Origin of the sequence: Arthrobacter echini, from assembly GCF_004803505.1 — a bacterium.
In the GTDB taxonomy this organism is placed as follows: Bacteria; Actinomycetota; Actinomycetes; order Actinomycetales; family Micrococcaceae; genus Arthrobacter_D; species Arthrobacter_D echini.
Map to the genome: position 1 here is coordinate 279841 of NZ_SSWH01000001.1, position 220816 is coordinate 500656.

Sequence of the window (220816 nt, forward strand, 5' to 3'; positions counted from 1 at the left end):
ATGCCGACGCCGGTGGCCTTCAACGCGTGGAGGCTCGAGGTCAGCGCGGGTCCGGCTCGCCGCTGACGCACGAGTTCGCTCACGAAGAGCCCGGCCGCGAAGCCGACGAACAGGCCCACCACGGGAATCACGAACAGGCCCACGATTCCCGCCAGGGCACCGATGGTCACCGATCTGCCCGGGATCTGCCGCTGTCTGAGCGTACGCCCCGTGAGGACGAGCCCTGCTGCGAGGCCACCGCCGGCAAGCACGGTGCCGATCGCGAAGACCACCCACCCTTCCGTGCTGGCCACGGTGAGTGCCCACACCAGGAGCGAGATGATGATCAGGATGCTGCCGGGCAGGACGGGGACGATCACGCCCGCGATTCCGACGGCGATCAGCGCCCCGCACACCACCGTCATGACCACCTGGAGATCCATGGCTCCAGTCTTGCACCCTGCTCCGCGGGGAGCGTGCGGCCAATCTGCAACGGCTGCGAGCTGAGGACGGCGCGGCAGAGCCTTCGGCTGTCCGGGATGGGGATGGAATACTGTGGGAAACCGAGCAACCTCAGTGAGCCTCAGGGCACCGAGATCAGGAGGACCAGTGAGTACACCAGGAACACGGAACCCGGACGACGACGGCCGGCAGCGGGCTGATACTCCACAGGACCCGACAGAAGCGATGGATCTCGGGCGCTCCAGTAGCGGGTCGAGTACCGTCGGCAGCGCGGGCAGCACTGCAGCGAACGACGACGACGGCGGCGACTACGTTCCGGGGATGTACTCGGACTCCTCGGCCGACACATCACCGACCCGTCAGACGCCCGCCCCGGTCTCCGCCTCGAAAGATACGGACTCTGCCTCGTCCCGCGGGCCCAGGACACAGGAGAACACCCGGGTGGTCCCGGTCACCGTGACCCGGACGTTCGGCGATCCGGGAACCAGAGGCACCGATGACTTCGCGAAGACGCGCACGGCCACTGTCATCGCGGGCGGCCCCAGCGCGGAGGACCGGAAGATCCTCCACCAGCGCGAGAAGGAGCACTTCAGCGGCATGAAGTTCGGCTCGGGGTTCTTCGGGTGGCTCACCGCCACCGGGATGTTCGTGCTGCTCACCGGGGTGATCGGCGCCATCGCGGCGCTCGTGGGTGCGGGCTCCGACCTCTCGACGACGGACATCACGAACGGCTCGGGCGAGGCCCAGACGGCGGGCATCGTCGCAGCCGTCATCTTCGGCGTCGCCCTGCTGATCTCGTACTTCGCGGGTGGTTATGTCGCCGGCCGGATGGCCCGTTTCAGCGGCGCCAAGCAGGGTGTGGCGGTGTGGCTCTGGGCGGTCATCGCGGCCGTGATCATCACCATCATCAGTCTCATCGTCGGGAACCAGACCAATGTCACCGCCGGATTCCGGAACCTGAACCTGCCGTCCATCGCCGATCTCACCGTTCCGGGTCTCATCACCCTGCTCGTCGTCGCGGCGATCGCTCTCCTCGGAGCAGTACTCGGTGGTCTTGCCGGCATGCGCTACCACCGCAGGGTCGACCGGACGGACTACGAGGCCATCGCCCAGCCAGAAACGCGGTGACCGCCAGGATACCCATCAGTGACAGGGGAGGGCCCCGACTCCACTGAGTCGGGGCCCTCCCCTGTCATCCGGGTGCTCAGGGCGTCGGCATTCCGCCGTTCACGTTCAGCGTCTCACCGATCACGTAGCTCGACTCCGGGGATGCCAGGAAGACGTAGGCCGGTGCCACTTCCGTCGGCTGGCCCGCGCGGCCCAGCGGAGTGGATTTGCCAAACTCCGGGAGAGCCTCCGTCGGCTGGCCGTCCGAGGGCTGCAGCGGAGTCCAGATGGGACCCGGCGCCACAGCGTTCACGCGGATGCCCTTGGGTGCGAGCTGCTGCGCGAGTCCCTTGGTGAAGGCGTTGATCGCGGCCTTCGTGCTCGCGTAGTCCACGAGGGTGGGCGAGGGCTCATAGGCCTGGATGGAAGTGGTGTTGATGATCGTGGACCCCGGCCCCAGGTGCTTGAGCGCCTCCTTGGTCACACGGAAGAACGAGTAGATATTGGTCTTGAACGTGTGGTCGAGCTGCTCGTCCGTGAGTTCCTCCAGCGACTCCACCGCCACCTGCTTGCCGGCATTGTTCACGAGGATGTCCAGCCCTCCGAGCCCCTCCGCGGCCTGCTGCACCAGGGAGACGCAGTACTCCGGGTCCTTGAGGTCGCCGGGAATGCAGATGGCCTTGCGCCCCTCCGCCTCGATGATCCCCTTGACGGTCTGCGCGTCCTCTTCCTCCTCGGGGAGGTAGGACAGGACGACGTCCGCGCCTTCTCGCGCGTAGGCGATGGCCACCGCAGAGCCGATACCGGAATCCGCGCCCGTGATGAGCGCCTTACGCCCGGTCAGGCGCCCCGTACCGCGGTAGGAGGTCTCCCCCCGGTCCGCCGTGGGTTCCAGCTCGGATTCAAGTCCCGGCTCGGACGTGCTCTTCGCCGGCGGTTCGATGCTCTCGAAGCGCGTCACGGGGTTCTGGAAGGTGTACTGATCGGTCGATCGTGCAGTGCTCTCGGTCGTCATGATTGTTCTCCCTGTGCAGAGTGCGTGCCCGCGCCTCGAAGGCTGCGGAAGGGTCAATGGCTGAGCTCTGAAAAACTAAGCCTGCTGATAATTTTAGGGGCGCGACCATGGGGGTACAAGTTCAGCGAGGAGCCGCCGGCCACCTTGCGTGGCGTACGGAGTGCAGGTACCGCAGGTCAGAAGAGGACGGTGAAGAAGCCGGCACCGATACCCAGGACCAGGGCGACGACGACGAGCCAGACGATCGGGGTGCTGAGCTTGCGCAGGTAGTTCATGGTGGCGCCAGTCTAGCCGCCACGCCTGCACCGACCCCCCCCCGGTCGCCCGGTCGCAGGACGGCTAGTCTTCACTCATGCGCAAAGACATCGCCCCGGATCCGGAGGCCGGCAGGACCTTCTACAAGTTCCTGACCTCCGTCATCGTCCCCCGCCCTATTGCCTGGGTCTCCTCGACGTCGGCGGACGGCGTGGACAATCTCGCCCCGCATTCCTTCTTCACCCTTGCCTCCGTGAATCCGCCGATCGTGCAGTTCACGTCCGTCGGCGTCAAGGATTCCCTGCGCAACATCCGGGCAACGGGCGAGTTCGTGGTCAGCCTCACTCCGGAGAAGCTGTTCGAGGCCGTCAATGCGACCGGCACCAACTTCCCGCCCCACGTCAGCGAGTTCGACGCCGCAGGCCTCACCCGCGAGCCGAGCACCACGGTCCGGCCACCCCGTGTGCTCGAGTCCCCCGTGGCGCTCGAATGCCGTCTGCACCACATCCTGGAGATGGGTGACTGCACCCTCGTGTTCGGCGAAGTACTTCATGCGGTGGTCTCCGAGGACGTGCTCGACGGCGAGCTGCCCGATATCACGGCGCTGAAGCCGCTGTCCCGCCTCGGGAAGAACCAGTGGGGAGCGCTGGGAGAGATCCTCGCAATCAACCGCATACCGGTCGAGGACTGGCCGGGCTCGTTCGAGGGCTCCGAGCAGGACCGCTGAGGCGGGCGCCTGCCGCGTCGGAACCAACTCGTGCAGGGTGGACACAGCATGTGCCCATATACTGGTGTCATCTGCGGGTTAGCACCCCACCCTTGGCTGGGAAGCCTTCCACCAGCCTCAGGGATTTCATGAGCATTGCCGCCACCCCCCGCACCGTTCGCATCTCGAAGCCGAACGACGTCGTCGCCTCCTACTCCGTCCTGCTGAAGCAGGTGCGCAAGGAGGGTCTGCTGAACCGCCGACGACGCTTCTACATCTCGGTGTTCGCCTGCCTGACCCTCGCCATGGGCGCGGCCTGGACCGGGTTCGCGCTGCTCGGGGACACCTGGTTCCAGCTCCTCATCGCCGCAGCCCTCGGCGTCGTCCTCACGCAGGTGGCCTTCCTGGCCCACGAGGCCTCGCACCGGCAGATCTTCAGGAGCCGCGGAGCCAACGACTGGTCGGGGCGCATCCTGGCCGCCGGCGTCGTGGGCATCAGCTACGCATGGTGGATGGACAAGCACACGCGTCACCACAACGATCCGAACACGAAAGGCAAGGACCCGGACATCGAGGTGGATACCATCTCGTTCCTGGAGGAGGACGCCGCGAAGGCCAAGGGCATCCAGGCGTGGATCACCCGCCGCCAGGGCTATCTGTTCTTCCCGCTGCTGACCATGGAGGGCATCAATCTCCACGCCCGCTCGATGGGAACCCTGTTCGCCCGCCGAGAGGTCAAGGGCCGCTGGGTGGAGCTCGCACTGCTCGGCGCCCGGTTCGGCGCCTACCTGGGCATTCTGTTCTGGTTCCTGCCCGTCGGCATGGCGTTCGCGTTCCTCGGTGTGCAGCTGGCCGTGTTCGGCGTCTACATGGGCGCCAGCTTCGCGCCGAACCACAAGGGCATGCCCGTGGTGCCTAAGGACAGCAAGCTGGACTTCTTCCAGAAGCAGGTCCTCACCTCACGCAACATCCGCGGCGGCTCGTTCGTGAACAACGCCTTCGGCGGACTCAACTTCCAGATCGAGCACCACCTCTTCCCCGACATGCCGCGCCCGCACCTGCGCCGCGCCGCTGTCATCGTGAAGGAGCACTGCGAGCGCCTGCGCGTGCCCTACACGGAGGTCGGCGTCGCCGCGTCCTACGGTGCCGTGGTGTCCTACCTGAACCGCGTGGGACTCGCGGCGCGCGATCCCTTCGACTGCCCCATGGTCAACCGCTACCGCCGTCCCTGAGAACCACCCTCGACGGCGTCCGTCCAGCCCGACGTCGGTCCTTCAGAACGTGGACGCACCGGAACGATCGGCGGCGATGGCGTTGTCCAGGCGGGACAGATACCTACGCGTTCCAGAGGCCGTACGAGTCCGCGAGGGATGAGATCTTCTGCGCGCGGGCCAGTCGCGGCAGGTACGACCCGTCACCCACCACGGCGCCGGCGGCGTGGTCGCGCAGGAGTTCGGCGGCCCAGGATATCTCGGAGTCGCTCGGCGAGAGTCCCTTGTTGATGGTGTCGGTGGCCTCGGTCAGCAGGCACAGCTTGCCGGTCATCCCCATCGACGCGGTCACCCTGCATGCCTCGAGCAGTTCGTCGCCCAGCGCGCCGACGGTCGGGCCGTCGATCGGACCGGGAAGCTGCCCTACACGGGAGGCGACCACGAGTTTGGACCGCGCGTAGGCCAGGGCCATCGGATCGTCCGAGGCCCCGGTGTCGCGGCGGAAGTCGCCCACGCCGAACGCGAGCCGGAAGGTACCCGGAGCGCTGGCGATCGCCGTCGCATTCTCGATCCCGACTGCGGACTCGATCAGCGCCAGGACCGGGGTCCCCGCCGTCAGCCGCATGGCCGTGTAGGTGACCTGCTCGGGTTTCTCCGTCTGCGCCAGCATGACCCCGCGTAGACCAGGAGCCTTGGACAGGGCAGCGAGGTCGTCGGCCCAGTACTCGGTCTCGATGGCGTTGACACGAACCCAGGCGGTCATGCCGGTGGACAGGGCCTCCACCACGCGCTCACGCGCTGCGGGCTTCTCCGGCCCGGGCACGGCGTCCTCCATGTCGAAGACCACCGAGTCCGCCTCGGAGGTCAGCGCCGGGATGAAATTGTCCTCGGAAGCAGCGGAGGCCAGCAGCCAGGATCGCGAGAGCTTGGCGGGGAGCGCTGCGGCGCGACTGTTCCTGAGGGAAGTTGGCATGATCAAACATTACTGATCCCGGCTGTGTGTTTTCCAGCGGAGCTCCTCGTCCGAGGCCGTCGCACGATGATCGGCCTTCCAAGGATCCCCCGGTGTCGTGGGCGTCCACTATAGTGACGACGTCGGGCGCTTGCGGGCGTCGTGCCTGAAAAAGAGGCAATAAGGGTGGATCAGCCCGAGTCATATACGTCAAGAAGCTCACCAATGCCTCGCCCGCGTGCGCCCTGCGACGCCGGCCCAGGGGCGTCCGTACCGAAAAGACTCCTGATGACCACTGTCTCCGCCCGGATCCTGTCCGCCCTGCAGCCCTATGTCACCGACGTCTTCGGCGTGATGGGCAACGGCAACGCCTACTTCCTCGACGCCGTGATGGCAGCGCGCGGATCGCTGCACTACACCGCCGTCCGGCACGAGGCCGGTGCGGTCGCCGCCGCCGATGCTTACTTCCGCGCCACCGGCCGCATCGCCGTCGCCACCACCACCTACGGCGCCGGCTTCACGAACGCACTGACACCGCTGGCCGAGGCGGTCCGGGCGCAGGTCCCGCTCGTGCTCGTGGTCGGGGATGCTCCCACCACCGGGCTCCGTCCCTGGGACGTGGACCAGACCATGGTGGCTGCGGGCCTCGGCGTCACCACCTTCACGGTCTCCGCCGCCGCGCCGCTCGAGATCACGACGGCGGCGATCGATCACGCGCTACGCCGGCGGGAGGCGGTGGTCCTGGCCATCCCCTACGATCTCGCCGGAGCAGAGGCCATGGATGAACCTGCGCCCGCACCCCTCGAGACCGTCACGGCGCCCGCGCCGTCGCCCGACGACGTCGGGCGCATCGCCGCGCTGCTCACCTCGGCCGAGCGTCCGCTCATCCTGGCAGGGCGGGGTGCCTGGCTCAGCGACGCGCGGGACGCCGCCGCCCGACTCGCGGAGACGCTCGGTGCGCTCCTGGCGACCTCCGGGCTCGGTGCCGGCCTCTTCGGTGACGATCCGGCCGCGCTGGGGATCGCCGGCGGGTGGGCGTCGGAGCGTACCGCGCATCTGGTGGAGCAGGCCGACGTCGTCCTCGTCCTGGGTGCCAGGCTGAACCAGTTCACCACCCGCTTCGGCGACGCCTTCGACAGCGCTGCGCACATCGTCCAGATCGACATCTCCGACGAGGCGACGTCCCCCCTCGTCACACAGTTCCTGCGCGCGGATGCACGCAGCGCAGCGGAGGCGCTCCTGACCGCAGTGCCGCGTCGGAACGAGAACCGCTGGCGGGACGCCGTGGATTCCCGGAATGCACACGACGCGAGGCCAGACGGCGATCGCGCCGCGCCCGACGGTCGCCTGGATCCCCGCAGCCTGTGCCGGAGGCTGGACACGCTGCTGAGCGCTGACCGCACAGTGGTGCAGGACGGCGGCCACTTCATCGGCTGGGCGCCGGGTTATCTTCGTGTGCCGTCCCCCAACCGCATGATCATGGTGGGTACGGCCCTCCAGAGCATCGGCCTCGGCTTCCCCAGCGCCGTGGGCGCCGCGCGCGCCCTGCCCGACTCCACGGTGGTGCTCTGCACGGGTGACGGCGGTGCGCTGATGGCTCTTGCGGATCTCGACTCGTTCATCCGCACGGCACGCCGCGCCGTGATCGTCGTGTTCAACGATGCCGCCTACGGGGCCGAGATCCACCAGTACGCCGTCCGGGGCATCGACGCCGGCCCCATGATGATCGACGAGGTGGACTTCGCAGCCCTGGCCACGGCGCTCGGTGCACGCGGCCGGACGATCAGCAGTTTCGGGGACCTCGACGACGTCGCCGCCTGGCTGGGCTCCGACGACGACGGCGTGCTCCTGCTGGACTGCAAGGTCTCGCAGCAGGTCGTGGCGCCGTACATGCAGGAGCTCGTGGCCGTCGCGACCGGCGCGCAGGAATAGCATCTGTGTCCGATAGTGTCCGTGTCCGATAGTGTCTGTCTCCGATGGAGCCGATGCGCACCATCGACCCTGCTGCACCGGCTCCGTAGGATGGGCCGATGAGCGATGTGAAGCAGGTCCAGGTGACCTTCGATTGTGCGGATCCGCGTGAGGTGGCGCAGTTCTGGAAGGGTGCGCTGGGTTATGTGGACCCGCCCGTTCCTGCGGGCTTCGATTCCTGGGACGCCTTCGACGCATCCCTGCCCGAGGAACACCGCGGCCGGGCCTGGGCGTGCCAGGATCCCGACGGCGTGGGTCCGCGCCTGTTCTTCCAGCGGGTGCCCGAGAGCAAATCGGTGAAGAACCGGCTGCATCTCGACGTGCGCGTAGGGGTCGGGCTGACCGGCGGCGAGCGCGTCACAGCGCTGGAAACCGAGGCGGACCGGCTGGTGTCCCTCGGCGCACGCCGCCTCCACCTGCTACCTGCCGACGGCGTGGATGAATCCTGCCTCGTCATGCAGGACGTCGAGGGAAACGAGTTCTGCCTGGACTAGACGCCCCTTCTGATGACGATAATCAGATGATTACGGCGTGACCGCCGGCTTCTTTGTTGCGCCGCCTCGATGCGCTCGGGACGTCACCTGGGTGCCCTGGCTCACCCGAGATCCGCAGAGCGAGTTATACCTATCCTCCAGCCAGCTCGGGTTGCGAGAGCCCATTTGAAAACAAGCTGCAACCGTCCTAAAGTTGAGTCATACCCACTCAAGTAAGGGACTGCACCGAGTGGGACACTTCAAGTTGAGGAGGAAACGATGGCAACCACTTTCGATCCATTCCGTGACCTGGACCGGCTCCTGAACGGAGCGATGCGAACCCCCGCATCAGCAGCGATGCCGATGGATCTGTACCGCAAGGGCGAGGAGTTCGTCGCCCATGTAGACCTCCCGGGAGTCAACCCCGGCTCCATCGACATCGACGTCGAGGACCGCACGCTGACCATTCGCGCGGAGCGCTCCCAGGATTCGAACGACCAGGTGCAGTGGCTGTCCCACGAGCGCCCGTCGGGTACTTTCGCCCGCCAGGTGACACTGGGGTACGGCGTGGCCCTGGACAAGATCTCCGCCGAATACCGCGACGGCGTCCTGACCCTGACGATCCCGGTGGCCGAAGAGGCGAAGCCGCGCAAGATCAGCGTCAGCCATGCGGGCAACGGTCAGGAGATCAAGGGCAGCACGGTCGACTCCGACGAGGACGACAACAGCTAGTAGCCGGACGTCGGCACGTAACTGATCTGGACGGCGGTGAGCGAGGGTACTCGCCCACCGCCGTCCGGCGTTCAACGGGCATCTGGCAGCCACCGGGTGGCGACAGCGCCCGTCGATGATGCCATATCCGATCGGACGTGGGAAGAGCCGGAAGGTCTGGAGGGCAGCGGCGCCCGCGGACTACCATGAGTCGAATCCGATGGATCCACCGCCGGAGCCGTTGACGGTGTGCAGGGTCTCCATCGGGCTTCGCAGGATGGGAGACGCAGAATGCCCGTGACGAGAAAACCTGCACTTCGATCACCACCGACGTGTGCGGCGGCATTCGTTGAAGCCTCCCTTGCGAGAAGGAAAGGACCACAAGATGCTGGATAGATCGAATGGCGCTGACGATACGTCGGCCGATCCGACCGACCCCCGATCCGACATCCCCTTCGGAATCCCGGCAGACGTTCTCGCCAAGGCATCGGGGGCGACGGAAGAAGTCGATCTGCAATTGGCGATCTACTCGGTCGTGGCGAAGGCCAAAGGCTCCTCGGCCGCGGAAGCCAGACGGATGCTCGAGGAGGAGATCGAACGGCGGCAGGTGATCCCGCCGACCGAGTCCTGGATGAACGCGGCCGTGGCATCGGCGGCCGTGGGAAAGCCCTACATCCTCAGCAACGAAGCTCGCTGGGGAGCGGAAGAAGCGCTGCGTGAGGTCTCCGGCTGATCGGTGCACAGAGCCGATCGCGTCGGTAGGAGTAGGTCGGTAGGAGTAGCCCACGCACGAGCCGAGAACGAGAACACCGTCCACTCGCTCAGCACCGCTGCGACGGAAAGGTCGAATCATGGTCAAGTCCGGAGTCCCTGACCAGGTGAGGCTGGCCAGTCGTGCATGGCGAGATGTGCGGACCGGCCGCTTCGAACGATCCCTGTCCGCGCTGACCGCGATCGGGGCCGCTACGGCCACTGTGGAGATTTACTTCGAGCACGATTCAGCCAGTTTCGGGAATCGAGTGATGTGGTTCCCGATCGTGCTCGGTCCCGTGGGCGTTGCGGCAGGCATTGCGGGCACCGTGAGCACGAGGATGGCGAAGACCACGCTGCCTCTGGTGTCGACGATCATCGTGGCGAACGGATTGCAGGGCACCTACCTGCACGCGCGCGGTATCGGCCAGAAGCCCGGCGGATGGAAGAACTTCAGGTACAACATGGAGATGGGGCCGCCGCTGATAGCTCCGCTCTTGGTCACCCTGGTCGGCGGTATGGGCCTGCTGGCCTCCGTTCTACGCCGGGAGAAGTGATGGTCTCCGACGGTCCGGCGCTGGCGGGCACGACACCGGGTGGGCAGCCGGTGCGGTTCCCTGGCTTCGATGTGTTGGCGCAGGTGGATCACTGGGATCCTGTCACCGCGGGTGTCGTGCTGGCGCGGCTCTCCTTACCCTCACCACTGCGCTTCTTCACCGTGGCCGAGGAAGGCATCGCCGGGGCGCTGCTGGACCATCTGCTGGACCAGTACGAAGACCCCCGGGTCCCGGTCCTGCAGATGATCGATGTCCGCCTCACCGAGAAACAGACCGACGGATGGCACTACGCCGATCTACCCGAGGACGGGCAGGCGTGGCGCGACTCATTGAGGGCGATCGACGACGACGCCCGGTCCCGGTTCGATGCCTCCTTCACCGAGTGCACCGGTGAGCAGCAGAAAACCCTGATCCAGGCCGTCCAGGACACCGAGGGGAAACCCTGGCACGGGATGCGGGCGGACCGGATCTGGTCGCTGTGGACCCGGTACGCCTGCACCGCGTTCTACGCCCATCCCTGGGCCTGGAACGAGATCGGGTTCTCCGGTCCGGCGTACCCCCGTGGGTACAAGAACCCCGGGATCGACGCCCGGGAGCCCTATGAGGTGCGCGACCACCTACCGATCGACCCGACCCGGGAGACCTCATGAACCCTGCGGAGACCGGTCCGGGTCCGCTCTCCCGGGTCACGGGCGGATTACGCTCGTTGTTCGATGCCCACGACGGCGCCGCCGACCGGGTGCGCGGGCGCAACGAGTCCGCCTGGCTGCTGCCGAACGGACAGGGGCGCACCAATCACCGGCTCCGCGAGGACATGCACAGGTACTCGCCCGACGACGTCGTCGACGCCGTGATCGTGGGCTGCGGCGCCGGCGGCGCCACCGCGGCTCAGCGACTGGCCAGGGCCGGCTGGAGCGTCGTGGCGATCGACGCCGGACCGTTCTGGGATCCCGACCAAGACTGGGTGTCGGACGAAGCCGGGTCCCATCACCTCTACTGGACCGAACCGCGCGTCATCGACGGCGAGAATCCCGTGCCCCTGGGATCCAACAACTCCGGGCGCGGCGTGGGCGGCTCCATGGTGCACTACGCCGGATACGCGCCCCGGTTCCACCCGAGCGACTTCCACACGCACAGCGTCGACGGGGTCGGTGCCGACTGGCCCATCGACTACGACGACCTGCGGCCCTTCTACGAGGCCATCGAGGGTGAGCTTCCCGTCGCCGGACAGGACTGGCCCTGGGGTGACCCGCACCGCTACCCGCACCGGGCCCACCCCGTCGGCGGCAACGGCGAGGTCTTCCAGCGCGGCGCCCTGGCGCAGGGCATCGACTTCAGGGTCGGTCCGGTGGCGATCACCAACGGCCGTTTCGGGAACCGTCCGCACTGCATCTACCGGGGTTTCTGCCTGCAGGGCTGCAAGGTCAATGCCAAGGCCTCCCCGCTGATCACGCACGTGCCCGACGCGCTCGCCCACGGCGCGGAGATCCGCGCCGACGCCATGGTGGTGGGCATCGACGTCGACGAGCGCACGGGGCGCGCGACCGGAGTCAGGTATCTGCGGGGCGGCCGGGAGTATCGTCAGCGGGCCGGGCACGTCCTCCTCGCGGGCTACTCGATCGAGACGCCGCGGCTGCTGCTGAACTCGGCGTCGAAGCGGTTTCCGGAGGGTCTGTGCAACGACTTCGACCTGGTGGGACGCTACCTGATGGTCCAGGGTGCCCCGCAGACCGCCGGCCGGTTCACCCAGGAGATCCGCATGTACAAGGCGCCCCCACCCGAGGTGTCCAGCGAGCAGTTCTACGAGACCGACCCGACCAAACCCTACAAGCGCGGCTTCTCCATCCAGACGGTCTCCCCCCTCCCGATCACCTGGGCCGAGCACGTCGCCGGCCAGGGCCACTGGGGTGAGGATCTCCGCCGGTACATGCGCGACTACGTGCACTGGTCCGTGCTCGGTGCACTTTGCGAGTTCCTCCCCCAGGCCCGGAACCGGGTCACGTTGGCCGAGGAGAAGGATCGCTACGGGCTGCCTGTCGCGCACTTCTCCTACAGCCAGTGCGAGAACGACAAGCACCTGCTGAAGGCGGCCCAACAGGTCATGGAAGGCATCCTCACGGCCGCCGGTGCCAGTGAGACGATCACGTTCACCCGCAACGCCCACCTGGTGGGTGGGGCACGCATGGCCACGGACGAGCACTCCGGCGTCGTCGGTGCGGACTGTCGCACCTTCGCGGTACCGAACCTGCTGATCGTGGACGGCAGTGTCCTGCCGACCCAGGGCTCGGCCAATCCTGCCCTGACCATCATGGCCAACTCCGCGCGGGCCGCCGAACGGCTGGTCCATACCGCTGCGTCCCGCTGACCGTCCGCGACCGGAGGAAGGACCGATCATGGCCACCACCGCCTTCGACCCTTCGGAGGGTCCCCTCCTTGATGCCCTCAAGTCCGGCTCGGCCTCGTCCGGCGGCGCGGTGATCGAGACGGTATCCGCGTCCGCCTATACGATCCCGACCGAACAGCACGAGGCCGACGGCACCGCCTCGTGGGACGCCACGACGATCGTGGTGGTCACCGTGACCGCCGGCGGCGCGACCGGCACCGGCTGGACGTATGGCGCCCCGGCGATCGTTCGCGTGGTCGACGACCTGTTGAGTCCCGTGGTCGTCGGCGCCGACGCCGTCGCCGTACCGGCCATCTGGGCGGCCATGGTGGCAGCAGTACGCAACAACACGAGGGCCGGGCTGTGCGGCTACGCCGTCTCGGCGCTCGACATCGCGCTGTGGGATCTGAAGGCACGGTTGCTCGGCTGCTCACTGTCCCAGCTGTGGGGGCCCGTCCGCCCGAGTGTGCCGATCTACGGCAGCGGCGGATTCACCAGCTTCGACGCCGACACGCTCGACGAGCAACTCAGGACCTGGGTGGACGAGCTGCATCTGCCCCGGGTGAAGATCAAGATCGGCGAGAGCTGGGGGCACCGGATCGACCGCGATGTCGCCCGCGTCCGGCAGACGCGGTCCCGGATCGGGCCCGACGTCGAGCTCTACGTGGACGCCAACGGCGCCTACACTCCGAAGCAGGCCGTCCGCCTGGTGACCGAAGCCGCCGACGCCGATGTCGTCTGGTTCGAGGAGCCCGTCAGTTCGGAAGACCTCGTCGGCCTCAGGCAGGTCCGCGATCGGGTCAGCGCCGATGTCGCCGCCGGCGAGTACGGCTACGACCTGACCTACTTCGCCACGATGTGCGCGGCCGGCGCCGTCGACTGTGTCCAGATCGACGCGACGCGCGCCGGCGGATACACCGAATGGCACCGGATAGCCGCCGTCGCCGCCGGTCACCAGTTGCAGGTCTCCGCGCACTGCGCACCCAATCTGCACGCGCATGTGGGAGCCACCACACCGAACCTGCGCCACCTGGAGTACTTCAGCGACCACGTGCGGATCGAACAGCTCGTCTTCGACAACGCCCTGACCCCCGAAGGAGGTGACCTCGTCCCGAGCCGCGACCTTCAGGGCCACGGCATGACACTGCGACAGGAACGCGCCGCACCGTACCGGGTCGCATGACCCACTCACCTCGAAACGACAGGAACGATTCTCATGAGCAACACAGTCAGCGACTTCGTCATCGACCGTCTGATCGAATGGGACCTCCACCACTTCTACGGCTATCCGGGAGACGGGATCGGCGGGTTCGACGGCGCACTCGACCGAGCGGAGCGCGCGAACAAGGACTTCCGGTACATCCGCCCCACCCATGAGGAGATCGCGGCGCTCATGGCCTGCGCTCACGCCAAGTTCACCGGTGATGTCGGGGTGTGCATCGCCACCTCCGGTCCGGGTGCGATCCACATGCTGAACGGTCTGTACGACGCGAAGATGGATCATCAACCCGTGGTAGCCATCGTGGGACAGCAGAGCAGGGACTCCCTGGGCAGCGATTTCCAGCAGCAGGTGAACCTGGAGCGGATCTATGAGGACGTCGCCGGGTACGTGGAGACCGTCACCACGCCCATGCAGGCACAACTGGTCGTGGATCGCGCCATCCGCATTGCTCGTGCACAGCGCTGCCCCACCGTGATCATCCTGCCCAACGACGTACAGACGCTGACCATGGAGACGCCGAAGAGGGAGCACTTCGTCTCCCGCACCGGCGTCGGGCACCCTTCCACCGAGCTCACCCCGCCGCAGGACGAGATCCTGCGTGCCGCCGCCGTCCTCAACGCCGGCTCGAAGGTGGCGATGCTGGTGGGCGAGGGTGCCTTCGGCGCCACCGACGAGGTCATCGCGGTGGCGGAGAAGCTCGGTGCCGGCATCGTCACCTCGTTGCTGGGCAAGGCTGTCGTGCCGGGCGACCTGCCATATCACACCCAGCAGGCCGGGCTCCTGGGATCACGACCGAGCTGGGACATGATGCAGGACTGCGACACCCTGCTCATGGTGGGCAGCAATTTCCCCTACGGTGAATTCCTGCCCAGAACCGGCCAGGCGCGTGGGGTACAGATCGATCTCTCCTCGGCCAACCTGAGCCTGCGCTACCCCATGGAGGTCGATCTGCTCGGGGACGCCAGAGCCACGCTCACCGAACTGGTGAAGCACCTGCAGTACCAGGAGGACCGCAGCTGGCAGGACGGCGTGATCAAGGGCATGAAGGCTTGGGAAGCAGTCACCGAGGCCCAGGCCAATGCCAAGGCCGATCCGATCAATCCGCGCTACGTCTTCTCCACGTTGAACAAGCGACTGCCGGAGAACAGCATCGTTACCGCCGACGCCGGCAGCACCGCGGACTGGTACGGCCAGCACATCAAACTCGGGCGCAACATGATGGGCAACCTCTCCGGCAGCCTCGCCACGATGCTCGCCTCCATGCCCTACGCCGTGGCAGCGAAGTTCGCGCACCCCGACCGACCGGTCATCTGCACCATCGGCGACGGCGCATTCCAGATGCTGGGCATGAACGAGATGCTCACCGTCAAACGGCACTGGAAGGAATGGGAGGACCCGCGCTTCATCGTGATGGTCCTGCACAACAACGATCTCACCCAGGTGTCCTGGGAGATGCGGGAGGCCGGCGATCCCCGCTACGACACCAGTCAGCTGCTCGAGGACATGAACTACGCCGACTACGCCCGGCTCCTGGGCTTCACGGGTATCCGGGTGGACCAGAAGGAGGACATGGAAGGCGCCTGGAATGCCGCCTTCGCCGCCAACGGCCCGGTCATCCTCGACGTGGTCACCGACCCGAACGTCCCGCCGCTGCCCCCGCACATCAGTTTCGAGGAAGCCAAGGGATTCCTCACCGCCCTGCTCAAGCGTGACCCGGCCGAAGCGTCGGTCATCGCCAACTCCGGCCGGCAGGTCGCTGCAGGCTTCTTCGCCGCCGCCAGACACGCCCTGACCGGCAACAGGTAGACAGACCCGCAGTACGACGCCGTCGCCGGCGTCGTACTGCGGGGTCCTTGGCGGGATCAGCGTGCATCGTCACTAGTCGTTGCGGCGATAGGCGGTGGTGAGGATGCGCTTCTCGATGGGCCCGCAGGCGGCTGCGGCTGCGACGGTCAGGAGGACTCCCGTGAGCAGGACCCCGCCCAGGAGGGCGATGTTCTGATAGCTGATGTCGGCGGCCTGGGTCAGGAACGGCAGTGCCAGGACCAGTCCGGCCGGGATGGAAACGGCCAGGGTGGTTGCCATCGGCACGAGGACCTGGCGGAGGCGGGCGCCGGCGAGAACGGCAGCCGGGGTTCCCAGACGATTCAGGGCGACGGTCTGCTGTGCGCGGTCGACCGTCGCTGATGCCTGGTTGATGAGCGTCGACGTTGCCGCCAGCACGAGCCCGATCGCCAGGGTGATCATGGCGCCGGTGCGGATGTCGGGCAGGAGGATCGCCGAGATGGGATCGGCGTCGGTCAGGTCCTTGGGCATGACGACGGTGAACGCGGCGATCAGCCCCAGCAGTGCCAGCCCCGACACGTTCCGCCATGCGGCTTTGGGTGCCGCTGCCAGTCGGCGCATCGCCAGCAGGGCGGCTGGATTCTTCGTGCGGGTGAGCGGTCGGGCCACGAGTTGGATCACCCACGGCCCCACGAGGTTCACGGCGAAGACGACGGCGGCAAGGAACCCGCCGATGATCAGGAATCCGCCCAGGTCGGAGTTCAGCACGTCGAAGGACCGGGACACGACGACGAAGGCGACGATCCCCAGAACCAGTGCGGCGACTCTCCAGGCTTTCAGGGCCGGCGGGGTCTCGCGGCGCGCCACTCCCAGCGGGGAGATCCTCACGCGCTGCAGACCCAGGAGCGTCGAGAGGGCTGCGAGCAGGAGGATCAGGGCGATCACGCCGGCGGCCACCCACCACGGCACCAGCATCTCGGCGGCGTGGAGGTTCTCGCCGAGAAAGGAGACCGCCGTCCAGCCCGGCAGGGATACCGCCCAGATCATGGTGCCGGCGATGATGCCCAACGCTGCCAGGACAAGGCTCTCGACGACGGACATGAGGACCACCTCGCTTCCCGTCATCCCGATCAGGCGCAGTGCCGACAAACGTCGGGACCGTCCGGAGGCCCCGAGGCGGGCAGCGGCTCCACCCAGGCCGAGGATCGGCACGACGAGGACGGCGCAGGCGATGGCCGCCAGGAAGACATAGCCGAGAGCTAGTTCGCCCGGCGCCCCGAAACCGAATCCGGTCACGGCATCGCGGAACACTGCAGGCGGATCATCCGCACGCTGCACGAACATCGTGGTACCGCCGGCCACGGTGAGCGCGAGCCAGGCGGTCACCGCGAAGGCCAGCACCGCCAGCACATCGAGCCCTGAACGATTCTCGCGCAGCCGGGAGAGGGCGAGGCGGGTGGAGAGCGCGATCATGAGGTGGCCTGCCGTAGGACCCGATCGTCATGGATGAGCGCGTCGCGAACCTCGACCAGGCGTTCGCACCAGCCGGCGACCTTCAGGTCGTGGGTCACCACCACCAGGGACGCCCCGGACATCGAGCAGACCGTGGTGAGGATCTGCATCACCTCGTGCCCGGTGGCCTGATCGAGGGAGCCGGTCGGTTCATCGGCGAAGACCACCGCGGGTTCATGGACCAGTGCCCGGGCAATAGCGACGCGCTGGGCCTGGCCGCCGGACATCTCCCCGGGCTTGCGGGCGCTCATCGGCCCTAGACCCAACCGCTCCAGCCATCCGGTGCCCGCTTTCAGGGCTTTGCTCCTGGACCAGCCTGCAAGCAAGAGCGGGAACGCAACGTTCTCGGCCGCGGTGAGTTCGTCGACGAGTTGTCCGTCCTGGAAGACGAACCCGAGCCTGTCCCGGCGCAGCCGGGAACGTGCCGCATCCGACAACGCCGTCACCTCGACCTCCCCGAGCCGCACCGTGCCCGAGTCCGGTTCGAGGATTCCGGACATGCAGTGCAGCAGCGTCGATTTTCCGGATCCCGAGGGGCCCATGATGGCAACCCGTTCACCCGGGCCGACTCCCACGTCCACGCCGGCCAGGGCATGAACGCTTCCGTAGGTCTTCACCAGGGCTGATGCGGTCAGTGTTTCTCTCATGCCTCCATCCCATCCCGGCCGGAGCCATGAGCACATCCAGCAGGCTCCCGTGCTCGGTGGAGCTGGCTCCACCCCTTCCGCATCAGGGCGCCGACCACGTGCATACACTACTGAGGTGACTGGCCCGAGCAACCCCCTCCTGGTCCTCGCGATCACTGTGAGCGTCCTGGCGGCGGTCGGTCTGCTGGTACTGGGCGACGTCGCAGGGCTCCTGTCCGTTGCCGTTGTGGGCCTCATCTGGTTCATCGTGCTGCGGGCGAGCTGGCGGAAACCACCTGCTCCGCTACCGGAGAAGTCCTACGCGGGCCTCCTCGCCGATCTCGCACGCTCGCGGCGGGAGATCGTGGGGGCGTTCGAGATCGAACGCCGACGCATCGAACGCGATCTGCACGACGGCGCCCAGCAGTACCTGGTCGCAGCGGCGATCAAGATCGGAGAGGCCGGTCTCGACGTCGACCCCGCCAGCGCATCAGGACGATTGCTCCTGGCAGCCCAGGACGACGCGGATCAGGCCTTGCGGGCACTGCGGAACACGGTGCACGGCATTCAACCGTCGGCTCTGCTGGACCTCGGCCTGGAATCGGCCGTCAGGGAGCTGGCCTCCCGCTTTCCCGGGGTGCAGGTGCGCTGCCCGCACCCGCTGCCACCCCTACCCCAGGGGGTGCTCTCGTCCGGATACTTCTTCGTCTCCGAAGCACTGACCAACACCGCCAAGCACGCCCCGGGTGCAGAGGTCGTCGTCCTGCTCACCACTGATGAGAACCTCCGGATCACTGTCACGGACACCGGCCCGGGAGGGGCCACCGTACGCAGTGGGCACGGACTCAGCGGAATGCGGGAAAGACTGGTCGCCTTCGGGGGCACCATGACCATCTCCAGTCCGCCCGGTGGACCGACACAGGTCCTGGCCACCATGCCGCTCCTGCTCGGACCAGGACAGTCCGGATACCTCGACCAGACCAGGGGAACCCCGCCGTGAGAATCGTGATCGCCGATGACTCCGCACTACTGCGCGAAGGCCTCGCCGGCCTGGTCCAGCGCCAGGGCCACGACGTCGTCGCCCTCGCAAGCGATGCGCCCGGTCTGGTTGACGAAGTGCAACGCCTCATGGAGGGAGGCCAGATGCCGGACGTCGTCATCACCGACGTCCGCATGCCGCCCGGGATGGCAACGGACGGGCTCGACGCCGCCGTCCGGCTGCGGGACCAGTACCCGCACCTGGCGATCATGATCCTGTCCCAGTACGTAGCCCCCGTCCATGCGGCACGCCTGCTCGCGCAACCGGGTGCAGGCTTCGGCTATCTGCTCAAGGACCGGGTCTCGCGGGTCGCGGACTTCCTGCGCTCCCTGACCGTCGTCGCCGCAGGCGGAGTGGTCATCGATCCCGAGATCGCCGCTCGGTTGGCCGCTACTCGCACCGGCCCGCTGAACGCCCTCACCGACCGGGAACGCGAAGTCCTCGCCCTCATGGCAGAAGGACTCTCCAACAGCCAGATCTCCGCGACGCTGTCCCTCTCGGCGGGAGCCGTCGCCAAGTACGTCGCCGCCGTGTTCCTGAAACTCGGCCTACCCGCCGGGGAGGACAACCGCCGCGTCCGCGCCGTCCTGACCTACCTCACCGACCAGGACACCATTTTCCCTGCCGGCACCTGAGGTCTCGTCGATCGTCCGGCGTTTCAGCAGGCTCAGAGCGTACCGGCGGCTTACAGTGAGTGATGCGTCTGACCCGGGACCGCCGTCGACCACCTGCACAGCAGTTCGCGTGGGTCGCCCTGTTCGCCGTCCTGTCCGCAGGACTGTGGTTCGGCTGGTTCGCGTGGGACACCGAGTACCAGTTCAACTCGGCCACCGCGGAGATGACCGGACCCTACGCCGTGTGGCAGGGCGTGGGTGCGTTCCTGTGCGGCATCGTGGTGGTCGGTTTCGCCTACCGGATCCTGTTCTTTCCCGTCGCGCTGCTGGTACTCCCGGCGTCCTTCACGATCGCGTGGTCCACCACTGCTGCGGCAGAGGATTACTCCGGATTATGGGTCATAGGTGCCATCCTCGTCGCCTTCGGCTCGACCGCCGGCATCGCTCTGCTGCTCGGTGTCGCTGCCCTGATCGAGAAAATTGTCACCCAGTACCGAACCTCTGCCACTCGTCGGAGATCGGGAGAGACCGCTGATTCCGCGCCTCGCGACCGATAGTCGATGACGGCGAGCGCTCCGGCGCGGTACCCGCCAGTTCAGGGCATCGGCTCCAGGAAAAGCGTGGTGCGTATCTCCTGCCCGATGGTGCGCAGGAGTTCCGCCGACAGCCGCGGATCCCGGGAGGAGTCCTGGTCCGTGTAGTCGGTCAGGGCGTAGACCGAGCGCACCGGCAGCTCGGACCACCTCTCCTTCGGCAGAAGCGACCGGCCGACGACGGCGAGAACGGGGGTCACGCCTGCCCTCCTTGCAACAGCTGCCGGGAGCTTCCCTGCCAGGGTCTGCTCGTCGATACTGCCTTCGCCTGTGATGATCACGTCACAGCCCTGACTGGCGTCGTCGAAGCCGAGAAGGTCGAGGAAGAACTCCGCCCCGGAAACCTGCCGGGCGCCGAGCAGCGCGCAGGCGAACCCGAGGCCGCCGGCGCTCCCCGAACCGGCCGCAGACGCCACCGCCCTCGCTGAAGCGCACCCTGCTGCTTCGACGACGTCGACCAGATGGGCCAACCCGGCTTCGAGGAAGCTCACCTCCTCGGGGCCGGCGCCCTTCTGCGGTCCGAAAACCCGAGCGGCGCCGTCGGGCCCGAGGAGCGGGTTGCGGACATCGGAGGCGAGGACCAGCTCGAGATTCGCGAGAGCCGATGGAGGTGGAGCCTCGACGGAGTCGATCTCATGCAACGCGCGGCCGTTGCCGTGGAGCGTTGTGCCATGCGCATCGTGAAAGGTGTACCCGAGGGCGGAGAGCATTCCCATTCCGCCATCCGTGCTGGCACTGCCTCCGAGCGCCAGGACGATGCGCCGGGGCCCTAGAGCAAGCGCATGCAGGATCACCTCCCCGAACCCTCTGCTCGAGGCATCCAGCGGAGCGAGTTCGTCGTGGGACAGGAGCGCCAGCCCGCAGGAGTTGGCCACCTCGACGACCGCCGTACTGCCGTCGAAAGCCACAGCCGCGACGACCGGCTGTCCGGTCGGCCCGGTCACGCTGATCTGCTGCCGTCCGAACCCTGCCGCGAGAGCAGCATCGACGCTGCCGTCGCCGCCGTCGGCCAGGGGAAGCAGTCGGCAGTCGACAGCCCCTTTGCCGGGGCCCTCCTGCAGGCCGGCGGCGAGCGCCAGGGAGACCTCGTGTGCGGTGAGGCTGCCCTTGAACGTGTCCGGAGCGATGAGTACGCGCGGTGTCCGTTTCACCCGTCGCCCCTCCGATCCAGGAGCGCGGTGACCCGCGGGCCGCCGGGCCCGCATGAGGCTGCTGACTCCGCCGGATCCGTGGATGTCAGGTCCGCGGCCGCAGATCGTAGATGCGGCGCAGCTTCCCGCTGGAACGTACGAGGGAGCCCTGCTCGACGATCCGCACCGCACACGTGGAGCCGATGTGCACCTTGATCAGCCGGCACAGCTCGGCCGCCGCAGCCGTGCCGTCGTCGGTACTGACGCCGTCGCGCAGCTCGATGTTGATGGCCAGCTGATCCATGCGCTGGCCCTCCGGCCGGCTCAGCTCGAGCTGGAAGTGCGGACTGAGCGCCGGGATGCCGAGCGCCAGCTCCTCCACCTGCGTGGGGAAGAGATTGACGCCCCGGATGATCACCATGTCGTCGCTGCGTCCCCGGATGCGCTCCATCCGGCGCATGCCGGGGCGCGCGGTACCCGGCAGCAGCCGTGTGAGATCGTGCGTCCGGTAGCGGATGATCGGCAGGGCCTCCTTGGTGAGCGAGGTGAACACCAGCTCGCCGGCGGCTTCGTCGCCGAGCACCTGCTCCGTGAACGGGTCGATGATCTCGGGACGGAAGTGGTCCTCCCACATGTGCGCGCCGTCCTTCGACTCGACGCACTCCCCCGCGACTCCCGGCCCCATGACCTCGGACAGCCCGTAGATGTCGCACGCATCGAAGCCCATCCGGCCCTCGAGCTCCTGCCGCATGCCCTCGGTCCACGGCTCTGCCCCGAGCACGGCGGTCTTGAGCGACGTGGACCGTGGATCGATGCCTGCCGCAGCCATCGCGTCGAGGATGGTCAGCAGATACGTCGGAGTGGCGAGGATCGCATCCGGCTCGAAGTCGCGGATCAGCTGCACCTGCCGCTCGGTCTGCCCGCCCGAGATGGGGATGACCGTGCAACCGAGATGCTCGGCACCCGCGTGGGCACCGAGCCCACCCGTGAAGAGCCCGTACCCGTAGGCGTTGTGGACCTTCCACCCCTTCTTCACTCCGGACGCTCTCAGCGACCGCGCCACGAGCGACGCCCAGCGGGCCAGGTCACCGGCCGTGTAACCGACCACCGTCGGTTGGCCCGTGGTGCCCGACGACGCATGGATCCGGGCAATCTGATCCTGCGGCACGGCGAACATGCCGAACGGATACGTGCTGCGCAGATCCTCCTTCGTGGTGAAGGGGAACTTCGCCAGGTCGCCGAGCTCGCGCAGATCCTCCGGGTGCACGCCGGCGTCGTCGAACTTGCGCCTGTAGAGCTGCACATTGGCGTAGGCGTGCTGCACGGTGGACCGGAGCCGCTCGAGCTGCACGGCCTCCAGGTGGTCCCGCGACCACGACTCCTCCGGATCGAGAGTGGCAGGATCGGCCGCGGAGGCTCGCAGGGTGGTTTCCACATGTGCTCCTTCGTGCAGCGCGGCGGCGTTCGTCGCGCGTCGATCGTACCTACGGGCGGTTCAGGGCCTTGTCGGCGGCCGGGGACTCATCCGCCTCCAGCGGCGCACCTCTGGTCTCCTTCACCATGCTCACTCCGATGAACGAGATGACGCACAGCGCCATGATGTAGAGGGCGATCGACCCGGACCAGCCGGTCCTGCCCAGCAGTGCCTGCGCGATGAGCGGGGCGAAGGCCCCGCCGAGGATGGCGCCCAGGGCATAGCCGATGCCGATGCCGGAGTAGCGCACTCTGGCCGGGAACATCTCCGCGTACAGCGCGGACATGGGGCCGTAGGAGAGACCGAGTCCGATGGTCAGCAGGAAGATGGCGATGCCGTAGAGCCATACGTTCCGGGTGTCGATGAGCAGGAACAACGGGATCATCCAGACGAAGATCAGCCCGTAACCAATCTGGAACGTGCGGACGCGCCCGATGCGGTCGGACAGCACACCGCCGACCAGGGTGAAGACGAGCCATCCGAAGGACGCCAGGAGCGTGGCCAGGAGGACCGGTGCCGCCGGCATGCCGAGGGTCCTCTGTGCGTAGGAGGACAGGAACGCGATCACAAGATAACCGGCGGCGTTGTTGCCGATGAAGATGACGGCGGCGAGCAGCACTTCGCGCTTGTTGGTCCTCATGAGATTGCGCAGCGGGGTGGCGGTATCGCGCTTGCGCTCGATCATGCGCTTGAAGACGGGGCTCTCGGCGACGGCCGAGCGGATGAAGTAGCCGATGACGATCAGGACCACGGAGAGCAGGAACGGGATGCGCCAGCCCCACTCGAGGAACGCCTCGGCGGACATGGAACTGCGTAGCACGAAGAGCACGAGGGTGGCGAGGATCATGCCCACGGGCACGCCGATCTGCGGATAGGCGCCCCAGAAACCGCGCTTGTTCACGGGAGCGTGCTCAACCGCCATCAGCGCAGCTCCGCCCCACTCGCCGCCGGCGGAGAACCCCTGGAGAATGCGCAGCAGCATCAGGAGGATGGGCGCCCAGACACCGATCTGCGCGTAGGTGGGCAGCAGCCCGATGAGTGCGGTGGCGGATCCCATCAGCACCAGGGTGAACACCAGCATGGCCTTGCGTCCGATGCGGTCGCCGAGCCTGCCGGCGATGATTGCTCCGAGTGGGCGGAAGAAGAAGCTGATGCCGATCGTGGCCCAGGAGACCAACTGGGCCAGACCCGCGCTCTCCGACTCGAGCGGTCCGAAGTAGAGCGCAGCGAACACGAGTCCTGCGGCCTGCGCGAAGATGAAGAAGTCGTACCACTCGATCGTGGTGCCGACCATCGTGCCCGCGAGGACCCGGCGATCCGCCGAACTCATGCGGGTGGGCTGCGGCTGCCCTGCTGCTACGGCCATGAAAAACTCCTGTGTTCTGCGGTCGGTGGGCCTGGGGTTCCTGCCTCTGCAGCAGCCGAATGCGGCCCGCCGCTGGTCGGTGGCCCAAACATTACCGAACGATCGTTCATTCGGTAATCATCTGATGAATTGTGTTCGGATTGTGACGTGCAGCACGAAACAGGTGCCGCACCAGCTACAGCAGTGCCTCGACAGCGCGAGCCGTCCGCGCCACCTGTTGCCCGAGATCGGCGACGTCATGATCGCTACTGACATAGACGACGGCGAGCGCGGCGGGCAGTTGTCCGGGCACCAGGATCGGCGCGGCGACCGAGCTGACGCCGGGAATGACCTCGTCGCAGCTCACCGCGTACCCTTTCGCTGCTGCCGCGTGCGACTCGTCGCGGAAGATCTCGTCCGGTGCGAGCTGTTCCCACCGTGCTTTCCCGAGTGCCGCCTGGATGGCGATGCCCGGGGCACCGGCGTCGAACCGGTGCCGGGAACCGGGCCGCTGGACGATCGTCCCCTCGCCGTGCGGTGGTTCGACGGCGACGAGCGTGACGCAGTGCCTGCGGTCCACGACGGCGATGAACGCCGTCATCTGCGCGCGCGCCGCCAGCGCCGTGAGCTCCGGCAGAGCGACCGACTGCAGGTCGCGGGCGACACCCCGCGCCAGGCTCGCCATGCCCGGACCGATCCGGAAACCGCCGTCCGGATCCTTCAGCACGAGGCCGTGGTCCTCGAGCGTGCGGATGATGCGGTAGGCGATGGAGCGATGCACCCCGAGCGCCGCGGCGATGTCGGCGATCGTCATGGCGCCGGTCGCCTCGGCCAGGATCTCGAGGACGCGGATGCCCCGCGAGAGGGTCTGGCTCGGCGGCGTGCCTGCCTGTGTCCGGGGCGCCGTGTCGGCAACACCCAGCGCGTTCATCGGGCCGCCGTTGCCCGGATCGGGGCGGGCGCGAGGATACCGGCGAAGAACTGCCCGAGCTCCGCCGTCGCGCGCAGCGGCAGGACCGCAGCCACGTACTGGTCGGGCCGCACGACGACGACGGCACCCGCGCGGTCGATCCCGCGCAGGTCGAAGATGTCGGACGCCGGATCCGCGGCGTAGACCAACTCGTAGTTCGTCAGGCCGAAGGGGCCGACGGCTGGTTTGAACTCACCCGGCACCCGGGCGATGTCCACCGCGGTGTGGTCCTGCTGGTAGATCACCTTCACGTCGAACCAGGCGTCGCGGTCGGCATTCTCCGGCGTCGTCGCCAGGGGTGAGTCGGCGGCGGAACCGATCCACTGTGCGAAGTCCGTCACCCCCGAGGCCGCTCCGGGCTCGGCCTCGTCGGCGAAGACGTAGATGCGCCATCGGCCGTCCGCGGTGGCGTGGTGCCCGAGGTGGAGGGGCACGCCGTCGCAGACGCGCACCACGGGCGCTGACTTGAAGCGCTTGCCGATCGGGAAGCCCTCCGCAAGGCCCTGGTGTGCATCATCGGCGACGAGCATGGACCGCTGGTACTGCGTCATGAAGCCTGCGGGGAACTCGGCCGTGCGGACGTAGAAGTCCTCCAGCTCCGTGGGGTCCTCGAACTCCTCCGGCCGTTTCGCCATGAGCGTGGACCACTGCTTGTCGAAGTCGATGAGATTCTTCGCCACGACCTGGCGTTCCTGGGAGTACGTCGCGAGCAGCGTCTCCGGGCTGCGGCCCTCGAGGACGTGGCCCAGCTTCCAGCCGATGTTGAAGCCGTCCTGCATCGACACGTTCATGCCCTGGCCCGCCTTGGCGCTGTGCGTGTGGCAGGCGTCGCCGGTGATGAAGACGCGCGGGGTGCGGGTGCCGGCGTCCTCCGGGCGGACGTCGTCGAACCTGTCGGTGAGCCGGTGTCCCACCTCGTAGACGCTGTGCCAGGCGACGTTGCGGACGTCGAGGGTGTAGGGGCTCAGGATCTCGTTGGCCTTGGCAATGATCTGATCGATGGTGGTGGACCTCACCGCTCCCCGGTCGTCGGGGGGCGTCTCGCCCAGATCCACGTACATGCGGAACAGGTGGCCGCCCTCCCGCGGGATCAGGAGGATGCTGCCGCCGCTGCCGGACTGGATGGCGCACTTGCGGCGGATGTCGGGGAAGTCGGTCACCGCGACCACGTCCATCACGCCCCAGGCATGATTGGCGTGGTCGCCCTTCATGGTGCAGCCGATGGCCTCGCGTACACCGCTCCGCGCACCGTCGGCACCCACGACGTACTTGGCGCGGACCACGCGCTGCTGTCCCTCATGCTCGCCGCCGGTCGCGGTGAGAGTGACGGCGACCGGGTACTCGGCGTCGTCGTCGACCCGCAGACCGGAGAACTCGAAGCCGTAGTCGGGCTCCATGCGCGTGGGGGAATTCTTCATGAACTCCGCGAAGTAGTCGAGCACGCGGGCCTGATTGACGATCAGGTGGGGGAACTCGCTGATGCCGGCGGGATCATCGACCGGGCGGGCCGTACGGATGATCCGCGAGGGATCGTCGGGATCCGGCTTCCAGAAGGCCATCTCGACGATGCGGTAGGCCTCGTCGATGATGCGCTGGGCGAAGCCGAAGGCCTGGAAGGTCTCCACGCTGCGCGCCTGGATGCCGTCGGCCTGGCCGATCGCGAGCCGTCCCGGCCTGCGCTCGACGATCCGGGTGGTGATGTCGGGGAACTGCGAGAGCTGGGCGGCGGCGATCATGCCGGCCGGGCCCGTCCCGATGATCAGGACGTCGACGACGTCGGGAAGCTCCCGCGGACGGTCGACGCCGACACCCGCTGCCGGCTGGATCCGGGGATCACCGGAAACGTATCCGTGGTGGTGGAATTGCACGGGCTGTCCTCACGTCGTCGTGGTCGTGCCGATATTGAGCTGCCGATGAGTTCGATAATCGAACGGAGCGTTCTACTATCGCTTCGCAATGCTATGTGATCGGGAACACGTCGGCAAGGGCGGGGTGAAGGCCCGTGCCATGGGGCGAGCGCACTGCACATCGTCAGCTCAGGGTCAGTAATCGCCACCGGCTCATCAGAAGGGAAGCGCCGGAAACCCTTGACGACCTGCAGAAATCTACCTAAAATTCGTATACGATTTTGTATTCGACGAGGAGTGCACGTGGAACAGCTCGACGACTCGATCCTGCAGGCGACCCGCAAGGTCATCGCCGTGCACATCAACTACCCGAGCCGGGCCGCCCAGCGCGGTCGCACTCCGGCCCAGCCCTCCTACTTCCTCAAACCCCCCTCTTCTCTCGCCCTCTCCGGAACGAGCGTCGAACGTCCCGCCGGATGCGAACTGCTCGGCTTCGAGGGCGAGATCGCTCTCGTGATCGGAACGCCCGGACGCCGGATCCAGCCCGCCGACGCCTGGCGGCACGTCGCCTGGGTCACGGCGAGCAACGATCTCGGCGTCTACGACCTCCGGTACGCCGACAAGGGCTCCAATCTGCGCTCCAAGGGCGGCGACGGCTTCACTCCGATAGGTCCCGGCCTCATCCCGGCGAGCGCCGTGGATCCAGCCGGGCTGCGCATCCGCACCTGGCTCAACGGAGAACTGGTCCAGGACGACACGACCGAGGATCTCCTCTTCCCCTTCTCCCGCCTCATCGCCGACCTGTCCCAGCTGCTGACGCTCGAGACCGGCGACATCATCCTCACCGGGACCCCGGCCGGCGCATCGGTCGCGCAGCCCGGCGACACGATCGAGATCGAGGTGACCGACACCGGCGGCATGGTATCGACCGGCCGCCTGTCCACCGCCGTGGTCGAGGGCCGGACTCCGCTCGCCGATTTCGGCGCGCGGCCGAAGGCCGACGACGCCCAGCGCGAGGAAGCCTACGGCTCGCGGGAAGCCGCCGGCCTGCCGGAAGCTCAGCCCGGTCTCAGCGCGGACCTGAAGGCGAAGCTGGAGCAGGTCGCCACCGCCACCCTCTCCTCCCAGCTGCGCAAGCGCGGGCTGAACAACGTCAGCATCGACGGGCTGCAGGCCACCCGGCCCGAGCGCCGCGTCGTCGGACTCGCCAGGACCCTCCGGTTCGTCCCCAACCGCGAGGATCTCTTCGAGACCCACGGTGGCGGCTTCAATGCGCAGAAGCGCGCCATCGACACCGTGGGCGAGGGCGAGATCCTCGTCATGGAGGCCCGCGGCGAGAAGGGTACCGGGACCATCGGGGACATCCTGGCCCTGCGCGCCCAGGTCCGCGGCGCTGCAGCGATCATCACCGACGGCGGAGTCAGGGACTACGCGGCGGTGTCGGCGATGGAGATCCCCACCTGGTTCGCGAACCCGCACCCGGCCGTCCTCGGCAGAAGGCACGTGCCCTGGGACACCGATGTCACCATCGCGTGCGGCGGGACCACCGTCCAGCCCGGGGACGTCATCGTGGCGGATTCCGACGGCATCCTCGTGATCCCGCCGGCACTGGCGCAGAGCGTGGCCGATGACGCGCTCGCCCAGGAACGTGAGGAGGAGTTCATCGCGCAGATGGTCTCCGAGGGCCACGGCGTGGACGGTCTCTACCCGATGAACGCGCAGTGGCGGGCCCGCTACGAGGAGCACCTGGCCCAAGACGACGCAGGGAGTGCCGATGGGTAGCACGATGACCGGAACCGGCAGCAAGTCCGAGCAGGCCTACGCCGCGGTCAAGGAGCGCATCCTCGACGGTTCCTACTCCCCTGGGTACCGCCTGGTCCTCGGGAAGATCGCCGAGGATCTCGGCGTGAGCGTGGTCCCCGTGCGCGAGGCCATCCGGCGCCTCGAGGCCGAGGGCCTGGTGAGTTTCGAGCGGAACGTCGGTGCGACGGTCGCAGGTATCGACCCCACCGAGTACCTCTACACGATGCAGACGCTCAGCATCCTCGAGGGGGCGGCGACGGCTCTCTCCTCACCCCTGATCGGCGCTGCGGACCTCGCCCGGGCCCGTGCCGTGAACGAGGAGATGCGTGCCTGCCTCGAGGACTTCGACCCGGTCCGGTTCACCCGGCTCAACCAGGACTTCCACGGCATCCTCTTCGAGAACTGCCCGAACCCGCACATCCTCGATCTCGTCCACCGCGGCTGGGACCGCCTCGCCTCCCTCCGCGCGTCGACCTTCCGCTTCGTCCCGCGCCGGGCACGCGAGTCGGTCCGGGAACACGACTCCCTGCTCCAGCTCATCGACTCGGGAGCCCCGGCCGACGACGTCGAACACGCCGCCCGCCTCCACCGCAGCACCACCCTCGACGCCTACCTCGCCCTCACAGGTACAGATCCCGGCGCCGACGACAGTAAGGAGACACCATGACCGCTTCACCCGACACCCGCACGCACTACGTCCCCGAGGACCTTCCCACGCACATCCAGCACTACATCGACGGCGAGTTCGTCGACTCGGTCGGTGGTGCCACGTTCGAGGTCCTCGACCCGGTGTCCAACACCACCTACGCCACCGCGGCAGCGGGCCAGCAGGAGGACATCGACGCCGCCGTGCGTGCAGCGCGCGAGGCGTTCACCAACGGACCCTGGCCACGCATGAAGCCGCGCGAGCGGGCGCGTGTGCTCAACCGGATCGCCGATGCCGTCGAGGCGCAGGAGTCCCGCCTCGCCGAACTCGAGACGTTCGACACCGGGCTGCCGATCACGCAGTCCCGCGGCCAGGCGCTCCGCGCGGCCGAGAACTTCCGCTTCTTCGCCGATCTCATCGTGGCCCAGTTCGACGACGCCATGAAGGTCCCCGGCGCCCAGATCAACTACGTGAACCGCAAGCCGATCGGCGTCGCCGGGCTCATCACCCCGTGGAACACGCCCTTCATGCTCGAATCCTGGAAGCTCGCACCCGCGCTCGCCACGGGCAACACCGTGGTCCTCAAGCCCGCCGAGTTCACCCCGCTCTCGGCGTCCCTGTGGGCGAAGATCTTCAGGGAGGCGGGACTGCCGGACGGCGTGTTCAACCTGGTCAACGGGCTCGGCGAGGACGCCGGGGACGCACTCGTGAAGCACCCCGATGTCCAGCTGATCTCCTTCACCGGTGAGACGACCACGGGCCAGACCATCTTCCGCAACGCCGCACAGAGCCTGAAGGGCCTGTCGATGGAGCTCGGTGGCAAGTCGCCCTGCGTGGTCTTCGCGGACGCGGACATCGACGCTGCGATCGACTCGGCGCTCTTCGGCGTCTTCTCCCTCAACGGCGAGCGCTGCACGGCAGGCTCCCGCATCCTCGTGGAACGTTCCGTCTACGCCGAATTCTGCGAGAAGTACGCGGCGCGGGCGAAGTCGATCGTGGTCGGGGATCCGCACGATCCGCGCACCGAGGTAGGCGCCCTGGTCCACCCCGAACACTTCGAGAAGGTGGCCTCCTACGTGGAGATCGGCAAGTCGGAGGGGACGCTGCTGGCCGGTGGCGGACGCCCCGAGCACCTCCCGCACGGCAACTACATCGCACCCACGGTCTTCGCCGACGTGGCGCCCGAGGCACGCATCTTCCAGGAGGAGATCTTCGGCCCCGTCGTCGCCCTCACCCCGTTCGACACAGACGCCGAAGCCCTGGAGCTGGCCAACAACACGAAGTACGGGCTCGCCGCCTACATCTGGACGAACGACCTGAGCCGCGCCCACACGTTCGCGCAGAACGTGGAGGCCGGAATGGTGTGGCTCAACAGCCACAACGTGCGCGATCTGCGCACCCCGTTCGGCGGGGTGAAGGCCTCGGGGCTCGGTCATGAGGGTGGCTACCGGTCCATCGACTTCTACACCGACCAGCAGGCCGTGCACATCACGCTCGGTACGGTCCACACGCCGAGGTTCGGTGCCACGGATCCTGCCGCCACCGACTGACCAACCCAAGCTCACCCCGTTCGCTCGACGAAGAGAGAATCCCGTGTCCCACAGCATCCCCACGCCCTCCGTCCCGGCACCGGATATCGTCCGCTGCGCCTACATGGAGATCGTGGTCACCGATCTGGCCCGCTCCCGCGCCTTCTACGTCGACGTGCTCGGTCTGCACGTGACCGAGGAGGACGACGAGGCGATCTACCTGCGCTCCCTCGAGGAGTTCATCCACCACAACCTGGTGCTGCGCAAGGGGCCGGTGGCCGCCGTCGCCGCGTTCGCCTACCGCGTGCGTTCCCCCGAGGAGGTCGACGCCGCGGAGGCGTACTACCGGGAGCTGGGCTGCAGGACCGAGCGACGCTCTACGGGCTTCACGAAGGGCATCGGCGATTCCGTCCGCGTGGAGGATCCGCTGGGCTTCCCGTACGAGTTCTTCTACGACGTGGAGCACGTGGAACGCCTCACCCAGCGCTACGATCTCTACTCCGCCGGTGAGCTGGTGCGCCTCGACCACTTCAACCAGGTCACCCCGGACGTGCCGAGGGGCCGGGCGTATCTGGAGGACCTGGGCTTCCGCGTCTCCGAGGACATCCAGGACTCCGACGGGGTCACGTACGCGGTCTGGATGCACCGCAAGCAGACCGTCCACGACACCGCCCTGACCGGCGGCGACGGACCGCGCATGCACCACGTCGCCTTCGCCACCCACGAGAAGCACAACATCATTCAGATCTGCGACAAGATGGGCGCCCTGCGGATCAGCGACCGCATCGAGCGCGGACCCGGACGCCACGGCGTGTCCAACGCGTTCTACCTGTACATCCTGGATCCGGACGACCACCGCATCGAGATCTACACCCAGGACTACTACACAGGCGACCCGGACAACCCCACCATCACCTGGGACGTGCACGACAACCAGCGCCGCGACTGGTGGGGCAACGCTGTCGTGCCGTCCTGGTACACCGAGGCCTCCCTCGTGCTCGATCTCGACGGCAACCCGCAAGCCGTCACCGAGCGTGACGAGCGCAGTGAAATGGCGGTCACCGTGGGCGCCGACGGCTTCTCCTACACCAGGAGCGACGACGACGGCTCGCCCGAGGGCTTCAAGCTCGGCTCCCAGCTCTGACACTCCCCGCCCCCGACCGGTCAAGGACACTCCCATGCTCGATCAGCACACCATCAGCCGGATCGCCGACGAACTGCTCGACGCCGCCCGCACGCACACCCAGGTCCCCCTGCTCACGGCGCGCTACCCGGACATGACCGTGGAGGACTCCTACGCCGTCCAGCGCCTCTGGCGCACGCGGAACGAGGAGGCGGGCCGAACGCTCGTGGGCCGGAAGATCGGCCTGACCTCGCGCGCCATGCAGGAGGCCACAGGCATCACCGAGCCCGACTACGGTGCCATCTTCGACGACATGGTCCTGGAGACCGGGGCCTCGGTGGGCTGGCACCGCTACACCCGTCCGCGCGTGGAGGTGGAGCTCGCGTTCGTGCTCGGCCGCGACCTAACCGGCCCGGGCTGCACGCTCGTGGACGTCCTCGACGCGACCGACTGGGTGCTGCCGGCGCTGGAGATCCTCGACTCGCGGATCGAGATGGAGGGCCGCACCATCGTGGACACCATCGCGGACAACGCCGCCATGGGGGCGATGGTGCTGGGCGGACGCCCGGTGCGCCCCGACGCCGTCGATCTGCGCTGGATCTCCGCGATCCTGTACAGGAACCAGACCGTGGAGGAGACCGGTGTCGCCGCCGGTGTCCTGGACCACCCGGCGGCCGGCGTGCACTGGCTCGCGAACAAGATCGCGGCACACGGGGACGGCCTGAAGGCGGGCGACACCATCCTCGCCGGATCCTTCACCCGGCCCCTGTGGATCGGTCAGGGTGACACCATCCACGCCGACTACGGACCCCTGGGAGCCGTGACATGCCACTTCCACTAGGAGAGACTTTCCGCGATGCGCTGGCCTCGGCGGAGCGGCCGCTCGCCGGTATGTGGGTCTGCTCCGGCAGCCCGCTCGTCGCCGAGATCTGTGCCGGGGCGGGTCTGGACTGGCTGCTCGTCGACGCCGAGCACAGCCCCAACGGCCTCGAATCGATCCTCGCCCAGCTCCAGGCCGTGCACGGCTACCCGGTGCAGGTCCTCGTGCGGCCACCGGTCAATGACGCGGTCCTCATCAAGCAGTACCTGGACCTCGGGGTGCAGAATCTGCTCGTGCCGATGGTCCACTCCGTGGCCGACGCCGAGGCCGCCGTCGCCGCGACCCGCTATCCGCCGGGCGGTGTCCGCGGGGTGGGCTCCGCACTGGCCCGTGCAGCCCGGTGGAACAGGGTGCCCGACTACCTCGCCACGGCGACCTCGACCATCAGCATCACGGTGCAGATCGAATCGACCGAGGCCGTCGAGGCCGTGGAGGACATCCTCGCGGTCGACGGCGTGGACGCGATCTTCGTGGGGCCCTCCGATCTCGCGGCATCCATGGGCGTGCTGGGTCAGCAGGAGCACACGCAAGTGCGGGCCGCCGTCGTGCACTGCCTGGCGGCCGCGAACCGTGCGGGGAAACCGGCGGGCGTCAATGCCTTCTCCCCTGCCACGGCGAACGGCTATCTCGACGCCGGTGCCCGCTTCATCCTCGTGGGCGCCGATGTCGCACTGCTTGCCCGCGGATCCGAGGCCCTGGCCGCCGCCTTCGTCCCTGCATCGAGTGGTGGCATACCGGGTAGCGGCACGTCAGGTGGCGAGCTCAGGCCGAGCTACTGACCGTCCGGGCATTGACGCGAAAACCCGCGCGTCAGCCGTTCGCGGCCCGCGGCGCTCCGATCCCCGGATCGATCTGCACGGGTCCGGCGGCGGAGGGGCGGATGTCGAAGTCGAACATCGCCGTCGGCAGGTACACGGTCGAGCAGGAGTTCGGGATGTCGACCACGCCCGAGAGCCTGCCCTCGATGGGCGCGGCACCCAGCAGCAGATAGGCCTGCTCCGGGGCGTAGCCGAACTTGGTGAGGTAGTCGATCGCGTGCAGGCAGGCCCGCTGGTAGGACAGGTGCGAGTCGAGATAGCGCTGCTCGCCCTCGAGCGTCACCGACGTCCCGGAGAACGCAAGCCACTCGCTGAACTGAGGTTCCACCCTGCCGGGCATGAAGATGGCGTTCTCGGTGACCCCGTAGGTCTCCATCCCGCCGGGAATCACGTCGATGGACAGATCGATGAATCCGCCCATCTCGATCCCGCCGCAGAAGGTGATCTCGCCGTCGCCCTGGGAGAAGTGCAGATCACCGACGGAGAAATTGGCTCCGTCCACATAGACCGGGTAGAAGATGCGGGTGCCCTTGGACAGGTTCTTGATGTCCTGGTTCCCGCCGTTCTCCCGTGGTGGGGCCGTGCGCCCGGCTTCCGAGCCCACACGCTCCCACTGATCCCGCGGAAGACCGCCGAGAATGGCGTGGTCCGCCTCGGGTGGCAGTGCCAGCGGCGGCACGCGCTGGGGATCCGTCGCGATGAGGTCTCCCTCGCGTTTGTTCCACTTCGCCAGGAGTTCCGCGGACGGGGCGGTGCCCATCAACCCGGGATGGATGATGCCCTCGAACGCCACACCGGGCACGTGCCGTGAGGTGGCGACCTGCCCCCTGAAGTCCCAGACGGCCTTGTACGCATCGGGGAACTGCTCGGTCAGGAAGCTTCCGCCGTTGTTCTTGGCGAAGATGCCGGTGTACCCCCAGCCCTGCCCGGCGAGCGGACCGGAATCCTCCTGCGGGATGGGCCCTACATCCAGGATGTCCACCACGAGGAGGTCGCCCGGCTTGGCGCCCTCCACGGCGAACGGCCCACTGAGGGTGTGCACGGTGAGGAGGGGCGCGTCCAGGATGTCCTGTGCGGAGTCGTCGTTGTGGATGGCGCCGTCGAACCACTCCCGGCAGTCCACGCGGAAGGAGTCGCCCCGTTTGACCGTCGCCACGGGAGGGATCTCAGGGTGCCAGCGGTTGTGGCCCAGTTTCTCCTGATCCTTGAAGGCCTTGCTGGAATCGAGTGAGAAGAGATGCTCCGGCATGATGTCTCCCTTGCTGTCGGCTGCGCGTATGGGTCTGTCCGCCCGGCCCTACGGACGGGGAAGTTTCCGGTGGAGGGGGTTCGACGTCGTCGGGGTAGGTGGGCGTACGCCGGGGTTCGACGACGAGATCACCTCGGGTTCATGGGCGCTGCGCTGGGTGGACTCGAGCAGGCCGAACGCTGCGCTGCCGGCGATGGACAGTCGCGGGGACGGCATCCGGCGTCGTGAGGTCTCCCCACACACCGCACACGCGATGTCGTCCGGTCGCTCGGCCATCGCGAAGGAGGCTTCGGTCCCATGGCCTGCGGGGCAGCGGAAGTCGTAGAGCGGCATCGGTCTTCCTCCGTCTCTCGGGAAACAGCTGCGGACACGTGTCCGGTGAGGAGCAATGTGCCTCAAACCTAGGGAGGCATTCCGGGAAGGTCAAGCATGCGAGGGAATCGTCATCCCCGGGAATCGTAGAGTGGGTTCGTGGAATCCAGCAGTCCTCCGGTGGGTCCGTCCGGGCAGAACGACGACGAGCCGCGCATAGCTCCGCTGGACAGCTTCGACGCCGTCAGGCATGCCCTGATCCACGACGAGGGCAACCGGCCGATGCGGGAGAAGGGCTGGGAGCCGCTGTATACGGCGTCCGCCGATGCACGCATCGCGGTGATCGGGCAGGCGCCCGGTAACAGGGCCCAGGCCAGCGGCATCCCGTGGGACGATGCCAGCGGCAGGAAGCTCATCGAGTGGCTCGGCGTGACGGAGGAGCAGTTCCGCTCTCCGGAGTTGTTCGCCTTCCTCGGCATGGACTTCTACTTCCCGGGGAGGGGTCGGAGCGGCGATCTTCCGCCCCGGAAGGGCTTCGCGGCGACGTGGCATCCGCCGCTGCTCGCACTGATGCCCCGGGTCGAGCTCGTCCTCCTGATCGGGCGATACGCGCAGCTCCACTACCTGCCGTCAGGGCGCCACGGAACGCTGACGGACAACGTGCGCGATCATCGCCGGTTCGGCCCGCTCTGGTTCCCGCTGGTCCACCCCTCGCCGCTGAACTTCCGGTGGCAGACGAGGAATCCGTGGTTCGTCACTGACGTCCTGCCCGAGCTGCAGGCGCGTGTCCGCACCGCCGTCGAGCACTCCGGAACTCTCCCGGACGAGTAGGCGTCGGTGCCGGCCGGAGCACGCGTCATCATCCCGGAAGTGCCCGAGCTGCACGCGTGCGTCCGCACGGCAGCGCAGTCCGCGGCCGCGGATGAGTTCGTGCGAGTGTCGGTTCCGCCCGGGACGATGCATAGGGTGGATCCGTGGCAGACACGGAGTACACCCTGATGACGGTGGGGCATGGCACCGCCTCGCAGGAGGCTTTCGCCGACCTGCTTCAGCAGGCCGGCGTCCGGGCGCTGGTCGATGTGCGTATCGGTCCCGGGAGCAGGAAGTTTCCCCACTTCGGCAAGGACTCCCTGGAACAGTGGCTGCCCGCAGTCGGGATCGCCTACCGCTGGGAGAAGGATCTCGGCGGGTTCCGGAAGCTGCTGCCCGACTCCCCTGACGTGGTGCTCCGCAACGAATCCTTCAGGGCGTATGCCGGGTACATGAGGTCCGATGAGTTCACGGCGGCGCTGACGGCACTCCTTGCTCAGGCCGCAGAGACGCCGACCGCGATCATGTGCAGTGAGACGGTCTGGTGGCGCTGCCATCGCCGGCTCATCGCCGACAACGCGGCGCTGCTAAGGGGTACCACTGTGCAGCACCTCATGCCGGGTGGGAAGCTCACCGTCCATCCGCCGACGCAGGGAGTACGTGTTGCGGGGGAAGAGCTCGTGTACGACGCGCAGCCCGAGCCGTCTACCGGATAACCATGGGTACGCCGCGCGGAACCTGCAGCCCCAGCACTCAGCGGGGTTGCCGCAGGGACACCGGGCCCTTCGCCGTCGACGGGTCCACGACGACGCCGCGCTGCACCATCTCCGCCAGTCCGCGGTTGACGAGTCGGCGTGCGGCACTGCGGGCCGACTCCCGCAGTGCCTCGGCTTCCATCCCGAGGGCCTGGGCTGCGTCGGTCGGATCCACCGTTCCACCCCGCGAAGTGTTCTTCAGCCGCGCGAGCAGCCATGCCTCCAGCTCGACGTCGACTGTTCGCACCTTCCGCGCGCGGCACGCGTCGCTGCAGTACACGACCGAATCCCAGTTCCGCTCCCACTTCCTCCGCCATTCGATGCGGCGTCCGCAGGAGCGGCAATCCTTCGGCTCGTGCACGGTGGACCCGGTGGCGCTCATCGACCGAGCATATCCACGGGGCATACCCACGGGAGTCCGGGAATCCGGGAAGCGACTCCGGCACACCACCGAGGTGCATGTCGATCAGCTGCCGGTTCGTGGGTCGCTGCCATGGGCATAGGAGAAGCGATGCGGCAAGGGAAGCGTTCATGGGCACCGTCAAATTCACCCAGCGGTGGCAACCGGTACCGTTCACGGCTCGCTGCCGTGACCGCTCGGACTGCCTTGGTCATCGTTCGGGCGGCGCCACCTAACTGTTCGCCGGCGCCGCCGGGCGCGGATCACCACCGTTACCGTGCGCCGGTCGCTACTTGACCGTTCTCGGAGTGCCTTCGTGTCTGTTCGCTACTGCCGTCAGGCACGGGATACCAGGGGCAGCTGTGGAACCGTTCCGGCTGGCACAATGAGCCTATGACGGCCAGGCCCCCACGCACCGCTGCAGCGCTGCCGCCCGAGCAGGCGAGGAAGCTGCACGGAGCACTCACGGAAAGCACCGACGTCACTGTCTTCGTGAACGGCACCGCGCACCGCCTGCCCGACGAGGCCCGGGACGCCGTCGTCGACCTGCTCGCACGCCTGTCCGACGGCGATACCGCCCAGGTATCGTCCGTCGCCGAATTGCTCACCACCTCCCAGGCCGCCGACCTAGCAGGCATCTCCAACAGTTACCTCCGGAAACTCACCGACGCGGGCACCCTTGCCGTGGAGTACCGCGGATCGCACCGGCGTATCCGGAGGGCCGACGTCGAGCAGTGGCTCGGCGCACAGACGAGCCGTCGGCAGCATTCCCCTGACGCCCCGGGCCGCTGAGTCCGGGGGCTGCCGCGATGCTCCTCCGACCAGGAACGACATCAGGCCTGCTCGCCACGCGCACCGAGCGGTGATCGCAGGGCTGCGGCCGGCGCAAGAAAGCTGAGCGTGCTGTGGACAAGTTTCTCTGCACTACTACTCCACACTGGCTGAATGCAATCGCCATTAGTACACGTATTCGATAAAATTCTCGTATGGTCGTCGAAATGCTCGAACCCCGCACCGAGGATGTCTTCCTCCGTGGAATGCACTCCGATCTGCTGGCTTTCGCGCAGCAGTTGGAGTCGAACTACCTCACTCTGAGCCACCAGGGAGCGGCAGCATGTCTTGCCATGATCGAGCGCATCTCGAAGGTGGTCGACCAGCTTCAGACGCTGGCTGCCCGTGCGGCCGAGGACCACCAGCTCGCGACAACCGATACCGAGGAGCCCTACAGGAGCACAGCAGAGTACCTACGGGCCAAAATCGGCATCAGTCGCTCGGAAGCGAACCGTCGACTGAGGCTGGGACAGGATGTCGTGCCCGACATGCCTGGTCCTGGAGCATCGGTGGAGCCCCGCATGGCTGCTCTTGCCGCAGCAACCAGTACCGGTGCCATCAGCAGTCGGGCGGCCACAGTGGTCCGGGATGCCGTGCACCGCATGTCCGCAGTCGCCACGCGCCACCAGGTGCAGGCCATGGAGGACCACCTGACCCGCCAGGCAGTCGAGTCCGACGAGGACGTCCTGCGGGTCCTTGCACGACGGTGGGAAGGCGTGATCGATCAGGACGGTCAGGAGCCGACCGAGAAGACACTACGAGCACGGCAGGGGGTCTTCCTCCGCGGCAGGCACCACGGGCTTCACCTCATGGAGATCGGCGCCACCGACGAACAGTTCGAGCACCTTGTCACCGTCATGAACACCGCGACCAATCCTCGATCCTCCCGAGGTGATGACGCCACTCCTAGTGAAGCGCGAACAGATGAGGCGGACAGATCAGGCGGACCTGTGGATCGAACCGCGCAGGAACCCACTGACGCCGGTCGACAGGCCGCTCCTGACCGCGCCACGCGTGCTCAGGAACTGCTCCACGGGCTGGTCTCCGCATGCCGGATCGCACTCGCCGGGGACGGCCTCCCGGCAACCGGAGGGCACAGGCCACAGGTGATGGTGACCATCAACTACCAGGACCTCATCGACGATCTGGGACATGACGGCCACTCCGTCTTCGCCCAGCAACTGAGCGCCCGAAGCATCCGTGAACTCGCGTGTGACGCCGACATCCTGCCGCTCGTCCTCGGCGGCTCGGGCCAGATTCTCGACATCGGGCGTGCCCAGCGTCTCTTCCCACCCCACCTGCGAAGGGCACTCGTCGCACGCGACAAAGGCTGCGCCTTTCCGGACTGCACGGTGCCCGCCACCTGGTGCGAGGCCCACCACATCGTTCCATGGGCAGCAGGCGGGACCACCAACATCCACGACGGCGTCCTGCTCTGCTCCTGGCACCATCACGTGCTCCATGAAGGACAGTGGTCGGTCGAGCCAGTCCATGGGATCCCGTGGTTCAAGCCGCCGAAGTACCTCGATCCCGACCGGGCACTCAGACGCAACCGCTACTGGCAGGTGGAAGAAGCAGTACATGACCAGCTTGCGCGCTCCTACATCGATCATGGTGTGCGCAGTGCCCGGGTCACGCCCTCTTCGTCCGAAGAGGCAGACGCCCGCCCCGCTCCCGAACAGGCTGGGGAACCTTACCGCACGCCCGTGGCACCGGACCTCGGAGGCTCTCCATGACCGATTCCGCAGCAATACCGGAGGCCGCCGACTCCGGCGGAAGTACCACAGGCTGACTGGTTCCCGCCGAAACACCACAGGCCGACCGACTCCGGCGGAAGTACCACAGGCTGACTGGTTCCCGCCGAAACACCGGAGGTAAGCCGGCTTCTTGGAAAGAAGCTGGGCCGCCGGTTCCTCTGACAACAGTAGGGACGACCGGGCTACCCTGGATGATCGAGGCGGGGTCTCGAGCGCCATCTCCTGGCCTTGAGCGCGAGATGCAGTTCCAGCCGGGCAGGTCCGACAAGCGGATCGACACCGATGATCGCTCGGATCCTCGCGAGCCGGTTGTACACGGTGCTGCGGTGCAGATGCAGCTGCTCAGCGATGTCCTGCACCGAACCGTTCTTGTCGTAGAGCAGCTCGAGGACCGGTACGAGCTCCTCGAGGCGATCGGCACGGCTCAACTCGGTAAAACGGACACTCGGGTGTGCCGGGATCGGGCCCGTCAGCGCACTGAGGAACTGGTAGATGCCGATTCCGGCATAGGAGACGACGTTGCCCAGACCCGGGTCGACCGCCGCAGCCCGGACGGCATGCACCGCCTGATCGAATGCCCCTGCCAGCTCGCGTGGATCGGTCACGGGTTCGCTCATTCCGAGGACCAGGCGCCCGGGCGGACGTCCCGCCCGCTTCGGGACTTCGGCCCGGTAACGATCCAGCACCTGCGGCAGCACTCCTCGAGCGATGTCGCGGACGCACAGCAGCACCGAGTGGGTCGAGGCGCCGGCACTGAACAGGACACTGGGCACACCGACGGTCGAGTGCAGTGCGAGCGTGCGTTGCAGCAGGATCGCCTCGTGCGCGTCTTCTGGCCCCGTCATCGTCGCTGCAGACAGTTCGTGGACCACCGCGATGCGTCTGGATGTGTCGCCGTCGAACTCGCGCCACCCTCGAAGCTCCTCCACTGCCGTGAGGACCCCATCGCACGCCCCGAGGAAGGCTTCTTCGCGTCGGGCTCTGCGTTCCGACGAAGCGGCATCCGTCTCGAGGAGGAGTTCGGCGAGGCGATCGGTCATCCTCCTGACCGTCGGCAGTGCCTCGAGAATTCCTGATGCGGGATCGTCGTCCGACTGCTGCTGTACCCACAGATAGCCGACCCGGAAACCCCGCACGAGCAGGGGCACGCAGACTCGCTCCCGCATCCCGAGTGCCTCGTTGGAGGGAACGACGACGGGCCGGACCGCTTCCGCGATTCCGTGGCGGAGCTGCCAGTCGGCGACATCCGCCGGGACTTTCTTGCTGAGCAGGAAATTGACCCGGACACGGTCGGCCGACGACTGGTGACTGCTGTAGGCGAGCAGTACCCCGTCGGGGTCCTCGAGAGACAGACCCCGCCCGAGTCGCTGCGCCAGGGACTCCACTAGGTCCTCGATCGCCTGGTTCTGCACGGTCCCAGCGTAGGCGGCCCGGACACTTCCAGCGACACTTGTCGCGACTGGCTTCGACATCTGTCGAGGTGGCCTCGAGATGATCGGACCGCCGATCCGAGGTAGCGGACAGCGAGAGCTTGCTGTGTCGCGGAAGTCCGCCATCTCATGCCCTGAGGTGTGCCCGAGGTGATACTGCGGTCGGCGCACGCCAGGAAGACCTGCGCTCCGGAAGGGTGCGCCCGATCCCTATTGTTGGGGTATCCCATCCGCCCGATCGAACCCGTGGAGAACCTCATGATCATCGGCGTCCCCAAAGAAGTGAAGAACAACGAGTTCCGCGTCGCCATCACCGCATCCGGCGTCCACGAGTTGCTGGCGCACGGCCACACTGTCCTGGTGGAGCGAGGTGCGGGCGTGGGCTCGACCATCGCCGACGACGAGTACGAGGCCGCAGGAGCGGAACTCGTCGGATCTGCTGAGGAGGTCTGGAAGCGGGCGGACATGGTCATGAAGGTCAAGGAGCCCGTAGCAGAGGAATACCATCTGTTCCGCAAGGACCTGATCCTGTTCACCTATCTCCACCTTGCGGCAGAGCCGGAGCTGACCCATGCACTGATCGATGCAGGTGTCACGGCGATCGCCTACGAGACCGTGCAGGACGGGCGCGCCCTACCGCTGCTCGCACCGATGTCGGAAGTTGCCGGCCGCCTGTCCGTGCAGGTCGGCGCGAACGTCATGACCGCCCCGGCCGGCGGCCCCGGCCTGCTGCTCGGGGGTGTTGCGGGCGTCCGTCCGGCGAAGGTGGTCGTCCTCGGAGCGGGCGTGGCTGGTACCAATGCAACGGCGATGGCCGTCGGCTCCGGCGCCGAGGTGACCGTCCTCGACATCAATGTGGATCGACTGCGCGAACTCGACGCCATCTACTCCGGCCGGGTGAAGACCGTGGTGTCGAACTTCCTCGAGGTCGAGAAGTCGGTCCTGGAGGCCGACCTCGTGATCGGCTCCGTCCTGATCCCTGGCGCTCGCGCACCCAAGCTCGTCACCAACGACATGGTGGCCCGCATGAAGCCCGGCAGCGTGCTGGTGGACATCGCGGTGGACCAGGGCGGCTGCTTCGAGGACTCCCACGTCACCACGCACGAGGACCCCACCTTCAAGGTGTATGAGTCCCTGTTCTACTGCGTGGGTAACATGCCGGGTGCTGTGCCCAACACCTCGACCTACGCCCTGACCAACGTCACCCTCCGCTACGCCGTCGCTCTCGCGGACAAGGGTGTGCGCGGTGCTTTCGAGGCCGACGCCGCACTGGCGCGCGGCCTGAACGTGGCAGCGGGCAGGGTGATGCACCACTCGGTCTCCTCCGCCCATGAGCTCGAGCTGTACGAGGACTGGGCGGCTCTCATGCAGTGAGCAGGTGCTCTGGCTGAGCGGTTCACTCGGCAGCGTCGGTGTCGTGGCGTGGTCGAAGGTAGAAGCAGTCGGGAAAGCGGGTTGCGGCAGCGTGCCAACCGCTCCTGCGCGAGGGCATCGGCAGGGGGGAGAGCACCGAGACCCGTGAGATGTCCCAGGCCCGGTCGTCACGCTCGAGGACATGCTCCCCGTGAGCGGAACGGATGAGCCGCCAGCCCTGTCGTCCTGCCTCGGCGAGATGATGCATCTCCTCTGCACGGGACACCGGGCCGAGCGTCCGGGTGATACCGGGAACATCGTCCCGGGGCAGGTAATGGGGATCGAAGCGCTGCTGGGCCGCCTGGCGGGAGGTACCCAGGACCGCGCCGATCCCCGTCCAGCTCACACCGGCCTCGTGTGCCGCCCGTACCGCCTGTCCCTGCAGCTCGGTCGCAAGACGCGCGAGATCCTGGAAGGCGGTGATGGAAGCCAGGAGTTGCTCGGCAGTGGGCGAGGTGACCTCGGCTGTGGATTGTGCCCCACGCTGTGCGGCCAGGCGGGACAGCTCGACCGACAGTTGCGCGTCGAGTTGCGCGCCCATCAGGCTGCATCCTCATCCCCGGGACGCCATGGTCCGGTCCGCCGCATCGTCGATCGCCGGGTCAGATACACGGCGAGCCAGATGACCCCGACGATGAGTGCGAGCCAGCCCATCACGCTGACGACGAGCCCCGAAATGGCGACGCCGATGAACAATCCGAAGACAGCCAGGCCCAGGCCTGCGAGGACGACGGCAAGCAGGATGGTGCGAGTGGTTCGTATTGTCGATGTCGGGTTCATTACGCAAGCTTGCCTTGCCTTTTGTGGCGCGTCCAGAGTTCGGCAGATGAAAGATGAACATCGAGCCACCACTAACCCTCGAGTGCATAGTCGTCGACGTCGTCGAGCGCCCGACGCTTTTCACTTGCAAAAGTTTCAACAATACGTGATGCTTTCCGGTATGGAAAACATCGAGGACGCTCTCCTGGCTGCGGATCGCGCGGCCGCTGCCCCATTCGTCCAGACTCCCCCCGCCCCTGCCTGGTACCCCCTTGCCATGGCGATCTACTTCACCGCCGTCGCCGGATCCTTCCCGCTCCTGCAAGATGACCACGTCCTCCTCGGTGCAGGTGTGCTCGTCGTGGCCATTTCGGGCCTACTGACCTTGACGCTGACCATCCGCGCACAACGGGGCACCTGGCCTCGTCTGGCGGAGGCCCCTCCCGAGATCAAACGAGTCGTCGCGGTTTTCGTGAGCCTCGCGGTCCTCGCGTTGCTGGTCTCGGCTGCCATCTGGTTCTGGGTCGGCGCCGCTGCTGGGCTGTCGACCGTCTTCATCGCATCACTTGCGGTGGTCTGGGCCTACGAGTTCCGGCTCTACCCCGCAGCCGCCCGGCAGGTTCGGCAGCGCCTGGTATGAGCTCACTTCTCGACGGACTCGAGCCGACATTGAACCAGCCAAAACGTCTGGCCGCGATAGCCATGATTGCTGCGAGCACGTCCTGCGACTTCACGTTCCTGCGCGACCAGCTGGAGCTCAACGACTCCGATCTGTCCAGACATATGAGCGCACTCAACAACGCCGGATTTGTCACCATCCGCAAGAACGGCGGTGGCCGCGGCAGTACGACGACCTACACGATCACCCCTACCGGCCGTGCGGCATATGCCCGGCACCGCGAGACACTAACTGCATTGCTCACCAGGCACCCGCTGACATAGCAACAGCCCTGCGGTCAGCCGCTGGTATGGGCGATCCGGTGTAGTTCGCCTCGGATGATCCTGATCGCCCAGTCGGCGTCCTCGGCGAGTGGCCTCATCAGTAGATGGAGTGCGACGCCGTCGATCAGGGCGTGCAGTCGCCTCGCTTCCTCCCGAACGTCCTGCTCGCCGAGCTTCTCGGCGAGTATCCCCACCAAGCGCACACACAGCTGACCGAGCTGCTGATAGGCGTCATCTCTGAGCTGCACCAGCTCAGGGAGCGCCGGACTCTCGGCGATCAGGGCGATGTTGATCTCCAGTTCGGCCCGACTGTCCGGGTGCAACGGCAGCAGGTTCTTCGCGATCTCGAGGGCGTACTGTTCGGGATCCTCCAGCGCTTCCGTGGAGAGGATCCGGTCCCGCGCCCTCTGCAGCATGAGTTCGGCGGAGAAGCGCAGAAGCTCCGCCCTGGTGGGGAAGACGTGACGCAGGGAGCCGACCGCCACTGACGCCTGCTCCGCGACCGTGCGAATGGAGACGGCACTGATTCCCCGATCGAGAATGATTCGCCAGACCGCTTCGGCGAACTGGGCCTTCCTCGCGTCGCGGTCGATTCTCTTCGGCACAGGAAACAAACTAGCACGAGTGTGTTAGCTTGTTCTTGGAAGCACACCCGTGCTACCAAGAGGAGACATCATGAACGTGATCCTTGTCGTCATCATCGCCTGCGAGATCGGTTTCTGGGTGCTGATCATTGCTGGGTTGATGGTCAGGTACCTGCTCGGCAAGCGGCGCGCCGGGCTTGTCCTCCTGGCGCTGACACCGCTGGTCGACCTGATCCTCTTGACCGCTACGGTCCTGGATCTCCGCGCTGGAGCCACTGCCACCTTCGTCCATGGTCTCGCCGCCGTGTACCTGGGTATCTCGATCGCCTACGGACACAGGATGATCGATTGGGCGGATGCGCGCTTCGCCCACCGATTCGGCGGGGGCCCGCGGCCCACTCGTCACTACGGCACCCGCTATGCCCAGGAGTGCTGGAAGGACGTGGTGCGCACGATCATCGCCGTACTGATCGCCGCAGGGTTCCTCCAGCTCCTCACCGTCCTGGTGGACGACGCCGCCAGGACGGAGGCTCTGACCGGCTTCTACCCGATTCTCGGCATCGTCTTCGTGGTCGATCTCCTCTGGGCGGTCAGCTACACCATCTGGCCCAGGAAGCAGCCCCTCACGGCCTGACCATGCCCCGTGGAGGGACCGGCAGACCCAGCGGTGAGCTCAGCGCCAGAGCTGGTCGGCCCAGGCGGCATCCCGAAGATCATCATGGGTGGCGCCGTGCCGACGAGGGTCACTGCGCGGCTCGAGCACGTCCTCGGTCTCCAGCAGGTCGGCGGTCTCGGACGAAACTCCAGAAGCCGCCGATGGTGCAATCCCGGCGCGAGCCGTGGCGGAATTCGCGTCATTCATGGTGCTGTCCTTTGTTCGGGAGCTCGATCAATCGGGGGTTCGGTCGACCTGCGTCGAGCCTGAGAGCCTGGAGGTCGGAAGATCCACAGCCCGATGACACGCCCGGTGCCGAGGTTCGGGCGTAGAGGCCGAGAGCGGCTTCCTCACCAGAGCCGAAACCGAGCCTGTTCAGCATCATGTGGGCCTGGCACATCGTCAGATGCATTGCGCTACGGCTGACAGACGCCCTCTCTGCCCTGTAGAGGTAGGTGTCGAGTGCCCTGTACCAACGACGTCGCCACCGCTGCACCGAGGATTCGGAAGACGTCGCGACCATGAGTGCATGGAAGCCCTGGGTCTTCGTGGCTACCCGAGCAGTCATCGCCTCACTGGCACGTGCAGCATGCTGCCCGGCGTCGGCAGTGCACCTGTGCAGGTGGCTGTCCCAGTACCGGCTCCAGGCGATCTGGCGTTCGGTCCATCTCCCTGAGTGGGCACCGGCCATCATGCTCTGTGCCGCGTCGAACAGCAGTACGGCCGCGAAGGCCGATCGACTCTGCTTCCGGGGAAATCTCCGGATGGCCCAGATGGCGAGTTCGGAGCCGAGCTCGAGAACCTCTTCGGCGAGGTGCAACCCCTCGACGCCGCCGTACCTGACCAGGTGCGCCTCCAGCCGGGGATCGGCCATCCGCTGACCACCGGCGTAGTACGTCTCACTCGCAGGCGTCGTGAGGTACTGGTGAGCGTGCACGGGCACTGTCCCGGACCGAGTGCTGAGCCGCGCTTCGTGAAAGCTGCGTAGCCGCTCGAGGACGCGGGGGTGGGCATGAATACTGAGTTCGACACCGCCCATGGAACACGCCCCTGCACTGGATCGGGTGAAGTACCAGCGCTTCGCACCGTACTTCTGTGCCCGCGCCACCAGCGGGGTAATCAGCTCTTCAATGATGCCGTCCACTGCATCGAAGCCACCCGTCGAGAGCGACACATGCCACCACTGAGTTGCGACGACCGTCCGAGAGGCGGTTCGGGCAGCGGTCACCTGACTCATGGCTGTGTCCTTCACGGGCTGTGATTACTCCCGCTGGGGCGGGCTGTGGGAGGGGCGTCGGCCTCCGAGCCGACACCCCCTTTCTACTTCGGCCAGTCCCAACTGCTCGGCGACCGGCCGTCGGAGACATTCGTTCCGCTTGTCGCGGCCCGGCTCTCGAGTCGATGCTCACGTCCAGCACCGAGAGATTCTCCTACCACCACGGCAGCTCCCGCCACGACCAGTAGAGCTGCAGCTGCAGCGAGTACCTTTTTCATGGCGATTCCCTTCTTCCCTGATACTTCCTCGATATCCGGGGGCGAGCTGCTCGGACCCACGTTTCCGCAGTTCCGATGTCCTCAGGGGAGTCCCTGAATCGTCCGTGTCCGGCTCAACAAGAATGTGCGTGCGCACAACATGATGTCCAGCCGTGGGAATGGCAGTTTGCGGACATGACGCGAAATGGACGCAGGTGTCCTACTCCGAGCGGTCCACGCCGCGATGGAGGTCCCTACATCCGCTGATCCATACGGAAGATCACTGCTGAGGTCATGCCGCATTGCGGCTGGAGCGAATATGTCATTAACTGGACATGCCATCGATGTACTCCACCATGAAGCCGCTGATGTACCAGTGGCGAGGACAAGGACGGCCCATGCTGGATGCGACGTCGCTCGAGGTATACCGCTACGCCGTCGGTCATCCGGGCTGGACCCGCTCCGGCGCGTCGGAGGCCCTTGGCCTGACCCTGCGGCGGCTCGACGACGCCATCGACGACTTGTCCCGCCGCAGGCTGCTGAGCCACCGGGCCGACGACGTCGATGGACTCATCGCTGTGTCACCCGACGTCGCGCTCGCCGATCTGGTCGACTCGGACGAACGGGCGCTGCAGGAGCTCAAGACGCGTATCAACGGTCAGCGGCGTGAGATGTCGAGCCTGGTTCCCGCTTTCCTGGAAGCGCGTAAGAGTGCGCTTGCCAGCACATCGATCGAGACCCTCGAGGATCCGCATCTCATCCACCGGGTCCTGATCGACTACGGGCGGGATGTCACGGAGAAGGTCTACATCGCGCAGCCCGGCCAGGGGTCCACGGCGGATGTCCACGAGGAGAGTGTGCGCAAGGATCTGGAACTCCTGCAGAACGGGGTTCGTCGCCGGACGCTCTACGACACGAGCACCCGCGATCATGTACCGACGCGCAAGGCCGTGCATGCGATCGCCGGCGGCGGAGGCGAGTTCGGGGTACTGCCGTTCATCCCCCTGCGAATTCTCATCTTCGACGAGAAACTCGCTCTGCTCGGCCGGCAGCAGAGCCGCGACGACAAGGCGGCCCTCGTGGTCAGGGACTCCAGCCTGATCACCATCTTCACCCACCTGTTCGACGTCGCGTGGGAGATCAGCGAGCCCTTCCTCGCGCCACCACGGGTGGACTCGCCGCTGAACGGCCTGCAGCGCTCCATTCTCCAGGGACTGGCCGGCGGCCTCTCCGATGAGTCCATCGCGCGGCGCCTGGACATCAACGTCAGGACGTGCAGGCGGCACATCGCCTTCATGCTCGAAACCCTCCGCGCCGACAGCCGCTTCCAGGCCGCACTCAAGGCGCGCGACGCCGGATGGGTCTGATTCCACTGCAGGATCAAGGCAACAGCTGTTGCCCTCTGGTGAACCCGCGCCTAGACTCTGGGCGTGACGACCTCTCGTGAAGACTCCGCAGACTTCCTGGCCGCCGAGACCGAGGTGGCTCTCGAGCGGGCAGCGGATCCCACCCGCCATGACGTGCTCTTCTCACGGCGGGCAGCCAACATCAAGCAGTCCGCGGTACGCGACGTCTTCGACATATCGATCCGTCCGGGTCTTGTCTCGCTCGCAGGAGGAAGCCCCTACCTGAAGTCGCTCCCGCTGGACGACCTCGGCCGCACCGCGCAGAAGATCATCGCCGAGCGCGGCCTGGAAGCCCTTCAGTACGGCGGCGGCCAGGGCATGGAAGAACTACGCGGACTCGTCTGCGAGGTGATGGCTGCCGAGGGTATCGAGGGCGCCGTGCCGGACGACGTCGTGATCACCACCGGTTCGCAATCGGCGCAGGACGTCGCAGCCAAGGTCTTCTGCGATCCCGGCGACGTGATCCTCTGCGAGGATCCCACCTACGTCGGGGCACTGAACACCTTCGAGGCCTACGAGGTCGACGTCGTGACGGTTGCCATGGACGAGAACGGGCTCATCCCCGACGAACTCGAACGCACCATCGGGGAACTTCAGGCGCAGGGCCGCTCGATCAAACTGCTCTACACCATCCCGAGTTTCAACAACCCGAGCGGTATCACGCTCGCCGCCGATCGGCGACAGCAGGTCGTGGACATCTGCCGGAGGAACGACATCCTGGTCCTCGAGGACAACCCCTACGGCATGCTGCGCTTCGACGGCGAGCCCCTGAAGCCCATGAGGGCCGACAATCCCGACGACGTCATCTATCTCGGCTCCTTCTCCAAGATCTTCGCCCCAGGAGTCAGGCTCGGCTGGGCGCTCGTCCCGAAACACCTCTACCGCCGGTTCTACCTCGCGTGCGAGGCCGTGGTGCTGTGTCCGTCACCACTGACCCAGATGCTCGTGAGTGCCTACCTCACCGACTACGACTGGCAGGGCCATCTGCGCTCCATGCGCAGTCTGTACCGCGAGCGGTGCGAGGCCATGCTCGGTGCGCTCGCGGAGGAATTTCCCGAGGGTGTCCACTGGACCACTCCCGACGGCGGTTTCTTCGTCTGGGTGACCCTCCCCGAGGGGATCGACACCTATCCGCTGCTGTACACCGCGATCGACGCAGGCGTCGTGTTCATCCCCGGCGCTGCATTCACGCCGTCGGACGAGCCGTCCAACAAGCTCCGCCTGGCTTTCAGCGCTGTGACCCCCGAGGACATCGTGGAGGGCGTACGGCGCCTGGCCCCGATCCTTCGCACCGCAATCAGCGAGCTGGACGCCTGAGCGGACCTCGCCTGAGCGGACAGAGCCTGTCCGGTCCGTTCGACCGAGCGCCTGAGCGGACCTCGTCTGAGCGGACAGCGCCTGTCCGGTCCGTTCAGCTGGACGCCTGAGCGGACAGAGCCTGTCCGGTCCGTTCGACCGAGCGCCTCTGCCGCTGGCGCTTGGCAGGGTGCCTGGCCGGACTGGAACGTCTGCCTGGAACGTCTGACTGCGCGGGAAGTCATAGCGAACGCGCTGCCATGTGACAGCAGGAGACCCGCGCCGTCCGCGGGCACTCCGGTCAGCGCGGAGGACGCCTCTGCTGGCTCAGGGTCACCGTGATCGAGATCAGCGCGGCGATGATGACGAGGATCGACAGTCGCGCGATGACGCCCAGACCGGGGAACACCAGCTGGAGGATGCTCGAGGCCACGAACCCGATGACGACGACGAGCAGGAGCCTGCTGAGCGGATACCGCCGCCGCGGCACCCGAGCAGGCTCCCCTCCTGGTGGCTGCTGGTCCATGGCCCCAGACTAGTCGAGCAGGAGAGCGGGCTCCTCGAGAACCGAGGCGACATCCGCGATGAACCGTGCGCTCAGTTCGCCGTCGACCACCCGGTGGTCGAATGATCCGCCCAGCGTGGTGATCCAGCGGGGAACAACCTCGCCGTCGACCACCCAGGGCTTCTGCTTGATGGTCCCGAACGCGACGATGGCCACCTCGCCCGGATTGATGATCGGCGTTCCGGTGTCCAGGCCCAGTGCGCCGATGTTGGTGATGGTCAGAGTGCCGCCCTGCATCTGGGCCGGCTGTGTCCTGCCGGCTCGCGCCGTGGTGGCGAGCTCGTTCAGGGCCTGAGCCAGTTCCTTCAGGGAGAGCTTCTGCGCGTCCTTGATGTTCGGTACCGTCAGTCCGCGGGGCGTGGCGGCTGCGATACCGAGATTGACGAAGTGCTTGACCAGGATCTCGTCGTCGGACCAGCTCGCATTCACCGACGGATTCCGGGCGGCAGCCCAGATGACGGCCCTGGCGAGGATCAGCAGTGGTGAGACCTTGATGCCGTCGTAGTCGGGCGACTTCTTGAGCCGCCCGATGAACTCCATGGTGCGGGACGCATCGACATCCCTGAAGATGCTCACGTGGGGAGCAGTGAAGGCGCTTCGCACCATCGCCTGAGCCGTCGCTTTCCGGACACCCCTGACGGGAACCCGCTCGGTTCGTCCCCCGGCAGCCGGTTCGCGATCCACCCCTACCGAATCGGTGACATCCTGCTCGGACCCACGCTGCTCCCGGTAGGCGAGGAGATCGTGCTTCGTGACCTCACCTGCCGAACCGGTGGCCGGGACATCGGCGAGGTCGACGCCGAGGTCCCGCGCAGCCTTCCGTACGGGCGGCTTGGCCAGGACACGGGTGGCATGCCGGTCACGCGACGAGGTGCGCCCGTCCCCCGAAAGGGTGCGCTGGTTCGGCGACGAAGTGCGCGAGTCGCCCGATGGGGTTGGCGAATCACCCGACGACGTTCCCTGGTCCCCCGACGGAGACGGAGTACGCGTGGGAGTCCCGGTCGACGTCGGCCCACCGACTATTGCGCCCGGCTTCCGCGGACGTCGCTTGACGGCGTCCGCCTTCGGCCCCGAACCCACCAGAGGCCCGGTGACCTCCCCCGGCATGTCCGGCGCCGGTACGCTCGCCTCCGCTGCGGAATCGGCGAGGTCTCGCTGCACGTCACCGGAAGCATCGGACGCCCGGACCTCGGCCGTCGGCGCAGAACCGCCGATATCCTGCCGCGTGCCGTCCGGCTCATCGGATGCCGCCGGAAGCGACGTCACCGAGTCCTCGACGGAGATGATGGGGGTACCGACCTCGATCGTCTCGCCCACTGCCACCAGCAGTTCGGATACGGTCCCCGCGTACGGCGAAGAGAGTTCCACGAGGGACTTCGCGGTCTCGATCTCGCAGATCACGTCGTTCACGGCCACCGCCTCGCCCGGCGCGATCTTCCACTCCGTGACCTCCGCCTCGGTGAGGCCCTCACCGACGTCGGGCAGATCGAATGTCTTGAGCGTCATGATGACCCTTCAGTATGCGAAGGCACGGTCGAGTGCCTCGAGAATTCGGTCGATGTCCGGCAGATAGTGCTCTTCCACGCGTGCCACCGGGTAGGGCATGTGGAAACCGCCCACACGGATGACCGGTGCTTCGAGCGACAGGAACGCCCGCTCCGAGATGCGCGCCGCGATCTCTCCGCCGATGCCGCCGAAGGTCGGAGCCTCGTGCGCGACGATCAGCCGACCCGTGCGAAGCACCGACTCGGTGACGGCGTCGAAGTCGATCGGCGAGATGGAGCGCAGGTCGATGACCTCGACGCTCCGGCCGTCGTCCTCGGCGGCCTCGGCTGCCGCGAGTGCCACGGGCACCAGCGGTCCGTAGGCGACGACGGTGGCGTCGGTTCCCGTGCGCAGCGTCTGGGCGGAGAACGGATCCGCTGCCGGAACCGCCGTATCCACCTCTCCCTTGAGCCAGTAGCGGCGTTTGGGCTCGAACACGATGACCGGGTCTGCACACGTCACGGCCTGCTGGATCATCCAGTAGGCGTCCTGCGGATTCGACGGCGTGATGATCCGCAGACCCGCGGTGTGGGCGAAGAGGGCCTCGGGTGATTCCGAGTGGTGCTCGATGCTGCCGATCCCGCCACCGTAGGGGATGCGGATCACCACGGGTGCACTGAGCATGGCGTCGCTGCGGGTGCGGAGCTTGGCGAGCTGCGTGGTGATCTGGTTGAACCCGGGGAACACGAAGCCGTCGAACTGGATCTCGCACACGGGCCGGTACCCGCGCAGCGCCAGGCCGATCGCCGTACCGATGATCCCCGACTCTCCCAGCGGCGTGTCGACGACCCGGAGAGCCCCGAAATCCTTCTTGAGTCCCTCGGTGACGCGGTAGACACCACCGAGGTCTCCGATGTCCTCGCCCATGAGCAGGCTCTTCGGGTCATTGCCCAGAACTGCCCGCAGCCCCTCGTTGAGCGCCTTGGCGATCGTCATGGTCGGCATCAGGAGTGCTGCCCGTCGTCGATGAAACCGGCCTCGTACTCGCGGAAGAACGCCAGTTCCTCCTGCACGAGAGGATGGGGCTCGGCGTACACCGCTGCGAAGCGGTCTTCGAGATCGGCGGACTGCATGGACCGAACCGACTCACGCAGCTCGGTGGCCGCGGCGCGAGCCCGGGTGTCGAGACCCTCGAAGAACGCATCGTCGGCCAGGCCTGCAGAACGCAGATAGGTCTCCAGGCGTAGTAGCGGATCCCGGGCCTTCCACTCCAGCTCGTCGCGGGAGAGCCTGTATTTGGTGGGATCATCCGCAGTGGTGTGGGCACTCATCCGGTAGGTATAGGCCTCGATCAGGACCGGACCCTTGCCGGATCGCGCATGCTCGAGCGCCCAGCGCGTCACGGCCTCCACGGCGATGACGTCGTTGCCGTCCACGCGGATCCCCGGGAAACCGTACCCCTCGGCGCGCTGCGCCAACGGCACACTCGTCTGCACCGTGGCCGGAACGGAGATCGCCCACTGGTTGTTCTGGCAGAAGAAGACCACGGGCGCTTTGAAGGAGGCCGCGAACACCATGGACTCGTGCACATCGCCCTCGGAGCTGGCACCGTCCCCGAAATAGGCGATCGACGCAGCCGGCGGCAGTGAGGGATCAGCGAGCTGGTCCCTCTGCAGCCCCATGGCGTACCCCACGGCGTGAAGACACTGCGCGGCGAGGACCAGGGTGTAGAGGTGGAAGTTGCTCTTGCGCGGATCCCAGCCGCCATTGGTCACACCGCGGAACAATCGGAGCAGCTCTGCCGGCTCGACACCCCGCGTGAAGGCCACACCGTGCTCGCGATAGGTGGGGAAGGCGTAGTCCTGTCTCTCCAGAGCCCGCCCGGAACCGATCTGCGCCCCCTCCTGGCCCGTGAGCGGAACCCACAGTGCCAGCTGCCCCTGGCGCTGCAGGGCGGTGGACTCCTGGTCGAATCGTCGGACGAGGAACATGTCGCTGTAGAGGGAACGGAGATGCTCCGCGTCCTCCGTCCTGGCGTAGGACGACAGGTCCAGGGCCTCCCCCTGGAGCCGCACCGTCGGAGTGCTGCCCAGGACGCCCTGCTCCGAGAGGATCTGGAGTGTATCCATCGCATCCACATCGGGGGGTCTGCTGCCGTCGGCACGTGCGACGTCCTCGGCCTCGAACTCCGCTGTCGGTAGGCGACTGGTGGCCACTCTCAACTCCTCATCGGACCGATACATTGCCGTCGTGGAATGTATGCCTCACGTCATATACCGGAGCACATATGTTCCGGCCGCATACTCGTCCACACTAGTCAGCGTGAACGCCCAGAGCCATTCACTACGGCGTAGCCCGGGGCTGTGTGTTCCTAGGGACGGTGCGGGTACTCTGCGCAGAGCTCGAGGAATCGCGTATTGGCGGCAGGTTCGCCGATGGAGACGCGCACACCCTCGGATCCGAAGGCCCGGACCGAGAGGGCGCTCTCGGCGGCTTTCGAGGCGAAATGCTGGGTCCACTCCCCCAGGGCGAGCCAGACGAAGTTCCCCTCGGCCTCTGGAATGCCCCAGCCGAGGTCGTGCAGTCCTGCAACAACACGGGTGCGCTCGTCGACGATCGACTGGACCCTCGCCTCCACCTCGTCGATGTGCCGCAACGAGGTGACGGCGGCGTGCTGGGCGATCTGCGACACGGCGAAGGGAACGGCACTGATGCGAAGGTGTTCGGTCAGGGTTTGCTGGGCCACCGAGTAGCCCACGCGAAGACCTGCCAGTCCGTGCGCCTTCGAGAACGTCCTGAGGACGACGACGTTGGGGTGCTTGCGGTACAGGTCCAGCCCGTTGACCGCGTCGGGCCTTCGGACGAACTCCTGGTACGCCTCGTCGACCACGACCACCACGTGCTCGGGCACTCTCGCCAGGAAGTCGACGACGTCGTCGTGCGCGAGGATGGGCCCGGTGGGATTGTTGGGAGTACACAGCAGCACCACCCGCGTATGTTCCGTGACCGCTGCGATCATCGCGTCGAGGTCGTGGGTCCCGTCCGGCATCACCGGCACCTGGACGCCGGCTGCACCGGCCAGACCGACACTGATCGGATAGGCCTCGAACGAACGCCAGGCGTAGATGACTTCGTCCGGGGCGCCGAAGTCGTTCTGCCCGGCGAATGCGGCCAGGATCTGATTCAGGGCGCCGAGGCTCCCTGCGCCCGCGACGATGTCCGCGGCCGGAACACCGAGATAGGTGGACAGTTCGGTACGCAGCACCGTCGTCAACGGGTCGGGATACCGGTTGATCGCGGTCTCTGCCGCGATCGCCTCGAGCACTGCCGGAAGCGGAGGCAGTGGATTCTCGTTCGAGGACAGCTTGAAGCTCTCGAGACCGTCGACCGTCGTCGGAGGTTTGCCGGCAGCATACCGGGGGAGCTTGCCGAACACGTCGCGCGGACGGACGCCTGCTGCATCGAGGGGTACCTCGCGTAACTTCTCGGCGGGCAGTACCGATGAGTCGTCGATCGATGTCATGGCCCTAGCCTAGACCTGCAGTGCGGCTCCTCCGGCGTGTGCCGGCCCTTCGAGGGGACTACCCGCGGTCTGCGCCGGACGGCGGTGAAGGAGTAGCGCCTGGCTGTTCCGGGGGCTCCGGCTGCAGCCAGCAGTGCGACCGAGGGCGCCAGGGACGGCGCGTCGCTGGCGTCGATGAGCCGCGCGCCCTGCGTATAGTTCTCCAGCTTGTGGGCCGGGCCCAGGCCCCACGATTCCCGCGTGCCGTCCGGCCTACGCCCGAGACCGGGCACGGGATTGTCGATACGCACCGTGGTTCGGTGGCGATCGTCCTCGTTGGGCGTGGCGTCGAGTCCCGGCACGAGATCGTCCCGGTGTTCCAGGTGCAGGTATTCAGCGGGGCCGGTTGCCTGCCAGCCGGTAGGAGAACCTGCCGTGACCACGAGTTGTACCTCGAACCGTCCACCGAGCCCTTCCGGATCGGCGAGGTTGACCGCGTGCAGACCGCCCTGGCTGTGGCCGGCGATCATCACCGGATCCGCCGCACCTGCGCCGGCGGTCTCGAGCGCTTCCCGGACGGCAGCCTCCATGAAGTGGCTGTCCTCCGCGAGCGCCTCCGCAATACCTCCCACGTCGAACGGATTGCTCCCGGCCCGTCCGTCGATCAGCCCTGACTGCGTACCGGGAAGGACGACGACGAAGAAGGGGCTCTCGGCCGATCCCGAGCGCAGCACCTCGAACGTGCCCGGTGCATCGTTCTCCACGGCTGTCAGACGATCGAGGATCCCCTCCACCGTCCCCTCGAACGGCACCTGCGTTCCCTGGTCGCGGCGTCGTAGGTCGATCGGGCCCGTCCGGAGCGACCCGTGCTCGATCGCCTCTCGCGCCGCTTTCCGCACCACCAAGACAGATGCAGTGCGAACCGCTTCGGTCGCTGATCGAACTATGTCGTCGGCCAACTGGTAGGCACGGATGCTTGCCCGTAATCGAGCCTCCGTCGACTCCAGGGTGCGGGAGATCTCCAGCGCTGCGGTCTCCGCTGCGTGAACCTGCGCGAGCGCGGACTGATAGTGCGGACCGAAGATCCCATCAGGAGGACCCGAGCGCATGATTCGCCACGGCAGTTCGACGAGATCGCGGTCGAGGAAGGCCACAGCCAAGGCTACGCCCTCTACTTCCGCAGCGAGCACGGAGAGCTCCCGGGCAGCGTCGTCGAGTTCTTCCCATTGGAAGCGGATTCCGCCGACGCCGCCCTGGATGACCAGGCCAGCGTCGTCGGTCACCGGCCGCAGACCGTCGGTCATGCCCCCGCCAGGCGGTCCAGCAGTTCGGCCTCGGTGAGGAATCGGCGGTAGCCGGCGAGTTCCTCGGCCGCCGAACCGAGCAGGTCGACCGCCCGCGACAGTTCAGCGCAGCGCTCGGCGAGGTAGGTCCTGAAGCGATGACCCGCAGGCGACTCCCAGGACAGAAGCATGACGGACAGGGCGCGGAGTCGAATGTCGTCGAGTGTCTGCGCGTGTCGCCGAAGCGCTGTTTCCATGACGAACACCTGAGCACTCGCCGCCGCTGCAGGATCATCGCCGAAAGTCTCCACCACGTGAACGTCCATTGCTGTTCTGCCCCTCTCCCGGCTGTGACCCAACGGTATGAGCGGTCGTGCCCGGAACGGCGCGGGCCAGCGCGTATGTGGACAGCACCGTCAGCAGGGCTCGCCACCCGGTGGGCATCGCGCTGGTGATCACTTCGATCGTCCGACGTACCAGGGGCACGCGAGCACCTCTGGAGGCACGGCGCTGACAGCTCCCTCGTGTGGGGCCGCGACGAACGTGGATCGACGAACGTGGATCGACGGCAGGACCCGACGACAGGTAGCCCTACGTCAGGGACGATCTCCTCGTCCACGGAGCGCGTCACAGCCACCCGCTCCGTGGAATGATGGAGTAATGGCTGACCCCGCAGGTTCCCGTGTCGAATTCGCTGCATTGGCCCGAAGCGGGGGAACGTCGCTGACGCTCGGTCCGCTGGATGGCCGGTACCGGGAAGCCGTCGCCCCCCTGATCGACTTCCTCTCGGAAGCAGCCCTCAACCGCGACCGCATCCACGTGGAGATCGAATGGCTGATCCATCTCACCCGCCATTCCGTGCTGCCCGGGGCAGGCCCACTTCAGGAGCAGCAGGAGGACGAGCTTCGGGACATCGTCTCGACCTTCGGAGCGGATGCCGTCTCGGAGCTCGCACGGATCGAGGCCGAGACGGTCCACGACGTCAAGGCAGTGGAGTACTTCATCGGTCGGCGTCTCGGGGACATCGGTATCGGTCGGCTGAAACCGCTGGTGCATTTCGGCTGCACCTCCGAGGACGTCAACAACCTGTCCTACGCGCTGGGGATCAAGGCAGCTGTGACGGTGACCTGGCTCCCGGCGGCCCGTGCCCTCGTCGACGCGATCGGTGATTGGGCACGGGCCACGAAGCAGACGCCGATGCTCTCGCGCACACACGGTCAACCGGCCACGCCCACCACACTCGGCAAGGAGTTCGCCGTCGTCGCGCACCGGCTGACCCGCCAGCTCGACCGCATAGCCGCCACCGAGTTCCTCGGCAAGCTCAATGGTGCCACCGGCACGTACTCGGCCCACTACGCCGCCGTCCCCCGAGTGGACTGGCAGGCGGTGTCACGGTCCTTCGTCGAGGGCCTGGGCCTGACCTGGAATCCGCTGACCACACAGATCGAGTCGCACGACTGGCAGGCGGAGCTGTACTCGGACATTGCGCGCTTCAACCGGATCCTGCACAACTTCTGCACCGATATCTGGAGTTACATCTCGATCGGATACTTCAGGCAGGTTCCGGTTCCGGGCGCTACCGGATCCTCGACGATGCCGCACAAGATCAACCCCATCCGGTTCGAGAATGCCGAAGCGAATCTGGAGATCTCCTCGGGCCTGCTGGACACACTGGCAGCCACCCTCGTGACCTCGCGCTGGCAACGCGATCTGACCGACTCCTCGAGCCAGCGCAATATCGGCGTCGCACTCGGTCATTCATTACTGGCGATATCGAATGTCGTGAAGGGCCTCGCCCGCCTCGACGTGGCCGAGGACGTCCTCGCAGCGGACCTCGAGGCCAATTGGGAGGTTCTCGGCGAAGCGGTGCAGATGGTCATGAGGGCAGAGTCCATTGCAGGAGTACCCGGGCTCGATGATCCGTACGAGCGCCTGAAGGACCTGACCCGCGGCCGTCGTGTGGATGGCGAGCGCATGAAGGAGTTCGTCCGCAGTCTGGGCCTCAGCGCCGACGCCGAACAACGGCTCCTGGACCTGACACCGGGCGATTACACGGGAATCGCCGCCCGACTCGTGGACCATCTGGGGTGAGCGACCAGCAGGGGACGATGACGGATCAACGAATTGCGCCGGAGGGCGCCATGCCCTCGCCCCAGGCGTCACCACCACTGATCGGCACCAGTCCGACGCTTCTCCATGTGATGAGTTTCAACATCAGGTACGACCGTCAGTCCTCACATCCGGGTGACACCGACCACTGGCCGGACAGGGTAGCTCCCCTACAGGATGTGCTTCGCCGCGAGGTGCCGACGGTGCTCGGCGTGCAGGAGGCACTCCACCACCAGGTGCTGGTCGTCGAGGCCTCTCTGCCGTCGAGCCATCGCATGATCGGGATGGGCAGGAACGGCGGTAGCCGCGGTGAGTACTCGGCGATCTTCTACGACGCGGTGCGTCTGGAGCTCATCGAGTGGGACCAGTTCTGGCTCTCCGACATCCCCAGACTCATCGGTTCCTCCAGCTGGGGCAACAAGGTCCCGCGGATCGTCACGTGGGGCCGCTTCCGCGACACGGCCACGGATCAGGAGCTCCTGATCGTCAACACCCATTTCGATCACGAGTCGGAGAATGCGCGGCAGCGGAGTGCATCTGCGGTCCTCGATCTCGTTCGCTTCTTCCACCCCAGGCCGACCACCATCGTGATGGGAGACTTCAACTCCGACGCCGGATCCTCCAGCGCGTATCGGAGTTTCGTCTCGTCCGGTGTCCTCGCTGACACCTGGGCCGAGGCGGAGGACCAGCTGACTCCTGACTGCGGGACCTATCCCCGCTATGAGCAGCCCATTCTCGGCAGCCCGAGGATCGACTGGATCCTGACGACTCCGGAGGTGCTGGTACGTCAGGCCGGGGTCAACCCGTCGAGCCTGCAGGGACGCTATGCGAGCGATCACGCTCCGGTCCAGGTTCTCCTGGACGTGCGCCCGCGGTAGTCTCCGGCTGATCACGCCGGTTACCGGACGTTTCTTCAACGACACGACGGCGGCCTGGTCGCTGCTTGTCGATGGCCCACAGCGCGGGTGAAGGGTTCGCGGCTCCGCCGCGTGTCATGGGTCATGTTCGAGCGAGCGATCCGGCAGGTCTCCTGGGTGAGCTCGACCGGTCTTCCGGACACTCGGAGGGAGTTCTTCGCCCGGGACGGTTTCCATCCTTCACCCGCCGGTCACCAGCGCTGGGCGCGATACGTCATCGAGATGCTCTCGCGCGAACCGGGCAAGCGGTAACAGGTCGCACTCTCCGGCGATCATTCCCGGTCGAAGCTACTCCGGTACCGGGTCCCCGCCGCCGAACAGGATGATCCGCTTGTCGTGGGAGTCCCAGCGGCGTACCGGACCTGCCCCGAGCCGCTCGGGTTTTCGTTCACGCAGCACGTCGAAGGCGGCAGCCAATTGGTCGGACGTGAGCGAATGCGCGAGCGTGATGTGTGGGGTCCATGATTCACGCACCGTCAGCGGAACGCTGCCGGCGAGACCGTCGAGAGCGGACCAGATACGGGAATGCAGGCCGCCCAGAGCCGTACTCGCGACGACCTGCCGCGCAAGGACGAACTTCCGGCGCGTCGGGAAGACGATGAATCCCGCGGTCGCGATCTCGAAGGGAGCTCCCTGTGACGCAGCAGCGAGTTCCTCGTCGTACCGATCGTCGATGCGCGAGGCCGCCACGAGCGTGATGTGCGGGGCATTGCTCCCTGAGCCATGGTTCGAGAGATTGGGCAGACCCGCCCGCTCCAGGGTTGCCCAGTCCTCACGGATGAACAGATCCGCTGCCGGGTCCAGCAGGAGTTCGACGCTATCGGCCATCCGCCGTCCTCCCTCCTGCAGGACCCGGTACCGTCCGACCCTGTGCTGTCAGCGTGGTGGCCGCCGGAAGTCTCCGGTACCACCCGAACCATCCCGCTCGGTACTTCCGGTGCGCGGGTTGCGCTGCGGCCGCTGGTAGGACCATTCCCCGCCGCTGCGCCCCCCGAAGGGCCTGCCGTGATCCGCATACTCCTCGCGGAAGAACGCCAGTGCCCAGTCACCGAGCTGGATCCGCGCACCGGTGCGCAGAACGGACTTCTCCCTACTGTTCACGCTGCCCGTGATCATGCCGTGCGGGACCAGGACGTACTCGTCCTGGTCCGTGTGGAGCACTTCGGCGTGCAGCTGGTCGAGGCCCGCGAGCATCAGCGTCGCATCCTCGGCACTACCGATGGTGATGCGATCACCGACGAGTTCGAATTCACGCGGCACCTGACCGTTCCAGGTCTCGGAGTTCTGCACGAAGATCAGACGCGGGCGGCCGCTACCTCGCACATAGTGCGTCGTCGTGATCTTCCGCCTGATCCGACGGTTGACGGTCGGCACGAGCGGGAAGGGCGTCGAGGGAGGAACGAGTCGCGGCGAGTCGTCCTTCTCCAGCGCGCGCTTGCCGATACCGAGCAGCGGGGCCAGGGTCCCGGGTGAGCCGAGTCGGATGTGCGGGGAACGCGTGACCAGCCGCTGCGCAACGGAGGACCGTACGGCACCGACACTGACCAGGAGACCCCTGGGCCCGGAGATGGACACCTCGAGGCCCTGATCCGCAAGGCCCTTGGCAATGCTGCGCACCTGCCCGAATCCGGGCAGGTTGTTCCCGCGGAATGCTCCCGGATCATCGACGAAGATCTCCACCGTGGTGCCTGCGGCCCTGACGGTCCCGGACAACCGCGCTTCCGGTTTGCCGTCGAGGGCGGGTTCCCCCAGCGAGAAGTCGATGGCTATGTCCAGCCTGAGTGAGGTTGACATGTCGCTCGCGACGAATCAGCTCGTGTGATGGTCGGAGCCGCCGGCAGCGTTGTCACTTGTCGTGATGCGCAGCGTCCCGTCGAACTTCCAGATGGCGCGCGGGGCATCCGGCCCGATGTCGCGGGGGACCTCGATGGTCATGTCTTCGAGGGTGTAGTTGATCGCGGCGCCCCTGCCGGTCAGGTAGGCCCACATTTCCTCCGCGAGATCTGTCCAGTCGCGGATGGTGTGGGACTCGCCGGTGCCGACGCTCGAGGTGTTTTCAGTCATGTCGATTCCTTCTTCGGTGATCCAACAATGACAGACGTCCTCTAACTCCGCCTGACCTGGGTAGGGCCCACCCTAGCCGAAGGTTCTGAGGTGTGGGAGCTATATTTCGCGGGGAACTCGAGGCGCGGACGATGCTGCCTCCGCTCGTCCTTCAGACGCGCACCTCACTCCTCGAGACCGGGCAACGTGGCCTCCCACGACGCCGTCGCCTTCGTCGTCGAGCGTTGTTCCCGTGGCGCTCGTGCCTGGGCGGCAGAGGGCACGTCGCCCTGCCCGCCGTCGGTCGGACACGCCCCGGGCAACCACCGCTCCGCCTCGGTCCGCAGAGCTGCTCGCCGCTCGGGGTCCATTCGGTCGAGAAGGACCACCACCATGTTCGAGCGTGGGTTCCGGGCGAAGACGTCGCGATGGTCGTCGACGAAGGCCCAGTAGAGCGCGTCCCAGCTGGACCGCCAGGGCCCGTCCCGGAAGTTGCTCATCTTCTTCACGTAGTTGCTGCCGCTGACATAGGGCTTGGTCGTGATCATGCTCCCTGCCGCATATTGGCTCATCGCGTAGACATTGGGAACCATCACCCAGTCGTAGGCATCGATGAACATCTCCATGAACCACGCGTAGACGGCGTCCGGCCGTGCCCGCATGAGCAGTGCCGCGTTGCCCAGGATCATCAGGCGTTCGATGTGATGCGAATAGGAGGTGTCGAGGATCCTCCGGATCACCGAGTCCACCGGCTCCAGGCCCGTCTGTCCTGTCCACCAGCGCGAGTCGAGATCCGCCGTGAGCCCGAGCGCATTACCGGTGCGCATCTCACGCCCGCGCAGCACATAGGAGGCGCGGATGTACTCGCGCCAGCCGATGACCTGGCGGATGAAACCTTCGACGCTGGCGATCGGGGTGCCGTGCCGCTCGGCGAAATCGAGCGCGACCTCCACGACCTCGGCAGGACTCAGGAGTCCGGAGTTCATGCTCGAGCTCAGCGCCGAGTGGAACAGATAGGTCTGACCCTCGGCCATGGCATCCTCGTACGGGCCGAAGAGCTCGAAGCGTTCGTTCAGGAAGGACTCCAGGGCGTCGGAGGCCTGACGGTGTGTCACGGGCCAGTTGAAGGTATCGGCGTGTCCGGGATTGTCAGGAAATGCAGAGTGCACCCACGCGATGGCATCCGCCACCTCGGGGAGTCGTTCGAACTCGGGCAGGTCCGGCAGGGTGATCTTCCTGGGCAGCTTCTTGCGGTTCTCGGAGTCGAAACTCCATCTCCCGCCCACGGGAGAGCCGTCGGATTCCACCATGATGCCGAGCCGCTTGCGCTGCCACTCGTAGAAGGTCTGCATGCGCCAGGTGTGGGAGGAGAAGTAGGTGGAGACCATCTCCCGCGGTGTCAGGAACTGGGGTGTCTCCAGGATGCCCAGTTCCACACCGGCATCGGCGAGCGTTCTGGTGAGCCGCCGGTCGAGCCAGTCATCGACGACGTCGTAGCAGGTCACCCGTTGGGCGCCACACTCCGAGAGGAGCGTGGCGAGCCGCTCCTGGCTCGTGGCTCGGGCGGACGTTTCCACATAGCGCACCTCGTAGCCCGCGTCCTTCAACCGCCGCGCGAAGCTGGTCATGCTCGCCCGGTGCAGGACCAGCTTCTGCTGGTGGAAACGGAGGCTCCTGAACATGAGGTCGTCCTCGAGGAAAACGAAGAGCGTGTCCTGGGATACCTCGAGGTGTTCCTCGAACAACTGGTGCGGCAGGACGAGTCGGACGTGCACGGACGCTGCCTTCCTGGGGGACGATGCTCGGGCATCACCCTAGCGCCCACCACGGACAGCCCGGCGGGCCTTCGTGAGGGCCCGCTGTCCTACCACTCGTCCGAGCGCTGCTCTTCCTCGCGCAGGTCTGCCTCGACCAGAGCGGTGTTCCGGGGACTTCCGGAATCAGTGACCGGCGCGGACGACCAGGTCGACGACGTCGAGCAGCGCCCCGATCTCGCCGGCGGCCGTGCGTGCCGATCCGGCCGAGGCGAAGAACGCGGCGTCGTAGTACAGGCCGTCGCCGAGGAGTTTCACCGCGAGCGCCGTCGTGCGGTTGCCGAGTTCGGCTTCGAGCGCATCGAGCCACCGGTCCTGGATCTCGGCGAGCGACGCCTTCGCCGTCGGGTGGCCCTGCTGCGCCAGCCGCGCCATGGACACGAGAGCGCGGTCCAGGGCGCTGTCCTCGAAGATCGAGGTGCGCACGTAGTAGCGGGCCGCCCCTTCGGGATCCGCCCGCATGGCGTCGCGGTCGAGGTCGGCGAGGTGGCGGAGACGATCGGCGAGACCGGCCACGAGAGCTTCCTTGGACGGGAAATGATAGAGCAGACCACCCTTTGACACCGCTGCGGCGGCAGCCACTGCGTCCATGGTGGCGGCTCTCTCACCATCACGGATCAGGGCGCTTTCGAAGCTGTCGAGGATTCGCTCTCGTGAACTGGACACGCCCTGATGATACCCGTCACGTTTGTTGCACTGTACCGGCCGGACGGTTTACCTTTGTTGGATGACCACCACCCCTGTCCCTGCTACAGCTGTGCCCGGAGCAACCCCGACCACCGCTTCAGCCCCTGCTCCCTCCGCGGGGCGCCGTGGGTGGTTCGCCCTTGCGGTCCTGATGCTGCCCGTACTGCTGGTCTCGGTCGACAACACGGTGCTGAGCTTCGCCCTGCCGGAGATCTCGCGACACTTCGGAACCAGCGGAACCATGCTGCTGTGGATCGTCGACAGCTACCCCCTCGTCCTTGCCGGGTTGCTGGTCGTCATGGGCAGCTTCGGGGACCGCTTCGGCCGGCGCCGCCTCCTCATCATCGGCGCAGTGGGTTTCGCGCTCTTCTCCGTCGCCGCAGCGTTCGCCCCGACCGCGGGCTTCCTGCTCGCCTCCCGTGTAGGGCTCGGGGTCTTCGGCGCCATGCTCGGCCCCTCGACCCTCTCGCTGATCCGCAACATCTTCGCCGATCGCAACCAGCGGCGCATCGCCATTGCCGTATGGGCCGCCGGGTTCTCCTCCGGCGCCGCCCTGGGGCCCCTGCTGGGAGGAGTGCTGCTCGAGAACTTCTGGTGGGGATCGGTGTTCCTCCTCGCCGTCCCCGTACTGGTGCTCATGCTCGCGCTGACCCCGTTCCTGGTGCCCGAATCGAAGGACCCGGCTCCCGGACGCATCGACTACCTGAGCATCGTGCTGACCGTCGCCACCATGCTCCCGATCGTCTACGGCATCAAGAACCTGGCCACCGAGGGCTCCCTGCTCGTCTCGGCGACGGCCGCCTTCGTCGGTCTTGCAGCGGGCACCATGTTCGTCGCGCGCCAGCTCCATCGACCCGATCCGATGCTGGACGTACGCCTGTTCACCGTCAGGGCGTTCTCGGGGGCCGTCCTGGTGAATCTGCTCGCGATCTTCTCGCTCGTGGGCTTCCTCTTCTTCGTCTCGCAGCATCTACAGCTCGTGCTCGGCCTCGGTCCCCTCGATGCCGGATTCGTGCTGCTCCCGGGCTTCATGGTGACCATCGTGGCGGGTCTGGCCGTCGTCCCGGTGGTCCGCCACCTCGCCCCGCACGTGGTCGTCTCGGCCTCGCTGCTCTTCTCCGCGGCCGCCTACGCGATGATCGCCCTGCACGACGACGGCGGCTCGGCCGGTTTCCTCATGCTCGCCTTCGTCATCCTGGGCCTCGGCGTCGGAGCGTCCGAGACCATCTCGAACGACCTCATCCTCTCCACGGTTCCGGCAGCCAAGGCAGGTGCGGCGTCGGCCATCTCCGAGACGGCCTACGAGGTGGGTGCGGTGCTCGGCACCGCCGTCCTGGGCAGCATCCTCCTGGCCGCCTATCAGCAGAGGCTCGTGCTCCCCGGCGGACTCAGCGACGCCCAGATCGAATTGTCCACCGAGACTCTCGGCGGAGCGGTGGAGGTCGCGACGCAGCTGGGCCCTGCCGGTGCCTCGTTCCTGCAGGACTCGGCGTTCCATGCCTTCGACAGCGGCGTGACGATCACCACGGGCATCGCCGCACTGCTGATGATCAGCGCTTCGGTCCTGGCGGCGTGGAGCCTGCGTGGAAGCGACAGCGCCGCGTCGACGCCCGTCGCCGAGAGGGAGCTCAGCACCGACGAGAACAAGCGGTAGGACAATGGTCTGCGGCATGCCGTTCGGCACGACGACGTCCGGCTCGCGCTGACACTAGTGTGGAAGCCGGGTCACGCGGTAGCTCCGACCGCGAACGACCATGAGTGACAACAGGTGACCACGATCGAAGGACGAGCATGGCCGACGAGCAGCAACAGCGCACCGACACCACGGGCAGAGCGGGCGGCGCTGAGGCTACCCGCGGTGTCGAAGCAGGCGGTGCCACGACCACGGAGGCCATGCTGTACCGCATCCGCCGGGGTGCCCCGCTCGCTGCCCTCACGACGACGACGGCCGTCCTCGGCCGGATCATCATCATCGTCGTCGCGCTCATCGGCCTCTACTATCTGCTCGCCACGCTCTGGGTCGTCGTCCTCCCGATCGTCCTGGCCCTCCTCCTGTCCTCGATCCTCTGGCCCATCAACGGGCTCCTGCGCCGCGTTCTCCCCGCGGCCCTCGCAGCAGCCATCACGATCGTGGGCTTCCTGGCCGTGGTGGTCGGAGTGGGATACCTCACGGTGGTCCTCTCCGTCGACGGCGTGCGTGAACTTTCCATCAAGGCCGTCGAGAACATCCAGAATCTCGGGGACTTCGCGGAATCGCTGCCGTTCAACATCCCCAATCTGGACGTCGATGAACTGCTCACCTCGGCGCTGAACTGGATCCAGGGAAACGTGGCGCTGATCCTGTCGCGCGTCTCGGCCGGTGTCGGGACCATCGGTTCCGTGACGATCACCATCCTGCTGGCACTGGTGCTCACGTTCTTCACCCTCAAGGACGGCGACCGGCTCGCCGTATGGCTGCTGCGCTGGACCACCGGCACGGTGTTCGTGCACGCCGGCGAAGTATTCTCCAGGAGCTGGAAGACGCTCTCGGCCTACGTCCTGTCGCAGGCAGCAGTAGCACTCGTCGACGCCGTCTTCATCGGACTGGGCCTGTGGATCCTCGACGTCCCGCTGGCGCTGCCACTGGCGATCCTGGTCTTCTTCGGTGGCTTCCTCCCGGTGATCGGCGCGGTCGCGACCGGGCTCCTCGCCACTCTGGTGGCGCTCCTCGCCGAGGGCTGGGTGGACGCGCTGATCGTCCTCGGGATCGTGCTGCTCGTCCAGCAGCTCGAGAGCAACGTCCTGCAGCCGATCCTGGTCGGCAAGTCCCTCAAGCTCCATCCGGCCATCGTCCTCATCGGCGTGACTGCGGGAGGAACGCTCTACGGCATCGCCGGCGCCTTCCTTGCCACCCCGATCGTCGCCGTGGTGGCGGTCGCCTTCCAGTACGCCCGCGAGCAGATGCTCGAACCGACCGCGACGTCGCACCTCGACACCGGCGAGGAACTCATCGAAACCGAGACCGAGGCCGAGACAGGCGCCGAGGTCTCCTGACGAACGGGATCGACCGCTGCCCCATGGCTGAGGTGACGCTGTGGCAGTGATTCGTGGTCACCGCATCGGTAGCGTGCCGGCAGTCTCAGCCGAAGAAAACACTCAGGGCTTCCGCTCGGTGCCGGAATCTTCTATGCTCGAACTGCTGTCCCGGACCCCGCCAGTGCAACGACCGACGATCCGCGTCCGGTCGACTCGCCAGATCAGGGGACAGCACATGAGCACAAACGTCGACAGTGGTGCGCTGCGGCCGACAACACGTCCGGAGGACGATGGGACAGTGGCTCCGCCGGTCGCCGGGGAGGCACCCACCTTCACCCCCCGCCCACCGGGCCAGCGCAAGGTCGTGGTGCAGCGGACGAACCAGGTGATCGCCTCCTACTCGGTCCTGCTGAAGCAGGTACGGGCGGAAGGCCTGCTGGGCCGTCGCCGAGGTTTCTACGCAGGAGTTGCCCTCGTCCTCGGTCTCGGACTGACCGCAGCGTCGACGGGATTCCTGCTGCTCGGGGATTCGTGGTTCCAGCTGATCATCGCCGGGGTCCTCGGGATCATCCTGACCCAGTTCGCCTTCCTCGGCCACGAGGCCTCCCACCGTCAGATCTTCGCCTCCCGCCGTACCAACGACCGGGTGGGTCGCGTCCTGGCCGCCGGCGTCGCCGGTATCAGCTATGCGTGGTGGATGGACAAGCACACGCGTCACCACAACGACCCCAATACGGTCGGCAGGGATCCCGACATCGCGATGGGCACCCTCTCCTTCAGGGAGGAGGACGCCGCTCCCCGCACGGGCTTCCATGCCTGGTTCACCCGGCGACAGGGCTACCTGTTCTTCCCCCTGCTGAGCCTCGAGGGCGTCAATCTCCACGTGCAGTCGCTCGGGATCCTCCTCCGGCGTGGAAAGGTGCAGGGCCGCTGGCTGGAGCTGGCCCTCATCGCCTCACGGTTCGGGCTGTACCTGGGTGTGCTGTTCTGGTTCCTGCCGGTGGGACTGGCAACTGCCTTCCTCGGCGTGCAGCTGGCGGTCTTCGGCACCTACATGGGTGCGTCGTTCGCACCTAACCACAAGGGAATGCCGATCCTGCCCGCCGGCAGCACCGCCGACTTCCTCCGCCGGCAGGTGGTCACGGCCCGCAACATCCGGGGCGGGTCCTTCGTCAACAACGCCTTCGGCGGGCTGAACTTCCAGATCGAGCACCACCTCTTCCCGGACATGTCGCGCCCACACCTGCGCCGCGCCGCTGTCGTGGTACGTGAGCACTGCGCCACCCTCGGCATTCCCTACACCGAGGTGGGTGTGCTGCAGTCCTACTCCGCGGTGATCGCGCACCTCAACAAGGTGGGCCTGGCCGCCCGTGATCCGTTCGACTGCCCCCTCATCCAGCGCTATCGTCGCTAGGCGTGGGCGCGGCCGACCAGCTGCAGCAGAGCCGAGCAGGGAGACCGAGAATCAGAGCGTGAGCGTCCGGTCGAGCACGGCCTGTGCTGTGTCGCGGAGACTTGTGTTGTTCGATCGGGCGTGGCCTCGCAGGCGCTGGAACGCTTCAGCGGTATCGATGTTCGCCGTATAGGCGATCATGCCCTTGGCCTGTTCGATGAGGATCCTGCTGTTCAGGGCACGTTGCAACTGGTCGTTGACAACGGCATTCTCACGGATGGTGCGCTCCTGCAGGATGCTGATCGTCGCAACATCGGTCAGCGCCTGCCCGACGGCGATGTCCTCGGCACCGAGCTCTCCGACGTCGACCCGGAACAGGTTCATCGCCCCGATGCTCCTGCCGCGAAGACGCAGCGGAAACGCGTGGACCGAGCGGAAGCCCTGAGCCACGGCCAGTTCACTGAACGCGGGCCAGCGATCCCGGGTTCCGGTGATATCGCGGATCGTCACCGGTGCACCGGCGTCGTAGCACTCGATACACGGCCCCGTCCCGGTCTCCTGCTGCAGGACTTCCACGAGGCGGGCCTCCTCGCTGGTGGACGCCAGCACCTGCAGGACCCCGTTCGGGTCGGCCAGCATCAGCCCGGCTGCCGTGCCATCGAGCAGCTCGACGCTCTCCTCGACGAGCGTCTGCACCAGATCCAACGGATCGTACTCATCGACCAGCGCGTCCGCGATCTTCACGAACGCGGCACTGACACGGCTGGCACGAGTGATGCTTTCCATATGTTCCAGTTTAGGGCTCCCGCATTCTTTTCCTAAGCGTCGCGTGACTTCTCAAGCGTCCGGCGGCGGTGTGAAGTCCAGGCGCCGCTCGAGCACCTCGTCGGAGGTCTCCCGTACCGTTTGCCCGTTCGCGAAGGCGTGAGCCCGCAGGAGCAGCAGCGCCTCCGCCGCCGTGCCCCCGATCTGCGCCAGGACCATCCCCGTCGCCTGATGGATCTCCCGGCGCGAGGCGGACAGACCTATCCCGGCATCCTCCCCGGAATCCGGGACGAGCAGTTGACGCAGCAGGCTCCACGCGGCCCTGTCCGCCAGGACTCGGGCGCTCGCCCGCTCCGATTCGGTCAAATCGCCCGGAGTGGTCCGGTACAGCTCCACGACGCCGATGTCCACGGCGCCGACCGCCAGGGGAAAGACGAACAGCGCCTGTGCAGCAGTGCCCGCGAGCGCTGTCCCGAAGACCGGCCATTTCTCGTGCGTCATGGAGCGCACGTCCGGCAGGAGGACCGGCGACCGCGTGACGACCGCTTCCCACCGGGGACCCTCACCCAGATCGAACTGCAACTCGTCCAATCGGGCCGCCAGCGCATCGCTGGCGCACAGGGTCGTCTCCCGCTCCGAGCCCGTGAACGCGGAGAGTGCGACCCCCGAGATGGGTAGTGCATCCATGAAGGCTGCACACAAGGCCGAGCACAGGTCGTCCATCCCGGAAGACGAATGCTCGCTCACCGGTCCGCCCCATGATCTACGACAGCTGAGAAAAACCGGTCCAGCATTTCTCCCTCTCTCATCCCCGAGGATGTGCCGCTCACCATGAAAACAGTGCCCAGGAGTGAGTTTAGTCTCCGGCCATGACAGGGCGAATTACTCCCGTAATTCCCCTCCCGGAGATTTCACGACGAACCGGGAGATCTCACGACGAATCAGAACCGAAGTCCTTGACATATTCGCGGTTGCCGGGAGATTATGACAATGCTGCCCTGGACCCCGGCGACGCGATCACCGCAGTGATCGCGACCTTTCACCCCAGGGGGCTGATGATGCAAGCGATCAATCACCACGGAGCGGTCCGCCTCCTCTGCGCCGTCGGGCGCACATGACGACGCCGAACTGCGAACGCTGAACGACCGCGAGGTGGTGATCGCCGCGCTGGCAGCGACCGGGCGCACTCCCGATGAGATGGCCGGCACGCTGTCGCTACCGCTGAAGGCGGTCGAGGGCCAGCTCCACCACGCGCTGGAGGTCCTCGGCATCGAGCGCCTGCAGGACCTCACGTCTACGGCAGTCACTTCTCACCTCACCGACACTCGATCGCACGGTCGGACGCCGCAGGCCTCCTCCGTCGATGAGGCACCAGTACCCGATGTCACCGAGGTCCCTGACCCGCCCGGCGCTGACGACCGAGTGAGTGTCCTGGTACTCCTCGACAGAGCCGAAGCTGCGGCAGATCAGGCCGGACCCCGGCGGGCTGCCGTCGCTGACCGCGACGAACTGACAGCGACGCGTGCGCTGCTCGAACAGCAGTGCAGGACCATCCTCCAGCTTCAACAGTCCGTTGCCAGCCGCGACATCATCGGGCAGGCCAAGGGTATCCTCATGGAGCGTCACAAGATCAGCGCCGACACGGCGTTCGTCCTGCTCCAGAACCAGAGCTCGCGCAGGAATCGCAAACTCGTGGAGGTCGCCGCGGAACTCATCCATACCGGCGAGGAGCAAGGAGACGCCACCCACGCGTAGCGCCGACGGTGCCGGCATGAGCCGGCTCGCCGGATCAGGGACAATGGAGGAGTGGCCCTGCTGACAGAATCCCCCTCCGACGTCGACACCGATCCCGACACCGTCCGCCGCGAGGCCGGACGCCGTCGCACGTTCGCCGTCATCTCCCACCCCGATGCCGGCAAATCGACGCTGACCGAGGCGCTCGCCCTGCTCTCCCGTGCCATCCAGGACGCTGGAGTGACGCACGGCAAGTCGAGCCGCCACGCCACGGTCTCGGACTGGATGGGCATCGAGCAGGAACGCGGCATCTCCATCAGCTCGGCCGCCCTGCAACTGACCTACCGCGACACCGTCCTGAACGTCGTCGACACGCCCGGTCACGCCGACTTCTCGGAGGACACCTACCGCGTCCTCGCCGCCGTGGACTCCGCCGTCATGCTGATCGACGCCGCGAAGGGCTTCGAGCCGCAGACCGTGAAGTTGCTGGCCGTCTGCAAGGCCCGGAACATCCCCATCATCACCGTCATCAACAAGTGGGACAGGCCGGGCCTGGACGCGCTCGGTCTGATCGACGACGTCGGCGAGCGCACCGGGATGACGCCGGTCCCCCTCACCTGGCCGGTCGGGATCGCCGGTGAGTTCCAGGGGCTGATCGACCTGCGGGCCTCGCGTGCCATCGCCCTCGAGGCCGTGGGCGCAGGGGCACAGGCGGCCGCGGAGACGGACGTCGACATCGACGCCCTGGAGCCCCGAGAGGCCGGTGCCTGGCTCGAGGCCCGGGAGGAATCGGGGCTCGTCGAGTCCTCGAACGGCTCGTTCGACCGGGAGGAGTTCGAGGCCGCACGGCAGACCCCCGTCCTCTTCGCGGCAGCGGCCAAGAACTTCGGCGTGTCCCAGCTCCTCGACATCCTCGTCGACGTGGCGCCGTCACCGTCCCCGCGTCCGTCGAAGGAGGCCGGACCCCGTCCCATCGAAGCGCCGATGTCCGGTTTCGTGTTCAAGGTGCAGGCCGGTCAGGACAGCTCGCACCGCGATCACATCGCCTACCTCCGGATCTGCTCCGGGAGCTTCGAACGCGGCATGGTCATCACCAACCAGCGCACGGGCAAGCCCTTCGCCACGAAGTACGCCCACCGCGTGCTAGGCCGCAGCCGCGAGGTGGTGGACACCGCCTGGCCGGGCGACGTCGTCGGGCTGGTCAACGCCACGAGCCTGCGCGTGGGCGACAGCCTGTTCTCGGAACAGCCCGTCCGGTTCCCCGACATCCCCCGCTTCTCGCCCGAACTGTTCGCCGTCGCGCGCGCCAAGGATCCCGGGCGGTACAAGCAGTTCCGGCGGGGTATCGACCAGCTCGAGCACGAGGGCGTGGTGCAGGTGCTGCGCTCGGACCTGCGGGGGGACCAGGCGCCGGTCCTGGCCGCCGTCGGCGCGCTGCAGTTCGAGGTCGCCGCAGAACGGCTCGGCACGGAATTCAGCGCCCCGACGTCGCTGGACCAGCTCTCCTACACCCTCGCGATGCGGGTGAGTCCTGAGAGCCAGGGCGTACCCGAGACCTTCCGTGGTGGCGAGATCCTGTTCCGGGCCGACGGCGAGGCAGTCGCGGTGTTCGGCGACAAGTGGAAGATCGGCCACTTCACCAAGGACAACCCGGGCGTGGTCCTCGAACCGATCGGCGCCGCCGTCGACGACTGAGAACCGCGTCAGTAGCTGCCCGAGGCTCCTCCGCCGGTGAATCCTCCGCCGCCGTTGTAGGACGACCCGGAGGCGCCGGAGCCCCCGCCCCCGGAGTAGAGCGCAGGGTTCGCGATGTACAGGGGCAGCCAGATGGCCGGGTTGGTGATGGCGTCGTCGCCACGATGACCGTAGCGGTAGGAGCGGTAGGCGTTCCGCTGCTGTTCGGTGAGCCGCAGCTGAGGGTCCGCCTGCTCGGCCGCCCGGATCTCCTCGTCGGCTTCCCGACGCCGACGGCGCGAGACCGCGACGACCCATCCGATGATCCCACCGACGACAACCGTGCTGACACCGGCCACCGAGCCGAACAGCACCCAGTCGACGGGTTCGGGCACCGGCTCCCCGCCCTCGGCGTACAGGTAGACCTGGTCGACGGCCTCGATCAGTCCCTCGGCGTACTCCTCGTCGGCGAACGCCGGCTCGAGCACATCGGTGACGACATCCTCCGCATCGCCGTCGGAGAACTGCTCGCGGACGCCGTCGGCTGTCTCGACGCGCAGCTCGCGCTCTCCCGTGTCGGCGAGGATGAGCACGCCGTTGTCGGCCCCGTCGTCGCCCACGCCCCAGGAGGTCGCGACATCGCGGGCGTAGTCCTCGATCGAGCCGTCGGCGTCCTCCACGAGCAGCACGGCCACGCGCGCGGCGTCCGTCGACGCATTGCGCTCGTCGATGAGGGAGCTGATCTCCTGCTCCTCGGCCGGGGTCAGCACCTCGGCCAGATCCAGTACGTTGCCCTGTGCGGGCGGTTCCGGGATCGACGCGGGTTCGCTGTCGCTGCACCCCGTGAGCGCCAGGAGGAGCAGGGCGCCCCCGGCCATCGCTGTCCTGAGTTCCGCTCCAGACCTGATCATCAGTACCCCCGGGTTCGTGAGGGTTCCATTATGACCGGGGCAACGGCTCGGGTCACTGCCCGGGCCAGATGCTAGCTGTTCTTCCCGCGTGCCGCGACCGTCCAGCTGCCCTGGTGGACCCCGGCGCGGACCACCTGCACCTCGTCCACGAGATTGGGCGTCAGGCAGACATGATTCGGCACCACCCGCAGCCGGGTACCCAGCGGAGGCAGGGGTGCTCCGGAGGGCCACTCCACGGTGGCGTGATGCTCCGAGAGTGCGCTGATCCGCGCCTCCGGATGATCCAGGAGCCGGCCGTACCCCGTCGCCCACGCCGCACGATCGCTCCCGAGGATCTTGCTGCCGGCGTCGAGGATCAGGCGCCCGGGGGCGCCTGCGACACGTCGACGGCTCACGACCGTGGACTCGACGGTCAAGGCGATGTCCTCCGGTCGGCAGCGGCCCAGTTCCCACTGCTGCGCATCACCGAAGACATAGACGCCCGGGCGCAGCTCCGTCAGGGTGTCGCCGGAGGACAGCAGGGCCGACGGCGTCGACCCGCCACTGATCTCCAGCTCGCCGAAACCCGCTCCTCCGAGCGCTGTGACTGCCGCGCTCAGAGCTGCCTGCTCGTCGTCTACGGCCGGGGCCGCCTGCCCCGGCCCGTAGCTGTGACCGGGAAAGGTGAACACGCCGGTGACGGTCAGTCCCGCCGCACGTGCTGCCTCGGCGACCGCCACGGCGTCCTCGGGCAGCACCCCGCTTCGGTGGTGACCGCTGTCCACCTCGACGCGGACCGCGATCCGCGTCGCGTCCTCGCCGAGGGTACGAGCCAGCTGCCCGGCACTCTCCGTGGAGTCGACACCGATGGTGAGCCGTGCCCGGTCGGCTACGGCGGTCAGGCGATGCGCCGCTGCCTGCCCGACCCAGAGGGGGTAGGCGATGAACAGGTCACGCATACCGGCGTCCGCGAAGACCTCGGCCTCGCCGATCGTCGCGACCGTAAGGCCGACCGCGCCGGCCGCGAGCTGCAGCCGGGCGATCTCGGCGATCTTGTGCGTCTTGGCATGGGGGCGCAACTGCAGCCCGCGCTCCCGTGCGACCTGCGCCATGCTCGCGATGTTGTGCTCCAGCACGTCGGCATCGATCACCACGCACGGCGTCGGCACGATCGTGGCTCCGGGGCTCATACCGCAGGCCTCATGTTCCGGCGCCCGGACGAGGACGCTGTCGTCATGGCTAGGAGCTGACCAGACCGTCAGGGGTGATCCCACCGGTGCACGCGGCGCCCGGCTCGCGGGTCTGCTCGCCCTGCACGTACTTGTCGAGGAACGCCGGCAGCCGTGGATCGTCGGCGGAGTCGACCGTCAGCTGCAGGCCCCAGGCACTTGCGGCGATCGGCGCCTCGAGGCCGTCATAGGGGCTGAGCAGCACGTAGGACCGCGACCCCACGAGATCGGTGAGCGCGTCGATCTCCGCCTGGTCGAGATCCGGCTGGTAGGTGATCCAGACGGCACCGTGCTCCAGGGAGTGGACGGAGTTCTCGTTCGGGATCTCCTCGGTGTAGATGCCGCAGTTGGTCCAGATGGGACTGTGGTCCCCGCCCACGGGGGGGGACTGCTCGTAGTCCACAGGACCGTCCACGTGGTCGAAGGCCACGTCGTCGAACGTCTGGACGCCTTCGATTGGCTGCGCCGCCGCTGCCTCGCGGTCGTTGTTGACGCGCACCTGCTGCACGATCACGAGTGTCACGGCGATGATGATCACCAGGATCACGGCTCCGATGCCACCGAAGATCAGTGCGTTGCGCTTGCGCTCACCGGCACGCTGCTGGGCCTGGACGGCGGCCAGGCGTGCCTGGCGGTCCTTGTTCTCCTGCGACCGCTTCTTGTTCAACGGGGTGTCCTCCGGTAGTGGGTTGGCTGCGACTCGTGCCGCGGCCGGGATACGAACGGGTTGACGCCGGAAACAAATGTACCGGGGCGATCAGGGGCTTCCCGAACAGGCCCTCGCCCGTCCGGGGTGGAACGGGAGCGTTCGTCGCGCAGCTCATCCTGCCGTTCACAGGTCATCGAGCATGCCCTGCATGAGAGTGATCTCCGCCCGCTGGCCCGTCTGGATCTTCAGCGCGAGGTCACGCACCTGATCGGTCTCGGCCAGTTCGGCACCGGCTTCGGCCATGTCCACCCCTGCCATGTGATGCACGATCATGAGGTCCAGGAAGAGCCGTGCGGCGTCGTCGCCGGTGGCGTTCCTCAGCTCCTCGAGCTGCGCTTCGGAGGCCATGCCGGGCATGCGTCCGTCGGGCAGGAGCATGGACCCGCTCCCGGAGCCCGTACCGGTGTCCATGCTCATTCCCGCGTGATCGCCGGAGGCGTCCGTCATCCAGTCCATGCGCGGCTGGGAACTGCTCTGGGAAAGTCCCCACTCCTCGAGCCACGCGTACATCTGCCCGGCCTGCTGCTGCTGGGTAGTGACGATGTCGTAGGCGACCGTCCGGAGCATCTCGTCGTCGACCTCGTCCCGCACGATCATCGACATCTCCACCGCCTGGTTGTGGTGCGCCTGCATGTCCCGCGCGAACCCGGCATCGGCGCTGGTGCCGTCCGGATAGGAGGGCGCAGCAGTGACGCGACCGGCACTGAAGGCCAGCGCGAAGAGGGCGACGACGGCGAGCCCTGCCAGGACCAGGAGGGTCCGCTTCTGCCAGCCGGTGAGCGAGAGGGTCATTGATGTCCTTGGATCGGTGACGTGCCGATGCCAACGTACGGCATCCGGCTGGATGTTTCCCCGGAGGGAAATCCACGGTAACGTGGAGTTATATACCCCCCAAGGGTATCGCGAACGAGTTGCAGGGAGCCACTTCCATGACCGCCACGTACGGCACCGCACAGGAAGCCACCGAACACGGCACAGGAGATACCACCGAAACGACGGACGCTGCGGTGCGCGGCTACACCGCGGACAAGGACGCCTATCTCAAGCGGCTCAGCCGGATCGAGGGTCAGGTGCGCGGGGTCGCCCGCATGGTCGAGGAGGACAAGTACTGCATCGACGTCCTCACCCAGGTCGCTGCGATCAACAAGGCTCTCCACGCCGTGTCCCTGGGACTGCTCGAGGAACACATCTCCCACTGCGTCGTCGGCGCCGCACAGGAATCAGAAGCCTCCGGTGACGCGACCGTCGTCCAGGAGAAGGTCCAGGAAGCATCGGCCGCCATCGGCCGGCTACTGCGCTGAAACAGCCATCCACCCGTCCCCGCACCAGAAGGATGAACACATGACCACCACCACGATCAACATCACCGGAATGACGTGCGGCCACTGCGTGAGCGCCGTGAAGAGCGAGCTCTCCGAGCTCCAGGGTGTCGGGTCGGTCGACGTCGACCTCGTGACGGGTGGTGCCTCCACCGCCACGATCTCCTCCGAGGGCCCCCTCGATCCCGCCGCCATCGACGACGCCGTCGCCGAGGCCGGCTACACCGTGGTACCCGCTGGATCCTGACATGGCCACACAGCAGCTTCCCGCGCAGGACGCGGCCCAGGACCAGCGCATCGTCGAACTCTCCATCCAGGGGATGACGTGCGCTTCCTGCGTGGGGCGCGTGGAACGCAAGCTCGGCAAACTCGACGGCGTCGAGGCCAGCGTCAATCTGCCGCTCGAGAACGCCGTCGTGCGTGTTCCGGCAACCGTCAGCGACCAGCAGCTCATCGATACCGTGGAGGCCACCGGCTACGGTGCGCACATCGTCGACCCGGCCCAGGAGGACGGCGGGAGCGCCGAGCCTGCGCCGTCGCTCCTCGGCGCGCGCCTGATCCTCGCAGCCGTCCTGTCCGTGCCGGTGCTGCTGATCTCCATGGTGCCCGGCCTGCAGTTCCCCGACTGGGGCTGGGCGGTCTTCGGTCTGTCCCTGCCGGTGGTGACGTGGTCGGCGTGGCCGTTCCACCGTGCCGCAGCGATCAATGCGCGCCATCTGTCCTCCACCATGGACACGCTGGTCTCCATCGGCGTCGGTGCGGCCTTCCTCTTCTCCTCCTGGCAGCTCTTCACCGACCCGACGATGACGCGGTCGGGTATGGGCATGAGCGATCATTCGCTCTACTTCGAAGTGGCCGCCGTCGTCGTGACGTTCCTCCTCCTCGGCCGCTACCTCGAGGCAGCGGCGAAACAGCGGGCGGGCAACGCGCTCGCGTCCCTCCTGAGCCTCGGCGCGAAGGAGGCCCGGGTGCTCCGGACCGTGGACGGCGAGCGCGTCGAGGTCACCCTGCCCGCCGCCACGCTCATTCCCGGGGACGAGTTCGTGGTGCGTCCGGGCGAGAAGATCGCCACAGACGGCGTGGTGATCGACGGTCACAGCGCCGTCGACACGGCCCTCCTGACCGGTGAGAGCGTGCCCGTCGAGGTCGGCCCGGACAACGCCGTCACGGGCGCGACCATCAACACGTCCGGCAGGATCGTGGTGCGGGCGACGCGCGTAGGCGCGGACACCGTGCTGTCCCAGCTGGGCCGCCTCGTCGGTCAGGCGCAGAGCGGCAAGGCGCGGATCGCGCGTCTGGCGGACCGCATCAGCGCGGTCTTCGTCCCCGTGGTCCTCGTCATCGCCGTCGTCACCTTCGGGCTCTGGCTCGTTCTCGCCGGTGATCTCGATGCTGCGTTCACGGCGTCCGTCACCGTGCTCGTCATCGCCTGTCCGTGCGCGCTCGGGCTGGCGACGCCCACCGCACTGCTGACCGGCACCGGCCGTGGCGCGCAACTGGGCATCCTCATCCGTGGCCCCCAGGTTCTCGAGGACACCCGGACCGTGGACACGATCGTGCTGGACAAGACCGGCACGATCACCACGGGGATCATGGCGGTGAACGACGTCGTCGCCCTCCCCGGCGTGTCCGAGCTGGAGCTCATCCGGGCAGCAGGAGCAGTGGAGGCAGCGAGTGAGCACCCGATCGCGCAGGCCATCGCGGACCGGGCTGCGCGTGGGGACCGACTGTCCGAAGCACTCGATTTCTCGAGTGCACCCGGTGGAGGCGTGCGGGGCAGCGTCGACGGCGTGGGCGTGACCGTGGGCCGCGCCGACTGGCTCGAGCGCAACGGCATCAGCCCCTCCATCGAGCAGTCTGCGGCCTTCAGCGCCGCGGAGGACGCCGGGACGACGGCGGTCTGGGTTGCGCTGGACGACACGGTGGCCGGTTTCATCACGCTGTCCGACACCATCAAGGACAGCTCGAGTGCTGCGATAGGGCGCCTGCGCGCCCTCGGGCTGCGTCCCGTCCTGCTCACGGGCGACAACCTGGCGGTGGCACTCCAGGTCGCCGCCTCGGTGGGTATCGACGCCGGTGACGTCCATGCGGGCGTCTCGCCGGAGGGCAAGGTGGATGTGGTCCGCGAACTCCAGGCCTCGGGCGCCACCGTCGCCATGGCGGGGGACGGCGTCAACGACGCCGCGGCCCTGGCGCAGGCCGATCTCGGCATCGCCATGGGTTCGGGAACCGACGTCGCCATCGAGGCGGCCGACCTCACCGTGATGGGCAGCAGCCTGGCGCAGGTGGCCCAGGCCATCGAACTGGCCAGACGCACGCTGGGCACCATCAAAAGCAATCTGTTCTGGGCGTTCTTCTACAACGCCATCGGCATCCCGGTCGCGGCCCTCGGTCTGCTCAACCCGATGCTGGCCGGCGCGGCCATGGCGGCGAGTTCTGTGCTCGTCGTGCTCAACTCCCTGAGACTGCGGAGGTTCGGCAGAAGCGAGTGAGGCAGGAGCGGATGCAGCGCCGGTACGGGGCCGGGGCTAGGGTTGACCGGAACCAGTCAGGCGCGCAGCATGCACAGGGCGCTGCCCCGACCACCGCGAAGGAGCAGCCAGCCATGCCCGACGAGAACGAACTTGCCCGGGAATCCGTGCAGCATCCCGTCGTCGCGGCGCTCCAGGACATGGTGCTCGACAGCAGTGACGTCGAGGAGTTCCTGACAGGCCTCGCCGAAGTCTCCGCACGAGTCTTCCCGCGAACCTACGGTGACGTGTTCTGCGGCGTTACGCTGCTGCGCCCACGGTCCATGATCACCGTGGCGAGCAGTGGGGCCCGGGCGCGTCAGGTCGACGAGATCCAGTACGGCTTCGACGACGGGCCCTGCCTCCGCGCAGCACGGGAGGGTTATACCGTCCATGTGCGGGATTTCCTGACCGAGACGCGTTTCCCCGAGTACCGCCGCGCCGTCGCGTCCTTCGGCGTCCGCTCCGCCCTGGGAATCCCCATCCGCCTCGACGACGGGGTGAGCGCGGGTCTCGACTTCTACTCCACGGAGCCGAACGCTTTCGACGACGAAGGCGTTGCCGCTGCCGAGAACATCGCCCAGAATGCCTCCCGCAGCCTACGCCTCGCTGTCCGGATCGGACGGCTCACCGATGACGCCAGGAACCTCGAAGCCGCCCTGTCGTCCCGGACCACCATCGACAGGGCCGTCGGCGTGATCATGGCGCAGAATCGCTGCAGTCAGGCCGAGGCGATCGGTATCCTGCGCCGGGCATCGACATCGCGCAATATCAAGCTGCGTGACGTTGCAGCCGGGGTGCTGGCCTCCCTGGATCAGGTGGATGTGACGGACACCCACTTCGAGCGCTGACGCACGGGATCTCCCGTTCGGTGCTTCGCTGTTTCTTCGGAGTTCCTGTGGCCCTGGCTCGGCTGCCGTGCGGGTCGGACGGTGCACAGTTGTAGCGGCGGAGTCGTCCCCGGAGTCGATCGTGGGGAGGACGTGCTCCGCTGCGCATCTGCCGGCTCGAGGAAATGGTTCCACCGTGACACGCACATCCCGCATCCCGCTCGGGTCCACCTCCGGCAAGATTCTCGCATCGGTGGCCCTCCTCGGCGTCGCAGCGACCGTTGCGGGCCTGGGTACATACGGTTCGTTCACCTCGACCACCTCGGCCGGCCAGTCCGTCACCGCCGGCAGGGTCGCCGTCCAGCTGGGTGCAGCAGGAACGGCTGCGAACCGCTTGAACGTCGCCGCCACGGCCTTCGTCCCGGGCGACACCATGCAGCGCGTCGCAACCATCTCCAACACCGGCAACCAGAACTTCGGCGGCGTCAGCCTGACCACCACGGTGGTCGGCACACCTTCCAGACTCACCACGGACACCGTCAACGGTCTCCAGCTCACCGTCGACGCCTGCAGTGTCCCCTGGACCGAGGCCGGTACTGCGCCGGCCTACACGTACACCTGCCGGGGATCCGTCACGAGCGTCCTGCCGAGCCGTCCGATCATCGGTGCCGACGTGCCGCTGTCGGGTCTTGCCTCCTTCACCCCGGGCAGAACCGACAATCTGCGCTTCACGGCGACACTTCCGGCCGCCGCTGACAACAGCTTCCAGAAGCTGACGAGTACCGCGAACTTCGCCTTCACGGCCACGCAGCGCGCGGCGACGAACCGCTGACCCCACCACCGGAGGGCCCTGGCAGGTGCCGTCACGGTCGGGGTAGGGGCTCCACGGGGTTGGCCTGATCGAATGCCTCACGGGCCACCGGGTCGCCGTCAGTGGCGCGCAGCTCGTCGACCCGCACCACCACCACGCCGACCACGATCAGCACGCCGCCGAGCAGCTGCACGACACCGGGCAGCTCGCCGAGGATGAGCCAGGCAGCGAGGACGGCGAACAGCACCTCGGTCAGCGCCACGAAACTCGCCACTTTCGAGCCCAGGCGCTGGGCCGCCAGGATCCCGGTCACATAGGCCGCGACGGTGGCGACCAGGACCAGCACCGCCACGGGGACGAGCCAGCTGTAGGTGGACCCGGCCAGTGTCACGTCGGCCGACACGAAGCGCAGCGGCATGATGTTCGTCAGGCCCAGCACACCGATGGTCAGCGCTGCCACGACCATGCCTCCGCCCGCCATGACCAGCGGGGGCAGGGAGTCGTCCACTCGCGCCGACATCAGGAAGAACACCATGAGGCAGACCGCGGCGGCCAGACCGAACAGGACTCCCACAGGATCGATGCGGGCGTCCCCGGCCAGATCCAGGACGAGCAGCAGTCCGAGGATCGCCGTCACCGAGCCGAGGATGGTGGGGATCGTCGGAGGCTTCCGCGAGCGCGCCCAGAGGAAGCCGACGATCAGCACGGGGGCGAGGTACTCCAGCAGCAGGGAGACGCCCACGGACATGCGGGCCACGGCATTGAAGTAGAACAGCTGGCACAGTGCGATCGCCGTCATCCCGTAGACCACGATGGTGAGCCGGTGCTGACGCAGGACGGACCAGCGTCCCCGCAGCGCGATGAGGACAGGGACCAGGAGGACGACGGCGGCACCTCCGATGCGCACCCCCACGGCAGCGCCCGGGCTCCAGCCGATCTCGAGAAGTGACTTGGCGAACGGGCCGGAGACGCCGAAGGTAGCAGCCGAGACGAGAGCTATCCAGATGCCGGCCGTCGGCTGTCGGGTCACGTCCACTCCCTTCGGGTCAGCGTGATGTCATGAGTGAGCGGTAGTTGTGGTCGTGACACTAGGTGTTGATAGTGTCAGGAGTCAACATGACTTTCACCTATGACACCGAGGTCGCTCTCTCCACCGCCGCCGCGCTCGTCAACACCGGGAGAAGCGTCACGGATGCGCTGGCGACGATGGATGGGCTGGACACCTTCCTCGAGCAGCAGCGCTTCTCCGGGTCGCGGACCCGGACGGAGGAAGAACTGCAGGCCGTACGCGCCCTGCGGACAGAGCTCGAGTCGCTCTGGTTCGCGGAGGAGGACGACGTCGTCGGGCGCGTGAACCGGATCCTGCGCAGGACCAGCGCACTCCCCCAGCTGGTCCGCCACGACGATTGGGACTGGCATCTCCATGCCACGGCACCCGAGGCGCCGCTGGCGGACCGCATGGCAACGGAGGCGGCGATGGCCCTCGCCGATGTGGTCCGTGCGCACGAACTCGACCGTCTGGGGGTCTGTGCCGCGGCGGACTGCGACGGCGTGGTGCTCGATCTCAGCCGGAACCGGTCGCGGCGCTTCTGCGACACGGGGAACTGCGCCAACCGTACCCACGTCAAGGCCTACCGGGCGCGGCGGGCCGGTACCTGATTCCGCGCGGTACCGATCGGCGGCTGCGGACCCGGGTACAGCTAGGGCCGCTCGTCGTTCCCCTCCGTCGTCTCGTTCCCCTCCATCGTCTCGTTCCCCTCCATCGTCGGGTCCGCGACGGAGGGGACGGATTCCACCCCGTCTCCCGCGAAACCGTCCTCCGAGTACCCGCCGTCCGCCATCCCCGGCTGCACCGGGCCCGGTCCGTCGAAGGAGATGGACAGGGAGGAACGATAGGCGGACGAAGGCGCCCCTGGGTCCATGACCCCGGGCCGTACGCCGAACGATTCGTCGAAGTCCTCGGGACCACCACCGCCGGACAGCGGACCATTGCTGCCGAGCAGGCTCCGTGTCAGGGATGCACTGTCCGCCATCAGCTCGTCCACGGCCGCCACCAGGTGCGCGTCGGACGCCGGTACGCCCTCGAGTGCGGCCGCGAGTACTGCACGCCGGACGAGCTCCCGCGCGAAGGACGCCGTCGTGCCCTCGGAGCGGCCCGCGGCGGTTCCGAGCCCGTCCGCAGTGAAGGGCAGCCCGTGTGCGTAGAGTCGCAGCAGCGCGGCCCGCTCGTGCTCGGCCGGCAGCGGAACCTCGATCGCCAGGTCCACCCGCCCCGGCCGCTGGGCGAGAGCACGCTCCAGCATGTCGACGCGATTGGTGGTGAGGACGAACGTGACGTCCGCGTCGGCGTCGAGGCCGTCCATCGCATCGAGCACCTCGAACAGCAGGGGTTGCGGACCGTGCCCGAAGCTGCGGTCCTCGGCGATCAGATCGCAGTCCTCGAGGACCACGATCGACGGCTGCAGGGCGCGCGCCGTCCTCGCCGCCTCACCCACGTGGGCGAGCGTGCCGCCCGAGAGCAGTATCGCCGTCGTGCCCTCGCTCGCGCTGAGGAGGTAGCGAACGGTATGGGTCTTGCCGGTTCCCGGAGGACCGTACAGGAGGACACCGCGCTTGAGGTGCTGCCCGGCCGCCATGAGCGCATCGCGGTGGGCAGCGATCCCGAGTACGTGCTCCCGGACCCGCCCCAGCAGACCCTCGGGGAGGATGACGTCCTCGTCCGTGATGGCGGGCCGCTCATGGAAGGTGATGCCCGCCGCGCTCGAGCCGAAGCTGTCCGTGGTGAAGGAGAGCACCTGACCCTTGAGCACACTCTCACCGTGCATGCGACGCCGGAACTCGGCGAGGAATGCAGCTGTCACCGTCGGCTCTGCGCCCAGCACCTCGAGCGAGGCCGTCTCCCGACCGTACCGCGGCTCGGCGTTGCGCTGCAGCAGCGCCAGCGATGCGCCGTCGAACTCGAAGAGCCGGAGTCCGAGGGCAACGGTCTGGCGCTGCTCGGCGGGACCGACGGGGAGATTGACGTAGTCCGGCTGTGACAGCGGGAAGTTCGGGTACAGCGCGGACTGCTGGAGGATGTCGCTCAGCGACATGTGGTGGCGCTGGTCCCCGCCGCCGATACCGACCAGCCGAGCATCGGTGCCGACGAGGTCCGTGAGGACGATGTCCGCGTCGACGAAGCGGTGCGGGGCCACCTGCTCGACGACGGCGGCGACGCCGTCTGCCGGGGTGCCCAGGTGTGCGCTGATGGTGTCGAGGAGCTCCCTCCCGTTCGCCGACGAGGGCAGCGCCTCCAGTGCCAGGCGCACCAGCGCAGTGAAGTCCCGCATGAAACGCGTCACGTCTTCGGTCATGAGGGGAGGGTAGCAGTCGTCTGCCGTGCCTTCACCGGTAGGGGTGCCATCGGTACCGGATCCGGGGGCTTTGCTGCCCTCACCGGCGTGTCGTGCCGCGACATGCCGGGCCGAACCGCCCGACGTCGTCCGAAGCCCCGCGATCTCGCACCCGTCAGCCGCGCACACGGCCCCCGCGCCCTCGAGCGCACTGGCTTCGGGCCGTCAGCCGTCCTGCTTCGGCAGGCGCTCACCGTAGCGCGGTGATTCCTCGGCCTCCGGTTCGGCCGGCCGGACGGTGCCCTCGGGCTTGACCTGGACGTCCGGCCGCGCCGACGACCGGTTGACGCCGGATCCCTGGCTGAGATGCTCCGCGTTGGGGGTCTCAGCCATCATCAGCATGGCGCAGACGACGAGCGAGACGATGAATGCTATCCCGGCTGCGGTCAAACCGAGATCCACGCGCAGCACCTGCGCATTGCCCCCGGTGGCGAAAATGGCCGTCGCGACTCCCGCGACCGCCGCGAGCACGGCGGAGAACACCAGGGGAGCCTTGATGCCATGACGGAATCGTCCCTGGGTGGGCTTCGGCGGTCGGCGGTCGGCCACGGGCACTCCTTCCGGTGACGGCAATGTTCTACACGTTGTAGAGCCTCTAGTTTACGGTGTCGGGCTCGCTGCGGGCGCCCTGATCCTCGGATGCGCTCACGGCTGAATCGTGCCGGTAGCTCAGAGCCGCGATGCCGAGCACGACGGCGCTCAGCAGTGCTCCGCCGCCGCTGACACCCAGCAGGGCCTGCGGACCGAGGTCCTCCACGAACGGCAGGATCAACCCGGTGGCCAGGCCGATGACGCCGACGAGGACGAAGTCGCGTGCTGCGGGGTGTCGCCGGTCACCGAGGCCACGGATCAGTTCGGCAATTCCCGCGACGAAGAGGGCCACGGAGCCGGCGAGCGCGAAGCTGCGGTCGTCCGCGAACACCAGACTCACGACACCTGCCCCGAGGAGCAGGCCTCCACCGATTCTCGTCAGCGCCGTGGTCAGCGGCAGACCCGCCGACACCTGGTGCGTCCACAGGTAGCCGGCCCCGCCGATCAGCAGGTACAGGCCACCTGCCACGCTCACCACGAGCGTGGAGGGCTCGCGCCAGAAGACCGTGAGGAGCCCGAAGACCGCGCTGAGTACGGCGCGCGCCAGCAACGGCCTCCAGACCCGCAGGCCGGCCGTACCGGAGCCCGGGACGAGGGGGGCAGTAGCCATGGGGAAGGGGTCCTTCTGGAACGGCGGCGGTGGCCGGAGTTCCCGGCACGATCAGTGTAGGACGGATGGCCCCGGTGCTGATGCCCTGTCGGAGTGACCTCGAGCGCGACCCCGGATCGCTACAGCTCCGTCAGGAACCTTGCGCCGCCGTCTCGCGCGAGGCTCCGGTCACCATCCACCGATCGTCCCTGATCCGCCAGCCCAGCGTCACCGCCCTCGCCAGCATGTAGCCGATGCCGAAGGCGATCCACAGCCAGACGATACCCTCGCCGCCGGACAGGCCCGCCCGGTCCACGAGGACCAGCAACGGCAGGTAGAGCAGAAGATTGACGACGCCGGCAAGCGCCAGATATCGCGCGTCCCCGGCGCCTATCAGCACGCCGTCGAGCACGAAGACGAAGCCGGACACCGGCTGCGCGGCGGCGAGGACCCACAATCCGGCGGCGAACGCTGCCTGCACCGAGGCGTCGGTCGTGAAGATCCAGCCGAGGAAGGGGGCCGCAAGGGCGAGTAGTACCCCGGTGATGACCCCGAACCCGATCCCCCACATGATCATGCGCCGCGTGAGCGCCCCGGCCAGCACGCGATTCCCGGATCCCAGTTCCTTGCCGATCAGGGCCTGCGCCGCGATGGCGAGGGCATCGAGCGCGAACGCCAGGAAGGTGAAGACCGTCATGACCAGCTGGTGGGAGGCGAGACTGAGGGCTCCCTGTGCCGTGGCCACGAAGACCGTGGCCAGGACGGCCACGCGCAGGGACACGGTACGCAGCATGAGCCATGACCCCACCCGGGCGGTGCTCCGGATCCCGCGCAGGGTCGGCCTGAGGGAGATCCCCTCGCGCCGCGAGGACCGCACGACGATGACGAGATACACCCCGGCCATGCCCCACTGCGTGAGACTGGTCCCCAGCGCGGACCCGGCCACCGACATCCCCGCCACGTAGACCAGCAGGTAGTTGAGGCCGATGTTGATCCCGAACCCCGTCCCTGCCACGACGAGAGGAGTTCGCGTGTCCTGCAGGCCGCGAAGCATGCCGGTTGCAGCGAGAACCACGAGCATGGCGGTGAGCCCGGGCATGGACCAGCGGAGGTAGTCGACAGCGAACGCGTGCACTGCTGAATCGGCGCCCAGGAGTGAGGCGAGGACAGGTGCTCCCAGCCATCCCGCGGTGGACAGGAGGAGACCGAGGACGACGGCGAGGCCCACGCCGTCGCGCCCAGCCGCGAGCGCGTCGGGAAGGCGTCCGGCGCCGAGCAGGCGTGCGACGGCGGGGGTGGTCGAGTAGGCGAGGAAGACCATGAGCCCGACGATCGTCTGGAGCACGGTGGACGCCAGGCCGACGCCGGCCAGTTCGGCGACGCCCAGGTGCCCGACGATCGCGGAATCCGCGAGCAGGAACAGCGGTTCGGCGATGAGGGTACCCAGGGCGGGCACGGCGAGCCGCAGGATACTGCGGCTGAGCCGGCGATTGCCGGGCAGTCTCTCGGGCATCCGACCAGCCTACGGGTGACGGCGGGAAGGCCTAAGCTGGAGTCGGGCCATATGCACGAACACTCCACCGACTGATGACCATCAGGGGAACCATGAAACTCGGCGTCAAACAGTATCTCGCTGGGCTCGTCCTGTTGTTCATCAGCACCCTCTTCCTCCCCGAGGCCGTCTCGGATTTCGCGCGGGCCGAGTCGACGGGAACGCCTGTCCCCTCGACGGCGCTACCGTTCCTCCTCATCGGGCTCGCCATCGTCCTCGCGGCGGCCGCGTGCATCGGCTGGGGATACTGGCTGGTCCGCAGCCATCGGGATCCACGTGCACTCACCCGGGAGGACGACCCGGACGAGCCCCTGTTGCGCCCAGGTTACGGCCCGGCGCCCAGCGCCCAGGAATCGTGGCGGAACCATCCGCTGCGGCGTCCCGATGGCAGCGACGGACGCCCCTGACCCATCCTGATCGGCTCTCGTGAGCGATTGCCGGATCTCCGGGGAGATTCGTCCGGATGTGCGGGGCAGACCGAAGGGCGAGTGCCGGGTCCCGTTCGGAATCAACTGCCCACCCTGGGTGAGCGCTAGTCGAAGTGTGTTGTCGCAGGTCCCTGGCCGAGCGATTCCAGCACCGACGCCGCGATGTCGCGCACCTTGAGGTTCCTCGCGCTCGAGGCCGCCTTGAGGATGGACATCGCCTCGTCCTGGGAGCAGCGATTCTGCCCCATGATCACTCCGACGGCGAGATCGATCGTGGTCCGGCTCTCCATCGCGGCCCGCAGATCGGCGCTCGAATCGGTCAGTCTGGCGATGCGCATCGCAAGTCTGAGCGATACCGAGACCTCCTCGGCGAAGCGCCGTGCCGCCGCGATGGCGTCCTCGCTGAAGGCATCGGCCAGCGGCGAGTAGAAGTTCAGTGCCGCCCTCGCCCCCCCCTCGAGCGGGATCGGGACGCCGAGGGCCGAGATGATGCCGTGCCCGGCGATGGCACGGCTGTACTCAGGGAAGCGCTCCTCCTGCCGGAAGTCGCAGACGTAGTGGATGGTTCCCTCGCGTGCTGCGCGAAGGCAGGGTCCGTCGTCGAACTCGTACTGGACCTCGTCCATCTTCTGCGCCAGTTCACCGTTGCTCGCAACGGTCGTCTTCGTGCGGGCCCGCAACAGCGTGACACCGCACATGACCTCGTCCGCCTCGGCGGACAGGCGGTGACCGGCAACGATGACCAGCTTCGTCAGGAACTCCTCGACGTCCGCGCTGTCGAGTACCAGATCCTGTACCTGGCCCGATGCAACCGGACCCAACTCGTTCTCATGATCAAGCAATCGGTGAACCTTTGCGTCAATCCCGGCCGGCCGGTGGGCCGGGCCGGGAAAGGATTGCCGCCCGCTGCTGAACGACGTAGAGAACACTACCCAATGGAACGGTCACGTGGCGCCGCTACCGGAATCCGGTCGGCGATCCAGACCTCCCCTGCCCGGCGTCCTCTGCCGCCTGCCGCACCATCTCTGCTCGCGGACGCCGGGTCCGGTGCTGTCGAGCAGGCCGAGGCGCGCGTGGTTCCCCCGGTAGACGGCGGTGCGCACGTACCCACCCGGATCCGCGGGGACGGACGAGCTGACACCGGCACATGCCGGCGAGTGCGTGGACAACGACGCGGGCTACGTTCTGGCCCTGCCGGCAGCACCGGGGAAATCGGTCTGCGCCGTGCCCTCGGGGCCACTCGCCGCTGCGGGGATCATGATGCCCCGGCTGCTTCCAGGGAAGCCAGCTCCGCGGTGAGGTTCAGGCGGGCCTGCTCGGCCCAGCGGTCCTGCGCTGCCTTCGTGCTGAACAGCGGGTCGAGAGCGAGGAGTCGGCGGAGCACCGCGGCACGGCCGAGTACGAATTCCTCATCCGGAATATGCGCGTACTCCCGCCGCACGGCTGTCCGGTAACGCTCGTACTCGGGTGGTGTACCGCCCAGGACGGACAGGTCGGCATCGCACAGGAGCTGGCCGGACCGATCCTCCGGCGCCGGGTCATGCGATCGGGTCAGCAGGATCAGGCGTTCGACCTCGGCGGTCGCATCCGCGCCGAGACGGGCTTGCAGCCGGTCCCGGGCGAGCTCGGCGGACGCACGTTCGTCGTCGCCGGCGACCCCCCGGTAGACGGCGTCATGGAACCATGCCGCGAGAAGAATTTGATCGCGGGCTGCGTCATCGTCGTCAGTCAGCAACCCGTCCAGTGCTTCCAGGACGGCCAGCAGATGGGTCCGGGTGTGATAGCTGCGATCCGGTTCGTCCCACCGGTCCAGCAGCTCGTGTCCGAGTGCGGGGGAGTCGGGCACGAGCGCATTCCACCGGGAGACCAGGGCGCTACGCAGCTTCGCCGGTCGACGTCGAGCCGGGACGCGCAGGCCGCTCGCGAGGAGCGCCCGCACCAGGGATGCGCCATCGACCTCCTGGGCGCCCCGCTCCACGAGGTCGTCATAGCGCTGCGCCGGCACGTCGTAGTGGTCCTGATCGAAGGCGCGGCGCGGGAGACCCGCTGCTTCCGCGAAAGCGTGGAGTTCTGCCAACGACGAGGTCGAGACGAGGTGTGAGAAGACCGTCCCGTGAGCGGGCCAGGAGGGCGGATCGATGAGGACTGCCATGGTGAGCAGTGTAGGGTTCCGCGGCTGGGACCCTGTACGGGAACCGCTACTGGTAGGTCACGAGCCAGGGCTTCGGCTCGACGACCGTGTAGGTCTGCTCAGGCGTGAGTGTGGGCTTGTCCTCGTCGTAGAAGTTCTTCCAGGACGGCCAGATCCCCTCCGGCATGTAGTCCTGCAGCACCGACCAGGTATTCAGTTTCTCCTCCGGTGTCCCGTGCCCGTCGGCATGGAGCGTGAAGGCCAGCTCGCTGCGGGAGGTATCGAGATTCTCACGTCCCGAGATCATGTCCACCCGGAACTGGTGGACCATCATGACCTTCTGCGGAAGAGCATTGTCGCGGGTGAGATCGGCCAGCCAGGCCGATACCGTGTTGATCTCCTCCGCGTCGACCGTTCCGATCTGCTGGAGCGGCAGCTGGCCCGGTGCGAGCCTCCATTCGGGGTCGAGTGCAAGACCTACCGTGGGACGCTTCAGTAGTTCCTCGTAGCGCTTCGCCTGGGAGAGGAAGTCGGTACGGCCGGACTGGAGGTCCAGCACCACGTAGACCCCCGCGTCCTCGGCGGCGTCGACCCACGGCAGCAGATCCTCGATCGCCGTTTCACTGGAGTAGTCGCCGTCGGCTCCGGCGTCCGCGCTGGCGACCGTGGCGATCAGGTCGATCGCCGGCACCACGGGTTCGTCGCTGAACGGCTGGTACTGGGCGGCGAGTTCCTTGACACGCACCATGGCAGCCTCGCTGTCCTGCTCTCCCAGCGCACCGAGGTAGGGTCCGTCCGGGTGCCCGTACAGTGCAACCATGCGTCGGCCCGGGAAGACGGTCTGACCGCCGCCCGGCAGCTCGACCCCCGAGGCAGCCACCTCGATATGAGCCGCGAAATCGGCCTCGTCGCCGAAGTCCTCGCCGATCGCGTAGACCGCTGAGTCCGGGTGTTCCGCGACCGCCTCGACCGACGCCGACGTCGCTCGCGGATCACCGTCGGCGAGAATGCGTACATCGGCGCCCGCCGCGCGTGCGGTCGCCAGCGAGGCAGGGTCCGATGCAGCTGTCGCGAGGACCAGCGCCGCGGCGTCCTGAGCGGGCGAACCGAACTCGGGCAGCTCATCGGTCGTGGCCTGCTCCACCAGATCCGCTGCAGCAGGCGTCGATCCTGCCGGGGCCGATACAGCCGGGACGGGTTCAGCGGACGGTCCGGGCTGGGTCGTCTCCGGCTGCGGCGATTCCGGCGGGGCCGTCTCCAGCAGTTCGAGTTCACCGCTCTCCAGCGCAGTCACGGCCGAGACGAGATCGGAGGTCTCGACCTCGACCGGCACAGCGTTGAGACCCATCACCGATGAGAACCCCTCGATGGCGATGGGGCCGGCAAGCAGCTCGCGCGACTGCGTCAGTGCCGGCCAGTCCGCAGCGGGATCGCCGTAGCCGATGACGGTCTCGACGCCGAGTCTGTCCAGTTCCGCCGTCACATCGCTGACTCCGGCCCCGTCGGCACCGATCACCAGCAGTGGCACCTCCAGCCCTACCGCCGCACTCGCGGCCGGTCCGAATCCCGGCTCAGGTGGCACGGCGTCGACTCCTGTGCCCTCGGAGAGCACCACGGCCACCGGACTGCTCTCGTAGAGCGCGCGGCTCATTGCCAGAGAGGCCTGCGCGGCCGAGCCCGCGAAGACCTTTCGCTGCGAGGCGTCTGCCTCCGACAGGATGACGGCGGAACCGGATTGCTCGTCGGTTTCGGCAGCATCCGGTGCAGGAGGCTCCGACGCAGTGCATCCGGTCACCGAGAGGAGACCGATCAGGGTGAGACCGGTAAGCGTCCGGCTGGTGCGGGAGGGGATGATCATCGCCTGCTTTCGTGAAGGGTGTTCTTCCCCGAGCGTAGCGGTGTTGCCGCTCGCAGGTGCCGACCGGCCGCGCCGCGCCGATGGTCTGGAGCTGACTCGACGGGAATGAAAAGCTCGTGTATGCGGTTGCACAAAAGAACCTAAGCATGCTTAGGTTTAGAGATACGTTCCGATCGAGATGTCATTTCTTTCATCGGGATCATGATCGAGCGTCCGTTTGATCGGCAATGTCAACGTTAGGGATAATTATGACTACGCAGAATTGGCCGCAGGACCCCCTGGTCCCTTCGACCACCGGAAACGAGTCGTCCACCGCGGATCTCGGGACGCCGCACCTGGATACCGGCGATACCGGTACCGGAGCCGGCACCTCGAGCTCCGACTCGAAGAAGGACGCCGCGAAGGGCGAGGCGAAGAAGGTCGGCGAGGACGGCAAGCACGCAGCCAAGAACGTCGCGGACACAGCCACGACCGAGGCCAAGAGCGTCGCGGCCGAGGCCACCGATCAGGCGAAGGATCTGTTCAGCACCGTCAGTTCCGAGGTCAAGAGCCAGGCCGGGGCGCAGCAGGAGAAGATCACGGAGGGAATTCGTGGTGTCTCCGACGAACTGAAGTCCATGGCCGAGGGTTCGGACAACCCCACCGTGTCGAACCTCGTACGCCAGGCCTCCCAGCGCACCGATTCGGTGGCGAGCTGGCTCGAAGGAAGCGATGCATCGGATCTCCTCGAGGACGTCAAGTCCTATGCACGTCGCAAGCCGGGAATGTTCCTCCTTCTCGCGGGCGGTGCCGGAGTCCTCGTGGGTCGGTTGACCCGTGGCGTGACGGGTAATCGTGACTCGCACAAGAGTTCCCGCTCGGAGCAGAGCGGAAGATCCCGATCGACGGCCGACGCCTCCCGGACGTCCGAGTACGCGGGATACACCGAGGTGGACTCCGAGGCATACAGTGGCACTCCCGCCACCGCCGGAGTCGGCGGCACCATGCAGAACAGCTCGGTCGAGTCGAACCCCGCCTTCGTCGACCCCGCCGATGACTACCCGACCATCCCGCCGGGAACCCCGCCCGTGGGTATCCGCCCGAATGACGGAGGTCTGCGCTGATGACGGAGACAACCAGCGGTGCCCATCAGGCAACCGCTCCCTCGAGCAGCAGTGCGGACGGGGGGTCCGATCGATCGCTCGGTGAACTGCTGAGCGAAGTGACGAAGGACCTCTCGACGCTCATGCAGCAGGAGGTCGCTCTGGCGAAGGCCGAGGCGACCGAATCGGCGAAGAATGCAGGGAAGGGTGCCGGGATGTTCGCCGGCGCCGCCGTGGGCGGTCACTTCCTCCTCCTCTTCCTCTCCCTCGCGGCCATGTGGGGCCTCGGAGAACTCATGGCGCTGGGCTGGGCTGCCCTGATCGTCGCCGTGGTCTGGGGCATCATCGCTGCTGTGCTCGCACTCACGGGCCGGAAGGAAATGAAGAAGGTCAAGGGTCTGCCGCAGACAGCGGAGACCGTCAAGGAAATCCCGCCGACACTGAAACCAGGTGAGACACGATGAGCCAGTCCCCGGATGAGATCCGTGCAGAGATCGAACGTACCCGCCAGGAGCTCGGGGCGGATGTGGACGAGATGGCGGACAGGGTGAATCCCTCCAATATCGCGCACCGCCAGACCGAGAAGGTGAAGAACAGCTTCAGCAACGTGAAGGAGACCATCATGGGCAAGGCTGAGGACGTCAAGGACTCCGTGATCGGCAAGGCCGAGGACGTCAGGGACTCCGCGGCCGGCAAGGCCGAGGACGTCAAGGACTCGGTCAAGGACCGGGCCGGACAGACCAGGGACAGGATGAGTAGCGGACGCGCGAACTCCGCATCCACTTCCGACTCCGCCAAGGCCAAGACGGCCGGGAATCCCTTTGCCGCCGGCCTGATCGCCTTCGGTGCCGGTCTCCTCGTGGCCTCACTCATCCCGGCGAGCGAGAAGGAGCAGGAACTGGCCTCGCAGCTCAAGGACCAGGCAGCTCCGCTGAAGGACACACTGACCGATGCGGCCAAGCAGGTCGGGGAGGAAGTCAAGGAACCGGCCCAGGAAGCCGTCCAGTCCGTGAAGGAATCCGCCACCGAGTCGGCCAAGACCGTTAAGGACGAGGGACAGCAGGCCGCCGGCGACGTGAAGGGCAGCGCCCAGGAGTCGACCTCCCGCGTGCAGCAGAAGAGCTGAGCGCGTCCGTCCGCCCCGGCTTCGGCAGTGAATACTAAGCGTGCTTTCAATTCACTGCCGAGTATGCCTACTCTAGAGGCCGGTGGTTCTCAGGACTCGAGGTCCTCGCGGAATCAGAAACCGGCAGTTCCACACCCTGACAGATATTCAGAAGGAGAAGGAAATGATCAACCAGCAAAATATCGACACCCTGCTCAGCAACGGCGGCGACGTCCTCGGATCCGACGGGGACAAGATCGGTTCCGTCGGCCAGATCTACCTCGACGATCAGACCGGAGACCCGAGCTGGGTCACCGCGAAGACCGGTCTCTTCGGTACCTCGGAGTCGTTCGTTCCCCTGCAGGGGGCGAATGTGGAGGGCAACGACGTGCGTGTTCCCTACACCAAGGCTCAGGTCAAGGACGCCCCGCGGGTCGAGTCCGACGGCAACCTCAGCCCCGAGGAAGAAGACCGCCTGTACCGCCACTACGAGATCGGTGGCGTCACGAGTGGTCGTACCGACACGACGGGAGTCGTCGACGACAACCGCACCGACAGGACGACCACGGGTCTTGTCGACAATGATCGCGACCGGACCACCGACACGGGTCGTGGAACCGTAGGTCGCGACACCTCGGGCCCCACGACCGACGATGCGATGACGCGCTCGGAGGAGCAGCTTCGCGTCGGCACCGAGCGTGCGGAGACCGGACGTGCACGTATGCGCAAGTACGTCGTCACCGAGAACGTCAGCACGACGGTGCCGGTGAGCCACGAGGAAGCCAGGGTCGTCCGGGAGCCCATCACCGACGCCAATCGCGGCGACGCAGTCGATGGTCCGGGGATCAGCGAGGAGGAGCACGAAGTCACGCTCCACGGCGAGCGCGCCGTCGCCGACAAGGAGACCGTTCCCGTGGAACGGGTCCGCCTCGACAAGGAGACCGTCACCACCAACGAGACGGTCAGTGACGATGTCCGCAAGGAGAAGATCGAGGTCGACGGTGTCGACGAGACCCGTTCGGGCAAGAACGACAACCGCTAAGTAGCCGCAGGACAGCGGAGGGCCCGGGGCGTTGCTCCGGGCCCTCCTTCATTGGCGGACCCCGGTCACGGAGTCCGATCGGCTCGTGCGCAGGCCCATCAGGGTGTCGTCGAGAACGGACGACCAACCGGACGCGTCCTTCCCCGGAACCGAGGGGCCATGCGGAAGACGCGCCGGGTGCGTGACGCATCACAAAGAGGTAAGGACACCGAACATCGTGCCGGAGTTGAATGATTGGTCGACCAGCCGCCTACTGACCACCGCGGCCCGCATCGTGGAGCACTCATGGAACGAAAAGCTCCTGAGCATCGGCGTCACGCATGCGGGACTCACCACACTGGTGGTCCTTGAGCGTGAGGGCACCGTGACCGGCGTACGGCTGGCGCAGCTCGTCCATGTGCAGGCCCAGACAGTGGGGCGGACGCTCGACCGGCTCGAGAAGCGAGGCTTCGTCACCCGCCTGCGGAACAGCGCTGACCGGCGGAGTCAACGCATCACCATCACCCCGGCCGGCAGGGAGGCCATCGAGCGCGCGAAGAACATCGAGCACGACCTCATGGCGGACGACGGCCTCGCCTCGCAGGAACTCCGCGATTCTCTTGCCACTGTCATCAACGAACTCGGACCGAAGAAGGACTAGTACCCGCCGGTGTCGGCCGCCATGTTGTTGAACCGGGAGTAATGCCCCTGGAAGCCGACGACGATCGTCTTGGTCGGTCCGTTGCGATGTTTGGCCACGATGACGTCGGCCTCGCCGGCCCGTGCGGACTCCTTGTCGTAGACGTCATCTCGGTGGAGCAGGATCACCATGTCGGCGTCCTGCTCGATCGAGCCGGACTCGCGGAGATCCGAGACCTGCGGGCGCTTGTCCGTCCGCTGCTCGGAGCCACGATTGAGCTGCGAGAGTGCGACGACGGGCACGTCGAGTTCCTTGGCCAGCAGCTTCAGTGCCCGCGAGAACTCCGACACCTCCTGCTGACGGGACTCGACACGTTTGCCCGAGGACATCAGCTGCAGGTAGTCGAGGACGACGAGCTTCAGGTCGTGTCTCTGCTTGAGGCGCCTGCACTTGGCCCGGATCTCCATCAGTGACATGTTGGGGCTGTCGTCGATGAACAGTGGCGCGTCATTCATCCGACCCATCGTGGTTGCGATCTTGCCCCACTGCTCGTCCTTGATGGTTCCCTTGCGGAGATCCTGCAGGCCGATCGTGGCCTCCGCCGACAACAGCCGCATCGCGATCTCGTTCCGGCCCATCTCGAGCGAGAAGAAGACCGTTGCCAGATTGTGCTTGATGGCGGCGGAGCGTGCCCAGTCCAGCGCGAACGTCGACTTGCCCATGGCTGGTCGTGCCGCGACGACGATCATCTGTCCACCGTGCAGGCCCTGGGTCAGTTCGTCGAGCTCATAGAAGCCGGTGGGCACCCCCGTCATGCCCTCCCCGCGGTGGCCTGCGGACTCGATCTCGTCGACCGTGCCCTCGATGATGTCCTTCAGTGCTACGTAATCCTCGGCCGTGCGCCGCTCGGCAACGGCGTACACCTCCGCCTGCGCGGCGTTGACCAGATCGTCGACCTCGCCGTCGTTCGAGTAGCCGAGCTGCACGATCTTCGTTCCGGCGTCGACCAACCGGCGCAGGACCGCCCTCTCGCGTACGATCTCGGCGTAGAAGCCGGCGTTCGCCGCAGTGGGCACCGATTGGATGAGCGTGTGGAGATACGCCGGGCCGCCGATGCGGGAGATCTCCCCGCGCTTGGTCAGTTCGTCCGAGACCGTGACCGCGTCCGCGGGCTCTCCGCGCCCGTAGAGATCGATGATGGCCTCGTAGATGCTCTCGTGCGACGGGCGATAGAAATCGAGCCCCCTGAGGACCTCGACACAGTCGGCGATGGCGTCCTTCGACAGCATCATCCCGCCGAGCACCGATTGCTCCGCGACGAGATCCTGGGGCGGTGTGCGGGAGAACTCCGGGGACCGAGTGTCCGTTGCTGAGTCTGCAGATGCCAGGGACACTGAAGGGCCTTTCTCGTGCTGGGGGTGACGGTATTGCTGGGACTGTGTGCTGCGGACGGTATCCACCGGGATGACTGCCCCACGGGCTTGTTTCCGATGGACCCGGTCCTATCACCCCTCACCCTCACTATCGGGAGTCTTCGGCAACCGTAGACCCTCCTGGGGATGGACCGAAACGCTGGACCAACAGGGGGTGTGGGTAAGTGTGAATAAGCTGTGGATTCTGCGGCGTGTCTTGTGCACAGGATGGGGACAAGCCTGTGGACAATAAATACTTTTGCTTGTGGAATACGGTCTGACATGGGGAAACTTCATGCAGGCCCTGTGGAGGAAGAATACTGCAGTGCTGCTCCCGTCCACAGAGACACTGTTGACAACCGCGCTGGAGCGGTAGTGGATCCACTGGACCGACCGACGGCACGACCCGCGACACCGCACCGCTTCCTACAACCCCGCCGTGTCTCGCCGGGAGGATCCTCCTGCAGATCGAACCACGGGAAGCCCCCACTTCCGTGAGGGCTTCCCGTGGTCGGTTGCGGCCAGCAGGCCGCGGCGTACTAGCTCGCGACGACGTCCAGGTCGATCACTGCGGCTACGTCCTCGTGGAGACGGACGTTGGCCTGGTATGAGCCGACGGACTTGATGTGTGCCGGCAGTTCGACCTTGCGCTTGTCGATCGTGCCCAGTCCGGCGGCCTCGACCGCCTTGGCGACGTCGTCCGCCTTGACCGTGCCGAACAGGCGGCCGGAGCCACCTGCCTTGACGGACAGAGTGACGGGCTTGGCCGAGAGTGCCGCGGCCTGCCGCTGGGCGTCCTCGAGGGAGGCGTGCTCGCGGGCCGACCGTGCTGCCTTGATCGATTCGACCTGCTTCTCGCCGCCCTTGCTCCACGTGAGGGCGAAGCCACGGGGCAGCAGATAGTTACGCGCGTAACCGTTCTTCACCTCGACGACATCGCCCGCGGCACCGAGCCCGGTGATTTCCTGGGTCAGAATGAGTTTTGACATGGTGTGTCCCTTTCCCTAGCCGCGGCCGGCGCCGGAGTACGGCAGGAGCGCGACCTCGCGGGCGTTCTTGATTGCCTGGGCGATCTTGCGCTGCTCCTGTACGGTCACGCCCGTGACACGACGAGCACGGATCTTTCCGCGATCGGAGATGAACTTGCGCAGCAGTGCTACGTCCTTGTAGTCGATGACGGTGACGTCAGCGGCCTTCAGGGGGTTGGACTTTGGTTTGGGCTTACGGAGTTCAGCCTTGGCCATCGTGGTGCTCCTTCGTGTGGTGGAGCCCGCAGAACGATTCTGCGGGATGGGAAGTGCCAGTCACTCGTGTGACTGCGGCAGAGGTTCCGGGATCGGAACCCTTGCCTAGAAGGGCGGCTCGGAATCGGGGCCGTTACCCCAACCCTGCGAGTTGCCGCCCGAGTTTCCACCGGCGGGAGCGCCCCAAGGGTCGTCCGCCGGTTGCTGGGCCTGCTGTCCGCCGCCCCAGCCGGAACCGGATTGAGCATTCGATCCTCCACCGGAGTTGCCACCGAAGCCCCCGCTGTTCCCGCCGCCTGAGCGCTGGGCACGGGTCACCTTGGCGGACGCGTAGCGCAGTGACGGGCCGATCTCGTCGACCTCGAGCTCCATGACGGTACGCTTCTCGCCCTCCTTGGTGTCGAACGAACGCGACTTCAGCCGGCCCTGGGCGACCACACGGGTTCCCTTGGTGAGGGTCTCGGCGACGTTCTCCGCAGCCTCACGCCACACCGAGGCCCGGAGGAACAGCGTTTCGCCGTCCTTCCAGTCACTGGTCTGGCGATCGAAGGTGCGGGGAGTGGACGCGATGGTGAAGTTCGCCACCGCCGATCCCGACGGCGTGAAACGCAGTTCGGGATCGTTGGTGAGATTGCCGACCACCGTGATGACTGTCTCGCCTGCCATGGTGCCTCCTGGGGTGACGTCCCGCCGGGGCGGGGTGGATGGTGAAAGAGTCCGCCGGAACTACTCGGCGGAGACCTTCTGCTCCTCGGGGCGGATGATCTTGGTCCGCATGATCGTCTCGTTCAAGCCCAGCTGGCGGTCCAGCTCGGCAGCCACGGCCGGAGTTGCCGTGAAGTTCACGACGGCGTAGATGCCCTCGGTCTTCTTCTGGATCTCGTAGGCGAGGCGCCTGCGACCCCAGATGTCCACCTTGTCCACCGTGCCTCCGCCATTGCGGACCACGTTGAGGAACTTCTCGAGTGTCGGGTCGATCGAACGTTCCTCGACATCGGGGTCGATGATGACCATCAATTCATATGCACGCATGTGTGAACCCACCTCCTTCGGGCTGAGCGGTCGCGGTCCTTCCGCAACAGGAGGTTCTCTAGCGTTGGTCCGGCCGCCGCCTTCGGCGGGTACCGCAGGCACGGCGTTACACGGACTTGTCAATGATACCGGACCGATGTCCGGGCCCGAACTTGGCGTCGGCCCTGTGGATACTGGGCTACTGCATGCCGCGGAAGAAGCCCGAGGTGACTTTCGCAAGGTACCCGGGGTCGTCCACACCGCACAGTTCACGGGCGGAGTGCATCGACAGCAGCGGGATTCCGACGTCGACGGTCCGGATGCCCAGCCGGGTCGCCGTCAGCGGACCGATGGTGGAACCGCACGGCACGGCATTGTTGGAGACGAACTCCTGGTAGGGCACCTCGGCCTCCCGGCACAGGCCCGCCCAGAACGCGGCACCCGGGGCATCCGTGGTGTACCGCTGGTTCGCGTTGATCTTCAGCAGCGGCCCACCGTTGAGCACCGGCAGATTCACCGGATCGTGACGCTCCGCGTAATTGGGGTGGACGGCGTGCCCGGCATCGGCCGAGACACAGAACGACGACGCCAGCGCCCGGAGCCGCTCCTCCTCCCCGGCGCCGAGACCGAGCGAGATGCGCCGGAGCATGTCCTCGAGCAACGGTCCGCTGGCTCCCGAGCGCGAGGCGCTGCCGACTTCCTCGTGGTCGAAGGCCGCGAGGACGGCGATCGGTCCGCCCGGGGACCTCGCCGCGGCAGTCTCGATGAGCGCGGTGAGCCCGGCGTGGACCGAGGAGAGATTGTCGAGTCGTCCCGAGGCGAAGAATCGACCGTCGGCGCCGAAGACGCGCGGTTCCTGGGTGTCGGCGACGACGACGTCGAACCCGCCCACCTGGTCCGGTTCCACCCCGGTAGCTGCTGCGAGCAGCCCGACCAGATCCGCTCCCGAGGGATCGCCCAGTCCCCACACCGGGTTCATGTGACGCTGCTTGTCGAGGGCGAGGCCCTCGTTCACGGCACGGTCGAGGTGGATGGCCAGTTGCGGGAAGCGCAGCAGCGGCCCTGTGGCGACGAGGTGTTCACTGCCGCCCTGCAGGGTCAGGCGTCCGGCGAGCGCGAGCTCGCGGTCCAGCCAGGAGTTCAGCAGCGGCCCTCCGTAGACCTCCACACCTGCCTGCAGCCAGCCGAATCTGCCGGTGGTGGGCTTCGGCTTGAGCTTGAACGACGGCGAGTCGGTGTGGGCACCGAGGATGTGGAACGCCGTCGTCGGCTCCGCGTCCGGGGGAACCACCCAGGCGACGATGGCACCGTCGCGGATGACGAAGTAGTTGCCCGTCCCGCCCTGCCAGGCGTCCCGTTCCTCCAGCTGCACGAATCCCCGCTCCGCGAGCCGCCGTCCGGCCTCTGCTGCGGCGTGGTAGCTCGATGGCGCTGCGGAGACATAGGCGCCGAGGTCCTGGATATGGGCTGGAGTGGGGCTCATCCTCCGATTCAATCAGATGCCCGGCGCGCCCACCGGCCCCGTGCCGCCGCTCTCCTTCGCTCCGCCTTCAGCTGTTCTTCGGTTTCGGCGCGGTCTTCGCTGTTCCTTCGCGCAGGATTCGCAGGTACGGCAGGGCACGATTTAGCTTCGGTGGCCATATTTGGTGTCAGCAGCACCGGGTCCCGCTGGGGGAACCGGGCCCCACCGATCGATCCACACGAAAAGGTCTCACCATGGCACGCACGCCCCGCATCTCGATGAAGTCCACCTCCGGCAAGGTCCTCGCGTCCGTCGCGCTGCTCGGCGTCGCGGCATCCGTTGCCGGCCTCGGCACGTACGGTTCGTTCACCTCCACCACCTCCGCGAGCGAGACCGTCAGCTCCGGCACGGTCGATATCCAGCTCGGCGCGGCGGGAACGGCAGCCAACCGCCTCACCGTCGGGGCCAGCAATATCGTCCCGGGTGACAGCGTGCAGCGGGTGGCGACCATCACCAACACCGGCAGCCAGGGCTTCGGTGGCGTCACGCTGAGCACCACGCCGGTGAACACCCCCTCGAAGCTCACCACCGACGCCGTCAACGGTCTCCAGCTCACCGTCGACGCCTGCAGTGTCCCCTGGACCGAAGCCGGCACCGCGGCTGCGTACACCTACACGTGTTCCGGGACCGTCACCACCGTCCTGCCGAGCCGCGCGATCATCGGCACCGACGTCGCGTTGGCCAACCTCGCTTCCTTCGCCCCGGCGAAGTCCGACTACCTGCGCTTCACGGCAGCTCTCCCGATGGCCGCGGACAACAGCTTCCAGGGGCTCACGAGCACCGTGAACTTCGCCTTCACCGCCACGCAGCGCGCGGCCACCAGCCGCTAGTACCGGATCCGGTGCCCGACTCGCCGGGCGCCGGATCACCCTGTCCATCCGAGCGACCACCGAGGGAATCCGATCATGAGCCGACACCGTGCAGGCGGGACGACCCGCCTTCCACGTCGGTTGCGGTTCCTGGCGAAGCTCCTGGTCGCCGTCGTCGTCCTCACCCTGGTGCCCACGGTCGCGCAGGCCGCGTTCTCCAACAGGGAGGCCGGCAGCACGGTCCTGGGGACGTACAACATCCCCACGCCCACCGGCGTCGACGCCTCGTACACCTGCTCCACGTCCTCACGCCGGTCGGCCACGGTGACGGTCAGGGACTTCACCGCGGTGGCACGCGCCACCGGGTACACCGTGACGCTCACCGCCCCGGATCGAAAGGTCCAGACCGTCGAGCTGGCCGCCTCGAAACGGGCGACGACGCTCTCCGTCGCGTCCACCACCAGCGGCAAGTACGTGCTGTCCGTCCGGGCCAACGTCGGATCCTGGACAGGGAAGGATCCGGCGGTCTTCTCGTTCACCTGCTGATCAGTGCATCGGGCCCGGCACGACGATGCCGTTCTCGTAGGCGAACACCACGGCCTGCACGCGGTCACGCAGGTCGAGTTTCGTGAGGATCCGCCGGACGTGTGTCTTGATGGTCGCCTCGGACACGAAGAACCTCGCCGCCAGCTCGGCGTTGGACAGGCCACCGGCGATCGCCTCCAGCACTTCCCTCTCCCGGGGCGTGAGCTCGGCCAGGCGTGGATCCCGGATGGTCGATGCAGTCGGTGGAAGGGATCTGACGTAGGTCTCGAGCAACCGCTGAGTCACGCGGGGGGCGACGACGGCATCGCCGCTGGCCACGACGCGCACGGCACGGACCAGTTCCTCGGGCGCCACGTCCTTCAGCAGGAACGCCGACGCACCGGCCTGCAGACCGGCGAAGGCGTACTCGTCCAGGTCGAAGGTCGTCAGGATGATGATGCGCGAGCAGGAGCCCGCCGCGGTGATCTGCCGGGTGGCCTCGATCCCGTCGCCCCGCGGCATCCGCACGTCCATGAGGACGACGTCGGGGCAGAGCTGTGCGGAGAGACCCACCGCCTCCTCCCCCGTGGACGCCTCGCCGGCGATCCGAAGATCCGGCTCACCCTCGAGGATGAGTCTGAAGCCCATCCTCAGCAGCGGCTGGTCGTCAGCGAGCAGCACCCTGATCGGCGTGGCTGCTGTGGCCTGCATGCTCTCCTGCGCGCTCATCCTTCTCGTTCCCCCGTTGGTTCCCCGACCCGGCGTCGGGGACGCTCAGACGCACCTCCACGATCCAGCCGCCCGAGGCACGCCGGCCGCACTCCACGGAGCCCGCGTAGATCGCCGCGCGTTCGCGTATGCCCGCCAGACCCCGACCCGAGCCGAGCGGGACCACCGGCTCCATGGCGCTCGCGCCGTCGTCCACCACGCGCAGTGTGACGGCGTCGCCGACCCTGATGATCGAGATGTCCACCAGCGTAACGCCGTTGCCGTAGCGCAGGACGTTAGTGAGCGATTCCTGGAGGATCCGGTACACGGTGAGCTGGAAGGCGGGATCCTCCGGCAGGCGCGGACCGCTGGTCGTGACGCGGAGCGGGAGACCCGCCGCACGGAAACCCTCCAGGAGCTGGGCCATCGAGCTCGAGGCCGGTAGCGGGGACAGTGCCTCGTCGGCCGCCTCGGGCCGGAGGACGCCGAGGACCCGACGCATGTCGGCGATCGCGGTGCGTCCCGTGGTGGAGAGCTCACCCAGCACGTCTTCCGCGCGCTCGGGGTTGCGCTTCATGACGACGGCGGCGCCGTCGGACAGGGCGACCATGACCGTGAGCGAGTGCGCGACGACGTCGTGCATCTCCCGGGCGATACGGTTGCGTTCCCCTGCCGACGCCAGTTCCGCGTTGCGCGCTGCCCACTCACGTAGTTCACGCTCGTGCTCGCGATCGCGCCTCACGGTCACGCCGACGCCGACAGCGATGGCCAGGAACATCACGATGAAGGCGCTGAGGAGCCAGCGCACACCGGGGGCGTCGGCGAAGATCTCGACCGGCAGGACGAACAGGGCGCCCACGGAGACGATCACGGTGGAACCGGCCGCGATCAGCGCTGTCCGCAGCGGATATGCGGCAGCGACGGAGTACAGCGCGAAGGCCGTTGCGACACCGCTGCCCCCGCCCTCCGTGCCGATGCTGACGGCGTTGTCGAGGACGGTGGTGACCACCAGCACCAGCAGGGGCCGGTCACGTCGGAGGACGAGCGCACCGCCTGCCAGCGCACCACCGATCAGGGCACCCCAGTCGCCGTCGTCGATCACGAGGAACAGGGCGTTCGGGAGGGTCAAGAAGGTGAAGACCAGGATGACGACGGCGTCCGTGGCGCGCGGATGACTGCGGAAGAACCGCCGGACAGGACCCAGCCTGCGGGCATTGAGCTCGGTGAAGGAGACCGCGGCGGGTTGCTCCGCGGCCTCCTTCAGCACGGCTGTGGCATGCACGGCGGTGGTACCCCGGGATCAGCTCAGGAGCGCCTAGATGTCCCGCTTCTTGGCGACGAGCAGGGCCACGATCAGGAGTCCGAGCGCCCACGCCGCCATGACGAGCCCGCCCTCCCACTGCGTGAGATCGTCGTCCATGATCTCGATGGCCACCAACTGTGTTCCTGCGAAGGACGGCAGGAAACGTGCCGCGTCCATAACCCAGTCGGCCAGACCCGAGAGCAACTGGACGATCAGCGGCAGCACGAAGAAGATGCCGACGGCCGTGACGACGCCGCCTGCCGTGTTGCGCAGCAGGATGCCGATGGCCATGGAGAGGACCGCGACGAGCGCGAGGTAGGTGCCGGTGTTGATGATGCTCGGGAAGACGCCGTCCTCCGTGATCGCGAAGTCGATGTTCTCGCCGGCCAGGATCGGCTGGGCGATCAGATAGGAGAGCAGGGCACTGCCGAAGCCCACGAGGAACGCGATGACGGCGGCGACGATGACCTTCCCGAGCAGGGCCGGTGTGCGCCTGGGGACGGCGACCATGGTGGAGCGGATCATGCCCGTGGTCCATTCGGAGGTGATCAGCACCACGGCCAGGGCAGCGATGAGCAGCTGGCCGAAGACCAGGCCCGACGAGGGCGCCGTGAATGCGTCGAAGCCCGGGCTGCCCGGCCCCTCGGCGGGCGGACGGAACTCGGCCGGGAAGTCCGGATCGTTGAGTGCGTCCGCGGTGATCGATACGCTCCACGCGAAGAGCGCAGCGAGGCCCACCATCACCACGACCGTGCAGACGATGAGGATGACGGTCGAGGGAACCGTGGTGACCTTGATCCACTCGGACTTCAGCACCCGGCCGAAGGTGACGCCGGATCCCGTGGTGCTCTCCTGCCGCGGCCGTCGCTGGGCGGGGGCGGGCTGGGTCGATGTCGCCATGATCAGCGTCCTTTCACTGTGGTGGGTGCCTGCGGGGCCGGGTCCTGGGTGCCGGCGAGGTCGGGGTCTGCGAACACGTCCCCGATCGGACCTGCCGCCGGGTCCCCGGAGTGGTACTCGACCTCGCCCTGGGTGAGCTGCATGTAGGCGTCCTCGAGGGACACCTGGATGGGGGTCAGCTCGTAGATCAGCACCTTGTCCCGCAGGGCGATCTCGGCGATCCGGCGCGGCTCCACCCCGATGACCTCGACCAGTTCGGGTTCGAGGACCTGCGAGGTCACGCCGTCGCCGGCCAGACTGCCGAGCAGATCCTGCGGGCGATCGGCCCGTACGCGCACACGGACCGTGCCCTGCCCGTCGATGACTGACTGGATGGGCGCGTCGGCGATGATGCGTCCGCGACCGATGACGATCAGGTGATCCGCGGTCTGCGCCATCTCCGACATCAGGTGCGAGGACAGGAAGACCGTGCGGCCCTCCGACGCGAGTCCCCTGGCTAGGTGCCTGACCCACTGCACACCCTCGGGGTCGAGTCCGTTGACCGGCTCGTCGAGGATGACGGTGTGCGGATCGCCCAGCAGGGCGACGGCGATGCCGAGCCGCTGCCCCATCCCGAGGGAGAATCCGCCCACGCGCTTCTTCGCCACCGGGCCGAGACCCGTGAGATCGATGACCTCCTTCACGCGGCTGTTCGGGATGCCGTGCGTGGCCGCCATGGCGCGCAGGTGGTTGTAGGCGGAGCGCTTGGTATGGACGGCCTTGGCGTCCAGCAGCGCGCCGACCTCGCGCAGCGGGGCCCGGTGCCGGGCGTAGGGTGCCCCGTTGACCGTGACATGGCCACCGCTCGGGTTGTCGAGGCCGACGATCATGCGCATGGTCGTGGACTTGCCCGCGCCGTTCGGGCCGAGGAAGCCGGTCACCTTCCCCGGCTGCACGGTGAAGGTGACGGCGTCCACGGCTGTTTTCGCGCCGTATCGCTTGGAGAGGGCCTGGGCCTCGATCATGGGAAGTTCCTTCGGTCTCGTCAGCACGCGGGGTCCCCGCTGATGGGTGTTCCTGTCAACACTAGGCCCGCCGAAGGCGGCTGTAACCGACCCCAGGGCTGATTCCCGCCCGTGGCGCCGTACCCCTTCAGGAGGACGGCGGTGGCTCTCGGATGGCCCGGAGAACTACCGCGAGCTGATCGAGGCGAACTTCCGGATGCACAGCGGTACGAAGACGACCAGCAGCACCACGACGCCGACCAGGACCGTCGGGAGCGCGTTCTGCATGGGCCAGGCATCCGGCACGGGCACGGAGCCCGTGTTGCCGAACAGTTCGCGTACCGCCTGCACGAGCGCGGAGACCGGATTCCAGTTCGCGAACGTCTCGAGCGGACCCGGGAGAGTCTGCGGCTGCACGAATGCGTTCGAGATGAAGGTCAGCGGGAACAGGATGATGAAGGTCGCGTTGTTGATGACCTCCGGGGATCTCACCGACATGCCGAGCAGTGCCATGACCCAGCTGAAGGCATAGGAGAACAGCAGCAGGAGCACGATACCGGCCAGAGCACTCCCGGCGTCGGTGGTCACGCGCCACCCCACCAGGAAGCCGGTGCCCATCATGATCACGACCGAGAGCGTGTTGAGGACGAGGTCGCTGTTGGTGCGGCCGATCAACACCGCCGAGGAACTCATGGGCAGCGTCCTGAAGCGGTCGATGATGCCGTCCTTGAGATCCTGGGCCATTGCCGACCCCGAGAACGTGGACCCGAAGATCACGGTCTGGGCGAAGATGCCCGCCATGAGGTACTGCGTGTAGTCACTGCCCGCCACCTGGATGGATCCACCGTAGATCTGGCTGAAGAGCAGCACGAACATGATCGGCTGGAGGACCGCGAAGACCAGCATGTCCGGCGACCGCTTGAGCTTGGTGAGATTCCGCCGGGTCACGATCCACCCGTCGGAGAGCCACAGAGTGACGGTGGAGGACGCCTCCGCAGGCGGCCCGTCCGACGCCGTGGCCGGTCGATCGACGGACCGCCGGCCTCCCGGGGCCCTGACGCTCATGCCGCCGTCTCCGTCCCGGCCGCCGACGTCCTGCCGTTCCTACTGCCTCCGGGATCCGCGGCGACCGCGGCATCGTCGGCGCTGCGTCCGGTGAGCCTGAGGAAGACGTCGTCGAGGCTCGGGCGCCGCATACCGGCGTCGTGCAGGTCGATGCCGGCCTCCCCCAGATCGGCGAGGATGAGTTGCAGTGCCCGCGGCCCGTCGCTGACGGCGACCTCGATGCTGCGGCCGTCGTCATCGGCGACGGGATCGCCCTCACCATGGCGGCCGAGGATGTCCCGCGCGACGGAAGCATCAGCGGGATCAACCACGGAGACCACAGCGCGGTGCCCGCCGATCTGTGCCTTGAGCTCGTCCGACGTGCCTTCGGCAATGGCCCTGCCTCCGTCGATCACCACGATGTCGTCGGAGAGCTGGTCGGCCTCCTCCAGGTACTGCGTGGTCAGCAGCAGCGTGGTCCCGTCCCGGACGAGATCCTTGATGATGCCCCAGAGAGAGATCCTGCTCCTGGGATCCAGTCCTGTGGTCGGTTCGTCCAGGAAGAGGATCTTCGGCTTGATGACGAGCGCTCCGGCCAGGTCGATGCGCCGCCGCATACCTCCGGAGAAGCCCTTCACCGGACGATTGCCGGCCTCCGTGAGTTCGAACTGGTCGATCAGTTCCCGTGCCCGGCGCCTGGACGCTGCAGCGCTGAGATGGTAAAGCCGTCCCACCATGTCGAGGTTCTCGAAGCCCGTCAGATTCTCGTCGACGGCCGAGTACTGGCCGGAGACACCGATGATCCGCCGGACCGCCCCGGGATCGCCCACGACGTCGATGCCGTCCACGCGAGCGGTACCGGCTGTCGGCCGGATGAGGGTGGTGAGGATCTTCACCACCGTGGTCTTGCCCGCCCCGTTCGGGCCCAGCAGCGCCTTGACCGTACCCTGGGGGACGGTGAGATCCATGCTGTCGAGGGCATGGACGGGTCCGCTCTTGGACGAATAGGTCTTCTGCAGACCCTCCGCCTCGATGATCGCCATGCCTCAAGGGTAGGGCTGCGGGGACGTCAGACCTAGGACTTCTCGTCGGTGACCACCCGTATCGCTCCGGTCGACGTCGACCGCTCCCGGGCAGCCGGGGCGACGAGGAACGACGCGAGCACTGCGACGCCGACCGCGAGCAGGGCCGAGCGGATACCGACGAGGTCCCCGAGGAAGCCGAGCAGCGGCGGCCCGGCCAGGAACGCGGTGTAGCCGACCGTGGAGACGACCGAGACCCGGGCGGCCGCGCGCTCGGGATCATCCGCTGCGGCTGACATGCCCATGGGGAAACCGAGCGCTGCTCCCGCACCCCAGAGGACGGCGCCGGCTGCGGCCAGGAGCGCATTCGGTGCGGTGACGAACAGGACGAGCCCTACGAGCGAGGAGCCCAGGCTCGCCTGGAGGACACGCACCCGGCCGAAACGGTCGATCACGGGGCCTCCGACGAAGCGCACCAGCGTCATCGCCGCGACGAAGACCGCGAACATGATGGCACCGGTGCTCTCGGTGGTTCCGAGTCCGTCGACGCTCGCCTTCGCCACCCAGTCGTTCGCGGCTCCCTCGGTGAGTGCCGCTCCGAGTACCACGAGACCCAGCAGTAGCGTGCGTGATTCCCCCCACGCGCCGAATCTCCCGGCGCGGTCCCGGTCGGGTTCCGGACCGGAGGAGCTGGAGTCCGATGACGCCCGCTCGGGCAGGAAGGAGCGCGGGACCCACAGCGAGACGGTGAGGCTGAGGACGGTGACGACGACGAGATGCGCGGAGAAGGAGACCTCCAGTGCCGACAGACCCGCTCCGACCAGCGCCCCCACGAAGGCTCCGCCACTGAACGCGGCGTGGAAGCGCGGCAGGATGGTCCTGTTCAGCAGCCGCTCCACCGCGGCACCCTCGATGTTCTGCCCCACGTCCCACAGCGCGATCCCGCAGCCGAACAGGAACAGACCCGCAGCCACCACGGGCACGGAGACCAGGGCCAGCCCGAGCGCCACGGCGCTCGCGCCGGCAGCTGCCACGGTCCCGCCGATGCGTACCGTGTTCGCCGTGCCGAAGCGTGCAGCGATGGCGCCCGCGAGCGGGAGGGAGATGACCGATCCGACAGCCGCCACCAGTAACAGCCCGCCCGTCTGGCCGGCGCCGAGTCCCAGCGTGCTCGACGCGGCCGGGATCCTCGAGGCCCAACTCGCGAAGACCAGGCCATTGAGCCCGAAGATGGCATAGGTGGCGATCGTGGCGGCGTGCACGGCTGGTTTCACTCCTCAACCGTAGGCTCGCGGCACCACGTCCCCCAATCGAGCTTCCTCTGCAGGGTTATCCACCGATTGTGGACAACCCTGTGGAGAGTGTGTGGACGAACATCCGGTCAGCGGGCGCGCACGACCCTGCTCTCGTCCCAGACCGGTTCCTCGGTCTCGTACACTGTGCCGTCGGACCCGAACACGAGGAACCGGTCGAAACTGCGTGCGAACCATCTGTCATGGGTCACCGCGAGGACGGTCCCGTCGAAGGCGTCGATGGCATGCTCGAGCGCCTCCGCGGAATGCAGATCGAGATTGTCCGTGGGTTCATCGAGGAGCAGGAGGGTGGCACCGGAGAGTTCGAGCAGCAGGATCTGCAGCCGGGCCTGCTGGCCGCCGGAGAGGGAATCGTAGGCTTGCTCGGCCTGGGAGGCGAGTCCGTAGCGGTCGAGCACGGCGGACGCGGCTTCGCGGCCCAGCCCCGAGCGGTGCTCATCGCCGCGGTGGAGGATCTCCACGAGCGTGCGCCCGAGCAGATCGGGCCGGGAGTGGGTCTGCGCGAAGAATCCGGGACGGATGCGCGCACCGAGTTTCACGGAGCCCTCGTGGGGAACTGCGGCGATGTCGACGTCGGACACGGGCAGGTGTTCGACGTCGGGATCGGAGCCGCCCCGGGCGAGCAGCCTGAGGAAATGGGATTTGCCGGAGCCGTTGGACCCGAGCACACCCACCCGATCCCCGTACCAGATCTCGGTGCTGAAGGGCTTCATCAAGCCCGTCAGTTCGAGCTTCGTCGCCACCACTGCGCGCTTGGCCGTGCGTCCACCCGCCAGGCGCATCGAGACATTCTGCTCGAGGGGGATGGCCTCGGGTGGTCCTGCCTCGAGGAACCTGGCAAGGCGGGTCTGGGCCGCGTGGTACCGGTTGGCCATGTCGGAGCGGAACGCCGCCTTGTTCTTGTACATGGTGACGAGTTCCTTGAGCTTGACATGCTCCTCGTCCCAGCGCTTGCGCAGCTCCTCGAAGCGCTGGTTCCGGTCCTGCCGCGCCTTCAGGTACGTGTCGAAGCCGCCACCGTGCGTCCACGACGACGCGCCGAGGACGCCGGGTTCGAGCGTCACGATCCGGGTGGCCGCATTCGCGAGCAGTTCCCGGTCGTGGCTCACGAAGAGGACCGATTTCTTCGACTCGGCGAGTTTCGCCTCCAGCCAGCGCTTCCCGGGCACGTCGAGGTAGTTGTCCGGCTCGTCGAGGAGGAGAAGTTCGTCGGGTCCGGAGAACAGTGCTTCGAGGACGAGGCGCTTCTGCTCTCCTCCCGACAGGGTCGAGGCCGCCCTGTGCTGCGCACGGTCGTAGGGGACGCCGAGCGCGGACATGGTGACCTCGTCCCACGTGGTCTCGAGCTCGTAGCCACCGACGTCCCCCCAGTCGGCGATCGCCTGGGCGTACTCGAGCTGCGTCGGTTCGTCGTCGGCCTCCATCATGGCCAGTTCGGCGGCGTCGACCCGCTGTGCCACCGCTGCCAGGACGGGCGGCGCTGCCGAGACCAGCAGATCGCGCACGCTCGTGCCGTCGCGCACCTGGCCGACGAACTGCCGCATGATGCCCAGCTGCCCCGAGCGGGTCACCGACCCATCGTCCGCGGTGAGTTCTCCGGAGATGATCCGCAGCAGGGTGGTCTTGCCGGTGCCGTTCGGCCCGACCAGGGCGCTCTTGTGGCCCTCCCCGACCCTGAAGGCCACGGAATTGAGCAGCTGCCTGCCGTCGGAGAGGAAGTAGTCGATGCCGGAGATGTCGAGATGAGCCACACCACCAGTGTCCCATTCGAGGAGTGTCCCGTTCGAGGAGTGTCCCGTTCGAGCGCTGCCGCACGCCGCCGTGGTGTCGCGCCCCGCGATTCTTCGGTTTCCTGATAGCGGAAATTTGAGGATCGACCGGCAGAATGAGCGAGAATAATACGTGGGACAGCTATGTTTTCTGGAGGAAACCCGATGTCAGAACTCGAAGAGTGGTCAACCAGCCGACTGCTCACCACTGCCGCGCGCCTCGTCGATCATGCCTGGAACGAGCGTCTGCTCGATATCGGGATCACCCACGCCGGATACACCACCCTCGGTGTCCTCTCGCGTCAGGGCACGATGACGGGCGTCAAGCTGGCCCTTGCCATGCATGTGCAGGCGCAGACCATCGGCAAGACCATCGAGAAGCTGGAGCGGCAGGGCCTCATCTCGAAGATCCGCGACAGCAGTGACCGGCGAAGCCAGCGCATCACCATCACGGCGGCGGGCATCGACGCCCTTGCGCGGGCCGAGGACATCGAGCGGACCCTGATGGTCGGCGCCGGGCTGGAGTCCTCCGACCTGCGTCATCTGCTGCACGGGATCATCGATGAACTGGCCCCACAGCGGCATAAATCTGCAGCCGCCGGCTGATCGTGTAATCGCGCGAGCAGGCCTTCCGCCGGTATCGCCTCGGCACGCGTGTCCGGCTCCGTCGCTATCGGCTCAGCACTCCACCACGTTCAGCGCCAACCCGCCGCGCGCGGTCTCCTTGTACTTGTCCATCATGTCCGCACCGGTGTCGCGCATGGTCTTGATCGCGATGTCGAGCGAGACGTGGTGCTGGCCGTCTCCCCGGACGGCCATGCGGGCTGCCGTGATCGCCTTGATCGCGCCGACCGCATTGCGCTCGATGCAGGGAATCTGGACGAGCCCGCCGACGGGATCGCAGGTCAGGCCGAGATTGTGCTCGATGCCGATCTCGGCCGCGTTCTCGACCTGTTCCGGCGTGCCTCCGAGCACCTCCGCGAGTGCTCCCGCAGCCATGGCGCACGCCGAACCGACCTCACCCTGGCATCCCACCTCGGCCCCCGAGATGGACGCGTTCTTCTTGAACAGGGAACCGACCGCGGTGGCGGCCAGGAGGAAGCGAACCACACCGTCCTCGTCGGCGCCCGGGACGAACTCGAGGTAGTAGTTCAGCACGGCCGGGATGATGCCCGCTGCTCCATTGGTCGGTGCGGTGACCACGCGCCCGCCGGCGGCGTTCTCCTCGTTGACCGCGAGGGCGAACAATGTGACCCACTCCATGGTGCCGAGCCGATCGTCCGGATCATGGGCCTTCTCGAGCAGTTGCCGCTGCCGTTCGGCGCGCCGCCGTACGCTCAGCCCGCCCGGAAGGATCCCCCCCGTCGTCGTGCCCCGCCGGATGGTGTCCTGCATGACCGACCAGATCTCCAGCAGCCCTGTCCGCACCTCCTCCTCGGAGCGCCAGGACAGCTCATTGGCCAGGACGATCTCCGAGAAGGACATCCCCGTGGACCGGCACAATTCGAGCAGCTGATCCGCGGTGTCGAAGGGATGGGAGACCGGCACAGTCGGCAGATCGGCGGTCTCGGACCCGATCTGGTCCTCGTCCAGCACGAACCCACCTCCGACGGAGAAGTATTCCCTGGTGCGCATGAGCTCGTTGTCACCGGTATATGCCGAGAAACGCATACCATTGGTGTGGTAGTCCAGCCGCTGGCCCCGGTGCAGCAGGACATCGGTCTCGGGGTCGAAGGTGATGGGCCGCTGCCCTGCCAGCTTCAGGGACTTCTGCTCACCGATGTAGGCGACGCGCGCATCGGCCGACGTCGGATCCACCAGATGCGGTTGCTCCCCCTCCAACCCGAGCAGGACGGCCTTGACCGTCCCGTGGCCGTGACCGGTCACACCGAGCGAACCGAAGAGATCCACCTGCACACGACCGACGTCGGCGAGCAGCTCCTCGGTGCGCAGCACCTCCGTGAAGAGGTAGGCCGCGGTCATCGGCCCGCCGGTGTGCGAGCTCGAGGGCCCGATGCCGATCTTGAAGAGATCGAAGGCGCTGATATTCATGAAGGACTCCCTGCCGGTTGACGCCGGTAGAACGGCGTGTCGACGACGGTGAAGGGTTCTGCGCGGCCGCGCAAATCCACCTTGACCTCGGTACCGACGCGCGCGTGCGCTGCATCGACGTACGCGAGAGCCACCGGGTAGCCGAGGGTCGGACTCGGCAGCCCCGAGGTCACCGTACCGATGGGGCCGTCGTCGCCGACGACGTCGTACCCGGCACGAGCCGCGCGGCGACCGGCGGCCTTCAGCCCCACGAGCCGGCGCTCGGGTTCGGTCTGCTTCAGCGGCTCGAGAACCGCACGGCCCACGAAGTCGTCGGGCTTCTTCGTGCTCACCACGGCACCGAGTCCGGCCTCGAACGGATTGGTGGTGGGACCGAGCTCGTTGCCGTAGAGGGGCATTCCTGCTTCGAGTCGCAGTGAGTCGCGGGCCGCCAGACCGCATGGGACGAGCCCGTGGACCTGACCCACCTCGAGCGCGGCGTCCCAAAGTCGCACCGCGAAGTTGTTCCCGATGTAGATCTCGAAACCGTCCTCCCCCGTGTACCCCGTACGCGCCAGCAGAACGGGAAGACCGGCGAGCTCGAGCTCCAGCAAGGAGTAGTACTTCATGGCGCGGATCGCCTCCGCGTCCCCGGGTCGGGCGAGCTCGAGAACCACCGCCTCGGCATGCGGACCCTGGACGGCGAGGAGTGAGGTCACCTCGGACTGGTCCTCGACGCCCACGTCGAAGCCGTCCGCCCGCAGTCGCAGCTCCTCCGCCACGACCGGCGCGTTCGACGCGTTGGGGACCACGAGGAAGGAATCCTCGGCGAGCCGGTAGGTGATGAGATCGTCGATCACCCCCCCCTCCGCGTTGCACAGCAGCGAGTACTTGGCCTTACTCACCGCGAGCACGGCGAGGTTGCTGACGAGCGCGTAGTTGAGGAAGGCAGCGGCCTGCGGACCGCTGACGAGAATCTCGCCCATGTGGGACAGGTCGAAGAGCCCGGCGGCTTTCCTGACCGTGTGGTGCTCCTCGAGTTCGCTGCGGTACTTCAGCGGCATCTGCCATCCGCCGAAATCGGTGAAGGAGGCTCCGTGCGCCTCGTGCTGCGTGTACAGGGGGGTCTGCTTGCTCTGCTCACTCATGGAAGGGGCGTACTCCTAGTCTTCGAACGCTTCGATGGGCGGGCACGAGCAGATCAGATTGCGGTCCCCGTGGGCGCCGTCGACCCTGCGCACCGGAGGGAAGTACTTGTCGTGCCGCAGCGAGCGGACCGGATAGGCGGCCTGCTCCCGCGAATAGGCCTGCGTCCACTCGTCGCCGACGAGCAGCTGGGCGGTGTGCGGTGCCTGGCGCAGCGGGCTCTCCTCGAGGGAGAAGTCCCCGCCAGCCACCTGGTCGATCTCGGCCTTGATGGAGATCATCGCATCGATGAAGCGGTCGAGCTCCGCAAGATCCTCCGACTCGGTCGGTTCCACCATCAGCGTGCCTCCGACGGGGAAGGACAGTGTGGGAGCGTGGAAGCCGTAGTCGATCAGTCGCTTGGCCACGTCCTCCGCCGTGACACCCGTGGCCGCCGTCAGGGGCCGCAGGTCCAGGATGCACTCGTGTGCCACGAGTCCCTGCACGCCGGTGTAGAGCACCGGGAAATGGTCATTGAGCCGGGCAGCGACGTAGTTCGCGCCCAGCAGCGCGTGCGCCGTCGCGCTGGTGAGCCCCTCCGAGCCCATGAGCGCGATGTATGCCCACGAGATCGGTAGCACGCCGGCCGAACCGTACATCGACCCCGAGACGGGCGTGCCGCCGTCGGCATCGGGTCCGCCGTCGTCCGCGATGTCCCGGTTCGCATCTCCCGGGAGGAACGGAGCCAGGTGCGCGGCTACGGCCACGGGTCCGACGCCGGGTCCACCGCCCCCATGGGGAATACAGAAGGTCTTGTGCAGATTCAGGTGCGAGACGTCGCCGCCGAACTCACCGGGCTGTGCGAGACCGACCAGGGCGTTGAGATTGGCACCGTCGATGTAGACCTGGCCGCCGGCGCCGTGCACCTTCTCGCACACCCAGCGCACGTCCTCCTCGAACACGCCGTGCGTGGACGGGTAGGTGATCATGATCGCGGCCAGATTCTCTGCGTGCTGCTCGATCTTGGCCAGCAGATCGTCGTGGTCGATGTTGCCGTTGTCCGCCGTCCCGACCACCACGACCTTCATGCCCGCGAGCACTGCCGACGCCGCATTGGTGCCGTGCGCCGAGGACGGGATGAGGCAGACGGTGCGGTTCTCCTCGTCGCGTGAGCGGTGGTACCCGCGGATGGCGAGCAGCCCGGCGAGCTCGCCCTGCGAGCCGGCATTGGGCTGCAGGGAGACGCGGTCGTACCCGGTGATCTCGGCGAGGCGCTCCTCGAGATCGGTGATCAGCTCACGCCAGCCCTCGGTCTGGGCCTCAGGAGCATAGGGGTGGATCGAAGCGAACTCAGGCCAGGAGATGGACTCCATCTCCACCGTCGCGTTGAGTTTCATGGTGCACGAGCCCAGCGGGATCATGGTGCGGTCCAGCGCGAGGTCCCGGTCCGAGAGTCTGCGCAGGTACCGCAGCATCGCGGTTTCCGAGCGGTACAGCGAGAACACCGGGTGCGTCATGAAGTCCGACGTACGGTGCAGGCTCTCCGGGATCCGCTCGCCCGTCGACTGAGCCGCCTCCGAGGTGGCCGACCCCCCGAACACCGCGGCGACGGCTGCGACGTGCTCCGGCGTCGTCGTCTCGTCGCAGGAGATGCCGAGGTGGTCCGCGTCGATCCGGCGGAGGTTGTACCCGGCGGCCTCGGCCCGGTCCGCGTACTCGTCGGCCCTGCCCGGCACGCGGACCAGGAGGGTGTCGAAGAACGCCTCGTGCACGACGGCGGCGTCCGTGGCCTCGAGGGCGGCGGCAAGCTCGACGGCGCGCTGGTGCGTGGTCCGGGCGATCGCCTTCAGGCCCTCCGGTCCGTGGTAGACGCCGTACATCGATGCGACGATCGCCAGCAGTGCCTGGGCGGTGCAGATGTTGCTCGTGGCCTTCTCGCGCCGGATGTGCTGCTCGCGCGTCTGCAGCGCGAGCCGGTAGCCGGGAGCGCCGTCGGCGTCCTTGGACACGCCCACGAGTCGCCCGGGCAGCATGCGCTCGAGACCCTTGCGGACGGCCATGTAGGCCGCATGCGGGCCGCCGAAGAACAGCGGGACGCCGAAGCGCTGGGCGGAACCGACGGCGATGTCCGCGCCCTGCTCGCCCGGGGCCGTGATGAGGGTCAGGGACAGCAGATCGGCAGCGACCGTGACGAGTGCTCCGCGCTCCTTGGCGGCTGCGATGACCTCGGCGTGGTCGCGGAGTGCTCCGGAGGCACCGGGCTGCTGGAGGACGACGCCGTTGATGTCGCCGTCGGGCAGACCTGCGGAGAGGTCTGCGATCTCCACCTCGAAACCGAGAGCTTCCGCGCGGCCGCGCACGACCGCGACGGTCTGCGGGAGGGCATCGGCGTCGATGACGGTGCGGCCCTTGTTCTTGCCCGAGCGCCGCATGAGGAGCACTGCTTCGGCGACGGCGGAGGCTTCGTCGAGCAGGGAGGCGTTGGCGATGTCGAGCGCGGTGAGGTCCTGCACCATGGTCTGGAAGTTCAGCAGTGCCTCGAGGCGGCCCTGGGAGATCTCCGGCTGATAGGGCGTGTAGGCGGTGTACCAGGCGGGGGACTCCAGCACGTTGCGCCGGATCACCGGCGGGGTGACCGTGTCGAAGTACCCCTGACCGATCATCTGCACAGCGGTCCGGTTACGTCCGGCCATCCGGCGGAGCTCGGCGAGCACCTCGGTCTCGCTGAGTGCTCCGGGCAGCTTGAGCGATCGGTCGAGGCGGATGCTGGCGGGGACTGCCATGTCCACGAGTTTGTCGAGGCTCGGGTACCCGAGAACCTCGAGCATGTGCGAGGCCTCGGGGGTGCGCGGGCCGATATGCCGATCGGCAAAGGCCGAGGCGGGGCTGGAAACCTGGTCGGATAGGGCTGTCATGGGAACTCCGTCGGTCGGGGCTGGGCGCAAGGGCGCGTACCTGGTCGGGTTCCTCCCCGCTCTGTAGGGAACCTGAGAGTTTCCGCAGGACTGCCTGCTTGCACCGTCGGTGAGGTCCGGGCCGTGCCCGTCCCTGCTTTCCAGAGTTGCCTGTCCGCGACGGTACTGGGCCTGAGAGATTCCTGGGGAGGAGTTGCTCCTACGGCGCCTGCCGGTGTGTTCAACAGCAGAACTCTCCCGCTGCGGGTCAAGGGCGTATTCAGTTGGGGATCGCGGCAGCATGGCCGTACTACAGGGTACCGCCCTGCAGCGCCCGAGGCAATGACGAGGACGCCCGACCGGGGTGTCGGGACGGCAGCGTACTGGACGCGTGACAAGTGCGGGCGGCTCCTGCGGGACGGGGAGCGGACATGACCTGTTCCATGCATATGCATGGAATAACGGTGCTGCCTGCCTCGTTGTCCCAGCAGTGCCGGAACGAACCGGACGCAACGAAAGGGAGCAACACCATGGCAGGCGAACTGGAGTTCGGACTCGACACCTTCGGGGATGTCACGCGCGCGCAGGACGGCGGCGCAGTGCCCTATCCCCAGGTGATTCGCAATGTCGTCGCGGAAGCGGTCCTCGCCGATCAGGTCGGTATCGACTTCATCGGACTTGGTGAACACCACCGGGACGACTTCGCGGTCTCAGCTCCTGAAACCGTTCTCGCGGCGATCGCCGGGCAGACCTCGCGCATACGTCTGGGTTCCGCGGTGACGGTACTCAGCTCCGATGATCCCGTCCGCGTCTACCAGCGCTTCGCAACACTCGACGCCGTCTCCAACGGCCGTGCGGAGGTCATCCTGGGGCGTGGTTCCTTCACGGAGTCCTTTCCTCTCTTCGGCTACGATCTCTCGGACTACGAGCGGCTTTTCGAGGAGAAGCTCGATCTCTTCTCCGAACTCATCAAGGAGGGTCCGGTCACCTGGTCCGGGAGCACCCGTCCGGGTCTGAACGCCCATGAGGTGTACCCGAAGACCGAGGGCGGACGGCTCAAGACCTGGATCGGCGTCGGCGGAAGCCCCGAATCCGTGGTCCGTGCCGCTCGCTACGGCATGCCGCTGATGCTCGCGATCATCGGTGGTGACCCCGCGCGGTTCGCGCCCTACGTGGAGCTGTACCATCGGGCCCTCACCCAGCTGGAACAGCCCACGCTGCCGATCGGCGTGCACTCGCCCGGCTACATCGCCGACTCCGACGAACAGGCACGCGAGGAACTATGGCCGGACAACCGGATCATGCGTGATCGCCTCGGTCGAGAGCGCGGCTGGGGCCCGACGAGCCGGGCCGAGTTCGACCGGGAGGCCGACAGCGGTTCGCTCTATGTGGGCTCGCCGGAGACCGTGGCGACGAAGATCGTCTCGACGGTCAGGACCCTGGGGATCGACCGCTTCGACATGAAGTACAGCGCCGGTCCGCTGCCGCACGAGAACCTCATGCACAGCATCGAGCTGTACGGCACGAAGGTCATCCCCATGGTGCGGGAGATGCTCGCCTAGATCCTGCGCGGTGTGCCTCCGACCCCACTCTTCCGGCGCGAAGAGCGGGATCGGGGGCTTTCCCGGGCCTGCGCGTCCGCCAATCCCACTCCTCCGGCGTGACAAGTGGGACCGGGCCTTCGATCCCACCCGCCGGCGCCGTGCACCGGGATCGACCCTGGCGCCCGGCAGCACACAGCCCCCGATCCCACTCCTCAGGCGTGACAAGTCGGATCGGGGGCTTTCCCGGGTCTGCACGTCCACCAATCCCACTCCCCGGACGCGAGAAGTGGGATCCGACGCTCGTTCCCACCCACCGGCGTCCTGCACCGGGAACGACCACAGACCCCACCAGAAATAGGGCCTTCGCTCTTTCTTCGGTCTACTTTCGCCGTTCCGGCACGACGCCTTTAGTCACGACGACCACAGTGGATACCAGGAGTTCAGCGCTCCGGTCCGTCCACCGGCAGATGGGCGGTCCCGTCCGGCAATCGGTCGGGGTATCAGCGGCAGAAGGAGCAACGCGTGACGACGACAGACCTCCCGTCCATCGGCCCGGCGGTACGGACGGCGCAGCGACCTGCCGAGCACCGGCCGGCGTTCCCGACCGTACAAGCGATCGCAGGCCCGCTCTCCACTCGGCTGGCGTTCCCGACCGTACAACCGATCGCAGGCCCGCCCTCCACCAGGACTGCTCCCCCGGAGGCACAGCCAGCTGCGGACCGGCCCCCCATCGGGCAACGGATCGTGAGCCTGCTCGGCACGCTGCTCATGATCACAGCCATCGCCGCCGTCCTGTTCTTCGCGATCGGTCCGCGCTTCTTCGGCTACCAGACCGCCACGATGCTCACCGGCAGCATGGCCCCGGAGATCATGCCCGGGGACGTCGTCGTCACGACGCTGCAGCCCGTGAGCGAGGTCGCCGTGGGCGATGTGATCAGCTACCACATCCCAGTGGAGGACCACCGCGTCGAGACGCACCGCGTGATCGAGGTCATCAGGGATACGGACGGAACCACCGCCGTCCGCACCAAGGGCGACGCGAACGAATCCGTCGATCCCTGGACGGCAACCCTCGAGGGGGACCACGTATACGAGGCGAGAGCCGTCATCCCCGAAGTCGGCTCCGTGATCCGCGCCCTCCGCACACCCATCGTCAGCCAGCTCCTGGTCTACGGAGTCCCGGCCGTCCTCGTCGGAGGTCTTCTGCTCATGATCTGGTCCCGCCCGAAGGACGACGACGCGACCACCCCCGTCGCTCCCGCGCCCACCGATGCCACTATGGGCGCCGATCTGTCGCGGCTTCCCGTCCTCGACCGGCGGATCCTCGACGATCTCGGAGCGGAACTCTCGAGCCCGGAGGGAGCACTGCAGTTCGCCGGGATGTTCGTCGACATGCTCCCGCAGCGGATCCACGCCATCGACGTCGCGCTCTCGACGGGCGACGTCGACGCCGCCGTCGTGGCGCTGCTCAGCCTCAACGTCAGTGCCGCGATGGTGGGGGCGGTCCGGCTCGAGGAGGCGTCCTCCACGGCCCTGGAACTCGTCGGCGTACCCGATCACCAGCACCGGCTGATCGAACAGTTGCGGGAGCTCGGGTCCGAGTTTCAGTCGGCGCTGACCGGGATCATGCGGTAACCGACACCCCGCACCGTGCGGATGAATCTGGGTGCCTTCGTATCCTCATTGAGCTTCTTGCGGAGATTGCGCACATGCACCTCCACGAGGTGCTGGTCGTTCACCCAGCCCTCACCCCAGATGCGCGAGAGCAGGGTCTCGCGCTGCCAGACCCTCCGCGGACCCGACACGAGCAGGGCGAGCAGGTCGAACTCGATACGGGTGAGCGGGAGTTCCTCGCCGTCGAGCATCGCCACCCGACCCTCGATATCGATCTCGAGCGGTCCGTGGACCAGCAGTCCGGGCTCTCGATCAGCCCGCGTCGCCACCGCCGGGGCGTCGGACCGAGGGGTTCCGCTGACGTCGTTCGCGGACGGCGGACCACCGTCCCCGTTCCTCGGGCGCCGGAACATCGCGTTCACGCGGGCGCCGACCTCGCGCGGGCTGAAGGGTTTGACCACGAAGTCGTCCGCTCCGATCTCGAGGCCGATGAGGCGATCGATCTCGTCCTGACGAGCCGTGATCATGATGATGTACGCATCGGTCAGGGGGCGGATCTGGCGGCACACCTCCACCCCGTCGATGTCCGGGAGGTTGAGGTCGAGGGTCACGAGGTCGGGGCGGCGTTCACGGACCAGGGCGACTCCCTCGCGTCCGCTGGCGGCCTCGATGACGGTGAAGCCGTTCATGCCCAGGGTCATGACGAGGAGTTGGCGCACATCGGCGTCGTCTTCGATGATCAGTGCGACACGCGCGGCTGGTTCGGAAGTCATGGTTCACACATTGCCAGATGTTCAGCTGTGCACGGATCGTATCGACACTCTTCGCCTGCGTGTTCCCCGGACGTCCGCTGACAGGTCCATGCCCCGACCCGATCGACCGCTGTCACAGCCCCAGTGCCGGTACGGGCAGTCCGAATTCGCGCTCGAGTGCCAGCCGCGCGGCATTCAGCCCGGCCATCCCGTGCACGCCGGGTCCGGGCGGCGTCGATTGCGAACAGAGGTAGACACCCGGTAACGGGGTTGCCCACGGTTGCAGCGAGGGCACTGGCCTGGCGATGATCTGCCGCAGGTTCACCGCTCCACTGCTGAAGTCCCCACCCACGTAGTTCGCGTCGTAGGCCTCGAGTCCGGCGGCGGTCAGCGTGTGGGTGCGCACGACGACGTCCCGGAAACCGGGGGCGAATCTCTCGATCTGCGCCGTGACGGCCTCCGCCATGTCACGGGTGGAGCCGCGCGGCACATGGCAGTAGGTCCACAGGATGTGACGTCCCTCGGGCGCACGGGTCGGATCGAACGTCGAGGGCTGGGACAGCAGGACGTAGGGGCTCGACGGGTGCTCGCCCCGTCTGACCTGCCGCTCCCCGACGGCGATCTCCTCGCGCGTGCCGCCGAGGTGGGCCGTGCCGGCGCGGTGCAGTTCCGGGTGTGCCCAGGGCACCGGCCCGGACAGGATGAAGTCCACCTTGCAGGCCGCATTGCCGTAGGTGAAGGCGGACAGGGCCCTCTCGTAGGCTGCCGGCAACCGCCCTCGGGACATGGCCTGGAACGTCCTGGGAGCAACATCCAGAAGTACCACCCGGGCACCGGAGACCTCCGCGAGGGTGTCGATGCGGCTGTCGGTGATGATGCGCCCATCGTGCTGCCGCAGGTCGAGGGCCAGGGCTTCGGCGATGGACTGGGAGCCTCCGACCGGAATCGGCCACCCCACCGTGTGCGCGAGAAGATGCAGGACCAGCCCCGCACCGGCGCCGGCGAGCGAGGGAAGAGTTCCCACGGGGTGAGCCATGACGCCCGTGAGCAGTGCTCTGGCTTCGTCGGTGCTGAACCGCCTGTTCCACCAGGGCAGTCCCTGCTCCAGCACGGCGAGCGCGAACCGCACGGCGGCTTCCGGCCTGCGGGGAAACCGGAGCACGTGATGCAGGGCGAAGTCCAGGACGTCCTGGTCCCGATCGCTCAGGGGCTGCAGGAGACGGCGGTAGGCCTCGCCGTCGACGCCGAGTCCGGCGACCGTCCGTTCCATGCTGCGGTACGCGACCCCGGCCCGTCCGCCGTCGAGCGGATGGGCGAACGACACCTCGGGAACGGCGAATCCGATGCGCCGGGAGAGTTGGAAGTCCCGGAAGAACGGGGATGCCAGCGCCATGGGATGAACAGCGGAACCGACGTCGTGGACGTGGTCCTGCTCCATGAGCTCGCGGGTTCGTGTCCCACCGCCGATCGTCGGACCGGCCTCGCGCACGCGGACGCTCAAGCCGGCACGGGCCATGACGACCGCCGCTGCAAGGCCGTTCGGGCCCGCCCCGACCACTTCGACGTCGATCACGGGCCACCTCCCGATCCGCGTCGCTCCTGGAGTTGCTTCAGGGCGGACATGCCGCGCTGCCGGGCCGACCCTGCCGCTGCAGCCGCCGACCGGCGGGCACGCAGCACACCAGCGACAATTGCGTACCGCCTCCGGCGGAGGGGGATGTCGTACGTCGTCGGTACCACCACCACGTCCCTGGAGAAATTCCGCTTGAAGGTGGTGACATTGGCCAGCTCCGGATAGTTCTCGCTGACGATACCGGTCAGTCCGCACGCGGTATTGCCTGCCTCCCTGAGCACGCGGAATGCCTCCCACAACAGCAGGTACGGAGCGAAGAGCCGGCGGGCCTGGTGCGTGCTGCCCGCGAAGTAGTACACCGAATAGCCCCTGTACTCCGTGGTGATGAGCCAGCTGAGCGGTTCACCGTCCCGGTAGGCGACGAGCATCCTCAGGTGGTCGCCGAGCACGTTCAGCAGCGTCTCGTAGTACGACGAGTCGAAGGACTGGAAGCCGTCCCGCTCAGCCGTTTCACGCATGATCGGGAAGAGCTCAGCAACGAACACCGAGTTCCATTCCGTACGCGGAATATGCCGCACCTCGACTCCATTGCGCTGCGCGCGCCGGATGCTGTTGCGTGCATTGGGCCTGAAGCTCTTCAGGAGTTCGGCCTCGGACATGGCGAGGTCGACGACGATCTCCCGCTCGTACCACCCGTGCTCGATCGGACCGGTGGCTGGGAACTGCGGGGTCGCGACCTGCATGCGGACATAGAGCGGATCCACGGACCGGTGGTCGTCGAACTGGTCACGCACGGTTTCCATCAGCACGCGTTCGGCAGCAGGCGTGCGCTCCGCGAACCAGACGGGCCCGTTGACCACCACGACGGATTCGCGCAGACGCCTCCGCACCTGGACGAAGCTCGCCGTGGCGATCAGCACCCCGCTGCTGTCCGTGTAGGCCCAGATACCGAGCGCCGCGCGCCCGAGTGCCTGCTCGAAGAGGACCCACGCCGGCGTCTGCTCGATCGGGATCCTCACCTCGGGGTGGGCTGCCGCGATCGCCTCGAAGCCGTCGTCGTCGAGCAGGGTGTAGGTCAGAGGTTCTGCACTCACTGATTCTCTTCCGCTGGTCTTCACATGTGCCGCCGCTCGCTCCACCCGGGTTCACCGGCCCTCACGTGGATGTGGACGCCCCGAGTGCCTTGTGCGACGGGTCTTCCACGGCCCTGCCAGCCTAGCGGGTGCCCCGGCACAGCTCGGAGCCTGATTCCGGGCTCCTGACCGCTCCGCTGCGGCTGCACGGCCGACGGAGGTCACGAGCGCTGATGATGACCCATGGTCAGTCTCCCGAGTGGGCACCACCGCCGGCGCGGCCAGGGCGCGCGGGGAATACGCACGCTGCCATGCGCGCTGCGAACTGAACGTAGACTTGTAGTTCCCGCCGCCCCTATTCCTGGGAAATGCCGACGGGCGCATACTCAACTGGCTTTCGAGGAGAACTGTGGGACAGAACCCCATTCGCGTGGCAATCATTGGAGTCGGCAACTGTGCCGCGTCGCTCGTACAGGGTGTGCACTACTATCGTGATGCCGATCCCACGGGTTCCATCCCGGGTCTGATGCATGTCGAGTTCGGCAAGTACCACGTGGGCGACGTCGAGTTCGTCGCCGCGTTCGACGTCGACGGCAAGAAGGTGGGCCACGACCTCGCGGAAGCCATCGGCGCCAGCGAGAACAACACCATCAAGATCGTCGACGTCCCGCCCACCGGCGTCATCGTCCAGCGCGGCCACACCCTCGACGGCCTGGGCAAGTACTACCGCGAGACCATCGTCGAGTCGGACGAGGAGCCCGTCGACATCGTCGCCCAGCTCAAGGATTCCAGAGCCGATGTCCTCGTCTGCTACCTGCCCGTCGGCTCGGAGCACGCCGCCAAGTACTACGCACAGTGCGCCATCGATGCAGGGGTCGCATTCGTCAACGCTCTTCCCGTCTTCATCGCCGGGACGAAGGAGTGGGCGGACAAGTTCACCGAGGCCGGCGTCCCGATCGTCGGTGACGACATCAAGAGCCAGATCGGCGCGACGATCACCCACCGGGTCATGGCGAAGCTGTTCGAGGATCGCGGCGTCACCCTGGATCGCACGTACCAGCTCAATGTGGGCGGCAACATGGACTTCAAGAACATGCTCGAGCGCGATCGCCTCGAATCCAAGAAGGTCTCCAAGACGCAGGCCGTGACCTCCAATGTGAAAGCCGAGCTGCACGCCGACGACGTCCATATCGGCCCCTCGGACTACGTGGCCTGGCTCGACGACCGGAAGTGGGCCTTCGTACGCCTGGAAGGACGCAACTTCGGGGATGCTCCGGTCTCGCTGGAGTACAAGCTCGAGGTGTGGGACTCGCCCAACTCCGCCGGAGTCATCATCGACGCCATCCGCGCAGCGAAGATCGCCCTTGATCGCGGCATCGGCGGACCGATCCTTTCCGCCTCCAGCTACTTCATGAAGTCGCCGCCGGAGCAGTACGCGGACGATATCGCCCATGAGAGGGTCGAGGCGTTCATCCGCGGCGAGCTCGACCGCTAACTGTTCTTCCCACGGACGCTGCGGCCTCGGACCGCCCCTCCGGGGCCTCCGGCCGGGTGTCGCGGCGACAGTTCGCTAGAACAGACCGACCGCCTGCCCGTCGGCGTCGACGTCCATCCGCAGCGCGGCGGGTTCCTTCGGCAGCCCCGGCATGGTCATCACCGCGCCGGTCGTCACGACGACGAAGCCCGCTCCGGTCCTGATGACGAGATCCCTGACGTGGAGGTCGAACCCCGTCGGGGCCCCGAGCAGCGTCGGATCGTCCGAGAACGAGTACTGCGTCTTCGCCATGCACACCGGCAGCGCATCCCAGCCATTGGCCCTGATCTCCGCCAGTCGCCGCAGGGCGGCGGCGGAGAAGTCGACGTTGCCGGCCCCGTAGATCTCACGGGCGATGGTGCGGATCTTGTCCTCCACGGGCAGCTCGAGCGGGTACAGGTGCGAGAAGTCCACCGGTCGGTCCAGGGCTGCGAGGACCTTCGCCGCGAGTTCGTCGCCGCCGGGCCCCCCTCCGCCCTGACCCCACACGTCGGCCACTGCGGCGTCGATCCCCTCGGTCCGGCACCAGCCCAGCAGCCAGTCCAGTTCCTCCTCGGAGTCCGTGCCGAACTGATTGACGGCCACGACCGGCGAGAGACCGAACTTCTCGATGTTCCGGACGTGCCGGAGCAGATTCGCCGTTCCTGCGGCGACCGCCTCCACGTTCGACGCGGCCAGCTCGGTCTTCGCGACGCCCCCGTGCATCTTCAGCGCGCGGATGGTGGCCACGATGACGACGGCGCCGGGTGCGAAGCCTGCAGCACGCGCCTTGATGTCGAGGAACTTCTCGGCGCCCAGATCCGCGCCGAAACCCGCCTCGGTCACCACGATGTCCGCCAGCTGCCGGGCCGTGCGCGTCGCGATCACCGAGTTGCAGCCGTGGGCGATGTTGGCGAACGGGCCCCCGTGGACCAGCGCGGGGGTCCCGGCGATGGTCTGGACGAGATTCGGCTTGATGGCGTCCTTGAGCAGCAGGGTCAGCGCCCCTTCGACGCCGAGATCGCGCACGGTCAGGGGAGTGCGCTCGTAGGTGTAGCCGAACGTGATGTTGCCGAGCCGTTCCCTCAGGTCGTCGAGATCCTGGGCCAGACAGAAGACCGCCATGACCTCGGAGGCCACCGTGATGTCGAAGCCGTCCTGGCGTGGGGTTCCCTCCGTGGGGCCGCCGAGGCCGATGACCACCTCGCGCAGCGCCCGGTCGTTGACGTCGAGGACCCGCTTGAACGTGACGCGTCTCGGATCGATGCCGAGGATGTTGCCCTGGTGGATGTGGTTGTCGATCAGTGCCGCCAGGGCGTTGTTCGCCGCCGTGATGGCGTGGAAGTCACCCGTGAAGTGCAGATTGATCTCGTCCATGGGCAGCACCTGGGAGTACCCGCCTCCCGTGGCACCGCCCTTCATGCCGAGCACCGGCCCGAGGGACGGCTCGCGGAGGGCGATCATGACCCGCTGACCCGCCCGGGCCAGGGAATCGGCCAGTCCCACCGTGCACGTGGACTTGCCCTCGCCTGCAGGGGTGGGACTCATCGCGCTGACGAGTACCACCTGGCCCGGGACGCCGTCGTCCTCGGGTAGCAGGCGCGGGTCGATCTTCGCCTTGTAGCGTCCGTGGAACTCGACGGCTTCCCGCGGGATGCCCGCGGCGTCGGCGATGTCCTCGATGGGCCTGACCGCAGCGCTGCGGGCAATCTCAAGATCGCTCATGGGCCCAACCTATCAGTGGCCCGGCTCACACCGGAGGCATCCCCGCCCGTGTCAGGACGTAGTCGATCAGGGGCCCGTACAATCCTGGCGGAACGTTGTCGTCCAGTGGCACGGCGACCTCCAGTTGCCCCTGGGCCTCGGCGACGAACAGACCGGGATCGTTGCAGTCCGCGAAGCCGATGGTTCGAAGGCCCGAGCTCGCCGCCTGCCCCGCCCAGCCATGATCGGCCACCACGAGATCCGGCGGAGCGAGTCCGTCGTCGGCCAGGGTCTGAAGGCTCAGCCGCATCGGCGCGGGGAAGTGCGTGTGCATCAGGCCACCGTGCTGGTGCCAGACCAGGACGCCGAAGATCTGGCGGATGTCCCCCTCGCCGAACGGTCGGCCCTCGGGTACCTCCACCACCGTGGCGCCGGCTGCCGCAGCAGAACGCGCGAAGGCTGCGTGGACGGGCAGCAGACCGGCAGGATGCCCCGTCGCGAAGAGGATGCGCTCGCTTCTGCTCACCGCGGCACCGAGGACGTCGGCGAACCGGTCGAGCGATGCAACACACTTCGCTGCATCGATGGTGTCCTGGCCCCGGACATGGGCACGATCGGGATCGATTCCCACCCGGTCGTGCATGAGGTCGAAGACGTCGTCGTAGCTCCACTCGCGCGTACGGGTGACGCCGAACTCGAGGTGCTCGTTGCCCTCGAGGAAGAGGTGCATGTGCCTCAGGTTGTCCTGGCGTGGTGTGGCGACGTCTCCGGTGATGCGCACGGAATCGAGGTATTCGGCCAGCTCGGTGGGAAGCACGGTCCTATCCTACGGCGCGGGAAGGGCCCTACTTCGGGGTCCCGATGGGGAAGTGCTCGACAGCCTTCCGGTAACTCTGGGCCGTGAGCAGCGCCGTGCGCTGCCAGCCGAAACCGAGTGCGTGGAGGGCTGCACCCCTGCCGAGGCAGGCGCGCAGGGCCTCGTCGTCGTGCAGTCCCTCGAGAGCACGCGCCCAGGCAGCGGGGCTGTGCCCGTCCACGAGGAGACCACTGCGTCCGTCGCTGACGGCCTGGGGCAGGCCGCCCACGTTGGCCGCGACCACCGGGGTACCGCAGGCCTGCGCCTCGAGCGCCACCAGCCCGAACGACTCGCTGAAGGACGGCATGACGACGGCGTCCGCGGCCCTGAACCACTGGGCCAGATGTGCCGCGGTCACCGGCGGATAGAGCCGCACGGTCTCCCCGAGGCCGGCGTCGTCGATGAGGGGCTGGAGCGCGAACAGCTCGGACCCGCTGCCGGAGCCGAGAATGCTGACGACCAGTGGGATGTCGGGTCGACGCGAGCGCAGTTCGGCTGCCGCCGACACCAGCACCTGCGGACCCTTGAGTTTCTGGATCCTGCCGGCGAAGACCACATGGAACTGCTCGGGTGGAAAGGCCAGGGACGCGCGCGCTGCACGCCGGTCGCCCGGGTGGAACGTGGCGAGATCGACTCCCGGGGCGACCACGTCGATGCGTCCCGGGTCGGCACCGTAGAGCGAGACGAGTTCGGTGGCTTCGGTACTCGTGTTCGCCAGGAGCCGTGTCGAGCCGACCACGATGGACTGCTCGCCGGTGATCCTGTCGGCGGGTTCGGGCGAACTGATCGTCCTCATGCGCAGATTCTTGACCTTGGCCATGGTGTGCATGGAGTGCACGAGCGGCAGGTCGAGTTTCCTGCTCAGGTTCAGCCCCACGGCACCGGAGACCCAGTAGTGGGAGTGCAGCACATCGAAGTGACCGTCCGCGCGCAGTCCCGCGGTATCGGCGATGGCGTCGGCGAAAATCTCCGCCAGCCCGGGCAGAGCTTCCTTCGGGATGGGCCGGGGCGGGCCTGCATCGAGGTGATGCACCAGCACGCCGTCCTGCAGGATCTCCCGGCGTGGCCGTCCTTCACCGACGCCCCGCGTGAAGATCTCCACCTCGACGCCCGCCCTCGCCAGTTCCAGCGCTGTACTTCTGACGTAGACGTTCATCCCACCGGCGTCACCCCTGCCGGGCTGCTCCAGGGGCGAGGAATGAAGGGACAGCATGGCCACGCGCCTGACGCCGGTCACACCCTCTCCCTTCCGACCGGCTGTGGGATCTGTGCCGTTCGATAGTCCACCCCGACACTACAACGCCGTACTGCCGGCTCTCATTCCGGTATCGGATTCCGGCACGGACAGGCGCGCCGGTACCGTGCCGCAAGGGAAGCGACCCACGAATCGTGCCGTGGGTCGCTCAGTACGCGGGTGTTGGTCCTAGAGGTTCCAGTGCACGATCGCGGGCGTGCGCTTGTCCCAGCCGAGTGCGCAGACGGCAGCCGTACCCAGGACGAACCGACGTCCCTCGATCCCGCCGAACTGCAGCCAGCGGGCGGAGAGAACCCTGAGGAAATGACCGTGTGCCACGAGCAGCGCGTTCTGTACGGGGGTGGCATCGGAATCGCGGTCCGCCGGTGTTCCGCATCCGGCCTGGACACGTGCGATCACGCGGTCCGCCCGCTCCGAGACCTGATCCAGCGTCTCGCCGTTCGGGACGCCGTCGTTCCAGATCAGGTAGCCCGGGTTCTCTTCCCGCACCGTCGCGCTGTTGCGGCCCTCGTTGTCCCCGTAGTCCCACTCGTGGGCGTACGGCAGCACCTCGGCGTCGGGGAATCCGGCGAGCTCGGCGGTGCGCACCGCGCGCTGCAGGGGCGAGGTGAGCACGAGATCGAAGTCGACGCCCTCGAGGTGCTCGCGGGCCGCCAATGCCTGCTTCTCGCCGTTCTCGGTGAGTGCGAGGTCGGTGAGACCCGTGTAGCGACCGTCCCTGGACCACTCGGTCTCTCCGTGCCGGAGCAGCCACAGCCGGGGAAGAGGTGTTCCGGCCGGGGTCAGATCCGGTGCTGCTGCACCTGACAAAGGTCTCATTGCGTACTCTCCTTGGATTCGGGCTGCTCGCGCCACCAGGAGCGAAGCATGGTTTCGGCCTCGGCGTGGCTCAGCGGCCCGTGCTCCATGCGCTCCTCGAGGAGGAAGCGATAGGCACGTCCCACCACGGGGCCCGGGGATATCCCGAGCAGGGCCATGATCTGCTCACCGTCGAGATCAGGGCGGATCGACGCGAGTTCTTCCTGCTCCGCCAGCGCACTGATCCGTGCCTCGAGATCATCGTAGGCGAAGGCCAGCCGCTCGGCCTTGCGCCGGTTCCGCGTGGTGACATCGGAGCGCGTGAGCCGGTGCAGCCGCTCGAGGAGGGGACCGGCGTCGCTCACGTACCGCCTGACGGCCGAGTCGCTCCAGCCCGCCTCGCCGTATCCGTAGAACCGCATGTGCAGCTCCACCAGGCGCGCAACGGCCTTGACGGTGTCGTTGTCGAAACGCAGTGCGCGCAGTCGCTTCGCTGCCAGCTTCGCTCCGACCGTGTCGTGATGGCGGAAAGTGACAGCGCCGCCGGGTTCGAACTTCCGGGTGGCCGGTTTCCCGATGTCGTGGAGGAGGGCCGCCAGACGCAGGACGACGTCGGGCCCGGGAACGGGGCCGTCCTCGCCCGTCTCCAGCTCGCACGCCTGACGCAGCACGGTCAGCGAGTGCTGGTAGACGTCCTTGTGCCGATGGTGCTCATCCGTCTCGAGGCGTAGCGCCGCCACCTCCGGCAGCACATGATCGGCAAGGCCTGTCGCGACCATGAGATCCATCCCGGCGTCGGGCGCCCTGCCGCGAAGGAGCTTCACCAGCTCATCGCGCACCCGTTCGGCCGAGATGATGGAGATGCGCCCGGCCATGTCCGTCATGGCCTCCGAGACCTCGGGGGCCACGCTCACACCCAGCTGGGAGACGAAGCGTGCGGCGCGCATCATGCGCAGCGGGTCGTCGGAGAACGACGACGACGGCGTCCCGGGTGTCCGCAGGAATCCTCCGTGGAGATCCCGCACGCCCCCGAACGGATCGACGAGTTCGAGGGACGGGAGCCTCAGTGCCATGGCGTTGATCGTGAAGTCGCGGCGCAGCAGATCGTCCTCGAGACTCGTTCCGAAGGCGACCGTCGGGTTCCTGGACCCGGGATCGTAGGCCTCTGCGCGGTAGGTGGTGATCTCGATCTGGTATCCCATCCTGCGAAGACCGATCGTTCCGAATGCGCGTCCGATCTCCCAGTAGGCGTCCGCCCACCCCTTGATGACGGCGACGGTCTGATCCGGGTCGGCGTCCGTGGTGAAGTCGAGATCGGGTGAGACCCTACCGAGGAACAGATCCCGAACCGGTCCGCCGACGAGGGAGAGGTCATGGCCGGCGGCATTGAAGAGTTCGCCGACCTCGAGGACCACGGGAGGCAGGGAAGCGGTGAATGAGGACGTGTCCGAAAGGCGCGACATAGTCCTTCAAGGGTGCCAGACCGCGTGCCGATTCCCACAGCGGACGCCCGGTGCCACCGACGTGGAATGCACGCGGCGCCGGCAGCGGGAGTCTCCTGGACCGACCCGGACCGTCGGCAGCTCCATTCAAAGATCGTTAGAGTGGTCTGCATGGACCGACCCGTTCCGAGTGCACCGAAACGCACCCCGTTGACAGTGTCAATGGGAACCACGGGTATGCCTGCAGTGCATCAGCTGCCCACGGTGGAGGAGATCTCGTCCGGAGGGGTGGTCATCGATGCTTCGAAGGACACTCTCGACGTCGCCATCATCGCCCGACTGAACCGCGGCGGACGCCTCGAATGGTGCCTGCCGAAGGGTCATCCCGAGGGTACCGAGAACAATGAGGATGCAGCCGTCCGGGAGATCGCCGAGGAAACCGGGATCGAGGGCAGGATCGTGTCCACGCTCGGAAGCATCGACTACTGGTTCACGGTCAGCGGCCACCGCGTGCACAAGACGGTGCATCATTTCCTGCTCATCGCGACGGGCGGCGAGCTCACCATCGAGAACGATCCCGATCACGAGGCCGTCGACGTCGCATGGGTACCCCTGCACGAACTCGGCCGCCGCCTGTCCTTCCCCAACGAACGCCGCATCGCGGATCTGGCCCGTGAGGCGCTGCCGGAACACCTCTGAGTCTGCTGTACTGCCGGCGGTGCGCTCGCGGGCTACCCGGGTGAGACGATAGGGAGCGATGTCCGACACGAACACAGCCTCCACCCCCCTAGCGGACGGCACACCGGCACCTCGCGCTGATCCCTCCGCTCCCCGCAGCGGCTCCACCGCCCGTGCCAGCGCGATCATGGCCGCGGGCACCCTCGCCTCCCGGCTCCTCGGGCTCGTCAGGGTGGCGTTGCTGGCAACCGCCATCGGCGCGGCCGGGCAGGTGTCGGACCTCTTCACCTCGGCCAACAACCTGCCCAACTTCCTGTACCTGATGCTTGCCGGCGGAGTCTTCAACGCCGTGCTGGTGCCCCAGATCATCCGTGCCAGCCGACAGCCCGATCGCGGCGCCGACTATGTGAGCAGACTCCTCACCCTCGCCGTCGTCGCCCTTCTGGTCCTGACCGTGCTCGTGACGATCGCCGCGCCGATCATCGTCGAGGTGACCACGAGCTTCACCGGCGCCAGGCTGACCCTGACCACGGTGTTCGCATACTGGTGCCTGCCGCAGATCTTCTTCTACGGCATCTACGCGGTGACCGGGCAGATCCTCAATGCCAACGGTTCCTTCGGCCCCTACATGTGGGCTCCGGTCGCCAACAACATCGTCTCGATCGGCTTTCTCCTGGCCTTCATCGCGCTCATGGGGACCGAGCAGGTGGAACGCCACAGCCCCGACTCCTGGACCGGCGAGCAGACACTGCTGCTCGCCGGCGGAACGACGCTCGGCATCATCGTCCAGGCCGCCGTGCTGATCGTTCCGCTCAAACGCCTGAACCTCGGTCTTCGCCCGAAGTTCGGTCTCCGTGGCTCGGGGTTGGGCCGCACAGGGAAGCTGGCATCCGTGACGATCGTGACCATGCTCGTCGGCAACGGGCTCTACCTGGTCAACCTGAGGATCGCGACGATTGCCTCCGATGCCAGGCCGGCTCTTCTCGCGCAGGATCCGCCGGTGGAGATCGCCGGTTCCACGAATCTCGAGTTCGGCACCATGCTGTACCAGTTGCCGCACGCCGTGATCGCCCTGTCCCTGGCCACCGTCATGTTCAACCAGCTCTCCTCGGCCCATGCCGACAATGATCTACCGGCCGTGCGGGCCACCCTGTCCCACGGCCTGCGCACCATCGGCGTCGCGACCGTCTTCGGTGCAGCCGCACTGCTGACCTTCGCGGGCCCCCTCGGGGTCCTGTTCAGCGAGTCGCCCGAGGTCGCGGCGATCAACGGCGTGATCATCGCGATCCTCGCCGTGGGAGCGCCCTTCCTCAGCGCCAACTTCTTCCTCAACCGCGTCTTCTACGCCAGTGAGGACGTGAAGACGCCGCTGAAGATCCAGCTGATCCTCTCCGTGGTCGGGGTGACTCTCGCGCTCGCGGCCGGCATGTTCGATCCACGCCTGATCGTGCCGATGCTGGCCCTCGCCTACTCTCTGGGAAACGTGATCGCGGTCCTGGTCAGTCACGTGTTCCTGACCCGTGTCATCGGCTCCTATGGCGCGGGGCATGTCTTCGACGTCCATGTCCGCCTGATCGTCGCCGGTATCGCCGCAGCCCTCGTGGGTACCGTCCTGTGCTGGGGCTTCGGAGGGTACAGCGACACCGGGTTCCTGTGGCAGTCCAGGCTCAACGCCGTCGTCGTGCTCGCGATGGGCGGGACAGTCATGGCAGCCGTCTATCTGCTCATGCTCAGGCTGCTCAGAGTGACCGAACTGCAGGACTTCGTAGCGCCACTGTTCGCGCGTTTCAGGCGGAGCACAGGCTGATCGGCCCAGCAGGTCATGGGTCTGCCGACCGGTAGCATGGGTAGGAATCAGCAGGGTAGTGCCGGGAGGAACACGTGTCGGAAGCAGTAGACGTCGGGTCAGTACTGGGTGGTCGGTACCGGGTGACCGCCCATGTCCTGACATCTGCTCAGCAGGATCTCGTGCTCGACGGCGTGGACCAGGTACTGAATCGCCCGGTCAGCATCCTCGTTGCTTCGGAGCCCAACGCCGAGCAGGCCTTGGTCAGTGCCAGGGAGCTGGCTACAGGAGACCGGAACGAGAAGATCCAGGTCCTCGACCTGCTGACCACGGATATCGGCACGGCTCTGATCACGAACCGCACCCCGGCTGCCGGCATGCTCGACCTCATCCTGGACCAGGACGCCCCTATGGACGACACCCCGGCGGAGGATGGACCGTATGGGGATGCGGAGGACGAGCCGTATGTGGAGCCGTTCTTCACCGATACTCTGGGATCGGAGATCTTCGGCCGCCCCCGCTCCACGGAACCGGAGGCCTCGGACGACGAGGACTACGAGGAGGTCCGTCCTCAGTCCCGGTGGTCGTCGGGGTTCTCGGCCCTCCGGCGACGTTTCGACCGACAGGCGCAGGAGCAGGGCGACGACTCCGCGGAGATCGGACCCGTCGAGGCCGCGCCGGCGGCTGATTCCCGACCGACGTCGCACCTCGTCCCGCCGCCTCCCAGCAGCCGGCCGAGCTCCTACCGCGGCGGGGACGAGGCGCAGGATCAGGAGGAACCTCAGGTCCGTGAAGCTGTGGCAGCCGGTGCGGTGGGAGCAACGGCGGCCGGAGCGACGGACCGGGAAGCATCCCGTTTCCCCTTCTTCGACCCCCGCGACGAAGAAGGGGAGGACGAGAGCTATCCGGACGATGAGGATCCGGCCGACGGCGGCAGACCGTTCACGCGTGTTCTCCTCGGCGTGCTGCTGAGCATCGTCCTGGTGATCGCCGTCGTGCTCGTGGCCACACAGCTCGGATCCCTCTTCGGCGGGGAGCCGACCGCCGAGGAGCAGCCGGACCAGGGCACCAGTGCTCCGGCGACCCCTGTCCCGACAGCGGCGCCGACGACCGCGGCCGCCGACCCGGAACCTGAACCGGTTCAACCGGTCATCACCGGTATTGCGCGGGTCGTTCCGGACAATCCGGGGCTCGACGCCGGCAATGATGTGAACCTGCCCCGGATCATCGACGGAGATCCCGCGACGTTCTGGGGGAACCAGGTGTATGCGAGCGATACCTTCGGAGGTCTGGCGTCCAACCTGGCGCTCGTCGTCGAGCTCGAGGAGGAATCGGCCGTCTCACAGGTCACCATCGACCAGCTCAACGGTTCCGGGGGTGCATTCACGGTTCTCGTCAACGACGAACCGACGATCGAGGGGGCGGAGGAAGTAGCCCAGGGGAGCTTCACGTCGCCCTCGATCAGCCTTCCCGTCCCCGAGGGCGACGACGGCCCACCCACCGGCAGCTACGTCATCATCGATGTCACCCGGCTTCCGCTGCTCTCGAACATTCAGGCGCAGTATCCGTTCGGCCTCAGGATCGCCGAGATAGCCGTGGAGTGAACCTACGGACGGTTCTGGACGGCGCAGCTGTGATTGCAACGGAATAATCACTCCGCAGAATCGGTTGTTGGAGATGTCCCCGGAGATGGCCGGCTCGGCCGGATCGATTGATGGAAAAGACAGAAAGGTCGTTCGACAACGTGACTACAGATACCGACGTCCAGGTGGACAGTCCCACTGCAACCGATCCCGGCGGTGAGTCGAAGATCCACGACGTGATCATCGTGGGCTCGGGTCCTTCGGGATATACGGCAGCCGTCTACACGGCGCGAGCCAATCTCAAGCCCGTCATGATCGCCAGCTCCGTCAAGGCCGGCGGAGAGCTCATGAACACCACCGACGTCGAGAACTTCCCGGGATTCCCGGAGGGGGTCATGGGGCCGGACCTCATGGACCAGTTCGAGCAGCAGGCGCGGCGGTTCGGCACGGAGATCCTGTACGAGGACGTCGTCGCCGCAGAACTCGAGGGTGAGATCAAGAAGCTCATCACAGCCAATGGCGATGAGTACCTCGCCCGTGCCGTGATCATCTCCACCGGTTCCGAGTACCGTGAGATCGGACTCGAGAACGAGAAGCGGCTCTCCGGTCATGGCGTGAGCTGGTGTGCGACGTGTGACGGCTTCTTCTTCCGCAACCAGGACATCGCCGTCGTAGGAGGCGGGGACTCTGCTATGGAGGAAGCACTGTTCCTCACGAAGTTCGCCCGCTCCGTCACGGTCATCCATCGCAGGGATTCGCTCCGCGCATCGAAGATCATGCAGGACCGGGCCTTCGCCCACGAGAAGATCAACTTCCTCTGGAACTCGGAGGTCACGGAGATCCACGGTGGGGACAAGGTGACGTCGCTGACCCTTGCCAGCACGATCGACGGATCCACCAGCGAGGTGGAGGTGAGCGGTGTATTCGTTGCTATCGGCAACGACCCCCGTGTCGATCTGGTCCGTTCCCAGCTCGAGCTGACGTCGGAGGGGACCATCGCGGTGAACGGACGGACGTCGAAGACTTCTCTCCCCGGAGTCTTCGCCGCGGGCGATGTCATCGATCCCACCTATCGTCAGGCCATCACTGCCGCCGGAAGCGGCTGCGTGGCGGCGCTCGACGTCGAGCATTATCTCGCAGACACCGTGAGCGCCTCCAAGACCGCAGCCCGCGTCCCGACTCCTCCCGCCGAGGCGGTCTCCGAATCCCCCGTATTCTGATCGAGTCTGATCGGTACAAGACAGGAAGTATCACTATGAGCAATGCAAAAGATGTCACAGACGCCTCGTTCGGCGTGGACGTGCTTCAGGCCGAGAAGCCCGTGATCGTCGACTTCTGGGCGGAATGGTGCGGTCCGTGCCGGATGCTGACCCCGATCCTCGACGAGATCGCGTCCGAACATGCGGAGAAGGTCGACGTCGTCAAGGTCAATGTGGATGACAATCCGGCTATCGCAGCCAAGTACGGTATTACATCGATCCCCGCCGTCTATGTCTTCCAGGGCGGCGAAGTGGCAGCCACATCGATCGGCGCGAAGCCCAAGAAGGTGCTCGAGCAGGAGTTCCGGGCCTTCCTCGACTGAGGCCTGTAGGTCGACGAAGAGAAGGGCCCGTACGCGGACGGGCCCTTCTCTTCGTCGACTGCAGTTCTGTTCGGCTGCGCAGCGCGGAGCCACCGCGTGTCGACTGCCGGTCGCGCTGCCCCTAGCGTGAGATCACGAAGCCACTGCGTGGAAGTGACGGAAACCGGCTTAGGGGCACGGTCAGGTCCTGGCTGGGCACCGTGTAGCCGGCCCTGGAAAGAAGCACCACTGCCCGCTTCATGAGTTCCACCGTGCTCCATTCACCGGGGCAACGATGACTTGATTCGTGCCTACCCGCTCCCTGCGCAATCAAGCTGTAGGGGTTGTCATCCCAGCTCCAGCCTCGGAAACGCTCGGGCTGGAAGCTGTCGGGGTCCTGGAATAGCCGGGGATCATGGCAGGTACCGTAGATGTCGAGGATGACCATCGCTCCCTTGCGGAAGTCATGATCTCGCCAGCGGAACTGATCCTTGACCCTGCCGGGTACAGCGGGGAAGAACGGATAATGACGTCGTACCTCCTGAACGAACGGTTCGACGTCGTCGACGTTCCCTGACGCGAAGGTATCGCGCCACTTCGGGTTCTCGTGGAGCGCAACCGCTGCGAAGACGATGAATCGGGAGACCGCCAGGATCGGCCGAAGGATGTTGATGATCTCGACCGCCGCGACCTCGGGCGACAGGAGTTCCCCATCGACGTCCCGATGATGGGAGAAAACGTCCAGGGTGGAGCCCTCGCGGGGACTCAGTTCACCCGAGCGCACCTGTTCCACCATCCCCGCCACCCAGCTCTCCGTCCCGCGACGGCGAAGCTGGGCATACCAGTTACGCGGACCGAAGCGGGCCACCTGGTCGATCATGAGGGAGAGTTCCTGCGTGATCCGAGGTACGTCCTGCTCGGGCAGCGGCACGCCCGCCCACTGGCATGCTGCTCGCGTGAGGATCTCACGCACCATGTCGTGCAGCTTCACTGATCCGCGTCCGAGCCGGCGCTTCTCCACCTTCTGCCACTCACTCTCGAACACATCGCCGAGACCATCCATCGCAGCAGGCGACATCAATGACATGAAGGCTCGCTTGCGCACTCTGTGGGCGTCTCCTTCGAGGGTCTGCACCGATCCCTTGTCCTGGAGCAGGTGCTGGATGGTGGGCGGCATCGCTCCTTCCCTCGTGAATCGATCCTCGCCGTAGAACTTCTCTGCGGCGTCGGCGCCACGGATGAAAATCACCGGCACCACGAGACCGAGCCGGCTGGAGAAGAGGTCCTTGCCCACGGCGTCACATCTGCTCGAGATGAATGGGTAGCCTTCCCTCAGGAAAGGAATGGTGCTGTCGAACGGCGTGCTCTTCATCGGGGCCTCCATGTCCTCGGAACAGTACGAGACTTCAACGTAGCATCGCAGTGCCCGAGGAATCGCGAAACGGGATGAAAGGTAACCGGCTTGACAGATCATCGCGCCACCGCGCGCGACTGTCGCCACATTGCTGCGTCAACAGGGCATCAGGTGCCGGCCCGCTCAGCGTCATGATCCACCTGCAGTAGTGCACGAAGTACCTACTTCTTCGGTCAAGCGATACCCTGGGAGAATCCGACAATGGGGAGGTCCACCTCTTCCGGGCAGAACGCCGGTGGTGGGCGAGAGGTAGACGTTTCACGTGAAACGTTGCAAGCGCCCAAAGGAGCGAGGACGGATGCGTTCAACCTGGAGAAGGATCGACGTGCCGCGGTCTCGCAGTCCCCGATCACGGAGAAGATACCGTCTTGCACAGCCGACGTCGGATGGTACCAGCGAGCCCAGTACTCTCTGCGCATGGACGCGTACCGCCGAGCTTAGTCTGATCCGTCTGGCCTGCAGGTGGGGCACCAGCGGGGACGTGGCCGTTTCGCCAGCGTGCCGCAGACTCCGAATCTTCACAGCACGGGCGGAGCGCAGTCACATGGCACTGCCTTGCCGTGGAGCCACGCGGCAACATTCCGGAGCTATGCCGACCAGCTGCAGGGCTCGAGTGGGCTGATGCAGGTCATGGAAGAGCGCCGATGTGAACCATTTGCTGTCAGTGTCGGCCGTTTCACGTGAAACAGTCGTTGGGCAGACGTTGAGTGCAGGTCGGGCCGCTGGCAGGAGCACACACGAAGGCAATTCCAGTGCACGGCACTGCGCTCGATGTGCCACGATTCCCATCGCGTGACGACCAGGACTGCATCGCCGGCCCGGTCACAACTGTCAGTCGCCGTCGGCATCCCGCCCTCGTCCCGCCGCCCGGAGAGCGCTGACGCTCTATTCCAGCGCAAGCGCGGAAGCAGCGTGGCACTCGCGGCAGGAAGCGGCGAGCAGTGCCTGCCGGTGGTGCGGCATGCAGTCCCCGCCCGTGATGAGGTGCGCGGCTCATCGCCAGAGCGGACCCCCCAGGCTCCACCGGCCAGGCTGAGAACGCCGATCTTTGTAGCGTCTGAGCACGTCAGCATCGCGGGAAGGGAGCGTCCTTCAACGCTTGCGGCCTCTCGACGTGGACTGTGGCGTGCCCTCTTCATTCCTCGCCACATCAGGCCCGCGATCCTACGACCGTTGAGCAGTCCACAGGTGGGGAATCCAGGTCGTCGCCGCCTCGGACCCTCGGCTCAGTCGGGCGTCTACTTCGCCAGCCGCTTTACCTACTACACCTCGACAGCGCTACGCTACCGTTTCACCCCACCTGGTGACACGGTCCGGTCCCGCCCATCAGCACGTCACGGCGGCTACTGCTCTCATAGCGCTGAGGACAGTTCATCGTTTCACGTGAAACCATCGTGCCGGGCCGATGGAACGCCGACAGCCTGGAAGTCCAGGACACGAAGTTGATGGAGAGACATGACGGTGCTCTTTGGGTGTCCTGTCATCAGCCTACCCGTCACTCGATATGCGGCACACCGGGCAGGCCCGCGGCGTGGCATGAACATCACACGCTCGGACACACTGTTCGTTCTCGTTGCCACCCGATGAACCCGTCATCAGAGTCCGAACGCAGGCGGGCGAGCACCACAGCCGGCGTCATCGCCCCGCCGGACTGAATAAGGATCCGAAGCGCGCTAGTCTCCGGACGGCGCGATGACGCCGATGATCCGGTTCAGATCGTCGACGGAAGCAAATTCGATGCTCACGCGCCCTTTCTTGGCTCCCAGCGAGATCTTGACATTCGTATCCAGGCGATCGGACAGGGAGGTGGCCAAGTAATCGAGTCGCTCGTGGCGAGCCGTTGCGGCCGGCCTGGAGGCCTTGGGAGCCTGCCGTAGCCCCGAACTCATCGCAACGATCTCCTCCGTGGATCGCACGGAGAGACCTTCCGCGACTATACGCTGTGCGAGCCGCTCCATTTCGGCCGGGTCGCTCAGGCCAAGAAGCGCCCTCGAGTGCCCTGCGCTCAGGACGCCCGCCGCTACCCTTCGCTGTACGAGCGGCGGCAGTCGGAGCAGGCGAAGTGTGTTGGATATCTGCGGACGCGACCGCCCGAGACGACCCGCGAGTTCCTCGTGGGAGCAACTGAAGTCGTCCAGCAACTGCTGGTAGGCGGCGGCTTCCTCAAGCGGGTTCAACGCACTCCTGTGGAGATTTTCCAAGAGCGCGTCGCGCAGCAGGTCGTCGTCGAGCGTGGACCGGATGATGGCAGGAATCCTCGTCAGACCCGCCTCCTTGGAGGCGCGCCAGCGACGTTCTCCCATCACCAGCTCGTACGCGACAGGGCCGCCGTCGTCGAGCGGGCGTACCACGACCGGTTGCAGGACCCCGACCTCACGTATCGAGTGCACGAGCTCACTCAGTTCGTCCTCGTCGAACTCGACCCGCGGTTGCCGGCGGTTCGCTCGAATCGCCGCCAGATCCACTTCGGCGAAACTCGCACCCGGTACGTCCACCAGCTCCGGTGCACTCTGTCCTCGCGCTGAGGAGCCACTCGATGCTGCCGCCGCAGCAGATGTCCGGCGAGTTTCACGTGAAACACTACTGCTGGTCGTGGTGTCGTCACCGTCGTTAGGTGAAGGTGCCGGATACGCTAGCGTTGCAGCCGCAGCGTCGATGCGGTCCTTGGACTTCGCAACCTTCTTCGTTTGTGCATCACGAACGTTCTTGTCGATACCGCTTTTCAGTGCCGAGGAGTACGATCGCGGTGCATCATCGGCGACATCGGCTCCCACGCTCTCGAAGAACAGGTCGACCGGACGTGTTCCCTGCGGCCTCGGAGCGCCGGTCGTACCTTCAGCGGACGATCCAGCCTGCTCGCCGCGCTTTCTCTCCGGTGCCGGTTCGGGGACCTCTTCCATAGGGGCACTGGGTATGAGAGCACCAAGCCCTCGTCCGAGACCGCGCCGCTTTTCCACCATCACATACCTTCCAAGTCCTCGGATCAGATCGATCGGTACTTCCAACGGCTCCGGCACTCCTCTTCAGCCGGGTTCAGGAGCGGGAGGTGATCTCCACCGCTGCTTCCTGGTAGGACAACGCCCCGCTCGAGGACGGGTCATAGGTCATGACCGTCTGCTGGTAGCTCGGCGCCTCCGAGATCCGCACCGAACGTGGAATGACGGCCTTCAGAACCTGATCCGGGAAGTGCTCGCGCACCTCCGCCGCGACCTGCGCTGCAAGGTTCGTCCGTCCGTCATACATCGTGAGCAGGATCGTCGATACGATCAGCTCCGCATTCAGGTGCTTCTGGATCATCTCGATGTTCTTCAGAAGCTGGCTCAATCCCTCCAATGCGTAGTACTCGCTCTGGATCGGTATGAGCACCTCCTTCGCAGCGACGAAGGCGTTGACGGTGAGAAGACCGAGACTGGGTGGACAGTCGATGAGCACGAAGTCCAGTCGCGGCTCTCCTCGTGTCTCACGTGTCCTGGCGTAGGCCTCGATCGCCCGTCGTAGCCGTTGTTCCCGAGCAACAAGGGAAACCAGTTCGATCTCGGCGCCGGCGAGGTGAATGGTTGCCGGAGCGCAGATCAGGTTGGCGACATCAGGGCACGGTGCCACCACCTCACTCAACGGGACGTCGTCGATCAGCACGTCGTAGATGGAAGCTATCTCCGCGTGGTGGTCGATGTTCAGCGCCGTCGACGCATTGCCCTGAGGATCGATGTCGATCACCAGTACCTGCAAGCCCGCGCCGGCCAGGGCAGCGGCGATGTTCACCGTCGTCGTCGTCTTGCCCACACCGCCCTTCTGATTGCTCACGGTCATGATGCGGGTGCTCTTGGGCCGTGGAAGAGCCTTTCCCGCCAGCTTCTCCCGCCGCTTCGCCTCGCGCGCAAGTTCACGCCCCAGCGGGGACGAGTCGTCCATGGTCTCGATCACGCTTCGCTCGCGATCTCTCGTCGTCGAATTCGTCGCCAGATACGTCCGTTCCGCACTGGTTCCGGTGCTCTTCAGGGGGACGTCATCAATCGTCACTCACAAACTCACTCTCACGGGCCAGGCTTCGTTATCTACAAGGGTAGCCGGAAGAGCACATGTGGCCTTGCAGGACATCGGACCATACGCGGCTCATTCCTATCTGGACAGGACCGGGATGCGCACGACAGTGGTGGGTGTGGCGAGTACCTCGTTCCCCGCAGACACGAGTCGGGCCTCGCCGCCACCGAGTCTTGCGACTACTTCTCGTGCCTTGTCGATCTCCTCCTGCGCAGAACGTCCCTTGATGGCCAGCACCTCTCCGCCGGCCCTGGTCAGGGGAATCATCCACGACACGAGCGTGGGAAGTGCGGATACCGCCCGGGCAGTGGAGTAGTCGCCGGCAATCTTGCCCGCCATCTGCTCCGCCCGGGCGCGATGCACTTCGACATTGTCCAGTCCGAGGTCGTCGATCACTTCCGCCAACCATCTGGTACGCCGCTCGAGGGGCTCCACCAGGTGAAGTCGGAGATCGGCGCGAGCAATGGCGATCGCCAGCCCCGGCAGTCCCGCTCCACTTCCCACGTCGACGACGGCGGATCCCTCCGTCATCAGCTCCGAGACCACGGCGCAATTGAGCACATGCCGATCCCACAGCCGCGGGACTTCTCGCGGTCCGAGTAGTCCCCGTTCGATACCCGACGTCGCCAGATGCTCCACGAATCGGAGCGCGAGCTCCATCCGCTCACCGAACATTGCAGCGGCGGCGCGCTGCTCCACCGTCGTCAGCGCCGGAACGCCTCCGCACGGATGGACCGAGCCGTCAGTCATCACTCGGGGAGATCACGATGTGCCGACCCCGGCCCTCGCCCTCGGACTCACTCGAGAATCCCAGTTCGGCGACGACGTCGTGCACGATCTTCCGCTCGTAGGCCGACATAGGGGGTAGCGCCACGTTTTTTCCGGAGTTCCTGACCTTGTCCACGGCGCCCTGAGCCATGTCGGTCAACTCACGCTCGCGCCGGCTGCGATAGCCGTCCACATCCAGCACGAGGCGACTACGTGAATCAGTCGCAGTGAGCACACTCAGCCGGGTGAGCTCCTGCAGTGCCTCGAGCACCTCCCCGTCCCTGCCGACGAGTGAGCTCAATCCGGTATCGGAGGAGTCCTCGGAGACGATGGAGAGGTACGACCGACCGTTCCGGACCTCGATGTCGATATCACCGTCGATGTCCGCGATATCGAGCAGTTCCTCGAGGTAATCGGCCGCCACGTCCCCCTCCTCGTCCAGCCTCGAGACCTTCGCCTCGCCCTCGGTCGCGGTCTCGTCGGCGTCCCCCGGCTCTTCGGGCGCCGACATCTGCTCTTCATGTGCCGCGGTCATCGCTTCTTCCTCTTCTTACGCTGGGGCTGAACACGCTGGGCCCGCACCGGCGGAGCGGATTCGACGGCGGGTTCGGCCTTCCGCTCGCCCAGCAGGGGAGCCGGCGGCAGTCCCTTCTTCGCGCGACGCTCTGCAAGAGCCTTGGCGGCGGGTGATCCGGGGGTAGGCATCTTGCGGATCACGTAGAACTGCTGAACCATCGTCCAGAGATTCGTCGTGGTCCAGTAGACCAGGACACCGATCGGGAAATTGATACCGCCGATGCCGAAGACCAGGGGAAGAATGTAGAGCATGATCTTCTGCTGACGCATGAAGGGGCTCTGCAGTGCCTCCTCCGACATGTTCCTCGCCATGATCTGCTTCTGCGTGATGAACTGCGACGCCGTCATCGCCAGGATCATGACCAGCGACAGGATGATCACGCTGAGGTTGCCGCCGGCGCCGAAGCTGCCCAGGAAGGTGGACGACAGCGGAGCTCCGAAGATCGTCGCGTTGTCGAACTGACGGACGGACTCGACCGACAGGGCACCGATGGTCGCACCTTCGGCGCTTGCCCGAGAGATCCCGTTGAGAACGTTGAAGAGGGCGAAGAAGAACGGCATCTGGATGATGATGGGAAGGCAGGCGGCGAACGGGTTCGTCCCATGCTTCTTGTACAGCGCCATCTGTTCCTGCGTCATGGCCTGACGGGACAACTGGTCGGTCTTGCCCTTGTACTTCTGCTGCAGTTTTCGCAGATCGGGCTGCAGTGCCTGCATTCCTCGCTGAGCCTTGATCTGTTTCACGAAGACCGGGATCAGCGCGGCGCGGATGATGACCACCAGGCCGACGATCGACAGGACCCATGTCCAGCCGGACGCCGGGTTCATACCGATGAACGTGAATCCCTCGTGGAACATGAACATGATCCACGACACCAGCCACCTGAAGGGTGCCAGAATCGTTCCGAAAAAACCCATAGTCAGTTAGCTCCTCAGGCCGCGGGGCGGCTTTCATCATCGGCCGGGATCACCGGGTGATTCAAAACGACGATCCAGGGCGTCTTACCCGGTGGAAAACTTCTGGACCCGGCCGGCACAGGATCCACGCCGCCATCGTTCCAGGGATTGCACCGTACGAGTCTCCGGGAGCCGAGCGCGATCCCACGTACCGCTCCGTGGACCGTCACTGCCTCGAGTGCGTAGGCGGAGCAGCTGGGATAGAACCGGCACACCGGTCCGTACAACGGAGAGACGACCTTTCGGTATGCGATCAGCATTCCGATCACCATCAGTCGAGGAAGCCCCCAGAAGAAGCCCAGCGATCTGACGCTGATGTCTCTCACGATACTCCGCCTTTCCTTCGCGCTACGTCCGAGCGCTCGAGCTTGCGCACCACGGAGGTCAGGGCACTGGTGAAGTCCCCCCGCAGGGACGACCAGTCACTCGTCTGCGCCGCGGGCAGGGCACGGGCAACGAAGTCGTACCCGTAGGGATGCGCGGTCAGGCATTCCGCCGACACTTCACGGAGTCTTCGTCTAACGAGGTTCCGGGTCACCGCGTTCCCCACGCCCTTCCCGACGATGAACCCCACCCTCGAAGGAGAAGCGCATGCGGTTCGGACGCCGTACAGCAGTACGTTCCGGCGCCCTGACCGGGCACCGGAACGTACTGTATGGGTGAAATCTGCCGCTGTGCGCACCCGGTGGATCACCGGGAGCATGGCTGCATCCGTCGCGCTGCCGGGTTCAGGGATCCTGCGACGACACGATCATCCATCGGATGCATGACCGACAGGGGCGCCTTACGCCGAGAGTTCGGTGCGACCCTTGCCGCGACGAGCTGAGAGGATCGCACGTCCTGCTCGGGTCCGCATGCGAAGACGGAAACCGTGCTTCTTGGCACGGCGGCGGTTATTCGGCTGAAAAGTCCGCTTGCTCACTGTAGTTACTCCAGAACGATCTTGGGATGCGTCCGGCCCGCTACAACAGGAACAGGGGAACAGACCGACGCGTGAAGGTGGTCGTCCGGCATCCGATGTGTTCGTCCCTTCCCCGATCCGTTACCCGGGGCATCATCGGGACGGCACGCAGAATGCAGACATGATGGAGTGCACAACGTTAGGGGATACGCGCAGGAAGCGTCAAACCGCTCTCTTCCAGGCTGTGGGCGACCGCACCCACAGCCTGTGGACAACTAGCCGTGACCGACTCTGTCCGGGACTGAGGAGAAGTTGCTGCTCTCCGGGAGCTACCGTCCCCCCGACCCGGAACTGCGCTATCTTCTGCACTTTGCATCCTCTAGTCTTGGCCATGGTCCGATCATCCACGACCTGTGCACAACTCTGTGGATGACGGACCTTTTCAAGTGTGAGCAACACAGTCAAGAGGGGTCTTTCGTGGGTACAGACGAGATAAACGACGTCGGGAGCTCCTGGCGCAAGGTCATCCGAACCCTCGAACAGGATGATCGCGTGACCCCGCGACAGCGGGGATTCATGGTTCTCACCCAGGCGCAGGGGCTCATCGGTACGACGATGCTGATCGCAGTGCCGAACGAACTGACGCGCGAAGTCCTGCAGACCCAGCTCAAGGGCTCACTCGACGAAGCACTCAAGGACGTCTTTCAGGAAGACATCCAGTGTGCTTTCGTGATCGACCCCGAATTGACGCCTCTCGATGAGCCGGCGGAACCCGCTGTCGAAGACGTCGTCCCGGAGCCCCGTACCGACACGAAGCCGTCGCCCACACCACCGAGCAACTCGCACGAGTTCGGCCGGCTGAATCCCAAGTACATCTTCGACACCTTCGTGATCGGCTCGTCGAACCGCTTCGCACATGCTGCGGCCGTGGCAGTCGCCGAAGCACCCGCGAAGGCCTACAACCCGCTGTTCATCTACGGTGACTCGGGTCTGGGGAAGACCCACCTCCTGCATGCGATCGGCCACTATGCGCGACACCTGTATACGGGGATCCGCGTGAGATACGTCAATTCCGAAGAGTTCACCAACGACTTCATCAACTCGATCCGCGACGACGAGGGTTCGAGCTTCAAGCAGACCTATCGCAACGTGGACATCCTCCTGATCGACGACATCCAGTTCCTCTCCGGTAAGGACCGCACCATGGAGGAGTTCTTCCACACCTTCAACGCCCTGCACAACCACAGCAAGCAGGTCGTCATCACCTCGGATCTGCCGCCCAAGCAGCTCATCGGCTTCGAGGAGCGCATGCGGTCGCGCTTCGAGTGGGGGCTGCTCACGGACATCCAGCCACCCGAGCTGGAAACCCGCATCGCGATCCTGCGGAAGAAAGCCATCAGCGACAGCCTCAGCGCGCCCGACGACGTACTCGAGTACATCGCCTCGAAGATCGCCACGAACATCCGCGAACTCGAGGGGGCTCTGATCCGGGTCACTGCCTTCGCCAGCCTGAATCGCCAGCAGGTCGATGTGAACCTGGCGGAGATCGTGCTCAAGGATCTGATCTCGGACGACGGGGCGCGGGAGATCACCTCGACGGTGATCATGGCCCAGACTGCGGACTACTTCCAGATCAGCCTCGAGGAACTGTGCAGCAAGTCCAGGACGAGGACGCTCGTGACCGCCCGGCAGATCGCGATGTATCTGTGCCGCGAGCTGACGGACATGTCGCTGCCGAAGATCGGCCTCGAGCTGGGCGGTCGTGACCACACCACCGTGATCCATGCGGACCGCAAGATCCGCGAACTCATGGCGGAACGACGTGCCATCTTCAATCAGGTGACCGAGCTCACCAACAGGATCAAACACAAGCAACGCGAGGCATGACGCATCGGCAGTCCATCGCCCCGTGATCGACACCTGTGGACCGTTCTGTGGATAACTACCCTCCACCCCCCGCACAAACTGAGGAAAACCGGCCTCAGGCCTGTGGATGACCAGTAGACCCCGAGATCTCTCCACAGAGGTCCGTAGGCGCCGGGTGCTCGGATGCACACCTTATCCACAGGCAGGAACAGCGTGACTCCGGCGGTCAGCCCGGTTATCCACAGAATCCACAGCAGTTATTAACACCACCAACCTTTAAACTTCACGAATTTCCAGATAACACTTCTGCTCCACCCGCCCCGACCTCGCACGACCGAGAACATCGACACCGCCGGCCTACCGGATCCGCTGTGCGACCGCCCTCCCACGCAGTAGGGTTGTACTTCGTTGTGTCCGAACTCGCACGCGGATGCAGCCCACTCCTGCTGTCGGCCCCTCACCGACGGTTCTCCATCAGTCGAAAGGCGGCGCAGCTCCGTGAAATTCAGGGTTGAGCGGGATGTACTCGCAGAGGCTGTGTCCTGGACCGCTCGTTCGCTGTCACCGAGACCACCCGTGCCTGTCCTCGCCGGACTGCTCATCAGGGCCGAAAGCGGAACCCTGAGCCTGGCCAGCTTCGACTACGAGATATCCGCCCGCCTCGAGATCGCTGCGGACGTGCTGGAAGAAGGAACCGTTCTCGTCTCGGGTCGGCTCCTCGCCGACATCTGCCGGAGCCTGCCCTCGGCCCCGGTCGAGGTCACCACGGATGGCTCCAAAGTGACGCTGACCTGCCGGAACAGCCGCTTCAACCTGGCAACCATGCCCGAGGCGGAGTACCCGGAACTGCCGCGCCTGCCCGATGTCAGCGGCGTCGTCGACGGCGAAGCATTCGCACAGGCCGTGTCGCAGGTGATCATCGCCGCGAGCCGCGATGACACCCTGCCGATCCTCACCGGGGTCCGTCTCGAGATCGAGGACGATCTCATCACGCTTCTCGCGACGGACCGGTACCGTCTGGCGCTTCGGGAAGTCTCCTGGAAACCCAGTACCCCCGGAATCTCGACAACGGCGCTCGTGAAAGCCAAGACGCTCAACGAGGTCGCGAAAACGCTCGGCGGCGCGGGCGAGCTCAACATCGCCTTCTCACCCGATTCCGAACTCATCGGATTCGAGTCCGGCGGCCGACGCACGACGTCACTCCTGGTCGACGGCGACTATCCGAAGATCCGGTCGCTGTTCCCCGAGACCACCCCGATCCACGCCATGGTGCAGACGCCCCTGCTGGCCGAAGCGGTACGGCGTGTGTCCCTCGTCGCGGAACGCAACACCCCTGTGAGGCTGGCCTTCACCGAGGGCCAGGTGACACTCGATGCCGGAACGGGCGAGGACGCACAGGCTTCCGAGGTGATCGAGGCGATGCTCGACGGCGACGACATCACCGTCGCGTTCAATCCCCAGTACCTGGGTGAGGGTCTGGGCGCATTCAACAGCCCCTACGTGCGATTCTCCTTCACCTCACCGCCCAAGCCGGCGGTCATCTCGGCCCAGGACGAGGCAACCGGCGATGATCGCGGGGACTACAGATACCTGTTGATGCCGGTGCGGCTTCCCAATCAATAGCGGGTTCGTCGACCTTCACCTGCATCAACCGACCATTCGTTGGACCCACAAGGAGAAATACATGCACATCGGCCTCATCGGACTCGGGAAAATGGGCTTCAACATGAGGGGGCGGCTTCGTGAAAGAGGCATCGACGTCACCGGATTCGACCGCAATCCTGAAGTGACCGATGTTCCCGACCTCGAACAGCTCGTCTCGGCGCTGTCCGCTCCCCGCATCATCTGGGTCATGGTCCCTGCAGGACAGATCACCGACGGCGTCGTCCAGGAACTCTCGGAGCTCCTGGACGAGGGAGATCTGGTCATCGACGGCGGCAATTCGAAGTTCACCGACGACCAGATCCACGCAACACTGCTGGCCCAGAAGAAGATTCGATTCATCGATTGCGGTGTTTCCGGTGGTGTCTGGGGTCTGTCGAACGGATACGGTCTGATGGCCGGCGGCAGCAAGGAGGACATCGCCCTGACGATGCCGATCTTCGACGCTCTGCGCCCCGAGGGGGATCGGGCCGACAGCTTCGTCCACGTGGGCGACGTAGGAGCCGGCCACTACGCGAAGATGGTCCACAACGGGATCGAGTACGGACTGATGCAGTCCTACGCCGAAGGGTACGAACTGCTCGAGGCGAAGGAGATCGTCAAGGACGTCGAAGGAACCTTCGCGGCATGGCAGAAGGGCACGGTCGTGCGGTCGTGGTTGCTGGATCTCCTCGTCAAGGCACTCCACGAGGATCCGGATCTGTCGCAGATTGCCGGGTACGTCGAGGATTCGGGCGAAGGTCGTTGGACGGTCGAGGAAGCGATCGCCAATTCCATCCCTGCTCCCGCCATCACCGCCGCGTTGTTCGCCCGCTTCTCGTCGCGGGAGTCGGACGCTCCGGCAATGAAGATGGTGGCGGCACTCCGCCAGCAGTTCGGCGGCCATGCTGTGAAGCCCTCCGGTCAGCTCCCTGAGTAAGCGGTGACCGGTGTACGTCGAGCACCTCTCGCTCACCGGGTTCCGGAGCTATCCTCAACTCGATCTCGCGATCGAGCCCGGCGTCACGGTCTTCGTCGGTCCGAACGGCGTCGGGAAGACCAACATCGTCGAGGCCATCGGTTATCTGGCGACACTCTCCTCGCATCGCGTCAGCACCGACAGGCCACTGATCGGTTTCGCTGAGGAACGGGCGATCGTCCGCGGGCGGCTGGTCCGTGGTTCCCGGCGGACCAGTCTGGAGGTCGAGATCAACGCGGAATCGGCCAACAGGGCACGTATCAACAGGGCCAACCCGGTCAGGGCGCGAGATGCGGCGGGCATTCTCAGAACGGTCCTCTTCGCACCGGAGGATCTATCGCTCGTCAAGGGTGATCCTTCGCTCCGGCGTCGCTACCTCGACGAGGTCATGGCGTCGTTGGTACCTCACCAGAGCGCCCTCCGTGCGGACTACGAACGCGTTCTGAAGCAACGCAACGCCCTGCTCAAATCTGCCCGCTCCGCCGGAAGGTTCTCCACGGCCCACGAATCGACGCTCGATGTCTGGGACCAGCATCTCGTGGGGGCCGGAGTGCGTCTGGTGTCCGCACGCCTCAGGTTGGTCGAGCAACTGCGGCCCCTCGTCGTCAGCGCCTACCACCACCTCACGGATGGGTCCAAACCGGTGGATCTCGCCTACTCCTCCAGCATCTCGTCCTCCAGCGCTCTGTCGTACGACGACGCGGTTGCCGGCACGACGCATGTCGAGAACGGATTGGCCGGTCTCCAGGAGTCCGACCTCGCTGCGATGTTCAGTGCTGCTCTCCTGCTCCATCGTAGGAAAGAGCTCGAGCGCGGTGTCTCACTCGTGGGACCGCATCGCGACGAACTCACCCTGATGCTGGGAAGTGTGCCGGTGAAGGGGTACGCCTCCCACGGGGAGACCTGGTCCATGGCTCTGGCACTCCGACTGGCGTCCTACCACCTGCTGCTCGAGGAGGACCAGACTCCGGGATCGGAGCCGGTGCTCATCCTCGACGACGTCTTCGCCGAGCTCGACGTGGAGCGGAGAACGCGTCTGGCTTCCGTCGTGGCAAGGGCGGAACAGGTACTGGTCACGGCCGCAGTGACGGAGGACATACCGGCATCCCTGGTCGGTCGCCAGATCCGGGTAGTTGCCGGAGGTGTCGAGCAAAGCCGTGCGACCGATCCCGATCCTGACCCGGTCCGGTACCCACCCGGAGATACAGGTGCCTGAGCAGGCTCCGAACGAGGACCATCCCGATCAGGCGGATCGGGATGCCCCGCGCACTCTGTTGAACAGACTTCGGGACGCTTCACAGGCCCGTGGAACACTTAGGGAATCTCCTTCCAGGAGCAGAAAAGAAGGATTTCGCCGAGGCAATATGCCGGACTCGGCATATACAGGGCGTGATCCCGAAGGTGTTGGTGACGTGTTCTCCCGCATGCTCGCCGAACGAGGGTGGAGGTCGCCGGTGGCGATCGGTGCGGTTCTGGGGAGGTGGCACGAGATCGTCGGTGCAGAGATCGGGGCGCACTGCGTACCGGAGAGTTTCGATGCGGACACCGTTCTGGTGCGCTGCGACTCGACGGCCTGGGCCACCCAGTTGCGCCTCATCACACCCCAGGTCCTCCAGCGCTTCGAGGCGGAGCTCGGCGTCGGGGTGGTGAAGAAGCTCTCGGTGATCGGGCCTGCTGCGCCGAGTTGGCGAAAGGGCGGCCGATCCGTGCGTGGACGTGGTCCACGCGACACCTATGGCTGACGGGAGCCGGCGGAACGAGCCGCAGTCCACTGGCGGCCTTCAGCGTAGCTGGATGTGCTCCGGTGGTATCGGGCCTCATGAGTGGTCCTGGTATCGGCTCTGAACCGGCTTCTTCGGCCGCTCAGTGGTTGTTCGTGCGAGATTGTAGCCTTGCACAGGGTAGAATAGGGCTAGATTATTCTGCCTTTTCCAGTTGAGGAGCCGACTGCGCCTGTGCCACACGAGAACGAGTTGAATGCAAGCGATGTGCTGATCGGCCAGGACGAGTCGCCGATCCTGGAGGCGACGACCGAGCGCGCATACGGCGCCAGCGAGATCACGGTGCTCGAGGGTCTCGAGGCCGTACGCAAGCGACCCAGCATGTACATCGGATCCACAGGCCCGCGCGGGCTGCACCATCTCGTCTATGAGGTGGTGGACAACTCGGTCGACGAAGCCCTCGCCGGTTACTGCGACCACATAAGCATCACGCTGCAGGCCGACGGTGGTGTCCGCGTGGTCGACAACGGCCGCGGCATCCCCGTCGACATGCATCCCACCGAGGGCCGGCCCACGGTTGAGGTGGTCATGACCATCCTGCATGCCGGCGGGAAGTTCGGTGGTGGTGGATACGCCGTATCGGGAGGGCTGCACGGGGTGGGCATCTCCGTGGTCAATGCCCTGTCGAAACGGGTCGAGACGGAGGTCAGAAGGCAGGGCCACGTCTGGCGCCAGTCGTTCGCCGATGGTGGGAAGCCTGTAGGAGAGCTCCGGAAGGGTGAGGAAACCACCGATACCGGGACGACACAGACGTTCTACCCGGATGATTCGATCTTCGAGAGCACCGAGTTCGACTTCGAGACGCTCCGGGCGCGCTTCCAGCAGACGGCCTTCCTGAACAAGGGCCTGCGCATCACCTTCGTCGATGAGCACGTCGACGAGGTGGAGGACGAAGTGGCCGTCGAGACGGACGAGGATGCCGCGCCGAAGCACCGCGAGGTGGAGTACCTGTACGAGAACGGTCTGGTGGACTATGTGCACCATCTGAACTCGTCGAAGCGTGTGGAGGTGGTGCATCCCGACGTCATCGTGTTCGAGACCGAGACCCCCGACCGAACCATGTCCGTGGAGATCGCCCTGCAGTGGACCACGGCCTACTCGGAGAGCGTCCACACCTATGCGAACATGATCAACACGCACGAGGGCGGAACGCACGAGGAAGGTTTCCGCGCGGCCATGACGACCCTGATCAACCGGTACGCGCGTGAGAAGAACATCATCAAGGAGAAGGACGAGAATCTCACGGGCGACGACATCCGCGAGGGCCTGACCGCCGTCATCTCCGTGAAGCACTCGGAGCCGCAGTTCGAGGGTCAGACGAAGACCAAGCTCGGCAATTCCGAGGTGAAGGGTTTCGTGCAGCGCGTGGTGACCGACCGACTCGGGGACTGGCTCGAGCGCAATCCGGGCCCGGCGCGGGACATCATCCGCAAATCGATCCAGGCGTCCCAGGCTCGCCTCGCCGCTCGCAAGGCGCGGGAGTCCACGCGTCGGAAGGGTCTGCTCGAGTCCGGCGGGATGCCGGGGAAGCTGAAGGACTGCCAGTCGAAGGATCCCGCGCGGTCGGAGATCTACATCGTCGAGGGAGACTCAGCGGGAGGGTCGGCCGTCCGCGGGCGGAATCCGGAGACGCAGGCCATCCTGCCGCTGCGCGGGAAGATTCTCAATGTCGAGCGGGCCCGCCTGGACCGTGCACTGGGCAATGCCGAGGTCCAGGCGATGATCACGGCCTTCGGTGCCGGTATCGGCGAGGACTTCGACGTCGACAAGGCCCGGTACCACAAGATCGTCCTGATGGCCGATGCCGATGTCGACGGACAGCACATCACCACGCTGCTGCTCACGCTCCTGTTCCGTTACATGCGGCCGCTGATCGAGAACGGTTTCGTCTATCTGGCGCAACCACCGCTGTACCGGATCAAGTGGTCCAACGCGAAGCACGACTACGTGTTCAGTGATCGTGAGCGTGACGAGGTCATCACGATGGGTCTGGCGAGGAATCAGCGACTCCCCAAGGAGAACGGGATCCAGCGGTACAAGGGCCTGGGTGAGATGGACTACACGGAGCTGTGGGAGACCACGATGGATCCGGATCACCGCACGCTGCTCCAGGTGACGATGGACGACGCCGCAGCAGCGGACCAGGTGTTCTCCGTGCTCATGGGCGAGGACGTCGAGTCGCGCCGGAACTTCATCCAGCAGAACGCCAAGGACGTGCGTTTCCTGGACATCTAGGGCTGTTCATCGCGGCCTCCTCCGGAGGCACGCTGCAGCCAGCGCCCGGCTACGAAAACATCTCCGGGCATTCGATCCTGACGAACGGAACTGATCCATGAGCGACGAGACCATCGGCAACGGGCCGGACGAACCGATCGACGGCGAGGTCCTGACGGACCGCGTGGAGCAGGTGGACCTGCAGACGGAGATGCAGCGGTCCTACCTGGACTACGCCATGGCGGTCATCGTGGGACGCGCGCTGCCCGACGTACGCGACGGTCTCAAGCCCGTACACCGTCGTGTCCTCTACGCGATGTTCGACGGCGGCTACCGCCCCGACCGGTCCTTCAACAAGTGTGCCCGCGTGGTGGGCGAGGTCATGGGGCAGTACCACCCGCATGGGGATTCCGCGATCTACGATGCACTGGTCCGGCTCATCCAGGACTGGACGATGCGCTATCCGCTCGCACTCGGGCAGGGCAACTTCGGTTCACCGGGCAACGACGGCGCCGCGGCCCCGCGCTACACGGAGACGAAGATGGCTCCCCTGGCGATGGAGATGGTGCGGGACATCGACGAGGAGACCGTCGACTTCCAGGACAACTACGACGGCAAGAACCAGGAACCGACGATCCTGCCCTCGCGCTTCCCGAATCTGCTCGCCAACGGGTCCTCGGGCATCGCCGTCGGAATGGCCACCAACATCCCGCCGCACAATCTGCGGGAGGTCGCCGACGGCGTCCAGTGGTACCTGGAGAACCCGGGTGCCTCCAAGGAGGAGCTGCTCGAAGCACTGATCCTCCGGATCAAGGGTCCCGATTTCCCCACCGGTGCCCAGATCCTGGGTCACCGTGGCATCGAGGACGCCTACCGGACCGGTCGCGGTTCCATCACGATGCGGGCGGTGGTCAACGTGGAGGAGATCCAGAACCGTACCTGCCTCGTCGTCACGGAACTTCCCTACCAGGCGAATCCGGACAATCTCGCGGTCAAGATCGCCGAGCTGGTCAAGGACGGAAAGATCAGCGGTATCGCGGATCTCCGGGACGAGACCTCGGGCAGGACGGGTCAGCGCCTGGTGATCGTGCTCAAGCGGGATGCGATCGCCAAGGTGGTCCTCAACAATCTCTACAAGCACACACAGCTGCAGGACAACTTCAGCGCCAACATGCTGGCCATCGTCGACGACGTGCCCCGCACGCTGAGCCTCGACGCGTTCATCAGGCACTGGGTGACCCATCAGCTCGAGGTCATCGTGCGCCGTACGCGCTACAGACTGCGCAAGGCCGAGGAGGAGGCCCATATCCTCCGAGGTCTCCTCAAGGCGCTGGATGCCCTCGACGAGGTCATCGCCCTGATCCGCGCGTCCTCGACCACCGAGGAGGCCCGCGACGGACTGATCACGCTGCTCTCCATCGACGAGCTGCAGGCGACCGCCATCCTCAACATGCAGCTGCGCCGGCTGGCGGCACTCGAGCGGCAGAAGATCCAGGACCGCCACGCCGAACTGGAGTCCACGATCGTCGAGTTCCACCGCATCCTCGCGTCGGAGGACGTCCAGCGCGGCATCGTGAGTACGGAACTCGCAGAGATCGTCGCGAAGTTCGGCGACGACAGGCGCACCACGATCCTCCAGGGGTACGACGGCGACATGAGCATGGAGGACCTGATCCCGGAGGAGGAGATGGTCGTCACGATCACCCGCGGCGGCTATGTGAAGCGCACGCGGAGCGACAACTACCGTCAGCAGGCGCGCGGCGGTAAGGGGATCAAGGGAGCACAGCTTCGCGGGGACGACGTCGTCGAGCACTTCTTCGTGACCACCACGCACCACTGGCTGCTGTTCTTCACGAACCTCGGCAGGGTGTACCGGGCCAAGGCGTACGAACTGGTCGAGGCGGCACGCGATGCGAAGGGCCAGCACGTGGCCAATCTGCTGGCCTTCCAGCCGGACGAGACGATCGCCCAGGTTCTCGATCTGCGCGACTACCAGCAGTCGCCGTATCTGGTTCTGGCGACCAGGCGGGGACTGGTCAAGAAGACACGCCTGGAGGACTACGACACCAACCGGACCGCCGGCGTGATCGCCATCAATCTCCGCGACGACGACGAACTCGTCTCGGCCCAGCTGGTCTCGAGCGCCGACGACATCCTGCTGGTCTCGCGGAAGGGCCAGTCCATCCGCTTCACCGCCGACGACGACGCGCTGCGCCCCATGGGGCGGGCGACCTCGGGCGTGACCGGAATGAAGTTCCGCAGCGATGACGAGTTGCTGGCGGCGAAGGTGGTCACCGACAACTCGTTCGTCTTCATCGTCACCGAGGGTGGCTTCGCGAAGCGCACCAGGGTGGACGACTATCGGGTGCAGGGCCGCGGGGGTCTGGGTATCAAGGTGGCCAAGCTGGCCGAGGAGCGGGGTGATCTGGTAGGCGCCCTCGTGGTCCAGGAGGAGGACGAGGTACTCGTGGTCATGGGTGGAGGCAAGGTTGTCCGCTCCGCCGTGGCCGGTGTCCCCGCCAAGGGGCGAGACACCATGGGGGTCATCTTCGCGAAGCCGGACAAGTCCGATCGGATCATCGCGGTGGCCCGCAACAGTGAACGCAGCGTCGCGGTGGAGGAAGGGTTGGTCGACGATCCCTCCGAGGCCAGCCCGGATGTCGAGGTCATGGCCGCGGTCGTCGACGACGAGGTCGATCCGGCGGAGTTCTCCGGTGATGAAGTACCGTTGTCGACAGAAGACGTGACTGAGTCAGATGCTGGGTCGCCGGAACACGGAGGTAGCGAGTGAGCTCGGGCAGTACCAATCCGCGGCCGTCAGGCGGCCAAGTGAAGACACCCGGAGCCACGCCACGCGTGAATCCGCCCAGGCCGGCCCAGCGGCCGGCCACGGCGGGCGCCCAGGCGCGTCCCGGCCCGGTCAAGCCGGCCCCGAAGGCGAAGGCACGCAAGGCACGCCTGCTCGTGAGCAAGGTGGACCCCTGGTCGGTCCTGAAGATGTCGTTCCTGCTCTCGGTAGCGCTGGGAATCGTCACCGTGGTCGCCTCCTTCGTGATCTGGACGGTCCTGGATCTCACGGGTATCTTCGACGGCGTCAACGAGCTCCTGAGCGAGATCGCGGGCTCGGAGAGTGGCGGCTTCGACCTGCGCCAGTTCGCATCCCTGGCACAGGTTCTCTCCTTCGCCACCATCATCGCTGTTGTGAACGTGGTGCTGCTGACGGCCCTCGCCGTGCTCTCGGCAGTGCTCTACAACATCGCCTCGAGTCTGGTGGGGGGCATCGGCGTCACTCTCACCGACGACTAGTGCCGGTTCGGCCTGATTTGAGAAATCGAGAATCACTACGGTAAAGTCATTTCTTGGCCCGTAGCGGTATCGGGGCGTATAGCTCAGGCGGTTAGAGCGCTTCGCTGATAACGAAGAGGTCCCAGGTTCAAGTCCTGGTACGCCCACGGATCCGGCAGTCACGGGTACCTGTTAGGAGACAGTGGTGAAGAAGTTGCTCATGGCAGCAGCGGCCGCCGCAGGTGTTCTCGTGTACACGCGGTGGCAGGGTGCGGTGAAGGAAAAGAAGGTATGGAGCGACGCGACGGACACCGTGGCGTAGCAGGGGAACTGCAGGAACGAGTTCTTCACTTCGGGGGCATGGCGCAATTGGTAGCGCACCTGCTTTGCAAGCAGGGGGTTCGGGGTTCGAGTCCCCGTGCCTCCACCGAACGTAGGTCCCGGCCCGAGGCCGGGACCTACGACAGTTAAGGAGCAGCTGCAGGGTGCGGATCACGAGCACGGGGTTCGCCCGGTGACCATCTTCCTGTCGATCCTCGGCGTCATCGGTGTCTCGGCATCCGGCCCGATCATGGCCGCCACTGCCGCGCCCGTACTCGCCATCGCCTTCTGGCGGAATCTGCTCGGTGCGGGGCTCATGGCCGTGCCGACCGTCGTGTCGAAGCGCGCCGAGATCATGGCTCTCACCACAGCTGACTACCGGCGGCTCAGCGTTGCCGCGGTGGCTCTCGCACTCCACTTCGTGTGTTTCATCACGGCGCTGAAGCTCACGTCCGTCGCTGCAGCTACGGCACTGGTCTGCCTGCAGGTGGCGTGGATCGCCCTCTTCGATTCCCTGTTGGGTCGCCGGCCGCAGATAGCGGTGGTGGCAGGGCTCGCCGTGGCGCTGATCGGCGTCACGATCATCACGGGATTCGATCTGTCGCTCTCACGCGAAGCGCTTCTCGGCGACGTCCTGGCGCTGGCGGGCGGTGCGATGGCGGCGATCTACCAGATGGCAGGTGCAGCTGCACGGAAGACTATGTCCACGGGCACCTACACCACGCTCTGCTACGGGGCGTGCGCTGCCATACTCGCGGTCCTGTGCGTCACGACGCGTCAGCCGCTCATCGGTTTCACGCCGGCCGCCTGGGCAGGCATCCTCGCGGTCACGCTCCTGGCACAACTCATGGGGCACTCCGTGTTCAACCATCTACTCGCGGTCATGAGCCCGCTGGTCGTCTCCATGATCATCCTGCTGGAGATCCCGGGTGCTGCGCTTCTTGCGGCGATCTTCCTGGGTGAAACACTGCCCCTCGGAACCTACGGGGGCCTGGTGCTCATCCTCGTCGGTCTCGCCGTGGTGATCCGCGGCCAGCAACGCTCCAGGGGCAGACGACCTCCGTCCACCGGCAAAGCTCCGGCTCCGCCCCCGCCGGCACTCGGAGGAGAGTAGCCGACTCCGGCCGACACGCCCGGATCGTCTGACGCGAAAGAACCCCCGGGACAGGTCCCGGGGGTTCTTTCGCGTCAAGCTACCTGCGGTAGGTTCAGGCGCGATTCTCGTCCGTCTTCGAACCGGTGTCCTTGGCGGTGTTCGTGGTGGTCCCCGGTACATCGTTCGGTGTTGCGCTCTTGGGTGTTGCGCTCTTGCTCGCATCATCCGTCGACTGCGCAGGCGCATTGCCCTTCGCCTCGCCGGTCTTCGCGTCGCTGGTCTTCTCGGCGGCGCGGTCGGCGGCTTCCTTGATGTCGGCAACCACCTGCTTCGCTTCCTCCGACTTCGCGCTGGACACCGGAGCGGGTGTCGCCTTGATCGGAGCGGGCGTCTTCCAGGGATCCTCGACCGGCTTGGAAGCCCTCCAGGCGGCGACTGCTGCCACGATCGCGGCTGCGATTACACCGAAGATCAGCCATCCCTTCCCGGACCTGCGGTTCTGGTTCTTCTTGAGCTGCTTCGACGTCTGCTTCGCAGCGGCGGCGAGTCGCTTCTGTGTCTTCTTGACCGCCTTCTTGTCGCCCGTCAGCTTCGACACAGTCTTCTCGAGTGCCGGGGGTACATCGGCACCTGCCAGTGACCGGGACGCCGTATCGGCCGCTTCGCCCAGTTTCGTGGACAGGGCGGGAAGATAGCCGTCCACAACCTTGGCCTTGGCGGAATTGAGCGCGGGAGTCGCCTTGTCCAGGGTGCCCTGGATCTTCGGAGTGGTGTCGTCGATGACCTGTGAGATGCGCGGTCCCACCTTGTCGAGGCCGTCCTGGATCCTGGGAGTGACGGTGGAGATCCCGTCCGAGATCCCGTCCGCTGCCTTGCGATACGTCTGCTGGAGAGCCGGTCCTGCGGTCTCGATCCCCTTCTCCAGACGGGGCCGGGCCCACTCGTATGCTGCATCGACGCGAGGTGTGGCCCAGTCGCGGATGACATTCACTCCGGCAACGACGTCCTCGAATTCATGGGTGATGCGGTCGTTCTTCTTCACAAAAACCTCCAGGGGGGTGCCTACTCGTTGTCCTCAGCCTACGTTGCATAGTCAGGGCGTGCTATCCGGAATCGCTGCTCATGTCCACCGAAACCTGCTTTTCACTGTGCGCGGAATGCAGGCGCCCCAGCTTTTTCTCAGACGCAGCGTGAAAGGATGGACCAATGAGTGCTATTCCAACAGCTAAAGCGACCATCCACACGAACCAGGGCGACATCCTGGTGAATCTCTTCGGTAACCACGCTCCCAGGACGGTCGAGAACTTCACCGGCCTCGCCACGGGCGAGACGACCTGGACCCATCCGAAGACCGGCGAGCAGAGCAGTGCGCCGCTCTACGACGGAACCATCTTCCACCGCATCATCAAGGACTTCATGATCCAGGGTGGCGATCCCCTCGGACAGGGTACCGGCGGTCCTGGCTACCAGTTCGATGACGAGATCAATCCGGACCTGACCTTCAACGAGCCGTACAAGCTCGCCATGGCGAATGCCGGACTCCAGGGAGGGCGCGGCACCAATGGGTCGCAGTTCTTCATCACCTCGGTGCCCACCACCTGGTTGCAGGGCAAGCACACCATTTTCGGGGACGTCACCGACGAGGAATCCCGCGCCGTGGTCGACAAGCTGAACTCGATCCCCACTGACATGCGGGACAAGCCGCTCGACGACGTCGTGATCGAGAGCATCACGGTAGAGCAGCTCTGACCGGATGTCCTACGGTGTTCCCGCGCCGGATACGGGTAGCCAGCAGATACCGGTCTGCCCACGACATCCGGACCGCGTCAGCTATGTGAGGTGTCAGCGGTGCGGCCGCCCGGCGTGTGCGCAATGCCAGCGGCCGGCCGCGGTGGGATTCCAGTGTGTCGACTGCGTGCGGGAGCAGGCCGCCACCGCGCCTGTGCGGAAGAATGCTTTCGGCGGGGTCGCCCGCGGATCTGTGCCGGTGGCAACCTACACGATCATCGGCTTGTGCGTGGTGGTCTTCCTGCTGCAGCTCGTGGTGCCGGGCCTGACCAGGTCCCTCCTGTATGCCCCGGTGTTCACGGCCGGGCTCGAGGGCGCTGTTCCCGCTCAGCCCTGGCGCATGCTGACGGCCGCTTTCCTGCACTCCCAGGGCTCCTTCCTGCACATCGCCTTCAACATGTATGCGCTGTACATCCTGGGGAAGGTTCTCGAACCTGCCATGGGCATCGCCCGTTTCACCGGGTTGTACCTGATCGCGGCCCTGGGCGGGTCGGTCGGAGTACTGCTGCTGAGCCCGAATCCGCTCCAGGGCGTAGTAGGGGCCTCAGGAGCGGTGTTCGGTCTGTTCGGAGCCCTGTTCATCGTCCAGCGGAAGCGAGGGGGCGATGTGCGGCAGATCGTCGTCCTCATCGCCATCAACGCCGTGCTCGGGTTCGTGGTACCGGGCATAGCGTGGGAGGCGCACCTCGGGGGTATGCTGACCGGAGCGGCCTGCGCGGCGATCATCGCATATGCCCCGCGTGGTCGACGGCAGGCGGTCGTCCAGTGGTCAGGCCTTTCAGGCGTCGTGGCAGTACTCGGCCTCCTGACCTTCGCGGGAGTCGTTCTCCTTCCTGCCCAGGTGTACTGAGCCTGAAGCTGAACCATCGTCGGTGAGGGGCCGGTTCATACAGAACCGGCCCCTCACGACATCATCCACAGCAGTTATCCACAGCGGGGATAACTTACACACATGTAATTCCACAGCTGTGGATAAGCTGTGCCGCAGAACCGCAGCTTCCGCTCCGATTCTCGACCGTTTTCTGCACAGCTGTGGATAAGACCATGCACACGGTGTGTACAGCTGGCTTCGAACGGGAGGTCGTCCTCGCGCAGCTCACCGCCACCGGGTGGTCATGAGGAACCCGACGATCGCCACACCGAACCCGACCATGATGTTCCATGATCCCCATGCCTCCACCGGGAAGCGTTGCTCGGAAATATAGAAAGTGATGATCCAGAGCAGACCGACGATCATCAGACCGAACATCACCGGCTTGTACCAGACCGGGTTCGGCTTGGGCTCCGAGGACCGCACGGCGGTCGCTCCGGACCTGGTTCTCTTGCGGCGTTTCGACTCTGGCACGGATACTCCTCAACGAGGCTCAGTCGTGGATCAACTGCGCCGGTGGTCTCATGGATCTTCTTGGCCCGGCGACAGGTCTCCGGGACCCGGAGGTCCGTCGAGGAAGACCCGGCCTCCCGGTTCTCCTGAAGATTCTAGCCAACACCTGCGGTGCACGGCGCCTGATGCCCGGCCATGCCCGGACGCACCGCTGCCCGCCCCACGATCCGGTCGTCACGGACCGTATGTGACGATGAACGGTTCCATGCGAAGGACGGGGGATAATCGGACGGACTGTTCGTTCGGACAACCCCGGTGGTCCGTCCTCCTGGTTCGTCCCGCCCACTGTTTCAACGATTGGTTCCCCTGGCTCATGGCTGACACAATCCGAATTCTCATCGTCGACAACTACGACAGCTTCGTCTACACACTGGTCGGCTACCTGCAGGAGCTCGGCGCCGAGACGACCGTCGTCCGCAACGACGACGTGAGCCTCGCTGAAGCGCAGGGCATGGCCGCTTCCCGTGACGGCGTCCTGATCTCTCCCGGCCCGGGTACCCCGGCGGAAGCCGGCGTCTGCGTCGATCTCATCAAGTGGTGCGGGGACCATGACAAACCCATGCTCGGGGTGTGCCTCGGTCACCAGGCACTCGCCGAAGCCTTCGGCGGAACCGTCACGCACGCACCGGAGCTGATGCACGGCAAGACATCTCTCGTCGAGCACGATGCCACAGGTGTGTTCGCCGGTCTTGCCTCGCCGATGACGGCCACCCGCTATCACTCGCTGGCTGCAGTCAGCGACGATGTGCCGACCGAGTTGGTCGTCACGGCGCGCACGGCGAGCGGCATCATCATGGGGCTGGAACACTCGACGGCTCCGCTCAGCGGCGTCCAGTTCCACCCCGAGTCGGTGCTCACCGAGGGTGGCTACCAGCTGCTGGGGAACTGGTTGGAGTCCCTGGGGCTCGAGGGTGCAGCGGAGACGGCGGCAGGGCTCAGCCCGCTCATCGCGCGCTGAGCCCTGCCGGTTCCCGGTCCGTATCGGCTCCGCGTATCGGCGCGGGCCGACGTCCCGGCCCGGGGGCTCGAGGCCGGGCAGGCTCCTACTCGGAGGTCGGCTCTGCGCTCGGCGTGGGTTCGGCGGGCTCTTCGGGTTCGACGGGTTCCTCGGGACCCGGGGGGCCGGACGAGACGAAGTAGCTGACAGTGGATCCTGTATCCAGCGCGGAACCGGCTGCGGGTTCCACCCGAACCACCGTGCCTTCGGGCTGACCGGACTCCTCGGTCCCGGCATTGACGGCGACAAGGCCGAGGTCCACGAGGAGCTGCTCCACGTCGGCAACGGTCCGTCCCTGCAGGCCGGCCGGAACGGTCACGCTCTCGGGCGCCTCGGGGGTGGTGGGTCCGGACGACACCGTGAGCGTGATGGTGTCCCCCCGACTGAGAGTGCCAGCAGGGTCGATACCCGTGACAAGGCCTTCGGCGACGTCGTCGGACGGCGCTGATGCCCTCGTCACCTCGAATCCGAGCCTGCCGAGTTCGGCAGTCACATCAGCCACGGGGCGGCCAAGGTAGGCGTTCGGATTGACGACGATCCGCTCGGCCTCCGTCGGGCCCGTGCTCGGGTCCTCCGCCGGGTCCTCCGCCTGGTCCGCACTCGGGTCCTCCTCCGGGTCCGCACTCGGCTCTTCTGTCGGGTCTTCGCTCGGTTCCTCCGTCGTCGGGTCGCCCGAAGGTGTCCTCGGTGCGGAGGTGCTCGATTCCGTCGGCACATCCGAAGTGTCCTCGCCGGCGAACAGCGGCTCGAACATCAGGAACGCGATGGCGCCGAGAGCGAGCAGGAGCAGCACGATCAGCGGTATGAGCCAGGGGCTGCGGGTGTTCGCCTCGTCACGGGCGTAGGACCGCGCCGGTTCCGGGGTGACGGCGTCCTCCTGCGACCAGTCACGGGAGGCAGCAATTCCTGCGGTGGCAGGGGCAGCCACGGTCGGCAGGGCCGACGTCGTCGGCGCGGGAAGGGCCGTCGTCGCCTGTGTGTTCTGCCGTTGCACGGCTACCGTCGGGATGTCCGCGCCGCCGCCGAAGGCACGCATGCCGGGGACGGCCGCCTCTGCCGCGTGGATGTCACCGGCACGGATGGCATCCACAGCCCGTGCCAGTGCCTCCGCGTCGGCCGGGCGATCGGCCGGATTCTTCGCCAGCATGGAACCGATGAGGGCCTGCACCGGTCGCGGGATCGACTCCGGCAGTGGTGGTGGCGCGTCGTTGACCTGGGCGAGTGCGATGGCGATCTGCGATTCGCCGGAGAAGGGACGCCGCCCGGCCAGCAGCTCGTAGCCGATCACGCCGAGCGCATAGATGTCCGAGGACCCCGTTGCGGGCTGGCCGGTCGCCTGCTCCGGGGCGAGGTACTGGGCTGTGCCCATCACCTGTCCGGTAGCTGTCAGCGGTACCTGGTCGGCCAGACGGGCTATCCCGAAATCGGTGATCTTCACCCGGTTGTCCGGCATCACGAGGATGTTGCCGGGCTTCACGTCACGGTGGACCAGGCCCTGCCGGTGCGCGACGGCGAGAGCCGTCGCCGTCTGGCCGATGATGGACAGGGTCCGATCGGGCGAGAGCACCTGCTCCTTCTCGATGACGGCCGACAGCGGCTGCCCTGGAACCAGCTCCATCACCAGGTAGGCGGAGCCGCCTTCCTCGCCGTAGTCGAAGACGTTCGCGATTCCCTCATGGTTGAGCAGCGCGGTGTGGCGGGCCTCCGCCCGGAAGCGGTTCAGGAATGCGGGGTCGCCCGAGTACTCCTCCTTGAGGATCTTGATCGCGACGACGCGCCCGAGGATGCGGTCACGCGCTTTCCAGACTTCGCCCATACCGCCTATGGCGATGCGCTCGGTCAGTTCGAATCTGCCGCCCAGGGTGATTCCTGACGTGGGCCTCATCTGTTCAACACCGCCTCCATGAGTCGTCGGGCACTGGGTGAGGTCAATTGCTGACCAGTGGGGATGTCCACGTTCTCCATCACGATCGATACGGCCACCTGCGGGTCGTCCGCCGGTGCGAAGCCCGTGAACCAGGCATTGTCACCGCTGTCGGTGACCTCCGCGGTTCCCGTCTTGCCTGCGACCCGGACACCTGCGATCTGCGCTCCGGTGGCCGTGCCGTTGTCCACGACATTGACCATCCACTCCGTGAGCTGGTCCGCCGTGTCCCTGCTCACCGATTGCCGCAGCACTTCCGGCTGCGGGGACTCGATCAACTCGAGGTCCGCCGCCCTGATCGACGAGACGAGCTGCGGTTTCATCTGCTGCCCGTCATTGGCGATGGCAGCCGCCACCATGGCCATCTGCAGCGGAGTCACACGCGTGTCGAACTGGCCCACGGCTGACTGGGCCAGTTCGGGGTCCGTGAGCTCCGTCGGGAACGTACTCGGAAGGACCCGGGTGGGAATGAACAACTCCTCACCGAATCCGAACTGTTCGGCCTGTTCCCGGATGGCTTCCTCACCGAGATCCAGGGCGATCTGCGCGAACGCGGTGTTGCACGACTGCTCCAGCGCGAACTCGAGATCCGCCGTCGGCCTGCTGGCGCAGCCGCCGGAGACGAAGTTCGGAAGGGTGTAGTCGATGCCGGGGAACTCCAGGGCAGGAGGATTGGGGATCTCGGACCCGGCGTCGTAGTCGCCGGACTCCAGCGCCGCCGCGGCGTCGATGAGCTTGAAGACGGAGCCGGGTGCCACGAGTGATTCCGTAGCCGGGTTCAGGTACACCGACAGGCCGGGCTGCTCCGAGAGCACGGCGAGATTGTCCATGACGATCGAGGTGTCGTGACCCGAGAGCAGATTCGGATCGTACGAGGGTTTCGAGACCATCGCGAGGACGTTCCCCGTGGAGGGCTCCATGACCACGATGGACCCGCGCTGGCCGTCCGGGATGAGATCCCAGGCGAGCCGCTGGAGCTCGGGATCGATCGTGAGTTCCACGGAGGCGCCCCCGGCTTCGGCGCCGGAGAACAGGCTCACCATGCGGTCGTAGAACATGGAGCTGCTGGTGCCGGCGAGGATCTCCGATTCCGCGTCCTCGAGCTGGGTGGAGCCGAGCGAGAGCGAGTAGAAACCGGTCAGATGTGCGTACAGGGGGCCTTCGTCGTAGACGCGCTGATAGTTGAACTGGTCGTTCGACGGGACGGATTGGGCGACAGCGCGCCCGTCCACGAGAATCGCGCCGCGCTGGCGGCCGTAGTCCTGGTAGAGCTGCCGGTTGTTCCACGGATTGGCAGTGAGCTCGGCGGCCTCGAAGAACTGCACGTACGTCAGGGACCCGAGAACGAGGGTGAACATGCCGATCATGACGATCCACGCTCCCCGGATGGCCTGGTTCATCCCCTCGCCCCCTTCGCGGACCGTGTCCTGCCGAGCTTCCCGGTGACGCCGACGGGCTCGGGGAAGGAATTCTTCATCGGCGCGCTCACGGTAGGTCGCCGTGCGGTTTCGGAGATGAGCAGGAGCAGGGCCACGATCAGCCAGTTCGCGAGCAGCGAGGAGCCGCCGGCCGACATGAAGGGAGTGGTGAGTCCGGTCAGTGGGATCAGGCGCGTGATGCCGCCGATGACCACGAAGCACTGGAGCGCGATCGTGAAGGAGAGCCCGCACGCGAGCAGCTTCCCGAACCCGTCCTTGGTGCCCAGCGCTGCCCTGATGCCCCGGGAGACGAGGATGACGTAGAGCATGACGATAGCGACGATGCCGATCAGCCCGAGCTCCTCGCCCAGGGCCGCGATGATCATGTCGCTGTTGGCGTAGGTGACGAGATCGGGTCGGCCGCCGCCGAGACCGGTGCCGAGGAGACCGCCGTCGGCCAGGCCGAAGAGGCCCTGGACGACCTGCCCGCTGCCCCCGGGTGTCCTGTTGTAGACCTCCGGGTCGAAGGCATTGATCCACGAGTCGAAGCGGAGGGCCACATGACTGAAGAGTTCGAGTGCGACGAACACACCCACCGCGATCATCGCCAGTCCGATCAGAACCCAGCTGACACGGCTCGTCGCCACGTAGATCATCACCATGAAGAGACCGAAGAAGAGGATCGACGAGCCCAGATCGCGCTGGAAGATCAGCACGCCGATGCTGACCACCCAGGCGGCAGCCATCGGCGCCAGATCCCTGAAGCGGGGGAGCTGGAGCGGCCCGATCTTCTTGCCTGCGAGCAGGATCAGATCACGATTGGTGGACAGATAACCGGCAAAGAATATTGCAAGGGTGATCTTGGCGATCTCGCCCGGCTGGAAGGTGCCGAAGCCGACCGAGATCCAGATCCTCGCGCCGTTGATCTCCAGGCCGATCGGCGGCGGCATGAGGGGCAGCAGGAGCAGGATCGCGCTGACGACGAGCGAGGTGTAGGTGAATCGGGGAAGGAGCCTGTGATCGCGCAGCAGGATCAGGAGAGCAGCCGCCGCACCGACGGCCACGATGGTCCACAGCACCTGCTGGGGAGCCACCGGGGTGAAATCAGGATTCACCGCTACCGCCGACAGATCCAGCCGGTGGATCATGGCCAGCCCGATCCCGTTCAGGGCGACCACGATGGGAAGGATCACCGGATCGGCATACTTTGCCCGGAAACGCAGGATGACGTGGACGAACAGACCCATGAGTCCGAGGGTGAGGGCCACGGACAGCAGGTAGTCGTCCACGGGTTCACCGCGACCGAGATTCGCCAGGTAGTTCGCGCCGACGCCGACGACGAGTGCGAGCAGGAGCAGGAAGAATTCCACGGTACGCCGCGAGCGTGGAACCGTCAGCACGTCACTCATCGCTGACACCTCCGCAGTCCGTGACGGGGAACGAGGCTGTTGCACCCGGTGGGACGCGCGCTCCCGCCCCCGGTGTTGCCGGCGGGTTCGACGAGGTGCTCGTCGAAGGGCTGGAGGATGGCGTTGCACCCGGGCTCGGCGTCCTGCTGTCCTCCGGAGCCGGCGATGCGGTGCCGGTGCTACCCGGCTCGCAGGAGACTGCACGAAGTTCACCGCGGAGATCACTGACGATCCGCTCGGCCTCCCGCAGACTGGCGGCCGGCAGTGCATTGAGCACCTGGGAGCGCTGGTACTCGGGCAGATTGGAGACGGGGATGTCCGTGGTCCGATACAGGTCTCCGAGACTGAGCGGTCCCACCGACTGCGGTACTCCCGTGAAGATCGCGACACGATTGTCGGCGTCGGCCACGTAGTAGCGCGTCTGGGTCCAGGTGTACCCGAACCCGAGAACTGCGACCAGGATCAGCGTCAGCAGGGAGAGGAATGTCGGCACGAGCCAGCGCCGTATGCGCGCAGGGGCCTCGTCCTCGACCTCGTCACCGGTGTGCTGATCGGGTTCCTGGTCCGGATGGCGCATCAGCATCTTCGCCGCCCGGCGTTCGGTGGTCCGCTGGGTCACGATGGGGATCTGGCCCGTCTCCGTGGCGAGGGCAGCCGAACCCACCAGCACGTGCGGTCTGGTCAGCAGATCCTGCCGGATGACATCCGCGCGGATGGCCGTCCCCGGGAGGTCCCCCTTGTGGTCGATGTCCGCGGACACGGGGCGTGCGGTGCCCCCCGTGTGCGTGTCGGGTTCGTCCCGTTCCCCTGCTGCCTGCCGGGCGGGTGGCAGGGCTCCGAGCGCTGCGGCGTCGTCATCGCCGTCGTACTCGATCACCTCGACGACGACGACGGTGATGTTGTCGGGTGAGCCACCTTCCAGCGTCAGGTCGACGAGGGTGTTGACCACCTCCCTGATGTCCGGGGCCTCGCGCAGCACCTGTTCCACCACTCGATCGCCGAGCACCGCGTTCAGACCGTCGGAGCACAGCAGCCAACGCTCGCCCGGGGAGGCATCGAAGTGGTCGAGATCGAGCTCGGGGCTCGCGTCGACGTCGCCCAGAACACGCATCAGTACGTTCTTGTGCGGGTGGATCTCGGCGTCCTCCGGGGCGAGACGGCCCTCGTCGATGAGTCGCTGCACGAAGGTGTGATCCGTCGTGATCTGTTCGAAGACACCGTCCTTGAGACGGTACGCGCGTGAGTCACCGATGTGGGCGAGTTGCAGGGTGGAGTCCTCGAGCAGCAGGGCGGTGGCCGTGGTCCCCATACCTGCGAGCTGTGGATTCGTCCCCACGAGTTCGGAGAGCAGCGAGTTGGCGGTCTGGATCTCGTCCGCCAGATGCGTGCCGGCGTGTCCACCATGTCCCTCGTGATCGAGGTGTATCAGGTCGAGGACGGTCGACGCGGAGGCGACGTTGCCCCCGGCATGGCCACCCATTCCATCGGCGACGACGGCCAGGTAACGACCCGCATAGGCCGAGTCGTCATTCTTCGCACGCACCATGCCCACGTCGGAACGTGCCGCGAATGCCAGGGCAAGCCCCATGCTCAGGGCCTCAGCTCGATGACGGTCTTACCGATCCGGATCGGCACTCCCGGTTCGACGGGCAGTGCGCGGGTCAGCTGCTGGCCGCCCAGGTACGTTCCGTTCGTGGAGCCGAGATCCTCGATGAACCATCGGCTCCCTTGCGGGAACAGGCGCGCATGCCGCCCGGACGCATAGTCGTCCTCGAGGACCAGGGACGATTCCTGTGCGCGGCCGAGGAGAATGGGACTCGCGGCGAGTTCCAGCACGGTTCCGGCGAGCGGTCCTTCGGTGACGACCAGTTGCCGGGCGGCGGTGCGGACGGGCGCAGGCTGCTCCACGAGCTCCGGGTTCCTGCGGACCTCCCGTGCCGTCGGCGTGCCCACCCTGTTGCGGCGGCCCACCACGAGATCGCGTCGCAGCGCCCCCACGGTACTCAGCACCAGGATCCAGAGCAGGATCAGGAATCCGAAGCGCAACAGGGTGACGGTGAGTTCACCGACATCGCTCATCGCTGTCCGCCGCTCTGTGCGGGGACCAGGCGGAACGTCAGCCGGGACCGTCCCAGGGAGATGGACGATCCGTCGTCGAGCTCCGCCCGGTCCGTGACGCGCTGGCCGTCGACGTAGCTCCCGTTGGTCGAGCCGAGGTCGACGGCGTAGACACGCCCGTTCTCGGTGCGGATCTCGAGATGCCGACGGGAGACACCCGTGTCATCGATGAGGATGTCGGCCTCGGACGAGCGACCCAGCACGACGGAGCCGGAGGTGATGAAGTACTGCTGACCGTCGATCTCGAGGACCGGGTGGTAGCGCGCTGGTTGGTTCCGGGGAGCTGCGGGTCCTTCGGGAGCCGGGGACCGGTGGGAAGCGGCCACCTTCTCGATGGACGAATCGATCTCGAAGACGCCGGCTCTGAGCTCGGGATCGTGCTCGAAGGAGACACGCACCGGACCCTGCAGGCTGTACTGCTGGGTGGTGGCGTGCGCTATGACGACGTCGCAGAGCTCTTCGGCGAGGGCGGAACCCCACTGCTGCGCCAGGTTGAAGTCGGAGTCGGACAGGCGCGCGGCGAAGACGTTCGGTGCAAGAGTGCGTCCCTGCGAGAGGACGAGGGAGCGGTTGTCGAGTTCCTTACGGAGAGCACTGGCGAGCTCGATGGGCTGCACCTGGGAGTGTGAGCCTGTGGAGAAGGCACCGCGGACGAGTTTCTCGAGCCCACGTTCGACGTTGTCGAGAATACCCATCGCATACCTCCTTCTTCTGTCGTCTGCTGCTGCTTCTGCCGTGGTGTGCTTCCCCGCCGGCGCTGTACCGCAGATCATGCCCGGTCCTGCCCGATGGCAGGGTCCAGCCGGGCGTATTCCATCCGATACTACTGCGAGCCCCCGAGAACGAGCTTCAGGACGCTACCCGGAGGGTCGCTTTGTTCCAACGATCGTCGGCCGACCCGGTGCCCGTCCTCAGGAGGTCCGTGATCGGTCCACAATCGCGTTTAGGCGATTGACGCCGTGCTCCGCTATGCTCGTTTCTGCTGTTCACAATGATCGCGCCGTGCGCGCGGGGTTGGAATCTCAGATTGCGCGAGTGGCGGAACGGCAGACGCGCTGGCTTCAGGTGCCAGTATCCGAAAGGGTGTGGGGGTTCAAATCCCCCCTCGCGCACAGTGTGTGACACGACGAAGGGCCTCCGCGAAAGCGGAGGCCCTTCGTCGTCGTCGGGGGTCAGCGTGCCGCCGGGTCCAGGAGGCGGGTCAGCGGAAGTCGCGTGACTTGCTGGTGGCCCTGAGCCGGAGGGCCTCGATCCGGTCCGCCACCACGTTCACGACGCCTTCGGCCGAGCGTTCGAGGATGCCGCGGACCACCACACTGCCCGCTTCCCGCGCAACGCGGCGATGCCGCTGCCAGAGACCCACCGAGCAGATGATGTTCACCAGCCCGGTTTCGTCCTCGAGATTCATGAAGGTGATGCCGCTCGCGGTCGCCGGTCTCTGCCGGTGCGTCACGACTCCTGCCACCTCGATCCGCCGCCCGGACTCCGCGGTCCTCAGCTCCAGGGCGGTCAGGACCCCGCGGCGGATCAGCCTGCTCCTGACATGACGCATCGGGTGGTCGTCCGGGGTGATGCCGGTGGACCAGAGATCGGAGCCCACCCTGTCGATGTCCGAGAGGTCGGGCATCAGCGGGGGCTGGATGTAGACCGCGGTCCCCCTGATCTGGTCGGCACGCTCCGTGGAGGCCGGCCCGGCATGCCACAGCGCCTCCCGGCGGGTCAGACCCAGGGAGTCGAAGGCTCCCGACGCGGCGAGGGCCTCGAGCTGGCCCGCATCGACGCCGGTCCGTCGCGCCAGATCCGGGAGATCCTCGAAAGGCCCGTCCCGGTCACGCTCGGCGACGATCTTCTCGGCCAGCTTCACCCCGAGGGATTCCACACTCGCCAGTCCGAGCCGCACCGCATGGTTGCCGTCGCGGCGGTGGGGGGTGGAGTCGAAGGGCGTGTCCGGGTCGAAGGAGCCGACCGGGGCCTGCTCGTTCTCGGTACAGCAGTCCATGCCGGTGGTACGCCGGGAAGGATCGGCGGGAGCCTCGTATCCGGCGAGTGGCTCCAGTTCGGCGTGCACGCCGGAGAGCAGGATGTCGGGCCGCAGGACGACGACGCCGTGCCGTCGGGCATCGGCGACGAGCGTCTGCGGGGAGTAGAAGCCCATGGGCTGCGCACGCAGCAGCGAGGCGAGGAACGCTCCCGGATAATGCAGACGCAGCCAGGCGCTCACGTAGACCAGCAACGCGAAACTGATCGAGTGGCTCTCGGCGAATCCGAAGTTCGCGAACGCGTGGATCTTGCTGTAGATGGCGTCCGCCGTCTCCCCGGTGATTCCCCTGGCTGCCATGCCCTCGTACAGCGTGGCCCTGAGGGAGTCGATCCGCTCCTCGCCCCGCTTCGATCCCATGGCACGGCGCAGGAGATCGGCGTCCGCGCCGGTGCAGCCGCCCACCACCATGGCCATCTGCATCAGCTGTTCCTGGAAGAGCGGAACACCGAGTGTCCGCTCCAGGACCGGCTTGAGCTCCGGGTGGATGTACCGCACCTCCTCCTCGCCCATCTTCCGCTTGATGTACGGGTGGACGGCGCCGCCCTGGATGGGACCGGGCCGGACCAGTGCCACCTCGATCACCAGATCGTAGAACTGACGGGGCTGCAGGCGGGGGAGCATGCCCATCTGGGCGCGACTCTCCACCTGGAAGACCCCGATCGAGTCAGCGGAGCACAGCATGTCGTAGACGCCCTGCTCCTCCTTCGGGATGGTGTGCAGTTCCCATTCCTCACCGAAGTGCCGCGCCACGAGATCGAAGTTGTACTGGATGGCCGCAAGGATGCCGAGGCCCAGCAGATCGAACTTCACCAGTCCCATCCAGGCGCAGTCGTCCTTGTCCCACTGCAGGACGGTCCGCCCCTCCATCCGTCCGTGCTCGATCGGGCATACTTCTCCCACCGGCCGGTCCGTCAGCACCATTCCGCCCGAGTGGATGCCCAGATGACGCGGGAACTTCAGTACCTGCTGCGCCAGGGTAACCACGGGCTCCGGGATGTCGTGGTCGGTACTGGAGACCAGACCTCCCCAGCGCTCGATCTGCCGGGACCAGGCGTCCTGCTGACCGGGGCTGTGACCGAGGGCCTTCGCCATGTCACGGACGGCGAACTTCGGCCGGTACGTGATCACGTTGGCCACCTGGGCGGCGTTGAAGCGGCCGTACTTCCGGTAGACGTACTGGATGACCTCCTCGCGCCGGTCCGCGTCGAAGTCGACGTCGATGTCCGGTTCCTCGTCCCGCAGACTCGAGAGGAAGCGTTCGAAGGGGAGCCGGTACTTGATGGAATCGACGGCCGTGATCTCCAGCAGATAGCAGACCGCCGAGTTGGCAGCGGAGCCCCGGCCCTGGCACAGGATGCCGTGACGGCGGGCGTACTGCACGAGATCGTGGACGATCAGGAAGTAGCCCGGGAAGTTCTTGTCCTCGATGACCTCCAGTTCGCGCTCGATGCGTTCGCGGACATCGGTCCGGCCCCCGTAGAGTTTGTCGGCTCCCTGCCAGACGAGCCGGCGGAGATAGCTCATCTGGGTGTGACCCTCGGGCAGCTCGATGGTCGGCAGGCCGGGCGTGACGCTGCGCAGGGTGAAGGACAGCTCCGCCGCGATGTCCACGGTGCTCTCCACGGCTCCGGGGTAGTTTCGGAATCTGCGCAGCATCTCCGCGCCGCTGCGCAGGTGGGCGGAACCGGCCGCGGGAAGCCAGCCGTCCATCTGGTCCAGGCTCCGGCGGGCCCTGACCGCCGCCAGGGCGGTGGCGAGCCTGTGCTGGTCCGGGGTGGCGTAGTGGACGTTGTTGGTGGCCACGACGGGCAGGGACAGGCGGGCGGCGAGAGCGGCCAGGGCGTCATTGTGCGCGGTGTCGAGGGGGTTGCCCTGATCGATGAGTTCGACGGCGACGCACTCCGGGCCGAACAGTTCCACGAGCCGGCGCAGTTCGGTCCCGGCTGCGGCTTCCCCAGCCATGAGCGCCGAGCGGACCGATCCCTTCCGGCATCCCGTGAGGATCATCCACTGGCCTCCGGAGTGTCCGGCGAGACGCTCCAGGTCGTAGCGGGGCCTGCCCTTCTCCGCACCGGGAGCGAGCTGCGCCTCGGTGATGGCCGTGGACAGGCGGTGATAGCCGCCTGCTCCGCGAGCCAGGACCAGGAGGTGCTGTCCCTCGGGATCTGCTGCCCCGTTCTGGGGTCCGGACAGTCCCAGGGAGAGCTCCGCGCCGTACAGGGTCGAGAAACCCGGGTACCTCTCGGTGGCCTCGGCGAAGCGGACAGCGCCGTACAGACCATCGTGGTCGGTCAGTGCCATGCCGGTGAGACCGAGCCTCCGGGCCTCCTCGGCGAGGTGCTCGGGGCTGGAGGCGCCGTCGAGGAAGCTGAAGTTGGAGTGGGCATGCAGTTCCGCGTACGGAACCACCGGGCCCTCCGGGGCGGGCATCTCCGTGGGAGCCGTGTAGGGCAGACGCTTCCGCGACCATGCAGGACTGTCACCGCCGTCGGCGCCGACGGGCGGTGCGCCGGGCCGGGTGGCGGAGAGATTCCGCTCGAAGTCCGACCACGGGATGGGTGGGTTGTTCCAGCCCATGGTCCTCCGTCCCCGTTGTCCCTGTCCCTGTTCCTGCTGTCCCTGTTCCTGCTGTCCCTGTTCCTGCTGTCACTGCCCCTACTGTCCCGGGACTGGTCAGTCGTAGCCGGCCTCCACCCACCAGGCGTGGTCCTCGAGCAGGAGCAGCCAGGCTGATCCCGACCGGTCCACCAGCTGGAAGCGGTGGAGCACTCGCCCGGCCGGATCCCACCAGCGTTCACTGATCGGCCAGGGGCCGGCCCAGGAGTGCACGGGCCGCCGCTCGTCGTCGGACGCTGCGCTGAAGAAGGCAGGATCGGCGCTCAGCAGACCGCGGCGATCCACGTCCACCGGGTTGCCGCGGGAGTCGACGACGGCGGCGGCCCGGCGCTCGGCGAACACCGTGGCGGGGGCGGGGCCCGGCAGTCTGCCGGGCCAGGGCTGGTTCCGCTCCTTCACGGACGTCTGCCGGGACACGCGGTCCGACCCGGTGGGGGCATCGCCCCAGGGGATGAGGACGCGGCGGTCCGCCAGGAGCCGCCCGCCGGCGATGACCGCGGTGAGGACGGCCCCGTGACCCAGCATGCCCTGTACCCGGGCCAGACCGTGGTGGATGCTCTCGTCCGGTCCTGTTCCCCACAGGCCGTCGGCGTGGTCGGCGAGGTCCTCGACGACATCGGGTACCAGGTGCACCCGGGTGATACCGGAGGTCAGACCATGATCGGAGGCATTGGTCCCCTGCAGCTGCCAGCGCACACGGTCCACGACGTCGTCGGCGTCGAACCAGCGCGGATGCTGCCACCGGCGTTCGGAGACCTCGCCCGATTCCGTGTGCAGCGCCACGTGCACCGCCGTGCAGACCAGTCCGGCCTCGCGCAGGGCACCGATGAACGCACCGGCGTGGGCTCGCATGGTGAACGCGAGCTGGTCGATGCGGACCAGCGGCGGCTCGAAGTCGGCGACGGCGTCCAGGTGGGGTGGGGGCGTGCGGGCGACGACGTCGTGATGATCGAGTCCGCTCGCCTGACGGTGGGCGATGGCGCCCTCGAGGCCGAAGCGGTTCCGGACGTCGGAGGCCCTGAGTGCCGCGAAGTCCCCCAGGGAGCGGATCCCGAGCCGCCTGAGGAGCACCGTGAGTTTCGGCTGGTCGAGGACCTCCAGCGGATAGCTGCTGAGGAACCAGGGTGAGCCACCGGACGGGATGACGACGAGCGGGGCGTCGTCGTCGTCGAGCTGGTCCGTGGCCCTGGCCGCCTGCTCGGCGGCGAACGGGCCGTCGGCGATGCCGATCCGCACATCGGTGAGGCCGATGGCGGCAAGGGTGTCGATGACGACGCCGGCGGCTCCTTCCTCGCTGCCGTAGTAGCGCGAGGGCCCCTTGACCCGGATGGCGCACAGTCCCGGGCGGATCACCTGCACACCGGGCATGATGGTCTCGACCGCGGCGATCACGGGCTCGAAGGCGCGTTCATCGAGTGAGGAATCGTAGGCGAGCGAGACCAGTCCGGCACTGCGGGCCTGGGCCTCCCTGATGCGCAGTCCCCGCCTCACGCCGTCCTGGCGGGCCGCGGGAGAACACGCGAAGACCTCTCCGCGGTCCACGAGGACGAGAGCGGTGTCCGCGGGCAGTGCGTGTTCGCGCAGCGCTGCGGTCACGGGCCAGTCCGGGCACCAGAACAGCATGGTCCGGGTGGCGACGGTTGTTGCGGGCACGGTGGGCATCACGAGGACTTCATAAGCCGGGGTTCGAACAGGGAAGTGGCGGACCTGTCGGTAGCTGCGACGGCAGCTGCGACGGGGCCGACGGAGTCGAAGGAACGGGATGCGGAGTGGTCGCCGAACCCGGTGCTGTCCGTGGTGCCCTGCAGATCGTCCAGTCCCACATAGGCATGACGCAGCCGGCCGGAGGGTTGCGTGGCAGTGATCTTCATGCGGCGTGTCCTCAGGTGGCCGGTACCCGCGCCGAGGCCCTCCCACGCGCTCTCGGCCACCCCGAGCGTGGAGTCGCTCTGCTTCCAGGCACCGAGGGTGATCAGCGCCGCACCCCGTTGGCGCAGGCGCGCCTTCAGGCGTGCCCACTCGCTGGGCGCGAGGTGGTCGGGGGCGCGGACCAGCACGACGGACACCACATCCACGAGGGCTGCCGTGACGGAGAGCCACTGGCTTCCGGGATCGGGGATCAGGATGAGCCGCTCGAGGTTGATGCCCAGGCCCTGCGCCGCTTCGGCACTGAAGTCCGGCACCCCGATGACGCAGCACCACGCGCCCGTCGCGGAAGGACCGGCGAGCAGCGCCATGGCAAGGGTGCAGGAGTTCCGTACCGCGTACGAGCTCCCGGACTGGAGACCACCGCCGGGCAGGATCCTGGCAAGGGCCGGCACCGTGGGCATGCGTCGGGAATCCAGCGTGGCGGCCTGCATGCTGTTGATGCGGGCCTGCAGATCGCGCGCGACATCGGATGCTCCGCGACGACCGTCCGGTACGGCGCGTGAGGCGCCCTCGACGGGAGGATCATCCCACTCGAGGTCATGGCCGGCAGCTGGAGGCGTCACCCCCCAATATTCGAAGACGTGTTCGATTAAGTCAATCGGTGGTGAGCGTCCGGTACAGCTGGTCCCGTGGTGCTCAGGTGTCGGAGGCCCTGCGCGCAGCGTCGCGTTCCCTGATCCTCGCTGCCTCGCTACGGACGGCCGCCTGCGTGGCGCGCTCGCCGACCAGCCAGGCCGGTGGGTCCTGCAGCAGGGCGGTGATCTGCTCGCTCGTCAGGGGCTCCGTCAGTCCACCACGCGCCAGACCGCTGATGGAGATGCCGAGCTTCTGCGCGACGACGGGGCGTGGGTGGGGACCCGTGCGGCGCAGCTCCGCGAGCCATTCCGGGGGCGTGCGCTGCAGTTCGTCGAACTCCGCGCGCGTCAGCCCGGTCTCCTGGAAGTCCCGGGGCGTGGCCGGCAGATAGATCCCCAGCTTCTTGGCCGCCGTGGCGGGTTTGAGGGTCTGGGGGGATTTCGCGGGAGTCATGCACCCAGCTTACGGTCGTGCCCGGGCACTACTGTGAGCAGATGCCCAGCGATCAGCCCCGAGTCCTGTCCGTCGGCTTCGTGCCGGGTGTGACCCCCGGCAAGTGGGTGGCCAGGTGGCGCGAGCGGCATCCCGAGGTACCCCTGGAGCTCCACGAGCGCGACGAGGACGCGCTGCATGCCCTGCGGAACGGATCCGACGACGTCGTCTTCGTCCGGTTGCCGGTGGACCGCACCGGCCTGCACCTGATCCCCCTCTACGAGGAACGACCCGTGGTGGTCATGTCGCGCGAGAACGAGCTCTCGCTCTACGACGAGGTGCCGCTCGAGGAGCTCGAGGGGCAGACCCTGCTCGATATCGGGGACTGCGGTGGGCCGAGGAACGCCGTGGAGGTGGCGGCCTCCGGTGCGGGAGTCGTCGTCCTGCCCATGTCCCTCGCCCGGCTGCACGCACGCAGGGACGCGGTGCACCGGCCGGTTCCGGGTCTGCCGGTGACGACCATCGGCATTGCATGGCGGGTGGAGGACGAGTCCGACGACGTCGAGGAGTTCGTCGGCATAGTCCGCGGGCGGACGGCGCAGAGCTCGCGGCAACCCTCCCGGCGGGAGATGCAGAAGACCCAGAAGAAGACGGCGGCGCAGAAGACTGCGGCGAGGAAGACCGCCGCGCAGAAGACCGCCGACCGGGGCGGAGCGGGGCAGAAGGGCACGAAGAAGGGCACGAAGAAGGGCAGGACGAACAAGGGAAGCGGGAGCACACGGCATGGACGCTGACGTCATCATCATCGGTGCAGGACTCGCCGGACTCGTTGCCGGCAACGAGCTGATCCGGGCGGGCAGGAAGGTCGTCATGGTGGAACAGGAGAACGCCCGTAATCTCGGCGGGCAGGCGTTCTGGTCCTTCGGGGGGATCTTCCTGGTCGACACCCCGATGCAGCGGCGGCTCGGCGTGAGGGATTCGTTCGATCTGGCCTGGCAGGACTGGCAGGGATCGGCGGGCTGGGACCGTCTCGACGGTGAGCTCCCCGAGGACGAGTGGGCGCAGCAGTGGGGACGTGCGTACGTCGAGTTCGCCGCCGGCGACAAGCGTCCGTGGCTCCAGGAGCAGGGCGTGAAGTTCACCCCGCTGGTGGGCTGGGCCGAGCGCGGCAACGGCTCGGCGGCCGGACACGGCAACTCGGTCCCCAGATTCCATGTCCCCTGGGGTACGGGGACGGGCATCTGTGAGCCCTTCGCCGACAAGGCCCGGGCGGCCGCGGAGGAGGGCTCGCTGAGCCTCCGTTTCCGTCATCGGGTGGACGGCCTCGTGATGGACGGCTCCACCGTCACCGGGGTCCACGGGACGGTCCTGGCTCCGGACGACGTCGAGCGGGGCATCACCTCGAATCGGGACGCCGTCGGCGCGTTCGAGCTGCGGGCCCAGGCGGTGGTGGTCGCCAGCGGAGGCATCGGCGGGAATCACGAGCAGATCCGGAAGTGGTGGCCGACACGCCTGGGCACGCCGCCGTCGACCATGATCACCGGGGTTCCGCAGCATGTGGACGGACGCATGCTCGACATCGCCGCCGACGCCGGGGTCCGACTGGTCAATCGTGATCGGATGTGGCACTACACCGAGGGCGTGCGGAACTGGGATCCGGTCTGGCCGCAGCACGGTATCCGGATCCTGCCGGGACCGTCGTCCATGTGGTTCGACGCGCTGGGGCGGAGGCTGCCCGCGCCCGGTCTGCCCGGTCACGACACCATCGGGACGCTGAAGCTCCTGCGCACCACACCGGACCTGGTCCGGTACGACCACTCGTGGTTCATCCTGACGCAGAAGATGATCGAGAAGGAGTTCGCGCTCTCGGGCTCGGAGCAGAACCCCGATCTGACGAACCGGGACCTCAGGCTGCTGCTGCGCAGCAGGCTGGGTCGCGGCGCGCCGGCCCCCGTCGAGGCGTTCAAGGACCGGGGCGAGGACTTCGTGGTCTCCGACACGCTGCGCGGGCTCGTCGCCGGCATGAACCGGCTCACCGATACGGCCCTGCTCGACCACGAGTCGATCGAGCGTCAGATCGTCCAGCGCGATGCCCAGCTGGACAACCCCTACTCGAAGGATGTCCAGGTGATGAGCATCCACAACTCGCGCAGGTTCCTCGGCGACAGACTGACCAGGACGGCCGGTCCCCACAGGATCCTCGATCCGGCCGCGGGACCCCTGATCGCGGTGAAGCTGCACGTCATCACCCGGAAGACCCTCGGCGGCATCCAGACCGATCTGACCGGCCGGGCGTTCGACGCCGCAGGAGCGCCGATCCACGGCCTGTATGCCGCGGGTGAGGCCGCCGGCTTCGGGGGAGGCGGCGCCCACGGGTACAACGCACTGGAGGGCACCTTCCTCGGCGGGTGCATCTTCTCCGGTCGCACCGTGGGCCGCTCGCTCGCGGCGCTGCTGTGACTGAGCCCGCGTCAGCCGGTCGAGGCGAGGGCGAACACCACGGCGGCGATGGCGAAGCCCATGACGCCGATCGTGGTCTCCATGACCGTCCATGTCTTCAGCGTGGTCTTGACGTCCATGCCCAGGAAGCGCCCCACGAGCCAGAAGCCCGAGTCGTTCACGTGGCTGGCCACCACGGAGCCACCGGCGACGGCGACCACGAGTGCTGCGAGCTGGAACGCGTTGTAGTCACCCGCGAGGATGGCGGGGGAGATGAGTCCGGACGCCGTCGTCAGCGCCACGGTCGCCGAGCCCTGGGCGATGCGCAGGATCGCTGCGATCAGGAAGCCCGCGAGGATCAGTGGGATGCCGAGGTCGCCGAGGACATCCGCGAGGGCGTCACCGATCCCGCTGGTGCGCAGCACGCCGCCGAACATGCCGCCGGCGCCGGTGATGAGGATGACGGAGGCCACCGGTCCGAGTGCGGACTCCAGGGTGCTCTCCAGAACCGTCTTGTCGATCCCGCGCCTGCGTCCGAGGACGTACGAGGCGACGAGCAGGGAGATGAGCAGGGCCACCGGTGTCTCACCGAGCGTCCTGAGCACCTGGAACCAGGCCTGGTCCGTCAGATCCTCATTGCCCGAGCCCGAGTTCGCCACGGTGTTCAGCCCGGTGTTGAGGAAGATCAGCACGAGGGGGAGCAGGAGGATCCCGACGACCGTGCCGAACTTCGGGGGATTGGCCTCGGCGTGCTCGTCGGCGGCGCCGAGGAGTTCCGGAACGGGGAGAACGTACTTCTTGCCGACCCAGATCCCGTACAGGTAGGAGGTCACGTACCAGGTCGGGATGGCGGCGAGCAGGCCGACGATGATGACGAAGCCGACATTCGCGCCGAAGAACGCCGAGGCGGCGACCGGTCCCGGGTGCGGTGGAACGAAGATGTGCATGACCGAGAAGGCGCCTGCGGCCGGGAGCCCGTACCGCAGGACTCCTCCGCCGAGGCGGCGGGCGATCGAGAAGACGATCGGCAGCATGACCACGAGTCCGGCGTCGAAGAAGATGGGGAAGCCGAAGACCAGGGAGGCGACGCCGAGTGCGAGTGGAGCCCGCTTCTCACCGAAGGCCCTGATGAGCTGGTCGGCGAGCACCTTCGCGCCGCCACTGGTCTCGACGAGGCGGCCGAGCATGGCACCGAGCCCCACGAGAAGGGCCACAGCGCCGAGGGTGGAACCGAAACTGCCGACCAGGACGGTGATGATCTGTGACGTCGGGATGCCCGTGGCGAAGGCCGTCACCAGGCTGATGAGGATCAGGGCCACGAACGCGTGGAGTCGCAGCTTGATGATCAGGAACAACAGGACGAGGATCGCCGCGAGGGCGATCAGCAGGAGAGGACCGGCGCTCAGGCTCTGGGTCCAGCCTTCGACGGTCATGCCGTCTCCTCCGACGATTGCGACGAGGGGCTCGAGTGCTCGAGCCCGAGCTGGTCGATCACCTCGGCGATCACGTCGTCGGGGGTCCCGGTGTTCACGATCCTGATGCCCTGCTCATCGGACTCCAGTGGTTCGAGCGTGCTGAGCTGGGAGGGCAGGAGCGACTGCGGCATGAAGTGGCCGCTGCGGGTCTTCATGCGGTCGAGGATGAGGTCTGTGTCGGCGATCAGATGGACGAACGAAACCTCACCCGCCGCCTGCGTGAGGATGTCGCGGTACACGCGCCGCAGGGCCGAACACGTGATGACGGTGCTGGTGTCGGCCTGCGCCTGCTCCGTCAGCCATTCGCGTATCGACTCCAGCCAGGGCCAGCGGTCCTCATCGGTCAGTGGTATCCCGGAGGTCATCTTCTCGATGTTCGCTGCGGAGTGAAACTCGTCCGCCTCGGCGAAGGTCCAGTTGAGAGTTCGTGCCAGGTGGGTGGCGATGGTGGTCTTGCCGGAACCGGAGATCCCCATGACGACCACGTGGCGTGGTTCTGCATCCATACTGACTCCCTTGTGGACAGTGCGCGGCACAGGGGCCGCGGAGCACGATGTCGAGTAAACGTAGCATCATCGACGTGGCGCGCGCTGAGCTCACGGACGGTCTCGCGAGTCGGTCCTTCCGCCGTTACGCACGGTGAAGGAGAGCAACAAGGACAGAACTGCGAATCCTGCCAGCAGTGTCAGGCCGACGAAGTAGCTGCTGTTCTCGGGGTTGTAGGTGGCGCCCATGACCAGCGGTGGGAAGTATCCGCCCAGACCGCCGGCAGCGGCGATGATCCCGCCGATGGTGCCGACGTCCTTGGCCGGAGCTGCTCTCCCCACCCAGCCGAAGACCCCACCGGTGCCCAGCCCGAGGAAGAGGGCCATGAGAAGGAAGACGGGCCCGTAGACGCGTTCCTGCCCTGGCTGGAAGGCCACGATCATGGCGAGCACCGCCGTACCGCTCAGGGATGCCACCGTGACGGCCCTGGGCCCGATCCTGTCGGCGAGGATCCCGCCGATGGGACGGGCGATGACGGCGGCCAGCGCGAAGCCTGCGGTGCGGGTGCCGGCGGCGGTGGCGTCGAAACCGTACACATTGTCGAGATAGGTCGGCAGGTAGTTGGAGAAGGCCACGAACGCTCCGAACACCACTGCGTAGAGGAAGCACAGCTGCCAGGTCACCGTCAGGGTGAAGGCGTGGCTGATCTTCGGCAGGACCGGCTCGGGGGTCTTGGCGGCCTGCACCGGTGAGTCGCGCAGTAGCAGCCAGCAGACCAGTGCCATGAGGGCGACGAGCACGGCGACGGTGATATGCGTGCCCAGGTATCCGATTCCGGCTACGAGACGGGGGGTGAGGAACGCCGAGACGGCGGTGCCGATCATGCCGGCACCGAAGACACCGGTGGCGAAGCCCTTGCGGTGGGACTCGTACCAGGCGGAGCAGAAAGGGATGCCGATGGCGAAGACCGTGCCGGCGATGCCGAGGAAGAACGCCGCAGCCACGAGCAGCCCGAAGCTGTTCAGTTGCCCGACCACTCCGATGACCAGTACCAGCGGGGCCGTCATGCCGAGGATGACCGTGAACATCACCCGTCCCCCGTAGCGGTCGGTCAGAGCCCCCACGGGTACCCGGAAGACGGAGCCGACGAGGATCGGCATGGCCACCAGGATGGCGGTCTGGGTTGCATCGAGCTCCATTGCCTGGGCATAACGCCTGGAAAGCGGGCCCACGATCGTCCAGGCCCAGAAACCGACTGTGGATGCAAGCGTGGCGAGGATCAGATTGCGCAGTTGCCCGGCTCTGAGCTCCGGATCAGTGCTGCCCGAAGCTTTTGCAGGAGACGTAGATGACATGGCGGTCCTCATGCGCTCGGTGGATGGAACGGGACATCAACGGCGACCTGCACCTTTGCGACGCGTGGACACCTTCGTGCTGCCGTGGGCCCTGTCCTGCGTGCCCACGGGTTCCCAACCGCGGTGGCCCGATGAGTGATGATGCGACGAGGAGCCGGTGCCGCGGGAGCGGTAGACGATGTACGGGCGGAAGAGGTAGTGCACGGGTGCTGTGAACGCGTGTACCAACCGGGTGAACGGCCAGATCGCGAACAGTGCCATTGCCCATAGCGCGTGGAGTTTGAACGATGGCCCGGCCGCGGTCATGGCAGCCACGTCCGGCTGGAAGATCCAGATCGAGCGGAACCACGGGGAAACGGTCTGCCGGTAGTCCGCGACCGACTGGTCGAGCACCGAGATGACGGTGGTCGCCAGTCCCGTCAGCAGGGCGGCCAGAAGCATGACGTACATGAACTTGTCGTTCCTGGTGGTCGCCATGAACACGGGGCCGGTGGTGCGGCGACGCCAGACGAGCAGGACGATTCCCAGCAGGGTGCCGATTCCGGCAATCGTACCGATACTCAGGGCCATGAAGTGGTACATTCCCTCGGTCACGCCCACCGCTGCAGTCCAGGACGCGGGGATGAACAGCCCCATGATGTGACCGGCGAGGACCGCGAGGATCCCGAAGTGGAACAGGGGTGAGGCGATGCGCAGGATGCGGGACTCGTAGAGCTGCGAGGACCGGGTGGTCCAGCCGAACTGGTCGTACCTGTAGCGCCACACCGTGCCGCCGACCACGACGGCCAGCACCACGTATGGGAGTACACCCCACAGCACGATGCTGCCTACGCCCACATCAGCGTTCTGAACGATCGGGGCCACGCGGTTCATGGGGTGCTCCTTCGGCTGACAGGCAGTAACCGGGGGTCGTAGGGATCCAGGCCGACGGACTCGGTCGGTGGACCGTACCCGGCCATCCGCATCACGGCGTCGCGGTCCTCCGGTGAGACCCCGGGAAGGGTGGAGCACACGAGGGCGACGGCGCCGCGGTGCGGAAGGTGGTCGTCGCGCAGTGCGAGCCGCAGCAGTTCGAGGGAGGGGCGGTAGCGCTGCAGCAGCTCGTAACCGTCCTCCGGGGAGACCTTCGCGGCGAACTCCAGCACCAGCGGCAGATAGTCCGGAAGCTCGGACTCCCCGGGCTCTGCCCCGTGGGAGCGATAGATCTCCTTGAACGCTGCCAGGGCTTCCCCACGACGGCGGGTGTCGCCGTCGGTCCAGTAGGTCAGGTGCAGGCTGTGACGGCGGGAGAGGTCGAACTCCTGGACGTAGTCGGCCTGCACCTGCTCCAGCGGCCGGGCCGTGAACCAGTCGAGGAGTTCCTCGATCTCCTCCACCGGAGCTGCCACCTCCTCGAGGGCAGCACGAAGGGTCGGCAGCATCGTCAGAAGCTGGCGGTCCGGGTAGCCGAGGAGCAGAGCGGTGGCCTGGCGGATCACGGCGCTGCGGCGGGGGTCGGTGTCGGTATAGGTGCCGGGATCGACGGTTCCCGGTCCGGCTTTGCCGAGCAGCTTCTCCAGCACGCCCATCAGGTCGTTCCGTTCCCGGGTCCGCTGTCGGGCGGGAACAGCCCCTGGGGATTGCCCCGGCCGTCCCAGTTGAGCAGGTTGACCCGTCCGGTCAGGTCCTCGTTGCCGGTGGGATCCTCGCCGCGCTGCCGTGCCTGCAGGGCGTTGAAGTTCTCCATCGCCACGGGCATCGGTCGGCCGGAGGCCTCGCCGAACACGCCGGTCTGACCCATGCCCGGCCCGCCGTCGACGTCGAGGGAGCAGCCGATCTCCTCGAGGTTGTGTGCATCCTCCAAGTGGGCGGAGGGGATGACGTAGCGTTCCTCGTACTTGGCGATCGCCATGAGCCGGTACATCTTCCGGATCTCGGCACCGGTCATCCCGACAGCCTCGGCGATGCCCTCGTCCGGGTCCTCACCGAGGGCGATGTCGCGCATGTACGAACGCATGGCGGCCAGTTTGCCGAGTACCTCCCGGATCGTCCCGGTGTCCCCGGCCGTGAACAGCTCGGCGAGGTACTCGACCGGGATGCGCAGGGCGTCGATGGCCCCGAACAGGGTGGAGGCGTCCTCGCCGTCGTGTCCCTGGTCCTTGAGCAGGTCCACCACCGGGGACAGCGGCGGGACGTACCAGACCATGGGCATGGTCCGGTACTCCGGGTGCAGCGGCAGAGCCACCCGTAGCTCCTTGGCGAGAATATGGACGGGGGATCGGCGTGCGGCGTCGAGCCAGTCCTCGGGGATGCCCTCGGCACGGGCCGCGGCGACCACCTCAGGGTCATGAGGATCGAGCATGATGTCCAGCTGGGCCGCGTAGAGGTCCTGCTCGTCCGGGGTCGCGGCGGCCTCGCTGACCCGGTCGGCGTCGTAGAGGACGATGCCGATGTAGCGCAGGCGACCCACACACGTCTCCGCGCACACGGTGGGGATGCCAACCTCGATTCGGGGGTAGCAGAAGGTGCACTTCTCCGCCTTACCGGATTTGTGGTTGTAGTACATCTTCTTGTACGGGCAGCCGGTGATGCACTGGCGCCAGCCTCGGCACCGGTCCTGGTCCACCAGCACGATCCCGTCCTCGGCGCGCTTGTAGATCGCACCGGAGGGGCAGGAGGCCATGCAGGAGGGATTCAGGCAGTGCTCGCAGATCCGGGGAAGGTAGAAGGCGAAGGTCTGTTCGAACTCGAACTTGATCTTGTCCTCCGATTCCCGCCGGACCTTCTCCACGACCGGGTCCAGATGGCCCAGCTGGGGCGCGCCTCCCAGATTGTCGTCCCAGTTGGCCGACCACTCGATCTTCATGTCCTCGCCGGTGATCAGGGACTTGGGCCGGGCCACCGGGAAGTCGGTGCCGGCCGGAGCGGTGATCAGGTTCTCGTAGTCGTAGGTCCACGGCTCGTAGTAGTCATTGAGCTCGGGCTGGACAGGACTCGCGAACAGGCCGAAGAGCTTCGCCCATCGCCCGCCCGCCTTGAGCTTGAGATTGCCGCGGCGGTTGAGCTCCCAGCCGCCCTTCCACTTCTCCTGGTCCTCGTACCGGCGGGGATACCCCTGACCGGGGCGGGTCTCCACATTGTTGAACCAGACGTACTCCGTGCCGGCGCGGTTCGTCCACGCCTGCTTGCACGTCACCGAACAGGTGTGACACCCGATGCACTTGTCGAGCGCCATCACCATGGCGACCTGGGCCATGACTCGCATCAGTACCGCACCTCCTGGGAACGCTTGCGGACCACGGAGACGATGTCGCGTTGGTTGCCGGTGGGCCCGAGATAGTTGAAGGCCCAGGACAGCTGTGCGTAGCCACCGATCATGTGGGTGGGTTTGACGAGGATGCGGGTGACCGAGTTGTGGATCCCGCCCCGGCGGCCGGTCGCCTCGGATTTCGGCACGTCGATGGTGCGCTCCTGGGCATGATGGACATAGACCACCCCGGCCGGCATGCGGTGGGAGACGATGGCCCGTCCCACGTAGACGCCGTTGGTGTTGACGCACTCGACCCAGTCGTTGTCGGAGACCTCGATCAGCGCGGCGTCCTGGGGGCTCATCCACACCGTGGTGCCGCCGCGGGAGAGGGAGAGCATGAACAGGTTGTCCTGGTACTCCGAATGGATCGACCACTTGCTGTGCGGGGTCAGGTACCGTACGGCGATCGACAACTCCCCACGCTGCCCGAGCTGGGGCTCCCCGAACAGGCGGTGCATGTCCAGGGGCGGACGATAGATCGGCAGGGACTCACCCATGTCCTTGATCCAGTCGTGGTCGAGGAAGAAGTGCATCCGCCCGGTGAGGGTGTGGAACGGTTTGAGGCGCTCGATGTTGATCGTGAACGGGGCGTAGCGCCGGCCCCCGGTCTCCGAGCCCGACCACTCCGGGGAGGTGATTACGGGCACGGGAGCGGCCTGGGTGTCGGCGAAGGTGATCCGCTTCTCCTGGGATCCGCGAGCCAGATCCGCCAGCTGGACTCCTGTGCGCTGCTCGAGCGTCTCGAATCCCTGTACGGCCAGCTCCCCGTTGGTGGTGCCGGAGAACAGCAGGATCGCCTCGGCCATCCGCGCGTCGGTGTCCACCGCCGGTCGGCCCGCCGCGGCACCGGAGTCGAAGACCCCGTGCATCCGGGAGAGTTGCCCGACCTGATGGGTCACGTCGTAGGTGATGTGTTTCGTGGTGAATCCCAGCTTCTCCGCCAGCGGCCCGACGGCTGCGAACTTCTGCCCCACCGCGGCGTAGTCCCGTTCCACGATCTTCAGCTCCGGCAGATTCTTCCCCGGCACGGCCGGGATGTCAGTGCCCTTCCAGTCCGGAGCGTGGCCTCCGGGCTGGGCGAGCTCGCCGGGGGTGTCGTGGGTGAGTGCAGTGGCGACAAGGTCCTTCCGCACGCCCAGGTGGGCGCTGGCCTGCCGGGAGAACTCCTCGGCCAGCAGCCGGAACAGGTCGTAGTCCGTCTTGGCCTCCCACGGCGGGTTGATCGCCGGGGTGAAGGCGTGCACGTACGGGTGCATGTCGGTCGAGGAGAGATCATGCTTCTCGTACCAGGTCGCCGCCGGGAACACGACGTCGGAGAGCAGCGTGGAGCTGGTCATCCGGAAGTCGGCCGAGACGAGCAGGTCGAGTTTGCCCTCGGGAGCCTCCTCGTGCCAGGTCACGTCCTTCGGCCGTGACCCGGCGTGGTCCTCCCCCATGACGTTGTGATGAGTGCCCAGCAGGTGCTTGAGGAAGTACTCCTCGCCCTTGGCCGAGGAACCCAGCAGATTGGAGCGCCACAGGATCAGGGTGCGAGGCCAGTTCTGCGGGGCGTCGACGTCCTCCACCGCGAAGCGCATGTCCTCGGCCTTGAGCCGGTCCGCGACCCACTGCGCCTCGTCGGCAGCCTCACCGCGGGCCACACCCGCGATGGCCGCGTCGGCCGCATCGAGTGAATTCCGGTCGAACTGCGGGAAGAACGGCATCCACCCCATCCGGGTGGACTTGGCGACCACATCAGCGGTGTGCGTGCCCTTCAGATGGCCCTGGGCCAGAGGCGATTGCAACGAGTCGGAGGAATAGCCGTCGGAGCGGAACTGGTCGGTGTGCATGTACCAGAAGGCCGTGCCGATCATGAACCGCGGCGGACGGGTCCAGTCGGTGGCTGCCGCCATCGCCGCCCAGCCCGTGATCGGGCGGGCCTTCTCCTGACCGACGTAGTGCGCCCATCCCCCGCCGTTGCGGCCCTGGCAGCCGCAGAGCATGAGCATCGCCAGGATGGCCCGGTAGGTGACGTCCCCGTGGTACCACTGGCAGATGCCGGCACCCAGGATGATCATCGACCGGCCTCCTGACTTCTCCGCGTTGGTCGCGAATTCCCGGGCGATGCGGGCCACGGCCTGAGCCGGGACCGAGGTGATCTCCTCCTGCCAAGCCGGGGTGTAGGGCGTGGCGACGTCGTCGTACCCTGATGCCCACTGTCCGGGCAGTCCCGCCCTGCCCACCCCGTACTGGGCGAGCATGAGGTCGAAGACCGTCGTGACCCGCCGTCCGGCAACCTCCGTGACGGGCACTCCGCGGTGGACCACCGAACCCTCGCCGGTGGCATCCGTGAAGGCGGGCAGCTCCACCGCGCTCGTGGTCCCGGTGTAGGAGGCCGCGTCCGAGATCGACAGCGCCGGCCGCACGCCCTGCAGATCCAGGTTCCACTTCCCCTCGTCCGCCTCGTTGTACCGGAACCCCACCGACCCGTTGGGCACCACCGGGGTGCCCGCATCCCGATCGATCAGCACCGTCTTGAACGCCGCGTCGGAAGTTCCCGCCTCGGCGTTGCCCAGGTCCGTGGCGGTGAGGAACTTACCCGGCACCACGGCGCCGTCCGCTCGCTGCTCGAGGGTGACGAGGAAGGGTAAGTCGGTGTACTGCACCACGTAGTCCTCGAAGAACGGGACCCTTCGGTCCACGAAGTTCTCCTTCAAAATCACATGTCCCATCGCCATGGCCAGGGCGGCGTCCGTGCCGGCCTGGGCCGGCAGCCACTCGTCGGCGAACTTGGTGTTGTCGGCGTAGTCGGGGCTGACGGAGACGACCTTCGTCCCCCGGTAGCGTGCCTCGACCATCCAGTGCGCGTCAGGGGTGCGGGTCACCGGGATGTTGGAGCCCCACATCATGAGATAGGTGGCGTCCCACCAGTCGCCGGACTCCGGGACGTCCGTCTGGTCGCCGAAGACCTGAGGACTGGCAACGGGCAGGTCCGCGTACCAGTCGTAGAAGCTGTTCATCACTCCGCCGATGAGGTTGATGAACCGCGCGCCGGCCGCGTGGGAGACCATCGACATGGCCGGGATGGGGGAGAACCCGGTGCACCGGTCGGGTCCGTAGGTCTTGATCGTGTGCACGTGGGCGGCGGCGGTCATCTCCAGGGCCTCCTGCCAGCTCGAGCGCACCAGCCCGCCCTTGCCACGGGCCTGCTGGAATGCCCGGCGCTTCTCCGGGTCGCTCACCACCGCCTGCCAGGCGAGCACCGGATCCCCGCCCACCTCTTCCTTGGCCTGGCGGTACATGCCGAGCAGTACGCCACGCACGTACGGGTAGCGCACGCGGGTGGGTGAGTAGGTGTACCAGGAGAACGCTGCTCCGCGGGGGCAGCCGCGGGGCTCGTACTCCGGGCGGTCCGGGCCCACCGACGGGTAGTCGGTCTCCTGCGCCTCCCAGGTGATGATCCCGTCCTTGACGTAGACCTTCCATGAGCACGAACCCGTGCAGTTCACCCCGTGCGTGGAACGGACCACCTTGTCGTGACTCCAACGGTTCCGGTAGAACGCGTCACCGGCGCGTCCGCCCGAACGGAACACCGCGCGGCGGTCCGGGCTCTGGTCCCACCTCGTGAAGAACTGCCCGAGCTTGAGCAGGGCGTCGGACGCGGGACCATCGGTAGCCGGCGCTACAGGAGGGGTAGCCATGACGGAAACTGTAGTGACGTCTGATATCCGCAATAGGGTCTCAGGACCCTGGTATTCAGACGCGTTTCCTGAGTCACCCGGTTCGTGGTTCCTGGGTGGATCAGGTATTCGCGGCGCTGGGCCCGGGATGAGGACAGCAGAAAAGGTGGAGGGGAAGTACCCGTCGGGTACTTCCCCTCCACCAGGTGACCGTCACGTGACGGCGCGGGAGATCAGACAGTGGCCTCGTCGGTGCCGTCCGGAGTGACGACCTCGGCGGTGGGTTCCATGTTCTCGGCGTCGACCATCCAGGCGTACTGCTCGAGCTTCGCGATGAACCCGTGGAGCAGGTCGGCCGTGGTGGGGTCCTCCTCGTCGATCTGGTCGTGGACGTCCCGCATGGTCTTGACGGTGGCCTTCAGCATCCTGACCACGAGGCTCACCGTGTCCTTGGTGGAGACGAGGCCGGCGGGGAAGGCTGCGATCTTCGTCCCCTCGGCCACTGCCACGCTGCGGCCGTCCGGCACCGCGTGCAGTGCGCGCATGCGCTCTGCCATGTCGTCGGCGAAGGTACGGGCGTCGTCGATGATCTCGTCCAGCTGCAGGTGGAGGTCGCGGAAGTTCTTGCCGACCACGTTCCAGTGAGCCTGCTTGCCCTGCAGGTGCAGTTCGACGAGGTCCACGAGGACCGCCTGCATGTTGTTCGTCAGGGTGGGTGAAGCCTTCATTGATCCTCCAGTGCTAGAGAAATACCTCCTCCGGGACGCCCGTTGTTCGCGCTGCAGGGTGCCGGGGACTTCTTTTCAGCGTAGCCCCGGTGTTGGCCAAACCCAACCGGAATCAATACGCTGAGGGAACTTACGGTCAGGCCGTGCCGATCTCCGCGAAAGGAGGTGAGGGCGGCTCCGGAGCACCCGAGAAGGAGGAACCCTCGTGGCTTCAGTGCAGGAATCCATCGATGTAGCAGTACCGGTCAGCACGGCCTACAACCAGTGGACCCAGTTCGAGAGTTTTCCCCGGTTCATGGATGGGGTGGACTCCATCACGCAGTCCTCGGAGACCATGACCCACTGGGTGACGAGCATCGGTGGGGTGAAACGTGAGTTCGACGCCGAGATCACCGAGCAGCACCCTGACCAGCGGATCGCCTGGAAGAGCACCGACGGCGAGTCGCATGCAGGTGTGGTCACGTTCCACCGGCTCGACGAGAGCACCACGCGGCTCATGGTGCAGATCGACTGGCGCCCGGAATCGTTCGTGGAGAAGGTCGGGTCCGTGGTGAACGCCGATGCGATCCAGGTGAAGGGCGATCTCAAGCGGTTCAAGTCCTTCATCGAGAAGAGCGGCGGGGAGACCGGCGCCTGGCGTGGCGAGGTGGACGCGCCTCCGACGGGGGAGACCGGGGATGCGGTACCGGCGAACGACGCGGTGCCGGACACCTCGACGAACGACCCCGACTCGGGTGGTCCACGCGCGAACTGATGTGCGGGCGAACGAGAGGCGGACCCAGCAGGGTCCGCCTCTTGTTGTGTCCTAGGGGATCTCCGCGACGTCGATGGTGGCGATCGCGTCGGTGGCCTGGCGGGAGAGCTCGGCCGAGATCGGTGAGCTCATCGCCGCCTCGGCCGCCTCGGCCTGGCCCTCCGGGCTGACCGCGTACGTAGCGAAGGCACGCACGACGTCGGCCGTCGGTTCGTTCTCGTACTGGGCGCAATAGATGTGGTAGGACACCAGGACCAGCGGGTACACGCCGGCATCATCCGTGGAGCGGTCGAGTTCCAGCGCTATGTCGTAGTCCTGGCGGCCCGGAACACGGGCCGCGAGGTCGACGGCGGCAGCGGCCGCCTCGGCGCTGACCGGGACGTAGTCATCGCCGACCAGCAGAGCAGTGCGTCCCAGAGGCTCCCCGACGGCCGAGTCGTCGGCGTAGGTGACCGCTCCTTCGGTGGCTGTCACCGTGCTGACCACTCCGGCGTTGCCCTTCGCGTTCTCGTTGTCGAGACCGGACGGCCAGGTTCCGTCGGCCTCCTCGGGCCAGACCTCGGGAACCACGGCATGCAGGTAGTCGGTGAAGTTCTCGGTGGTGCCGGAGTCGTCCGATCGGCTGACGGCGGAGATCGCCAGTGCCGGCAGGTCGACGTCGTTCTGCTCCGTGATCGCGGGGTCGTCCCACCGGGTGATCTCCCCCCTGAAGATCCGGGCGATCGTCGCGGCGTCGAGGTTGAGCTCGGTGATGCCGGGGAGATTGAAGGCGACGGCGATGGGGGAGACATAGGCGGGGATGTCGAACGCGCCGCCGGGCCCACAGGCTTCCCGTGACGCATCGAGCTCCTCGTCACTGAGGTACGCATCGGAGCCGGCGAAGGAGACGGCCCCGGCCAGGAGCGCCCCGCGCCCCGCGCCTGAGCCATCGGGCGAGTACTGCACCTGCGCGCGGGGGTACTGCGTGGCGAAACCCGCGCGCCAGGCATCCATCGCCGGGCCCTGGGCGGAGGATCCCGCGCCGGTGATGGACCCCCGCAGGCTCATGTCCCCGTTCTCCGCTGCCGCTTCCTGCTCGGCTCCCAGGGGATAGTCGGAGCCGCAGGCGCTCACCCCGAGGGCGGCGGCAAGGGCCAGGGACACGACGGCTCGGTTTCTCACCGGAGCCACGTTACAGGTGGAGAAAACACAGCCGGAAAACAGTCGGTGAACGGGAGTTCACGAACGGGTGGCCCGCGATGCTCGAGGTCTTGACACGCTATTCCACACCTCTTAGGTTCATTAGTGTAGTAATGGACCAAGGAGGTTCGGTGTTCACCGAGGACAGCCCGATCTATCAGCAGCTCGCCACGCAGATCGCCGACGACGTCGTGGCCGGGACCTACCCGGAGGATGCGGCGGTGCCGTCGTCCAACGAGTTCGCCACCTTCTTGCACATGAATCCTGCTACGGCGGGGAAAGCACTCAATGTGCTCGTGGAGCAGGGCATCCTGTACAAGAAGCGGGGTGTCGGCATGTTCGTTTCTCCCGGCGCGCGGTCCCAGCTCCTCAAGCAGCGCAGAACGGATTTCCCGCAGCAATACGTCCGGCCGCTCATCAGGGAGGCCCGGGCCGTCGGCATCGATCCCGTCGAGTTGGCAGAGATGATCAAGGAGGAGTACACCCCATGACGCATGCAATCGAACTACTGTCCGCCACCCGGAGCTTCCGCAGTGACGATGCCGTGCAGGATGTCACCCTGGCCGTACCCGAGGGGGCCATCTGCGGCGTGCTCGGCCGGAACGGTGCGGGCAAGACCACCGTGATGTCGCTGATCTCCGGACAGGACAGACCGACGACCGGTCGGGTGCTCGTGGACGGCGAGGACCCGTTCGAGAACGAGGCGGTCCTTTCCAGGATCAGCTTCGTGCGCGATAACCAGCGGTATCCCGACGACTACTTCCTGCATCACGTCCTGGGTATCGCCCCTGCTTTCGCACCGTACTGGGACGGCGAACTCGCTGCCGAACTGGTGGAGAGGTTCCGGCTGCCGAGGAAACCGGCGATCAGGAAGTTCTCCAGGGGTCAGCTCTCCGCCGTGGCCATCGTCCTCGGGCTCGCGTCGCGGTCACCGATCACCCTGCTGGACGAGCCGTACCTCGGCCTCGACGCCACGGCCCGCGGGCTGTTCCACGACATCCTGCTCCGCGATCTCGGTCTGTATCCGCGCACGCTTCTGCTCTCCACGCACCTCATCGACGAATCGGAGTCGCTCTTCGATCACATCGTGCTCATGGACCGCGGTCGGGTGGTTCTCCGGACGGAGGCCGAGGAGGCCCGTCATCTCGCGATGTGCGTCAGCGGTGTGGCCGACGCCGTCCAGGCGTTCGCCGCGGACTACCCGGTGCTGTACAGCCACTCCATCGGCGGTCTGCAGACGTCCACCGTCACCGGCAGGCTCGACGACGACGCCCGCTCGCGTGCGGCAACCCTCGGCGTCCGGGTCAAGGGCGCATCGCTGCAGGATCTCGCGGTGGCCTATGGCTCCGGGGACGCCCTGCAGGACTCCAGCAAGGAAGGAATCAGCGCATGAACAGCATCCAGGCGGCCACCCGGCTGCATCTCACCAAGAAGAACATGACGTTCGGGGTCCCCCTGCAGATTGTGGGGCTTATCGCCGTCATCTCAGCCCTGATCGTCCTCATCATCTGGCGGGCCGGCGGGACTCCCGGGTCCGAGGAATGGATCGACGGAGCACGAAGCAACGGTGGCATGGTCTTCGGGCTGCTGGGCTTCCTCGTCTACATGGGGGTCCAGTCGATCGCCACCACGTTCCCCTTCGCCCTGACGCTCGGCTCCACCAGGAAAGCATTCGTGGCCGGCACCCTGGTATGGGCCGCCGTCACCTCCGCGTATCTCGCGCTCATCTACGCCGTACTCCTGCTGGTGGAGCTGGCCACCGATCACTGGTTCGTGGGCATCTACATCTTCGACGTCTACTACCTCGGGACCGGCAATCTGCTGATCCTGCTGCCCACGGTGTTCCTCGGCAGCCTCGGCGCGCTGACCATCGGGGCCCTGTTCGGGGCGTCCTGGGCACGCTTCGGAAATCGCGGACCGATCTTCCTCGGAGCCGGTCTGGCGATCGTCCTCCTCGGCCTGCTCGCTCTCGTCATCCCGCTGATCACCGGGTCCGTGCTCGCCGACTTCCGGCTGTGGTGGCTGGCGGCCGCCGCCGTCGTGATCATCGCCGTCAGCGCGGTCATGACCCTGCAGCTGCTGCGCTCGGCAGTGGTCCGGTAGCAGCCCCAGGCTCGGCGAGATTACAGAAATGACGGGTCCCGAGACGCGGAACCCGTCATTTCTGCTGTTTCGGGGGCTAGAGCGTGCGCCAGTCCCCACTCGTGAGATGTGAGCCCGCCTGCGTGCCCATCAGGAGCATCCCGCCGTCCACCACGAACGAGGCGCCGTTGACGTAGCTGGAGGCGCCGGAGGCGAGGAAGGCGACGACGTCGGCGACCTCCTTCGCCGATCCCGGCCGGCCCAGCGGGATCCCGGGGCGGTCCATGGTCTCCGGGTCCTGTTCCTCGGAATCGTTCATGGGCGTGTTGATCTCACCGGGCAGGACGGCGTTGGCGGTGATCCCGCGGTCGGCGAGTTCCAGCGCGATGGTCTTGATGAGTCCGCCGAGTCCGTGCTTCGAGGCGTCGTAGGCCGCCGAGCCGACCAGCGGCTGTACCTGGTGGACGCTGGTGACCGCGATGATGCGCCCGCCCCGACCGGCGTCGATCATGCGCTTCGCGGCGCGCTGGATGCAGACGAAGGCGCCGTCGAGATTCGCACCGATGGTGTTCCGCCAGAGGTCCCAGTCGGTGTCCATGAACATGGTGCCGCCGTTGATGCCGGCATTGTTGACGAAGACGTCCACACCACCGAGTTCCTCCGCGAGTGCGTCGATGACATCACCGCACGCCGGTGCATCCATGGTGTCGAGGTGCGCGACGGCGGCCCGGACCCCCTTCTCGCGCACGAGGCGTGCGGTCTCCTCGGCGCCGTCCTGGTCCGAGTGCCAGGTGACCCCGACGGCGCAGCCGGCCTCCGCGAGGGAGAGGGCAGTGGCCCGGCCGATGCCCGAGTCGGAGCCGGTGACGATTGCTGTGCTGGGTGTGAAGTCCATGGCTCCATCCTTGGTGCCCGGGGTGCTGCTGTGCAAGGTGGCCCTGGCCGTGACGACCATGGGTCGCACCGACCACGGGGAGGGCCGGTACCGACGTAAGCGGTACCGGCCCTCCCGTGTCGCCGCTGCCGGCGTCCTGTGGTGCCTGCGCGGGGCCTCGATCCCCGGGCCTTCCGCGTGTGAAGCGGATGCTCTACCAGACTGAGCTACACAGGCATGTGATTCCTGAACAGCTTAGGGCATCGGGGCGGTGCACCAAATTCTCGCCGGGCTCCGGTGGTCGGTGCGAACTGGCACGACGTTGGCTATCGGTCCGGCGCGTCAGTAGCCTGAAGGGAAGCCTGTCCCTCCCGCCATGGGTGCGGAGCAGGCAGGCACGACGACGAAGGGACAGCATCATGGACAACCAGGACATCCTGCAGCGCATCCAGGCACTCGTACAGGAGGAGCACGATCTCCGGGAGCAGCCCCAGGTCGGCGAGGCCGACTCGGAGCACCAGGACAACGCGACGAGGCTGAAGCGCGTCGAGGAGGACCTCGACCAGTGCTGGGACCTGCTGCGCCAGCGCCGCGCCAAGGCAGATGCCGGGGAGAACCCCGCCGATGCCCACGCACGACCGATCAGCCAGGTGGAGGGATACCGCCAGTAATGGCACTGCCCCTGGTCCTCTTCGACGTCAACGAGACACTGTCGGACATGAGTGTGATGTCCCAGCACTTCGAGGAGATCGGCGCGCCGCCCCAGCTGGCCGGCCTGTGGTTCGCCTCCGTCCTCCGGGACGGCTTCGCCCTGACCGTCGTGGGCCAGAACGCCGCTTTCCGTGACGTCGCCGAGGGGGCGCTGCGGACCGTGCTGGCGGACCAGCCGCTCAATCGGGAGATCGGACCGGCCGTGGAGCACGTCCTCACGGGCCTGCAGGAACTTCCCGTCCATGCGGATGTGGCGGACGGCATCCGCGAACTGACCTCCAGCGGATTCAGTGTGGCTGCGCTGACCAATGGCGCCACCGCGACCGCGAAGGCCCTGCTCGGGCGCGCCGGGGTCCGTGGTCAGGTCGACGCCGTCCTGTCGGTCGAGGACGCTCCGCGGTGGAAACCGGCCCCCGAGTCCTACGCCTACGCCCTGCGGGTGCTGAACCGCAGGGCGGACGACGTCGTCCTCGTCGCCGTCCACCCCTGGGACATCGACGGGGCAGCGCGGGCGGGCCTTCGCACCCTCTGGCTGAACCGCGGGAGTGCGCCCTACCCGCCTGCCATGACACCGCCCGACGACGAGATCCGTACACTCGCCGAAGCACGCGGTGTCCTGCTCGACTGACGTCCGTCCCGGGCGTCTTTCACCCGGTGCGGATGCGGCGTAGGATCGGCTCGCCGTATTCCGCTATCGGAGGTCCAGGGTTCCCGTGAGGCTCACCAATCAGTCCTTCCGGGCAGCACGGACCTCCTCCATCCCGACGCTTCGTGCCGGCGTCAGGATCCTCGGGGCATGGGCCGCGCATCTGAGCCCGCGGCATCCCGCCCAGGTGATCGCGCTGGGCTTCGCCTCGGCGATCCTCGGTGGCACAGTTCTGCTGATGCTGCCGACGTCCAGGGTGGGCCCGGGGGGCGCGAGCTTCCTCGAGGCGCTCTTCACCGCCACGTCCGCGGTCTGCGTCACGGGCCTGACCGTCGTCGACACTCCCGTGTACTGGACCGGCGCGGGCCAGGTGATCATCCTCGCCCTGATCCAGATCGGCGGCTTCGGCATCATGTCCTTCGCCTCGCTGCTCGGTGTCCTGCTGGCCCGCCACCTGGGGCTGCGGTCGCGGATCTCGACGGCCGCCGAGACCAAGAGCGTCGGTATCGGCGATGTCCGTCGCATCCTGTTGGGGATCCTGAAGATCACCCTGCTGGTCGAAGCGATCACCGCGGTGCTGCTCTCCGGTCGTTTCTTCGTCGGATACGACCGCGGACCGGCGGAGGCCCTGTGGCTCGGCGTCTTCCATGCGGTGTCGGCGTGCAACAACGCAGGGTTCGCCCTCTTCAGCGACAATCTGGTGGGGTACGTGGGCGATCCGTGGATCTGCCTGCCCGTGGCGGGAGCGGTGATTCTCGGCGGACTCGGCTTCCCCGTCCTGTTCGAACTCCGGCGTCGTTTCCGGTACCCGCGCAAATGGTTCCTGACCACCAAGCTCGTCCTGCCCGGAACCGTCCTGCTCCTGGTCCTGGGAACCATCTTCATCACAGCGGTGGAGTGGTCCAGTCCTGCCACCCTCGGGCAGCTCCGGCCCGATCAGCGGGTCCTCGCCGGCTTCTTCCAGTCCACCATGACCCGCACCGCGGGCTTCAACAGCCTCGACATCGGGCAGCTCCACCCGGTGACCCTGCTGGGCATGGATGTGCTCATGTTCATCGGGGGTGGTCCGGCCGGCACCGCGGGAGGGCTGAAGATCACCACGTTCGCCGTGCTGTTCTTCATCGTCTACACCGAGATCAGCGGGGGCACGGCCGTCAACGTCTTCGGCAAGCGGCTTCCGCGCTCGGTGCATCGCCAGGCCATCTCGATCGTGCTGCTCGCAGGAGCGCTGGTGGTCGGTGCCACGATGTTCCTCATGCTCATCACGGACTTCGGGCTGGACCGGATCCTGTTCGAGGTCGTCTCCGCCTTCGCGACCGTGGGACTGTCCGCGGGCATCACCGCCGACCTCCCCTCCGTGGGTCAGGTGGTCCTGATCCTCGTCATGTTCGCCGGACGGTTGGGTCCGGTGACCCTCGCCTCGGCCCTGGCGCTACGGTCCAGGCCCCTCCAGTTCGAATACCCGAAGGAAAGGCCCCTCATTGGCTAGGCAGCGCTTGTTCTCCTCCAAACCCATCGAAGCGATCAAGGCCGCCGACTCGGTCGCCGTCATCGGGCTCGGCAGATTCGGTGGCGCGCTCGCGCTCGAGCTCGAGAGTGCGGGGACCGAGGTCCTCGGGATCGACATCGACGAGGAGGTGGTCCAGTCCTACAGCGGACTCCTGACGCACGTGGTGCGCGCCGACACCACCAGGGAGGAGGCGCTGCGCCAGTTGTCGGTCCCGGACTTCGAGCGCGTGGTGGTCGGTATCGGCAGTGTCCTGGAGGCGAGCATCCTGACGACGTCGATCCTCCTGCGGTTCGAGCGGTCCACCATCTGGGCCAAGGCCATCAGTGAGCCGCATGCCCAGATCCTCTCGCAGCTCGGTGTGGAACACGTCATCCGGCCCGAGCACGACATGGGTCGGCGCGTGGCGCACCTGGTCCGCGGCACCATGCTCGACTACGTGGAGTTCGAGGACAACTTCGCCATGGTCAAGACCCGCCCGCCGCGCGAGTACTGGGACCGCGAACTCGGCACCACGGGTCTGCGCGCGAAATACGGCGTGACGGTCGTGGCCGTCAGGCGCAGCAACGGCACCTGGGACTACACCACGGCACAGACCGTGCTGTACGACGACGACGAGATCATCGTCGCCGGGCCCACGGCCAAGGCCGAGCTCTTCAGCTCCGTCCTCTAGGTCGCAGCCGAGTCCATCCCCGGCCATCACGTCATCGATGTCGCTCGGACGCCGCAGCGGGACTAGTGTGGACGAACTGGTGAGCCGGGAAGTCTGGTCGGCGTGTCAACGAGCCTGCCCAACAGAAGGAATCCCATGGCCCATCTCCCAGGCCCCACCGACCCTGCTCCGAAGTCCCCACCCGGCAGCAGGATCTTCTCCCGCAGCAGCTACCCGGAACACCTGCGCATCACGAGCATCCTGCGCAAGGAGACCGTCGGCGGGGGCCTCCTGCTCCTGGCGACGGTGATCGCGCTGGTCCTCGCGAACACCGCTGCAGCGGACACCTACTTCGCGGTCCGGGACTTCCGGTTCGGGTACGAACCGTGGCACCTCGAACTCAGCGTCGGTGCGTGGGCAGCAGACGGCCTGCTCGCCATCTTCTTCTTCCTCGCCGGCCTCGAACTGAAGCGCGAGTTCGTCGCCGGCGACCTGCGCAAGTTCGACCGCGCCGTCGTCCCGGTGGCCGCGGCGGTGGGCGGCGTCGTCGTTCCGGCACTCGTCTACGTGGCCATCACGTTCAGTACGGGACCGGAAGCGCTGCGCGGCTGGGCCATCCCGACCGCGACCGACATCGCGTTCGCCGTGGCCGTGCTCGCCGTCGTCGGAGCCAATCTGCCCAGCGCGCTGCGCATCTTCCTGCTGACGCTTGCCGTGGTCGACGACCTGCTGGCGATCAGCATCATCGCCTTCTTCTACTCCGAGGAGATCGAGTTCCCGCCGCTGCTGCTGGCGATCGTGCCGCTGGCCGTCTACGCGTTCGCAGCGCAGCGTTTCCGCATCTTCTTCCAGCGCCACGCGTGGTCACCCTGGGTGATCCTGCTTCCCCTCGGCTTCGCCGTGTGGGTGCTGGTGCACGAGTCGGGCGTCCATGCCACCGTGGCAGGGGTCCTGCTCGCGTTCGCGATCCCCGTGCTGCCCCGCGGCGTCACACGCGCCGACGCCGTGGAGTCAGCGGACGCCGTGGAGTCGGCGGAGGCCTCGGCGGAGGAGGCTCCTGCCGCTCAGCCGCACGGACTGGCCGACACGCTCGAACACCGCATCCGTCCGCTGTCCGCAGGCTTCGCCGTGCCGGTCTTCGCCTTCTTCTCGGCCGGAGTGGCCGTGGGCGGGATCGATGGTCTGGTGGATGCGATCACCGATCCGATCGCGGTCGGGATCATGGTGGCGCTCGTCATCGGTAAGCCCGTCGGTATCCTGCTGGCCACCGTCCTGGTCACCAAGACGACGAAGGCAGCCCTCGCCCCGGACCTGGCGTGGATCGACATCATCGGCGTCGCGCTCCTGGCCGGTGTCGGCTTCACGGTGTCGCTGCTCATCAGCGAACTCGGCTTCGGTCAGGCCACTGTGGAGGACGATCACGCCAAGGTGGCCATCCTTGCCGGGTCGCTGATCGCCGCGCTCGCCGCCGCGGTCCTGCTGCGCCTGCGCAACAAGCGCTACCGCCAGATCGAGGAGCAGGAGAAGATCGACGCCGACGACGACGGCGTGCCCGACGTCTTCGAGCAGTAGGACGCGCTGTTCGCGCGAGCGGTCAGCGCTTCCCCCACAGCCAGGAGAGCGTGAGGACCCCGGCGCTGCGTCGGAAACCGCTCCGGCCGGTGGTGACCTCGAGCACCGCCCAGATCAGCAGGCAGGCCGAACTCGCCGCGCTGAGCCGATCGCGGTTCTTCTGCTCCAGTGCCATGAAGGACGCCGCTCCGAGCGCCGCCCACCCCAGGATCGGTGGGTTGGGTTTCAGCAGCACAGTCTGTCGGCCGAGGTCATCGGTGAAGAATCCCATCACGCGCCCTTCTGTTTCGAGGATCCGGACGCCTTCTTGGCGCCCGCTTTCTTCTGGCGGTTCTGCTCCACGCTGCGGCGCAGGGCTTCCATGAGGTCGAGGACGTTGTCGTCGTCCTCCTCGTCGCCCGCTCCGAAGGTCTCCTCGGTATCGAGGGAGTCGCCCCTGTCGATCTTCGCATCGATGAGGGTCCGCAACTGGGTCTGGTACTCGTCGGTGAAGTTCCCGGGATCGAAGTCCGTGGAGAAGGACTCGACGAGCGCCGCGGACATCTGTTTCTCCTTCGAGGAGATGCGCACCTTCTCCTCGAGGGCTGGAAAGGCGGCCTCACGGATCTCGTCGTCCCAGAGGAGCGTCTGCAGCATCAGGACGTCGCCGCGTACGCGCAGTGCTGCGAGCCTGCTCTTCTGCCGGAGGGCGAACTGCACGATGGCCGTGCGGTCCGTCTCCTGGAGTGTGCGTCGCAGCAGCACGTACGCCTTGATCGAGGTGCTGTCCGGTTCGAGGTAGTAGGAGCGGTCCAGCATGATCGGATCGAGTTGGTCGCTCGGAACGAACTCGACCACCTCGATCTCGTGACTGCGCTCGACCGGCAGCGAGGAGAGATCCTCGTCCGTGAGCACCACGGTGCGCTCGCCGTCGTCGTAGGCCTTGTCGATGTGCTCGAAGTCCACGATCTCGCCGCAGATCTCGCAGCGCCGCTGGTAGCGGATACGGCCGCCGTCCCTGTCGTGGACCTGATGGAGTCCGATGTCGTGGTCCTCGGTGGCGCTGTAGACCTTGACGGGCACATTCACCAGCCCGAATGCAACAGCACCCTTCCAGATGGCTCTCATGTCCTCAGTAGACACCAGCCGGGCCGGGCGGGCCAGAGCCGGCACAGCCGCGCCTAGACTTGTGGGGTGACTTCCGAAACCGCAGAGCCCACGGTCAGCAAGGCCACCAGCGACGACGGCGGCACCGTGCTGCGCCTCGAGTTCGGGTTCGCCTTCCCGCCCACCGTGCTGTGGAAGCATCTCACCGAGGCCGACAAGCTCAAGTACTGGTTCCCCTCCGAGATGGAGTTCGAGCCGCGGAAGGATGCTCAGATCCTGTTCCGTTACGCCGATCAGAAGCCGTTGCGGGGCGTGGTGCTGGAGGCCGAGCGGCCCTCGGTACTGGCGTACACGTGGGAGAAGGATGCCCTGCGCTGGGAATTGACCCGGACAGCCGAGAACGGTGCACGGCTCGTGCTCCTGCTCACCCCCGGCAGTCCGCGACACGCGGCGACCATGGCCGCGGGCTGGCACCTGACCATTGCGGGCCTCGACGACCTCCTGAACAAGCGCGACCTCGGACAGGATCCGGCGCTCTGGGACGTCTATGTGGAGCGGTATCGCGAGCAGTTCGCCGACTGACGCCGAGCACGTCCTCCTGAGGGCGTCCAGCCCTGCACCCCGCGCCGCTGTGACTGGATTCCCGGGGACATCCGATCAAGACTGGGAGCATGGCCTCGACCCGCTCCTCGTCGCAGACCGTCACCGTCGACGGACGCACGCTCCGGCTGTCGAATCTGGACAAGGTGCTGTACCCGGCCACGGGAACCACCAAGGCCGAGGTGCTGGCCTACTACGCAGCCGTCGCTCCCCACCTCATCCGTCACGCGGCGGACCGTCCCGTGACGCGGAAGCGCTGGGTCCACGGGGTCGGGACCGGGGATGCTCCGGGTCAGGTCTTCTTCCACAAGAACATCGAGGACAACGCGCCCGGCTGGTTGCCCCGCAACGCCGTCCGGCACAAAGATCACACGAATGTCTACCCGATGGTCAACGATCCTGCGACACTGACCTGGCTCGGACAGATCGCGGCCCTCGAACTCCATGTGCCGCAGTGGCGCTTCGCCGCCGGCGGCGCCGCACGGAATCCCGACAGGCTGGTACTGGATCTGGACCCCGGGGAGGGCGCAGGACTTGCCGAGTGCGCTCAGGTCGCGCTCCTGGCGCGGGCCATCCTGCAGGGCATGGGGCTCGAGCCCTTCCCCGTCACCAGCGGATCCAAGGGGATCCACCTCTACTGCGCTCTGGACGGGAGACAGACCTCCGCCGAAGTGTCCGCCGTCGCCCACGGACTCGCGCGGGCACTCGAGGCGGATCATCCCGAACTCGCGGTCAGCGACATGAAGAAGGCGCTCCGACCGGGCAGGGTCCTCGTGGACTGGAGCCAGAACAGTGCCACCAAGACCACGGTGTGCCCCTACTCCCTCCGCGGCGATGTCACACCGACCGTCGCAGCGCCGCGCTCCTGGCAGGAGCTCGAGGCGGCAGGACTGGAGCAGCTGGACCACACATCGGTCATGCGGCGGATCGAGTCGCTCGGGGATCTCCTCGCGCCGGCGACCACCCCGATTCCTGTGGACGATGATGCCGACGAAGCGCCGGCCGACCGACTCTCCACTTACCGCAGTATGCGCGACGGATCGAGGACGCCGGAGCCCGTACCCGAGGAGGTAGGACCGCGCGGGGGTAGCAGCTTCGTGATCCAGGAACACCACGCACGGCGCCTCCACTATGACTTCCGGCTGGAGCGCGAGGGCGTACTGGTGTCCTGGGCCATTCCCAAGGGCCCGCCGCTGACGCCGGACCGGAACCACCTCGCAATCCAGACCGAGGATCATCCACTGGAGTACGGATCGTTCGAGGGAACTATTCCGGCGGGGGAATACGGTGGGGGCCAGGTGAGCATCTGGGACGCCGGAACCTGCGAGCTGGAGAAGTGGCGCGAGGGCAAGGAGGTGATCTGCACCCTGCACGGCAGGCCCGACGGCGGTCTGGCGCGTGGGGGAGCGGCCGTCCGGCGGTTCGCGCTCATCAGCACGGGCGTGCGGAAGGGGAAGAACACCTGGCTCATCCACCTCATGAAGGACCAGCCCGCGCAGCAGGACGACACCTCGGGACAGGATGGGGCGCTCGCGGACGAGCCGCGCCCGGACGGTGGGCAGCCCTCGTCGGAGAGCACCGATGTCGCTCCGATGGCAGGCGATGCCGCGTTCATCCCGCCCATGCTCGCGAGCCCGGGTACGGTGCGCACCATCGCGGATCCGGAGAACTGGGCGTACGAGCTGAAGTGGGACGGTGTGCGGTGCATCGCCTCCATCAGCGAGGCCGGGATCGTACTGACCAGCCGCAACGGCAAGGACATCACGGCGCTCTACCCGGAACTCGGCGACCTGGGCGATCTGGTCAGCGCCGACAGCGCGGTGCTCGACGGCGAGATCGTGGCCCTGAACGCCAGGGGTCGGCCGGACTTCGGTCTGCTCCAGCAGCGGATGACGCTCACTCCGGGCCCGGAGGTCGAGCAGGCCCGCACGAGGACGCCGGTGCGCTTCGTGATCTTCGACCTGCTCTCGCTCGAGGACAGGGACCTGACCGGGCTGGAGTACCGCCAACGGCGTGAACTGCTGGAGCGGGCCGTCGACGAGGCCGTGGACCAGCACGTACAGGTGCCCGCCCCGCTCGATGCGACGCTCCAGGAAGCGGTCCGGGCGAGCCGGCAGCTGGGACTGGAGGGCATCGTGGCCAAACGGCTCACCGCCGGCTACCGCCCCGGCACGCGGTCGTCGTCGTGGGTGAAGATCAGGCACCTGCAGACGCTCGAGGTCGTGGTGGTGGGATGGCGCCCGGGCAGGGGCAGCAGGGCGCGCACCATCGGGTCCGTGCTGGTCGCCGTGCCCGACGCCGGCGAGCTCCGCTACGTGGGCCGGGTGGGATCCGGATTCACCGACCGGCAGCTCGATCTCGCACGGACACAGCTGAAGAAACTGGCCCGCCCGAGTCCACCGCTCAACGACGTCCCGAAAGCGGAGGCCTCCGATGCCCGGTGGGTCACGCCCTCGCTGGTGGCCGAGGTCCACCACAGCGGGTTCACCGGCGCCGGCCGACTCCGGCATCCCGTCTGGCGTGGCTGGCGTCCGGACAAGACACCGGACGACGTCTTCCTCGAAACCCGACCGACGACCACACCAGTTCCATGAACACGGAGGTATCCATGAGTATCGACATCGAGGGCCTGAATGCGTGGTGGCGCGCCGCCAACTACCTGTCCGTCGGGCAGATCTATCTGCGGGACAATGCACTCCTGACGCGACCGCTCGCGAGCGAGGACGTCAAGGAGCGCTTACTGGGACACTGGGGGACCACCCCAGGGCTCAACTTCGTCTACGCGCACCTGAACCGGGTGATCTCCCAGCGGCAGCAGGAGATGCTGTTCGTCACCGGGCCCGGCCACGGCGGCCCGGCCAATGTGGCCAACGCCTGGCTGGAGGGGACCTACTCCGAGATCTACGGGAACATCGGCTCCGACGCCTCCGGCATGAACGCCCTGTTCAAGCAGTTCAGTTACCCCGGTGGCATCCCGTCCCATGCGGCACCGGAGACGCCGGGTTCCATCCACGAGGGTGGCGAGCTCGGCTACTCCCTGGCCCACGCCTACGGCGCCGTCTTCGACAATCCGACGCTCATCGCGGCCACCGTGGTGGGAGACGGTGAGGCGGAGACGGGTCCGTTGGCCACGAGCTGGCTCTCGAGCAGTTTCGTGGACCCGGCCGTCGACGGAGCGGTACTGCCCATCCTGCACCTCAACGGGTACAAGATCGCCAATCCCACGGTGCTGGCCCGCATGCCGGAGGATCAGCTGCGACAGCTCATGTACGGCTACGGGTACGACCCCCGCTTCGTCACCGTGACCGATCCCGCGGACACGGCCGCGGCGCATCAGGACTTCGCGGATGTCCTCGACGGGTGCATCGACGACATCCACGCCATCCAGGACCGGGCGCGGACCTCCCCGGCCCAGGCCGGGGACCCCGCGCCGCGGTGGCCGATGATCGTGCTGCGCTCGCCCAAGGGCTGGACAGGACCGGCGGAGGTGGACGGCAAGCCCGTGGAGGGGACGTGGCGGTCCCACCAGGTACCGCTGTCCGAGATCCACACCGACGAGCAGCACCTGCACCAGCTCGAGGAGTGGATGAGGTCCTACGATCCGGGGACGCTCTTCACCGAGAACGGGGAACTGAGACCGGAGATCGCGGCTCTCGCCCCCGAGGGCAGTCTGCGGATGAGCGCAACACCTTACGCCAACGGCGGCTGGCTCCTGAAGGACCTCGTCCTGCCCTCCTACACCGAGCACGCCGTGGCGGTTTCGGCTCCGGGCACCGAGAAGGTGAGCCCCATGATCACGGTGGGAGGCTACCTGCGCGATGTCATCGACCTCAATCCGCACACGTTCCGCCTGTTCGGGCCGGACGAAACGGCGTCGAACCGGCTGTCGGCCGTCTATGAGGTGACCGACAAGGCCTGGCAGCCGCGCATCGAGGACGTCGACGAGCACCTTGCGCGGTCCGGACGCGTGATGGAGGTCCTCAGCGAGCACCTGTGCCAGGGCTGGCTCGAGGGCTACCTGCTCACGGGCCGGCACGGCGTCTTCAACTGCTACGAGGCGTTCGTCCACATCGTCGATTCCATGTTCAACCAGTTCGCCAAGTGGCTGAAGGTGCACCGGGTACTGTCCTGGCGCCGGCCCATCGCCTCGTTCAACTACATGCTCTCCAGCCACGTCTGGCAGCAGGACCACAACGGGTTCTCCCACCAGGACCCGGGTTTCATGGATCACGTGGTGAACAAGACGGCCGACATCACCCGCGTCTATCTGCCGCCGGACGCGAACACCATGCTCGCGGTGACCGAGCACTGCATGCAGACCCGCGACACCGTCAACGTGATCGTCACGGGCAAGCAGCCCACGCCCACCTGGTTCGGACCGGAGGAGGCGCAACTGCACGTCAGGCGGGGTATCGGCATCCTCGACTTCGCAGGTACCGAGGAGCCGGGTGTGGAGCCCGACGTCGTCCTCGGGTGTGCCGGCGACGTGCCGACCCTCGAGGCCGTGGCGGCAGCGCGTCTGCTCAGCGCCGGGGTCCCCGGACTGAAGATCCGCGTGGTGAACGTGGTGGACCTGATGCGCCTGCAGGACGAGACCGAGCACCCGCACGGGCTCTCGTCCCGTGACTTCGATACGCTGTTCACGACGTCCAAGCCCGTCATCTTCGCCTTCCACGGCTACCCGGCCCTCATCCATCGCCTCACCTACCGGAGGAACAACCACGCGAATCTGCACGTTCGGGGCTACAAGGAGGAAGGTACGACGACGACGCCGTTCGACATGGCGATGCTGAACCAGATCGACCGGTTCCAGTTGGCCATGGACGTCATCGATCGCGTGCCGACTCTCGGCGCTTCGCAGGGCCGGCTCCGGCAGGACCTGCAGGACCAGCGGGAGCGCGCGTGGCAGTACACGCGCGATGCCGGCAAGGACCTCGAAGCCATCACCGGCTGGACGCTCGACGAATCCTCACCGGACGACGCGCAGTAGCAGGCGCCGTCCCCAACCAGAAGGAGAACGCTCAATGGCAGAGACAAGCATTTCCGCAAGCCGACTGATCGATGCACCCGCCGACGCGATTTTCGAGATCCTCTCGAATCCGGAGCGGCATGCCGCCCTCGACGGCTCGGGGATGGTGCAGTCCGACAGCAAGTCGGATCGCATCACGGCCGTGGGCCAGGTGTTCACCATGAACATGCACTGGGACAAGATGGGCGGCGACTACCAGACCGACAACCACGTGGTCGGGTACGACCCGAACAAGCTGCTGGCCTGGAAGACCGCCCCCGCCGGAGAGGTGCCCCCGGGCTGGGAGTGGGTCTGGGAACTGGAGCCCCAGGGCCCCGATTCCACGCAGGTCTCGGTGACCTATGACTGGTCGGCGGTCACCGACAAGGAGACCCTGAAGAAGGTCAGTTTCCCCGCGGTGCCCCAGGAGGACCTGGACGCCACGCTCGGGAATCTGGCGGCGCAGGCCTCCGACGCCTGATCAGCAGAGGCTTCACATGGAACGGCCGGCTCCCTTCAGGGGCCGGCCGTTCCGGCGTTTTGGATCTGACCACTACGAATTACGGCGCATCAAGGTCAAGTTCTGCTCGGGCCGACACCTCTGCCTCGTCCGGCGCTGGTGACGATCTATTCGATCGACGGCTTTTCGGAAAGGACTTGCCCGGGCCGTATGTGACGCTAGGGCCTCTGGTCGCTTTGCTGGTCTTGTCAAGGATGCGGCGATCAACAAGATCAGAAAGTATTCTCGAGGCCGTTGCCGGCTGTACATCGAACATGGTCTGCACCATGCGGCCTGTGATCTTGCCGACTTCTCTGACCATTTCAACTATCTTTCGATCAGTGTCGTCGCCAGACCTAGCGCGATAGGTCACAGCAGAACCCAGTGACCTCAGGGCCTCTCCGACAAGGCGATACTCCCCGCGTCTGCTTCGGGCGGTGTCGGCCGTTCGTTCTACAAGTGCTTGACCTGGGGCCGACAGGTGCAGAAGAACGGCCTCTACTTCGGCCTCATTCTTCTGCACAAGCGAAGCCATTTTTCTCGCCGTCGTTGTCCTGTGTTGCAGAAGAAAAGTCAGAACGAGAAGAGTATCAGGATCGTCCCGCCGATCCTCGGGCAGCGAAGCTACGAAACGAGTAAGAGGCTCATTGGGAGCGCCACCCTGCAGTGTTATCTCGACGCTGCGCCCATCAGTCGTAAAGCCCGGCGGTTCGTGGCCGACAGCGGTCATGGCAGAGTACATCCGATCCACGCCGACTCCTGCCGATTCACCTAGACCGAGCCCTCGAATGGCATGGGCAAGTGAGCCGTTGCGGGAGCGCGACGACACCGTAAGAACGTTGTCCACAGTTACTCCAGGGACGAAGCCGCCAGGGGAGGTAATACGAAGCCGGGAGGATCCGTGTTCGACGCGGATGGGGTCGGATGATCGGTAGTCACGATGCATGAACGCGTTGACGATCGCTTCCCGCACTGCACTCTCGGGAAGATCGCCGATCAAGAGTTGAGCGCCGCTCGGGGTGACTATCGCCGTGCGTTCGATTCGTCCCTCGATGAGTTCCAGAACCCGTCGTATTACCCAAACCCCTGATCCAGAAATATGGTCATTGGCGGCCAGAAGACCTGGTCTCGGGACACGCCGGGTGTATTGGACGTGGATACGGCCATCGTCAATGAACAGCATTGCTCCGCCGTTCGTGAGCTGACCGGCTGGGGTCAAAACACCCAGACGTCGGCAGAGATCGGGCCATAGCAGTTCGGACCAGGACCTCCGCTCCGGATCCTGTGATTGTTTCAGGAGATCCCGAGCCACTTCCATCGCTACTGGCGATACGGCATCAACGCCGTTGCCGGAGTCTTTCGATGACCAGTCGTCGCCCCGTCGATCGAGTTGAACCTGCGCAATGCGTGAGGCCGACATCGGTTCGCAGGATGTGCCGACGCGTTCCGTGGCCCGTCCCCTGACCTGATGGATGTCGGGACTCTGCGGAACGGATATTACCGTCAGATTGACGCCGCGAAACTCTAAGGAGTTCACCGTCACGATCAGACCAGGGTCAGTCAACTCGTAGATCCGGCTCACAGTTTGAATCGCTTCAAGAGTTGAACCGAGGAACGCGTCATCACCCCGCACCCGATCCTGAACCCCTACCACAAGAGACCCACCATGTGAGTTCGCAAAACAAGCGGCTGCTTCCGCGAGGTCGGTCAACGTGTCTTTGATTGACCGGCCGATGATCTTGAAGTCCAAGGTCGGGCTTTCTTGACTATCGGCAGTTTCACCTCCCGAAATCGCTTCGAGGACCTGATCGAGCGGGACGGTGCTCATGTTTCTCCTAGTTTTGATTCAGTACCTGAAGTCATCCTAAGTCAAAACTTTGCAATAGGACATCTCTCCTCACCTCAGGAACTGGGGCATGACTTCTGGGCGTCGGTTCGCCAAGACGCTCATGAAGCACCGACCAGCATGAAGACCTACGAAGCCGAGGGGTTGATTGACCAGCGGCCCGCTAGAGCAGTCGGGTGACTCCTGAGGCAAGCCGAACCTACGTGGTCCGGACCGCCCGGCCCGTGCTTACATGCATCCATGACACATGTCCCGTCCGGTCGGCTCGAGCCCCACGACAGCGGCATCACCTCACGCCTGAACGGGCTCCGCGCCGCTGTCCTCGGCGCCAACGACGGCATCGTCTCGACCGCGGCCACGGTGATCGGGGTCGCGGGCGTAACCAACTCGGTGACGCCCATCCTGGTGGCGGGAACGGCGGCGGTGGTCGGCGGATCGGTGTCCATGGCCCTCGGGGAATATGTCTCGGTCAGCAGCCAGCGGGACAGCCAGCGGGCCCTCATCGAGAAGGAACGCGAGGAGCTTCGTGACGATCCGGAGGGGGAATTCCTGGAACTCGTCGGACTCTACGAGGAGAAAGGCCTCGCCCCGGCAACCGCCCAGCGGGTCGCGGCTGAACTCACCGAGCACGACGCGCTGGCCGCCCACCTCTCCATCGAGCTCAACATCGACGAACTCGAGGTGGCCAATCCCTGGCAGGCAGCGTTTGCCTCGGCGGCGGCCTTCGCCGTCGGCGCCGTCCTTCCGCTGCTGACGATCCTCCTCACCCCTGCTGATCTTCGTGTACCGCTGACGTTCGTCGCGGTGCTGGTGGCCCTGGCCATCACGGGAGCGATCAGTGCCCGCGTGGGTGAGAGTTCCGTACCTCGCGCCGTCACCCGCCTGACGATCGGCGGCGCCCTGGCCATGGCGTTCACCTACACCGTCGGGACCCTGCTGGGAACGGCCGGAGTCGGGTAGGCGCTCTGATGGCGAGCCAGAGCCATACGCCTCGTGAACGGGGGTCGTGCGGCGCAACGAAGCGCAGCACGGACGCCGCGGAGTAGCCGCCGTCAGGGATGCTGCTGGCGGTAGCTCTCCATCTGCCGGTACCGGCGCAGCAGGCTGTCTCGGCGGGGAGTGCTCTCGGCACCCTCCGGTTCGGCGGTGAGCTGGATGTGCGGATACCCGTAGTGCCAGAGCAGCATGTCGTCCAGGAGACGGTCGGGGCCGGGTGAATAGCGATGGTCCAGGGCCCTGCGGACCGAGGTGATGGAATCGGCCTGCAGCAGCGAGACGAGTTCGAGCGTGGTCTTCAGTCCATGGGCCGCCAGGAGCTCGGCCGCCCACGCCCAGTCGTCACCCGCCTTGCGGTCCACGTGGGGCAGGAGCGTCTGCCAGACGTCCCGGATGCGATTGGGGGTCAGCGGTGCGCTTCCCTCGCCGTCCTCGTCCCAGAAGCCGGTAATGGTCTCGTACCGCTCGTGCAATTCCGCGAACGTCGACTCCACGGTCTCGAGCATGGCCGCGGTGGCAGTGAACTGCCGGTCGAAATAGGGGCTCCAGGCCAACGGGTTGGAGGCCTTGAAGCGCAGATCGTGCTCGATCTCGGACCAGGCGTGTGCCAGCACCGTGCGGATCTGGATCTCGAACAGGTAGCTGCCCGCAGCCTTCGTCTCGGGATCCACGGCCTGCTGGAACGCTCTGACCACGTCACTGTGGATGGTGCGCATGATCAGGTGACGGCTGGAGTAGCCGTAGGTGCCCGACTCGATCGACCCGATGTCCTTCTCGCGGTCGCCACGGCAGTCGAACTCGCGGCGTTGCCGTTTGAGCAGATTCGCCGCGAGATCCACTTCGTGCGGGAGGGTGGTGATGATGCGCACACCCACCAGATCGATCAGGTTGCGCATCGGATCCGGGAACACGAGGGCCGGAGGGGCGCCCGGCTCGGACGAGGGCAGGGTGCGGGAGGCCTTGTCGCGGAACGACTCGACGGTCTTGGTGCGGGCAGTGACGAACAGGGGGCTCAGCTCGGGGCCCTCGAAGATCGCCGAGATGCTCTCCCGCATGGAGGTGGTCACCCTGTCCAGTGCCGGGCGGACGCGCTCGTACTCGCGCGTGTGCGCTTCGACGGCAGGGCGCAACCGTTCGTCGAGATCGTCCCACGCGCCCATGCATCATGCCTTTCCGAGAAGAACCACCATCCTAGCCAACGCGTACGACGGTTAGACTTCGCGAGTGACTCCAGTGGCAAGACGCCCCCTCCTCGCCCTCGCCCTCGCAGCCGGTGTAGCGATCCTGATCGGCGGTATCAGGGCGGCCGTGAAGCCGGCGGCACCGGGGACGGCGGTGACACCGCAGCGCTACGCCTACGGTGATGATCCCAGCCAGGTCGCAGATCTCTATCTGCCGCCGTCGGGCGCTGCCGCAAGGGGCGTCGTCGTGATCATCCACGGCGGTTACTGGCGTTCCACCTATGGCATGGAACTCGGTGTGCCGCTGGCCCAGGATCTGGTGCGGCGCGGGTACGCCTGCTGGAATCTCGAGTACCGCCGGGCGGGCAACGGCGGCGGCTGGCCCGCGACGTTCGACGACGTCGCCGCCGGTATCGATCGGCTCGCGGTGGCCGCGGCGGAGCACGGACTCGACCTGCGCTCGACGACGGCGCTCGGGCACTCCGCCGGAGGTCACCTCGCCGTGTGGGCGGCAGGCCGTGGTTCCCTTCCGACCGGAACACCCGGAGCCGGTGTGCCGGTGGTGCCGCTCACGGCGGTCGTCAGCCAGGCAGGTGTCCTGAATCTGGGTGAGGCGCGGGAGCTGGGACTCAGCGACGACGCCGTCGTGAACTTCCTCCAGGGGCCCGAGGATCCACAGCGTTACCGGCTCGCGGATCCGATGACGGCCGTCCCGCTGGGTGTCGCGGTCTACGCGGTGCACGGGAGGAAGGACTCCTCGGTGCCGCTCAGCCAGTCGGCGAGCTACGTCGCGGCAGCACAGGCGGCGGGGGCGACGGCGGAACTCACCACGGTGCCGGGCGATCACTTCGCACTCATCACGCCCGGGTCGAGGGCGTGGGCCGCCGTCGTGCAACTGCTGGAGACCGCAGCAGATACGACGAACCCCGGCCCGTCCTCTGGGGACTGACCGGGGTTCGACGTGGACGGGCTAGTTCAGGGGCCGCGTGCCCTCGGGCAGCGCTCCGCCGTCGTACAGTTCGCGGGCCGAGTCCGCAAGGGCGGTCAGTGCCACGCGCTGGGTCCACGGACCGTAGGAGATCCGGGCGACGCCGAGCTCCTGCAGCCGGGCCGGTGAGAGGCTGCCCGGGCCGTTGATGACGCTCAGGCGCTGCGGGCCGAAGGCCTCCACGAGCGTGGTCACGGTATGCTCGTCGAGCAGACCGGGAACGAACACGTTCGTGGCGCCGATGTCGAGGAACGCCTTGCCGCGCTCGACGGCGTCGGCAAGGACCTCGGCGCGGTCGCGGTCGCCGACCCGCACGAACGCGTCGGTCCGCGCGTTCAGCACGAAGTCGATGCCCTCGCCCTGCCCGGCCTTCATGGCGGCTTCCATCTGTGTCACGGCGTCGGCCAACGGGCGCATCTGGTCCTCGATGTTCGCCCCGACGATCCCCACGCCGATCGCCCGGCGTACGGTGTCCTCCGGATCGCCGTAGCCCGATTCGAGATCGGCCGAGACCGGCAGGTCGGTGGCGGCGGCGATCCTGCCGACGGCTGCGATCATCTCCTCGAGGGGGATGTTCTCGCCGTCCTCGTAGCCCAGCGATGCGGCGATCGAGTGGCTCGCCGTCGCGAGGGCCCTCGTGCCGGGTACGTCCGCGATGGTCCTCGCGCTGATGACGTCCCAGACGTTGACCACCTGCAGGATCTCGGGGGCAGCGTGCAGCTTCGCGAGGGTCGTCGCCTTCGCGGCGAGGTCGTGGTGTTCGGTGGACTGCTCAGTCATGGGATACCTCCCGGGTGTGGGCGGCGATCCACGTTGCTGCTGTGGTCACCTCGGTGGGGTGGAGCCCGTGACCGCCGTCGCGGACGTTCCTGTCCACGTGGGCGCCGCGGCTCTCGAGGACCGATCCGAGACGCACCACGCTGTCCATGGGAGCCATGGGATCCGCGCTGCCGTTGAACAGTGCAACGGATGCCCCGGACAGATCGGTCTCGACCGCTCGTCCGTCCAGCGGGTACATGCCCGAGAAGGCCACGGTGGTGTCCACGGCCTCGGGGTGCAGCAGCGTGGTTGCGAGCCCGATGTTGGCGCCGTTGGAGAAGCCGACGGCCACGAGCTGACGGTCCTCGATGCCGTAGTTCCCGCGGGCCCACTCCAGGAAACCGGCCAGTTCACCGGCGCGCCGGACGACGTCGTCGACGTCGAACTTGCCCTCGCCGAAGCGGCGGAACCAGCGGTTCATGCCGTGTTCCTGCACGGGTCCCCTGGGGGAGAGGTAGCCCGCTCCGGGGGAGAGCTCGTCGACCAGTGGCAGGAGGTCGTGCTCGCTGCCGCCCGTGCCGTGGAGGAGCAGCAGCACGGGGCTGTCCGGTGACCCTTCCGTGAACAGGTGGGGCCATTCATGCGTGGTGCTCATGCGTGCGCTCCTACTTCAGAGAGGACTGGACGGCGGGATTGTTCTCGCCCGGGATGTCGACCTTGGCCACAGCGTGGGAGATGGCCTCGCGGTTGGGCTCGAGCCACGGTGGCAGCTTCAGCGAGCGGCCCAGTTCCAGCAGGGGCTCGTCGATATCGAAGCCCGGGGTGTCCGTGGCGATCTCCAGCAGGGTTCCACCGGGCTCGCGGAAGTAGATCGAGGTGAAGTACTGGCGGTCGAGGATCGCCGTGACCCCATAGCCGCGCTCGACCAGTTCACGGCGCCACAGTTCCTGCGTCTCCTGGTCGGGGACGCGGAAGGCGATGTGGTGCACCGTGCCACCGGCCACGAGGCCGCGCTGACCACGGGCATCCGTGACGACGTCGACCACGGTTCCGGGCTCGCCGTCGTGCGTGCTGAGGCGGTAGCGCCCGTCCTTCTCGCTGAGCACATGCATGCCGAGGTCGCGCGTGAACGTCTCGAGGGTGTGGGTGGGATCCTGCACCGTCAGGACCGAGGAGTGCTGGCCGCGCACGGCGTACTCTGCGGGCACGGAGGCGGAGTCCCAGGGATTGCGCGGATCGGAGATGGACGAGGCCACCAGGTCGATCTGCAGGCCGTCGGGGTCGCGCAGGGAGAGGCGCTCCTCCTCGGACGACGCACGCGAGATGGTGGACTCGACGCCGATCTCCTTGAAGTGCTCCTGCCACCAGCCGAGGGTGCCCTGGGGTACGGAGAACGCCGTGGTGGTTGCCTGTCCGCTGCCTACGCGGCCGCTGCGGACACCCTGCCAGGGGAAGAAGGTCAGGAGAGACCCTGGATGGCCGGCCTCATCACCGTAGTACAGGTGGTAGGTGCCGGGGTCGTCGAAATTCACGGTCTTCTTGACCAGGCGAAGTCCGAGCCCCTTGATGTAGAAGTCGATGTTCTTCTGCGGGTCGCCAGCAATCGCCGTGACGTGGTGGAAACCCTCGGTCTGGATGGTCATCCCGTCCTCCTTGGTAGGGCTGGCGTTTCTCGACCAGCGCATACATGCAAACACATCGATGTCTGCGTTTGTTCCCCGCAGGGTGGAAGCCTACGCCCTCCGCGGGCGTCCCGTCCGGCAGGATCCGGTGGAACGTCCATCATCCTGTGGCATCCTGTGTGCATGGCAGCGAAACGGCGGGTCTCGGTGTGGATGCGCCGCACCGGCATCGAGGTACTCGGCTGGACGCTGGTGGTCGTGGGACTCGCCGCCCTCGTACTGCCCGGCCCGGGACTGCTGATGCTCGCCGCCGGTCTGGCGGTCCTGTCCCAGCAGTACCACTGGGCTCGCCGCTTCCTCACCCCGCTCAAGGGCAACGCCTTCCATGCGGCAGCGCTCGGGGTGCAGACCGTCCTGCGGATCGCCCTGAGCTGTACCAGCGCGTTCATCATCATGGGCCTCGGCGTGGTGTGGGTGCTGCAACCCGAGGTCCCGTCCTGGTGGTTCCTCGACGACAAGTGGTGGCTTCCCGGGGGTATGGGCACGGGGATCAGTCTCATCGTCTCCGCGCTCATCGCCCTCGGGCTGATCGTGTACAGCATGCACCGCTTCCGCGGCCGGCCGCTGCCGCCCAAGGTGCCGCTCTTCCGCAAGAACGCCGTCTGACGCCCTGCCGAAACGGTCGCCTCCGGTGTGGCCGCACGGTGCGGCTGGTACGTTGAAGGCGTGCTCACCGTGATCGGGGAAACCCTCATCGACGAAGTCGTCAGCGATACGGCCCCCATGCGCGCCCACGTGGGCGGCAGCCCCATGAATGTGGCGGTGGGGATCGCTCGGCTCGGTCATCCTGCCCAGTTCGTGGGCCGCTACGGCGACGACGAGTACGGGCGCCTGGTCCAGCAGCACCTCCGGGACAACTCGGTGCCGTTTCCGGTGGACCCTGACAGCTCTCCCACGAGCGTCGCCACCGCACGGCTCGATCCCGTCGGTGGCGCGTCCTACGATTTCCAGCTCGTCTGGGAGCTGCCGGGGCTCGCGGAGCAGGGCCCGGAGTTGCTCGACGGCACGACGCTCCTGCATACCGGATCCATCGCGACGATGCTCACGCCAGGAGCCGACGACGTCCTGGCCCTCGTGAGGTCCGCCCACCCCGGCATCACCATCACGTACGACCCGAACTGCAGGCCCACCATCATCCGGGACCGTGACTTCGCCCGCGACCAGGCGGAGAAGTTCGTCGCGCTCGCGGACGTCGTGAAGGCCTCGGACGAGGATCTGCGCTGGCTCTACCCCGACCGCAGCCCCGAGGACACCGCACGTTCCTGGCTCGACGGCGGGGCGGCCGTCGTCGTCGTGACCCGCGGGTCGAGAGGCCCATGGGCCGTATGTCGCGCCGGAGAGCGGGAAGTCCCCGCCCCGACCACCAGCGTGGTGGACTCCGTGGGCGCCGGGGACTCGTTCATGGCAGCCCTCATCGGGTCGCTCGTGGACCTCGAGTTCGACGGCGGGCAGCGCCGGGACGAGCTGAGGCGCATCACGCTCGAGCAGCTGGGCGGCATGCTGCAGTATGCGGCGCGGGCAGCGGCGATCACCGTCTCCCGGCCCGGCGCGGACCCGCCCTCACGTGACGAGATGATCCAGACCCGTTGAGCTGCAGACTCTGACCACCGGCACCCACCAGAAGGAGCATCCCATGACCCGCGATCCCTACGCCGATCTGCCGGACGTCCCCGGCTTCGAGCTCACGAGCGAGGACATCACCGACGGCGCGCCGCTGGCGCCGGCACAAGCCTCGGGGGTGATGGGCGCCGGCGGCGAGGACGAATCCCCGCAGCTCTCCTGGAGCGGCTTCCCCGAGGGCACCAAGAGCTTCGCCGTCACGGTGTACGACCCGGATGCCCCGACCGCCAGCGGCTTCTGGCACTGGGCCGTGGTGGACCTGGACCTCGGCACCACGTCACTGCCGGCCGGTGCAGGGTCGGAGGACTCGGGTTCGCTGCCCGCAGGAGCGTTCCAGTTGAGGAACGACGGCGGATTCGTCGGCTACGTGGGTGCTGCTCCGCCTCCGGGACACGGCACGCATCACTACCATGTGGTGGTCCACGCCGTCGACGTCGAGTCCCTCGGGATTCCCGAGGACGCGACGCCCGCCTACCTCGGCTTCAATCTGTTTTCCCACACCCTGGGACGAGCGCGCCTGATCGGCACGTTCGACGTGCCGGCCGAATGAGCTCCGGGCGCCGGTAGCCGGGGGGTCGGGCAGTGGAGTCAGTGATGCGCCTCGTCGCGAGTGACCTGGACGGAACGGTCATCGGCCACGACGGACGCATGAGCACACGCACCATCCGGGCCTTCGAGGCGTGCGTCGAGGCGGGAATCCATGTCGTCTTCGTCACCGGCCGTCCGCCCCGCTGGCTCCAGCCCCTGCGCGATCAGCTCGGGCACACGGGCACCGTCATCTGCTCCAACGGCGCGCTGACCTACGATCTCGGGACCGAGACAGTCCTCAGCGCGAAGCTCCTCGCGCCGAGTGACGTCTACGCCGCCCGGGACATCATCCGCGATCTCTTCCCTGCCGCGACGTTCGCCGCCGAGACCATCGCTGGCTTCACCATCGAACCAGGCTTCGGCGACCCCTCGGCGTCCGAACTCCTCGACGGGATAGCCGCCCGACCGTTCGAGGAAACCCTGCCCGGGGAGGAGATCGTGAAGTTCCTCGCCCGCGAGGTGGACGTCTCACCGGACGAGTTCCTCGCAACCGTGCGTCCCGCCGTCGCGCACCTGGTTTCGACGACGCACTCGGCTCCGAGCGTCGCGCTCCTCGAGATGGCGCGGCCGAACATCGACAAGTCCGTCACTCTGGCGCAATACGCGGCCGGGCTCGGCGTGGACCGGGCCGACGTCGTCGCCTTCGGTGACATGCCCAACGACGTGCAGATGCTCGGCTGGGCGGGCCACGGCTACGCGATGGCCTCCGGTCACCCGGATGCGCTCGCGGCAGCGAATCTGGTGGCACCTCCGTTCGAGGAGGACGGCGTGGCGCAGGTTCTGGAGGCTCGCCTTGCGGCGCTCCGCACGGCCTGATCCGGGGCGGTTCCCCTATCTGGACGACCGGACGGGCGTCCGGTCGGAGCGTGCGCCTCTGGCGTTAGCCCACCGGGGCTTCGCGCCCGAGGGCGGGGAGAACACCATGGAGGCGATCGGGCGCGCCGTCGGTCTCGGCTTCCGGTACGTGGAGATCGACGTCAGGGCCTCGTCCGACGGCGTGGTCATGGTCTTCCACGACGAGCACCTGGACCGCGTGACCGATGCCCGCGGACCACTGGTGGAACGCTCCGCTGCGGAGCTCGAGGCTCTCTCGGTGGAGGGTCGTGGCGGCATCCCCACGCTCGAGGCGGTGCTGCTGCGCTGGCCCGAGCTGCGCCTGAACATCGATGTCAAGACGGATGACTGCGTGCGGCCGTTCGCGGAGCTGATCAATCGGCTGCGGGCCTACGACCGGGTGCTCGTAGCCTCGTTCTCGGACCGGCGCCGCAGGGAGGTGCTGCGTCTGCTCGAGGAGCCGACGGCGTCGTCCGCGGGAATGGTGGTCAACGCCTGCGTGAAAGCGGCTGCACCTTTGGGGCTGGCGGGGGTCGTCGCCCGGCGTGCCCGAGTCCAGGCGCTGCAGGTACCCGAGACCTATCGCGGGGTCCGCGTGGTGACGCCCCGCTTCGTGGCCGCGTGCCACGCCGCCGGTCTGCAGGTGCACGTGTGGACCATCAATGATCGGGAGGACATGGACCGGCTGCTGGATCTGGGCGTCGACGGCCTGGTCTCGGACGCTGGGGATGTGCTCACGGAGTGCTTGGCCGCACGGGGGACTCCATTGCGGGACTAGCGTCTGTGGTCGGACTCGTCGTGGTCGGTACTGTCAAGGCGCGGCGCCTGTCCGGACCCGGAGGGCCCTGCCCTCGGGCAAAACGTTCCGTTCTGGTTCTCGGTCGATAGCGGGGAAACACGATCCCGATTGTTGACCCGGTCACACTTCTCCCGTAGCTTCCTTTGGAGACTGATATATCACTCGTCGACGAAGATGTCCGGATCTGCTCGGAAGAAGGCACCCTTTGGCTCATAACGTACCCACGCAGGCGCACTTGGACACGACCGAGAGAGTGAGTGTCCTTCGGGTTCTCACTTATGCGGGCGCGATCATGGCCTTCCTCATCGGGTCCGGGTTTGCGACCGGCCAGGAAATCATGCAGTACTTCACCTCGTACGGCTATTGGGGTGTCTTCGGAACCGGCGCGCTGGTTCTGATTCTCATGACCTACGTGGCCGTGGAGTTCTTCCTGGTGGGGCAAGCGAGGAAGTTCGATCGTCCTTCGCGAATCTTCCAGTACTACTGCGGCAAGTACTTGGGGACGTTCTTCGACTTCTTCTCCATTCTCTTCGTGTTCCTGAGCTTCACCGTGATGGTGGCCGGTGCCGGCGCGGTGTTCGAAGAGCACTATGGGATCTCCCGGTACATCGGCGGCGTCGGTCTGGCCGTCGCCGTCGGCATCAGTGTGTGGTTCGGCCTGAAGAGCCTGGTCGACGTCATCGGCAAGATCGGCCCGATCATCGTGGTGGTGGCCATAGCGCTCGGACTGCTGGGAATCTTCCGCAATCCGGGCGGGATCTCCGCCGGCAATGCAATTCTTCCGACCCTCGATCTGACGCAGGCGTCCACGAACTGGTTCCTGGCCGGGTTGTCCTACGTCGGCTTCTGCATGCTGTGGCTGGCGGCCTTCCTGACAGCACTGGGGAAGACAGCGCACAGCCGCAAGGAAGCCGCCGCGGGCGGTTCGATCGGAGCCATCGCGTTCTCCGTCGCATGCATCATCGTCGGTCTCGGCCTGCTCGCGAATGTGGTGCAGGTCGGTGGGGCCGAGATCCCGATGCTCGTGCTGGCCAGGGACGTCAGCCCTGTGCTTGCCGCGAGTATCTCGGTCATGATTCTCACCGGGATCTACACGACGGCCGTGCCGCTGCTGTGGACGGTTTCCTCACGGTTCTTCCTGGACAGGACGCTCCGCTTCAAGGTGCTGACGATCGTCCTCGCGGTCGTCGGGACGGTGATCGGGCTTCTCCTGCCGTTCTCACAGATGGTCAACATCGTGTATGTGATCAACGGTTACGTGGGGATCCTGCTGCTGGTCCTCATGCTCGTCAAGACCGGAACGCGGGTTGTTCGGCGGCAACCGCTGTGAGCTGAGGATCGGTCTCCATGGTCGTTGAACCCGTGGTCCCTGAACGCATCAAGCGTGGTTGGGGCGGTCTGATGAACGGCGTAGGGTCGTTCTCATCAGTGGATCCCCTGAGTGGACAGCTGAAGCAGTTGGAAGTGGCCCGTGATCGGGCTGTTCCTCAGTCGTACAGTCTCGCCTGAACGCGTTGCATGTGGTTTGTCTCGTTCGAGCCAAAGGACCCTTGGACGAGTCGGAGGTCGACGAGGCGGGTGATGCTGGTCTCGCGGCGAGTGGTTCGCCTGGAGGGGACGTCCGTTGCGCGTACCGTCCAGGTCGAACCGGTCGTCAGTATTGACCGGAAAGCGCCCACTGGGACAGTCTATTCCGGATGCCGTGGGCGAAGTTGGGTGCTCCGGAATCAACTAGTGCGTCGTGAAGGCTCTTAGCCTTGATCCACCGATGAGCGTCAGCGTGACAGTACGTCATTAAAGACGAAATGCCCGTCTGACCGGGGAGAATGGGACTGTCGAAGGTTCACATTCAGCTCGGTGAGAGGGCATC

General features: G+C 66.7%; 205 protein-coding genes, 4 tRNA genes, 1 pseudogene and 2 riboswitches (1 of these 212 cut by a window edge). Of the genes and pseudogenes, 101 read left to right on the forward strand and 109 right to left on the reverse strand.

Annotated features, from left to right (window positions below; translation table 11 throughout):
- Positions 1–422, reverse strand: the 5' portion of a protein-coding gene (locus E8P82_RS01380; protein WP_136452690.1) for a DUF456 domain-containing protein. It extends 79 nt beyond the left edge of the window; only the first 422 of its 501 coding nucleotides appear in the window; the start codon lies at positions 420–422; the stop codon falls past the left edge of the window.
- A gap of 166 nt (positions 423–588) precedes the next feature.
- Between E8P82_RS01380 and E8P82_RS01385 the strand changes: the two genes are divergently transcribed.
- Positions 589–1569: a hypothetical protein gene (locus E8P82_RS01385; RefSeq protein ID WP_136452691.1), complete on the forward strand. Its 981-nt coding sequence runs from the start codon at positions 589–591 to the stop codon at positions 1567–1569.
- A gap of 76 nt (positions 1570–1645) precedes the next feature.
- On the opposite strand, the gene E8P82_RS01390 is transcribed toward E8P82_RS01385, so the two are convergent.
- A complete protein-coding gene (locus E8P82_RS01390; RefSeq protein WP_136452692.1) occupies positions 1646–2563 on the reverse strand; it encodes an SDR family oxidoreductase in 918 nt (305 codons plus the stop codon).
- 352 nt (positions 2564–2915) lie between these two features.
- Between E8P82_RS01390 and E8P82_RS01395 the strand changes: the two genes are divergently transcribed.
- Together E8P82_RS01395 and E8P82_RS01400 are read left to right on the forward strand one after the other, a co-directional pair.
- Positions 2916–3545, forward strand: coding sequence for a flavin reductase family protein (locus E8P82_RS01395; RefSeq protein ID WP_136452693.1), 630 nt, complete (start codon positions 2916–2918; stop codon positions 3543–3545).
- A 128-nt stretch (positions 3546–3673) separates the two neighbouring features.
- Positions 3674–4756: a fatty acid desaturase family protein gene (locus E8P82_RS01400; protein WP_136452694.1), complete on the forward strand. Its 1083-nt coding sequence runs from the start codon at positions 3674–3676 to the stop codon at positions 4754–4756.
- A gap of 103 nt (positions 4757–4859) precedes the next feature.
- Here the strand turns inward: E8P82_RS01400 and E8P82_RS01405 are convergent, their stop codons facing one another.
- Positions 4860–5708: an HpcH/HpaI aldolase/citrate lyase family protein gene (locus E8P82_RS01405; RefSeq protein WP_136452695.1), complete on the reverse strand. Its 849-nt coding sequence runs from the start codon at positions 5706–5708 to the stop codon at positions 4860–4862.
- Positions 5709–5975: 267 nt separating this feature from the next.
- Here E8P82_RS01405 and E8P82_RS01410 point away from each other — a divergent pair, with 267 nt between their 5' ends.
- The 9 genes from E8P82_RS01410 (at position 5976) to E8P82_RS01450 (ending at position 15560) form a co-directional block, all read left to right on the forward strand.
- Entirely contained in the window at positions 5976–7619 is a 1644-nt protein-coding gene (locus E8P82_RS01410) for a thiamine pyrophosphate-binding protein (RefSeq protein ID WP_136452696.1), read from the forward strand.
- 98 nt (positions 7620–7717) lie between these two features.
- Positions 7718–8152 carry a VOC family protein gene (locus E8P82_RS01415; protein ID WP_136452697.1) on the forward strand — a complete coding sequence of 145 codons (435 nt, stop codon included), beginning with the start codon at positions 7718–7720 and terminating at the stop codon, positions 8150–8152.
- 258 nt (positions 8153–8410) lie between these two features.
- Positions 8411–8863 (forward strand): Hsp20/alpha crystallin family protein, encoded by a 453-nt coding sequence (locus E8P82_RS01420; RefSeq protein WP_136452698.1) that lies wholly within the window; start codon positions 8411–8413, stop codon positions 8861–8863.
- A 364-nt stretch (positions 8864–9227) separates the two neighbouring features.
- On the forward strand, positions 9228–9575 hold the full coding sequence (locus tag E8P82_RS01425; protein ID WP_136452699.1) for a hypothetical protein: 348 nt from the start codon (positions 9228–9230) through the stop codon (positions 9573–9575).
- Positions 9576–9693: 118 nt separating this feature from the next.
- The gene (locus tag E8P82_RS01430) at positions 9694–10149 is read left to right on the forward strand and encodes a hypothetical protein (RefSeq protein WP_136452700.1); all 456 of its coding nucleotides are present in this window, start codon (positions 9694–9696) and stop codon (positions 10147–10149) included.
- Positions 10149–10799, forward strand: coding sequence for a gluconate 2-dehydrogenase subunit 3 family protein (locus tag E8P82_RS01435; protein WP_136452701.1), 651 nt, complete (start codon positions 10149–10151; stop codon positions 10797–10799). Before E8P82_RS01430 ends, E8P82_RS01435 begins: the two co-directional genes overlap by 1 nt.
- Positions 10796–12514 carry a GMC family oxidoreductase gene (locus E8P82_RS01440; protein WP_211096768.1) on the forward strand — a complete coding sequence of 573 codons (1719 nt, stop codon included), beginning with the start codon at positions 10796–10798 and terminating at the stop codon, positions 12512–12514. Before E8P82_RS01435 ends, E8P82_RS01440 begins: the two co-directional genes overlap by 4 nt.
- Positions 12515–12542: 28 nt before the next feature.
- Entirely contained in the window at positions 12543–13715 is a 1173-nt protein-coding gene (locus E8P82_RS01445; RefSeq protein WP_211096769.1) for an enolase C-terminal domain-like protein, read from the forward strand.
- 33 nt (positions 13716–13748) lie between these two features.
- Positions 13749–15560, forward strand: a complete 1812-nt coding sequence (locus E8P82_RS01450; protein WP_136452702.1) for a thiamine pyrophosphate-requiring protein — start codon at positions 13749–13751, stop codon at positions 15558–15560.
- 72 nt (positions 15561–15632) lie between these two features.
- Here the strand turns inward: E8P82_RS01450 and E8P82_RS01455 are convergent, their stop codons facing one another.
- On the reverse strand, positions 15633–17012 hold the full coding sequence (locus E8P82_RS01455) for an FtsX-like permease family protein (RefSeq protein WP_136452703.1): 1380 nt from the start codon (positions 17010–17012) through the stop codon (positions 15633–15635).
- The gene (locus E8P82_RS01460; protein ID WP_136452704.1) at positions 17009–17698 is read right to left on the reverse strand and encodes an ABC transporter ATP-binding protein; all 690 of its coding nucleotides are present in this window, start codon (positions 17696–17698) and stop codon (positions 17009–17011) included. Before E8P82_RS01460 ends, E8P82_RS01455 begins: the two co-directional genes overlap by 4 nt.
- Before the next feature lie 115 nt (positions 17699–17813).
- On the opposite strand from E8P82_RS01460, the gene E8P82_RS01465 reads away from it, so the two are divergent.
- The 3 genes from E8P82_RS01465 (at position 17814) to E8P82_RS01475 (ending at position 19887) form a co-directional block, all read left to right on the forward strand.
- Positions 17814–18677 carry a sensor histidine kinase gene (locus tag E8P82_RS01465; protein ID WP_246020871.1) on the forward strand — a complete coding sequence of 288 codons (864 nt, stop codon included), beginning with the start codon at positions 17814–17816 and terminating at the stop codon, positions 18675–18677.
- Complete coding sequence (locus E8P82_RS01470; RefSeq protein ID WP_136452705.1) at positions 18674–19351, forward strand: response regulator transcription factor; 678 nt, start codon at positions 18674–18676, stop codon at positions 19349–19351. Before E8P82_RS01465 ends, E8P82_RS01470 begins: the two co-directional genes overlap by 4 nt.
- A 62-nt stretch (positions 19352–19413) precedes the next feature.
- Positions 19414–19887, forward strand: coding sequence for a hypothetical protein (locus E8P82_RS01475; RefSeq protein WP_136452706.1), 474 nt, complete (start codon positions 19414–19416; stop codon positions 19885–19887).
- A 38-nt stretch (positions 19888–19925) separates the two neighbouring features.
- Here E8P82_RS01475 and E8P82_RS01480 read toward each other — a convergent pair whose 3' ends face one another.
- From E8P82_RS01480 to E8P82_RS01500, 5 genes are all read right to left on the reverse strand, one after another.
- Complete coding sequence (locus E8P82_RS01480; protein ID WP_246020872.1) at positions 19926–21074, reverse strand: glycerate kinase; 1149 nt, start codon at positions 21072–21074, stop codon at positions 19926–19928.
- An 85-nt stretch (positions 21075–21159) separates the two neighbouring features.
- Positions 21160–22488, reverse strand: coding sequence for an AMP-binding protein (locus E8P82_RS01485; protein ID WP_211096771.1), 1329 nt, complete (start codon positions 22486–22488; stop codon positions 21160–21162).
- Positions 22489–22537: 49 nt separating this feature from the next.
- Complete coding sequence (locus E8P82_RS01490; RefSeq protein ID WP_136452709.1) at positions 22538–23893, reverse strand: MFS transporter; 1356 nt, start codon at positions 23891–23893, stop codon at positions 22538–22540.
- Positions 23894–24068: 175 nt separating this feature from the next.
- Positions 24069–24803: an IclR family transcriptional regulator gene (locus tag E8P82_RS01495; RefSeq protein ID WP_136452710.1), complete on the reverse strand. Its 735-nt coding sequence runs from the start codon at positions 24801–24803 to the stop codon at positions 24069–24071.
- Positions 24800–26710 carry an FAD-binding monooxygenase gene (locus E8P82_RS01500; RefSeq protein ID WP_136452711.1) on the reverse strand — a complete coding sequence of 637 codons (1911 nt, stop codon included), beginning with the start codon at positions 26708–26710 and terminating at the stop codon, positions 24800–24802. The genes E8P82_RS01495 and E8P82_RS01500 overlap by 4 nt, the downstream gene beginning before the upstream one ends.
- Before the next feature lie 282 nt (positions 26711–26992).
- On the opposite strand from E8P82_RS01500, the gene E8P82_RS01505 reads away from it, so the two are divergent.
- From E8P82_RS01505 to E8P82_RS01530, 6 genes are read left to right on the forward strand one after another with little or no spacing between them, the layout of a single operon-like run.
- Positions 26993–28471, forward strand: coding sequence for a fumarylacetoacetate hydrolase family protein (locus E8P82_RS01505; RefSeq protein WP_136452712.1), 1479 nt, complete (start codon positions 26993–26995; stop codon positions 28469–28471).
- Complete coding sequence (locus E8P82_RS01510) at positions 28464–29159, forward strand: GntR family transcriptional regulator (RefSeq protein ID WP_246020873.1); 696 nt, start codon at positions 28464–28466, stop codon at positions 29157–29159. The genes E8P82_RS01505 and E8P82_RS01510 overlap by 8 nt, the downstream gene beginning before the upstream one ends.
- Entirely contained in the window at positions 29156–30688 is a 1533-nt protein-coding gene (hpaE, locus tag E8P82_RS01515; RefSeq protein WP_136452713.1) for a 5-carboxymethyl-2-hydroxymuconate semialdehyde dehydrogenase, read from the forward strand. The genes E8P82_RS01510 and hpaE overlap by 4 nt, the downstream gene beginning before the upstream one ends.
- Positions 30689–30731: 43 nt before the next feature.
- Positions 30732–31811: a 3,4-dihydroxyphenylacetate 2,3-dioxygenase gene (gene hpaD / locus E8P82_RS01520; protein WP_136452714.1), complete on the forward strand. Its 1080-nt coding sequence runs from the start codon at positions 30732–30734 to the stop codon at positions 31809–31811.
- Positions 31812–31845: 34 nt separating this feature from the next.
- Entirely contained in the window at positions 31846–32631 is a 786-nt protein-coding gene (gene hpaH, locus E8P82_RS01525) for a 2-oxo-hept-4-ene-1,7-dioate hydratase (RefSeq protein ID WP_136452715.1), read from the forward strand.
- Positions 32616–33449: an HpcH/HpaI aldolase family protein gene (locus tag E8P82_RS01530; RefSeq protein ID WP_211096772.1), complete on the forward strand. Its 834-nt coding sequence runs from the start codon at positions 32616–32618 to the stop codon at positions 33447–33449. The genes hpaH and E8P82_RS01530 overlap by 16 nt, the downstream gene beginning before the upstream one ends.
- 31 nt (positions 33450–33480) lie before the next feature.
- On the opposite strand, the gene fmdA is transcribed toward E8P82_RS01530, so the two are convergent.
- Together fmdA and E8P82_RS01540 are read right to left on the reverse strand one after the other, a co-directional pair.
- The gene (gene fmdA / locus E8P82_RS01535) at positions 33481–34737 is read right to left on the reverse strand and encodes a formamidase (protein WP_136452716.1); all 1257 of its coding nucleotides are present in this window, start codon (positions 34735–34737) and stop codon (positions 33481–33483) included.
- Between the two features lie 48 nt (positions 34738–34785).
- Entirely contained in the window at positions 34786–35070 is a 285-nt protein-coding gene (locus tag E8P82_RS01540; RefSeq protein WP_136452717.1) for an FmdB family zinc ribbon protein, read from the reverse strand.
- Between the two features lie 138 nt (positions 35071–35208).
- Between E8P82_RS01540 and E8P82_RS01545 the strand changes: the two genes are divergently transcribed.
- Complete coding sequence (locus tag E8P82_RS01545) at positions 35209–35880, forward strand: uracil-DNA glycosylase family protein (RefSeq protein ID WP_246020874.1); 672 nt, start codon at positions 35209–35211, stop codon at positions 35878–35880.
- A gap of 143 nt (positions 35881–36023) precedes the next feature.
- Positions 36024–36575: a DUF488 domain-containing protein gene (locus E8P82_RS01550; RefSeq protein WP_246020875.1), complete on the forward strand. Its 552-nt coding sequence runs from the start codon at positions 36024–36026 to the stop codon at positions 36573–36575.
- A gap of 37 nt (positions 36576–36612) precedes the next feature.
- Here the strand turns inward: E8P82_RS01550 and E8P82_RS01555 are convergent, their stop codons facing one another.
- Positions 36613–36996: a DUF2256 and DUF3253 domain-containing protein gene (locus E8P82_RS01555; RefSeq protein ID WP_136452718.1), complete on the reverse strand. Its 384-nt coding sequence runs from the start codon at positions 36994–36996 to the stop codon at positions 36613–36615.
- 411 nt (positions 36997–37407) lie between these two features.
- Between E8P82_RS01555 and E8P82_RS01560 the strand changes: the two genes are divergently transcribed.
- Positions 37408–37806, forward strand: a complete 399-nt coding sequence (locus E8P82_RS01560) for an excisionase family DNA-binding protein (protein WP_136452719.1) — start codon at positions 37408–37410, stop codon at positions 37804–37806.
- 194 nt (positions 37807–38000) lie between these two features.
- On the forward strand, positions 38001–39581 hold the full coding sequence (locus E8P82_RS01565) for an HNH endonuclease signature motif containing protein (RefSeq protein ID WP_136452720.1): 1581 nt from the start codon (positions 38001–38003) through the stop codon (positions 39579–39581).
- 203 nt (positions 39582–39784) lie between these two features.
- Here E8P82_RS01565 and E8P82_RS01570 read toward each other — a convergent pair whose 3' ends face one another.
- The gene (locus E8P82_RS01570; protein WP_136452721.1) at positions 39785–41014 is read right to left on the reverse strand and encodes a PucR family transcriptional regulator; all 1230 of its coding nucleotides are present in this window, start codon (positions 41012–41014) and stop codon (positions 39785–39787) included.
- A gap of 276 nt (positions 41015–41290) precedes the next feature.
- Here E8P82_RS01570 and ald point away from each other — a divergent pair, with 276 nt between their 5' ends.
- On the forward strand, positions 41291–42406 hold the full coding sequence (ald, locus tag E8P82_RS01575; RefSeq protein WP_136452893.1) for an alanine dehydrogenase: 1116 nt from the start codon (positions 41291–41293) through the stop codon (positions 42404–42406).
- Positions 42407–42428: 22 nt separating this feature from the next.
- On the opposite strand, the gene E8P82_RS01580 is transcribed toward ald, so the two are convergent.
- Both E8P82_RS01580 and E8P82_RS01585 read right to left on the reverse strand, forming a co-directional pair.
- Positions 42429–42986: a hypothetical protein gene (locus E8P82_RS01580; protein ID WP_136452722.1), complete on the reverse strand. Its 558-nt coding sequence runs from the start codon at positions 42984–42986 to the stop codon at positions 42429–42431.
- Positions 42986–43225 (reverse strand): hypothetical protein, encoded by a 240-nt coding sequence (locus tag E8P82_RS01585; protein WP_136452723.1) that lies wholly within the window; start codon positions 43223–43225, stop codon positions 42986–42988. The genes E8P82_RS01580 and E8P82_RS01585 overlap by 1 nt, the downstream gene beginning before the upstream one ends.
- A 160-nt stretch (positions 43226–43385) precedes the next feature.
- Here E8P82_RS01585 and E8P82_RS01590 point away from each other — a divergent pair, with 160 nt between their 5' ends.
- A complete protein-coding gene (locus E8P82_RS01590) occupies positions 43386–43844 on the forward strand; it encodes a hypothetical protein (RefSeq protein ID WP_136452724.1) in 459 nt (152 codons plus the stop codon).
- Positions 43841–44146, forward strand: a complete 306-nt coding sequence (locus E8P82_RS01595) for a transcriptional regulator (RefSeq protein ID WP_136452725.1) — start codon at positions 43841–43843, stop codon at positions 44144–44146. The genes E8P82_RS01590 and E8P82_RS01595 overlap by 4 nt, the downstream gene beginning before the upstream one ends.
- 14 nt (positions 44147–44160) lie before the next feature.
- On the opposite strand, the gene E8P82_RS01600 is transcribed toward E8P82_RS01595, so the two are convergent.
- Positions 44161–44751 carry a TetR/AcrR family transcriptional regulator gene (locus E8P82_RS01600; protein WP_136452726.1) on the reverse strand — a complete coding sequence of 197 codons (591 nt, stop codon included), beginning with the start codon at positions 44749–44751 and terminating at the stop codon, positions 44161–44163.
- Positions 44752–44821: 70 nt separating this feature from the next.
- Between E8P82_RS01600 and E8P82_RS01605 the strand changes: the two genes are divergently transcribed.
- Positions 44822–45364: a hypothetical protein gene (locus E8P82_RS01605; RefSeq protein WP_425455969.1), complete on the forward strand. Its 543-nt coding sequence runs from the start codon at positions 44822–44824 to the stop codon at positions 45362–45364.
- Between the two features lie 39 nt (positions 45365–45403).
- Here the strand turns inward: E8P82_RS01605 and E8P82_RS01610 are convergent, their stop codons facing one another.
- Positions 45404–45592, reverse strand: coding sequence for a hypothetical protein (locus tag E8P82_RS01610; protein WP_136452727.1), 189 nt, complete (start codon positions 45590–45592; stop codon positions 45404–45406).
- Positions 45585–46622, reverse strand: coding sequence for a lantibiotic dehydratase C-terminal domain-containing protein (locus E8P82_RS01615; RefSeq protein ID WP_136452728.1), 1038 nt, complete (start codon positions 46620–46622; stop codon positions 45585–45587). The genes E8P82_RS01610 and E8P82_RS01615 overlap by 8 nt, the downstream gene beginning before the upstream one ends.
- 634 nt (positions 46623–47256) lie before the next feature.
- On the opposite strand from E8P82_RS01615, the gene E8P82_RS01620 reads away from it, so the two are divergent.
- Positions 47257–48225 (forward strand): helix-turn-helix domain-containing protein, encoded by a 969-nt coding sequence (locus E8P82_RS01620; RefSeq protein WP_136452729.1) that lies wholly within the window; start codon positions 47257–47259, stop codon positions 48223–48225.
- Positions 48226–48288: 63 nt separating this feature from the next.
- Positions 48289–49581 (forward strand): aminotransferase-like domain-containing protein, encoded by a 1293-nt coding sequence (locus tag E8P82_RS01625; protein ID WP_246020876.1) that lies wholly within the window; start codon positions 48289–48291, stop codon positions 49579–49581.
- 280 nt (positions 49582–49861) lie between these two features.
- Here E8P82_RS01625 and E8P82_RS01630 read toward each other — a convergent pair whose 3' ends face one another.
- The 7 genes from E8P82_RS01630 to E8P82_RS01660 all read right to left on the reverse strand — a co-directional run bounded on the left by E8P82_RS01630 (position 49862) and on the right by E8P82_RS01660 (position 56709).
- The gene (locus tag E8P82_RS01630; protein ID WP_136452730.1) at positions 49862–50086 is read right to left on the reverse strand and encodes a hypothetical protein; all 225 of its coding nucleotides are present in this window, start codon (positions 50084–50086) and stop codon (positions 49862–49864) included.
- A 9-nt stretch (positions 50087–50095) separates the two neighbouring features.
- Entirely contained in the window at positions 50096–51631 is a 1536-nt protein-coding gene (locus tag E8P82_RS01635; protein WP_136452731.1) for a dihydrolipoamide acetyltransferase family protein, read from the reverse strand.
- Positions 51632–51640: 9 nt separating this feature from the next.
- Entirely contained in the window at positions 51641–52615 is a 975-nt protein-coding gene (locus E8P82_RS01640; protein ID WP_136452732.1) for an alpha-ketoacid dehydrogenase subunit beta, read from the reverse strand.
- Positions 52615–53826, reverse strand: a complete 1212-nt coding sequence (gene pdhA, locus E8P82_RS01645; RefSeq protein WP_425455970.1) for a pyruvate dehydrogenase (acetyl-transferring) E1 component subunit alpha — start codon at positions 53824–53826, stop codon at positions 52615–52617. The genes E8P82_RS01640 and pdhA overlap by 1 nt, the downstream gene beginning before the upstream one ends.
- Positions 53827–53981: 155 nt before the next feature.
- Entirely contained in the window at positions 53982–55133 is a 1152-nt protein-coding gene (locus E8P82_RS01650) for a histidinol-phosphate transaminase (protein WP_136452733.1), read from the reverse strand.
- A complete protein-coding gene (locus E8P82_RS01655) occupies positions 55130–56416 on the reverse strand; it encodes a hypothetical protein (protein ID WP_136452734.1) in 1287 nt (428 codons plus the stop codon). Before E8P82_RS01655 ends, E8P82_RS01650 begins: the two co-directional genes overlap by 4 nt.
- Positions 56413–56709 carry a hypothetical protein gene (locus E8P82_RS01660; protein WP_136452735.1) on the reverse strand — a complete coding sequence of 99 codons (297 nt, stop codon included), beginning with the start codon at positions 56707–56709 and terminating at the stop codon, positions 56413–56415. The genes E8P82_RS01655 and E8P82_RS01660 overlap by 4 nt, the downstream gene beginning before the upstream one ends.
- Before the next feature lie 346 nt (positions 56710–57055).
- On the opposite strand from E8P82_RS01660, the gene purB reads away from it, so the two are divergent.
- The 3 genes from purB (at position 57056) to E8P82_RS14965 (ending at position 59673) form a co-directional block, all read left to right on the forward strand.
- Positions 57056–58486 (forward strand): adenylosuccinate lyase, encoded by a 1431-nt coding sequence (purB, locus tag E8P82_RS01665; protein WP_136452736.1) that lies wholly within the window; start codon positions 57056–57058, stop codon positions 58484–58486.
- Positions 58487–58503: 17 nt separating this feature from the next.
- Positions 58504–59382, forward strand: coding sequence for an endonuclease/exonuclease/phosphatase family protein (locus tag E8P82_RS01670; RefSeq protein ID WP_136452897.1), 879 nt, complete (start codon positions 58504–58506; stop codon positions 59380–59382).
- 123 nt (positions 59383–59505) lie between these two features.
- A complete protein-coding gene (locus E8P82_RS14965) occupies positions 59506–59673 on the forward strand; it encodes a hypothetical protein (RefSeq protein ID WP_168796465.1) in 168 nt (55 codons plus the stop codon).
- Positions 59674–59709: 36 nt separating this feature from the next.
- Here the strand turns inward: E8P82_RS14965 and E8P82_RS01675 are convergent, their stop codons facing one another.
- The 5 genes and pseudogenes from E8P82_RS01675 to E8P82_RS01695 form a co-directional block, all read right to left on the reverse strand.
- Positions 59710–60249 (reverse strand): 2'-5' RNA ligase family protein, encoded by a 540-nt coding sequence (locus tag E8P82_RS01675; RefSeq protein ID WP_136452737.1) that lies wholly within the window; start codon positions 60247–60249, stop codon positions 59710–59712.
- Positions 60250–60297: 48 nt separating this feature from the next.
- On the reverse strand, positions 60298–61215 hold the full coding sequence (locus E8P82_RS01680; protein ID WP_136452738.1) for an FHA domain-containing protein: 918 nt from the start codon (positions 61213–61215) through the stop codon (positions 60298–60300).
- Between the two features lie 15 nt (positions 61216–61230).
- The gene (locus E8P82_RS01685) at positions 61231–61485 is read right to left on the reverse strand and encodes a hypothetical protein (RefSeq protein ID WP_136452739.1); all 255 of its coding nucleotides are present in this window, start codon (positions 61483–61485) and stop codon (positions 61231–61233) included.
- Between the two features lie 1109 nt (positions 61486–62594).
- Positions 62595–63239 (reverse strand): annotated as a pseudogene (locus E8P82_RS15475) (cryptochrome/photolyase family protein); the annotation flags it as partial.
- A 165-nt stretch (positions 63240–63404) separates the two neighbouring features.
- Positions 63405–63944: a TetR/AcrR family transcriptional regulator gene (locus tag E8P82_RS01695; RefSeq protein ID WP_136452741.1), complete on the reverse strand. Its 540-nt coding sequence runs from the start codon at positions 63942–63944 to the stop codon at positions 63405–63407.
- Positions 63945–64005: 61 nt separating this feature from the next.
- On the opposite strand from E8P82_RS01695, the gene E8P82_RS01700 reads away from it, so the two are divergent.
- The 3 genes from E8P82_RS01700 (at position 64006) to E8P82_RS01710 (ending at position 68394) form a co-directional block, all read left to right on the forward strand.
- Positions 64006–65619, forward strand: a complete 1614-nt coding sequence (locus E8P82_RS01700) for an MFS transporter (protein WP_136452742.1) — start codon at positions 64006–64008, stop codon at positions 65617–65619.
- A gap of 137 nt (positions 65620–65756) precedes the next feature.
- Entirely contained in the window at positions 65757–66998 is a 1242-nt protein-coding gene (locus E8P82_RS01705; protein ID WP_136452743.1) for an AI-2E family transporter, read from the forward strand.
- A 217-nt stretch (positions 66999–67215) separates the two neighbouring features.
- Positions 67216–68394, forward strand: a complete 1179-nt coding sequence (locus E8P82_RS01710) for a fatty acid desaturase family protein (protein WP_136452744.1) — start codon at positions 67216–67218, stop codon at positions 68392–68394.
- Positions 68395–68445: 51 nt separating this feature from the next.
- On the opposite strand, the gene E8P82_RS01715 is transcribed toward E8P82_RS01710, so the two are convergent.
- Entirely contained in the window at positions 68446–69159 is a 714-nt protein-coding gene (locus E8P82_RS01715) for a GAF and ANTAR domain-containing protein (RefSeq protein ID WP_136452745.1), read from the reverse strand.
- 51 nt (positions 69160–69210) lie between these two features.
- Entirely contained in the window at positions 69211–69861 is a 651-nt protein-coding gene (locus tag E8P82_RS01720; protein ID WP_136452898.1) for a GAF domain-containing protein, read from the reverse strand.
- Positions 69862–70290: 429 nt separating this feature from the next.
- Between E8P82_RS01720 and E8P82_RS01725 the strand changes: the two genes are divergently transcribed.
- Both E8P82_RS01725 and E8P82_RS01730 read left to right on the forward strand, forming a co-directional pair.
- Positions 70291–70893: an ANTAR domain-containing response regulator gene (locus E8P82_RS01725; protein ID WP_211096773.1), complete on the forward strand. Its 603-nt coding sequence runs from the start codon at positions 70291–70293 to the stop codon at positions 70891–70893.
- 60 nt (positions 70894–70953) lie between these two features.
- Positions 70954–72567, forward strand: coding sequence for a peptide chain release factor 3 (locus E8P82_RS01730; protein WP_136452900.1), 1614 nt, complete (start codon positions 70954–70956; stop codon positions 72565–72567).
- 8 nt (positions 72568–72575) lie between these two features.
- On the opposite strand, the gene E8P82_RS01735 is transcribed toward E8P82_RS01730, so the two are convergent.
- From E8P82_RS01735 to E8P82_RS01750, 4 genes are all read right to left on the reverse strand, one after another.
- Entirely contained in the window at positions 72576–73457 is an 882-nt protein-coding gene (locus tag E8P82_RS01735; protein WP_136452746.1) for a TPM domain-containing protein, read from the reverse strand.
- 71 nt (positions 73458–73528) lie between these two features.
- Positions 73529–74626: an alanine racemase gene (locus E8P82_RS01740; RefSeq protein WP_136452747.1), complete on the reverse strand. Its 1098-nt coding sequence runs from the start codon at positions 74624–74626 to the stop codon at positions 73529–73531.
- A 49-nt stretch (positions 74627–74675) separates the two neighbouring features.
- Positions 74676–75332: a thioredoxin-like domain-containing protein gene (locus tag E8P82_RS01745; RefSeq protein WP_136452748.1), complete on the reverse strand. Its 657-nt coding sequence runs from the start codon at positions 75330–75332 to the stop codon at positions 74676–74678.
- Positions 75333–75497: 165 nt separating this feature from the next.
- A complete protein-coding gene (locus E8P82_RS01750; protein WP_136452749.1) occupies positions 75498–76166 on the reverse strand; it encodes a DUF305 domain-containing protein in 669 nt (222 codons plus the stop codon).
- Between the two features lie 137 nt (positions 76167–76303).
- On the opposite strand from E8P82_RS01750, the gene E8P82_RS01755 reads away from it, so the two are divergent.
- From E8P82_RS01755 to E8P82_RS01775, 5 genes are all read left to right on the forward strand, one after another.
- On the forward strand, positions 76304–76675 hold the full coding sequence (locus tag E8P82_RS01755) for a metal-sensitive transcriptional regulator (protein WP_136452750.1): 372 nt from the start codon (positions 76304–76306) through the stop codon (positions 76673–76675).
- Positions 76676–76715: 40 nt separating this feature from the next.
- On the forward strand, positions 76716–76940 hold the full coding sequence (locus tag E8P82_RS01760) for a heavy-metal-associated domain-containing protein (protein WP_136452751.1): 225 nt from the start codon (positions 76716–76718) through the stop codon (positions 76938–76940).
- A 1-nt stretch (position 76941) separates the two neighbouring features.
- Positions 76942–79185: a heavy metal translocating P-type ATPase gene (locus E8P82_RS01765; RefSeq protein WP_136452752.1), complete on the forward strand. Its 2244-nt coding sequence runs from the start codon at positions 76942–76944 to the stop codon at positions 79183–79185.
- 113 nt (positions 79186–79298) lie between these two features.
- Entirely contained in the window at positions 79299–80054 is a 756-nt protein-coding gene (locus E8P82_RS01770) for a GAF and ANTAR domain-containing protein (protein ID WP_136452753.1), read from the forward strand.
- A 175-nt stretch (positions 80055–80229) separates the two neighbouring features.
- A complete protein-coding gene (locus E8P82_RS01775; RefSeq protein ID WP_136452754.1) occupies positions 80230–80865 on the forward strand; it encodes a M73 family metallopeptidase in 636 nt (211 codons plus the stop codon).
- 31 nt (positions 80866–80896) lie between these two features.
- On the opposite strand, the gene E8P82_RS01780 is transcribed toward E8P82_RS01775, so the two are convergent.
- On the reverse strand, positions 80897–81874 hold the full coding sequence (locus E8P82_RS01780; RefSeq protein WP_136452755.1) for an EamA family transporter: 978 nt from the start codon (positions 81872–81874) through the stop codon (positions 80897–80899).
- An 86-nt stretch (positions 81875–81960) separates the two neighbouring features.
- On the opposite strand from E8P82_RS01780, the gene E8P82_RS01785 reads away from it, so the two are divergent.
- On the forward strand, positions 81961–82503 hold the full coding sequence (locus tag E8P82_RS01785) for a CGNR zinc finger domain-containing protein (RefSeq protein ID WP_136452756.1): 543 nt from the start codon (positions 81961–81963) through the stop codon (positions 82501–82503).
- A 41-nt stretch (positions 82504–82544) separates the two neighbouring features.
- Here E8P82_RS01785 and E8P82_RS01790 read toward each other — a convergent pair whose 3' ends face one another.
- From E8P82_RS01790 to E8P82_RS01805, 4 genes are all read right to left on the reverse strand, one after another.
- Positions 82545–84197, reverse strand: coding sequence for an AAA family ATPase (locus tag E8P82_RS01790; protein WP_136452757.1), 1653 nt, complete (start codon positions 84195–84197; stop codon positions 82545–82547).
- Between the two features lie 204 nt (positions 84198–84401).
- Entirely contained in the window at positions 84402–84785 is a 384-nt protein-coding gene (locus tag E8P82_RS01795; RefSeq protein ID WP_342773206.1) for a hypothetical protein, read from the reverse strand.
- Positions 84786–84831: 46 nt separating this feature from the next.
- Positions 84832–85437, reverse strand: a complete 606-nt coding sequence (locus tag E8P82_RS01800; protein ID WP_136452759.1) for a DUF308 domain-containing protein — start codon at positions 85435–85437, stop codon at positions 84832–84834.
- Between the two features lie 130 nt (positions 85438–85567).
- On the reverse strand, positions 85568–86929 hold the full coding sequence (locus E8P82_RS01805) for an MATE family efflux transporter (RefSeq protein WP_136452760.1): 1362 nt from the start codon (positions 86927–86929) through the stop codon (positions 85568–85570).
- Between the two features lie 74 nt (positions 86930–87003).
- Here E8P82_RS01805 and E8P82_RS01810 point away from each other — a divergent pair, with 74 nt between their 5' ends.
- Positions 87004–87375, forward strand: a complete 372-nt coding sequence (locus E8P82_RS01810) for a hypothetical protein (protein WP_136452761.1) — start codon at positions 87004–87006, stop codon at positions 87373–87375.
- A gap of 125 nt (positions 87376–87500) precedes the next feature.
- On the opposite strand, the gene E8P82_RS01815 is transcribed toward E8P82_RS01810, so the two are convergent.
- From E8P82_RS01815 to E8P82_RS01825, 3 genes are all read right to left on the reverse strand, one after another.
- A complete protein-coding gene (locus E8P82_RS01815; RefSeq protein WP_136452762.1) occupies positions 87501–88238 on the reverse strand; it encodes a GAF and ANTAR domain-containing protein in 738 nt (245 codons plus the stop codon).
- A 413-nt stretch (positions 88239–88651) separates the two neighbouring features.
- Positions 88652–89548, reverse strand: a complete 897-nt coding sequence (locus E8P82_RS01820; protein WP_136452763.1) for a DUF4031 domain-containing protein — start codon at positions 89546–89548, stop codon at positions 88652–88654.
- Positions 89549–89594: 46 nt separating this feature from the next.
- The gene (locus tag E8P82_RS01825) at positions 89595–91385 is read right to left on the reverse strand and encodes a hypothetical protein (RefSeq protein WP_136452764.1); all 1791 of its coding nucleotides are present in this window, start codon (positions 91383–91385) and stop codon (positions 89595–89597) included.
- 248 nt (positions 91386–91633) lie between these two features.
- On the opposite strand from E8P82_RS01825, the gene E8P82_RS01830 reads away from it, so the two are divergent.
- The 5 genes from E8P82_RS01830 (at position 91634) to E8P82_RS01850 (ending at position 95254) form a co-directional block, all read left to right on the forward strand.
- A complete protein-coding gene (locus E8P82_RS01830; protein ID WP_136452765.1) occupies positions 91634–92488 on the forward strand; it encodes an ATP synthase subunit B family protein in 855 nt (284 codons plus the stop codon).
- Complete coding sequence (locus E8P82_RS01835) at positions 92488–92931, forward strand: phage holin family protein (protein ID WP_136452766.1); 444 nt, start codon at positions 92488–92490, stop codon at positions 92929–92931. Before E8P82_RS01830 ends, E8P82_RS01835 begins: the two co-directional genes overlap by 1 nt.
- Complete coding sequence (locus tag E8P82_RS01840) at positions 92928–93593, forward strand: DUF3618 domain-containing protein (protein ID WP_136452767.1); 666 nt, start codon at positions 92928–92930, stop codon at positions 93591–93593. Before E8P82_RS01835 ends, E8P82_RS01840 begins: the two co-directional genes overlap by 4 nt.
- 163 nt (positions 93594–93756) lie before the next feature.
- Positions 93757–94614: a DUF2382 domain-containing protein gene (locus E8P82_RS01845; protein ID WP_136452768.1), complete on the forward strand. Its 858-nt coding sequence runs from the start codon at positions 93757–93759 to the stop codon at positions 94612–94614.
- Between the two features lie 217 nt (positions 94615–94831).
- Positions 94832–95254, forward strand: coding sequence for a MarR family winged helix-turn-helix transcriptional regulator (locus tag E8P82_RS01850; protein ID WP_168796466.1), 423 nt, complete (start codon positions 94832–94834; stop codon positions 95252–95254).
- Here the strand turns inward: E8P82_RS01850 and dnaB are convergent.
- The 6 genes from dnaB to E8P82_RS01880 form a co-directional block, all read right to left on the reverse strand.
- The gene (gene dnaB / locus E8P82_RS01855) at positions 95251–96627 is read right to left on the reverse strand and encodes a replicative DNA helicase (RefSeq protein ID WP_136452770.1); all 1377 of its coding nucleotides are present in this window, start codon (positions 96625–96627) and stop codon (positions 95251–95253) included. The two genes, E8P82_RS01850 and dnaB, sit on opposite strands and share 4 nt — an antisense overlap.
- Before the next feature lie 557 nt (positions 96628–97184).
- Positions 97185–97634 carry a 50S ribosomal protein L9 gene (gene rplI / locus E8P82_RS01860; RefSeq protein ID WP_136452771.1) on the reverse strand — a complete coding sequence of 150 codons (450 nt, stop codon included), beginning with the start codon at positions 97632–97634 and terminating at the stop codon, positions 97185–97187.
- A 15-nt stretch (positions 97635–97649) separates the two neighbouring features.
- Entirely contained in the window at positions 97650–97889 is a 240-nt protein-coding gene (rpsR, locus tag E8P82_RS01865) for a 30S ribosomal protein S18 (protein ID WP_005273147.1), read from the reverse strand.
- Positions 97890–97994: 105 nt separating this feature from the next.
- Positions 97995–98555, reverse strand: a complete 561-nt coding sequence (locus E8P82_RS01870; RefSeq protein WP_136452772.1) for a single-stranded DNA-binding protein — start codon at positions 98553–98555, stop codon at positions 97995–97997.
- A 60-nt stretch (positions 98556–98615) separates the two neighbouring features.
- A complete protein-coding gene (gene rpsF / locus E8P82_RS01875) occupies positions 98616–98921 on the reverse strand; it encodes a 30S ribosomal protein S6 (RefSeq protein WP_136452773.1) in 306 nt (101 codons plus the stop codon).
- A 178-nt stretch (positions 98922–99099) separates the two neighbouring features.
- The gene (locus E8P82_RS01880; RefSeq protein WP_136452774.1) at positions 99100–100383 is read right to left on the reverse strand and encodes a M18 family aminopeptidase; all 1284 of its coding nucleotides are present in this window, start codon (positions 100381–100383) and stop codon (positions 99100–99102) included.
- Positions 100384–100616: 233 nt separating this feature from the next.
- Here E8P82_RS01880 and E8P82_RS01885 point away from each other — a divergent pair, with 233 nt between their 5' ends.
- Both E8P82_RS01885 and E8P82_RS01890 read left to right on the forward strand, forming a co-directional pair.
- On the forward strand, positions 100617–101252 hold the full coding sequence (locus tag E8P82_RS01885; RefSeq protein ID WP_136452775.1) for a TasA family protein: 636 nt from the start codon (positions 100617–100619) through the stop codon (positions 101250–101252).
- A gap of 75 nt (positions 101253–101327) precedes the next feature.
- On the forward strand, positions 101328–101777 hold the full coding sequence (locus E8P82_RS01890) for a hypothetical protein (protein ID WP_136452776.1): 450 nt from the start codon (positions 101328–101330) through the stop codon (positions 101775–101777).
- Here the strand turns inward: E8P82_RS01890 and E8P82_RS01895 are convergent, their stop codons facing one another.
- From E8P82_RS01895 to E8P82_RS01930, 8 genes are all read right to left on the reverse strand, one after another.
- Positions 101778–102467 carry a response regulator gene (locus E8P82_RS01895; protein ID WP_136452901.1) on the reverse strand — a complete coding sequence of 230 codons (690 nt, stop codon included), beginning with the start codon at positions 102465–102467 and terminating at the stop codon, positions 101778–101780.
- A complete protein-coding gene (locus E8P82_RS01900) occupies positions 102424–103746 on the reverse strand; it encodes a sensor histidine kinase (RefSeq protein ID WP_246020879.1) in 1323 nt (440 codons plus the stop codon). Before E8P82_RS01900 ends, E8P82_RS01895 begins: the two co-directional genes overlap by 44 nt.
- A gap of 33 nt (positions 103747–103779) precedes the next feature.
- Positions 103780–104667 carry an ABC transporter permease gene (locus tag E8P82_RS01905; protein ID WP_136452777.1) on the reverse strand — a complete coding sequence of 296 codons (888 nt, stop codon included), beginning with the start codon at positions 104665–104667 and terminating at the stop codon, positions 103780–103782.
- Between the two features lie 2 nt (positions 104668–104669).
- Entirely contained in the window at positions 104670–105671 is a 1002-nt protein-coding gene (locus E8P82_RS01910; RefSeq protein WP_136452778.1) for an ABC transporter ATP-binding protein, read from the reverse strand.
- Positions 105672–105836: 165 nt separating this feature from the next.
- Complete coding sequence (locus tag E8P82_RS01915) at positions 105837–106715, reverse strand: ABC transporter permease (protein ID WP_136452779.1); 879 nt, start codon at positions 106713–106715, stop codon at positions 105837–105839.
- Positions 106712–107737 (reverse strand): ATP-binding cassette domain-containing protein, encoded by a 1026-nt coding sequence (locus E8P82_RS01920; protein WP_136452780.1) that lies wholly within the window; start codon positions 107735–107737, stop codon positions 106712–106714. Before E8P82_RS01920 ends, E8P82_RS01915 begins: the two co-directional genes overlap by 4 nt.
- 32 nt (positions 107738–107769) lie before the next feature.
- Positions 107770–108990 (reverse strand): MFS transporter, encoded by a 1221-nt coding sequence (locus tag E8P82_RS01925; RefSeq protein ID WP_246020880.1) that lies wholly within the window; start codon positions 108988–108990, stop codon positions 107770–107772.
- 107 nt (positions 108991–109097) lie between these two features.
- A complete protein-coding gene (locus tag E8P82_RS01930; protein WP_136452781.1) occupies positions 109098–110780 on the reverse strand; it encodes an ABC-F family ATP-binding cassette domain-containing protein in 1683 nt (560 codons plus the stop codon).
- Positions 110781–110963: 183 nt separating this feature from the next.
- Between E8P82_RS01930 and E8P82_RS01935 the strand changes: the two genes are divergently transcribed.
- Complete coding sequence (locus E8P82_RS01935) at positions 110964–111404, forward strand: MarR family winged helix-turn-helix transcriptional regulator (protein WP_136452782.1); 441 nt, start codon at positions 110964–110966, stop codon at positions 111402–111404.
- A 72-nt stretch (positions 111405–111476) separates the two neighbouring features.
- Here E8P82_RS01935 and E8P82_RS01940 read toward each other — a convergent pair whose 3' ends face one another.
- Genes E8P82_RS01940 through gcvP form a run of 3 tightly spaced genes read right to left on the reverse strand, consistent with a single transcriptional unit; the run spans position 111477 to position 116869 of the window.
- Positions 111477–112850: an L-serine ammonia-lyase gene (locus E8P82_RS01940; RefSeq protein ID WP_136452783.1), complete on the reverse strand. Its 1374-nt coding sequence runs from the start codon at positions 112848–112850 to the stop codon at positions 111477–111479.
- Positions 112847–113977, reverse strand: coding sequence for a glycine cleavage system aminomethyltransferase GcvT (gcvT, locus tag E8P82_RS01945; protein WP_136452784.1), 1131 nt, complete (start codon positions 113975–113977; stop codon positions 112847–112849). Before gcvT ends, E8P82_RS01940 begins: the two co-directional genes overlap by 4 nt.
- 15 nt (positions 113978–113992) lie before the next feature.
- A complete protein-coding gene (gene gcvP, locus E8P82_RS01950; RefSeq protein ID WP_136452785.1) occupies positions 113993–116869 on the reverse strand; it encodes an aminomethyl-transferring glycine dehydrogenase in 2877 nt (958 codons plus the stop codon).
- A gap of 51 nt (positions 116870–116920) precedes the next feature.
- Positions 116921–117019, reverse strand: a riboswitch (glycine riboswitch).
- Positions 117020–117119, reverse strand: a riboswitch (glycine riboswitch).
- Between the two features lie 259 nt (positions 117120–117378).
- Between gcvP and E8P82_RS01955 the strand changes: the two genes are divergently transcribed.
- The gene (locus tag E8P82_RS01955) at positions 117379–118410 is read left to right on the forward strand and encodes an LLM class flavin-dependent oxidoreductase (protein ID WP_136452786.1); all 1032 of its coding nucleotides are present in this window, start codon (positions 117379–117381) and stop codon (positions 118408–118410) included.
- A 504-nt stretch (positions 118411–118914) separates the two neighbouring features.
- On the forward strand, positions 118915–120027 hold the full coding sequence (locus E8P82_RS01960) for a signal peptidase I (protein ID WP_246020881.1): 1113 nt from the start codon (positions 118915–118917) through the stop codon (positions 120025–120027).
- On the opposite strand, the gene E8P82_RS01965 is transcribed toward E8P82_RS01960, so the two are convergent.
- From E8P82_RS01965 to E8P82_RS01975, 3 genes are all read right to left on the reverse strand, one after another.
- Positions 119997–120779, reverse strand: a complete 783-nt coding sequence (locus tag E8P82_RS01965) for a response regulator transcription factor (RefSeq protein WP_136452787.1) — start codon at positions 120777–120779, stop codon at positions 119997–119999. The genes E8P82_RS01960 and E8P82_RS01965 overlap by 31 nt on opposite strands.
- 112 nt (positions 120780–120891) lie before the next feature.
- The gene (locus tag E8P82_RS01970) at positions 120892–122331 is read right to left on the reverse strand and encodes a phytoene desaturase family protein (protein ID WP_136452788.1); all 1440 of its coding nucleotides are present in this window, start codon (positions 122329–122331) and stop codon (positions 120892–120894) included.
- Positions 122328–123425, reverse strand: coding sequence for a lipid II:glycine glycyltransferase FemX (locus tag E8P82_RS01975; protein ID WP_136452789.1), 1098 nt, complete (start codon positions 123423–123425; stop codon positions 122328–122330). Before E8P82_RS01975 ends, E8P82_RS01970 begins: the two co-directional genes overlap by 4 nt.
- A gap of 388 nt (positions 123426–123813) precedes the next feature.
- Here E8P82_RS01975 and E8P82_RS01980 point away from each other — a divergent pair, with 388 nt between their 5' ends.
- Positions 123814–124899 carry an inositol-3-phosphate synthase gene (locus tag E8P82_RS01980; RefSeq protein WP_136452790.1) on the forward strand — a complete coding sequence of 362 codons (1086 nt, stop codon included), beginning with the start codon at positions 123814–123816 and terminating at the stop codon, positions 124897–124899.
- Between the two features lie 75 nt (positions 124900–124974).
- Here the strand turns inward: E8P82_RS01980 and E8P82_RS01985 are convergent, their stop codons facing one another.
- The 5 genes from E8P82_RS01985 to E8P82_RS02005 all read right to left on the reverse strand — a co-directional run bounded on the left by E8P82_RS01985 (position 124975) and on the right by E8P82_RS02005 (position 130993).
- Positions 124975–126642, reverse strand: a complete 1668-nt coding sequence (locus E8P82_RS01985; protein WP_136452791.1) for a formate--tetrahydrofolate ligase — start codon at positions 126640–126642, stop codon at positions 124975–124977.
- Positions 126643–126667: 25 nt separating this feature from the next.
- A complete protein-coding gene (locus E8P82_RS01990) occupies positions 126668–127438 on the reverse strand; it encodes a phosphatase (RefSeq protein WP_136452792.1) in 771 nt (256 codons plus the stop codon).
- A 28-nt stretch (positions 127439–127466) separates the two neighbouring features.
- The gene (gene mshA / locus E8P82_RS01995) at positions 127467–128714 is read right to left on the reverse strand and encodes a D-inositol-3-phosphate glycosyltransferase (protein WP_136452793.1); all 1248 of its coding nucleotides are present in this window, start codon (positions 128712–128714) and stop codon (positions 127467–127469) included.
- A gap of 186 nt (positions 128715–128900) precedes the next feature.
- Positions 128901–129551 (reverse strand): histidine phosphatase family protein, encoded by a 651-nt coding sequence (locus E8P82_RS02000; protein ID WP_136452794.1) that lies wholly within the window; start codon positions 129549–129551, stop codon positions 128901–128903.
- Positions 129548–130993, reverse strand: coding sequence for a CCA tRNA nucleotidyltransferase (locus tag E8P82_RS02005; RefSeq protein WP_136452795.1), 1446 nt, complete (start codon positions 130991–130993; stop codon positions 129548–129550). Before E8P82_RS02005 ends, E8P82_RS02000 begins: the two co-directional genes overlap by 4 nt.
- 150 nt (positions 130994–131143) lie before the next feature.
- Here E8P82_RS02005 and E8P82_RS02010 point away from each other — a divergent pair, with 150 nt between their 5' ends.
- The 5 genes from E8P82_RS02010 (at position 131144) to trxA (ending at position 136601) form a co-directional block, all read left to right on the forward strand.
- Complete coding sequence (locus E8P82_RS02010; protein WP_136452796.1) at positions 131144–131671, forward strand: NUDIX hydrolase; 528 nt, start codon at positions 131144–131146, stop codon at positions 131669–131671.
- 58 nt (positions 131672–131729) lie between these two features.
- A complete protein-coding gene (murJ, locus tag E8P82_RS02015) occupies positions 131730–133457 on the forward strand; it encodes a murein biosynthesis integral membrane protein MurJ (RefSeq protein WP_136452797.1) in 1728 nt (575 codons plus the stop codon).
- A 74-nt stretch (positions 133458–133531) separates the two neighbouring features.
- Positions 133532–135040 carry a hypothetical protein gene (locus tag E8P82_RS02020; RefSeq protein ID WP_136452798.1) on the forward strand — a complete coding sequence of 503 codons (1509 nt, stop codon included), beginning with the start codon at positions 133532–133534 and terminating at the stop codon, positions 135038–135040.
- A 140-nt stretch (positions 135041–135180) separates the two neighbouring features.
- Positions 135181–136239 carry a thioredoxin-disulfide reductase gene (gene trxB, locus E8P82_RS02025; RefSeq protein WP_425455971.1) on the forward strand — a complete coding sequence of 353 codons (1059 nt, stop codon included), beginning with the start codon at positions 135181–135183 and terminating at the stop codon, positions 136237–136239.
- A gap of 35 nt (positions 136240–136274) precedes the next feature.
- The gene (gene trxA / locus E8P82_RS02030; RefSeq protein ID WP_136452800.1) at positions 136275–136601 is read left to right on the forward strand and encodes a thioredoxin; all 327 of its coding nucleotides are present in this window, start codon (positions 136275–136277) and stop codon (positions 136599–136601) included.
- Between the two features lie 121 nt (positions 136602–136722).
- On the opposite strand, the gene E8P82_RS02035 is transcribed toward trxA, so the two are convergent.
- The 9 genes from E8P82_RS02035 to rpmH all read right to left on the reverse strand — a co-directional run bounded on the left by E8P82_RS02035 (position 136723) and on the right by rpmH (position 145258).
- On the reverse strand, positions 136723–137952 hold the full coding sequence (locus E8P82_RS02035) for a cytochrome P450 (RefSeq protein WP_136452801.1): 1230 nt from the start codon (positions 137950–137952) through the stop codon (positions 136723–136725).
- Positions 137953–139667: 1715 nt separating this feature from the next.
- Positions 139668–140954, reverse strand: coding sequence for a ParB/RepB/Spo0J family partition protein (locus tag E8P82_RS02040; RefSeq protein WP_136452802.1), 1287 nt, complete (start codon positions 140952–140954; stop codon positions 139668–139670).
- A gap of 73 nt (positions 140955–141027) precedes the next feature.
- Positions 141028–141906, reverse strand: coding sequence for a ParA family protein (locus E8P82_RS02045; RefSeq protein ID WP_136452905.1), 879 nt, complete (start codon positions 141904–141906; stop codon positions 141028–141030).
- A gap of 207 nt (positions 141907–142113) precedes the next feature.
- The gene (gene rsmG / locus E8P82_RS02050) at positions 142114–142785 is read right to left on the reverse strand and encodes a 16S rRNA (guanine(527)-N(7))-methyltransferase RsmG (RefSeq protein ID WP_136452803.1); all 672 of its coding nucleotides are present in this window, start codon (positions 142783–142785) and stop codon (positions 142114–142116) included.
- Positions 142778–143338 (reverse strand): Jag family protein, encoded by a 561-nt coding sequence (locus E8P82_RS02055; RefSeq protein ID WP_136452804.1) that lies wholly within the window; start codon positions 143336–143338, stop codon positions 142778–142780. Before E8P82_RS02055 ends, rsmG begins: the two co-directional genes overlap by 8 nt.
- Positions 143335–144297, reverse strand: coding sequence for a membrane protein insertase YidC (yidC, locus tag E8P82_RS02060; RefSeq protein WP_136452805.1), 963 nt, complete (start codon positions 144295–144297; stop codon positions 143335–143337). The genes E8P82_RS02055 and yidC overlap by 4 nt, the downstream gene beginning before the upstream one ends.
- A gap of 14 nt (positions 144298–144311) precedes the next feature.
- Positions 144312–144665 carry a membrane protein insertion efficiency factor YidD gene (gene yidD / locus E8P82_RS02065; RefSeq protein WP_425455974.1) on the reverse strand — a complete coding sequence of 118 codons (354 nt, stop codon included), beginning with the start codon at positions 144663–144665 and terminating at the stop codon, positions 144312–144314.
- Positions 144659–145039 (reverse strand): ribonuclease P protein component, encoded by a 381-nt coding sequence (gene rnpA, locus E8P82_RS02070; RefSeq protein WP_136452806.1) that lies wholly within the window; start codon positions 145037–145039, stop codon positions 144659–144661. Before rnpA ends, yidD begins: the two co-directional genes overlap by 7 nt.
- 81 nt (positions 145040–145120) lie before the next feature.
- On the reverse strand, positions 145121–145258 hold the full coding sequence (rpmH, locus tag E8P82_RS02075; RefSeq protein WP_022892375.1) for a 50S ribosomal protein L34: 138 nt from the start codon (positions 145256–145258) through the stop codon (positions 145121–145123).
- A 456-nt stretch (positions 145259–145714) separates the two neighbouring features.
- Here rpmH and dnaA point away from each other — a divergent pair, with 456 nt between their 5' ends.
- From dnaA to E8P82_RS02130, 12 genes are all read left to right on the forward strand, one after another.
- On the forward strand, positions 145715–147124 hold the full coding sequence (gene dnaA / locus E8P82_RS02080) for a chromosomal replication initiator protein DnaA (RefSeq protein WP_246020882.1): 1410 nt from the start codon (positions 145715–145717) through the stop codon (positions 147122–147124).
- Between the two features lie 477 nt (positions 147125–147601).
- Positions 147602–148726 (forward strand): DNA polymerase III subunit beta, encoded by a 1125-nt coding sequence (gene dnaN / locus E8P82_RS02085; protein WP_136452808.1) that lies wholly within the window; start codon positions 147602–147604, stop codon positions 148724–148726.
- 61 nt (positions 148727–148787) lie between these two features.
- The gene (gnd, locus tag E8P82_RS02090) at positions 148788–149684 is read left to right on the forward strand and encodes a phosphogluconate dehydrogenase (NAD(+)-dependent, decarboxylating) (RefSeq protein ID WP_136452809.1); all 897 of its coding nucleotides are present in this window, start codon (positions 148788–148790) and stop codon (positions 149682–149684) included.
- Between the two features lie 10 nt (positions 149685–149694).
- A complete protein-coding gene (gene recF, locus E8P82_RS02095; protein ID WP_136452810.1) occupies positions 149695–150939 on the forward strand; it encodes a DNA replication/repair protein RecF in 1245 nt (414 codons plus the stop codon).
- A gap of 196 nt (positions 150940–151135) precedes the next feature.
- Positions 151136–151465 (forward strand): DciA family protein, encoded by a 330-nt coding sequence (locus E8P82_RS15440; RefSeq protein ID WP_342773207.1) that lies wholly within the window; start codon positions 151136–151138, stop codon positions 151463–151465.
- A 246-nt stretch (positions 151466–151711) separates the two neighbouring features.
- Positions 151712–153739, forward strand: a complete 2028-nt coding sequence (gene gyrB, locus E8P82_RS02105; protein ID WP_425455975.1) for a DNA topoisomerase (ATP-hydrolyzing) subunit B — start codon at positions 151712–151714, stop codon at positions 153737–153739.
- Between the two features lie 97 nt (positions 153740–153836).
- Positions 153837–156509 (forward strand): DNA gyrase subunit A, encoded by a 2673-nt coding sequence (gene gyrA, locus E8P82_RS02110; RefSeq protein WP_136452812.1) that lies wholly within the window; start codon positions 153837–153839, stop codon positions 156507–156509.
- A 38-nt stretch (positions 156510–156547) separates the two neighbouring features.
- Positions 156548–157024 carry a DUF3566 domain-containing protein gene (locus E8P82_RS02115; protein WP_246020883.1) on the forward strand — a complete coding sequence of 159 codons (477 nt, stop codon included), beginning with the start codon at positions 156548–156550 and terminating at the stop codon, positions 157022–157024.
- A 72-nt stretch (positions 157025–157096) separates the two neighbouring features.
- Positions 157097–157170, forward strand: a tRNA-Ile gene (locus E8P82_RS02120).
- 38 nt (positions 157171–157208) lie between these two features.
- Positions 157209–157325, forward strand: coding sequence for a DLW-39 family protein (locus E8P82_RS15130; protein ID WP_211096774.1), 117 nt, complete (start codon positions 157209–157211; stop codon positions 157323–157325).
- Between the two features lie 32 nt (positions 157326–157357).
- Positions 157358–157430, forward strand: a tRNA-Ala gene (locus E8P82_RS02125).
- 87 nt (positions 157431–157517) lie between these two features.
- Positions 157518–158438 (forward strand): DMT family transporter, encoded by a 921-nt coding sequence (locus tag E8P82_RS02130; protein WP_136452814.1) that lies wholly within the window; start codon positions 157518–157520, stop codon positions 158436–158438.
- Positions 158439–158532: 94 nt separating this feature from the next.
- Here the strand turns inward: E8P82_RS02130 and E8P82_RS02135 are convergent, their stop codons facing one another.
- Complete coding sequence (locus E8P82_RS02135) at positions 158533–159462, reverse strand: hypothetical protein (RefSeq protein WP_136452815.1); 930 nt, start codon at positions 159460–159462, stop codon at positions 158533–158535.
- A 164-nt stretch (positions 159463–159626) separates the two neighbouring features.
- Between E8P82_RS02135 and E8P82_RS02140 the strand changes: the two genes are divergently transcribed.
- Together E8P82_RS02140 and E8P82_RS02145 are read left to right on the forward strand one after the other, a co-directional pair.
- The gene (locus E8P82_RS02140) at positions 159627–160169 is read left to right on the forward strand and encodes a peptidylprolyl isomerase (RefSeq protein WP_136452816.1); all 543 of its coding nucleotides are present in this window, start codon (positions 159627–159629) and stop codon (positions 160167–160169) included.
- Between the two features lie 238 nt (positions 160170–160407).
- Positions 160408–161058, forward strand: coding sequence for a rhomboid family intramembrane serine protease (locus tag E8P82_RS02145; protein WP_342773210.1), 651 nt, complete (start codon positions 160408–160410; stop codon positions 161056–161058).
- 246 nt (positions 161059–161304) lie between these two features.
- On the opposite strand, the gene E8P82_RS02150 is transcribed toward E8P82_RS02145, so the two are convergent.
- The gene (locus E8P82_RS02150) at positions 161305–161553 is read right to left on the reverse strand and encodes a cell division protein CrgA (RefSeq protein ID WP_136452818.1); all 249 of its coding nucleotides are present in this window, start codon (positions 161551–161553) and stop codon (positions 161305–161307) included.
- 352 nt (positions 161554–161905) lie between these two features.
- On the opposite strand from E8P82_RS02150, the gene E8P82_RS02155 reads away from it, so the two are divergent.
- Complete coding sequence (locus E8P82_RS02155) at positions 161906–162550, forward strand: anthranilate synthase component II (protein WP_136452819.1); 645 nt, start codon at positions 161906–161908, stop codon at positions 162548–162550.
- Positions 162551–162635: 85 nt separating this feature from the next.
- Here the strand turns inward: E8P82_RS02155 and E8P82_RS02160 are convergent, their stop codons facing one another.
- The 6 genes from E8P82_RS02160 to E8P82_RS02185 are packed head-to-tail and all read right to left on the reverse strand — an operon-like array spanning position 162636 to position 170153.
- Positions 162636–164474: a protein kinase domain-containing protein gene (locus tag E8P82_RS02160; RefSeq protein WP_136452820.1), complete on the reverse strand. Its 1839-nt coding sequence runs from the start codon at positions 164472–164474 to the stop codon at positions 162636–162638.
- Positions 164471–165913 (reverse strand): peptidoglycan D,D-transpeptidase FtsI family protein, encoded by a 1443-nt coding sequence (locus E8P82_RS02165; RefSeq protein ID WP_136452821.1) that lies wholly within the window; start codon positions 165911–165913, stop codon positions 164471–164473. The genes E8P82_RS02160 and E8P82_RS02165 overlap by 4 nt, the downstream gene beginning before the upstream one ends.
- Positions 165910–167340 (reverse strand): FtsW/RodA/SpoVE family cell cycle protein, encoded by a 1431-nt coding sequence (locus E8P82_RS02170; protein ID WP_136452822.1) that lies wholly within the window; start codon positions 167338–167340, stop codon positions 165910–165912. The genes E8P82_RS02165 and E8P82_RS02170 overlap by 4 nt, the downstream gene beginning before the upstream one ends.
- A complete protein-coding gene (locus tag E8P82_RS02175; RefSeq protein ID WP_246020884.1) occupies positions 167333–168928 on the reverse strand; it encodes a PP2C family protein-serine/threonine phosphatase in 1596 nt (531 codons plus the stop codon). Before E8P82_RS02175 ends, E8P82_RS02170 begins: the two co-directional genes overlap by 8 nt.
- 2 nt (positions 168929–168930) lie before the next feature.
- Complete coding sequence (locus E8P82_RS02180) at positions 168931–169419, reverse strand: FHA domain-containing protein FhaB/FipA (protein ID WP_136452823.1); 489 nt, start codon at positions 169417–169419, stop codon at positions 168931–168933.
- A complete protein-coding gene (locus E8P82_RS02185) occupies positions 169416–170153 on the reverse strand; it encodes an FHA domain-containing protein (RefSeq protein WP_136452824.1) in 738 nt (245 codons plus the stop codon). Before E8P82_RS02185 ends, E8P82_RS02180 begins: the two co-directional genes overlap by 4 nt.
- A gap of 334 nt (positions 170154–170487) precedes the next feature.
- On the opposite strand from E8P82_RS02185, the gene E8P82_RS02190 reads away from it, so the two are divergent.
- Positions 170488–170570, forward strand: a tRNA-Leu gene (locus tag E8P82_RS02190).
- Positions 170571–170659: 89 nt separating this feature from the next.
- Here the strand turns inward: E8P82_RS02190 and E8P82_RS02195 are convergent.
- The 4 genes from E8P82_RS02195 to E8P82_RS02215 all read right to left on the reverse strand — a co-directional run bounded on the left by E8P82_RS02195 (position 170660) and on the right by E8P82_RS02215 (position 177073).
- On the reverse strand, positions 170660–174076 hold the full coding sequence (locus tag E8P82_RS02195; protein WP_136452825.1) for an error-prone DNA polymerase: 3417 nt from the start codon (positions 174074–174076) through the stop codon (positions 170660–170662).
- Between the two features lie 96 nt (positions 174077–174172).
- A complete protein-coding gene (locus E8P82_RS02205) occupies positions 174173–175777 on the reverse strand; it encodes a DNA polymerase Y family protein (RefSeq protein WP_136452827.1) in 1605 nt (534 codons plus the stop codon).
- A complete protein-coding gene (locus E8P82_RS02210; protein WP_136452828.1) occupies positions 175777–176607 on the reverse strand; it encodes a hypothetical protein in 831 nt (276 codons plus the stop codon). Before E8P82_RS02210 ends, E8P82_RS02205 begins: the two co-directional genes overlap by 1 nt.
- Positions 176608–176680: 73 nt before the next feature.
- Positions 176681–177073 (reverse strand): DUF5997 family protein, encoded by a 393-nt coding sequence (locus E8P82_RS02215; RefSeq protein WP_136452829.1) that lies wholly within the window; start codon positions 177071–177073, stop codon positions 176681–176683.
- A 41-nt stretch (positions 177074–177114) separates the two neighbouring features.
- On the opposite strand from E8P82_RS02215, the gene E8P82_RS02220 reads away from it, so the two are divergent.
- Positions 177115–177846: a LysR family transcriptional regulator substrate-binding protein gene (locus tag E8P82_RS02220; protein WP_136452830.1), complete on the forward strand. Its 732-nt coding sequence runs from the start codon at positions 177115–177117 to the stop codon at positions 177844–177846.
- On the forward strand, positions 177836–179512 hold the full coding sequence (locus E8P82_RS02225) for an FAD-binding dehydrogenase (RefSeq protein ID WP_136452831.1): 1677 nt from the start codon (positions 177836–177838) through the stop codon (positions 179510–179512). The genes E8P82_RS02220 and E8P82_RS02225 overlap by 11 nt, the downstream gene beginning before the upstream one ends.
- Positions 179513–179523: 11 nt before the next feature.
- On the opposite strand, the gene E8P82_RS02230 is transcribed toward E8P82_RS02225, so the two are convergent.
- The 8 genes from E8P82_RS02230 to E8P82_RS02265 form a co-directional block, all read right to left on the reverse strand.
- The gene (locus E8P82_RS02230; protein ID WP_136452832.1) at positions 179524–180924 is read right to left on the reverse strand and encodes a GntP family permease; all 1401 of its coding nucleotides are present in this window, start codon (positions 180922–180924) and stop codon (positions 179524–179526) included.
- A complete protein-coding gene (locus E8P82_RS02235) occupies positions 180921–181472 on the reverse strand; it encodes a gluconokinase (RefSeq protein WP_136452833.1) in 552 nt (183 codons plus the stop codon). Before E8P82_RS02235 ends, E8P82_RS02230 begins: the two co-directional genes overlap by 4 nt.
- 90 nt (positions 181473–181562) lie before the next feature.
- Positions 181563–182807: an MFS transporter gene (locus E8P82_RS02240; RefSeq protein WP_136452834.1), complete on the reverse strand. Its 1245-nt coding sequence runs from the start codon at positions 182805–182807 to the stop codon at positions 181563–181565.
- A gap of 36 nt (positions 182808–182843) precedes the next feature.
- Positions 182844–183680 (reverse strand): respiratory nitrate reductase subunit gamma, encoded by an 837-nt coding sequence (narI, locus tag E8P82_RS02245; RefSeq protein WP_136452835.1) that lies wholly within the window; start codon positions 183678–183680, stop codon positions 182844–182846.
- Complete coding sequence (gene narJ / locus E8P82_RS02250) at positions 183677–184375, reverse strand: nitrate reductase molybdenum cofactor assembly chaperone (protein ID WP_136452836.1); 699 nt, start codon at positions 184373–184375, stop codon at positions 183677–183679. The genes narI and narJ overlap by 4 nt, the downstream gene beginning before the upstream one ends.
- A complete protein-coding gene (gene narH, locus E8P82_RS02255) occupies positions 184375–186051 on the reverse strand; it encodes a nitrate reductase subunit beta (RefSeq protein WP_136452837.1) in 1677 nt (558 codons plus the stop codon). Before narH ends, narJ begins: the two co-directional genes overlap by 1 nt.
- Positions 186051–189776 (reverse strand): nitrate reductase subunit alpha, encoded by a 3726-nt coding sequence (locus tag E8P82_RS02260; protein WP_136452838.1) that lies wholly within the window; start codon positions 189774–189776, stop codon positions 186051–186053. The genes narH and E8P82_RS02260 overlap by 1 nt, the downstream gene beginning before the upstream one ends.
- A 212-nt stretch (positions 189777–189988) precedes the next feature.
- Complete coding sequence (locus tag E8P82_RS02265; RefSeq protein ID WP_136452839.1) at positions 189989–190483, reverse strand: Dps family protein; 495 nt, start codon at positions 190481–190483, stop codon at positions 189989–189991.
- A 205-nt stretch (positions 190484–190688) separates the two neighbouring features.
- On the opposite strand from E8P82_RS02265, the gene E8P82_RS02270 reads away from it, so the two are divergent.
- The gene (locus tag E8P82_RS02270; protein WP_136452840.1) at positions 190689–191237 is read left to right on the forward strand and encodes an SRPBCC family protein; all 549 of its coding nucleotides are present in this window, start codon (positions 190689–190691) and stop codon (positions 191235–191237) included.
- A gap of 51 nt (positions 191238–191288) precedes the next feature.
- On the opposite strand, the gene pstS is transcribed toward E8P82_RS02270, so the two are convergent.
- Positions 191289–192398: a phosphate ABC transporter substrate-binding protein PstS gene (gene pstS, locus E8P82_RS02275; protein ID WP_246020885.1), complete on the reverse strand. Its 1110-nt coding sequence runs from the start codon at positions 192396–192398 to the stop codon at positions 191289–191291.
- 149 nt (positions 192399–192547) lie between these two features.
- Here pstS and E8P82_RS02280 point away from each other — a divergent pair, with 149 nt between their 5' ends.
- From E8P82_RS02280 to E8P82_RS02290, 3 genes are read left to right on the forward strand one after another with little or no spacing between them, the layout of a single operon-like run.
- On the forward strand, positions 192548–192907 hold the full coding sequence (locus tag E8P82_RS02280; RefSeq protein WP_246020886.1) for a GntR family transcriptional regulator: 360 nt from the start codon (positions 192548–192550) through the stop codon (positions 192905–192907).
- On the forward strand, positions 192904–193809 hold the full coding sequence (locus tag E8P82_RS02285; protein WP_136452843.1) for an ATP-binding cassette domain-containing protein: 906 nt from the start codon (positions 192904–192906) through the stop codon (positions 193807–193809). The genes E8P82_RS02280 and E8P82_RS02285 overlap by 4 nt, the downstream gene beginning before the upstream one ends.
- A complete protein-coding gene (locus E8P82_RS02290) occupies positions 193806–194519 on the forward strand; it encodes a hypothetical protein (protein WP_136452844.1) in 714 nt (237 codons plus the stop codon). Before E8P82_RS02285 ends, E8P82_RS02290 begins: the two co-directional genes overlap by 4 nt.
- Before the next feature lie 76 nt (positions 194520–194595).
- Here E8P82_RS02290 and E8P82_RS02295 read toward each other — a convergent pair whose 3' ends face one another.
- The gene (locus tag E8P82_RS02295) at positions 194596–195393 is read right to left on the reverse strand and encodes an SDR family oxidoreductase (RefSeq protein WP_136452845.1); all 798 of its coding nucleotides are present in this window, start codon (positions 195391–195393) and stop codon (positions 194596–194598) included.
- A gap of 139 nt (positions 195394–195532) precedes the next feature.
- Positions 195533–195609 (reverse strand) — tRNA-Val (locus E8P82_RS02300).
- A 182-nt stretch (positions 195610–195791) separates the two neighbouring features.
- Here E8P82_RS02300 and E8P82_RS02305 point away from each other — a divergent pair.
- From E8P82_RS02305 to nhaA, 5 genes are all read left to right on the forward strand, one after another.
- The gene (locus E8P82_RS02305; RefSeq protein WP_136452846.1) at positions 195792–196043 is read left to right on the forward strand and encodes a DUF2630 family protein; all 252 of its coding nucleotides are present in this window, start codon (positions 195792–195794) and stop codon (positions 196041–196043) included.
- Positions 196043–196711: a haloacid dehalogenase type II gene (locus E8P82_RS02310; RefSeq protein WP_136452847.1), complete on the forward strand. Its 669-nt coding sequence runs from the start codon at positions 196043–196045 to the stop codon at positions 196709–196711. Before E8P82_RS02305 ends, E8P82_RS02310 begins: the two co-directional genes overlap by 1 nt.
- 157 nt (positions 196712–196868) lie before the next feature.
- Positions 196869–198218 carry a TrkH family potassium uptake protein gene (locus E8P82_RS02315; RefSeq protein WP_425455976.1) on the forward strand — a complete coding sequence of 450 codons (1350 nt, stop codon included), beginning with the start codon at positions 196869–196871 and terminating at the stop codon, positions 198216–198218.
- Positions 198211–198909, forward strand: coding sequence for a potassium channel family protein (locus E8P82_RS02320; RefSeq protein ID WP_211096775.1), 699 nt, complete (start codon positions 198211–198213; stop codon positions 198907–198909). Before E8P82_RS02315 ends, E8P82_RS02320 begins: the two co-directional genes overlap by 8 nt.
- 135 nt (positions 198910–199044) lie before the next feature.
- Positions 199045–200460, forward strand: a complete 1416-nt coding sequence (nhaA, locus tag E8P82_RS02325; protein ID WP_136452848.1) for a Na+/H+ antiporter NhaA — start codon at positions 199045–199047, stop codon at positions 200458–200460.
- A gap of 22 nt (positions 200461–200482) precedes the next feature.
- On the opposite strand, the gene E8P82_RS02330 is transcribed toward nhaA, so the two are convergent.
- Positions 200483–200731, reverse strand: coding sequence for a hypothetical protein (locus E8P82_RS02330; protein ID WP_136452849.1), 249 nt, complete (start codon positions 200729–200731; stop codon positions 200483–200485).
- Positions 200731–201567 carry a non-homologous end joining protein Ku gene (ku, locus tag E8P82_RS02335; RefSeq protein WP_136452850.1) on the reverse strand — a complete coding sequence of 279 codons (837 nt, stop codon included), beginning with the start codon at positions 201565–201567 and terminating at the stop codon, positions 200731–200733. Before ku ends, E8P82_RS02330 begins: the two co-directional genes overlap by 1 nt.
- Positions 201568–201633: 66 nt before the next feature.
- Between ku and E8P82_RS02340 the strand changes: the two genes are divergently transcribed.
- The 4 genes from E8P82_RS02340 to E8P82_RS02355 all read left to right on the forward strand — a co-directional run bounded on the left by E8P82_RS02340 (position 201634) and on the right by E8P82_RS02355 (position 207635).
- Positions 201634–202128: an SRPBCC domain-containing protein gene (locus E8P82_RS02340; RefSeq protein WP_136452851.1), complete on the forward strand. Its 495-nt coding sequence runs from the start codon at positions 201634–201636 to the stop codon at positions 202126–202128.
- Positions 202129–202217: 89 nt separating this feature from the next.
- On the forward strand, positions 202218–204740 hold the full coding sequence (locus tag E8P82_RS02345; RefSeq protein ID WP_136452852.1) for an ATP-dependent DNA ligase: 2523 nt from the start codon (positions 202218–202220) through the stop codon (positions 204738–204740).
- Between the two features lie 14 nt (positions 204741–204754).
- Entirely contained in the window at positions 204755–207136 is a 2382-nt protein-coding gene (locus tag E8P82_RS02350; RefSeq protein ID WP_246020887.1) for a phosphoketolase family protein, read from the forward strand.
- Positions 207137–207170: 34 nt separating this feature from the next.
- The gene (locus tag E8P82_RS02355; protein ID WP_136452854.1) at positions 207171–207635 is read left to right on the forward strand and encodes an SRPBCC family protein; all 465 of its coding nucleotides are present in this window, start codon (positions 207171–207173) and stop codon (positions 207633–207635) included.
- A gap of 79 nt (positions 207636–207714) precedes the next feature.
- Here E8P82_RS02355 and E8P82_RS02360 read toward each other — a convergent pair whose 3' ends face one another.
- The gene (locus E8P82_RS02360) at positions 207715–209481 is read right to left on the reverse strand and encodes an ATP-binding protein (protein WP_136452855.1); all 1767 of its coding nucleotides are present in this window, start codon (positions 209479–209481) and stop codon (positions 207715–207717) included.
- A 258-nt stretch (positions 209482–209739) separates the two neighbouring features.
- Between E8P82_RS02360 and E8P82_RS02365 the strand changes: the two genes are divergently transcribed.
- Positions 209740–210459 carry a VIT1/CCC1 transporter family protein gene (locus tag E8P82_RS02365; protein ID WP_136452856.1) on the forward strand — a complete coding sequence of 240 codons (720 nt, stop codon included), beginning with the start codon at positions 209740–209742 and terminating at the stop codon, positions 210457–210459.
- A 92-nt stretch (positions 210460–210551) separates the two neighbouring features.
- Here the strand turns inward: E8P82_RS02365 and E8P82_RS02370 are convergent, their stop codons facing one another.
- Complete coding sequence (locus E8P82_RS02370; protein ID WP_136452857.1) at positions 210552–211655, reverse strand: GTP pyrophosphokinase; 1104 nt, start codon at positions 211653–211655, stop codon at positions 210552–210554.
- A 136-nt stretch (positions 211656–211791) separates the two neighbouring features.
- Between E8P82_RS02370 and E8P82_RS02375 the strand changes: the two genes are divergently transcribed.
- Entirely contained in the window at positions 211792–212625 is an 834-nt protein-coding gene (locus tag E8P82_RS02375) for a prolyl oligopeptidase family serine peptidase (RefSeq protein ID WP_425455977.1), read from the forward strand.
- A gap of 21 nt (positions 212626–212646) precedes the next feature.
- Here E8P82_RS02375 and E8P82_RS02380 read toward each other — a convergent pair whose 3' ends face one another.
- Genes E8P82_RS02380 through E8P82_RS02390 form a run of 3 tightly spaced genes read right to left on the reverse strand, consistent with a single transcriptional unit; the run spans position 212647 to position 215066 of the window.
- Positions 212647–213444 carry an isocitrate lyase/PEP mutase family protein gene (locus E8P82_RS02380; protein ID WP_136452858.1) on the reverse strand — a complete coding sequence of 266 codons (798 nt, stop codon included), beginning with the start codon at positions 213442–213444 and terminating at the stop codon, positions 212647–212649.
- Positions 213437–214078, reverse strand: a complete 642-nt coding sequence (locus E8P82_RS02385) for an alpha/beta hydrolase (protein WP_136452859.1) — start codon at positions 214076–214078, stop codon at positions 213437–213439. Before E8P82_RS02385 ends, E8P82_RS02380 begins: the two co-directional genes overlap by 8 nt.
- A gap of 10 nt (positions 214079–214088) precedes the next feature.
- Positions 214089–215066 (reverse strand): ring-cleaving dioxygenase, encoded by a 978-nt coding sequence (locus tag E8P82_RS02390; protein ID WP_136452860.1) that lies wholly within the window; start codon positions 215064–215066, stop codon positions 214089–214091.
- 162 nt (positions 215067–215228) lie between these two features.
- Here E8P82_RS02390 and E8P82_RS02395 point away from each other — a divergent pair, with 162 nt between their 5' ends.
- The 6 genes from E8P82_RS02395 (at position 215229) to E8P82_RS02420 (ending at position 220276) form a co-directional block, all read left to right on the forward strand.
- Positions 215229–215711, forward strand: a complete 483-nt coding sequence (locus tag E8P82_RS02395; RefSeq protein WP_211096776.1) for a PGPGW domain-containing protein — start codon at positions 215229–215231, stop codon at positions 215709–215711.
- Positions 215712–215771: 60 nt separating this feature from the next.
- Positions 215772–216695 carry a carbohydrate kinase family protein gene (locus tag E8P82_RS02400; RefSeq protein ID WP_136452861.1) on the forward strand — a complete coding sequence of 308 codons (924 nt, stop codon included), beginning with the start codon at positions 215772–215774 and terminating at the stop codon, positions 216693–216695.
- Positions 216696–216738: 43 nt separating this feature from the next.
- The gene (locus E8P82_RS02405; protein WP_136452862.1) at positions 216739–217275 is read left to right on the forward strand and encodes a YbhB/YbcL family Raf kinase inhibitor-like protein; all 537 of its coding nucleotides are present in this window, start codon (positions 216739–216741) and stop codon (positions 217273–217275) included.
- Positions 217276–217319: 44 nt separating this feature from the next.
- The gene (locus E8P82_RS02410) at positions 217320–218129 is read left to right on the forward strand and encodes an HAD family hydrolase (RefSeq protein ID WP_136452863.1); all 810 of its coding nucleotides are present in this window, start codon (positions 217320–217322) and stop codon (positions 218127–218129) included.
- On the forward strand, positions 218107–218925 hold the full coding sequence (locus E8P82_RS02415) for a glycerophosphodiester phosphodiesterase family protein (RefSeq protein WP_246020888.1): 819 nt from the start codon (positions 218107–218109) through the stop codon (positions 218923–218925). Before E8P82_RS02410 ends, E8P82_RS02415 begins: the two co-directional genes overlap by 23 nt.
- A gap of 274 nt (positions 218926–219199) precedes the next feature.
- Positions 219200–220276 (forward strand): YkvI family membrane protein, encoded by a 1077-nt coding sequence (locus E8P82_RS02420; protein ID WP_246020889.1) that lies wholly within the window; start codon positions 219200–219202, stop codon positions 220274–220276.
- The last annotated feature ends 540 nt before the right edge of the window (positions 220277–220816 follow it).

What these genes read in the sequence shown, in the direction of transcription:
- E8P82_RS01390 (WP_136452692.1), bottom strand. Translation starts at nt 2,563, where the DNA reads ATGACGACCGAGAGCACTGCACGATCGACCGATCAGTACACCTTCCAG.
- E8P82_RS01395 (WP_136452693.1), top strand. Translation starts at nt 2,916, where the DNA reads ATGCGCAAAGACATCGCCCCGGATCCGGAGGCCGGCAGGACCTTCTAC.
- E8P82_RS01400 (WP_136452694.1), top strand. Translation starts at nt 3,674, where the DNA reads ATGAGCATTGCCGCCACCCCCCGCACCGTTCGCATCTCGAAGCCGAAC.
- E8P82_RS01405 (WP_136452695.1), bottom strand. Translation starts at nt 5,708, where the DNA reads ATGCCAACTTCCCTCAGGAACAGTCGCGCCGCAGCGCTCCCCGCCAAG.
- E8P82_RS01410 (WP_136452696.1), top strand. Translation starts at nt 5,976, where the DNA reads ATGACCACTGTCTCCGCCCGGATCCTGTCCGCCCTGCAGCCCTATGTC.
- E8P82_RS01415 (WP_136452697.1), top strand. Translation starts at nt 7,718, where the DNA reads ATGAGCGATGTGAAGCAGGTCCAGGTGACCTTCGATTGTGCGGATCCG.
- E8P82_RS01420 (WP_136452698.1), top strand. Translation starts at nt 8,411, where the DNA reads ATGGCAACCACTTTCGATCCATTCCGTGACCTGGACCGGCTCCTGAAC.
- E8P82_RS01425 (WP_136452699.1), top strand. Translation starts at nt 9,228, where the DNA reads ATGCTGGATAGATCGAATGGCGCTGACGATACGTCGGCCGATCCGACC.
- E8P82_RS01430 (WP_136452700.1), top strand. Translation starts at nt 9,694, where the DNA reads ATGGTCAAGTCCGGAGTCCCTGACCAGGTGAGGCTGGCCAGTCGTGCA.
- E8P82_RS01435 (WP_136452701.1), top strand. Translation starts at nt 10,149, where the DNA reads ATGGTCTCCGACGGTCCGGCGCTGGCGGGCACGACACCGGGTGGGCAG.
- E8P82_RS01440 (WP_211096768.1), top strand. Translation starts at nt 10,796, where the DNA reads ATGAACCCTGCGGAGACCGGTCCGGGTCCGCTCTCCCGGGTCACGGGC.
- E8P82_RS01445 (WP_211096769.1), top strand. Translation starts at nt 12,543, where the DNA reads ATGGCCACCACCGCCTTCGACCCTTCGGAGGGTCCCCTCCTTGATGCC.
- E8P82_RS01450 (WP_136452702.1), top strand. Translation starts at nt 13,749, where the DNA reads ATGAGCAACACAGTCAGCGACTTCGTCATCGACCGTCTGATCGAATGG.
- E8P82_RS01455 (WP_136452703.1), bottom strand. Translation starts at nt 17,012, where the DNA reads ATGATCGCGCTCTCCACCCGCCTCGCCCTCTCCCGGCTGCGCGAGAAT.
- E8P82_RS01460 (WP_136452704.1), bottom strand. Translation starts at nt 17,698, where the DNA reads ATGAGAGAAACACTGACCGCATCAGCCCTGGTGAAGACCTACGGAAGC.
- E8P82_RS01475 (WP_136452706.1), top strand. Translation starts at nt 19,414, where the DNA reads ATGCGTCTGACCCGGGACCGCCGTCGACCACCTGCACAGCAGTTCGCG.
- E8P82_RS01490 (WP_136452709.1), bottom strand. Translation starts at nt 23,893, where the DNA reads ATGGCCGTAGCAGCAGGGCAGCCGCAGCCCACCCGCATGAGTTCGGCG.
- E8P82_RS01495 (WP_136452710.1), bottom strand. Translation starts at nt 24,803, where the DNA reads ATGAACGCGCTGGGTGTTGCCGACACGGCGCCCCGGACACAGGCAGGC.
- E8P82_RS01510 (WP_246020873.1), top strand. Translation starts at nt 28,464, where the DNA reads ATGGGTAGCACGATGACCGGAACCGGCAGCAAGTCCGAGCAGGCCTAC.
- hpaE (WP_136452713.1), top strand. Translation starts at nt 29,156, where the DNA reads ATGACCGCTTCACCCGACACCCGCACGCACTACGTCCCCGAGGACCTT.
- hpaH (WP_136452715.1), top strand. Translation starts at nt 31,846, where the DNA reads ATGCTCGATCAGCACACCATCAGCCGGATCGCCGACGAACTGCTCGAC.
- E8P82_RS01530 (WP_211096772.1), top strand. Translation starts at nt 32,616, where the DNA reads ATGCCACTTCCACTAGGAGAGACTTTCCGCGATGCGCTGGCCTCGGCG.
- fmdA (WP_136452716.1), bottom strand. Translation starts at nt 34,737, where the DNA reads ATGCCGGAGCATCTCTTCTCACTCGATTCCAGCAAGGCCTTCAAGGAT.
- E8P82_RS01540 (WP_136452717.1), bottom strand. Translation starts at nt 35,070, where the DNA reads ATGCCGCTCTACGACTTCCGCTGCCCCGCAGGCCATGGGACCGAAGCC.
- E8P82_RS01555 (WP_136452718.1), bottom strand. Translation starts at nt 36,996, where the DNA reads ATGAGCGCCACCGGGTCCACCGTGCACGAGCCGAAGGATTGCCGCTCC.
- E8P82_RS01560 (WP_136452719.1), top strand. Translation starts at nt 37,408, where the DNA reads ATGACGGCCAGGCCCCCACGCACCGCTGCAGCGCTGCCGCCCGAGCAG.
- E8P82_RS01565 (WP_136452720.1), top strand. Translation starts at nt 38,001, where the DNA reads ATGGTCGTCGAAATGCTCGAACCCCGCACCGAGGATGTCTTCCTCCGT.
- ald (WP_136452893.1), top strand. Translation starts at nt 41,291, where the DNA reads ATGATCATCGGCGTCCCCAAAGAAGTGAAGAACAACGAGTTCCGCGTC.
- E8P82_RS01580 (WP_136452722.1), bottom strand. Translation starts at nt 42,986, where the DNA reads ATGGGCGCGCAACTCGACGCGCAACTGTCGGTCGAGCTGTCCCGCCTG.
- E8P82_RS01585 (WP_136452723.1), bottom strand. Translation starts at nt 43,225, where the DNA reads ATGAACCCGACATCGACAATACGAACCACTCGCACCATCCTGCTTGCC.
- E8P82_RS01590 (WP_136452724.1), top strand. Translation starts at nt 43,386, where the DNA reads ATGGAAAACATCGAGGACGCTCTCCTGGCTGCGGATCGCGCGGCCGCT.
- E8P82_RS01595 (WP_136452725.1), top strand. Translation starts at nt 43,841, where the DNA reads ATGAGCTCACTTCTCGACGGACTCGAGCCGACATTGAACCAGCCAAAA.
- E8P82_RS01605 (WP_425455969.1), top strand. Translation starts at nt 44,822, where the DNA reads ATGAACGTGATCCTTGTCGTCATCATCGCCTGCGAGATCGGTTTCTGG.
- E8P82_RS01610 (WP_136452727.1), bottom strand. Translation starts at nt 45,592, where the DNA reads ATGAATGACGCGAATTCCGCCACGGCTCGCGCCGGGATTGCACCATCG.
- E8P82_RS01615 (WP_136452728.1), bottom strand. Translation starts at nt 46,622, where the DNA reads ATGAGTCAGGTGACCGCTGCCCGAACCGCCTCTCGGACGGTCGTCGCA.
- E8P82_RS01620 (WP_136452729.1), top strand. Translation starts at nt 47,257, where the DNA reads ATGCTGGATGCGACGTCGCTCGAGGTATACCGCTACGCCGTCGGTCAT.
- E8P82_RS01630 (WP_136452730.1), bottom strand. Translation starts at nt 50,086, where the DNA reads ATGGACCAGCAGCCACCAGGAGGGGAGCCTGCTCGGGTGCCGCGGCGG.
- E8P82_RS01635 (WP_136452731.1), bottom strand. Translation starts at nt 51,631, where the DNA reads ATGACGCTCAAGACATTCGATCTGCCCGACGTCGGTGAGGGCCTCACC.
- E8P82_RS01640 (WP_136452732.1), bottom strand. Translation starts at nt 52,615, where the DNA reads ATGCCGACCATGACGATCGCCAAGGCGCTCAACGAGGGGCTGCGGGCA.
- E8P82_RS01650 (WP_136452733.1), bottom strand. Translation starts at nt 55,133, where the DNA reads ATGACATCGATCGACGACTCATCGGTACTGCCCGCCGAGAAGTTACGC.
- E8P82_RS01655 (WP_136452734.1), bottom strand. Translation starts at nt 56,416, where the DNA reads ATGACCGACGGTCTGCGGCCGGTGACCGACGACGCTGGCCTGGTCATC.
- purB (WP_136452736.1), top strand. Translation starts at nt 57,056, where the DNA reads ATGGCTGACCCCGCAGGTTCCCGTGTCGAATTCGCTGCATTGGCCCGA.
- E8P82_RS01670 (WP_136452897.1), top strand. Translation starts at nt 58,504, where the DNA reads ATGACGGATCAACGAATTGCGCCGGAGGGCGCCATGCCCTCGCCCCAG.
- E8P82_RS14965 (WP_168796465.1), top strand. Translation starts at nt 59,506, where the DNA reads ATGTTCGAGCGAGCGATCCGGCAGGTCTCCTGGGTGAGCTCGACCGGT.
- E8P82_RS01675 (WP_136452737.1), bottom strand. Translation starts at nt 60,249, where the DNA reads ATGGCCGATAGCGTCGAACTCCTGCTGGACCCGGCAGCGGATCTGTTC.
- E8P82_RS01680 (WP_136452738.1), bottom strand. Translation starts at nt 61,215, where the DNA reads ATGTCAACCTCACTCAGGCTGGACATAGCCATCGACTTCTCGCTGGGG.
- E8P82_RS01685 (WP_136452739.1), bottom strand. Translation starts at nt 61,485, where the DNA reads ATGACTGAAAACACCTCGAGCGTCGGCACCGGCGAGTCCCACACCATC.
- E8P82_RS01700 (WP_136452742.1), top strand. Translation starts at nt 64,006, where the DNA reads ATGACCACCACCCCTGTCCCTGCTACAGCTGTGCCCGGAGCAACCCCG.
- E8P82_RS01705 (WP_136452743.1), top strand. Translation starts at nt 65,757, where the DNA reads ATGGCCGACGAGCAGCAACAGCGCACCGACACCACGGGCAGAGCGGGC.
- E8P82_RS01710 (WP_136452744.1), top strand. Translation starts at nt 67,216, where the DNA reads ATGAGCACAAACGTCGACAGTGGTGCGCTGCGGCCGACAACACGTCCG.
- E8P82_RS01715 (WP_136452745.1), bottom strand. Translation starts at nt 69,159, where the DNA reads ATGGAAAGCATCACTCGTGCCAGCCGTGTCAGTGCCGCGTTCGTGAAG.
- E8P82_RS01720 (WP_136452898.1), bottom strand. Translation starts at nt 69,861, where the DNA reads ATGGACGACCTGTGCTCGGCCTTGTGTGCAGCCTTCATGGATGCACTA.
- E8P82_RS01735 (WP_136452746.1), bottom strand. Translation starts at nt 73,457, where the DNA reads ATGATCAGGTCTGGAGCGGAACTCAGGACAGCGATGGCCGGGGGCGCC.
- E8P82_RS01740 (WP_136452747.1), bottom strand. Translation starts at nt 74,626, where the DNA reads ATGAGCCCCGGAGCCACGATCGTGCCGACGCCGTGCGTGGTGATCGAT.
- E8P82_RS01750 (WP_136452749.1), bottom strand. Translation starts at nt 76,166, where the DNA reads ATGACCCTCTCGCTCACCGGCTGGCAGAAGCGGACCCTCCTGGTCCTG.
- E8P82_RS01755 (WP_136452750.1), top strand. Translation starts at nt 76,304, where the DNA reads ATGACCGCCACGTACGGCACCGCACAGGAAGCCACCGAACACGGCACA.
- E8P82_RS01760 (WP_136452751.1), top strand. Translation starts at nt 76,716, where the DNA reads ATGACCACCACCACGATCAACATCACCGGAATGACGTGCGGCCACTGC.
- E8P82_RS01765 (WP_136452752.1), top strand. Translation starts at nt 76,942, where the DNA reads ATGGCCACACAGCAGCTTCCCGCGCAGGACGCGGCCCAGGACCAGCGC.
- E8P82_RS01770 (WP_136452753.1), top strand. Translation starts at nt 79,299, where the DNA reads ATGCCCGACGAGAACGAACTTGCCCGGGAATCCGTGCAGCATCCCGTC.
- E8P82_RS01785 (WP_136452756.1), top strand. Translation starts at nt 81,961, where the DNA reads ATGACTTTCACCTATGACACCGAGGTCGCTCTCTCCACCGCCGCCGCG.
- E8P82_RS01790 (WP_136452757.1), bottom strand. Translation starts at nt 84,197, where the DNA reads ATGACCGAAGACGTGACGCGTTTCATGCGGGACTTCACTGCGCTGGTG.
- E8P82_RS01800 (WP_136452759.1), bottom strand. Translation starts at nt 85,437, where the DNA reads ATGGCTACTGCCCCCCTCGTCCCGGGCTCCGGTACGGCCGGCCTGCGG.
- E8P82_RS01805 (WP_136452760.1), bottom strand. Translation starts at nt 86,929, where the DNA reads ATGCCCGAGAGACTGCCCGGCAATCGCCGGCTCAGCCGCAGTATCCTG.
- E8P82_RS01810 (WP_136452761.1), top strand. Translation starts at nt 87,004, where the DNA reads ATGACCATCAGGGGAACCATGAAACTCGGCGTCAAACAGTATCTCGCT.
- E8P82_RS01820 (WP_136452763.1), bottom strand. Translation starts at nt 89,548, where the DNA reads ATGGCAGTCCTCATCGATCCGCCCTCCTGGCCCGCTCACGGGACGGTC.
- E8P82_RS01825 (WP_136452764.1), bottom strand. Translation starts at nt 91,385, where the DNA reads ATGATCATCCCCTCCCGCACCAGCCGGACGCTTACCGGTCTCACCCTG.
- E8P82_RS01830 (WP_136452765.1), top strand. Translation starts at nt 91,634, where the DNA reads ATGACTACGCAGAATTGGCCGCAGGACCCCCTGGTCCCTTCGACCACC.
- E8P82_RS01835 (WP_136452766.1), top strand. Translation starts at nt 92,488, where the DNA reads ATGACGGAGACAACCAGCGGTGCCCATCAGGCAACCGCTCCCTCGAGC.
- E8P82_RS01840 (WP_136452767.1), top strand. Translation starts at nt 92,928, where the DNA reads ATGAGCCAGTCCCCGGATGAGATCCGTGCAGAGATCGAACGTACCCGC.
- E8P82_RS01845 (WP_136452768.1), top strand. Translation starts at nt 93,757, where the DNA reads ATGATCAACCAGCAAAATATCGACACCCTGCTCAGCAACGGCGGCGAC.
- rplI (WP_136452771.1), bottom strand. Translation starts at nt 97,634, where the DNA reads ATGTCAAAACTCATTCTGACCCAGGAAATCACCGGGCTCGGTGCCGCG.
- rpsR (WP_005273147.1), bottom strand. Translation starts at nt 97,889, where the DNA reads ATGGCCAAGGCTGAACTCCGTAAGCCCAAACCAAAGTCCAACCCCCTG.
- E8P82_RS01870 (WP_136452772.1), bottom strand. Translation starts at nt 98,555, where the DNA reads ATGGCAGGCGAGACAGTCATCACGGTGGTCGGCAATCTCACCAACGAT.
- rpsF (WP_136452773.1), bottom strand. Translation starts at nt 98,921, where the DNA reads ATGCGTGCATATGAATTGATGGTCATCATCGACCCCGATGTCGAGGAA.
- E8P82_RS01880 (WP_136452774.1), bottom strand. Translation starts at nt 100,383, where the DNA reads ATGAGCCCCACTCCAGCCCATATCCAGGACCTCGGCGCCTATGTCTCC.
- E8P82_RS01885 (WP_136452775.1), top strand. Translation starts at nt 100,617, where the DNA reads ATGGCACGCACGCCCCGCATCTCGATGAAGTCCACCTCCGGCAAGGTC.
- E8P82_RS01890 (WP_136452776.1), top strand. Translation starts at nt 101,328, where the DNA reads ATGAGCCGACACCGTGCAGGCGGGACGACCCGCCTTCCACGTCGGTTG.
- E8P82_RS01895 (WP_136452901.1), bottom strand. Translation starts at nt 102,467, where the DNA reads ATGCAGGCCACAGCAGCCACGCCGATCAGGGTGCTGCTCGCTGACGAC.
- E8P82_RS01905 (WP_136452777.1), bottom strand. Translation starts at nt 104,667, where the DNA reads ATGGCGACATCGACCCAGCCCGCCCCCGCCCAGCGACGGCCGCGGCAG.
- E8P82_RS01910 (WP_136452778.1), bottom strand. Translation starts at nt 105,671, where the DNA reads ATGATCGAGGCCCAGGCCCTCTCCAAGCGATACGGCGCGAAAACAGCC.
- E8P82_RS01915 (WP_136452779.1), bottom strand. Translation starts at nt 106,715, where the DNA reads ATGAGCGTCAGGGCCCCGGGAGGCCGGCGGTCCGTCGATCGACCGGCC.
- E8P82_RS01920 (WP_136452780.1), bottom strand. Translation starts at nt 107,737, where the DNA reads ATGGCGATCATCGAGGCGGAGGGTCTGCAGAAGACCTATTCGTCCAAG.
- E8P82_RS01935 (WP_136452782.1), top strand. Translation starts at nt 110,964, where the DNA reads ATGTCAGAACTCGAAGAGTGGTCAACCAGCCGACTGCTCACCACTGCC.
- E8P82_RS01940 (WP_136452783.1), bottom strand. Translation starts at nt 112,850, where the DNA reads ATGAATATCAGCGCCTTCGATCTCTTCAAGATCGGCATCGGGCCCTCG.
- gcvT (WP_136452784.1), bottom strand. Translation starts at nt 113,977, where the DNA reads ATGAGTGAGCAGAGCAAGCAGACCCCCCTGTACACGCAGCACGAGGCG.
- gcvP (WP_136452785.1), bottom strand. Translation starts at nt 116,869, where the DNA reads ATGACAGCCCTATCCGACCAGGTTTCCAGCCCCGCCTCGGCCTTTGCC.
- E8P82_RS01955 (WP_136452786.1), top strand. Translation starts at nt 117,379, where the DNA reads ATGGCAGGCGAACTGGAGTTCGGACTCGACACCTTCGGGGATGTCACG.
- E8P82_RS01965 (WP_136452787.1), bottom strand. Translation starts at nt 120,779, where the DNA reads ATGACTTCCGAACCAGCCGCGCGTGTCGCACTGATCATCGAAGACGAC.
- E8P82_RS01985 (WP_136452791.1), bottom strand. Translation starts at nt 126,642, where the DNA reads ATGAGCGATCTTGAGATTGCCCGCAGCGCTGCGGTCAGGCCCATCGAG.
- E8P82_RS02000 (WP_136452794.1), bottom strand. Translation starts at nt 129,551, where the DNA reads ATGAGACCTTTGTCAGGTGCAGCAGCACCGGATCTGACCCCGGCCGGA.
- E8P82_RS02005 (WP_136452795.1), bottom strand. Translation starts at nt 130,993, where the DNA reads ATGTCGCGCCTTTCGGACACGTCCTCATTCACCGCTTCCCTGCCTCCC.
- E8P82_RS02010 (WP_136452796.1), top strand. Translation starts at nt 131,144, where the DNA reads ATGGACCGACCCGTTCCGAGTGCACCGAAACGCACCCCGTTGACAGTG.
- murJ (WP_136452797.1), top strand. Translation starts at nt 131,730, where the DNA reads ATGTCCGACACGAACACAGCCTCCACCCCCCTAGCGGACGGCACACCG.
- trxA (WP_136452800.1), top strand. Translation starts at nt 136,275, where the DNA reads ATGAGCAATGCAAAAGATGTCACAGACGCCTCGTTCGGCGTGGACGTG.
- E8P82_RS02035 (WP_136452801.1), bottom strand. Translation starts at nt 137,952, where the DNA reads ATGAAGAGCACGCCGTTCGACAGCACCATTCCTTTCCTGAGGGAAGGC.
- E8P82_RS02040 (WP_136452802.1), bottom strand. Translation starts at nt 140,954, where the DNA reads ATGGTGGAAAAGCGGCGCGGTCTCGGACGAGGGCTTGGTGCTCTCATA.
- E8P82_RS02045 (WP_136452905.1), bottom strand. Translation starts at nt 141,906, where the DNA reads ATGGACGACTCGTCCCCGCTGGGGCGTGAACTTGCGCGCGAGGCGAAG.
- rsmG (WP_136452803.1), bottom strand. Translation starts at nt 142,785, where the DNA reads ATGACTGACGGCTCGGTCCATCCGTGCGGAGGCGTTCCGGCGCTGACG.
- E8P82_RS02055 (WP_136452804.1), bottom strand. Translation starts at nt 143,338, where the DNA reads ATGACCGCGGCACATGAAGAGCAGATGTCGGCGCCCGAAGAGCCGGGG.
- yidC (WP_136452805.1), bottom strand. Translation starts at nt 144,297, where the DNA reads ATGGGTTTTTTCGGAACGATTCTGGCACCCTTCAGGTGGCTGGTGTCG.
- rnpA (WP_136452806.1), bottom strand. Translation starts at nt 145,039, where the DNA reads ATGCTCCCGGTGATCCACCGGGTGCGCACAGCGGCAGATTTCACCCAT.
- gnd (WP_136452809.1), top strand. Translation starts at nt 148,788, where the DNA reads ATGCACATCGGCCTCATCGGACTCGGGAAAATGGGCTTCAACATGAGG.
- gyrA (WP_136452812.1), top strand. Translation starts at nt 153,837, where the DNA reads ATGAGCGACGAGACCATCGGCAACGGGCCGGACGAACCGATCGACGGC.
- E8P82_RS02140 (WP_136452816.1), top strand. Translation starts at nt 159,627, where the DNA reads ATGAGTGCTATTCCAACAGCTAAAGCGACCATCCACACGAACCAGGGC.
- E8P82_RS02155 (WP_136452819.1), top strand. Translation starts at nt 161,906, where the DNA reads ATGGCTGACACAATCCGAATTCTCATCGTCGACAACTACGACAGCTTC.
- E8P82_RS02160 (WP_136452820.1), bottom strand. Translation starts at nt 164,474, where the DNA reads ATGAGGCCCACGTCAGGAATCACCCTGGGCGGCAGATTCGAACTGACC.
- E8P82_RS02165 (WP_136452821.1), bottom strand. Translation starts at nt 165,913, where the DNA reads ATGAACCAGGCCATCCGGGGAGCGTGGATCGTCATGATCGGCATGTTC.
- E8P82_RS02170 (WP_136452822.1), bottom strand. Translation starts at nt 167,340, where the DNA reads ATGAGTGACGTGCTGACGGTTCCACGCTCGCGGCGTACCGTGGAATTC.
- E8P82_RS02175 (WP_246020884.1), bottom strand. Translation starts at nt 168,928, where the DNA reads ATGGGGCTTGCCCTGGCATTCGCGGCACGTTCCGACGTGGGCATGGTG.
- E8P82_RS02180 (WP_136452823.1), bottom strand. Translation starts at nt 169,419, where the DNA reads ATGAGCGATGTCGGTGAACTCACCGTCACCCTGTTGCGCTTCGGATTC.
- E8P82_RS02185 (WP_136452824.1), bottom strand. Translation starts at nt 170,153, where the DNA reads ATGGGTATTCTCGACAACGTCGAACGTGGGCTCGAGAAACTCGTCCGC.
- E8P82_RS02195 (WP_136452825.1), bottom strand. Translation starts at nt 174,076, where the DNA reads ATGGGCTGGAACAACCCACCCATCCCGTGGTCGGACTTCGAGCGGAAT.
- E8P82_RS02205 (WP_136452827.1), bottom strand. Translation starts at nt 175,777, where the DNA reads ATGCCCACCGTGCCCGCAACAACCGTCGCCACCCGGACCATGCTGTTC.
- E8P82_RS02215 (WP_136452829.1), bottom strand. Translation starts at nt 177,073, where the DNA reads ATGACTCCCGCGAAATCCCCCCAGACCCTCAAACCCGCCACGGCGGCC.
- E8P82_RS02220 (WP_136452830.1), top strand. Translation starts at nt 177,115, where the DNA reads ATGCCCAGCGATCAGCCCCGAGTCCTGTCCGTCGGCTTCGTGCCGGGT.
- E8P82_RS02225 (WP_136452831.1), top strand. Translation starts at nt 177,836, where the DNA reads ATGGACGCTGACGTCATCATCATCGGTGCAGGACTCGCCGGACTCGTT.
- E8P82_RS02230 (WP_136452832.1), bottom strand. Translation starts at nt 180,924, where the DNA reads ATGACCGTCGAAGGCTGGACCCAGAGCCTGAGCGCCGGTCCTCTCCTG.
- E8P82_RS02235 (WP_136452833.1), bottom strand. Translation starts at nt 181,472, where the DNA reads ATGGATGCAGAACCACGCCACGTGGTCGTCATGGGGATCTCCGGTTCC.
- E8P82_RS02240 (WP_136452834.1), bottom strand. Translation starts at nt 182,807, where the DNA reads ATGTCATCTACGTCTCCTGCAAAAGCTTCGGGCAGCACTGATCCGGAG.
- narI (WP_136452835.1), bottom strand. Translation starts at nt 183,680, where the DNA reads ATGAACCGCGTGGCCCCGATCGTTCAGAACGCTGATGTGGGCGTAGGC.
- narJ (WP_136452836.1), bottom strand. Translation starts at nt 184,375, where the DNA reads ATGGGCGTGCTGGAGAAGCTGCTCGGCAAAGCCGGACCGGGAACCGTC.
- narH (WP_136452837.1), bottom strand. Translation starts at nt 186,051, where the DNA reads ATGCGAGTCATGGCCCAGGTCGCCATGGTGATGGCGCTCGACAAGTGC.
- E8P82_RS02260 (WP_136452838.1), bottom strand. Translation starts at nt 189,776, where the DNA reads ATGGCTACCCCTCCTGTAGCGCCGGCTACCGATGGTCCCGCGTCCGAC.
- E8P82_RS02265 (WP_136452839.1), bottom strand. Translation starts at nt 190,483, where the DNA reads ATGAAGGCTTCACCCACCCTGACGAACAACATGCAGGCGGTCCTCGTG.
- E8P82_RS02285 (WP_136452843.1), top strand. Translation starts at nt 192,904, where the DNA reads ATGACGCATGCAATCGAACTACTGTCCGCCACCCGGAGCTTCCGCAGT.
- E8P82_RS02290 (WP_136452844.1), top strand. Translation starts at nt 193,806, where the DNA reads ATGAACAGCATCCAGGCGGCCACCCGGCTGCATCTCACCAAGAAGAAC.
- E8P82_RS02295 (WP_136452845.1), bottom strand. Translation starts at nt 195,393, where the DNA reads ATGGACTTCACACCCAGCACAGCAATCGTCACCGGCTCCGACTCGGGC.
- E8P82_RS02305 (WP_136452846.1), top strand. Translation starts at nt 195,792, where the DNA reads ATGGACAACCAGGACATCCTGCAGCGCATCCAGGCACTCGTACAGGAG.
- E8P82_RS02310 (WP_136452847.1), top strand. Translation starts at nt 196,043, where the DNA reads ATGGCACTGCCCCTGGTCCTCTTCGACGTCAACGAGACACTGTCGGAC.
- nhaA (WP_136452848.1), top strand. Translation starts at nt 199,045, where the DNA reads ATGGCCCATCTCCCAGGCCCCACCGACCCTGCTCCGAAGTCCCCACCC.
- E8P82_RS02330 (WP_136452849.1), bottom strand. Translation starts at nt 200,731, where the DNA reads ATGGGATTCTTCACCGATGACCTCGGCCGACAGACTGTGCTGCTGAAA.
- ku (WP_136452850.1), bottom strand. Translation starts at nt 201,567, where the DNA reads ATGAGAGCCATCTGGAAGGGTGCTGTTGCATTCGGGCTGGTGAATGTG.
- E8P82_RS02345 (WP_136452852.1), top strand. Translation starts at nt 202,218, where the DNA reads ATGGCCTCGACCCGCTCCTCGTCGCAGACCGTCACCGTCGACGGACGC.
- E8P82_RS02350 (WP_246020887.1), top strand. Translation starts at nt 204,755, where the DNA reads ATGAGTATCGACATCGAGGGCCTGAATGCGTGGTGGCGCGCCGCCAAC.
- E8P82_RS02355 (WP_136452854.1), top strand. Translation starts at nt 207,171, where the DNA reads ATGGCAGAGACAAGCATTTCCGCAAGCCGACTGATCGATGCACCCGCC.
- E8P82_RS02360 (WP_136452855.1), bottom strand. Translation starts at nt 209,481, where the DNA reads ATGAGCACCGTCCCGCTCGATCAGGTCCTCGAAGCGATTTCGGGAGGT.
- E8P82_RS02365 (WP_136452856.1), top strand. Translation starts at nt 209,740, where the DNA reads ATGACACATGTCCCGTCCGGTCGGCTCGAGCCCCACGACAGCGGCATC.
- E8P82_RS02370 (WP_136452857.1), bottom strand. Translation starts at nt 211,655, where the DNA reads ATGGGCGCGTGGGACGATCTCGACGAACGGTTGCGCCCTGCCGTCGAA.
- E8P82_RS02380 (WP_136452858.1), bottom strand. Translation starts at nt 213,444, where the DNA reads ATGACTGAGCAGTCCACCGAACACCACGACCTCGCCGCGAAGGCGACG.
- E8P82_RS02385 (WP_136452859.1), bottom strand. Translation starts at nt 214,078, where the DNA reads ATGAGCACCACGCATGAATGGCCCCACCTGTTCACGGAAGGGTCACCG.
- E8P82_RS02390 (WP_136452860.1), bottom strand. Translation starts at nt 215,066, where the DNA reads ATGACCATCCAGACCGAGGGTTTCCACCACGTCACGGCGATTGCTGGC.
- E8P82_RS02395 (WP_211096776.1), top strand. Translation starts at nt 215,229, where the DNA reads ATGGCAGCGAAACGGCGGGTCTCGGTGTGGATGCGCCGCACCGGCATC.
- E8P82_RS02405 (WP_136452862.1), top strand. Translation starts at nt 216,739, where the DNA reads ATGACCCGCGATCCCTACGCCGATCTGCCGGACGTCCCCGGCTTCGAG.
- E8P82_RS02410 (WP_136452863.1), top strand. Translation starts at nt 217,320, where the DNA reads ATGCGCCTCGTCGCGAGTGACCTGGACGGAACGGTCATCGGCCACGAC.